We start from the raw sequence: 227761 nt of genomic DNA, 5'->3' as shown, positions 1-227761 counted from the left end.
TCCTTGTTGATCGCCATGTTGACCGCCTGCCGTACCTTCACATTGTCGAAGGGCGCCATGGTGGTATTCATGGTGATATAGCCGGTGTGCAACTGGCCGCCCTCGACGACACGGGCCTTCTGCTCGGGATCGGCCATCACCTCCTGGAATTTCGCCGGGGGAATGCCGTCGCCGGGAACGTCGATCTCGCCTTTCTGCAGCCGCAGCAGCGCCACGATCGGCTCCTGGCCGATCTCAAAGGTGATCTTGTCGAGATGCGGCAGACCTTTGTGCCAGTAATCCGGGTTGCGCTCGAAGACCACGCGCTGGCCGAGCGTCCATTCGGCGAGCTTGAAAGCGCCGGTTCCGACCGGATGCTTGCCGAAATCCGCGCCGTATTTTTCGACCTCTTCCTTCGGCACGACGTGCGAGAAGTTGATCGCCATGACATGCAGGAAGGTGGCGTCGGGCCGGGTCAGCTCGAACTTGATCGTGTAGGGATCGACGACGGTTATGCCGGCCAGGCTTTCCGCCTTGCCGGCAGCGACATCGTCATAGCCTTTGATCGAGCCGAAGAAGCCGGCACCCGGGCTCTGTGTTTTTGGATTGGTGACCCGGTCGAGCGAATATTTCACGTCGTCGGCGGTCATCTCGCGGCCGTTGTGGAATTTCACTCCATGGCGCAGCTTGAAGGTGAAGGTCTTGCCATCAGGCGCAATCTCGTAGCTCTCGGCAAGGTCGGGCCGCAGGTTGGTGGTGCCCGGCTCGTAGTCCATCAGCCCGTCGAACAGGCTCTTGATCATCGACCAGTTCTGCCAGTCATAGCCGATGGCCGGATCGAGCGTGGCGACGTCGTCCTTGTAGGTGATGGTGATCGCGCCGCCCTGCTTGGCATTCGGATCGACAATGTCTTCGGCGCGTACGCTCGTCATGCCAAGCACCAGCGCAAGCGCCGATGCTGCCACGGTGGATATCAGATATCTTCTCATGTCATGTTCCCTTTCTCTGGTGTTCTTGGTTTTCATCTGAGCTTGATGCGTGGGTCGATGAACGGTGCGACAGTGTCGGCCAGGAGATTGCCGAGCACGATGGCAAAGGCCGAAACCAAGGTGACCCCCATGATGATCGGAATGTCGATGCGCTGAATGGCCTGCCAGGCTAGCTGGCCGATGCCTGGCCAGCCGAACACGCTTTCGACAGCCACGATGCCGCCCATGAAGATGCCGATGTCGATGCCGATCATGGCGATGACCGGCAGGATGGCGTTGGGCAGCGCGTGCCGGAAGATAATGGCGCTGCGTGCAAGACCCTTGGCACGCGCGGTACGCACGTAATCCTGGCGCAGCACGTCGATCATCGACGAGCGCATCATGCGGGCGTACCAGCCGGCGCCAAGAATTCCCATGGTCAGCGACGGCAGCACCAGATGACGCCAGGTGCCGTAACCGCCGATCGGGAACCAGCCGAGCTGCACCGCGAATACATAAAGCAGCAGCAGGCCGACGACGAACTGCGGTGCCGAGACGCCGACGAAGGAGGCGACCATCAGCGACTGGTCGGTGGCGGTGCCACGCTTGATGGCGGCGATGAGGCCCATCGTCAGCCCGATCATGACTTCGCAAGCAATGGCGCCGACCATCAGCAGCAGGCTTGCCGGCAGCCGCGAGACGATAAGCTCCGTGACCTCCGAACGCTGAATGTAGGAGCGCCCCAGATCACCGCTGAGAAGGCTGGTCAGGTAGTGCCAGTACTGGACGACAAAGGGCTGGTCGAGACCGAGCTGCCGGCGGATGCTCTCGACCGTCTCGGGCGTTGCGCTGCGGCCGGCGATCTGGCGGACAGGATCGGCGGGCAGCAGATAGAGCAGCGCAAAGGTGATCAGGGAGACGCCGAGCAAGATGAGAACCGACTGGACAACGCGGCGGCCGAGATAGGCGATCATGCCCGCCCCCTTTGCGTCGGATCGAGGATGTCGCGCAGCGCGTCGCCGACCAGGTTAAAGGCTAGCGCCAGCGCCAGGATCGCCGCACCCGGAAAGAAAACAAGCCAGGGCGCTGCCTGAAAATAGGTTTGATTTTCGAAGATGATGTTGCCCCAGGAAGCAGTCGGCGGTTGCACGCCGATGCCGAGATAGCTGAGCGTCGCTTCCAGAAGTACCGTCGTCGAGATGCCGAGCGTGCCCCAGACGATGATTGTCGGCAAAAGGTGGGGCAGGATATGGCGAAACAGGATACGTGGAGCGCTTGCGCCGATGGTGCGCTCGGCATCGATGAACTCGCGCTCGGAGAGCGAACTTGTCTCGGTATAGATGACGCGGGCGGTCTGCACCCAGTTCACCAATGCGATCACCATGGCGACGATCCACAGGCTCGGCTGGAGCACCGCCGCCAGGCAGATGGCGAGCAGCAGCGCCGGGAAAGCCATCATCAAATCGGTGAAGCGCATAAGCGCGCTGCCGATCCAGCCGCGGAAATAGCCGGCGGTGATGCCGACCAGCGTGCCGATCAGAAGCGCCACGCCATTGGCGACGATGCCGATGATCAGCGACGTGCGCGCGCCGAATAGGAGACGCGTCAGCAGGTCGCGGCCAAGCAGGTCGGTGCCTAGCCAGAACTGGGCTCCCGGCGGCAGTGGCGCGCCTTCAAGCGTGAGCCCGTCGAACATCTGCTCGTTCGGATCGTAGCCTGTCAGCCACGGTGCAAGAATGGCGCCGGCCAAGACAAGGGCAATAATCCCGAGGCCGAGCAAAGCGAGAGGCCGTTTTAGCAGGCGTCGCCAAACGCCGGCGCGAGGCTTGGCTGGCATACGCCCGGCAGCTGAAAGCTCAGGCGCGATCGGATTGGTCATCGTCGCCTTCTTCTTGTGTCATCGCCACGATCCTGCGCGCGGCTTCCTCGACGCTGATTTGCCAGCTCATCGCCAGCGAGCGGAGCTGCGCATAGGCACGGCCGTCCTCGGCGCCCTTCGACAAGGCCTCCACCGCGCGTACGATGGTCTGGCGCTCCGCGACCCGCTGACGAAGCGAGGCGATCTCGCCGGCCAGAAGCTTGCGCGCCTCGAAACTCTGCCTTGCGATCAAAAGCGCGCTATAGACGCCGGCATTGCCGACCGGTTTCAGCAATTGGGCATCGGCCTTGTGCGACAGTGCCCATTCGACACGCCCCGGCGCCTCGGAGCCGATCAGCGCTATCAGCGGCATCGGGGCCTCGCCCGGCTTCCACGGAAATTGCTCGTCAAAGCCGAGGTCGACGTCGAAGAAGACGAAGTCCGCCGCCAAGGCTTCGGCCGGCAGTTCCGGCCAGAAGCCAATCGCCTCAAGGCCGATGGCCGACAATTGCCTTGTGATCGCCTGCACGGTCGGATGTGGACGATGCAGGACAAAAGCCCTGGCACCTCCAAGGTTCGGGATACGCGCCATCTTGCTCACGACACCACCCGCAGGCGTGGCCGCCCGAACGTCTCCGTCCGGTCATAGCGGGAAAGGTAGGGATCGGGTGCCACGCCCTTCGTCAGCGTGACCGTTTTGAACGATGTTCCATCGATACGTCCGATCTGCACCGGCAACGTAGCATGCTGGGTTTGCGGGTCGATGGCGATGTCGCCCAGCGGCGTTCGAAATGATGTTCCGGCAAAGACCTTGGGAAGGTCCATCCATTGTGCACCGGGGTTGCGGGTGAGTATCTCTGCGAGCGTACGCACCGAGGCATAAGCCGCCGCCTCGAAGGATGAGGCAGGCATAACGGAAGACACTGAAGCCGCTCCGCGATCCGCGCCTGAGATGTCGTGAAAATAGGGCCCAACCGAAAGATGGCCATCGCCTGCCCCGTTGAGCGCCGGCAATTCGCATTCCGTGAGATTGCAGGACAGGATCGGGCAACGCTCCGGCCTGAAATGCGGGTCGCGCCGGCCAAGCTCGGCATAGGCGGCGATAAAGGCATAGGACGAAGGGCCGATGAGATTGTTCAGAATGAAATCAGGTCTCGTCGCCTGTACCTCCGCGATCAGCCGCGCAACGTCGACCTCGCCGAGTGGCAGATAGCGTTCGCCCAGCACCTTGCCGCCGGCGTCCGCAATCAGGTCGCGCGCCACACGGTTGGTCTCCCAACCCCAGATGTAGTTGGAACCGAGCAGGAAGCCGTCGGCGCCGAAACGAGGCACGACATAGGCAAGCAGCGGTACGAGATGCTGATTGGGGCAGGCGTGCGTATAGACGACGTGCTCGTTGGCTTCGAAGCCTTCGTACGGGCAGGCGTACCACAGCGTGCCGCCTGCCCTTTCCAGGATTGGAATGACCTCCTTGCGGCTCCACGAGGTGACGCAGCCAATGATGTGACGCGCGCCACTGTTGGCGAGAATGTCCGCGCAGCCGCTTGCATACCGATCGATGTTGCCCTGCGGGTCGCGCTCAACCGGGACGAATTCGAAGGGGACAGCGGGATCGGCATTGACGTCCGCGATGGCGTTCACCGCGCCCGCGCGGCAGGAGTCGGACACCAGCCGGTAGTTGCCGGACCGCGAATAGAGAATGCCGATCTCGATATGCCGTTTCAAGCAAAGCCTCAAAATGACAATGCCCCGCAGCCACCGCCGCAAGGCGAGGCATACGAGGCATTCTTGCCGCCCGGCGGCCAGAGCCGGTATTTGTCCTCACCGTATTCCGCCCGCGCTCCCAGTCAAGAGCCGCCGCACGAAACTTTGGCTAGCCGCAACGGTTCGACGTGGAGCACGCAACTCACGCCGGTCGTATGGAGTCCGCCAGGAACCAAAATTGCTGATGCCCAGGTATGAGCCCGGACAACCAGGTTCGCTACCATTCAAAGCAACGACTTTAATATCGGTTTACCTGAATCTGCTAGCAGCAATGACGCCGGTTTTTCGTCGGTCAAGCAAAGGGTTCACCTTGCCGCAGCAATTCAGCATTCCGTTCGGTCACCCGGGCGATCGCAACTGGCCGAGGTTCCACGGCTTCATGGGCGCCGAATTGGAACGCGCGCCCGATGTTCTCGTGCCTCGTGTCGCCTTGGCCCGGAAGCTCGGTGGGTGGAACTTTGGTGGCGGGAGCCGGGCTTGAGCGTCATTCGCGCCTTGCAAGGCGCCGATCTCCCAGCAGTCGCGAACATGTTTCAACGCGTGCTGCTGAAGGAAAGGACCGAAGCGCCGGCCTCTCTCGTGGAATACATGAAACGGTTTTATCTGGATGCGCCCGGTTGCGGAGATAGCCTCCGGTCGCTTGTCCACGTCAACGACGCCGGTCGTGTCTCCGGGTTTGTCGGTGTTCATGTGTTGCCGATGACGTTCAACGGCCGTCAAGTACGCGCCGCCATCTGTAGCTCGCTCATGGTCGAGGACCATGAGCACGACCCGCTGGCCGGCGCCCGCTTGCTGAAAGCTTACCTGGATGGTCCGCAGGACATCTCCTTCAGCGAGACGGCCAACGATATCTCGGTGAAATTGTGGACCCGGCTGCGCGGCGTGGTCCTGCCGCAATACAGCCTCGACTGGGTGCGTGTGATGCGGCCAGCGACCTTCATGCTCAGCCTTTCCGCCAATCGCATGGAGCTTGCCCGAGTGCTCAATCCGTTGGCGCGTGCCGTCGACCGATTCTATTGCAGGAGGATGACGTCCAGCGAACGACGCTGGTCGGGTGTGGCGGCGGACGGGGCAGGTCACGGGGGATTTCGCATGTCCGAAATCGACAGCCACACATTTGCCAAGCTAATCGAGCCGTTTATCGCGCGTTTCGCGCTACGCCCGGAATGGACGGAAGACCAACTCAACCACATCCTGACCGATGCCGCACAAAAGCCGGATCTGGGCGAGCTTGTCTACGTTTGCGTGACGTCGCCAGTCGGCACCAATGTCGGCGCTTTCGCCTATTACGCACGGAAGTATGAAATTGGCCGCGTGCTGCAGATCCTCGCCCTGCCCGGCCAGGCGGGCTCCGTGATAGACTGCCTGATCGATCATGCCGCCGCGCGCGGCGTCAGCGGCCTGCGCGGACGTGTTCAACCTGCACTTCTAGAGGCGATGCTTGGACGACGGATCGCTTTCCTGACCGTTGCTTCAACGGTGGTGCATTCACGTGATCCAGAGCTGTTGGACGCCATGAAGAACTCGCAAGTTTTCCTGAACGGGCTTGCGGGCGAGCAATGGAGCCGGCTGATCGGCACCCGTTTCAGCTAGAGCGGGATGCATGCAAATCGAACCGTGCACACCGCTCTACCTGTTTGTCAGGTGCCGATTTCCTCGACGACATCAACGAGTTGCGGACGCTGGTGCAGATAACGCGTCGCCCTGCGTTTGGCGATGATATCGGCCCAGACGCTTTCCACTTGTGTGGCGGCCAACCCCGCCGCCTGCCCCACTACCTCAGCCGCCACGCCGTTGTTGAGACCGTAAAGGCACAGATCCATGCGGTCATAAGGAAGCGAGAAGTAAAACTCCTCCTGGGTCTGCGCCAGCGAGTAGGTATCGGTGGTCGGAGGCCGGTTAAGGATTTCCTCCGGAACACCGAGATGGGCCGCAAGCGCATAGACCTGCGTTTTATAGAGATGGGCGATCGGCTTGACGTCCGCGGCGCCGTCACCGTTCTTCACGAAGAAACCCTGATCGTATTCCAGCCGGTTCGGTGTTCCAAGAACGGCGAAATTCAGGCGGTCGGCGTGATAGTATTCAATCTGCTTGCGGGTGCGTTGTTTCATATTGGTAGCGGCGACGACGCCGAGATAGACAGGCAGCGGCATTCTCAGTTTCGTCTGCTTGCCGTCCGGATCCTGCACCACCAGGGATGAGATGTTGTAACCCCCGCCCTCGAGCGCGTTCGCGATGACGATCTTCGAGGCCCAGCCTTCGCCGTATTCCGGGACCACTTCGCGGATGAAGGCGTCGCGACGCTTGTAGCAGCCCATTGCGCGCAGGATCGGCCCTATATCCTCCGTCACAGCCTCGACACCGAAAGTTTCGGCGACGAGGCGGCCGAGCCGCAGGCTTTCAGGATCGGAATCGCTTTCCGGCATGAACAGGCAAAGCACATTCTTGGGCCCGACGGCTCGTGCCGCCAACGCGACCGACACGCTCGAATCGATCCCGCCCGAAAGACCGAGCACAAGGCCCCGCTTGCGAAGCCCGCGCAACTGCTGGCGCAAGGCCGTTACGATACGGTCCGTTTCGGTGATCAGGTCGATTGCCAGAGCCTGCGTCAGAAAGGTCCGCGCATCCTCGGTCGGGCGAACATTCATTGCGCGGCCTCCATGGTTTCTGCCGCAAGCCGACGGCTGACCTTGCCGGTATCAGTCTTCGGCAGTTCCCGGCGGAACTCGATGACCTTGGGGACCATGAAGTCCTCAAGGTGGCGTGCACAGTGACGGATGATATCCTTTTCGCTAAGCGCCGGGTCGGACCGTACGATAACTGCGCCGATCGAATGCCCGAGCACGGGATCCGGCACACCGACAACCACCGCTTCCGCGATGCCCGGATGAGCGTGAAGCACGGCTTCCACTTCCTTGGGCGCCACCTTCTCCCCCCGCGACTTTATGATGTCGTCCTTGCGGCCGACGAAATAAAGGAAGCCCTCCTCATCGGCCCTGAACAGATCGCCGGTGTAGAGAACCTTCTCCCAAGGGTTCGGACCCGGGCGCAGGGCTCGTGCTGTCGCAGCTTCGTTTCGCCAATAACCCTGCATGACGTGCGGCCCGCGAATGATCAGCTCGCCTGCTACGCCCGGCGGCACCCGTTGCCCGTGGTCGTCGACGACAAAGGCTTCGGTGTTCGGAATGGCTATTCCGACCGAGCCCGGCCGGCGGTCGAGCTCCTCGGGCGGCAGATAGGTGCAGCGCTTGCATTCCGTCAGGCCATACATCGAATAGAGCCTGACACCGGGGAAAAGGAACCGAAGGCGTTCTATGTGAGAGGGCGGCAAGGCAGCCGCCGTGTTGGAAATATAGCGAAGGCTGGGCAGGAAGCCCGGCGCCAGATCACGCATCTGCAGGATCATCGCTGCCATCGTGGGCACGAGCGGAAGCCCGGCGACTCGTTCCTGGCGGATGCGTTCAAAGACCGCCTGGGGAAAAGCGAAGGACTTCTCGAGCACGAGCGTGGCGCCGAGCCTGACGGCCATCAGCAACTGATAGAGGCCGTAGTCGAAGGCGAGCGGCAGAACATTCAAGATGATGTCGTCGGGCGAGTTGCGCAGATAAGTGGTGATGGAGTCGGCCGCCGCGTCGCAATTGCGGTGCGTCATCATCACACCCTTGGGCCGGCCGGTCGAGCCCGAGGTGTAGATCAACATCGCAAGATCGACGTCAATGCCGCGATGGTCAATCTCCCCGGCTTGAAACGTCAAGCAATCCGCCAGGGATGTGGCTCCTGCCGGGCATTGGTTATCGGCAGCAACGGTGGAAGCCACGAAGATACCGGTCTTGCCGGAGTATCTTGACGCCTCCGCGACCACGGGCATCAGTTTTGCTTGAGTGAGAATCGCGGCCGCATCGCAATCGGTGATAATGTAGGCCAGCTTTTCGGCCTTAGTGGATGCGTTGATCGGACTGAAAGTCGCGCCTGCTTTAAGAACCGCGAAAATCGAAACCGCAGCCTCCCAGCAATTGTCCATGAAGATCAGGACCCGGTCGTCGCGCCTGACGCCATTCATGAAAAGGGCGGCGGCCAGGCGGCTCGAGAGATCGTCCAGCTCTTCGTAGCACAGCCTTTTGTGCTCGGTGATCAATGCCGTTTTGGCTGGATCGGCAGCGGCTTTCGCCGTCAGAAAATGTTCGATTCGCACGGACGCTCCTCGCCGATGGCGCCTACGCTGCCAGCGCTTCTGCTTTTGCCTTGATGAAGGCTGAGATGCGGTCAATCGAATCCAGATTGGCCGGTACGATGTCGGCATCGACCATCGCTATGCCGAAATCATCCTCTATAAATGCCACGAGCTCCAACACGGCCGTCGAATCGATGATGCCGTTTTCGATCAGTGACGCGGAGTCCGCAAGCTCGTAGGACGTGTCGCCGAACAAGAAGTTGTCGACGATAAAGGTTTTGACCTTGTCCTTGATTGCTACCATGATTTTTCATTCCCTCGATTTCTCAGGCCGCTCGTGCTGCACCGACCTTTTCGCCGGTGAAAATCTTCTGCCACAGCTGCGTCGACAAAATGCCGACGAAAGCCGCATTGTCGCGGAATCCGGACGCGGGCTGCAAGCGGCATTTCTCGTGCAGGTTCGCCACCGCCTTGGCGTTGAATAGTCCTCCGGCGGCGATGCTTGCCTCGCTCAACGAGTCGCGTATGTAGTCCAGTTCTCCGGGTCCAACGAAGGAGCGGGCTTCCGGCGCCCGGTAAGGCTGTTTGGTGCGCTCGCTGATGGCCGTCGGAAGCAGGTGCTTGGCAACTTTGCGCAGTATGTGTTTTTCCACCAGTCCCTTGAGCTTCATCTCCGGCGGAAGTCTTGCCGCAAACTCCACCAAGCGATGGTCAAGGAAGGGGAAACGCCCTTCGATACCATGCGCCATGGCCATGCGATCGCCCTGGCTGGAGAGGATGTAGCCCGGCAGGAGAAAGCGGGTTTCGAGATATTGCGCTTGATGCAGCGGATGCCACCGGGAAAACGCCTCAGGCAACCGGCCGGCCAGTTCCTCGGCTGCGTCGTAGCCCTTCAATGTCGCACGCAGGTCACCGGAGAAAAACATCTTGGCCGCTGATGTGGTCTTGAAACGCGGCCGATGCGAGAACAGCGGATCGTCCAGGGCTGCGCTGCCGGTGCCGAAGAACGCGGCCAGGTACTCTACGGACTGCTGCTGCAGACCTGGCAGATAGGGATAAAGCTTCCGGAACAGCTGTGGTCTTATGCGCGATGCCGGCTGTCGTCCGCAGAAACGGCGAACCCGCGCTTCCTTGAAGACATCATAGCCGGCAAAGACTTCGTCGGCGCCTTCGCCTGTCAGCACCACTTTCAAACCGGCCTGGCGAACGAGGCCGGACAGTTGATAGAGGGGGGCCGGGGCGGTGCGGATGATCGGCCGCTCGGTAAAGCGGATGACTTCGGGAAACACGCCGGCGATATCACCGGCACGACAGGCTATGGTTCGATGGCGCGTGCCAAGTGCTGACGCCATTTCGGTCTGGAAGGCGCTTTCGTCATGCTCGCCGCTGTCGAACGTTACGGAAAATGTCTGCAGCTTAAGAGGAGTCATGCCGGCCGCGAGTGCCGAAACGAGGGATGAATCGAGCCCGCCCGAAAGGTAAGAACCGACCGGCACGTCGGCGCGCATGCGAAGCCTCACCGCGTCGGTCAACAAGGTCCGCAGTTCCTCGGCCGCGTCGTCCTCATTGGTGATCTTCGATGGCGCATCTCGATGAGGATAGTCCAGATGCCAGTATGGTTTGACCGTCACTTGCCCCTCGGTCGCGATCATTACGCTTGCCGGCTCCAGCTCGTGGATATCCCGGAAAGCCGTGCGTGGCGCGATCGGCGCCCAAAGCGTAAAGATCTGGTCGAGTGCAATCGGATCGATTTCGGCAGAGATGCCGGGTACCTTCAGCAGGGCTTTTATCTCGGACGCAAAGTAGACCACCCCGTCCTTGCTGGTGTAGAACAGCGGCCTAACACCCATGCGGTCTCTTGCAAGCACCATCCGCCGCCGCCGGCTATCCCAAATCGCGAAGGCGAAATCACCGTTCAGGAGCGGGAGGCAGTCTTCGCCCATTTCCTCATACAGCTGCAGGAGAACCTCGGTGTCGCTCGACGTGCGGAAGCGTCGGCCTTTGGCCAGCAGCCCTTCGCGCAATTCCACGTAATTGAAAATCTCGCCGTTGAACGCAATCGTCAAATTGCCGGTTTCGTCGGACATCGGCTGCTGGCCATCACCAATTCCGATCACCGACAGCCGCGCATGCCCGAGTCCAGCCTCGGGCGCTACGAATTTGCCTTGTTCATCCGGTCCGCGATGGGCGATCGCGGACGTCATGCGCGCAAGCAAAGCTTCCGCATCCCGGACTGAACCGAAATAGCCCCCGAATCCGCACATCCACACAGCTCATATTGAACAGCAAGCCACGAAACATAGCCGTCATAAGCGCCTCAAAGGTTAATCGGATACCTTTCAGCGAGCATGTGGTTAACAGGATGTTAGGACAAAACGATGCTTTTGCGGACCGGCTTGTGCCCACTCCAGGTGTCCCGCTTGAAGGCGTCACGGCGAGTGGTGCAAATCACTGCTTCGAGTATGGCCGGTACCAGTCGACAAACTTCTTCAGCCCGTCCTCTATCGAAACGCTAGGCCTGAAGCCGAAATCCCGCTCCAGCGCGCTCATGTCGGCGTAAGTCTTCTCGACGTCGCTCGCCTGCATCGGCTCGTTGTGGCGGATTGCCTTGACCTTGAGCAGCCTTTCCAGAATGTCGATGAAGTCGCCCAGACGCACCGGCCGGTTGTTGCCGACATTGTAGAGCCTGTTCGGCGGAACGTCGGCTGCCGGCGGCTTGTCGAGCACGGCGACGACCGCCTTAACCACATCGTCTATGTAGGTGAAATCGCGCCACATTTCGCCATTGTTGAAAACCCGGATCGGCTTGCCCTCGAGCATCGCCCGGGTGAACATCCAATAGGCCATGTCGGGGCGGCCCCAAGGACCATAGACCGTGAAAAACCGCAGGCCGGTCTGCGGTATGCCGAACAGATGGGCGTAGGTGTGGCTCATCAACTCATCGGTTTTCTTGGTGGCGGCGTAGAGCGAAACGGGCTTGTCGACCTGATCGGCTTCGCTGAACGGCACGCTGCGGTTGCCGCCATACACCGAGCTCGACGAGGCATAGACCAGATGCTCGAATGCCGGCTCGGCGCGACAGAATTCGAGCACTTCGAGGTGGCCCATGACATTGGAGCGGACATAGAGCCGCGGATTGTCGAGTGAGTGACGCACACCGGCCTGCGCGGCGAGATGCACGATCCTGACGATGCCTTGCCCGGCCAGAGCAGCCGCAAGCGCGCCCTGTTCGGCAATATCGAGCTGGTGGAACGAAAAATCCTTGCGGGGCAGAAGGCGGGCAAGCCGCCCCTTTTTGAGCGCCAGGTCGTAATAGTCGTTCATGTTGTCGACGCCGACGACCGCTTGTCCCCGGTCGAGCAGATAGTGGCAAACGTGACTGCCAATGAACCCCGCGGCACCGGTGACAAGTATAGGCAACAAGCTTCTCCACGCGCATAGCCGGGCCGGTATCTGGAGCGGCAGATCCGGCCCATTTCGTCGTGCTATAGTCGAAAGCCGAGGTGGAGACCACCATTAAGCTGATGCGTCAGCTTGCCTCGCGCATGGCTTCGGCCGCCTGCAGGTCAACCGACACCAGTTGGCTGACGCCTTGCTCGGCCATGGTTACCCCGAACAGCCGGTCCATGCGCGCCATGGTGATCGGGTTGTGTGTGATGATGACGAAGCGCGTTTCGGTGGTTGCGGCCATTTCGTCCATCAGATTGCAGAAGCGTTCGACATTGTGGTCGTCGAGCGGCGCGTCGACTTCGTCGAGCACGCAGATCGGCGCCGGATTGGTCAGGAACACGGCGAAGATCAGCGACATCGCCGTCAACGCCTGCTCGCCGCCCGACAGCAGCGTCATCGTCTGCGGCTTCTTGCCGGGCGGTCGCGCCAGGATCTCGAGCCCGGCTTCGAGCGGATCGTCGGACTCGATCAGTTGCAGCTCGGCGGTGCCGCCGCCGAACAGATGCGAAAACAGCCGTTGAAAATGGCCGTTGACCACCTCGAAGGCAGCGAGCAGCCGCTCGCGGCCTTCACGGTTCAGGCTGTGGATCGCCTGCCGCAGCTTACGGATCGCCTCGATGATGTCGTCGCGCTCGGAAACGATGGTCTCCAGCCGGTCCGACAGTTCCTTCTGCTCTTCTTCGGCGCGCAAATTGACGGCGCCCAACCGTTCGCGCTCGACCTTCAGCCGGTCGAGCTGACGCTCGATCTCGGCCATTTCGGGCATCGGGCTGTCGGGTTCGAGGCCGGTGTGGCGGATCACCAGATGCGGCGGCGTGTTCAGCGTTTCCTGGATGCGCGCTTCGACTTCCAGCCGACGCTCGTCGGCGGCGGTCAGCCGCTCTTCGGCGCGAACACGCGTTTCGCGCGCTTCGGCGAGCGATTGGATGGCAGCGGTCGCAGCCTTGTCCAGCTCGGACTGCCGGTTCTCCGCTTCCTGCAAGCGGTCGCCGGCAGCCTTGCGCAGGCTTTCGGCCTCGGCGAGCTGCGACAGCAAGGCGCGCCGCTTGGCGTCGATCTCGTCGGGTGCGTCGGCCAGCCGCTCGCGCTCGGCCTCGGCCTCGGCCTTGCGTTCGCCGAGCGCTGCGATCTGCGTCGACGCGTTTTCGGCGCGCTCCACCCAGTTGCGCCGTTCCGCGCCGATGGCGTCGAGCCGGCGCGCACGTGCCTCGGCTTCCCGCTTCAGGCCCTCGTGAACGGCGCGCGCATCGGCAAGGGCGGCGCGGTCGCGGGCGACGTTGGCGGCCGACTGGTCGAGTTGCGACTGCAGATCGCCGAGATCGGGCGCGTCCTGCAGCAGCATTTCCGCCTCGACGAATGCTGTCGCCGTTTCCTCATGGCTGTCGACAATGCGGGCGCGCGCCTCGTCAAGTGCTGCACGCCGGCTCGACAGTTCGCCGCCGGCCTTTTCGGCCTCGGCCAGCGCATTGCGAGCGGCGTCCAGCCCGTGCTGGGCGTCGCGCCCGGCCTGTCGAGCGGAGCGTTCGGCTTCGCTCGCCTGGGCAAGCACCTGTTCGGCCCGGGCAAGAGCCTGTTCGGCGTCGCGCAGGATGCGGGTGGCATGGACGGCTTCGGCGTCGAGTTCGGCCAGCCGGTTTTTCTGCGCCAGCCGCTGCGCGGCAGCGGTCGGCGCATCGGCGCTGGCGGTAAAGCCGTCCCAGCGCCACAGCGCGCCTTCGCGGCTGACCAATCGCTGCCCGGGAGCAAGCAGCGTCTGCAGCCTTCTTCCGTCGGCGGCTTCGACAATGCCGATCTGGGCCAGCCGGCGGGCCAGCTGCGCCGGCGCGCGCACCACGCTGGCGAGGCTCTTTATGCCTTCGGGCAACGCGGCGTCGCCGGGCTGGATTTCGCTCTGGCCCCAATGCACCGGCGCGCTGCGGTCGAGCGGCACGTCGAGATCTTCGCCAAGTGCGGCACCCAGCGCCGTCTCGTAGCCGCGCTCGACGCTGATCTGCTCCAGTACCGAGGGAAACAAGTCGCCGCTCGCAGCATTGAGGATCTTGGCAAGCGTGCGGGCCTCGGTTTCGATCCGCGCCAGCTCGGCTTTTGCGTCCTGAACTGGTGGGCGGGCAGCACCTTCGCCCGCACGCGCCTCGGCGACCGCCCGTTCGGCTGCAATCGCTGCTGCCTCGGCCCCTTCGAGCAGTGCCAGCGCCTGTTCGACCAGCAGCCGCTTCTCGGCGGGATCGGGCAGGCCGGCGACCCTGGAGACAATCTCCGACAATTCGCGGTCCACATCGGCGAGCTGGCGGGCAAAGCGGTCGCGGCGCTCAGCGGCGTCGCGCAGCGTCCGTTCGATCTGGTTGCGCGAGGCGGCGGCCTCGGCCCGTTCGTCGGTCAGCGCGGCGAGCTTGGCCTCGCTCGAGGCAAGCGTCGATGCCGCCTGCTCGACAGCCGCGCGGGTGCTGGCCTCGCGCTCGGCGGCGCCGGCGTTTTCGACGTTGAGCACGGCTTCTTCGGCGGCGAGACGTTCGAGGATATCGGCATTGTCGCGGACCATGCGCTCCTCGCGGGCAAGGTCGCCATCAAGCTGTTGCAGTCGGCGGTCGAGCTCTGCCTGGCGGGCGCGGATGCGGCCTGCCTCTTCCTCGATCTGCGCCTTGGCGATCGACAGACGCTGGAAGGCTGCGGCGGCAGCGGCTTCGGCATCGCGCAGGTCCGGCAGCCGGTGGGCGTTGATGCCTTGTTCCCTGGCGGCAGCCATCTGGGCGGCGGCACGGTCGCCGACCAGCGCGGTGGCAATCGCCAGCGCCGAACGCGCTTCGCCTTCCTGCGTCTTGGCCAGCGTCCAGCGAAGATGCAGCAGCGTCGCTTCGGCCTTGCGGATGTCGGCCGACAGGTTCTTGAAGCGCGAGGCTTGGCGGGCCTGGCGTTTCAGGCTTTCGATCTGGCTTTCCAGCTCGCCGACGACGTCGTCCAGCCTTTCGAGGTTCTGTTCCGCCGCCTTCAGCCGCAGCTCGGCTTCGTGGCGCCGTGTGTGCAGGCCGGAAATTCCGGCTGCCTCTTCCAGCAGCGCGCGGCGCGCCTGCGGCTTTGCCTGGATCAGCTCGCCGATGCGGCCCTGCCCGACCATCGATGGCGAACGCGCGCCGGTCGACTGGTCGGCGAACAGCAGCTGCACATCCTTGGCGCGGGCTTCCTTGCCGTTGATGCGGTAGAGCGAACCCGCCTCGCGTTCGATGCGGCGCGAAACCTGCAACTCGTCTGCATCATTGAAGGCCGAGGGCGCGCTACGGTCGCTGTTGTCGAGAAAAAGCGTGACTTCAGCGGTGTTGCGGGCCGGTCGTGTTCCGGAACCGGAAAAGATGACGTCGTCCATGCCGGACGCACGCATGTTCTTGTAGGAGCTTTCGCCCATAACCCAGCGCAGCGCCTCGACCAGGTTCGACTTGCCGCAGCCATTCGGCCCGACGATGCCGGTCAGGCCGCGTTCGATGACGAACTCGCCGGGTTCTACGAAGGATTTGAAGCCGAGCAGGCGAAGGCGCGAGAACTTCATTCGCGCCGGCCCATAGCCAAGTTTCGCAACACTGTTCCGGGGTTTTGCAAGAAGAACCCGCGGCAAAACAAAGAAGTGCGCACGCCGAAGCGACGCCGCTTCGGCGCTGCCGAAACGTCAGAGCAGAGGGTCGATGATGGCCGACATTTCCGCAATCGACATCGCCCCTTTGTAGGTCTTTCCGTTGATGAAAAAGGTCGGTGTGGAATCGACCTTGAATTCGTCGGCGCCGCGCTTCTGGACGGATCTCACATCGTCCAGAAGTTTCTGGTCCGTCAAGCAGGCCTCGAAGGACTCCTGTGTAAAACCGGCAAGCTTGGCGATTTGCAGCAGTGCGTCCTTGGTATTGTTCACACCGACCCAGTTGGCCTGCTGCCTGAACAGAACGTCGACCATCGGGAAATAGTTGTCCTTGGAGCAGCGCGCCAGCATGAAACCGGCCTCGGCGCTGGGATCGAACGGAAACTCGCGCAGGATGTAACGGGCTTTGCCGGTGTCGATATATTTCGTCTTCAGCTCCGGAAAAGTGGTCTCGGCGAAATGCGCGCAATGCGGGCAGGTCATCGATGCATATTCGACGATAGTGACCTTTGCATCATCCTTGCCGAGCTGCATGTCGGGCAGCGCGCCGGGCTTCAACAAGGCTGCCATATCCACCGTGCCCTGAGCTTCAGGCGCTTTGGCGGCGGCCGGAGCGGCCGGCTTCGCAGGTTCCGCCGGAGCCGCAGGTTTCACATCCTGCGCCTCGGCTTTCTCGCCCGAGTTGCTGCAGGCGGCAAGCAGGGCCGCCGCTGGTATTGCGGCCAGCGAAGTCAAAAGGTGTCTGCGGGACAAGGAACGAAGCATACGAATCACCTGGCAATAGTTGGATTTTGCAATGCAAAGGCTACAAAAAGCGAGAGTTGGCGCGAATTAAGGCATTACCGGCCCTATTCCAATCGCCAAATCCGGGCATACCATCACGATAGCGCGAGATCACGGCTTCTTTTGACCAAGAATGGTGGCGCCAAGGCGCTCCAACGAGGCGCGCAGCCCGTCGTCCTCGATCAAACCGACAGTGCCCGACAGCTTCGCCTTCTCCGCCACGGTCAGCGGCCGCAAACTGGGTTTCGGCTTTTCCTTGCCCGCCATTACCGGCTTCTGCACGATCCTGATCCGGCCGATCGCATTGAAACCGAGAAACGCATTGACCCGGTTGATGATCTCGCCGGTCTCGTGCTGCAGATGCAGTGCCGCCACACCCTCGCAGGCAATTACCAGCACGGCCGGCTCGAACGGATCGTCCTCGTGCATGCGGCGCGGCCACTGGATCTTTTCCGGGCGCGAGCGGCCGGCAAGCCGCGGCCCGGCAATCTCTTCCCACGACTGGACCAGCCCGATCGACATGCCGGCCCGCTTGCGCAGCACCGGGTCGAGGATCTCGGTTGCGAGATCGCTCACCGGAACGGGATTGCCGAAGGGCCTTTTCCCTGCCATGTGCGTTCTCCAGCTTCAGCATCAGTGGACTAAGGCCGACCCTCGATCAATGGCACTGCACGACCAGACCCGCAAGGCCGTATCCGGAGACAATGGCGAGATCGCGTTCCGGCTGCTTGGCTGGTACGACGCGCATCACCGCGAGCTGCCGTGGCGCGTTCCGCCGCGTGCGCTGGCAGGCGGCGCCCAGCCCGATCCCTATCTCGTCTGGCTTTCCGAGGTGATGCTGCAGCAAACCACGGTCGAGGCGGTAAAATCCTATTTCCGGGCTTTCGTGCAGAAATGGCCAACTGTCGAGGCACTGGCGGCGGCACCGACCGAAGACGTCATGAAGGCCTGGGCCGGGCTCGGCTATTATTCCCGCGCCCGTAACCTCAAAGCCTGCGCCGATCTCGTCGCGCGGCAAGGCGGCCGCTTTCCGGACAGCGAGTCCGGCTTGAGGGAACTGCCCGGCATCGGCGCCTACACGGCGGCGGCGATCGCGGCGATCGCCTTCGACCGACCAGCCGCGGTCGTCGACGGCAATGTCGAACGGGTCGTCTCACGGCTGTATTCGATCGCCACGCCGCTGGGCGACGCCAAGGGCGAGATACGCGGCCAGGTCGAACGCATGGTTCCCCCGACAAGGCCCGGCGACTTCGCGCAGGCGATGATGGACCTGGGCGCGACGATCTGCACGCCGCGCCGGCCCCGCTGCATGCTCTGCCCCGTCAGGCAGGACTGCAGCGCCACAATCTCGGGCGATCCCGAGCGCTTTCCGGTCCGCCTGCCCAAGGCCGAGAAACCCTTGCGCCGCGGCGCCGCCTTCGTCGCAGTCAGGGGCGACGGCGCCATCCTTTTGCGAAAGCGCGCGGATAAAGGCCTGCTGGGCGGCATGACCGAAGTGCCGACGACCGGCTGGACCGCGCGGATCGATGGCGCCACCACGGCGGCGGCAGCCCCGTTCCCCGGCGACTGGCGGCAGGCCGGACGCATCGGCCATATCTTTACCCATTTTGCGCTTGAACTCGACGTGTTCAAGGCGGAGACCGACAGTGCCGCCTCGGCCGGGCATTTCTGGTCGCTGGCCCATGAAATTTCCGGGGAGGCGCTGCCGAGCGTCATGAAAAAGGTAATCGAAGCGGCGATACCGGGCGCGACGAAGAAGCAGCGGCCGCATTGAAAGAGAGAAGAATGTCCGAAATCCGCCACATCGTTTTCGACATCGGCAAAGTGCTGATCCACTATGATCCGAACCTGCCGTTCAGCCGCTTGATCCCCGATCCCGACGAACGGAAATGGTTCTTCGACAATGTCTGCACGCATGACTGGAACATCGAGCAGGACCGCGGCCGCAGCTGGGAAGAGGCCGAAGCGCTGGCAATCGCTCAGTATCCCGACCATGCCGAAAACATCCGCAATTTCCGCCGGCACTGGCACGAGATGGTGCCTCATGCCTATGAGGACAGCGTCGCCATCATGATCGGGCTGATCGAGAGCGGCCACGACGTGACGATGCTTACCAATTTCGCGGCCGATACGCTTGCCGAGGCCCGTGAGCGGTTCGATTTCCTCAATAGGCCGCGCGGCGTGACCGTGTCGGGCGACATCCGCCAGATCAAGCCGGATCGCGCCATCTACGATCACCACGTCGCCGCGTTCGGCCTCGATCCGGCAGCCACGCTGTTCATCGACGACAGCCAGAAGAATGTCGACGGCGCCAAGGCGGCCGGTTGGCAGGCTGTGCTGTTCACCGATGCAAAGACGCTCAGGGCGGACCTTGAGCGCCTTGGGATCAAAGTGTGATTTGAATCGCTTCCAGAGGTTGGGTGGGCCTTGGCATAACCGATCTGTCGCAGCTTGGAGCCTCAGGCCCCTGCCCGCTCCATGCCCAGGCGGGCAATGCGGCGAAGCTCGTCGATTGGGGTCAGGCCGCCGCTGCGCTCATAATGCCAGAAGGTCCATCCGTTGCAGGCGTCCAGCCCCTGCACGTGTGCGCCGATCTTGTGGATCGACCCGGCACTGTCGCCGATCGCCAGCGTGCCATCGGCACGCACTTTTGCCGCCCAGCGCTTCTTGGCGTCGTAGAGCGTGGCGCCGGGCGCCACCAAGCCATTGTCGAGAAGCGTGACGAATGCGACGCGCGGCTCAGCCCGCTTGCCGGTCAGCACCGTCAAATTGGCGCCTTCCAGCGGCCGGACCGCATCGATACGTTCCATGGCGGCATCGATATAGGCCTGCTCACGCTCGATGCCGACGAAGTGGCGGCCAAGCCGCTTGGCCACAGCCCCGGTGGTACCTGAACCGAAGAAGGGGTCGAGCACGATGTCGCCTGGCCTGGTCGATGCCGTCATGACGCGGGCAAGCAACGCTTCCGGCTTCTGCGTCGGATGTAATTTGTCACCATTGTCGTTCTTCAGGCGCTCGCCGCCGGTGCAGATCGGAAATAGCCAGTCGGAACGCATCTGAATGTCGTCATTCGACGCCTTCAGCGCCTCGTAGTTGAATGTGTAACCCTTGCCCTTTTGGTCGCGCGATGCCCAGATCATCGTCTCATGCGCGTTCTGGAAACGGCGGCCACGGAAATTGGGCATTGGATTGGTCTTGCGCCAGACGACGTCGTTGAGGATCCAGAAGCCCAGGTCCTGCATCTTGGCGCCGACCCTGAAAATATTGTGGTAGGAGCCGATGACCCAGATCGTGCCGTTGGGCTTCAACACGCGGCGCGCCGCCAGCAGCCAGGCGCGAGTGAAGGCGTCGTAGGCCTCAAAACTGTCGAACTGGTCCCAATGGTCGTCGACGGCATCGACCTTGGATTGGTCGGGCCGGTGCAGATCGCCATCGAGCTGCAGATTGTAAGGCGGATCGGCAAAGATCACGTCGATCGACTTTTCCGGCAGCCGTTCGAGCGCGGCGACGCAGTCGCCCTTCAGGATCGTATCCAGCCACTCGGATTGCTGGGGAGCATCGGAAAGGTCGTCGAGAAGACGCACGGCAGACATTGTGACACCCAAGGCACGCGTTACTGTTTACTGTCCGTTATGGTTACCGATCAGCGTAAATATTCAGTGAAGCAGCACGCCGAATTTGCGAAGCCCGGCCTGTTGGTGTATGCCGCGCCGCCTGAGCCGTTTTGACCAAAGGCCCTCTCGGCATTCCCCTCATCCCGCTTCCCGGATCACCATGCCCCAGCCAGATCTTGTCATCTTCGATTGCGACGGCGTGCTCGTCGATTCCGAAATCATCGCCGCGCGTATCGATGCGGAGCTTTTGACCTCGGCCGGCTACGAGATATCGGCCGAGGAGATTTCCGAGGTCTATGCCGGGCTGATTTTCAAGGACATCATGATGCGGGTCGAGGAAAAGTCCCGGATCCCGTTCCAGGCCTCCTTGATCGACAAGGAGGAACAGCTTGTCGATCGCAGGCTGCGCAGCGACGTGCGTGCCATCGACGGAGCGCACGAAGCTGTCGCCGCGGTAGCAGTGCCGCGCTGCGTCTGTTCGAATTCGCGTTCTGAGCGGATCGAATTCATGCTGGAGAAGGTGCAGCTTTTGCCGTTCTTTGCCGGCCGGATCTTTTCCTCGCTGGAAACCCCGACCGGGAAAACCAAGCCGGCGCCGGACGTGTTTCGGTTCGCCGCGGAAAAGCTCAAGGCCGATCCGGCGAACACCTTTGTCATCGAGGATTCGGTGCATGGCGTCACCGGCGCCAAGACGGCGGGAATGCGCGTCATCGGCTTTACCGGCGCGGCGCACAGCTATCCCGGCCACGCCGATGCGCTGACCGAGGCCGGCGCGGAAACGGTCATCCGCCGCTGGGCGGAACTGAAAAGCGTGATCGCCGCGCTGTCGGAATGGTCGGCGGACGCGTGAGAGGCCGCCTCAGCCGCCGCGGCGCGAATGCAGCGGCTTAGTTGGTCGCGGCGGCTTTCTTCTTCCTCGGCTTGTCTGTCGCTACTTTCGGAGCGCCCTCGTCATACCCGGCATATGCCTGGTAGTCCTTCGCCGTCGGCTCCGGAACGACGACGTTGGAATCGGTGAAGACGAACTGCGTGGCACTCGAAGGATCGGTAACCTGGACCTGATAGGAGTGAAGCTGCGAATAGAGAACTTCGGTGCCGTGCATCACCGCGATGCGGATCGGCATGGTGATGGTCCCGGGGGTGAACATCGGGCCAGGCACGACCTTGCCGGCGACGGCTATCTTCATCGACAAGGAGCCGTTGGCGCGGCTGCAGTCGCGGGTCACATCGGTGATCGAAGCCTGATAGATGATCTTGGCGGAATCGTCCGGCTGATCGACGCCAGCCGCGTCCGTTGCCGGCTGCGCGGCTTCCTCGGCGGCAACATCGGTTTTTTTCTTCGGCTTCGGACCGCTCTTGGCGTAGGTATTGAAGAAAGCGGTGCCGTCACGCAACGTCACTTTCGGGCAATAGGCCTGCAGCTGGCTGGAAAGCACCTTGGGATCGGGTGGCGGTGGCGGCGTCGTGTCCTTCTTGCCGAAGCCGAGAATACCATTGTCGCTCGATTGGCAGCCTGCGGCGGCAAGCATAAAGCCGGCGAGCCCCAGACCCGCGACAAAACGACCGTTGAATGAATGAAACGCCATGAACTGCACTTCCCTCTCGCAAAGCCGGTGACGTATATCAACCGCGCGGCAAAAATGCGACTGAGCCCGCGCAGAAATCCACCACCTCGCGGCGGGCCGAAATTCCCGGCAGCAATGGAAACGTAACGATGCAATATGTGAGTACCCGCGGGGAAGCGCCCGCGCTTGGATTTTCCGACGCCGTGCTGGCCGGACTGGCGCGCGACGGAGGGCTCTACCTGCCGAGCGCCTGGCCGCATTTTTCCGCAGCCGAGATCCGCGCCATGCGCGGCCTTGCCTATCCCGATCTTGCCATCCGGGTGCTGTCGCCGTTCCTCGGCGGCGAGATCGCGGCGCCGGTGTTCGAACGGCTGGTGCGCGAAGCCTATGCGACCTTCCGCCATGAGGCCGTCTGCCCGCTGGTGCAGACCGGGCCGAACAGCTTCGTGCTCGAGCTCTTCCACGGCCCGACGCTCGCGTTCAAGGACGTGGCGATGCAGCTTCTTGCACGGCTGATGGACTATGTGCTGGCCGAGCGCGACCAGCGCGCCACCATTGTCGGCGCCACCTCCGGCGACACCGGAGGGGCCGCCATCGATGCCTTTGCCGGGCGCAACCGCACCGACATCTTCGTGCTTTTCCCGCATGGCCGCGTCTCGCCGGTACAGCAGCGGCAGATGACGACCTCGACCGCCGCAAACGTCCATGCGTTGGCGATCGAAGGTAATTTCGATGACTGCCAGGGCCTGGTGAAGGACATGTTCAACGACCATGGTTTTCGCGACCGGGTATCGCTGTCGGGCGTCAATTCGATCAACTGGGCCCGCATCATGGCCCAGATCGTCTATTATTTCTCCTCCGCGCTGTCGCTCGGCGCGCCCGACAGACCGGTTTCCTTCACCGTGCCGACCGGCAATTTCGGCGACATCTTTGCCGGCTATGCCGCCAAGAAGATGGGGCTGCCGATCGAACGGCTGATCATCGCCACCAACGACAACGATATTCTGGCGCGCACGCTGGCGACCGGCGAATACCGCATGAAGGGGGTTTTTTCGACCACGTCGCCCTCGATGGACATCCAGGTGTCTTCGAACTTCGAACGCTTGCTGTTCGAAGCGTCCGGCCGCGATGCCTCGACCGTGCGGCGCTACATGAACGGGCTCAAGCAGTCCGGCGCCTTCACCATCGAGGCTGGCGAAATCGCCAAGATCCGCTCCGAATTCGACGCCGGCCGCGCCACCATGGACGAGGTCGCCGCCAGTATCCGCACCACACTAGCGGCGAGCGGCTATCTGCTCGACCCGCATACGGCCGCGGCCGTGCATGTGGCCGCCGGCAAGGCTGCGGGTGAGGTGCCGATGGTGGTGCTGGGCACTGCGCACCCGGCAAAGTTTCCCGCCGCCGTCGAAGCCGCCAGCGGCGTGTCGCCTGCCCTGCCTGCATGGCTAGGCGGGTTGATGAGCGCCGAGGAAAAATACACGGTACTTCCATCCGACCTGAAAATGGTGGAAGATTATCTCGGCCGCCACACGCGGGCGGCGCGTTAGGGAGTAATTGCCATATGGGTGTTGAGGTAAGCCGTCTGTCGAACGGCCTGACAGTCGCCACCGAAACCCTTCGAAGCCTCGAATCTGTTGCCCTTGGCGCCTGGGTCAAGTCGGGCGCACGCAACGAGCGTGACGAAGAGCACGGAATGGCGCACTTGCTCGAGCACATGGCTTTCAAGGGCACCAGGCGGCGAAGCGCCTTCGAGATTGCCTCGGAGATCGAGGACGTCGGCGGTGAGATCAATGCCGCCACCAGCGTCGAGACGACCTCCTATTATGCAAGGGTTCTTAGCGACGACGTGCCGCTGGCGGTCGATATTCTTTCCGACATCCTGCAGGACTCCGAATTCGATCCGCAGGAGTTGGAACGAGAGCAGCATGTGATTTTGCAGGAGATCGGCGCCGCGCACGATACGCCCGACGACGTCGTTTTCGATCACTTTACCGAGACCGCCTTTCGCCACCAGACTATCGGCCGCTCGATTCTCGGCACGCCGGAAACCGTCAAATCCTTCACTTCGAAGCAGTTGCACGACTTCATCGAGCGACAGTACGGTGCCGAGAACATGGTGATGGTGGCGGCCGGCGATATCAAGCACGACGATTTCGTGCGGGAGGTCGAAAAGCGGCTCGGCAGCTTCCGCGGCAAGGCCGACGGCACCATCCCGCAATATGCGCAGTATGTCGGCGGCGATTTTCGCGAGGACCGCGACCTGATGGACGCCCAGATCGTGCTGGGTTTCGAGGGCCGCGCCTATCACGTCCGCGATTTCTATGCCTCCCAGGTCCTGTCGATGATCCTGGGCGGCGGCATGTCGTCGCGACTTTTCCAGGAAGTCCGCGAAAAACGCGGCCTGTGCTATTCGGTCTATGCCTTCCATTGGGGTTTTTCCGACACCGGCGTCTTCGGGGTCCATGCCGCGACCGGACAAAGCGATATTGCCGAGCTGGTGCCTGTGATCATCGACGAGCTGCAAAAGGCCGGCGAAAACATCCTGCAGGAGGAGCTTGACCGGGCGCGTGCCCAGTACCGCGCCGGGCTGATCATGTCGGCCGAGAGCCCGGCCAGCCGCGCCTCGCAGATCGCCAGGCAGTTGCTTCTGTTCGGCAGGCCGATCGCCAAGGAAGAGCTGATGGAGCGCCTGTCGGCGTTGACTGTCGAGCGGCTGACGGATCTGTCGTCCCGGCTTTTTTCGACCAAGCCGACGCTTACAGCTGTCGGGCCGGTGGGTACGCTCGCGCCCTATGAGGCGATCCTCGATTCGCTTTCGGGCACGCAGACCACTGCCCGTAAGCTTGCCGTCTAAGCCCATTCGAGCATCGTGTTCGCGCTCCCTTTCTTTCGCCGCGACCTGCCGGCACTGAAGGGCGAGCTGGTCACGCTGCGCGTGCCGCTGACCAACGACTATCGCGAGTGGTCGGTGCTGCGCAGTGAAAGCCGCGCCTTCCTCGAGCCGTGGGAGCCGCGATGGACGCCTGACGAGCTCGACCGCACGGCGTGGCGGCACCGTATCGGCCGCTACCGCGAGGACTACGCGCAGGGGACGGCGATCGCCTTCTTCATCTTCGAGAAAAGCAGCGGCAAGCTGGCCGGCGGTATCACCCTCGGCAATATCCGCCACGGGGTCGCCCAAAGCGGCCATATCGGCTACTGGATCGGCGAGCGCTTCAGCGGACGCGGCCTGATGACCGATGCCGTCAAGGTGGTGACGCGTTTCGCCTTCGAAACGCTGCGGTTGCACCGGATCGAAGCTGCCTGTATCCCCGATAATGCCCGGTCGATCCGCGTGCTTGAAAAAGCCGGATTCCGGCGCGAAGGACTGCTACGATCCTATCTCAGGATCAACGGTATCTGGCAGGACCATTACCTATACGCCCGAATCGCGGACGATCCGCCGGGCGTTGGAACAAAGGACTGATTTTTGACGAATTTTCTGCGCAACGGGTCGCTGCTTGCCTTTATGCTGGCTGCAATCGTCACGCTCTGCGCGGCATCGTCGGCGTTTGCGGTCGAACCGATCAAGATCGCCCGCGACGACGTGGCGCTCGACCTTTCGGGCGCCGTCGCAATCTACCGCAACCAAGGCGAGAATTTCCAGGTCTCGACGGCACCCGGCCCGGACGGCATCGTACGGCGCATCGAGGTCGAGGCCAATGACGCGCGCTCGACCGGCGACTGGGCGGTGTTCGCGCTCGCTAACACCACCGACCAGCAGCTCGACAGGCTGATTGTAGCACCGCATTTCCGGCTGGTGAATTCCGGCCTGTTTTGGCCGGATCTCGGCTCGACCCGTATCGCTGCGATCACGCCCAGCGAAGGCTTTGCGCTCGACCGCCAGACCAGCCCCGACGCCGACGTGTTCCGGGTGACGTTGAACCCCGGAACGGTGATCACCTTCATCGCCGAGCTCGCCTCGCCCAAGCTGCCGCAGGTCTATCTGTGGGATCCTGAATCCTACAAGGACTCGGTCAATTCCTACACGCTGTTTCGTGGCATCGTCATCGGCATCGCCGGCCTGCTGGCGCTGTTCCTGACCATTCTTTTCGTCGTCAAGGGGACCTCGATGTTTCCGGCGACGGCGGCCCTTGCCTGGGCGGTGCTTGCGTATATCTGCGTCGATTTCGGCTTTCTTAACAAGATCATAGAAATATCCCCGGGCAACGAGCAGATGTGGCGCGCCGGAACGGAGGTGGCGCTTGCGGCGACCTTCGTGGTGTTCCTGTTTGCCTATCTCAACCTCAACCGGTGGCACGGCCATTTCAGCTACGGCGCGCTGGTCTGGATTCTCGGGCTGGTGCTGATCGCCGGCGTCGCCATCATCGATCCGGCGGTTGCCGCCGGCATTGCCAGGCTGTCCTTCGCCGCCACCGCACTGACCGGGCTCGGCCTGATCATCTTCCTCGGTATCCGCGGTTACGACCGCGCCATCATGCTCGTGCCCAGTTGGGTGATGGTTCTGCTGTGGCTATGCGGATCGTGGATGGCGATCACCGGCATGCTGGACAACGATATCGCCCAGCCGGCGCTGGGCGGCGGGCTGATCCTCATCATCCTGCTGATCGGCTTCACGGTGATGCAGCACGCTTTTGCTGGCGGCGCCCTGCATCAGGGCCTGTTCTCCGATCTCGAGCGGCAGGCGCTGGCGGTTGCCGGATCGGGCGATACTGTGTGGGACTGGGACGTGCTGCGCGACCGGGTCGTCACTCGTCCCGACGTCAGCATTCAGCTCGGCCTTGCTCCCAACAGTCTCGGCGGTCCCGCCCGCAACTGGCTGCCGGTGCTGCATGCCGACGACCGCGACACGTTTCGCACGACGCTCGACGTGGTGCTCGAGCACCGGCGTGGCCGGGTGTCGCAAAACTTCCGCCTGCGCGGCGCCGATGGGCACTATCACTGGTTTGCGCTGCGCGCCCGGCCGGTGATCGGCTCGGACGGCGAGGTCATCCGCTGCGTCGGCACCATGGTCGATGTGACGGAGCAGAAGAAGTCCGAGGAACGGCTGCTGCACGACGCCGTGCACGACAATCTGACCGGCTTGCCCAACCGCGAGCTGTTCATGAACCGGCTGGAGGCGATCATTTCGATCGCCCGCACCGAAGAGAAGGTGCGCCCGACCGTCTTCGTCATCGACATCGATCGCTTCAAGCAGGTCAATGACGGGCTCGGCATCTCGGCCGGCGATACCATCCTTTTGACCATAGCGCGGCGGCTGCACCGGCTGCTCAAGCCGAAGGATTCGCTGTCGCGCTTTGCCGGCGACCAGTTCGCGCTGATGCTTTTGTCGGAGCAGGATCCGGCTCGCATCGCGGCCATCGCCGATGCCATCAAGCACGCCATCAACAACCCGATCACCTTCGCCAAGCGCGAGATCGTGCTGACCGCCTCGATCGGGCTGATCACCTGGACGTCCACGCAGACCTCGGCCGAGGACATGGTCAAGGATGCCGAGCTTGCCATGCATCAGGCCAAGCGCTTCGGCGGCGACAGGATCGAGCCGTTCCGGCCCGCCTTCCGCACGGTCGGCACCGACCGGCTGCAGTTCGAGTCCGACCTGCGCCGCGCCATCGAGCGACGTGAATTCACGCTTGCCTATCAGCCGATCGTGCGGCTCGAGGACGGCAGCGTTGCCGGCTTCGAAGCGTTGCTGCGCTGGGACCATCCGCGGCGCGGCATGATCCCGCCCGCGGATTTCATTCCGGTTGCCGAAAACTGCGGCCTGATCGTGCAGCTTGGGCTGTTCGCCATGCAGCAGGCTGCCGAAGACCTGGCCGGATGGCAAAAGCAGATCGGCGATGCGCCGCTGTCGGTCTCGGTCAATCTGTCCAGCCGTCAGCTCATCCGCCGCGACCTGGTCAGCGACGTCCGCTCGGTGATCGCGCGAGCCAACCTGAAACCGCGCTGCTTCCGGCTCGAACTCACCGAATCGCTGGTGATGGACAATCCCGAGCAGACCGCCCATGTGCTGACCAAGCTGAAGCAGCTTGGCATCGGCCTGTCGTTGGACGATTTCGGCACCGGCTATTCATCGCTGGCCTATCTGACGCGCTTTCCTTTCGACACCATCAAGATCGACAAGAGCTTCGTCGACGACGCGACGCCGAAACGCGCGGTGCTGCTCAAATCGATGGTCAACATGGCGCATGAGCTCGGCCTGTCGGTCGTTGCCGAAGGGATTTCGGACGAAAGCGATGCGCTGGAGCTACGGCAGATGGGCTGCGAATACGTGCAGAGCTTCATGTTCGGAGCACCGATGCCCGGCGACCAGGTGCTGAAGACGCTGAAGGAACAGTATCCGCTCACTCAAGCGTGACAAGTTTCTGGGACGTGATGAGGGCTCAGGCGTGACCGGCAGCCAGGCTGAGATGCGCGAGATCGATGCCGATCGAGGCAAGGATCCGGTCGTATTTGCGGTCGATGTCGGCGTCGAACAGAAGCTCGGCACTTGCCGGGCAAGTCAGCCATCCATTCTCGGCGATCTCGTTTTCAAGCTGGCCCGCACCCCAGCCGGCATAGCCGAGAGCCATCAGCGCCCGCCGGGGTCCGCGGCCGGAGGAGATGGCGCGCAAAATGTCGACGGTCGCGGTCAGGCAGACGTCGTCGGACACGGCGAGCGAGGATTCCACCCGGTAGTCGCCCGAATGCAGGACGAAGCCGCGGCTGCGATCCACCGGTCCGCCATTGCGCACGACAAAGTCGCGCGCCGGCGCCGGCAGACGGATCGCCTCCATCTCATTCATGATGCCAAGTTGCACGAGCAGGTCCGGAAACAGCATCTGCTGCGTCTGGTTGATGATCAGCCCCATCGCACCTTCGTCGCTGTGCGCGCAAATGTAGATGACAGAGCGCGTGAAGCGGTCGTCCTTCATGCCGGGCATGGCGATCAGGAACTGGTCGTCGAGAAAGCCGGGGCCTGTGGCCGTCCTTTTATGGCGCAACAAATCCATGGCCACAGCGTAACGCGTTTCCGAAGCCTCGAAAAGATGGGCGGCGCTCGATTTGATCAGGCTCGTAAATCGAAGGTCACGCAAATATGATGCCGGCCGCGTCATGAAATCATTGTGCGGCCATCAACGGACGATCAAATCACCGTCATGCAAAGCTTGAAAATCCTGCTGCTTGGTGTGGCCATTGGATCGGCGACCGGCCTCCCAGCCTCAGCCTCCTCGTCGGCCTGGTACAACAGCGAAGGCGGCAGGGTGAGGCTGGTGACGAGCGGCAAAGCCGACGAGGCCGGACGTCTCCAGGGCGTCCTCGACATTGCGCTGAAGCCCGGCTGGAAAACCTATTGGCGCGATCCGGGCGATGCGGGCGTGCCGCCACAGATCGACGTCTCGGCCAGCACCAACATTGCCGACGCGACGCTTTTGTTTCCGCCGCCGCAGCGCCATGACGACGGCTATGGCAAATGGGCCGGCTACGACCACCCGGTTTCGTTGCCGGTGACGTTCACGCTTGCCACGCCCGGCCAGCCGGCCGTCATCGATGCGGACATTTTCCTCGGCATCTGCGAAACCATCTGCATCCCGGTGCAAACAAGGCTGACCGTCGATCCCGGCGCCGATCCGGACAACGCCGAGGATGCGGCACTGGTCAAGGCAGGCCTTGCCACCCTGCCCGCCACGGCAACGCCCGATTTCGGCATAAACGTACTGCCGGGCGACCACGAAACGCTGATTGTCGAAGCGAGCTTTCCGGGCAGCCCCGAGGGCGCCGACTTCTTCGTTGCCGGCGAACGCGACTACATGTTCGGTGCCCCGGCACGCAGCGAAAAGGATGGCAAGCTGATCTTTACTGTGCCGATCCTCGACAGGCCGTCGACAACGCCAACCGATGGCGGCCTGCACTACACACTGACAAGTGCCGCAGGCGCGGTCGAAGGCCTGTTGCCATTCCCGTGATGCCAACGTCTGGACTGTTGCCGGGCGCGCCTTAATTCGCTATCGCAAGGACACTCCCTTCCATTCCAAACGAGGACCATCATGACGATCTCCGTTGGCGACAAACTGCCCGATGCGACCTTCAAGACAATGACCGCCGACGGTGCAAAGCCGATCACGACGGGCGAGATATTCTCAGGAAAGACGGTCGTGCTGTTTGGCGTTCCAGGCGCTTTCACGCCGACCTGCAGCAACAATCATCTGCCCGGCTACCTGGACAATTACGACGCCATCCTGGCGCGCGGCGTCGACACTATCGCCGTTGTCTCGGTCAACGATGTTCACGTCATGGGGGCTTGGGCCCGCTTCAGCGGCGGTGAAGGCAAAATCCTTTATCTTGCCGACGGCAATGGCGATTTCGCCAAATCGGTCGGCCTCGACGCCGACCTCTCCAGCGGCGGTATGGGGCTGCGCTCGAAGCGTTTTTCGATGATCGTCGATGACGGCAAGGTCACCGCACTCAATGTCGAGACAAAGCCCGGCGTCGACGAGTCCGGTGCGGCTCACATTCTCGGACAGCTTTCCGTCCTGGCGACAGCCTAGGCCAGGCACGGCAAAGGGCGCCTTCTAGCGCTCAACGTCCAAAGGACGCTGACTTTTGCATCGGCGCATGATCCTTCCGAAAGCCGACCCGGTTTCGGGGCCATGTGTCGGCCTTTCGGGACTGGTTGCTTTTGGGGATCTCGATTATGTCTGACATCTTGTGGCGCAGCGTCGCGATCGGCATCGGCGCAACCGCGCTTATGGATTTCTGGGCGATTTTCCTGAACAAGGCCTTTGCCCAACCGCGCCCGAACTGGGGGCTGGTCGGCCGCTGGGTCTGGCATCTCAGGGAAGGCAAGGTCTTCCATGATGACATTGGCGAGGCCTCGCCCTACCCACATGAATCAGTACTTGGCTGGGCCTTTCATTATGCTGTCGGTATCGTCTACGGCATCATACTGGTCGTGCTGGCCGGGACGGCCTGGCTCACCGCGCCGACCTTCCTGCCGGCCTTTATCCTCGGCATCGTCACCGTCGGCGCCGGGTGGTTTCTGCTGGCGCCCGGCATGGGTGCTGGCTGGGCCGCTTCGAAGCGGCCCAATCCGATGCAGGTCCGCGCCCTCAATCTTGTGTCGCATACGGTGTTTGCCATCGGACTGTTCGGCACCGCCCTCCTGATCCGCTGACACGCCAGTTCAACCGGATCAATAACTCTGGGTCGAGCGCCGAACCTTCTTGGCCGCCGATTGCCTGGACCGGGTGCCTTCCTTCGGCGGCACGGACGCGAGCACGGGTTTCGCCGACTTCGTCTTGAATGGCGCCATGCCGAGCCGCGCCAATTCGTCGGCGCGCTCGTTCTCAGGATGGCCGGCATGGCCCTTGACCCAATGCCAGGTGACCTGATGGCGGTTGCGCGCCGCGTCGAGCTGCTGCCACAGCTCGGCATTCTTCACCGGCTGCCGGGCGGCGGTCTTCCAGCCGTTGCGCTTCCAGCCATCGATCCAACCGAAAATGCCGTCCTTGACGTAGTTGCTGTCGGTATAAAGGTCGACGACGCAAGGCTCCTTGAGCGCGTTGAGCGCCGAGATCGCCGCCAACAACTCCATGCGGTTGTTGGTGGTCAGAGCCTCGCCACCATGGAGCTCCTTGATGGCGCGGTTGAAGCGCAGGATTGCGCCCCAGCCGCCAGGCCCGGGATTGCCCGAACAGGCACCATCGGTGAAGATTTCAACGCGCTTGGTCATGTCAGTCCATATTCGGAAGGAGAGTGGATCGCCCGGTGGAAGCGCATCCGGCGGATATACTCGGTCGGGTCGCGTTTCATTACCATGCCGCCATCCGGAACCGTCAGCCAGTCGTAGAGCCGGGTCAGCATGAAGCGCAGCGCCGAGCCGCGCGCCAGCATCGGCAGCGCAGCTTTCTCGTCACTGCTCAACGGCCGCACGCTTTGGTAGCCGGCAAGCAGCGCCGTGCCCTTGGTCAGATTGAAGGAAAAATCCTTCTCGAAGCACCAGGCGTTCAGGCACGTGGCAACGTCATAGGCGTAGAGGTCGTTGCAAGCGAAATAGAAGTCGATCAGCCCGGACAGTTTCTCGCCGAGGAAGAACACATTGTCCGGGAAAAGATCGGCATGGATGATGCCTTGCGGCAGACCGCTCGGCCAGTTCCGCTCGAAATCGGCGAAATCGGCATCGACCTCGGCCGCCAGTCCCGGCTCGACCTCGTCGGCGCGGGCGCGGGCGGCATTCCACAGCTTGCGCCAGCCATCGATGGCAAGGGCGTTGAGGCGGGTCATCGGAAAATCCGCGCCGGCCAGATGCAGTGCCGCCAGTGCCTTGCCGACCTCGCCGCAATGCGCAGCCGTCGGCCGCCGCAGCGACAGGCCTTCGAGAAAGGTGATGATGACCGCCGGCCGACCAGCAAGTGTTCCGATCACACTGCCATCATGTGCGGTGACCGGGAGCGGACAAGAAATGCCCTTTCTGGCGAGATGGGCCATGAGGCCGAGAAAGAACGGCAGGTCAGCCTTGTCGACGCGCTTCTCGTAAAGCGTCAGGATGTAGGAGCCGCTGCTGGTGTGCAGCAGAAAATTCGAGTTTTCGGTGCCTTCGGCGATGCCCTTGTAGGACAGGAGGTCGCCGACCGGATAGTTCCTGAGGAATGCGCCGAGCTCGCCCTCGTTGACGTCGGTGTAGACCGCCATCGTTGTTACGCGGCCCCGTTGACGAAGGCCATGTCGGCGGCCGTCAGTTCGACATCGCGCAACACCCGCATCACCGGAAAGTCCTCCGTCTCCGTCGCCGTTACGGCCAGCTCGATGGTCACGTCGAAGCGCTGCCTGAACGCATCGACGATCTCGTCGACGATGATCTCCGGCGCCGAGGCGCCCGCCGACAGGCCGAGCGTCGAAATGCCGGCAATCTCATTCCACGGAATTTCGGAGGCGCGCTGCACGAGAAGCGACATCGAGGCGCCGGCGCGCTCGGCCACTTCGACCAGGCGCCGCGAGTTGGAGGAGTTAGGTGCGCCGACAACGAGGAAGAGATCGGCGCCGGCCGCTGTTTCCTTGACCGCTTCCTGGCGATTGGTGGTGGCATAACAGATCGATTCCGCCGCCGGCGCGTGCAGCTCGGGAAAACGCTGCTGCAGGGCGCGAATGATACCGGCGGTGTCCTCGACCGACAGCGTCGTCTGGGTCACGAAGCCGAGCGCCTGCGGGTCTGCAGGCACGAAGCTTGCGGCGTCGGCTTCGGTCTCGATCAGAGTGACCGCGCCATCCGGCAACTGGCCCATTGTGCCGATCACCTCGGGATGCCCGGCATGGCCGATCAAAAGCACGTGGCGGCCAAGCCGCTGATGGCGCATTGCCTGCTTGTGGACTTTCGAAACCAGCGGGCAAGTCGCGTCGAGATAGAAGAGGTTGCGCGACTGGGCGTCGGCCGGCACCGATTTCGGCACGCCATGCGCCGAAAAGACGACCGGGCTCTGGCGATGCTCGGGCGGGATTTCGGAGAGCTCCTCGATGAACACCGCGCCGAGGCTTTGCAGCCCTTCGACGACGTAGCGGTTGTGCACGATCTCGTGGCGGACATAGACCGGCGCGCCGTATTTCTTCAGCGCCAGCACGACGATCTGGATGGCACGGTCGACGCCGGCACAGAAACCGCGCGGCTGGCAAAGCCGGATGGTCAGCGGTGGCTTTGTGTGAAGCATGATTGCATCTTACGCTGATTGTAGGCCGGTTGATCGGACTGTGACTTCTGAGCTCTAGGCGCGAAATGAGGTGCGCGGCCCTGCCCTGTCAAGGGTAGTGGCGGCGATCATTGGTCTTTCGCCGGGCGGCGGAGCCAGGAGATAAGGACACCGGCAAGGGCGGCGGCAAGGCCGTACCAGGTTATCGCATATTGCAGATGGCTGTTCGGCAGGTCGATGACGGTGACGCCGCCGACCGGCAGCCCGCCGGGGTTGGGCGTGGCGTTCGCATCGATGAAGATCGGCACCAGCGCCGCACCTGCCGGCAGGCCGGCGCTCGAGGCCATCGCATCACGATCCTTCCAGTAGAAGATGTTCTTCTGCGGATCATTGTCGGGAAGCATCATCGAGGGCCTGGCCGGCAGCGGGTTCCGGGCGAGCCCCGTCACCGTCACTTCGCCCGTTACCTGCCCCTGCGGCCGCTTGGCTGGGTCCTTGAAATCGTAAGGCACGAAGCCGCGGTTGATCAGTACGAAACGGCCATCGTCGAGTTGCAGCGGCGTGAAGACATCGAAACCGGACTGGCCTTCCCAGGTGGCGAGGAAATGCCGCTCGCCTTGATGCAGGAAAGTGCCGGTCACCGTTACCGGCGTGTAGTCCACGTCGCGGGTGGCAGCAAACCGCTTTTCGACCTCGGCCAATGGCACAGGCGCCGAATGCGTGCGCTGGTCTATCGTCTGGAGAAGGCCCTCTTTCCAGTGCAGGCGCTGAACCTGCCAGGTGCCGAGCGCCAGCAGGATCAAAAACACGATGATACCCAGGCCGAGTGCCAATGCGCGCTTGGGCCGCGACCGGCCGGCCACCAAACCTGATGCCTCGCTCATTCGCCGCGGTCCAGCCGGCCCTCGGCCGCCTTGTTGCGGTATTGCAGCGTCAGCAGCACGCCCTTGATCAGCCGGAGCGCCGCCAGGCAAAGCACCAGCGTCAGCGGAATCCACAGCAGCAGATGCAGCCAGAGCGGCGGATTGAGCGTCACCTCCGTCCACAACGCCAGGCCGACGACGATGAAGCCGATGATCAGGATAACGAACACCGCCGGCCCGTCGCCGGCATCGGCGAAGGAATAATCGAGGCCGCAATTGGTGCAGCGATTGCCGACCGTGAGGAATCCAGAAAACAGCTTGCCCTCGCCGCAGCGCGGGCAGCGGCCATGCAGGCCGGCCGGGATCGGATCGATTGGTGGCCAGATCGCCTTGTCGTCGCTCATCGGATCATCCTAGGAGCATTTGCCGCAAAAGATAAGGCGGCCACGTCGCCGCAGCCGCCTTGTCGATTTCCTCAGGTCGATCTCAATGCGGTTCGATCATCGCGCCGTTCGATGCCCAGACGTAGATCGAGGCAAACAGGAACAGCCACACCACGTCGACGAAGTGCCAGTACCAGGCGGCGGCCTCGAAGCCGAAATGCTGCTTGGGCGTGAAGTCGCCCTTCATGGCGCGGATCAGGCAGACCAACAGGAAGATCGTGCCGATGATGACGTGGAAGCCGTGGAAGCCGGTCGCCATGAAGAAGGTGGCGCCGTAGATCGAATCCCTGAAGCCGAACGGCGCGTGCATGTACTCGTAGGCCTGCACCATGGTGAACAGCATGCCGAGGCCGACGGTCAGCACCAAGCCATTGATCAGGCCTTTGCGGTCGCCGTGGATGAGCGAGTGATGCGCCCATGTCACCGTGGTGCCCGACAGAAGCAGGATGACGGTGTTGTAGAGCGGCAGGTGGAAGGGGTCGAGAACTTCGATGCCCTTGGGCGGCCAGACGCCGCCGGTGAAGGCGGTGCGGGCGTATTGATGGACCTCGCCCGGAAACAGGCTGGCGTCGAAGAAGGCCCAAAACCAGGCGACGAAGAACATCACCTCGGAGGCAATGAACATGATCATGCCGTAGCGCAGATGCAGCGACACGACGCGGGTGTGGCGACCCTCATGCGCCTCCTTGATAGTGTCAGACCACCAAGCGAACATCGTGTAGATGACGATCAAAAGGCCAATGAAGAACAGCCACGGATTGGCAATGTTGAAACCGAAGATCGGGAAATCGCCGCCCTTGAGATACTGCATGTAACAGACGCCGCCGATCGCGGTCACCAGTGCCCCGACGGAGCCCAGGAAAGGCCACGGGCTCGGGTCGACGAGATGATAGTCATGCTGTGGTTTTGCGTGTGCGTCTGCCATATCAACCCCCGAGGCTTGCTTCGGTATCTGAAATCTTGTTGCGGCGGCCGTCGGCCGGCACCGATGATGCGACCGGCTTGGTCTTGTCGACCGGGAACATCGTGTAGGACAGGGTAATCGTCCTCAAATCCTTCAATTCCGGCGCGTTGACGATGTCGGGATCGACATAGAACACGACCGGCATGTCCAGCGTCTCGCCCGGCTTCAGCGTCGTGTCGGTGAAGCAGAAACACTCGACCTTGTTGAAGTAAGGCCCAGCCAGTTCCGGCTGCACGTTGAAGGTGGCGCGTCCGGTGATGGGCCGGCTGAATTTGTTCGTCGCGCTGAAATGCGCCTCGGCGGTCTCGCCGATCTTGATGATGATCGAGCGGTCGACCGGCTGGAATTGCCAGGGAACGCCGGCGGTGTTGGCATCGAAGCGGATGGTGATGTCGCGGTCGAGCACCCTATCGGCATATTGCTGGGTCGCCCGTTTGACGGTGCCGCCGTAGCCTGTCGCCTGGCAGAACATCGCATAGAGCGGCACTGCGGCGTAAGCCATGCCGATCATGCCGCCGAAGAACGCGATGCAGACGGCAGCGACGACGCGGTTCGTATTCTTCTTCGTAGGATCGGTGACTGTTTGCCTGGTCATCGTCAGCTCACATCGAGCCAGGGAAACTGTGGCCAAATTTCACGATGGTCGCGACGTAGAATATGACGACCAGCGCCGCCAGCGCGAAACCGATTGCGGCCGAGCGATTGCGGCGCGCCTTCTGCTGACGTTCGGTCAGCGTGACCAGTTCAAGCTTCTTTTCGGCCATGCTCATGCTCCGCCGACGGTCAGCGCGCGCGCGACGACGCAATCGCCAAGGTAGGTGGCGAAGATGGCGAAGAGATAAAGCAGCGAATAGCCGAACAAGGCCTTGGCCGGCTTCATCGCCCTGTCGTCATCGGCCATTTGCAGCACCTTCCACGCATACCATAGGAAGCCGACGCCGAGCAGCAACGCAACGATGCCATAGGCCGGCGTAGTGAAGCCAAGAACCCATGGCAGCACGCCAACCGGCGCGAGGACCAGCGCATAGGCAAAGATCTGGCGCCTGGTCGCGGGATGGCCGGCGACATTCGGCATCATCGGAATGCCTGCCTTGGCGTAGTCCTCCGACTTGAACAGCGCGAGCGCCCAGAAATGCGGCGGCGTCCACAGGAAGATGATCAGGAACAGCACCAAGCTTTCGAGGCTGACCGATCCGGTTACCGCCGCCCAGCCGATGACCGGCGGAATGGCGCCGGCAGCACCGCCGATGACGATGTTCTGCGGCGTCCAGCGCTTCAGCCACATCGTATAGATGACGGCATAGAAAAAGATGGTGAAGGCCAGAAGCGATGCGGCCAACCAGTTGACCAGCACGCCGAGGGTCATCACCGACAGAACCGACAGCACCAGCCCGAAACTCAATGCCTCGCCTGGCCGGATGCGGCCGGCCGGCACGGGACGGCCGGCGGTGCGCGTCATCACCGCATCGATGTCTGCGTCGTACCACATGTTGAGCGCACCGGACGCGCCAGCTCCAATGGCAATAGCCAGGATCGCGATCACCGCCAGCAGCGGATTGATGGTTACCGGGGCGGCGACCATGCCGACAAACGCGGTGAACACCACCAGCGACATGACGCGCGGCTTCAGCAGGGCGAAAAAATCGCCCGCCGTCGCTTCCGACATGCGGAAGCCTGGCTCGTCAATCAGTCTGTCTTCGGCAAGGGCCATGCGTACTTAAAGTCCATCATTCCGTTGGCCAAAACCGCCGGTCGGCCGGCGGTTCCGTATTAAAGGAGGCAACCGCCTACTTGATCTTCGGCAACTGTTCCCACTGGTGGAACGGCGGCGGCGAAGGCAGTTGCCATTCCAGCGTGGTCGCACCCTCGCCCCAAGGATTGGCGCCGGCGACACGCTTCTTCTGGAACGCCTCGAAGACGCCGAACAGGAAGATGACGACGCCGACAGCCGAGATGTACGAGCCGTAGGACGACACCATATTCCAGCCGGCGAAGGCATCCGGATAGTCGATATAGCGACGCGGCATACCGGAAAGACCGAGGAAGTGCTGCGGGAAAAAGACCAGGTTGACGCCGACGAAAGTGACCCAGAAGTGGGTGTTGGCGATCACCGGCGAATACATGTAGCCGGTCATTTTCGGGAACCAGTAGTACCAGCCGGCGAAGATGGCGAAGACCGCGCCCAGCGACAACACGTAGTGGAAGTGCGCGACCACGAAATAGGTGTCGTGCAGCGGGCGGTCGAGGCCGGCATTGGCCAGCTGCACGCCGGTGACGCCGCCAACAGTGAACAGGAAGATGAAGCCGATCGCCCACAGCATCGGCGTCTTGAGCGAAATCGACCCGCCCCACATGGTGGCGATCCACGAGAAGATCTTCACACCCGTCGGCACCGCGATGACCATGGTGGCAAAGACGAAATAGCGCTGGGTGTCGAGCGACAGGCCCGTCGTGTACATGTGGTGGGCCCAGACGATGAAGCCCACCGCGCCGATGGCAACCATCGCATAGGCCATGCCTAGATAGCCGAACACCGGCTTCCTCGAAAAGGTCGAGATGATGTGGCTGATGATGCCGAAACCCGGGAGGATCAGAATGTAGACCTCCGGATGGCCGAAGAACCAGAACAGGTGCTGGAACAGGATCGGATCGCCGCCGCCGTCCGGGGCGAAGAAGGTGGTGCCGAAATTACGGTCGGTCAACAGCATGGTGATGCCGCCAGCCAACACTGGAAGCGACAGAAGCAGCAGGAAGGCGGTGATCAACACCGACCAGGCGAACAGCGGCATCTTGTGCATGGTCATGCCGGGCGCGCGCATGTTGAAGATGGTGGTGATGAAGTTGATGGCGCCAAGAATCGAGGAGGCGCCGGCGATGTGGATTGAAAGGATCGCCAGGTCCATGGCCGGTCCGGGCTGGCCCGATGTCGATAGCGGCGGATAAAGCGTCCAGCCGCCGCCGACGCCGTAGGCGCCGGGCGCACTCGGGACGAAGGCCGAGATAATCAGCAGGATGAAAGCCGGCGGCAGCAGCCAGAACGAGACGTTGTTCATGCGCGGGAAGGCCATGTCCGGCGCGCCGATCATGATCGGCACCATCCAGTTGGCAAAACCGCCTATCAGCGCCGGCATCACCATGAAGAAGATCATGATCAGCGCATGCGCGGTGGTGAAAGCATTGTACATGCTCTTGCCGCCGTCGATGGCGGCGTCACCATTCATGCCGTAGACCATCTGCGCCAGGCCAGTGAATATCTGGATGCCCGGCTCCTGCAATTCCATGCGCATGACGACCGACAAGGCGCCACCGATGCAGCCCGCCATGATCGCGAAGATCAGATAAAGAGTGCCAATGTCCTTGTGGTTGGTCGAATACACCCACCGGACCCAGCCATGATACGGCTTGTGGTCGTGGTCGTCGTGAACTGCAGCGTCTGCCATGATCGGCTCCGTTCCCTGAATCTTTTCTGGTCGCGGCATCAGTTGCCGGCGGCCGCTACCTTGTTCGTGCCATCGACCTCGGCCATCAGCGCCTTGTTGGCGCCGGGAAGGTCGGTCTTGGCTGCCGCCAGCCAGGTCTTGTATTGCGCATCGGAGACGACGCGAATAGCGATCGGCATGAAGGCGTGGTCCTTGCCGCAGAGTTCGGAACACTGGCCATAATAGAGGCCTTCCTTGTCGGCCTTGAACCACACCTCGTTGATGCGGCCCGGCACCGCATCGGTCTTGATGCCGAAGGACGGCATGGCAAAGGCGTGAATGACGTCGGTCGCCGTCACCAGCACCCGGGTCATGGTGTTGACCGGCACCACCATCTCATTGTCGACGGCGAGCAGGCGCGGATACTCGGCGCGATCTTCCTTGCCGGCAGCAGCCCTGTCGGCATCCTGAAGGATCGCGGAATTGAAGGAAAGCGTATTGTCGACCTGGTATTCGTAGTCCCAGTTCCACTGATTGCCGGTCGCCTTGACGGTCAGCTTGGCTTCTTCCGGCGGCGTGTACTGCGCGGTCAGCAGCTGGAACGAGGGAATGGCGAGACAGAGCAGGATGACGACGGGACCGACAGTCCAGATGACCTCGATCAGCGTGTTGTGGCTGGTGCGCGACGGGGTCGGGTTAACGCTCGCCCGGAACCGCAAAATGCAGTAGGCGATCAGGAAAAGCACCAAGGCGGTGATCACAATGATGAACGCGAACGAGTAGTTCCCGAACCACTCGATCTGCCTCATAATGTCGGTCGCCGCAGGCTGAAAACTGGTTTCCCAAGGTTGGGGCTGGGCTGCACGAGCCGATGCAGCGGCAAACAACGTGGCGGCGGCACTAGCTACGATTTTGGCGGTTGCCAGGAATTTTCTCATCGCCCTCGTCATCTCCCAGTTCCTCGCGATCGGACCGCAAGAATGTCGAACAATGCCGGGACGGGAATCCCGGACAATTCAAGGCTGGTTCAAACCATACTCTATTTGCCTCCGCAAGAAAGGAGCGCCGGAACCCGTGCGGCATTTTTGCGCGCAAGCGCGGCGCTGGCTTCGTGCGGTGACGGCTCGCCGCGAATCACCAGAGCGGCATCCGAGTAGAATGAGCCGCGCGGCGCGCGGAACCGTCGCAATTAGGGCGAAATTGGCACGGAAAAGCGCATTGTCGCCTGTGTCGGGGCAGATCGCCGGGGTCTCGTCCTTTACTTGGGTTTAGTGCGGCTTAAAGTGCCGTGATTCGCAATGGAGCCGTCATGAACCCTTGGCTTTCGAGAACCTTGGCGAAGGTCATCCTTGTTGCCGCCGCAATAGCCTTGCCCGGCGCCGGCCTGGCCAATGCCGCGCAGCCAAGCGGCACCGTGAAGTCGACGCATGGGGCGTGGTCGATCATCTGCGATACGCCGGCCGGTGCTACGTCCGAACAATGCGTGATGATGCAGAACGTTGTCGCCGAGGATCGCCCGGAAATGGGTCTTTCCGTCGTCGTGCTGCGTACAGCCGACAATAAGGCCGAAATCCTTCGCGTGCTGGCGCCGCTCGGCGTGCTGTTGCCCAACGGGCTCGGCCTCAATGTCGACGGCAAGGATATCGGCCGCGCCTATTTCGTGCGCTGTTTCCAGGACGGCTGCTACGCCGAGGTCATCCTGGAAAAGCCGCTGCTCGACACGCTGAAGACCGGTACGTCCGCCACCTTCATCGTCTTCCAGACGCCGGAGGAGGGCATCGGCATTCCCGTCGACCTCAAGGGTTTCGCCGACGGCTTTGCCGCCCTGCCTTGAGGCTGCACGTTGACGCTGAAACTGCTCGATGCGGACGACTTCGAGATATTCAAGCGAATTCGCCTGGAGGCTTTGCGCGCTGAGCCCGAAGCCTTCGCCAGCAGCGCAGCGGAATGGGAGCAACTTGCCGACGAGGAATGGCGGCGGCGCCTGACGAACAACCTGGTTGTCGTCAGCTTTCGGAGCGGGGAACCTGTCAGCATAATGGGCCTGATGCGCCAGCCGGCCAGCAAGATGGCGCACCGCGCGACGATCGTCATGGTCTATTTGCGCGGCAGTGAGCGTGGCGGCGGATACGCCGTCAAGATGCTCAATCTGCTGCTCGATCACGCCCGAGCATTGGGCATAAGGCAGATCGAGCTGGCTGTAAGTGCTGGCCGGCTTTCTTCATGAAGGCAGGGAGATCGACGAAATCATGATGGCACGCCGCTTGACTTAGGTCGTGGTGTTCCACCGTGAAGTTGCCGAACGGCGCCCAGGCGCCTACATGCCGTAAAATCACTTCTCAAGAGGCCAGCGCCATGAACAGCCTGATCGGCCAATTCGACATTTCCGACGATCGCATCAAGCAGATCGTCGCCGAGACTATAAACGGCGCCGACGACGGTGAACTGTTTCTCGAATACAGCGAAAGCGAAGCGCTGATGTTCGACAATGGCAAGCTGAAGACCGCCAATTTCAACACCGACCAGGGTTTCGGCCTGCGCGCAGTCGCCGGCGAGGCCAGCGGCTACGCCCATTCCAGTGATCTCTCCGAAGCCTCGCTGCTGCGCGCCGCCGATGCGGTTTCGACGGTGAAGAGCGGCTATTCCGGCACGCTTGCTGCGGCTCCCGCCCGCACCAACCGCCATCTCTACGGCGACGGAAACCCTATCCCCTCACCTTCCTTCGAGACCAAGGCCAAGCTGCTCCAGGAAATCGATGCCTGGCTAAGGGCCGAGGATTCGCGCGTCCGACAGGTGACGGCGTCGCTCGCCGCCTCCTGGCAGCATGTCGAGATCGTGCGCGCTGATGGCCAGATGGTCCGCGACATCCGCCCGCTGGTCAGGATCAACGTGTCGGTGGTGGTCGGCGACGGTGACCGCCAGGAGAGCGGCTCCTACGGCATGGGCGGGCGCAAGGATTTTGGCGAGTTCCTGATCGAGGACAGCTGGAAGCATGCGGCCAAGGAGGCGCTGCGGCAAGCACTGGTCAATCTCGAAGCGGTTCCCGCGCCTGCCGGCACTTTCGACATCGTGCTGTCGAGCGGCTGGCCGGGCGTCATGCTGCACGAGGCCGTCGGCCACGGGCTGGAAGGCGATTTCAACCGCAAGAAGACATCTGCCTTCGCCGGCCTGCTTGGCCAGCAGGTGGCGGCGAAAGGCGTCACCGTCGTCGACGACGGCACCATTCCCGAACGGCGTGGTTCGCTGACCGTCGACGATGAAGGCACGCCTTCTGCCCACAACGTGTTGATCGATGATGGCAAGCTGGTCGGTTACATGCAGGACCGCCAGAACGCGCGTCTGATGGGCATGAAAGCCACCGGCAACGGGCGGCGCCAAGGTTACGCACACGAGCCGATGCCGCGCATGACCAATACCTACATGACCGCAGGCGACATGGAGCCGGAGGAAATCATTGCCTCGGTCAAGAACGGCATCTATGCCGTGTCGTTCGGCGGCGGCCAGGTCGACATCACTTCGGGCAAGTTCGTGTTCGGCTGCACCGAGGCCTACATGATCGAGAACGGCAAGGTAACGCAGCCGATCAAGGGCGCCATGCTGATCGGCAACGGGCCGGATGCCATGCATCGTGTGGCGATGATCGGTAACGACATGAAGCTCGACACCGGCATCGGCATGTGCGGCAAGGCCGGACAGGGCGTGCCGGTCGGCGTCGGCCAGCCGCATCTCAGGATGAACCAGATGACGGTCGGCGGCACCAGGGTTTGATGCGGCCGGCTTCGAACACCCTGTCCGTCCTGTCGTCCCATTGAGCTATTCGAGCCTTGAACTGGGCGCGATCTTCACTTATCTTACGTTCGTCTTACATCCAGAGGAGCGCCATCATGGCTGCCGCGGAAAAGCTCGTGACCACCGTCTCGACCAAGGGACAGGTCATCCTGCCCAGTTCGATCCGGAAACGGAGAGAATGGGACGCCGGCACACGCCTTCTGGTCGAAGATACCCCAGAGGGAGTGCTACTGAAGCCTGCGCCAGTCTTCGCCGAGACGCGGCCAGAGGACGTGTTTGGATCGCTGCGCTATAGCGGCAGGCCGAAGACGTTGGAAGAAATGGACGCGGGCGTGCTCGCCGAAGCGCGGCGGCGCCATGCTCGCGATTGATACCAACCTGATCGTCCGCTACCTGACGGACGATCACCCGACTCAGTCTTCCCGCGCCCGCGCGTTGATCGATAGCCAGCCAGTCTTTGTCGCCGTCACGGTAATCCTGGAGGTCGAGTGGGTGTTGCGCAGCGCCTACGGTTTGGCACCGCTCGAAATCGCCCGCACGCTACGGGCGTTTAGCGGGCTCCCTACGGTAGAGGTGGAAGACGGGACGGTCGTGTCGTCCGCGCTCGACCTCTCGGAAAGGGGATTGGATTTCGCTGATGCGCTGCATCTGGGCAAATCTGCTCACTGCGTTGGCTTCGCGACTTTTGATCGTAAGTTCGTCACGGCAGCGCGGGCGGCTGGATATGACGGCGTGCAAGAAGCATAGCAGTTTATGGCTACCCAGCATGGCATGAAGGCGCGCCGTTCAGGCATAGATACCGGAACGAGCGGCCTTCAGGTAAGCGAGAACCTTATCCGTCTTGCCTTCGCGAACCAGATCATAGGCGGTCTTTCCCACCCAGCCGGGATCGGCTGATGTTTGAACCAGATTGCTGCACGCACTTGATCGCCGGTCATCTCGCCGGCCGTCGCAGAATACGAATGATGGGGCTCAATGCGGCGTCGACCTTGCGCGCTCCGGTCTTAGCGGCAACGTGTTGCGGGCGATGCCGCTCAGGCCCGCCAGTTCGGTCATAGTGACCCCGAGCAGTTCAGCCACCCGCTTCGACGAGAGAAACGGCGTCCGCTCCTCGCCGCAGCGGGATGCCGAAATGCCAAAGGCTTGGGCCACTATAAATTTCCTAAAATATTTGACCGGCGTACGCTCAAATGCGCTTCTTTAGTGCGCATTTCACGCCCGATAAATGCAGCTAGACTAGCGCCTTCTCTTGGGCTTCTCCAGCAATGCCACTGCCTCGACATGTGGCGACCACAGGAACTGGTCGATCGGGGTTACGCTCTTCAAGGCGTAACCGCCATCGAGGAGGATGCGAAGATCCCGCGCCAGCGTTGCCGGATTGCAGGACACCGCGGCGACGAGCGGCACGTCGGAGCGCGCGATCTGCTTCGACTGATCCTCGGCGCCGGCGCGGGGCGGGTCGAAGACTACGCCGTCAAAGGCATTCAACTCCTTGAATGTGAGCGGCCTCCGGAACAGGTCGCGACGTTCGCCGGTCACCCGCTTCAGGCCGCTGGCGAAACGGAATGCCCGGTCGAGCGCCGCGAGTGCTGCCGCATCGCCTTCCACCGCGTGAACCTCAGATCTTGCGGCCAGGCGCAGCGCGAAGCTGCCGCAGCCGGCGAAGAGATCGGCGACCTTTTTGGCGCGCGCGAAATGCTGGCCGACAATGTTGGCCATCGCCTGTTCGGCAGCCTCGGTCGCCTGCAGGAAAGCGCCCGGAGGCAGTGCGACGGTGACGCCATCAAACAGGACGACCGGTTTCTTTGGTTCGATAATGATCTCGCCGTCGACCGACAGCCTGGCTAGCCCCTCGGCGATGACGAAGTTGGACGCGACGCGGCGCTGGTTCTCGCCGAGCTTGCCGGAATCGTGAACCGCGACATCAAGGCCGGAACCGGTCACCGTTACCGCCATGTGGAACGATTTGGTCGTGGTGCAGATCAGCCCGGCAAGCATCCTCAAACGGTCGAGCGCAGCGACGATCTGCGGCAGCGAGATCGGGCATTCCTCGATCGAGATGATCTCGGATGACAGCGCGCGAACAAAGCCGAACTGCATTCCCGCCTCGCTCCGCCGGGCGGTGAAGACGACGCGGCGGCGCGTGTGCGGCGAGCACGGCACCAGCGCGCCGACATCGCAAGCGATGCCCTTGCTCTTCAGCGCATGCACGACCTTTTCGCGCTTCCACCGGTGATAGGCTTCTGTCTCGAGATGCTGAACGGCGCAGCCGCCGCACGCGCCGAAATGCCGGCACGGCGGATCGACCCGCAACGGCGAAGCCTCAAGGACCGACATCAAGGTGGCGCGATCTTTCTCCCGCGCGGCGGTGACGATCTCTTCCGGCAGCGCGAACGGAATGAAAACCTCGCCGGTTTCCGTCTCGGCGATGCCGTCGCCCTGCGAGCCCAACCTTGCGATCGTGAAACGGGTGCTCATCGCTTCTGGGTCTCGACGTCCTTGATGCCGCCGAGCAGGAACTCGCGGTTGCCGTCACCGCCCTCTATCGGCGACAGGTGCAGCCCTAGCGAGCGCCAGCCGGGAATGGCATCGAGCCAGTCCTGCATCAGGCCGGCAATACGCGCCGCATCATAGGGGTCCTTCAGCAGCCCGCCCTTGCCGATCGCCTCGCGGCCGGCCTCGAACTGCGGCTTGACCAGAAACACAGCCTTTGCGCCGTTCCCGGCCAAGGCAAGCGCCGGCGGCAGCGCCAGTTTCAGCGAGATGAAGCTGACGTCCGAGACGACGAAATCCGGCACACGGCCGCCGAGATCGGCTGCCGACAGTTCGCGCGCATTCAGGCCCTCAATTACCGTCACGCGCGGATCGCCGGCAATGTCGGAGTGCATCTGGCCGTGCCCGACATCGATCGCCGTGACATGCGCCGCGCCGCGTTCGAGCAGCACCTGCGTGAAGCCGCCGGTCGAGGCGCCGACATCGAGGGCTTCGCTGCCGGTGGGGTCGAGGCCGAAATGGTCGAGACCAGCCTTCAGCTTCAGTGCGGCGCGCGACACGTAACCTTGCGCCGGATCATCAACGACGATGTTGCACTCAGGCAGAACGGCCTGGCTTGGCTTGCGGGCGACGATGCCATCGACCGTCACGGTGCCGCGCCCCACGGCATCGCGGGCACGCGAGCGGCTGGCAAACAGGCCGCGCTGGACGAGCAATTCGTCGAGCCTCTGGCGTATGCTGGCTGGCGGAAGGGAAGTCATCGGCCTTCATGGCGAATGCCAACGATGATGGCAAGGATATTGGCGATGAGACAAGGCATGGCTGGAAAAGCGGTGAACGCATCAAGCCGCTCCGCTACCAGTCGAACCTCGCGCCAGGCGCGACGCAATGCTAAGAACGAGATGCCGTTTTGCGGTCGAAACGCGGAGGAGGAAATGCTGACGGGAACCTGCCACTGCGGTGCCGCCCGCTGGACCCTGGAGGGCGATCCCGGTTCGGTCACTGCCTGCAACTGCACACTTTGCCGTCGCTACGGCACGCTCTGGGCGTACGATTTTGTCGACGAACGCATCCGCCTTGCCGGGCCCGTAAGCGCCTATAGTCGCGTCGGAAAGGCTCATCCTTCACTTGAGATTCTCTTCTGTCCAACGTGCGCTTGCGTCCTGGCCTGGCGCGGTTTGCATCCCGATGCGGCTGGGCGCTACCGCATCGCCGTCAATGTGAGGCTTGCGCCGCCCGAGGCCGTCGCCGATCTCCCGATCGACCATTTCGATGGTCTCGATACATTCGAGGATTTGCCGAGAGATGGTCGCTGCGTGCGGGATATGTGGTTCTAGTTTCTAGAGTCTCTTCGGGATCATGCTTTAGAATATCTTCCGCGAAACCCGCCGTTCGACGGCCGGCGTCAGACCGTCGCTGCTGTCGCCGGACACCTGCGTGCGCGGCCGGAAACAGCAGCGTAAACAGCATGTTACGACTGTTCGCCGGCAATTTGATTCGAGCAGTTGAGATTTTGATTCAGACCGGCATCTTGCAGCCAAGTTGAATCGCTTCGGCGTCGCGGGAAATGCGTCTAAAAACTAGGCGCGCTGGGCCTGCGCGGTATGCCCCAACGCCACGAACACTGTGCGCACGATGCCGGCGCTGTCCAGCCCGGCATCGGCATACATCTTTTCCGGCTTGGCATGGTCGACGAAGGCGTCGGGCAGCACGAGCGGGCGCACCTTCAAGCCGCTCTCCAGCAGCCCTTCATGGGCCAGGAACTGCAGCACATGGCTGGCGAAGCCGCCGACCGCGCCCTCTTCCACCGTCACCAGGATCTCGTGCGAACGGGCCAGCCGCCGGATCAGGTCCTCGTCGAGCGGCTTGGCAAAACGGGCATCGGCGACCGTGGTCGAAAGCCCGGCCGCGCCAAGCTCCTCGGCCGCGGCAAGGCAATCCTGCAGCCTGGTGCCGAAGGAAAGCAGCGCAACCTTGGTGCCTTCCCTGACGATCCGGCCCTTGCCGATCTCCAATACCGAGCCTCGTTGCGGCATCTCGACGCCAACGCCGTTGCCGCGCGGGTAGCGGAAGGCGATCGGGCCGTCATCGAAGCTTGCAGCGGTGCGTACCATGTGGCGCAGCTCGGCCTCATCGGCCGCGGCCATGACGACGAAACCGGGCAGCGTCGCCAGGAAGGTCGTGTCGAAGGCGCCGCAATGGGTGGCACCATCGGCGCCGACGAAGCCGGCGCGGTCGATCGGAAAGCGCACCGGCAATTTCTGGATCGCCACGTCGTGGACGACCTGGTCGTAGGCGCGCTGGAGAAAGGTCGAGTAGATCGCGGCGAAAGGCTTGAAGCCTTCCGTGGCAAGGCCGGCGGCGAAGGTAACCGCATGCTGCTCGGCGATGCCGACATCGAAGGTCCTCGCCGGAAACGCTTCGCCGAACAGGTCAAGCCCGGTGCCGTTCGGCATGGCGGCGGTGATGGCGACGATGCGGTCGTCCTCTCGGGCCTCCTGGATCAGACTTTCGGCAAACACCTTCGTATAGCTCGGCGCATTGGCGGGCGCCTTGGCCTGGGCGCCGGTGATGACGTCGAATTTGTTGACGCCATGATATTTGTCGGCCGCGGCCTCGGCCGGGGCGTAGCCCTTGCCCTTCTGGGTCACGACATGGATCAGCACCGGGCCGTCGGCATTGTCGCGGACGTTCTTCAGCACCGGGATCAGGTGCTCGAGGTTGTGACCGTCGATCGGACCGATGTGGTAGAAACCCATCTCCTCGAACAGCGTGCCGCCGGTGACGTAACCGCGCGCGTGCTCGACCGCGCGCTTGATGGCGCGATCGGCGCGCTCGCCAAGATAGGACGTCAGCTTCTTGCCGAAATCGCGCAACCCAAGATAGGTCTTGCCTGAGGCGAGCCGCGCCAGATAGGCGCTCATCGCACCGGTCGGCGGGGCGATCGACATGTCGTTGTCGTTCAAGATGACGATCAGCCGGGCATCGAGTGCGCCGGCATTGTTCATCGCCTCGTAGGCCATGCCGGCCGACATGGCGCCGTCGCCGATGACGGCAATGACATTGTTGCGGCCATCGGACAGATCGCGCGCCATCGCCATGCCGAGGCCGGCTGAAATCGAGGTTGAGGAGTGGGCTGCGCCAAACGGATCGTATTCGCTCTCGACGCGACGCGTGAAGCCGGACAGGCCGCCCTCCTGCCGCAGCGTGCGGATGCGGTCGCGGCGGCCGGTCAGGATCTTGTGCGGATAGGCCTGGTGGCCGACGTCCCAGATCAGCCGGTCGTCCGGCGTGTTGAAGACGTAGTGCAGCGCGACAGTCAGTTCGACCACGCCGAGGCCGGCGCCGAGATGGCCGCCGGTGTGGGAAACGACATCGATCAGTTCGGCGCGAAGCTCTGACGCCAGCTGCGGCAGGTCGGCTTCGGCAAGCGTGCGCAAATCGGCTGGGACGCGGACCTTGTCGAGAAGCGGCGTATCGGGCTTTGCGTTCACTGTTTGCGAGCCTGGTCAGATTTTCTGTTCATCGTGAAATATGCCGCTGGCCGGCGAATGTAAATGTGGCGGTAACGCGCATCAGCTTTCGGGCAGCGGGATGAACTCTTGCTCGTCTCCAGGAACGATATCGAAGCGGCCCGTCTTCCATTCTTCTTTCGCCTGCTCGATGCGTTCCTTTGAGGACGATACGAAATTCCACCAGATATAACGTTTCGAACCGAGCGAAGCGCCGCCAAACAGCATGAAATGGGCGCCGCCCTCCGATGAAACAACGATCTCATCGCCGGGCCGGAAAACCAGCAGCCGCTCGGCCGGGAAGCGGTCACCGGATATCGAAACCTCGCCTGCCAGCGTATAGATGGCGCGCTCCTCGGCGTCGGCCGGGATCTTCACGCTGGCACCCGGCGCCAACCTGAGATCGGCATAGAGCGTGTCCGAAGCGGTGGCGACCGGGGAGCGCAGCCCGGACAATGCACCGATGACGATACGGCCGCTGACACCCTCTGCATCGATTTCGGGCAGGCGCAGGGCCGCGGTGTTTTCGAAGACCGGCGCGACCTCTTCCTTGCCGTCCGGCAGCGCCAGCCATGTCTGCAGGCCGGAAACCGACATCGGCAAGCCGCGCAGTTCTTCCGGCGTGCGCTCCGAATGGACGATGCCGCGGCCGGCGGTCATCAAATTCACGTCGCCGGGCTGGATCACCATCTCGGTGCCGAGCGAATCGCGGTGCCTGATCTTGCCGTCGAACAGGTAAGTCACCGTCGACAGGCCGATATGCGGATGCGGGCGCACGTCGAGCGCCTGGCCGGCCCGCAGAACGGCTGGACCCATGCGGTCGAAGAAGATGAAGGGTCCGACCAGCCGGCGCCTGGCCGTCGGCAAGGCGCGGCGAACCTGAAATCCGCCGATGTCCTTGGCATTCGGAATGACCATCAGTTCGATCTGATCGCTGGCGAAGGCATCGCCCATCTGCGGATCGTTTCCGGGAAAGAAGCTCACGCGGTCCCCTCAGGCGAAGCGAAGTGCAGATTTGGCCTTCGCCTTGGCCGCCACCTCTTCGCGATTGCGCGGATGCTGCGTCGTCTCGAGGCTGTCGAGCAATTCACGCGCCGAGGCGGCAATGGCCTCGACGGCATGGTCGAACGCATGCTGGTTCTGTTTCGACGGCCGTGTCGTTCCGCTCAGCTTGCGGACAAACTGAAGTGCGGCATCGCGGACCTCGTCATTGGTTGCCGGCGGATCGAAATTGAACAGGGTTTTGATGTTTCTGCACATCGTTCGCAATCTCCTCTCGTCATGGAGCCGTTTCAAACGGGATGAGTTTTACCCTCAATCGTGATGATGTCCAAAGCCGGTAAGCACAATCGTCGTTCGAGGCCGCGCCTCAGTCCGCATCCAGCGGCTCTGTCCCCACCGGCTTGCCGTCACGCGACAGCCTGATTTTCTCGACCTTGTCCTCGGCCCCTTTCAGCAGCCGGTCGCAATGCGCCTTCAGCGCCTCGCCGCGCTCATAAATGCGGATCGACTGGTCGAGCGGCACGTCGCCGCGCTCCAGATCGTCGACGATCCGTTCCAGCGCCTCGAGCGCCTGCTCGAAGCTCATCGCCTTGACGTCCTCGTTGGTCTCACCAGCCATCATCTATCCCTTCATCAGCCGCCCCACATGGGCGGCGACCGAAAATGCCAATCCCTGCAGATCGTAGCCGCCCTCGAGCACGCTGACGAGCCGGTTGCGGCTATGGCGCCCGGCTCGTTCGAGCAACTGGCCGGTCGCCCAGTCGAAATCATCCTCGGTCAGGTTGATCTCGGCCAGAGGATCGCGGTGGTGGGCGTCGAAACCGGCGGAGATGATGATCAGATCGGGCGCAAAATTGTCGAGCGCCGGCAGGATGCGTGACAGAAAGGCGTCACGGAAAACATCGCTACCGCTCTGCGGCGCCAGCGGCGCGTTGACGATGTTGCCGGCGCCGGTTTCGCTGACGGCCCCGGTTCCCGGGTAAAGCGGCATCTGGTGTGTCGAGCAATAGAGCACCGACGGATCGTCCCAGAAGATGTCCTGCGTGCCGTTGCCGTGATGCACATCCCAGTCGACGACGGCGACGCGGCCGGCGCCATGGTTCTTCTGCGCGTAGCGTGCCGCGATCGCCGCGGTGTTGAACAGGCAAAAACCCATGGAGGTGGTCTTTTCGGCATGATGGCCGGGCGGCCGTGCGGCGACGAAGACATGCTCGGCACGGCCGGTGAAGACGTCGTCGACCGCGGCGTTGGCAGCGCCGATCGCGGTCACGGCCGCCTGCCAGCTCTTCGGGCTGGCGGTGGTATCGGCGTCGATACGGGCGATGCCGGTGTCCGGTATCGCTGCGCGGACACGTTCGACGAATTCGGGCGGATGCGCGTAGAGGATGGTTGCCTCGTCGCCTTCAGGCGCCTGGACGCGATCGAGCGCCGCGAAGGCCTCGTCGTCAAGCACACGCTCTATGGCGCGCAGACGGTCCGGCCGCTCCGGATGACCGGGCGGTGTTATGTGCTCGAGGAAAATCGGATGGGTGTAAAGTCTCGTGACCATGCCCCGATATAGGCGCGCCTTACCGCTTTGGCCATGTTTTCGCGCGCTGGTGACGCGATGTTCAACAGGGTTTAGGCAACCGGCGTCGGCTGAGCCCACCGCGAGCCGCCTGGGATTGGCGAAAAGATGATCTCAGGCCGGTGATCGGTCAACCTCGGGCTGCATCGCTGACGGTCGATCAGGTTGATGCAGCTTGCCGGTGCGATTGAGCAGCCCTTCCAGAAGAACCTTGAACGCCTTCACTGCCTTCTTCGACGTCGCTTCGGGATCGTTCGAATTTGCGATCCACTGCGCCGCATGCAGCGAGGCGCCGCTGACCAGCCTTGCCGCGGCTTCGGGATCGACGGCGAGAATTGTCCCCTCGTCGCTCAGTCTTTGCAGGCTCTCTGTCATCGAGCGGATGCATGTGCTCTGGCTTGGCCATTGCGATGGATCGCCGAGCACCGCCGGCCCGTCGCGAAGCACGATACGCTGGATCTCCGGCTCCAGCGCCATCTCGATATAGGCGGTGCATTCGTCGACAAAGCCCTGCCAGAGATTGTCCGGCTTGGCCGAAACGACCTTCAGCCGGGCTGCCATTTCGGCGTCGATCTCGGCGATAACCGCCTGGAGCAGGCCCTTCTTGTCGCCGAAGTGATGATAGAGCGCACCGCGCGTCAGCCCGGCCGATGCCGTGAAGTTATCCATCGAGGCTTCGGCATAGCCGAGCGTGCCGAAGGCCTGGCGCGCCGCGGCAATCAGTTTGGCGCGGGTCTCGGCAATCATCTCCTTGCGTGGTTTGTGCATGCACTGGCCCTATTAACATACGCTTCGCATGCCAATTGACATACGCCACGTATGATCTATTTAAACTCATACGCTACGTATGTAATCGCCGAACCGGCCGTTGTCGAGGAGCCAGACCATGCAAAATCCCTATTCCCAGATCTTTCGCGCGCCGGGCGCCAAGGGCTTTGCTGCCGCCGGGTTCGTTGCCCGGCTGCCGATGGCCATGGCTCCGATCGGGATCGTCGCAATGCTGTCGCAGACCGATGGCCAATACTGGCTGGCCGGTGCCGTTTCCGCGACATATGCGCTGGCCAACGCTTTCGTCGCCCCGCAGGTATCGCGACTGGTGGACCGCCTCGGCCAGACGCGGATTGTGGTGCCGACCACCATGATTTCCGCGCTCGCCTTCGCGATCCTGATTGCAGCGACCAATCAGCATTGGCCGATATGGACGCTATTCGTCTCGGCGCTGCTCGCCGCCGTCATGCCCAGCATCCCGGCAATGGTGCGCGCACGCTGGACCGAAATCTTCCGCAACCGCCCCGAGTTGAACACGGCGTTCGCCTTCGAGTCGGCGGCGGACGAACTGGTCTACATCGCCGGCGCATCGCTGTCGGTCGGACTGAGTGTCGCGCTTTTCCCGGAAGCGGGAGTGCTCGCGAGCACATTGTTCCTGGCCTTCGGTTCGACGGCCTTCATCCTGCAGCGCTCGACCGAACCGCGAGCGCGACCGGTGGAACACGGTTCGGGCGGCTCGGCAATCCGCCTGCGGCCGGTCCAGATCATCACCTTGGCCCTGATCTTCATCGGCGCGACCTTCGCCACCACGGAGGTGAGCACCGTGGCGATCACCAAGGAGCTTGGCCAGCCGGGCGCCGCCAGCTTCGTCATCGGCGTCTACGCGCTCGGATCGTTCGTCGTCGGCATCGTCATCGGCGCCCTGAACCTGAAAGTGCCGCTGCAGATTCAGCTTGCCATCGCAATCGCCATCATTGCGCTCACCACGCTGCCGCTGCTCGTCGCCGACACCGTGCCGCTGCTGGCACTGGCCGTCTTCGTCAGCGGCGTGGCAATCTCGCCGACCTTCATCACGGCATTCGGCCTGATCGAGCGGCGCGTGCCGGAGGCGGTGCTGACCGAGGGCGTGACCTGGGTGATGACCGGCATCGGCATCGGCATGGCGCTCGGCTCCTTCGCCGCCGGCTGGGTGGTGGACGCTTTCGGCGCGCAGAACGGGTTCTGGGTATCGGTGGCATCGGGCACAATCGCTTTGGCCATCGTGCTCGCCGGCCAGCGCAGCCTTGCCGCGCCGAACTGCGACATGGCGGCATGCGACGCAGCCGCGGTCGCTGCGGAATAGTTTCCGGTGCGTCCGGCCCCGAGCCGGGGCCGGACGCATACCAGCACCGTGAGAATGGCCTAAAGAATCTCGGTCTTGGCGATGTGGATGCCAAAACCTTCGAGGCCGACATAATGGCGCTCGCGCGAGGCGATCAGATTTATCGAGGAAATTCCGAGATCCTTGAGGATTTGCGCGCCGAGGCCGATCTCGCGCCATTCGTTTTCGCGGCGGCGAGCCTCTTCGTGATCCTCGCGGTCGCCGGCAGCCGGGCGCTTGCGCTCCTGATGGGCGACGCCGACTGAGCCTTCGCGCAGATAGACGATGACGCCGCGCTTACGCTCGCCCATCGTCTTCATGATGGCGTCCAGTCTGTGGCTGGTGCCGAACACGTCGCTGACCACGTCCTCGGAATGAAGGCGCACCGGCACCTCCTCGCCGTCGCGGATGTCGCCGAAGACGATCGCTACATGATGCATCGAATCCCAGGGCAGCGTGTAGGTGAAGACCTGTGCCTTGCCGCCTGCCGTCTCAATGTCGGAACAGGCGACACGCTCGACCAGCGTTTCCTTGCGCTGCCGGTAGGCGATGAGGTCGGCAACCGAGATCTGCTTCAACCCGTGCTTTTCGGCGAAGGCCTGCACCTGCGGGCCACGCATGACGGTGCCGTCATCGTTGACCAGCTCGGAAATCACGCCGACCGGCGGCAGGCCGGCGAGCTTGCAGAGGTCGACAGCGGCCTCGGTATGGCCCGAACGCATCAGCACGCCGCCTTCGCGTGCGATCAGCGGAAAGATGTGACCGGGCCGGACGAAATCGGAGGCGCCGACATTGCCGTTGGCGAGGTTGCGGACAGTCAGAGTACGGTCGTCCGCCGAAATGCCGGTCGTGGTGCCGTGCTTGAAATCGACGCTGACGGTGAAGGCGGTGGTGTGGGCCGAATCATTGTCGGCGACCATCGGCGACAGGTTGAGCCGCTTGGCTTCCTCGCGCGGCATCGGCGTGCAGACGATGCCCGACGTGTTGCGAACGATGAACGCCATCTTTTCCGGCGTGCAATGGACGGCGGCTACGATCAGGTCGCCCTCGTTCTCGCGGCCGTCATCGTCCATAACGACGACGATCTCGCCGCGCTCGAAGGCGCGCAGGGCTTCGACGATCTTCTTCTGGTCGTAAGGCATAAGTGCTCGCTTCGCTCGCAGGGAATAGGGGAGTAGGGCAGTACGGGAGTAGAGAAAAGGAAAAAATGCTGTCGTGGGAGCTGCGTAACCTACTCCCCTACTCTACTCCCTACTGCCTTCCCGTTTGTCCCCGATGACGCAGATAATGATCGGCAATGGCGCAGGCAACCATCGCCTCGCCGATCGGTACAGCGCGGATGCCGACGCACGGATCGTGCCGGCCCTTGGTCATGATCTCGACGTCGTTACCGTCCTTGTCGATCGACTTTCGCGGCGTCAGGATCGACGAGGTCGGCTTGACGGCGAAACGCGCGACGATCGCCTGGCCGGTCGAGATGCCGCCGAGAATGCCGCCGGCATTGTTGGACAGGAAGACCGGCTTGCCGTCATTGCCCATGCGCATCTCATCGGCATTCTCCTCGCCGGTGATGCGGGCGGCCTCGAAACCGTTGCCGATCTCGACACCCTTGACGGCGTTGATCGACATCAGGCCGGCGGCGATGTCCTGGTCGAGCTTGGCATAGATCGGCGCGCCAAGCCCGGCCGGAACGCCGTCGGCGACGATCTCGATGACCGCACCGACCGAGGAGCCCGCCTTGCGGATGCCGTCCAGATATTTGGTGAAGACGGCGACGGACGCCGGATCAGGTGTGAAGAACGGGTTTTCGGCGTCGCCGACGAAATTCCAGTTCCAATTGGCGCGATCGATCGATTTATCGCCCATGGACACCAGCGCGCCGCGCACCACCATGCCGGGCACGACCTTCCGGGCAAGCGCTCCGGCCGCCACCCGCGCCGCCGTCTCACGCGCCGAGGAGCGGCCGCCGCCGCGGTAGTCGCGCAGACCGTATTTGACCTCGTACGTGTAATCGGCATGGCCCGGCCGGAACTGGCGGGCGATGTCGCCATAATCCTTCGAGCGCTGGTCGACATTCTCGATCAGCATCGACACCGGCGTGCCGGTCGTGATCATCGTCTCGCCGTCCTCATCGAGGACGAAGCCGGACAGGACCTTCACCTCATCCGGTTCGCGACGTTGCGTCACAAAACGTGACTGGCCGGGGCGGCGCTTGTCGAGTTCGGCCTGGATCTCGTCGCGAGTGAAGCGGATGCCTGGCGGACAGCCGTCGACGACGCAGCCCAACGCCGGCCCGTGGCTTTCGCCCCAGGTGGTGACGCGGAAAAGATGGCCGAACGTGTTGTGCGACATGGAACCAGCCCTGCCGGCGTCGGAGCCGGCCTAGCGCATAACCCCGAAAATCGGAGCGATTTTCGGAAAGGATCATGCACAAAATCAAAAGTGCTACAGCGTCCTTTGCGCGTCCAGGAGGACGCGCGGCGCTGTCGCCTGCCTTCTATTGGCGTTTTCCACAGTGGTCAAACTGTGATCCGGCGGATTTAGTTTTGACACATTCGATTGGTTTCTGCTCAGTTCCGTTCCGTTGGACCGAGCCGCTGTACCGGCAATGATTAAAGAGGACGATGATGCGTATCCTGATTGGCGCTGTTGCCGCCACGCTGTTGATTTCCACCGCCGCCTTCGCCGGCCAGACCGAAGGCCTGATCAAGAAGGTCGACAAGGATGCGCTGACGCTGACGCTGGACGACGGCAAGTCCTACAAGCTGAACGCCGAAACCGACCTCGATGCGCTGAAGCCAGGCATGGACATCGTCCTCGCCTATGACGTGACGAATGGCGAGAATGTCGTCACCGATATGGAACTGCCGGACACCGGATCGACCGAGTAGGACGCGTCGACATTCAGCTGATGCCGGCCCGACCTGATCTCAACATACGCTGCGTCATCGGTCTCAAAGCCACTCCAGGCGCCGGCCGTCCAGTCTGAGCACGCGGTCCTGCGGCACGTCCATGCTGACCGCATCTTGTTCGGACATCCCCAGTACCAAGCGGAACATTACGCGCATGACGCCACCATGGGTCACGCAGACCGTCTGGCGATCGAGCGCGTCGAACCACGGCTTCACCCGTTCGAGCAGCATCTGATAGCTTTCGGCGCCTTCGCCGGGCGGCTGGAAATTCCATTTATCGAGCCGGCGGCGCCTGGTCGAACCAGGATTGTTCGCCTCGAGTTCGGCAAAGGTGAAACCCTGCCAGTCGCCAAAGCTCAATTCCACGAGCAGCGGCTCGGTACGATAGGCGTGCGGATCGAGCTTCATCGCCGCGCGCAGGCGCTCCATCGTCTCGCGCGTGCGCCGCATCGGGCTGGCGACAAAGTCGAAATCTTCGGGCTTGTCGATGAGTTCGGCCAGCCTGCGCCCGTTGCGGCTAGCCTGCTCGCGGCCAAGCTCGTCGAGGTCGGTATCGGCCTGCCCCTGCAGCCGGGCCTCGGCGTTCCACGCCGTCTGGCCGTGGCGCACGATATAGACGAGCGGGTACATCAGGTCTTCCGGAGGAGGTCAGGCGGTGGCGTCAGTCCTTGACCGTCGAAATATCCGGCGCGTCGACCGCCTTCATGCCGACAACATGATAGCCGGAATCGACATGATGGATCTCGCCGGTGACGCCACGCGAAAGGTCGGACAGGAAATAGACGCCGGAATCGCCAACCTCCTCCTGCGTGACCGTCTGCTTCAACGGCGAATTGTATTCGTTCCATTTCAGGATATAGCGGAAATCGCCGATGCCGGATGCGGCAAGCGTCTTGATCGGGCCGGCGGAGATCGCGTTGACACGGATCTTCTTGGCGCCGAGATCGACGGCCAGATAGCGCACGCTGGCTTCGAGTGCCGCCTTGGCGACACCCATGACGTTGTAGTGCGGCATCACCTTTTCCGCGCCGTAATAGGTCAGCGTCAGCAGCGAGCCGCCGTCGGTCATCAGCGCCTCGGCACGTTTGGCAATGGTCGTGAAGGAATAGACCGAAATATCCATGGTGCGCAGGAAATTATCGCGCGTCGTCTCGACATAGCGGCCGGTCAGCTCGTCCTTGTCGGAAAAGGCGATAGCGTGGACGAGGAAATCGAGCTTGCCCCAATGGCTGGCGATATCGGCGAACACCGCATCGAGGCTGGCCGGGTCGGTCACATCGCAGTGGCCGGCGACATGCGCGCCCAGTTCCGCCGCGAGCGGCTCGACACGTTTCTTGAACGCCTCGCCCTGATAAGTCAGCGCGATCTCGGCGCCGTGATCGACACAGGCCCTGGCGATGCCGTAAGCGATCGAGCGATTGTTGGCGATGCCAAGGATAAGGCCGCGCTTGCCGGCCATAAGGCCCCGTTCACCCGCCATGTCAGCGCTCTCCGCAAGGTTCTCTGCTTTGTGGAGTGCCTATCGCACAGCCACAGTGCCCCTTCAAGCGTTCAAAGCGGACAGTTCGGGGGACAAAGCCGCTGGTCTACAGAGCCGCGAGTCCTTTTGGGCGCGCAAAGGACGCTGTAGCGCTTTGACCTTGGAGTGGCGGGCCAGTGGAAAAATCCGACGCCAGTATCGGTGTCACGGCGGAAGATGACCCTTTGGCAGAAGTTTCGTTGGCCAGCGGCCGAAGCCACGGTCATGACCCCGAGCCGACTTCCATACTTTGGGCCGTGGACGACCGCTTTGCGGTGCGCCGGGAGCGGACGTCTGGGCTTAGGCCGTCGAATGTCTGCCTTTGGACAAAAAATTTGACGTTGAGTCCGCCAACCCACAGGCGAGAGGTCCTGAGCAGCCGTCGCACCTTCCGGCGATCGCCGCTCAGTAATTTGTGCTCTGTCATACTTTTGATAGTATGCCCTGTCAGCGAGGGTGACATGTCGCATAAGAGCCGAGTTGATGTTCCGAAGGCGGGGACTGGCTCGCGCCTTCCGATCGGCAAAGGGTTGATGGATGACGGTGTCGAGACCCGTCACGAACGGCGCATACTAACCGCTCTTTGCTACGATCTCGTAGGCTCCACCGAGCTGCTGGGCCTGCTCGGCATCGAAGATTTTGAGGAACTTATCTTGGCGTTTCAAATGGCCGCCAAGGAAGCGATTGTATCGTGCTCCGGAACCGTGACGGTCGAGGTCGGCGACGGCGGCGTCGCTGTGTTCCCAGTCGATCTGGGTGCGAAGGATGCGGCGTCGCTGACGATCAGCGCCGGGCTTGGGATCGTCAGGGCGTGCAAGCTCCTTGCCGCGGAGAAAGGGAGGAGCGACCTGCATGTAAGGGTAGGCGTGGCGACCTCGATGACGCTAATCCTGAAGGGCGACACCGCTGTAGCGCAGGACACGGTAACCGGCCCTGCATTTGCGCTGGCAACCAGGCTGCAGGCAATTGCCCGGCCGGATACCGTCGTCGTGTGCAACGAGACGCGTAATCTGGCACGGCGCTCACACGTATTTAGCTTCTACGGTTCTCACGTCATCAAAGGCTTCGCGCAACCCGAGCAGGTCTGGCAGGCGCTGAGTCACAAGCGGGGGGTAGACCGTTTCTCCGCGTTCGGACGCCTCACCAGCCCCTTGGTCGACCGTACGGATGAGGCCGAGCTGATCCACGAATGTTGGAATGAGGCCGTTTCGGGACGTGGCCAAGTCGTAGTGATCGAGGGCGAGGCCGGCATTGGCAAGTCGCGCATCCTACACGAGGTGCGCCGGCGAACGCGCTTCCAACGCAACAGGTTGCTCCTCTTCCAATGTATGCCAGGCGACTCGCGTTCGACGCTGTATCCACTGCGGCAGGCGATGCTGGGCAATTTCGACGACGGCGAGCGTGCACTCACCCCTGCGCTTGTAGCAGAGGTGTTCGCAGCACATGACATTCACGACGCCGAAGTCGTCGACATCTTTTCTTTTCTGCTCGGCGTGGAAGGCGCGAGGTCCGGTTTCCATGAGATGGATCCGGAAGTGATCCGAGAGAAAGCCGGTTGGGCTGCGCGCCATGCGTTACAAGCAACGTGCGCCAGTGGCCCAGTGATCTTGATCGCTGAGGATATTCACTGGATCGACCTTACGTCGAAGCAACTGCTGGGTGAACTTGCAAAACTGGTTCCTAGTTGCCCCGTGCTCTTGATCGCAACGACGAGGCCGGGATCTGGCGACTGGCTGGATGAAAAAAGCAAGCATGTCCTGCTCGCTCCCCTTGAGCATGCCGACACCTTGCGGGCAATCGCGACGATGTGGCCTCAGGGCAAGCGAGCGCCCGCGCCTGAGCTGATAGAGTTGGTCGAGCGCGTCACCGGCGGTGTACCCCTGTTCATCGAGGAGGTTTGCCAATGGATGGCGGAGAATGCCGCTAGCGGTACTGAGCACCTGCCACAGGGTGTTTCGCTCGGCCGCGCGGCGGTGTTGGAAACAGTGTTGGACGCCCGGCTCGAGCCTCTCGGCCGCGCCCGCGAGGTGGCGCGCGCGGCCGCCGTCGCCGGCAACAGATTCAGCCTGGACTTGCTGTCGGCGCTCTTGCCGGAATTTGACCCGGGCACAATCTCTGCGGCGCTCAATGCCCTGGCCGAGGCTGGCTTCGTACGCGCCAGGCATGCAGCAGCAACAGTGTACGCGTTTCGGCATGCGCTTATCCAAGAAACGATCTATAGTGGAACACTACGGAAACGGCGCCGGACCCTGCATCAGCGTCTTTATGCGGTGGCTAGTGGCAACCGCAGCCTCGTTGGCTGGCTAACAACGGCAGCTCTTGCCGATCATGCTGAGCGAGGTGGCCTGCTTGACGAAGCGATCGGCGAGTTCGTCAATGCCGGCATGGAAAGCTCGTCCCGCTCGGCTATGGCTGAGGCAAGGCAGCTGCTCGAGCATGCCATTGCGCTTTGCGGGCAGGTTTCTGATCATGACAAACGGGATGCGCTGCGGCTCTCGGCGATGGTGGCGCTCGGGCCGATATTGACCGCTGTCGAAGGGCCAAATTCCGAGCACGCCCGCAGGCTCTACGACGAAGGCGTAAATATCGCACGGCGTCGGCCGATAGCGGAGCGCGCCAAGTGGTTCCCGATCTATTGGGGTTGGTGGTTCACGGGTTCGGTCGTTGATGGCGAGCGGGCGCAGGCCGTCGTCAGTGATCTAAAGGAGGTTAACGACCCCGAGATTCAGCTTCAGGCTAGGCACTGCTTGTGGGCAGTCGATTTCAATCGCGGAGACCATGGTGGATGCATAGCCGCGGTTGATGCTGGATTGCCGCACTATGACGTGGGCCAGGGGCACGCGAATGCCACGCGTTTTGGGGGGCACGACGCGCGCGTGTGCGGCTTGGCGCATCGTGCACTGTCGCTGTGGTTCTCGGGACGTGCAACGAGCGCTCTCCGCTCCATGTCGGAGGCCCGCCGCTGGGCTCAGCAGACTGGCCATGTCAGCAGCATCGCGCATGCCTGTATCAACGGCGCGATGCTGAGTTGCTATCGCCGCGACTTCGCTTCGTTGCGTGACGTGATTGAGGATCTGCGGCAGCTGACCGCGCTTCATCACCTGCCTTCGCTAGTCGTCTCGGCACAAATCTTCGAGGGCTGGTGCGATGGCAACGCTGGCCACCTCGAGCGGGGCAAGGACAAGATGCGTGAGGCCCTCGGCCTGCATGGACAAGTGCAGACACCTGAGGACGAGGCCGTCTATTGCGGCATGCTGGCGGAACTTCTCGCGCGCTCGGGTGAGATCAGTGGCGCGCTTGCCCTGCTTCATTCGGCGGTGGCGCAGGCCGAGGCGGGTGGCAGTCGATATTGGCTGGCGGAACTACATCGGCGAATTGCACAACTTCTCGTCCTTGACGGCGCGGCAGCTGGCCAGGTGGCAGCTGCCCTTGAGAAGAGCCTCAATACTGCAGCCGAGCAAAATGCCGTGCCCATCCTCATCGCGGCCTACGAGACGCTCAGCGTGTCAAATCTCTCGCCCGTCCTGCTTCGGAGCTACAACGACCGTATCGAAGCGGCAAGGAAGTCGGTTGAGCCCGGCGAACCGCTGATCGTCAACCCTGAGCCGGAACTGCGGGCCAGCCGATAGTGGAACAATATGAGCGCCTTGGTCCTCCGGCAGACGAAGCGCTGACGTATCTCATGTCGATGCGACAAGCGTTGGGCATCACCCGTATTGCGGACATTACCGGCCTGGACCGTGTCGGCATCCCGGTCGTGCAGGCAACGAGGCCGTTCTCGTTTTCAAACGCGGTCGCGCAGGGAAAGGGTGCCAGCCTGGCTCGCGCTGCCATATCGGCCATTTTGGAATCCGCTGAGAGCTTTTTCGCCGAGCGCATCGAATATCTTGATGCAGCTTACGCTTCGGCCACTTTACTCGGCATACCCTACGGGCGATTTGAGACGTGGCTGCGAGAGCCCGCCCCTGCTGATTGGCGCGGCCGAAAAATCGCTTGGATGGAGGCGGAGAACCTGCTGGGCGGCGGCCGCGACTTCGTTCCGCTGGAATTGGTGCACACGGCCTATCTCGTACCGCCCAGCCCCTGTGACGGAATTTTCACGCCAACCACAACCGGACTGGCGGCCGCGCTTGATGAAGCAGACGCCATCACACACGGCATATTGGAATGCGTCGAACGCGATGCGATCGCCCGCGCTCTCAAGACGCATGGTTTTCTGCAACACCAGCGAATCGATCCAGCGACCATCGATGACGCAAGGGTCTTGGCTTTATTGGATGAACTCGCACGAAAAGACATGATCGTCGGCCTTTGGCTCGCGCCGTCGCCTGTTGGCCTGCCTGTGATTTGGTGCCATCTGATTGAGAGCAATCCTCGAGAGACGGCATTGCTCCATCTGCCGGCCGACGGCTCGGCCGCTGCATTCGATCCGGCGGCAGCTGCCGTCCAAGCGATCCATGAGGCGGCGCAGGCGCGGCTTGCGGCGATCTCGGGTGCGCGCGACGACATGACCCGGGCGTCTTATCCGAAATATCCCGACTGGCAGCTTATCGAGGCGCACCGCCAGCTGATCACCGGCGGCCGCAAGGACGTGAGTTTCGCCCGCCAGCCTGCCGATCGAGCGGCGAGCGGGCAGACCTTGCGTGGCAGCCTTCTCGCACGACTGGAGGAAAGCGGAATCAGCGCGGTGTATCTGATCCGCCTCAACACCAGCCCTTGGAACCGACTGTCGGCCGTCAGGATAGTTATCCCGCAATTGTACCCTTTAGTGGAGTGACCGGATGCGACCTCGGCTCGTTTTCACCGGCCCCACGCTATCGCATCCAGAGGCACAGCAGGTGGCCGACGTGATCTGCCTGGCGCCCGCGGTACAAGGCTCGATCATAGCCGCGGTGCAGCGTTATGACCCGGCTGCAATTGTCATCATAGACGGCGCTTTCCAGGCTGAGCCGGCAGTGAGGCACAAGGAGATACTGTGGGCGATCAGCCAGGCCATCCCGGTAATTGGTGCGGGAAGCATGGGAGCCTTGCGAGCCGCCGAGCTTTACCCGTACATGCACGGCGTTGGCCTTATCTATCGATGGTATCGCCGCTTCGCTTTCCTGCCTGATGACGCAGTGGCAGTGCTGTACGGTCCGAAGGCGGTGAATTTTTCGCCACTAACGCACGCTTTGGTTGATTTGCGAATAACCGTCCGCGCCGCTTGGAGGCGGAACCTGATCTCCACCGATTTGTCAGGAAAGCTTGGGAATACGGCCCGGAACCTCAATTTTAGGGAACGTACGCTGTCGCGAATGGTCCGCGAGACATTACCGGAAGCCGGTGACCATGATATCGAAGCCTGCCGGCAAATTCTCGCAGGAGCTTTCGTTCAGCAAAAGAAACGCGACGCACTGTCGGCTCTGCAACTTATGAGAGAAAAGGCATTGGTGCCGGCGGAATTGAAGAATTTCAGAATGACGGTCGCGTTTGTCCAGGATTTGGAGGACGCCGGCTTAGCAATCTGACGACAGAGTTGCCGGTGATACCTGGTGCAATTTACGAAGTGCAGGCTTCGTGCTAGTGTTGCCGACTATGAGAGGGGCCGCGCAGTTGAACGCGCTCGATGTCGCCGGTCGGGCGGGGATGTCGGCTGGAACGCGCTTCCTGCTATACCCACAAGCGCCTCACGTTTCTGGGTACGAGAAACCCGAGGCGGTCTGGATTTCAACATCGCCTGGTTTGATCCATCCGGGCCCGGAGGATCATCGCATATATGTGCGTGATCCCGTGCTGGACAAGCAGCCGTACGAGTATCCTTACCTGCCGCCCTTTGTTGGCGCGTATTTCCCACCAGCCGGACCCGGCCTTGATGGTCATTTCGACCACCTCTCTCTTCAGTCGCGCCAGTTCCTGGCAGCGCATGCGTTCGCGGCCGCGAGCCGGGTGCTGGACATCTGGGAAAGCTATCTGGGCAAGCCGATTGTCTGGTACTTCGCCGAAACATACGAGCGGCTTGAGATCATTCCCTGGCTTGACTGGGAGAATGCGCAATCGGGGTTTGGATATCTGGAGCTTGGCCGCGAGCGTGGAGCCGACGGGCGCGGCCATCCGTACGCCCTCAACTTCGACGTGATCGCGCACGAAATGGGTCACGCCAGACTCTTTTCTCTCTTCGGAGTGCCCACGCAAGGCCTGCAGGACGGCGACTTCGGGCCGTTCCACGAAGCCAACGCCGATCTTATTTCGCTGCTTTCGTTCCTGCATTTCGACAGCGGGATGGATCGATTGTTACGGCACAGCCAGGCAAACCTGCTTGTCCTCAACGAGCTCAACCGCATCGCCGAACTGACGGGCGACCGCCAGATCCGCCTTGCCAGTAACTCGCGCAAGATGACGGAAGTGACCGAAGAGATTCATGACCGGTCTCGCCCATTCACGGGAGCGGTGTTCGATACTCTGGTCGATCTCTACCATGCCGGCCTGGTGCGGCAGGGCTTGGCCGACGAGCGCCTGCTTGGCTTCGACATCAGGCAGGTTGGCGAAGCCGACATGCGGCACATCTCCGACTTCACGGGCGATGCATTCCGGGCCCGTCCGTTCCTTTTTAAGACCGAGCTAATCAAGGCGCGCGACGATGTCGCGCTTGGGCTTGCGCGCGCGTGGACACGCCTCGATGCCGATCATCTCACATTCGCAGTCGCAGCCTCCACCATCATCGAAGTGTCCGACCGCATCCGCCCGGCCATAGCGGCAAGCTTCGAAGAGAATTTCAGGTGGCGGGAAATTTTATGAATTGGTGATTGCAACGGAGGGTAACAACATGAGCGACGATTTTCATCGACCGACTTACACCACGAAAGATCCCCATGGAGCATTTAACGCCACACAAGTGCGCCTCTATGGAATACCTGGTCTTGGTCTTCCTATATCAAGCAAAAAGAAAAAGACACTGGAGCCAATAACAGGAAAATACAAGAATCATTCTATAATAATAGCAAAGATACTTGATGACGGCGATCCTGATGACAAAAGAATTTTACGGTTTAAGAAATATCTTAGTAAAACCCCACCTAACAATAGCAGTTATGTGTTTGTTAATTCGATCGTAAATAGGTTTATGCTTATGCTTGGGGCGATTGATATAAACCCAGCAAATGGTGATAAAGAAATACTTAGTTGCGGTATAATATTTGGATATGCCTACGAGGGTCATACTTATGATCTCCCGAAGCCCAAGGTAATGTTAATTCCAGCAAATCCGGAGGCAGATATTCCTGAAGACGACTCCAACTATAAATCCAAGGAGAGTGAAGGATACGCCGTCTGGATCGTTGATAAGCTCGACAAATGCGTGGAGATTGAAGTGAATCAGGGTTTCGTCGAGCAGATTGTTCTTGACGCGAATCTACCGGGCAAAAGCTCGCCCACAATGTACGCGTCCCGAATGATGATGGGGCACCGCGGGGGAAGACTTGGCGACTGATAGACGCTAGTCTAGTGCGCGCATGGCCGATCGCGAGTTGTGGTCGGCCGCTGGTTGCTCGTTTCATGTCGATAACCGACGGCATGAAACCACTCATGCCCGCTTTTCACACATGGTATCAAGCGCCGGCCTTTTCGACCGTCAGCTCTTTCGCCGGCGCATCAGCGCCTCTAGCTCGGCGTCGCCGCCTTCCGGCAGCATCAGCCGCACATGCGCGTAGAGATCGCCGTGACCGCCGGCCTTTTCCGGCAGGCCCCTGCCCTTCAGCCGCAGAACCTTGTCCGAGCTCGACCAAGGGGGGACGTTGACCGCAATCCTGCCGGTCGGGGTTTCGACCGCCACCTTGGCGCCATGCACCGCATCGGCCAGTTCCACCGGCAGGTCGACATGCAGGTCGCGGCCCTCGACGCGGTAGCGCGGATGCCGGCGGAAACGGATCTTGACCAGTGCATCGCCCGGCTGCCCCGGTCCTTGCTCACCCTGGCCTTTCAACCGGATGGTCTGACCGTCCTCGACATAGGCCGGCAACTTGACCGCCATCTTGCGGCCGTCGGGGAACATCGCCGTCACTTTCTCGGCGGTTGCGGCCTCCTCGATGGTCACGTCCAGCGTGACGTTGAGGTCGGCTGCGGTCGGCATCCGGCGGCCGGCGCCCATGCCGGCTCCGCGCTGCTGGCTGAAAGCATCGCCGAAGATCTGGCTGAAGATGTCGCTGTTGCCGTCGAACGGATCACCGCCGGGACGGCCGGTGCGGAATTCGAAATGCGCGCCGCCCGGCCCTTGCTGCCGGCGGAAACCGGCGAAAGGATCGGCGCCGCCGGCCGCACTCTCGAAACCCTGGAACCGCGGTTTGCCTTCGGCGTCGATCTCACCGCGATCGAAAGCCGCCCGGTTCTTCTCGTCGCCGACGATCTCGTAAGCCTGGTTGGCGGCGGCAAAACGCTCCTTTGCCTTGGGATCCGGATTCTGGTCCGGATGATACTTCTTGGCGAGCTTTCGGTACGCCGATTTTATGTCCTTGGCCGATGCGTTCTTGGCAACGCCCAGCACCTCATAGGGGTCGCGCATGCTTACTGCCCTGGAGAAGGAGTGGTTCCATGATCGCCTCCTATATGCGCTTGCATAGGAAGAAATTCCAGTGGCTTACCACTATGTCTCCGGCGGAAAATCAGAGCGCCTTGAAATCCTGCATTCGCCAGGCGCTGCCGCCGGCCAGGCATACTTCGCCTTTGAACAGCGCGACGCCGTCGAAGCTCTCGCGTGAAGCGGTGAAGCGACGGCATGTCTCGCCGTTAGCCCTGAATTCCGCGAGCTCGGTGATGGAGCCGCGCGAGCCGGTATCGGCATTTGCCCACGGAACGGCCTGCCCGGCCAGTTGCTCAACGTCGGCGGAGGACACGGCGTTGCGGATCGTGGCCTGGTCGGAGGCGCGGTCCTGATCGAGCGGCGTGACCGAGACCGGCGTGCTCGAGGTCAGTATCGAGCGGTCGACCTCCGTCTGCTCCAGGCTGAAGCCGCCCCCGCCACAGGCGGCAAGCGGCAGGATGATTGTCACGATCATGGCTTTGGCACTGGCCGAAGCGATAACGCTCCATTGCCCACTGTCAAAAGCTTGCGCGATACGCGACAATCGGCAATCTCCCCAGCCGGCGACAAATTTGGGAAAACTATGAGCGAAACCGGGTTAACAAGCGGTGACTTTACCGAGGCAGCGGAGCCGTTCCGGCTTTTTGCGGCGTGGCTCGACGACGCGACGAAGAGCGAGATCAACGACCCCAACAGCGTGGCGCTGGCGACGGTCGACGCCGAGGGTATGCCGAATGTGCGCATGGTGCTGCTCAAGGGCTTCGATGAGGGCGGCTTTGTCTTCTACACGAATTTCGAGAGCGCCAAGGGCCGCGAGATCCTGGGCAGCATGAAAGCGGCGATGTGCTTCCACTGGAAATCGCTGCGCCGGCAGGTGCGGGCGCGCGGCCCGGTGGAGATCGTCACCGACGCCGAAGCCGATGCCTATTACGCGACGCGCCCGCGCGGCAGCCGCATCGGCGCGTGGGCGTCCAAGCAGTCGCGGCCGCTGGAAAGCCGCTTCGCGCTGGAAAAGGCGGTCGCCGAATACACGGCGCGCCACGCGATCGGCGACATCCCGCGGCCAAAACACTGGTCGGGCTTCCGCATCGTGCCGCAGACCATCGAGTTCTGGCACGACCGTCCGTTCCGGCTGCACGACCGTGTCGTCTTTTCGCGCAACGCCGAGGGCGGCTGGGACAAGGTGAGGCTTTATCCGTAGAGGACGATGCGGCAATCCTTGACGAACCACTTTGGTTCACTAATAATCATAGTGAACCAGAGGAATGTGGCCATGACGGCTTTTACCGTGCGCGTTCGTGACGAAACTGCAGACCGGCTAGACCGGCTTGCCGAGAAGCTCGACCGCTCGCGCTCCTACGTGGCTGCGAAGGCCATTGAGGATTTTGTAGCCCGTGAGGAATGGCAACTCGCCGAGATAGAGGCAGGATTGGCTGAAGCCTCGCAAGGCGATTTTGCGGGTGCCAGCGACGTAGAGGCTGTCGTTAGAAAATACGTTAAATCCACCCGCCAGGCATGAGCCATAAGCGAATCCGCTGGACCAAGCGGGCGTTGCGGCGGCTTGATGAAATCGGCACGCATGTTGAGAAAGACAATCCCGAGGCGGCCGCGAGGATCATTGCGCGCATCGTAACGGCGGCGGAACATCTCACCGAACAGCCGGCGATGGGGCGCATCGGGCGCATCAAGGGGACACGCGAACTCGTCTTGGTCGATGTGCCGTATATCGTCCCTTGTCCCATCGACGGCGAAACTGTCGAAATCCTCACCGTCATGCACGCCGCGCAGCGCTAGCCGCAGGCCATGTAAGTCGCATCGAGACACAGGAGATCAGGCTCCTGCGCGACCCATGCCGGGCTATAGAGACCTGGCGTTTCCAATCCCACGATCACGATCTCGTGTGCGTGAAACGTTCCAGCTTGCCGCAACGAACCAGGAAAGGGCTCAACGCGCCGCTGGCGCAAATTCAGGAGGACGCAATGCATTCACTCAGGTTGGTCACGATGGCCGGTCTCGTCGGCCTTTTCGCTTCGCAGGCCTTTGCGGAAGACACGATGGGGACAATGACGATGATGAAGGGTGGGGAGGTCATGGCGATCATGCCCGATGGGCATATGGGCACCATGATGCCCGACGCGAAGATGAGCGCCGAAATGATGAAAATGGCGAAACCGATCAAGCATTGCATGATGTTGATGACCGACGCCAAAGGCAAGACATTCATGATCGACACGTCTTCGGCAAAGGCTCAGGCCGAATGTAAGAAAATGGCGATGTGACAAAGAGAGCGTGGCGAAACCGCCCGCCGGTCGCTGCCGGCGGGTCCACGATGCGAGACAAGGCCAGGGTCTAGGCCTTTTTCCTGGCCATGAAGGCCGTCAAGGCTGCGCGGGCCTCCTCGGATTTGAGCCGCTCGCGGAAATGCTGGCTTTCCTTGCCGATGCGCTCGACAAGGTCGTCGCGCGAGCCGCGCATCAGGTCGCGCGCGATCCTTAGCGCTTGCGGCGGTTTGGCCGAGATCTGGCCCGCCGCCGCCAATACCGATGCTTCGAGTGCCTCTTCCTCGACCACCTCGTAGATCAGCCCGGCGGCCTTGGCGCGCTCGGCCGAAAAGCCCTCGCCGAGGCCAAGCAGCGCGAAGGCGCCTTGCCGGCCAAGGATCTGCGGTGCGAGCAGGCTCGATCCTGCCTCCGGCACAAGGCCGAGATCGACGAAGGGCGTCCGGAACATTGTGCGCGGCGTGGCGAAGGTCAGGTCGCAATGCAGGTTGAGCGTGGTGCCGATACCGACCGCAATGCCGTCGACGCCGGAAACCATCGGCTTCTCCGCTTTGGCCAGCGCCATCAGGAAATCCCAGACTTCGGTACCGCCTTCGCCGCCCGAGGCGACGACCATGAAATCGGCAAGATCGTTACCGGACGAGAAGGCACCGGGCACGCCGAGAAAGACATGGACGCGGATTGCCGGATCGGCGTCGCCGCCGGCAAGAGCCGCCGACATCGTCGCGTACATGGCGCGGGTCAGGGCGTTCTTCTTGTCCGGACGGTTCATGCGGATGATCTGGATGGCACCCTGGCGTTCGACGAGGATGTGGTCTGTCACGGATTGGTCCTTTGTGAATTTCGGGCCTTTGTGAATTTCGGCGCGTGCGAACGTCAGGCTGAAATCAGCGCTTTGCCGGCAACGGCAAGGCTGTCGGCGCCGCCGATGACGCGCTCCTTGAGCGCGCCCGCTTCGCCAAGCAGGTTCTCGGCGAAGAACCGACACAGCGCGATGCGGCTTTGGTCGGCAAGCGCGCCGCGCGCCAGATAGGCGCCGCCGGCGGCAAGCGAGATCAGCCTGAGATAAGGTGTGGCGCCGGCCAACGCCTGGTCCGGACGGCCTTCGGCCTGCAGGTCTTGCAGGGAACGGCTCGCCTGTGACAGGTCATCAAGCGCCTGGTCGAGGCGATCGGCGGTGCGGCCAAAGCCCTCAAGGTTCGACGCTCGCACCGCATCGGCGACGGCCTTGAGCTCGGCGATGTAGCCATGCACATGCTGACCGCCGCCGAGCGGCAGCTTGCGCGTCACCAGATCGATCGCCTGGATGCCATTGGTGCCTTCGTAAATGGGTGCAATGCGCGCGTCGCGATAAAGCGCCGCTGCCCCTGTCTCCTCGATGAATCCCATGCCGCCATGCACCTGCAGCCCAAGCGAGGCGACCTCGACGCCAACATCGGTGGAAAACGCCTTGGCCAGCGGCGTCAAGAGATTGGCGCGCTCCTGCCAGTGCTTTGCATCCTCGCTCCGCGACGCGAGATCGATGGCGTGGGCGCAGGAATAGCAGATGGCGCGGGCAATCTGGGTCAGCGCCTTCATGGTCAGAAGACTGCGCTGGATGTCGGGGTGATGCACGATCGGCGCCATGCCGGCACCGCGATAGCTCGCCGCCTTGCCTTGCCGGCGGTCGTTTGCATAGGCGAGCGCCTTTTGCATCGCCGCCTCGGCGACCGCCACGCCCTGCATGCCGACGGCAAGGCGCGCGTTGTTCATCATGGTGAACATGCAGGCGAGGCCCTTGTTCTCCTCGCCGACCAGCCAACCGATCGCGCCGGGCGCAGCGCCTTCGAAGCCATCGCCATAGATCATCGTGCAGGTCGGCGAAGCGTGGATGCCCAGTTTGTGCTCCAGCCCGGAGCAGAAGACGTCGTTTCGTGCGCCCAGCGCGCCATCGTCGCCGACGAGGAATTTCGGTACCAGGAACAAAGACAGGCCGCGCGTACCGGGCGGTGCGTCCGGCAGCCGCGCCAGCACCAGATGGATGATGTTGTCGGTGAAATCGTGCTCGCCATAGGTGATGAATATCTTTTGCCCGAAGATGCGGTAGCTGCCGTCGCCGACCGGTTCGGCGCGGGTTCGCAAGGCATTCAGGTCCGAGCCTGCCTGTGGCTCGGTCAGGTTCATGGTGCCCATCCATTCGCCGGAGACCAGTTTTTCCAGATATTTGGCCTTGAGCGCCTGCGAGCCATGCTTGTCGAGTGCTTCGACCGCGCCCATGGTCAGCGTCGGGGCGATGCCGAACGCCATCGAGGCGGAGTTCCACATTTCAAGCGCGGCGACGCCGAGCATGGCCGGCAGCGCCTGGCCGCCATACGCTTCCGGCGCCGACAGCGCATTCCAGCCACCGCCGATCCAGCGGCGATAAAGTTCTTTCCAGCCCGGCGGGGTAGTGACGGCAGCGCCGTTGAGCACCGCGCCGTGCTGGTCGCCGATCGTGTAGAGCGGCGCCACCTCCTCGCTGGCGAAGCGGCCGGCCTCGGCCAGAATGGCGTCAACGAGGTCCTCACCGAGTTCGCCAAAGGTGCCGGCATCGAGCGCCGGCTTCAAGCCGGCGACATGCTTCAGGGTGAAGGCGATTTCCTCGACCGGTGCCCGATACATGGCGCTCGCTCCTCCTCCGTCCGGCCGCCCTCAGTCCGGAAGGTCTACTTAAGACCCGTGCCGAGGCAAAATCATCTGCTTTCGGCTTCCCTGGCGATCTTCTTTTTACGTAAACGTCAAACTTTGTCACGCGGATTTTGCCAATTGCTGCGACGCAGGCTAAATTCGCCAAAAGCCGGGATAAGTTCGACCGGCGGAATCAGGAATACCGGATCGGACCGCCCGTGCTCGCCAGACCTGACGCCTATCGCTGCATCGAATGCGGCCTGCCCTACCGGGCGACCGGTTTTTGCTATCACGAAGGTAAGATGGAGAACGGAGCAGGCTATTGGTCTGATCGCGGCATATTGTGCTCGCCGCAATGCTCGCTCGCCCGTCACCGTAAGCGCGAGACGGCGGGAACGCTGTCGCAAGTGCCGGCGCCCGACCCGTTTCAAACCCGCTCTCGACATTGACGACCATCAAAACCATCGACGGAGAAGCTGTCCGAGCCGTGGCGTCCCCGGGCCGCGATCGAGAGCATTTCCTTAACCATGGCCGTTCAGGATATGGCTTTGGCCAGCAAGGATCTGCTGTTTGAAGACGCCGGCGCGCCCCCTTGTCCGCTCAGCGCTTCTCCTTGTCGCGGCCGCGATGACCCTGGCGCTGAAGCCGGCAAAGGCCTCGGATTTCTCCGAACCGTGGAAGGATGCGGACCGGGCACTGGTCGTCGACGCCTACGAATACAATTCCATCGACTGGACCCGGCTAGCCGACGACAAGCGTCTTGTCGGCTTCATCAACAAGGCATCGGACGGAATGCCGCCACCCTATTTCTGTTTCGGCGACGAGACCGAGCTGCGGCTGTGCAAGACGCTCTGGAAACGCCATGCGATGGCACAGGAACTGTTCCAGACGCGCAAGGTGGTGGCCAAGGCACTGGGCCTGAAATGGGGTGCCTATCATCTCGCCCGCCCCGGCAACCCCGTGGGACAGGCCAATAATTTCATCAATTTCGTGAAACCCGGGCCGGATGACCTGCTTGCCCTCGATATCGAGGACGATGATCCCACCCAATGGATGTCGCTCGAGGATGCCGAGGAATTCGTGCGCCATGTGCATCGTCGGGTTGGCCGCTTTCCGGTGCTCTACACCAACGGCACGACAGCCCGGCATATCGCCGACAACAAGTATAAATACCCGCTCCTGTCCCGGCTGCCGCTGTGGTATGCGCGCTACAAGCCAGACATCGGCCTGCATTTTCCGATGGGCAACTGGCAGGGGTATGCGCTCTGGCAGTTTTCGGCGCGAGCAAATTGCGGCCGGTTCCGCTGTCCCTACCGGGTCGCGGGCACACCTAACGATATCGACGTCAGCGTCGCGCCGATGAACGCGACGGAATTGCGCGCGCAGTGGCCGTTCGGCGGCCTGATCGACGTGCAGCCGGATTATCTCGCCTTGATACCGGTGCCGCTCTCACGCGAGGCGGGGCTCGCCGGCACTGCCATGACCTACGCCACCGTGGCAGCACCCCCGAGCCTCGAGCAACTGGTCGCGGTACTCAGGGCGCGCTTGGCCAGCTTCAGCAGCGGCTTTCAAATGCCGGCTGCGAAGACGACGCCGAGCCTTCCCCGCGGGATTGCCGAATATGTCGCCTGGATGCGAAACGAAAAGCGTGCGGCCTCGGTGTCCGCAATTGCCCCCACCGCCGGTGCGGTCAGCACCGTCTCGACCGAATTTGACCGCGGCCTGCACTGAAGCCGGAGGCCGCCTGAAGCGTCAGTTCGACTGCTCGCGCGCCAGTGCCAGCCAGCCAATGTCACGGCGGCAAAAGCCTTGCGGCCAGTCGATCCTGTCGAGCGCGGCGTAAGCCCTCTTCTGCGCCTCGCCGACGGTGCGGCCGGTCGCCGTGATGTTGAGCACGCGACCGCCATTGGCGACGAGTGCACCGCCGTTTATGGCGGTGCCGGCATGAAATATCTCGACGCCCTCGCCCGCCGCCGCCTCGACGCCGCGGATGACCGAGCCCTTTTCCGGCGCTCCGGGATAACCCCTGGCCGCCATCACCACGGTGAGCGCCGCGTCGTCGCGCCAGCGCACCGAGGTGTGCGCCAGTTGGCCGTCAGCGGCGGCGTTGAGCAGGACGAGCAGATCGTCCTTCAGCCGCATCATCAGCACCTGGCATTCCGGGTCGCCGAAGCGGGTGTTGTATTCGATCAGCTTCGGCCCCTTGTCAGTAATCATCAGCCCGGCGAACAGCACGCCGGAAAACGGAGCGCCTGTTTCAGCCATGCCGCGCATGGTCGGCTCGACGATCTCGCGCATGGTTCGGTCGATCATCTCCGGCGTCATCACCGGCGCCGGCGAATAGGCGCCCATGCCGCCGGTGTTCGGGCCGGTGTCGCCGTCACTGAGGCGCTTATGGTCCTGCGCCGTGCCAAAGGGCAGCGCGGTGGTGCCGTCGCACAGGCAGAAGAAACTTGCTTCTTCGCCGACGAGAAACTCCTCGACCACCACTTCCGCGCCGGCCTGGCCGAAGGAGCCGTCAAAACAGGCGTCGAGCGCGGCCAGCGCCTCGTCAAGCGTCATGGCGACGGTGACGCCCTTGCCGGCAGCGAGGCCGTCGGCCTTGATGACGATCGGCGCACCCGTCTTCTCGACATAGGTCCTGGCCGAAGCCAGATCGTCGAAGCGGCCATAGGCGGCGGTCGGGATGCCGTATTTGGCGCAGAGGTCTTTGGTGAAACCTTTCGAGCCTTCCAGCCGTGCCGCTGCCTTTGACGGTCCGAAGACGCGGATGCCCTCGGCGCGCAGGTCGTCGGCAATGCCGGCGACCAGCGGCCCTTCCGGCCCGACCACGACGAGGCCTATTTCATTCTCGCGGCAAAACCGGACCACCGCTGCGTGATCGGCAGTATCGAGCCTCACCAGTTCGGCTTCGTGGCCGATCCCCGGATTGCCGGGCGCCGCGTAGAGTTTGGTCAGCAGCGGCGACGCCGCGATCTTCCAGGCAAGCGCATGCTCTCGTCCGCCGGAGCCGATCAGCAAAACACGCATGCCCAGATTCCTTGCCATTTCACGACCAGGACTGCGCTATTGCGCCGCGCGCGACGGGTCAAGACATTTGGCTGCCGAAGCGCCGATTGCGCGTGGCGAGCGTGCGGGGGCTGCTTGACGCTTGACGGCATTCGCCTCTGCTGCCACTCCAGCAAAATGGAAACCGTCCAGTCGAAAGCGGCCCAGGGCCGCGTCGCCGATGCGCCGAGCGGCCACTGGGTCTATCGCGTGCTGCCGCGGCGGTTGTGGCCCTATGCGCAGCTTGCCCGGTGGGACCGGCCGATCGGCTGGCAATTGCTGCTGTGGCCATGCTGGTGGTCGGCTGCGCTTGCCGCGAGCGCCTATCCGCGTCCGACGGACCCGCTTCTCTCTCTGCTGCCGTCGCCGTGGTATCTGCTGCTGTTTTTTCTTGGCGCGTTCGCCATGCGCGGCGCCGGCTGCACCTACAATGATTTGGTCGACGAGGACATCGACAACCAGGTGGAACGCACGCGCTCGCGGCCGTTGCCGGCCGGCAAGGTCACGCGCCGGCAGGCCTGGATGTTTGTTGTCGTGCAGGCACTGGTCGGCCTTGCCGTGCTTTTGCAGTTCAACAGCTTCGCCATCTTGCTCGGCATCGGCTCGCTGGTCATCGTCGCCGTCTACCCGTTCATGAAGCGGTACACCAATTGGCCGCAACTCGTTCTCGGCCTTGCCTTTTCCTGGGGAGCGCTGATGGGATGGGCGGTCGAGTTCGGCGATCTCGATGGGCCAGCAATCATGCTCTATATCGGCTCGATCCTGTGGGTGATCGGCTATGACACGATCTATGCGCATCAGGACAAGGAAGACGACGCCATCGTCGGCGTGCGCTCGACGGCGCGCCTGTTCGGCGACAATACCAAGGTCTGGCTGGCCGGGCTTTATGGCGGAGCGCTGGTCTGCTTCGCCATCGCCTTTGCCTCGGCACAGGCACCGGTGCCTGCACTTGCCGGGCTGATCGCCGCCGGCGCGAATCTGGCGCGGCAGATCGGCGTGCTCGACATCGACGATCCGGACCAGTGCCTGAGGCTGTTCAGATCGAACAACCAGGTCGGCTGGCTGATCTTCCTCGGCCTGATCGGCGGCGCGGTCTGGGTGGCGCTGAAGCCGCTGGTTTAGCTATTCCCGCGAAATAAGCTCTTCGCCGCCGATGACCAGCCTGAGGCCGAGGTCGCCGGCGCGGCGGCGGGCGAGGAAGCGCGGGCGGCGCATGGTCGAGACGCGACCCTTGCGGCGGTCCTGCGCCGGCAGCGCCTTGATGGCGGCGCCGAGCGATTCTTCCAGCGTGCGGGCGATGCCGTCGGCCTCGATCAGCAGCATCGGCAGGCGGTAGGCGTCGGCCCAGGCGCGCCAGTCGGCGGCGACGTCGTCGAGATCGTCGGCGACCAGCAGCGGCACCGACAGCATCGGATCATTGTGCAGAAGCTCAAGCGTCACTGTGACATTGCCATCCGGATCCTCCATCGCGCGGGCGGCGACGCCGCGAAACGCGTTGGCGGGCAGAGCGATGATCGCCGGCACGCCGCTCATCTCCAGCGTGCGGCGGATAACCGCGCCGCGCTGGTCGATGGTGAAGGTAACGTCGCCATAGTCGTCGCGGGTGGCGTAGCTCACCACCTGCGGCAGGCGGAATGGGTCGAGACGCATATTGCGCCCGGCCCAGACTGGCTTCAGTCCAGTGTTCATATCGTGCCTTTCCTGTTTCTCCTGAGAGCCGGTGTTTCCGGTTCTCCGGGCCGGTTTTCCCAGCCTCGTTTGTGGAGAAACATTAGCGCGGGCTTCTTATCCTCGCGCTTAAGAAAGTCGGTTAAATTTTGCTGATCCGGGGCGGATGGTTATCGGAATGCCAACCGGCGCAGGCCGGCGAAAGGATCAGATAACCTTACCCGGATTCATGATGCCGGCCGGATCGAAGGCGGCCTTCACCCTGCGCATCAGCTCGATCGCCATCGGCGGCGCCGTCGCGATCAATTCGTCCCGCTTCAACTGGCCGATGCCGTGCTCGGCCGAGATCGAGCCATGAAACGCGCGCACAACGTCGTGCACGGCCTTGTTCATGACGTGGTAAAGGCCGAGAAACGCCTCGTCATCGCCGTCGGCCGGCCGGGAGATGTTATAGTGCAGGTTGCCGTCGCCCATGTGGCCGAAGCAGACGACGCGCGCGCCGGGACTGACCGATTGCACGGCGCCGGCGGCCTTTTCAATGAAGGGCGGGATTGACGCCACCGGCACCGAGATGTCGTGCTTGATCGAGGCACCTTCCGGTTTCTGCGCCTCGGGCAGCACCTCCCGGAAATTCCAGAACGCATCGCCCTGGGCCATGCTTGCCGCGATCACCGCATCGCCGACGATCGCTTGCTCGAGGCCTGCCTCCAGCACCTCCTCGATCAGCGCCCTTGCATCGTCGGCCGAACGGCCCGACGAGATCTGCATCAGCACATACCACGGCCAATCGCCGGCAAGCGGCCGCACCACGCCTTGTGCGTGGGCAAGCGTGAAGTCGTAGGGCCTCTGGCCGATCAGCTCGAAGGCGGTGAGCGCTGCCCCTGCACGGTCCATCGCCAGGCTGAACAGCGACAATGCCGCCTCCGGCGATGACAGGCCGGCAAACGCCACCTCGCGCCCCTTGGGCTTGGGGAACAGCTTGAGCACGGCGGCGGTAATGATGCCGAGCGTACCCTCGGCGCCGACGAACAGGTTCTTCAGATCGTAGCCGGTATTGTCTTTTTTCAGCTTGCGCAGATCGTCGAACACTTCACCGGTCGGCAGCACCACTTCGACGCCGAGGCACAGCTCGCGCGCATTGCCGTAGGCAAGCACGCCGGTGCCGCCGGCGTTGGAGGAGAGATTGCCGCCGATCTGGCAGGAGCCTTGCGCGGCAAGCGACAGCGGAAACAGCCGGTCGGCGGCATCGGCCGCTTCCTGCAGCGTCTGCAGGATGACGCCGGTTTCGACCGTCACCGTGTTGGACAGCGTATCGATCTCGCGGATGCGGTTCAGCCGCGACAGCGACAGCACGATCTCGCGGCCGGATGCGTCCGGCACCTGGGCGCCGACCAGCCCGGTGTTGCCGCTTTGCGGCACGATGGGCGTGCCGGTTTCGGTTGCCAGCCGCATGATGCGGCTGACCTCCTCGACGCTCCCCGGCCTCAGCACCAGCGCCGTCCTGCCGTGCCAAAGTCCGCGCCGCTCGGTGAGGTAAGGTGCGATGTCCTGCTGATCGCGCAGCGCATATTTATCGCCGACGATTGCCGCAAAGCGCGCGATGACGGCGGGGTCGAGATCGGGGGAAATGTCGTTCATGGGTGGAAACTATGGTGCTCAATCCATCTTGTCACGCGGGGCGATCTTGTCACGCGGGGCGGCGGCGCGCGAAAGCCGGTCATTGATCGCCTCGCCCAGCCCGTCGAACGGGATCGGCTCGACGGCGATGGTTTTGGCGCCGCTGCCATCGAGATCCTGCAGATGGGCGAAGAGATTGCTTGCCGCCTCGCGCAGGTCGCCGGTCTCCGACAAATTGCGCAGTGCGGCTGCATCGCGCCAGCCTTCGGCACGGCGGCGGCCGAAGGCCAGCAAGGCTTCGCCCGGCGCGACCTTCGCAGCATTGAGCCGCACTGCCGCACCTGGCGCATAGTGCGAGGCGAGCATGCCGGGCGCCTCGATGCCCGAAGCGCCGCGCAGCAACTTTGTCCCGGCCACTGCTTCGATCTCTTCGGCGGCAATGCCGCCCGGCCGCAGCAGCCGCAGCTTTCCAGCTTCGACCTTGACAATGGTCGATTCCAGCCCGACCGGCGTCGCGCCGCCGTCGACCACAAGCTTGATCCGGGGACCGAGATCGGCGGCCACGGCCTCGGCCGTCGTGGCGCTGATCCTGCCCGAGGAATTGGCGCTTGGCGCCGCCAGCGCGCGGCCGAACCTGGCGATCAGCTCGCCGCCAAAGCCTTTCGGCATGCGCAGCGCGATCGTTTCCAGACCGGCGGTGACCAGCGGATGAATGCCGTTGCCGGGCCGTTGCGGCAGCACCAGGGTCAGCGGCCCCGGCCAGAATGCGTGCGCCAATCTTTCCGACAGCGGATCGAACAGCGCGATGCGCTCGGCCATCGCCGGGTCGGCTATATGGGCGATCAGCGGGTTGAAGCGAGGGCGGCCCTTGGCTTCGAAGATGCGGGCCACGGCAACGCCGTTGGTCGCGTCGCCGGCCAGCCCATAGACGGTCTCGGTCGGGATGGCGACGACATCGCCGCTCTCGAGCAGCGCCAACGCCCTTTCCATCGCCTCGCCGACGGCACGAATTTCAGCCACTGTCGTCACCTCACGGATGCGGGTGCCTAATACGCTGACGCCGACGGAGCAAGTCCGGGCGTAGGCGAATCGCAAATCGCTAAAATGCTATGTTTCCCCGCAAGCCGGCATCAACTGCCCTCGGCTAGGGTGCCGCCTTGTTGGGCAAGGGGAATTATCATGCTTTCGATGCGTATCCTTGGAGCGCTTGGTCTGGCGTTTATGGCCGGCACGGCACAGGCCTCGTCGCTCGTTTTTCTCGGGCAAACGACGGCGACGCCTTCGGTTGTAAATGCCGGCGCGCTCGAACGGGCGAAAACACCGTCGATCGTCGCGCTCGGCGAGAAGTTGCCTGACGTCAATGAAAACGTCGCCGATGAAAAGGTCGCGGCAATCCCGAGCCAGCCGAGTCATGGCTTCGACGGAAGTCCGATGATCATTCGCGGCGGTATCGTCGGCGATGCCTTTGCAACGCCCGCGCCCAAAGCCGCGCCGGCCACCGCTGCCGCGCCCGCCGCGGACAGCAAGGCCGACCCAAAGGTCGCCAGCAAAACCCCTGAACCAGCTGCGCAGCAGCCTGCGCCGCTAGCAGCTCCCGACCAGCCGAAATAGCGCCACAAGCGATGATTTTTCCCGGACGTCAGCCGGCTATCTTGGAGAAATCCGCGACCCGGTCGGTCGCCGCGCGGATGCGGGCGAGCAATGCCAGGCGATTGGCACGCACGGCCTGGTCCTCATCGTTTACCAGGACTTTCTCAAAGAATGAATCAACCGGCTCGCGCAACACGCTAAGCGCCAGCATGGCGGCGGAAAAGTCTTCGTTTTGAATTGCTTCGCCGGCTTGCTTCTCGGCCTGATTGACCGCGGCGTACAAGGTTTTTTCGGCGCCCTCCCGGAACAGCGCCGGCTCAACACGGTCGGCGATCGTCGTGTTCTTCTTCTCCTCGGCAGCCACGATGTTGGCAGCGCGCTTGGTGCCGGCAAGCAGGTTCCTGCCGTCCTCGCTGTCGAGGAAGGAGCCAAGCGCTTCGACGCGGCGGACGATTTGCAGGAGGTCGTCGTTGGACGATTGGCCGATCTCCCCCCTAGAGGGGGAGATGCCCGGCAGGGCAGAGGGGGGCGCGACAGAATGAGAGGCTGGCGGGACAGCGCCCCCCTCTGTCGGCTGCGCCGACATCTCCCCCTCTAGGGGGGAGATCGGGCGCGAACCTGCCGCGAGTACGGCGTCGATCAGGTCGTGCCGGGCGCCCTGGTCGCGCAGATAGACCTTTAGGCGGTCATGGAAGAAGGCGAGGACATCTAACACAATTGTGTCCTCGATCCGCCGTGACTCGCTGGCAAGATCGCGGGTCTCCTCATCATTTTTTTCACCTAGTATCCAAGCAACCACCAGTGGGCGGCGCTGGAAGAATATTTCATTGTATCGACGGTGTTGATTGGCAAATTCGAGCTCGTTTTCGAACTGGTCGGCAACAACAATTGCCTTATACAATCCGCCCCAATCCGTGATGCGATTGACTAGGGGCACAATTTCAAACGCGCTGCTAAACGCTCTCAAGTTTCGCGCTTCCCGGAGGAGCAACTGCCAATAGACCCGTTTTGACATTTGCAGAATGCTGAGCGAAAGCCTGTTCTCAATCACGATCCGCACCACCCCCAACGCTGCCCGTCTCAACGCATAAGGGTCCTTCGATCCCGTCGGCTTTTCATCAATCGCCCAGAATCCAACCAGCGTATCCAGCTTGTCGGCAAGCGCTACTGCGATCGAAACCGGATCGGTCGGCACGTTATCGGACGGGCCTTGCGGCTTATAATGCTCCTCGATCGCCGCGGCGACCGACGGATGCTCGCCCTGCAGCAGCGCGTATTTGCGGCCCATGGCGCCTTGCAGTTCCGGGAATTCGCCGACGACTTCGGTGGTGAGATCGGCCTTGGCCAGAACGGCGGCGCGACGCGCCAGCGCGGTAATCTCCCCCCTTGAGGGGGAGATGTCGCCGAAGGCGACAGAGGGGGTCGGCTCGCGTGGAGCGCCGACTTCCTCTTTCTTCGAAAGGCCAGATCGCGTCGCGCCAGCCGAAGCGACCCCCTCTGGCCTGCCGGCCATCTCCCCCTCAAGGGGGGAGATTGAACTCGCCACGACCGGCGCCTGTTCTTCCGCCAGCCGCTTGATGCGCTCCACCCGCTCGCCCTGCGTGCCGAGCTTGGCGTGGAAGGTGACGCAGAGATGGTCGAGGCGGGCCATGCGCTGGTCAAGCGGTTTGTTCAGATCGAGCCCGAACTTTTCCGCCGATGCCTGCAGCTGGTCGAGATCCGGCAGGTCGCCCTGGTCGGTCTTCCAGAAATAGAGCGCGTCGGACAGGCGCGCGCGCACCACCTTGCCATTGCCATGGGCGATCTCCTTGCCGCCATCCTTGGCCTCGATATTGGCGGTCAGGATAAAGCGGTTGGAAAGCTCTTCGCCCGCGCCATGTGGCCGCGTCACGAAGCACTTCTGGTTGGCGCGGATGGTGAGCCGGATTACCTCGGCCGGAATGGCGAGGAAATCCTGCTCGAATTCGCCCATCAGCACGACAGGCCATTCGACCAGGCCCGACACTTCCTCCAGCAGCCCCTCGTCCTCGACGAGGTCGAGCCCGCTGGCGAAGGCGAGGTTCCTGGCATCGGCAAGGATGATCTCTTTGCGCCTGTCGGCATCGAGCACGACCTTGGCCGCCTCAAGCCTGGCGACATAATCGTCGAAGCGGCGCACCGTGATGGCGCCAGGCGCATGGAAACGGTGGCCGTAAGTGATATTGCCTGAGCGGATGCCGTCGATCTCGAAATCGACGACCACCGGCTCCTCGGTTTCGGGGCCGAAGGTGCACAGGATCGATTGCAGCGGCCGCACCCAGCGCAGCGAGCCGGGCTTGGCCGAAGCCGGCCCCCAGCGCATCGATTTCGGCCAGGGGAAGTTGCGGATGATGCCCGGCACCAGCTCGGCGATGATCTGCTCCGCCGGCCTGCCCGGCCTGGAAATATGGGCGACGTAGAAGTCGCCCTTCTTCGGATCGGAATGAACATGCGCCTCGGCAATCGAGGCAAGGCCGGCCTTGCGCAGAAAACCCTGCACCGCCGGCTCGGGCGCCTTGGTCGAGGGCCCTTTGATCTCCTCGCTGATGTCCTTCGAGCGGGCGGTGAGGCCGCGGATGTCGAGCGTCAACCGGCGCGGCGTCCAATATTCGCGCGCCGCCTCATAGGTCAGCCCGGCGTCGACCAGCCCGTCGGTCAAAAGCTTTCTGAGATCGCCGGCAGCCTTGCGCTGCATGCGGGCGGGAATCTCTTCCGAACGGAGTTCTAAAAGCAGGTCGGGCATCGAAGGAACTCATGGACAAAAATAGCCGCCGCTTCGCGGCGACCTCCCCCGTCGAGGGGGAGGTAAGCGGGGGCATAGCAACTCGGCTGGCCGCTGTCACCCTTCCCCGCTCGATCGGGACATCTAACGGCGATTTCCGAAAAAATTCAGCCGCCTGTCGGACACGCGCCGGCCCGCCCGTCCTTGGATCAAAGATTTCCCTGAACCGAACGCAGCGCTGAAGCGACCAACGCTCAGGCAGAGAGCTATTGGCTGACCGACCATGAGAACGGCATCGACATTCCTGCAGATCCTCGCGCTCAGCGCCTGTTTTACAGCGCAGGTGCACGGCACGTTCTCGATGCCCGGCGTCAGGCAAGCGCTGCGGACAATAGCCGGCGCGGCCAAGGTACGTTGCCAATCAGCGCTCCTGTCGAAATCGCCTGGAGCTAATGTGCATGTCGCGCAAAAGTGTGCAGCGGTTTTGCGATAACGACATGCATCAAAACAAGAACTTAAAGCGCGTCGCATGAGGCCGGTCGAACGCGACGCGCTTTAAGCCGCCAGCCCGCCCGCCTGCGTCAGCAGAAACGCCTCGCCGCAGGCTTTGGCCAGATTGCGCACCCGCAAAATATAACTCTGGCGCTCGGTGACCGAAATCACGCCGCGTGCGTCGAGCAGATTGAAGACGTGGCTGGCCTTGATGCACTGGTCGTAGGCGGGGAATACAAGGCGGTGGTATCCCTCCCCCTTGAGCGGAAGGTGGCCAGACAAGGTCTGGCCGGGAGGGGTCGCCCGTGCAGTGCTCGACGTTTTACTTGTGGTGCCTTCTAAGGTGACCCCCTCTGCCCGCTTCGCGGGCATCTCCCCCTCAAAGGGGGAGACAGGCGCGCCGGCTTCGAGCAGCGCCTTGCACTCGGCTTCGGCGTCCTGGAAATGCCTGAGCAGCATTGCGGTGTTGGCAAATTCGAAATTATGGCGCGAATATTCCTGCTCGGCCTGCAGGAAGACGTCGCCATAGGTCACCTTGTCGGCGCCTTCGCGGCCGTTGAAGTTGAGGTCGTAGACATTGTCGACGCCCTGCACATACATGGCAAGCCGTTCCAGCCCGTAAGTGAGCTCGCCCGCCACCGGGGCGCATTCGATGCCGCAGACCTGCTGGAAATAGGTGAACTGCGACACCTCCATGCCGTCGCACCAGCACTCCCAGCCCAGCCCCCAGGCGCCCAGCGTCGGGCTTTCCCAGTCGTCCTCGACGAAGCGGATGTCATGCAGCAGCGGATCGATGCCGATCGCGGCCAGCGAGCCGAGGTAAAGCTCCTGCAGATTGGGCGGATTGGGCTTCAGGATCACCTGGTATTGGTAATAGTGCTGCAGCCGGTTCGGGTTCTCGCCATAGCGGCCGTCCTTGGGGCGGCGCGAGGGCTGGACATAGGCCGCGTTCCAGCGTTTTGGGCCGAGCGCGCGCAATGTCGTGGCCGGATGGAATGTGCCGGCGCCGACTTCCATGTCGTAAGGCTGGAGGACGACGCAGCCATAGTCCGCCCAGTAATTATGCAAAGTCAGGATCAGCCCCTGGAACGAGCGGCTGGGATGCATGTGGGCAGGGATATCAACGGTCACGGCGGCCTCCGGCTGGATGCGGCACCTCGTAGAGTGCCGCTCCGCGACCGTCAAGGCGATGGGGTCACCCCTTCGGGGCGGGCGCCGGCTCGGCCTTCACCTTGGGGGTTTCCTGCGCCGTGTTGGATTCGATCGGCGGCAGGCCCTTCATCAGCTTTTGCTGCAAGGCGGCAAGCACATCCGGGTCCGGCTTCAGGTCGCGGGCCTGGTTCCACTGGAAGGTGGCTTCCAGTTTGCGGCCGACGCGCCAGTAGGCGTCGCCGAGGTGATCGTTGAGCACCGGATCCTCCGGCTTCAACGAAACGGCGCGTTCCATTTCGCGCACCGCGTCGTCGAACTGGCCAAGGCGGTAATAGGCCCAGCCCAGCGAGTCGACGATGTAGCCGTCGCTCGGCCTCAGGTCGACGGCCTTCTGGATCATCGCGAGGCCTTCCTTGAGGTTCATGTTCTTGTCGACCCAGGAATAGCCGAGATAGTTCAGGACCTGCGGCTGGTCGGGGTAGAGCTCCAGCGCCTTGCGGAAATTCGGCTCGGCCTTCGGCCATTCCTTCAGCCGCTCATAGGCGATGCCGCGCTGGTAGAAGATGTTCCAGTTGGCGGCGGTCGGCGTCTTCAGCACCTCGACTGCCTTGTCGTAAAGATTGGCGGCGGAGCGGAAATCCTCCTTCGCGGAATAGACGCCGCCGAGCGCCAGATAGGCGCGCATGTCGTCTGGATGCGCATCGACGATGGCCTTGAGGTGAGCGATCGCCTCGTCATTGCGGTCGAGATCGGCAAGGTTGAGGCCAAGCTGCAGGTCCGAAAGCTCCTTCAGCGGCGAGCCGGCGGGAATGCGGCGATAGAGCGCGATGGCGCCCTCGCCGTCTTTCAACTGCTCGGCGACGGCGGCAAGCTGAACGAGCGCCGCGTCGTTGCCGGGCCGCAGCGCCAGGGCATATCGCAGATAGAGCCGCACGAACGGCTCGCCCCCGCCGCGGTTGAGCGCGGTGGCGAGATCGAGCAGGATCTCCGAGGCGCCGTCCGACGGACCGGCAACGAATGGTTCGATCTTCTCGCCCTTGTTGATCTTGTCGCGAAGCGCTGCAATCTCGACCTTGCCGGGCGCAAACGCCTCGGCCTTGTCGAGCACCGACAGCGCCTTGGCCTTGTCGCCTTTGCGGGCGAGGAAAGAGGCGTAGGCCTGCGCGTTGCGCATCCATGTTTCGGGGGCCGCACCGCCAGCGGCCGTGTCTTGCAGGGTGGCGGTGTAGAGCGCATCCGCCCTGTCGGGCAGGCCCGAGACGTCGGCAATCAAGGCACGGTGGAACGACTTGAATGGGCTAAACCAGTCGGGGCCCTGCAGCTTGTCGATGGAAGCCATGGCCTCGCCGGCGTCACCCGCACCTTGCTTGGCCCAGCCGGTCATGACGCCGGAGATCAGCCGGTCGAGATCGGATTCGAGCGAAAGCTTGAGCCAGTATTCGGCCTTGGAGAAATCCTTCTTGTGGAACGAATCGATGGCCAGCGCCAGGCGCGAGAAGCGCTCGACGTCGGGAACCGCCTTGAGTTTGTCGGCATAGACCAGGGACTCGTCGAAGCGCCCCTGCGCGATCAGCGACAGCATCAGGCTTTGCTGCAGTCCCGTATCGTTCGGATCGAATGCAAGCGCCTGCTTATAATAGGAAATGGCGCTGTCGAGGTCGTTGTCGCCTTCGGCAATCCGCGCCGCGAGATAGGCTCCCGAGAAGGATGTGATCCTGACCGGCTCGGCGGTCTGTCTGGCATGCGCCGGCAAAGCCGAGATCGCCATGCCCGTCGCGATTGCCAGCCCCGTCAGCCAGCGCGCATATCCTTGCCGCATCATATCCCTTTCAGCCAAACGCCATCTCCGCGTCAGCGGGATCGCCGTAGACTCGATCTTTACAGGTAAAGCATGGCCTTTTTGGGGTCACGCTTCAACCCGGCCCGAGTTCACAATCGGGTAAAGCAACTAATAAACCATGCCGAAAGAGGTCGCACGACCGCATTGCGACAATCCGACCATGGGAAACCGGCGTCACGGCCCGGAACTCAGGACGTTTGCGAAAGGCTTGCGTCGAGCGCCTGCATGGCGACGGTGACAAGATCGTGCAGCCGCTTTTTCGGCACGCCGTCGCGTGCCTGCACCGAAAGGCCGTGCATCAGCGTGGCGTAATAATCACCCAACGTCTCGGCGTCGGTACCCGGCTTCAATTCGCCTTCGCGCACCGCTTGCTTCAACCGCTCGACGATCGATGCGGTACGCGCCAGCCGATGCTCCGCCAGCCATTGCTGCACGGCGTCGTTTTCGACGGCGCAATTGGTGGCGGCCGTCACCACCATGCAGCCCTGCGGCTGCCCCGGCCGCGTATAGATTTCGACGGCGTCGCGAAGCATGCGCTCGATGACGCCCCGGACGTTTGGTTCTTCCTGCAGCGCGCGTGTGGCAAAGCCGCCCTCATTGGCCTCGTAAAGTGCCACCGCTTCGCGAAACAGATCCTCCTTCGAGCCGAAGGCGGCATAGATGCGCGCCGATGCGAGGCCAAGCGCCGAAACGAGATCGGCCATCGAGGTGCCCTCGTAGCCACGTCTCCAGAAAGCGTCCCGGGCTTTCTCCAGCGCCTGATCGCGGTCGAACTCCCTTGGCCTTCCCGCCATTGCGACCTCCAATTTTTGTCGATCAACAAATAATACGCTTGACTTCGGATTGCAAATCTCAATTCTTTGTTGATCATTAAATAATTGTCGACAAGGAGACCGACATGAGTTCACTGGATCAGGGTGCGCCGCTCGGGGCAATCGCAACGCAAGAGACGACCGGTGTGAAGCGCGGCGCAACGCTGGCGCTGCTCGCCTTCGCGCAGCTCATCATCTCGCTCGACCTCAACATCGTCTTCGTGGCGCTGCCGGAGATCGGCGCCGGCCTCGGATTTTCCGGTCAGACCCTGCAATGGGTGGTGAGCGCCTACACGGTCTTTACCGGCGGCTTCCTGCTGTTCGGCGGCCGGGCCGCCGACCTGATCGGCCAGCGCCGCGTCTTCATCTTCGCACTCTGGCTCTACGCGCTTTCTTCGCTTGTCGGCGGCCTGGCATGGTCACCGGAAATCATCATTGCGGCACGCGCGGTCCAAGGCATCGGCGCCGCATTCCTGTTTCCGGCGACGCTGTCGCTGATCAACCGTCTGTTCGCCGAAGGACCGGAACGCAACCGGGCGCTCGCCGTCTGGGGCGGCGCAGGCGCCAGCGGCCTGACGTTCGGTTCGCTTGCCGGCGGGTTTCTGACCAGCGCCTTTGGCTGGCCGTCGGTCTTCTACGTCAACGTGCTGCTGGCCGGGATCGCCATCATCGCGGCTTTCGCCATCATCCCGCGCGATCGCAAGCGGCACGAGCACCGTAGCTTCGATCTGCCGGGCGCATTGACCGTCACCGCCGGGGCGACGCTGCTTGTCTTCACCCTGGTTCAGGGGCCTGAGTATGGCTGGGGATCGACCGCAATTATCGTCAGCGCAGCACTGGCGGCATTCTTCCTGATCGCCTTCACGATGATCGAGGCGAAGAGCGCCGATCCGCTGATGCCGCTGCGCCTGTTTTACAACCGCAGCCTCGTCGCCGGCATGTCGATAACCTTCCTCTACATGGCGACTTTCGGAGCGCTGCCCTACTTCCTCACCGTGCTGCTGCAGAACGTGCACGGTTTCACTGCCTTGCAGACGGGCCTCGCCTTTCTCGTGCCGTCGGTCGCCATCGCCGCCGGCACGCAAGCCGGCGAGCGTCTGGCGACGCGCTTTTCCACGCGCAGCACGCTGGTCGGCGGCATGATCGTCGGCGCGGTCGGCACTGCATTGATGGTATCAGGCGCAACCGCGGAGAGCAGCTATCTGTCCCTCGTACCCGGCCTGATCGTCTCCGGCGTCGGACAAGGCATCGTCTGGACCGCAATGTGGATTGCCGCCGCTTCCGGCGTTGCCCATGATCAGCAAGGCGTCGCCTCGGGCATGGCTTCGACGACACTCAATGTCGGCAACGCCATCGGCATGGCCGTGCTGATCGCGATTGCGAACAGCCAAATCGGCGAATTGTCCGGCGATGCGTTGAAAATTGCCGTCGCCGACGGCATCCAGGTCGCCTTCTGGTTCGCGGCGGCGGGCATCGTCGTCAGCCTGCTCGCAGCAATGGTTCTTCCGGCAAAGGCGCGATGAGAACGGCGCGGGCGCCGATGGCTGTCAATTCACCCGGCTGATGCAGAAATCGATGACGTCGATCAGTGCAGACTTCTGCGGCGTCGCTTCGAGCGGCGCCAGGGCGTCGCGGGCGATCTCGCCGAAATGGCGGGCGCGCCCGATGGTGTCGGCAATCGCCCCGTGGCGGAGCATCAGGCCGATTGCCTTTTCCAGCCCGGCATCGTCGGCGGCATTGTCCTCGATGGCGCGTTTCCAGAAGCTGCGCTCGGCCTTGGTGCCGCGCCGATAGGCGAGGATCACCGGCAGCGTTACCTTGCCCTCGCGGAAATCGTCGCCGACATTCTTGCCGAGATCCTTGCTGGTGCCGCCATAATCCAGCGCGTCGTCGATCAGCTGGAAAGCAAGGCCGAGATTCATGCCGTAGGAGCGGAGTGCTGCGCGATCGTTGCGCGTCGCCTGGGCGATGACCGGGCCGACCTCGGCGGCAGCTGAGAACAGCGCCGCGGTCTTGGCCTTGATCACGGCGAAATGCTCGTCCTCGGTGGTTTCGAGGTTCTTGGCGGCGGCAAGCTGCATCACCTCGCCTTCGGCGATCACCGAGGCCGCACTCGACAGGATGTCGAGCGCTTCCAGCGAGGCGACATCGACCATCATGCGAAAGGCCTGGCCGAGCAGGAAATCGCCGACCAGAACACTGGCCTGGTTGCCCCAGATCATGCGCGCCGTTTTCTTGCCGCGCCGCATGCCGCTTTCGTCGACAACGTCGTCGTGGAGAAGTGTCGCGGTGTGCATGAATTCGACCGATGTGGCGAGCTTGACATGGCCGTCGCCGGAATAGCCGAACATCTGGGCGGCGGCGAGCGTCAGCATCGGCCGCAGCCGTTTGCCGCCGGACGAGATCAGATGGTTGGCGATCTCCGGGATCATCTCGACATCGGAGCCGGCCTTCGACAGGATCAATTTGTTGACGCGCCCCATGTCGGCCGCGGTCAGGTCGATGAGGTCCTTTATCGAGGCGGCTTCGCGCTTCCCGTTTTCAATGTTGAGAACGACACCCACGGCAAAACTCCCAACCTCGATATGCACGACGGCAACATGGTCCCTGGACAGACTCTAGGGTGTCACCCACCGGTGCGGCAAGAGGCGAATTGGCGCGCCGGCTCTGGTACATGATCACGCCTACGTTTACATCAACGCCGCAAACTGCGAGTTTCATCCGATGATAGAGCTCATCCGCACCAACGACGCTGTCATCATTTCGTTTGTCGAATCGCTGATGCGCGATGCCGGTATCGGCTGTTTCGTCGCCGACCAGAACATGAGCGTGCTCGACGGCTCGATCGGCATCCTGCCCCGCCGTGTCATGGTGGACGCCGACAAGGCCGATGCGGCACGGCGCATCCTGACGGATGCCGGCATCGCCAACGAGATCCGCCAAAAATAATGTCCGCGTCGCCCGCTGCCCTTGTCCCGGACATGCCGACTCACACGGTCGATGCCTTCCATCGTGGTCGCTTCTGGCTGGTGCAGCCGAGAAAGGCCGGCCACCGCGCCGGCATGGATGCGATGATGCTGGCGGCTGCCGTGCCGTCCTCCTTCGCCGGGCGGCTGGCCGACTTTGGCGCGGGTGCCGGTGCCGCGGGCCTGGCGGTGCTGTCGCGCTGCCCCGCTGCCGCGGCCGTGCTTGTCGAGCGTTCCCCGGAAATGGCGGCCTTCGCCACCACCACGCTTGCCCATCCCGGCAATGCGCATCTCAGCGACCGCGCCTCGGTGCTCGTCGCCGATGTCGCGCTGTCGGGCCGGGCGCGAACGGCCGCCGGCCTCGAGGACAACAGCTTCGATTTCGTCATCATGAACCCGCCGTTCAATGCCGCCGAGGATCGCGCGACGCCCGATCCGCTGAGAAAGGCCGCGCATGTCTCGGAGGATGGATTGTTCGACAGCTGGATCCGCAGCGCGGCCGCGGTGGTGAGGCCGGGCGGCGGGCTGGCCGTCATCGCCCGGCCGGAACAGCTCGGCGCCATCCTCGATGCCGTTGCCGGCCGCTTCGGCGACGCCGAGATGCTGGCCGTCCATCCTCGCCCCGAGGCGGCAGCGATCCGCATCGTCGTCCGGGCAGCACTCGGCGCACGCGGCAAGCTGTCGATCCAGCCACCGCTGATGCTGCATGCCTACTCAGGCAATGGCCCTTCGGAGCGGGCAGAGCTGATCAATAACGGGCTGGCGTCGCTGTTCGGAGACTGATCCATTCTGATTGCCGGGGTGACGGCATTGCCGTTGGCCGGCGAATTCCTACATGCCTCAAGCAAATCGACCGGAGACCGCCCCCTCGTGAAACGCCTTTTCAACCGCCTGCTGCCGAAATCCTGGCGCTCCACCGTCGTCACCATTCCGGTCATCCGGCTGCACGGCACGATCATGCCCGGCGGCGGCCAGTTCCGGCCGAGCCTGTCGCTCGCTTCCACCGCCGGTCTTCTCGAAAAGCTGTTTTCCTTCGATGCGCCGGCGGTCGCCATCTCGATCAATTCGCCAGGGGGCTCGCCGGTGCAGTCGCGGCTGATCTTCAGGCGCATCCGCGACCTGGCGAGCGAGAAGAACAAGAAAGTCCTGGTTTTCGTCGAGGACGTGGCGGCATCGGGCGGCTACATGATTGCGGTCGCGGGCGACGAGATCTTTGCCGACCCGTCCTCCATCGTCGGCTCGATCGGTGTGGTGTCGGCCTCGTTCGGCTTTCCGGAGCTGTTGAAGAAGATCGGCGTCGAGCGCCGCGTCCACACCGCCGGCCAGAACAAGGCGGTGCTCGACCCGTTCAAACCGGAAAAGAAGGAGGACGTCGAGCGCCTGAAGGCGCTGCAACTGGAGGTCCACGAGACCTTCATCGACCTCGTCAAGGACAGGCGCGGCAGCAAGCTCAAGGACGATCCCGACCTGTTCACAGGCCTGTTCTGGACGGCCAAGAAGGGGCTTGAACTCGGGCTGGTCGATGCGCTCGGCGACATGCGCAGCGTGCTGAAGAGCCGTTTCGGGCCGAAAACCCAGCTCAAGCTGATCACCGCGCCGCGCGGCCTGTTCGGCCGCTTCGGCCTGTTCGGCTCGAGCTTGTCGGCGCCCGACATCGCTGCCGCCGCGGCAAGCGGCGTCATCGATGCGGCGGAAGAGCGCGCGCTGTGGGCGCGCTTCGGGCTTTGAAAAGCCGGTGAAAGCGTCTAGCATAAATCATCAACCGACCCGACCGGCGGCCTTGCCGGCCTTGCGAGGGAGGAGTTTGACATGCCGCAGATCATTTTCTTCGCCGTCGTCGGCATTGCCGCCTATTTCGGCTACCGCTCCTTCGTCAGGGAAGCCGAGCGGGTGACCGCCAAGGTACGTCGGGCCGAAAAGCAGACGGCCAACGGGACGATGGGAACACTGGTCAAGGATCCGAAGACCGGCGAATACCGTCTGGCCAAGGATTGACCGTCGTCCCCCTCGCGGCCGAGCCAATCAACGCCGAGGCCAGCCTCCGGGCATTGCATGCGCACGCCAAGATAAATCTCGCGCTGCACGTCACCGGCCGGCGCGCCGACGGTTATCACATGATCGAAAGCCTGGCTGTGTTCACGCGCTTCGGCGACCGCATCGAGACAGAACTTGCCGACAGCGATGGGTTTTCCGTGTCCGGCAAATACGCCTCCGCGGTGCCGGTCGACGACAATAATCTGGTGGTGAGAGCGCGCGACGCACTGCGTCGCGAGGCCGGTTCCCAACACGCGCCGGCTGTCGCCATCCGGCTCGAAAAGAACCTGCCGGTCGCGTCCGGTGTCGGAGGCGGATCGAGCGACGCGGCGGCTGTGCTGCGCGCCCTGATCCAGACCTGGGGACTTGATGTTGACGATGCCGAACTGGCGCGGATCGGCCTGTCGCTCGGCGCCGACGTGCCGATGTGCCTCGCTGCTAAGCCACTGATAGCCCGCGGCGTCGGCGACGAGCTGACACTCGTGCCGGATTTCCCGGCGCTGGGTCTGGTGCTCGTCAATCCCGGCACTGCCGTCTCGACGGCCGACGTGTTCGAGGCGCTTGGCCGCCGCGACAATGCGGCGCTGCCGCCGCTGCCGCACAGCCTCGACTTCCACAGCATCCGCAACTGGCTGGAGATCACCCGCAACGATCTCGAACCTGCGGCGCGTGCAATCCAGCCCGCCATCGGCAAGGCGCTTTCCGTGCTTAACAAGGCCGGAGCCGGTTTTGCCAGGATGTCGGGTTCCGGCGCCACCTGCTTCGGGCTGTTCGAGACCGGCAACGTGGCCAAGCGCGCGGCCGTCGATATCCGCGGCCGCCATCCCGACTGGTTTGTCGCGGCGACGCGAAGCGTGAGATCGGAGGCTGATGCCCATGGCCAGGATTGACGTGAGCCGCCCCTTTGTTCCCGTGCGCATCGCGGTACTGACCGTTTCCGATACGCGCAGCCTCGTCGACGACAAATCCGGGCAGACGCTGGCCGACCGTATTGCCGAGGCCGGCCACATCCTCGCCGCCCGCGACATCGTCACCGACGACCGCGACAAGATCCGCGACACGGTCCTAGGTTGGTCAAGGGACGAAGCGATCGATGTCGTCATCACCACCGGCGGCACCGGCTTCACCGGCCGCGACGTGACGCCGGAAGCGCTGGAGCCGATCTTCGAAAAGCGCATGGACGGCTTTTCCGAAGTGTTCCACCGCATATCCTACGACAAGATCGGCACCTCGACGATCCAGAGCCGGGCAACCGGCGGCGTCGTCAACGCCACCTTCGTCTTCGTGCTGCCGGGCTCGCCCGGCGCCTGCAAGGACGCCTGGGACGGCATCTTGAAGCCGCAGCTCGACTACCGGCACATGCCCTGCAACTTCGTCGAGATCATGCCGCGGCTGGACGAGCATTTGCGGCGCGGCTGAGGCGAGCCAAGGTATCAGCCAAGCGACCTCGGTTTAGCGAATGACCGGCTCGCCGTGAAAACGGCGGCGCGAGGGCGGCGACACGCCGAAGCCGACCTCCATCATCAGCCGCGGCGTGCGCGTCGGCACGGTGCCCATATGGAAGCCGAACGGGTCCTCGACAAAGCCGAGGCCGGCCGGCCCGGTCAGCGTGACCGGGCTCTGCTCGCCATAGACGCCCAGCACCTCCTCCGCCGAATGGCCGACAAGCAGCGTCAGCTGATGCTTCAGGATGCGGCGGTTGTGGGAGCCGCGGACATAGACATGCGGCCCGGTGTCGTTGTCGACCGGCACCAGGTAGAAAAAGAACTTCAGCATCCGCCAGTCATCGAGGTCGAAATGGTATTTGCCGAGCGAGGCCATGTTCTTGTCGGCGTCCGAGACGCCACCGGTCGGAAAGCTCCACCAGACGCGGGTGGTGATCAGCTTGGCCTGGCTGCCGAGATAGTGCGCTGCGATATCGAGAAGCAGCGGATCGCGCTGCACGGCGACCGCAGCGTTGCAGTCGAGGACCCGTTCGAAATAGTGACCGCTGAGCAGCGGGCGGCCGAAATGCTTTTCGGCATCGGCGTGTTTTTCGGGCAGGAATTCCAGCCGGCGGTCGAAATTGCCGAAGCATGGCGTGCGCTCGGCGAAGCGGGCAATCTCCTCATGGATGGCGGCCGGCAGCATCAGGCCCGAATAGAGCCCCTCCGTCCGCAGCGCGCCGACGACGGCATCGCGATCGACGCCGGCGAACATCGTTTCACCGACATTGCGCGCCGGCGGAACGGGCTTTGCACCGCGCCAGTGCAGGCGCCGCGCCGGCATGGTGCGGGCCAGCATGAACATCGGCAGCCATGCCGGATTCTCGCGAAGGTCGGAAAGATAGGTCGGGATGCGGGCGGCGATGCGGCGCAGCGTACCGCCGTTGCGTGCGATCGCCTCGAGGCTTGCAGCGCCGGACTTGTCGGGGCTTGAAAGGGTCATCGGGGTCCTCAAATGTCGATGGAACAGCATCGACGATAGTCGTCGCCGCCGCTCCGGCACACCCCAAACCCATTCGCCCGTTTCGCAGGGAATGGTAACCCCCGGCCAGATTTTGTGCAATGCACAATAAGCGACGACCCGCCAGAAAATTTGCTTGGGCGGCATTCCCTAGGCCGGGATGGTAAGCCGTCACTTCCGCGGCGCCACCCAGATCTCGGCGTGGAGCCTCCTGGTCGCCAGGCCGCGGGCGATCGCTTCGGCGCTGCGGGCGCTCTTTGATAGCGCGGCGGCCTGACGCTTGCTGATCACCAAGCCTTCGGCGAGAGCGCGATTTCCGGCAAAGACGCGTGACAGGAAGGGCGCGCGGCTGCCGCGTGCCCGCGAAAATCGCGCCGCCATGGTTTGCCTGGCGGTATGGGCGACGACCTCGTCGATCCAGCCCTCCCCCAGCCGCGCGCCCGGTTCCAGCAAGAGCAGCCAGTCGCCCTTGGCCTGCCTGATGCCCGCAGCGATGCCGCCGCTGACATAGTGGCAGCCGGCATGTTCGGCGACGCGGTGCGTCTGATCGGTCGAGCCGGTGTCGCAGACGAGAACGTCGCGCACCACGCCCTCGACCGCGCCGCCGATCAGCGAGGCGAGCGTGCGGGCAAGGCCCTCCTCGTCATTCAGGGTTTCGATCAGGACGCTGAGCATGTTTAGCCGAATAGCGGAAAGCGGTGGGCAGCGCCAGTTTTTGCGGCGCGCCGCGAGAAAGTTCTTGCTTTGTTCTCATCGATGCGATAGGAATACATTCATGAGCAGAGCGATTCGACAGCGGGCGGATAGTCCCTGGGAAAGGGCCAAAATGGAACAGATCGTGCGTGCCGACATTGCCGCCTTCGGCGCTGGCAGGGCCGAGATGGCGAATGCGATGATCGAGCAGAGCGGCATGCGCGTCCGTCCGGACCGCAATCGCGGCAGGTCGGCGGGCATCAATCCGTCCGGCCGTTTCGAGCCGGTCAGCCGGCATGTGTTCGATGACGGCTGGAATTCGCTGGAGGAGCTGCCGCCCTTCAGGACCGAGGTACAGGTCGAGAAGCCGCGCACCATCATCACCCGCAACGAATCGCCCGATATCTCCTTCGACCGCTCGATCAATCCCTATCGCGGCTGCGAACATGGCTGCGTCTATTGTTTCGCGCGGCCGACGCACAGCTTCATGGGCTTGTCGCCGGGGCTGGATTTCGAATCGAAGCTGTTTGCCAAGCCGGATGCGGCGCGGTTGCTCGACAAGGAATTGTCCAGGGACAATTACCAGCCGCGCACCATCGCCATAGGCACCAACACCGATCCCTATCAGCCGATAGAGAAGCAATACCGGATCATGCGCGAGATCCTCGAAGTTCTGGAGGCGCGCGGCCATCCGGTCGGCATCGTCACCAAATCGGCACTGGTGATCCGCGATATCGACATTCTGTCGCGCATGGCCGAGCGAGGGTTGGCCAAGGTGGCGCTGTCGGTGACGACATTGGACAGGATGCTGGCCAGAACGATGGAGCCGCGCGCGTCGACGCCGACCAAGCGGCTGGAGGCGGTCAGACAGCTTTCGGACGCCGGCATTCCGGCCTCGGTGATGGTCGCGCCGATCATCCCCGGACTGACCGACCCGGAAATGGAGCGCATCCTCGATTCGGCGCAGGCAGCGGGCGCGCGTGAAGCCGGCTATGTGCTGCTGCGCCTGCCGCTGGAGGTCGCGCCGATCTTCAAGGACTGGCTGCTGCGCCACTATCCCGACCGCTATCGCCACGTCATGTCGCTGATCCGTTCGATGCGCGACGGCAAGGACTACGATTCGGAATGGGGCAAGCGCATGAAAGGCTCCGGCCCCTATGCCTGGCAGATCGGCCGGCGTTTCGAGATCGCCGCCAAACGGCTCGGCCTCAATGCCGAACGGCGCTCGCTCAGGACCGACCAGTTCGTCCCCGCTGCCAAGGCAACCGAGCAGCTGATGCTGCTGTGACAAAGCGTCTCGCGCCAGCCGCTTTGAAGCGGCCGCAGAAGGCGAAAAATCCCGTCCGGCCTGTCCTGTCCCCGGGCTTGCAGACGGTAGCCCCCTCCTGGTCCGGTGCCCCGCCCGACCCGGAGGGGACTTGCGGAGAATCGGAGCCGATGCGAACCTCGCCGCACCATGGCTCGCCCGCGTTCCGATTCTCCGCTTCTCTTCGAAATCGTCGAGAAACCCGACTTCTCGTTCGAAACGAGAGCGATGGCCGAAGGCCTTTGGCCGGTGGCAGGGATGGACGAGGCCGGCCGCGGCCCACTCGCCGGGCCGGTGGTGGCGGCAGCGGTGGTGCTCGATCCCGCCAACATCCCCGACGGCCTCGATGATTCCAAGCGGCTGACGCATTTGCAGCGTGAGGCGCTGTTCATGAAAATCCTCGGCTCCTCACTCGCCGTGTCGATGGCCTCGGTCAGCGCCGAAGGCATCGATGCCTCCAACATTCTCAGGGCCAGCCTGGAGGCGATGCGCCGTGCAGTGGCCGGCCTGTCAATCCGGCCGAAGCTGGCACTGGCCGACGGCCGCGACGTGCCGCCCGGCCTGCCCTGCGAGGGCAAAGCGCTGATCAAGGGCGACCAGCGCTCGCAGTCGATCGCCGCAGCCTCGATCGTCGCCAAGGTGTTGCGCGACCGAATGATGTGCGGCTGCGGCAGCCATCATGCGCGTTACGGCTTCGAACTGCATATGGGCTACGCCACTGTGCGCCATCGCACGGCAATCGATCTGCACGGGCCGGTGGCGCGGCTGCACCGCGCCTCCTTCGCGCCGTTCCGGTTCGGCGGCACCGAGGTGCTGGAGGAAGAGGGTTTTTCGGGTTTGGATTGAGATTGGCGAAAGCGGCTGAGCGCGCAATCTCCCCCCTTGAGGGGGAGATGGCCGGCAGGCCAGAGGGGGTCGCCTTCGTGTGAAGCGTCAACGTTCTCTTTCGTCCCAGTGGCGTCGCGCCAGGACGTACCGCCCCCCTCTGTCGCCTTTGGCGACATCTCCCCCCTCAAGGGGGGAGATTATGCGCTCTGCCGCTTTCGCCAACAAAAAAGCCGCCAGGTTTCCCCGGCGGCTTCCGATGAATTTCTCGACGAAGTCGCTTAATTCAGTTTCGACTTCAAATCCTGCAGGGAGGCGTTGAACAGGTCGGCGCCGGCCTTGGCGTCGATCTTGCCGGCCAGCAGCGCGCGCGCGGCTTCGACCGCAATGTCGACAGCGCTGGCACGCACTTCGCCGATCGCTTCGCGCTCGGCCTGGCCGATCTTCTGCTCGGCCAAGGCGGTGCGCCGGGCGACATAGTCCTCGGTCTTCTGGTGCGCCTCGGCGGCAAGCATGTCGGCTTCACGCTTGGCGGCGGCAACGATGGCCGCCGCCTCCTGCTCGGCTTCCTTGCGCTTGCGCTGGTATTGGCCAAGCAGTTGCTGTGCCTCTTCGCGCAACCGGCGCGCCTCCTCGAGCTCGGAGCTGATCTTGTCGGCCCGCGCATCGAGCGCCTTGGCGATCATGCCCGGCACCTTGATGTAGATGGCGATGCCGAGGAAGATTACGAGGGCAACCGTTGCCCAAAGCGTCGCGAGAGATGTGGCGTCCATGATGCGCTCCTCACCCGGCCACGGATTTGACCGCGGCCGCGATTTCGGCCTTGCTGGCCTTGCCGCCGACAAGCGCCTCGACGATGGCCGAAGCGGTGTCCTCGGCGATCGTGCCGACTTCCTTCATGGCATTGGCCTTGATGGAAGAAATACGCGCCTCGGCCTCGCCAAGCTTCTGGTCAAGCGCTGCCTCGATCGTCTTGCGGGCAGCTTCGGCTTCCGCCTTGGCCGCATCGTTGGCCTGCTGACCGATCGCATTGGCCTTGCCCTTGGCTTCCGCCAATTCCTGCTCATAGGCGGCAACGGCGGCATCGGCCTCGCTTTTCAACCGGGCAGCATGATCGAGATCCTGCGTGATGCGGTCGTTGCGAACGTCGATGATGCCGCCGACGCGCGGCATCACTACCCGTTTCAAGAAGAGGTAGAACAGCCCGAAAGTGATTGCCAGCCACACCAGCTGTGACGGGTACGTTGCCGGATTGAATGGCGGGAACGTGCCGTGCGCCTCGGCAGGCACGCCGGTGGCGGCGTGCGCGTCGGCTTCCGTTGCGGCGGGCGCGGACTCTTGCGCAAAGGCAGATGTCACGAACATGGACTATCCCCGAAATTCAGTCCCGCCGCAGGATCGCGGCCGGCCTGTTCAATTCTTCCCAATGTTCAGCCGAACAAATATTCAGCCGAACAGGGCGAGAAGCGCGATGAGAAGCGAGAAAATACCCAGCGCTTCGGTCACGGCGAAGCCGAAAATCAGACGGCCGAACTGGCCGTCGGCGGCCGACGGGTTGCGCAGCGCGCCCGCCAGATAGCTGCCGAAGATGTTGCCGAGGCCAACGCCCGCGCCGCCCATGCCGAGGCATGCGATGCCGGCGCCGATGTACTTTGCTGCTTCTGCGTCCATTTGTTCAACTCCTTTGGATCTAAAATTCCGTTGCAAATTCGATCCGGCGGCAATGCCGGAACCTAGTTAGTGCCCGGGATGCAGGGCGTCGTTGAGATACATGCAGGTCAGCACGGCAAAGACGTAGGCCTGCAGGAACGCGACCAGCAACTCAAGCGCCGTCAGCGCCACGGCCATCGCCAGCGGCAGAACCGAACCCGCCACGCCGACCGCGCCGAGCGCGCTCAGGCTGACGACAAAGCCCGAGAACACTTTCAGCGTAATGTGACCGGCGAGCATGTTGGCGAACAGACGAACCGACAGGCTGACCGGACGTGAGACGAAGGAAATCACCTCGATAAGCACCACCAGCGGCAGCAGGTAGACCGGCACGCCATGCGGGACGAACAGCTTCAGGAAGCCAACGCCGTGCTTGGTGAAGCCGTAGACGACAACCGTTCCGATCACCAGCGCGGCGAGGCCGAAAGTGACGATGATGTGGCTGGTGACGGTGAAGAAATACGGGAACAGGCCAAGCAGGTTGGCGACAAGCACGAACATGAACAGCGAGAACACGAAGGGGAAGAACTTCATGCCCTGCGTGCCCGCGGCGTCCCTCAGCATATTGCCGACAAATTCATAGGCCATTTCCGAGACCGACTGAAGGCGGCCCGGAACCAGGCTGCGGCTCGATGTGCTGAGATAGAGAAACGCCGCCGCGACGGCAACCGTCGCAAGCATGAACAGAGCCGAATTGGTGAAAGACAGGTCATAGCCGCCGATGTGAATCGGAATGATCGGATGGATCTGGAACTGGTGGATCGGATCGACCTTGTCAGCAGCCACTTTAAATCCCCATCAAAGCCGCAGACGGCTTCAGCATTCTGTTCAATGCGCCGGCATGCGGCGCCTCAATTCATTCTTTCGGATCGCGCGGTTTGTCGCCCGTTCCGAATTCCGACACAAGCCCGGCTGAACGCAGGACATTGAGCACGCCGGCGCCAAAACCCAGCAGCAGCCCGACTATCAGACCCCATGGCGATATCCCCGCCACGCGATCGATAAACCAGCCGAGAGCCGCACCGACCACTATCCCGGCGATGAACTCGCTGGACAGCTTGAGCGCCTGGCCGTACCCGGCCACACTGCCCGTTTTCGCGTCGTCTTTCCCCTCGAGCCGATCCGGCCGCCTTGTCGCAAGCGATGCTTCAAGGTCGCGCCGGCGGCGCTCAAGATCGTCGTCGCGGATGTCGGCTTCATGCTGCTTGCCGCGGCCGGTTTTGCCGGTTCCGTCTGGCCCATTCTTGTCGGCCACGCAACCCCCCTGCCCGGTCAGACCGTTACCGTCCGTCCGCTTCTTAAAGTCGCCGGCAACATAGTTAGAGGGTCCGCGCCCGTCAAGCCACGGGCGGACCTTCGAGCTCAAGTATTTTTTCGTTATGAATCAGCTACTTGCCTGGGTGCGACATCGTGCCCGACGCGGTCTCCGGCGGGCTGCGGCCGAATCCCCACGGCGATGCGTCTTCCATCGGCCGCTCTCGCGGGAAAGATGCAAGGGCCGCCAGAGCGCTTAGCTCCAGCCGCCGCCATAGGTGCGGTAGAAGATGTGCAGGCCGATCCTGGTCATTTTCTGCATCGTCCGCGCCCAGCCCGGATGGACGTAGTTGGCGTAATAATGGGTCGACGAGCCGACTTCCGGAATGAAGATCTTGCCGGCTGTGACGGCCATGGCGACATCCTGAGCGGTCTTGTAGGCAGCGGGGTTGTCGATCCGCTTCTTCCTGCCGTCGCAGGCGAAGGAAAACTGACAGCGGTTGAACCAGTTGTCGTTCTGGTAGACAACGCCGCAGATCGAGTTCGGATAGGCCGGGTTTCGGACACGGTTGAGGATGACCTGGGCGACGGCGGCCTGGCCGCGCACGGACTCGCCGCGCGCCTCGAAATAGATGCCGTTGGCGAGACAGGCCTGCTCCGGTTTGGAAAAGACGCTCGCCGGCAGCGGCGTCTGCATCCAAGAATGATCGCCCTTGCTCAGGGGCGGAATGAAGCGGCCATCGTTCGGGTCCTCGTCCTGCAGCAAGGCCTCGAAAGGCGACGCCTTGGCGTAATCGGGGGCAGACGAGGCATAGGCGGTCGCCAGCACGTCGGGATGATCGTTGTTGACCAGCGCGGCAAGCATCGCCGGCACGCCGGAATCCGGCTTCTTGTCGACGCGCGTGTGGAAGGAGGCCGCGATCTGAATTTCCTTGCCTTTGATCTCGGGCTTGGCGAAGGCCATCCTCAGGCCGCTGTCCATGCTTGGGCGCAGCAGCGAGGAGGTTCGCTCGAAGATCGAGCCGGCGTTGAAGTTCTTCGGCGGCGAGACGGGCGAGACCTCGATGATGCGGCCCTTCTTGTCGGCACGCGTGATACGGTTCTCGTCCGGCGTCGTGCCGGCGATGCCGCCCTTGCCGCGAAACGAGACGGCGCCGATGCCGGGCAGTTGGACGCCGGAGCCGGAGAGCGAGCCGGTGCTGCTGGAATCGAGGAAGGGCATTTCGGCGGCGTGAACGGAGCCGGCGACGGATTTCTCGACATAGGCGTTCCAGCGGACGCTCGGCGCCTCAAGACCGGAGACCAGGCTTGTCATGTCCTGATAGGCAACGACACTCGGAAAGCCGATCCAGATGCCAAGGCCAATAATAAACGGAGACAGGAAGGAACGCTTTTTCTCACCGGCGGCGGCGACAAGCCGCGTCAAAACACGTCGATGCACGGAACTCTCCAGAAACGCAACGGACCCCACTGGAGAGCTACAATGATGCATTAACCTTGATGGGGCGTTAACAGCTTAGAACCTTGTTTTCCCATCTCGTGTCGAAGTCAGGCGCTTTTGCGGCTGTCCGTTGGCGGAAGAAAGATCGGCCAGGCGATCAGCGCGCAAATAGCCGCACCCAGCCAGACGCCTGGCCACGAGCAGAGCACGAGAAGCCCCGGAATGGCGATCGGCACCAGGAAAAAGGCAATGAAGACCAGACTGTTGGCAAGGCCGAGCGCCGTTCCGGCCTGGCTGGCGCCGGCCAGCGTCGCAAGCTCGGTGTAGGCGACGCCGTGCCAGGAGGAGACGCAGATGCCGGCCACGACGAGCATCGCAACGATCGCCGGCGACAGCATCGGCGCTTGGCCTGACAAGAATTGGGCCGAAAACAAGACGAGCGCCGCAAGCACGGCGAAGGCGGCCACGCTCAGCATGCTGCACAGACGCAGGAACGACCGGCGGTTGCCGTGACGGTCGGTATAGCGGCCGCTCCAGACGCGCATGACCATGGCGCCGACCTGCACGGCACCCAGGCTGGCGCTGATCACGACTGTTCCCATGCCGGCAAAATCATGCAGGAAGACGGAAGCAAAGGTGAGCACGGCCACCTGTGGGAAGCACAGCAGGCCGATGGCTGTCGCGATGCGCCAGACGGCCGGGTTGCGCAGCGGCGCGGGGCCGGCCGGCTTTGCCGCGCTGCTCGAATGGGCATGGTCGTGCGCCGGCGGCTGATGCAGCCAGCGCCAGGCGAGTGAGGTCGAGACGGCGGATGCAGCCGCCAGAAGTCCGAAGACCGCCGTGAAGCCATGGGCCGAAGCGAGCGACGGCAGCACCAGCGCGCCAAGCCCGCCGCCAAGCGGCACCGCCGTCTGCCTGATGCTCATGGCAAAGCCACGCTCGCCTTCGCCGAACCAGGCCATGATGGCGCGGCCGCTGGAGCCGTTGACGCTGCCGCCGAGCAATCCGGTGACCAGCAGGGCAGCGGCGAGAAGCGCGACGCCGGGAATTTGGGCTGGTGACGGCACGACCAGCGCGGCCATGACGAGCAGCCACAACGCGGTTGCGCCGAGCCCGGTCAGCAGCACGCGGCGGTCGCCCCAGCGATCGGTCAGCAGCCCCCACGGCAATTCGCTCAGCGCCACGCCCAAGCCGAGAAGGCCAAGCGCCAGACCGAGCTCGCCATTGGAGAGATGATAGCCCGAGCGTAGGAACACCGCCGTGGCCGGAATGCCGGAGAATGTCGCGGAGAAGCAGGCGTTGGCGGCGACGCCGATACCCAGCACCTTCCAGCGATGATTGGGTCGAAGCACCGCCGCCTCTGACAGGGTGGTAACGGCGGCCGGGCGAAGCGGTTTGCAATCTGCTCGTGTGTCGACAGCGGACATGGTTCAGCTCCTGCATGCGCTGGTTGCGTTCGGGTCTTGACGCGCTCTCTCTACCGCCATAACTTCGTACTGAATATCAGGAAGTTTTTCACATAATGTCCTAAATATCAGGATTATCGCTATGCGACGCGTGACATTCGATCTCGAAGTTCTGCGCAGCTTCATTACCGGCATGGAGCTGGGCAGCTTCGCCAAGGCCGCCGACCGGCTCGGCCGCTCGACGTCGGCAATCAGTGCGCAATTGAAGAAGCTGGAGGAGCAGGCGGCGACGCCGATCTTCCGCAAATCTGGGCGTGGCCTGGCGCTGACGGACGCGGGCGAGACCATGCTCGGCTACGCGCGCCGGCTGATCGAGCTCAATGACGAGGCCGCCTCCGCCATCCACGATGTCGAGCTGGAGGGTTGGGTACGGCTTGGGCTACAGGAGGATTTCGGCGAGGCGGTGCTGCCGGATGTGCTCGGGCGCTTCGCCCGCGCCCATCCCAAGGTCAAGATCGAGGCCAGGATCGCGCGCAGCCATGAGCTTGCCGAAAGGATCATTTCGGGCAGCGTCGATATCGCGCTTGCCTGGCACAATGGCGCGACGCTGCCCTACAGCCGGAATCTCGCCGACGTCCAGATGCGCTGGATCGGCCCGGCAAAACAGATCGAGACCTGCCTGCGCGATGGCGAGCCGTTGCCGCTGGTGGCGCTCGAAGCGCCGTGCCTGCTGCGCAGCGTGGCGACCGAAACGCTGGACCGCGCCGGCCTGGCATGGCGGATGGCCTTCTCCAGCCCCAGCCTTGGCGGCATCTGGGCAGCCGTCGCCGCCGGGCTCGGACTGACGATCCGCACCGATATCGGCCTGCCGGCCAGCGTCAGGGCGATGACGCCGGAGATCGCCGGGCTGCCCGCCTTGCCCAAGATGGCGCTGTTCCTGCACCGCAAGGAGGCCGAGCCCGATCCGATAGCGGCGCGGCTTGGCGACATCCTGCTGCAGGCGGCGCTGGAAGCGTTGCCGGGAAGTGGCGACGCGGATGGTCTGAGGAAAGCGGCTTAGCGCAGACGAGCCGAAAGGGGCGCAGGGCGCTCCATAACTTAGTCGGTCGAAGAAGCAGTAATGCTGGCGATCCCTCGCGCGCCCCTCTGTCCTGCCGGATATCTCCCCCTCGAGGGCCGCTCGAGGGGGAGATTAGCAGCTTCGCCGTCCCACCCGTCTTTCGGCGTCGGAGATTGGCTAAAAGCGGAGGGAACGGCCAATCTCTCCCGGCCGGCGAACAGGTGTCCGAGGTGCGCAAGCGATGCGGATCGGCGCGCCGGGCATATCGAAAGCCTCGCCTCTATGCTACCAACATGCTTACTTTACGCCCGTCATCGGCGAGCGGTCTCTTGTTTCAATGAGGTTTTTCGGTGACGTGCTGGTCCGGTCAGGGGATAATTCCCCGAGGGCCCCGGCGTAGCTGAATCTGGCGGGTACCGCAGCATTTCTTGAACTTCATACCTGAACCGCAAGGACATTGATCATTGCCGCCGCGTTGCAGCCGGCCGACCAGGGGCAGCAGCGCCGCGGAAGGCAGGAGCGCTGCCACAAGGGCAGCCAACTTACCCGAGATTCCCGGTACGACGAGGCGACGACCGGATTTGAACGCTCGCCACGCCTGTTCGGCCACATACTTCGGATCCACCTTGGGCAAGATGTTGAAGAGCACCGTCTGATTGGCGCCTGATCTTGCGAGAAACTCCGTGGACACCGGGCCTGGTGCAACGCATGTGACCGTCACACCGGTTCGGCGCAATTCCTGGTGAAGCGCCTCTGAGAAGAAGCGCACGAAAGCTTTGCTAGCGAAGTACAGAGCCATATAAGGCCCGGGAACGAACCCGGCCACGGAACTGAGATTGAGCACCCCGCCCCGTCGGCGTGCCACCATTCCCGGCAGAAAATGAAGGGTCAGTTCTGTGAGGGAATGTATATTGAGATCGATGATGCCGAGTTGACCATCAATAGGCAGCGCCGTCGTCGCGCCCCGCAGGCCGTACCCGGCGCTGTTGACCAGGACATCACAGACCAGGCCGTGTGCGGACAGAAAGCCCTCCAGGCGCGTTGGCGCATCGCCTGCCACGAGATCCAACTCGAGCGTGAATGCCTCGCCGCCCGCCTCCCTAACCTCAGACGCCGCGGCGGCCAAACCCTCAGGTGAGCGGGCAACCAGCACAACCGCACCGCGCTCCCTTGCAGCGACGCTCGCAATCGCCCGGCCAATTCCACCCGAGCCGCCAATCACGACGATAGCTGGCCGGAATTCACAGTGCGAAATCACTTCGCATTCCTCTGTCTTGCAGGAGCGGAAACACCTTGACCGAGCAGCACCACTTCATTGGCGACAGTGCCGTTCAGAATCTTTTCGAATCTCTCCAGTGCTCGTGCGACGTTCGCTCCATCCATGACCCGGTGATCGTAGTGGATGCGGACATTCACCGATCCGTCTTTGCCGATCGGACCGTAGTTTAGAAGGGTGGTCAGTGGTGTCAGCGGGTTGAGTGATTCCGCACCGAGACCAGAATAGACGGACAGTTGGAAGGTACCGAAGTAATTTGCCCTTTGCCGGGCGATGTTCAACCCTAGCCACATAAGCAGCCACCTGACTGGCGCGGGCGCACCTGCCATCCGCAAGGCACGCCGAAACTCCGGGACCTCCTGGATCGGCCGTGATCGAGCCGCGTGGATGGATCGCTCAAGTTCCGTGATGGAGTAGCGCTCCGGGCATTTGATGCAGCTCAGCAGAACGGCCGGCTCGCCATCATATTCGCGCTCGTGGGCAATCGAGGCTACGCTTGCCGGATACTCGTAAAGCTGCGGCCAGGGCAACTTGACATAGGCGCGCCGCAACTCCGGGGTCTCTAGGGCAAGAAGCGCATACCCTTTCAGGAAGATCGCGGTCCACGAGGGCCTGGTCTGCTGCGCCATTCTAGCCCTTACGAGTGGGCCGAGATTCATCTGACGCTGCACCGCGACCCGTGGCACGCCGATCGAAAACCTCATCAGGTCGCCAACAAGGCGCCGGGGCGCGGAAAGCTTGAGGGCTCGGCCTCGCATAAAACGACCTCTAATAAAGATAAGGGAATATTCGCTTGGTCCTTTCCATATAGACACGGTATTGCGAGCCTAAATTCTCCAGCATCATACGCTCTTCCTTATCCACTCTCAGCAGGAAAAGGACTGCGAAACCAACCAAACCCGATATGCCCGCAACCCAGTTCGGCAGCAGAAAGAGCTGGCCGAGCCCCATAAGCAGGAAAGAGGTGTACATAGGGTGACGGACCAAGGCGTATGGCCCGGCGCTGACCAGTTCATGCCGTTCGCGAATCTCGAGCGTAATCGACCAGTTACGGCCAAGTTCCTTGTGGGATAAGCGAAAAATCCACAGCGCTGAGCAGAAGATGATGGTTCCGAGCGCCACCGACCACACGCTGGCCGGATGATCAGCCGCTGCGGGGATGCCGGTGGCGACATAGAAGCCAGGCAGGATCGCCAGGCCAAGGAGAGCCGATGCAAGCCCGACGGTGTCGGAACTTGAGCGGCCGCCAGCTACTATTCGCACGCGCCTTGCCCGGCGCTCGAAGGGATACCGGATCACGTACCAAGCGACGATGCCGATCACCCATATGATCTCGCCAAGTGAGGCTAAAGCAATGGTCACTTCAGGTCACCAGCGCCCTTTCTGCGATCGCGACTGTAGCAGCTGCCCCTGAGTATGGCCACTTCACCCATCGCCTCGATTTCGTCACCGGCCTACCTTCAGGCGCAGCGATCCTCTCCGAGTTAGTCCGCACACGCGAAAGCCGGAGGGGCAGTACCGATCGCATTCGGTCCCATTCATCCCTCGAATCTTGGTTATGTATTCATCTCCCGAAGCTCGGTTATGAATTGTTGCGGCCGGAGCTGAATGGCGGGAGTCTTATATCCCATGGAATGAGCGATGTCCGCCACGAAGCCGTTGCAGTTCAAGACCGTCGCCTGCCAGACATGCGAGCTCGCCTGCAGCTTGCGGATGTAGGCAACGACTTTGTCGTATTCGGCCCGGGTCAATATGATTCGCCAGCTTGCGGATCTGTATGGTTCTTCCAGATCACCGTCGCTCCACCCGGTTTCGGCTGGCACCGGCACGATATGGCCCAGAACATAGGGAACCGCACTGTTCGAAGCCGGGTGAAGGCCCGCGACTTGGGGATCGATCATTCTCCCGGCCCGGTCCAGGCGCCCAAAAACTGCGTAGGTGTGGCCGTAGCTTAGGGCGTAGCGGGAGCGGAACTCGATGAAGTACCGCTCGTCGTTTTTTTTAGGCGCAGCTCCGCCATCGGCATAAGATACGAAATTCGGCTGGGGCGGCAGGTCTTTCGTCTGACATGCCGCTGCCGGGAGGGCCACCAATGCCACAAGCAAGAGACGGCTACTTACAAGCGTCATCGCCGCGTCCATTCCCGAACTTCACAATGCACAGACCTAATAACGGCCTATGCCCGCCAACCGCGCCGGACGCTATGAAGCCGGCCAAAGCCCCGGCTGCGTATGCATGGGGAAGGGCTTGGCACCCCTTCCCCATACAAGCCGGTCCTTACTTAATCACTGGTTCCTCTACCGGAGCGGGTGCCGGAGCCTTACCCTTTCCTTTGCCGATCCAGTCGTTCGCGCAGCCGCTCAGGCTGGCAACGGCGAGCACAGCAACCATTGCAACCAATATCCTGTTCATCAAGCAATCCTTTCCCCGGGGGCGGAATAGCCTATAGAATCGCCACAACTAAAACGATATGCAGCCCCACCAAGTTAGCTGCGATCTACACCAACGCCTAGTGCAGAAATGACACAGTTGGCATCCAGTTGCCGGCGGCACCTTTGCGGTGACGTGCTGGCAGGGTTCACCATGCAACGGAGATCAGGCCTGCCCACCATCAAACAACCACCACCGTCGTGCCCAAAGGAGTACGGTCGTAGAGGTCAATGACGTCGTCATTTATCATACGGATGCACCCGTTCGATACCGCTGTGCCTATCGTCCATGGCTCGTTTGTACCATGTATCCGGAAGTGGGTGTCGCGCCCGTCTTGATAGAGATAAAGGGCACGCGCACCAAGCGGGTTGTTTGGTCCGCCAGGGACCCCCCCTGCATACTTCACCAGGCGCGGCTTGCGCTGCATCATGCTGGCGGTGGGTGTCCACGACGGCCAGTCCGCCTTGCGGCCGACGGTCGCTGTACCCTTGAACGAAAGTCCCTGCTCGCCGACGCCAACGCCGTAGCGCGTCGCCCACCCGTCCGTCTCGACGGCATAGAGAAAGCGTTGCGAAGTATCGACGACGATCGTTCCGGCCGGCTCGTTTCCGTCGTACCGCACGTGCTGTCGTCGGTAACGAGGATTCAGGCCACGCCTTGGTCCGAACGCGGATGAAATCGACGTACATCCGGAGACCATCAGAGCCAGACTACCCAGCACGAGCCCCCGGCGCGCAATGTGGTGTTCTTCCATTTGTACCTGCTAGGAAACTGGTCATCTACCGCCGCCCTCGTCTCTACCATTCCAAGGCCTGCGCGCCAAGTCTCGCTGTGTGGTGGCAAAATGAATTCACAGGATTGACAAGCGAATTGGAGCGAAACTTCTTGCGATAACCGTCTGCCTCTGTTCGGTTATGTCAAAATTGGCATAGGACAGAGACGATGAAGCCTGACTTCCATGGTAAAGTCGCGATTGTGACCGGCGCAGGCTCCGGAATAGGGGCGGCTGTTTCACGGCAACTCGCGCAAGAAGGAGCCGAGATTGTTGTCGCCGACCTTGATGCCGAGGCCGCGCACTGCAGAGCCGCCGAAATAAGCTCGCAAGGCGGCAGGGCCTACGACTTTGCGGTAGATGTCACGGATGCGGCAGCCGTGGAAAAGCTGATCGAGTTCACTGTCCAGAAATGCGGCGGACTGGATATGGCGGTAAACAATGCAGGTATCGACGGCATTCGAAAAGCCACGGCAGACTATCCGCTCGACAACTGGCACAAGCTGATAAACGTCAATCTAAATGGCGTTTTCTACAGCATGAAGTACGAAATCGCCGCGATGCTGGATCGAGGCGGAGGCGCCATCGTGAACATGTCCTCCGTCCTCGGTTCCGTCGGCTTGCCAACTGCGTCCGCTTACACGGCAGCGAAACACGGGGTCGTTGGACTAACCAAAGTTGCGGCGATCGAATATGCCAGGATGGGCATCCGGATCAATGTAGTCGGCCCCGGCTGGATCGAAACGCCGCTTTTATCGGAGCAAATGGAGGCATTAGCCAGCCGGCGCATGGCAGGTCTTCAGCCGATGGGCAGGCGCGGGAAACCGGAAGAGGTAGCGGCTCTTGTATGCTTCCTCTTGTCCGACCAGGCCAGCTTTATCACTGGGAGCTACCATCTGGTGGACGGAGCCTACACTGCCCATTAGGTGCAGAGGCTGCCCCCACTCGCGCCGGCCACCCTCTGGGCGATGACGCGCCGGAGATCGCCGGGCTGCCCGCCTTGCCCAAGATGGCGCTGTTCCTGCATCGCAAGGAGGCCGAGCCCGACCCGGTAGCGGCGCGGCTTGCCAACATCCTGCTGCAGGTGTCGGTGGAATCGCCTCCCCGAAAATGTGCAGGCGCTGCCCGCGAGCGGCCTGCGGAGCGTAGCCTGATGCTGGCGCCCAGAGGACCCGCAGCTCAGCGGCGCTTCTTTGCCCTGCTGGCGAACGGGTTGTCCGAGGTGCGCAAGGCGATGCGGATCGGCACGCCGGGCATGTCGAAAGCCTCGCGCAGGCTGTTCGAGAGATAGCGGACATAGGATTGCGGCATCGCATCGGGGCGTGAGCAGGAGACGACGAAGCCGGGCGGCCGCGTCTTGGCCTGGGTGACATATTTGATCTTCAGCCGGCGTCCGGCAACCGCGGGTGGCGGATGATGCGCCAGAATGCCCTCCAGCCAGCGGTTGAGCTTGCCGGTTGAGACGCGGCTGTTCCAAACTCGATGCGTCCTGATGACAGCATCCATCAGCTTGTCGAGCCCGCGCCCGGTCTCGGCTGACACCGGCACCGCCTGCATGCCGCGCGCCTGCGGCAACAGCCGCTCGGTTTTTTCGCGTAGCTCGGCCAGCAGCTCCTGGGGATGATCGACAAGGTCCCATTTGTTGAAGGCGATCACCGGGGCACGGCCCTCGCGGATGATCAGGTCGGCGATCTGCAGATCCTGCTTCTCGAAGGGAATAGTCGCGTCGAGCACGATGATGACGATCTCGGCAAAGCGGATGGCGCGCAAGCCGTCCTGCACCGACATCACCTCGAGCTTTTCGTGGATCCTGGCCTTGCGGCGCATACCGGCGGTATCGAACAGTTTTAGCCGGCGGCCATGCCAGTCCCAGTCGACCGAGATGGAATCGCGAGTGATGCCGGCCTCAGGGCCGGTCAGCAGCCGCTCCTCGCCGATCAGCGCGTTGATCAGCGTCGACTTGCCGGCGTTGGGACGGCCGACGACGGCGATGCGCATCGGCTTGGTATCGTCATAGCTCGGCTCGGCGTCCGGGTCGGTGATGTCTTCGCCGATCAGCACCTCGCTGGCGGCGATCTCCTCCTCGCTGGCCTCTTCGTCCTCGCCGAAGGCGCGCGCCTCGCCCAGTGCGGCGATCACCGCATCGCGCAAATCGGGCAGGCCCTGGCCATGTTCGGCCGAGACCGGGATCGGCTCGCCAAGGCCGAGTTCCCATGCCTCCAGCATGCCGCCTTGGGCGCCGCGCGCCTCGGCCTTGTTGGCCACGACGACAACCGGCTTGCCGGACTTGCGCACGATCTCGGCGAAAGTCTTGTCGTCGGGCATCAGCCCGGACTTGGCGTCGATCGTGAAAAAGATCAGGTCGGCCTCGCGGATGGCGATCTCGGTCTGGGCGCGCATGCGGCCGGGCAGCGTCGAGGCGGCCGCATCCTCGAAACCGGCAGTGTCGACGACGTCGAAATGCAGATCGTAGAGCTTTGCGGCATGGACGCGTCGATCGCGGGTGACGCCGGGCGTGTCGTCGACAAGCGCCAGCTTCCTTCCCACCAGCCGATTGAAAAGGGTCGATTTGCCGACGTTAGGTCGGCCGATGATGGCGACTTTGAAGGTCATCCGTTGTTACGATACACCGCCCGAGCCGCGGATCAGCTCGGACATCAACGTCGCCCGCTCGCGCGTGTTGCGCGGGGCGCCGTCGTCCGCGGCGATCTGGTCGAACAGCTTCAAAGCATCCGCCGCCTTGCCTTCCTTCCAGGCGGCAAGGCCAAGCGCCTCGCGCGCCGTATGGCGCAGCGTATTGGTGTCGGCGGTGAGCGCCTCGACGCGGCTGGAGACATCGGCGAAAGAGCCGTGGTCGACCAGCAGCAGCGCAGCCCTGAGCCGCGCCATGTCGCGAATGCCGGAAGGGATCTTGGTGTCGGCGGCGACCTCGTCGAAGTCCTTGACGGCAGCATCGACGTCGCCCTTGTCTGCCTTGACGGTTGCCGCGCGCATACGGGCGAGCAGCGGGTAGGCGCCGTAGCCGTCCTTTTCCAGCGCCTCCAGAGCGGCAAGCGCCTCGTCGTTCTTGCCCTCATTGGCGAGCTTGAGCGCTTGCGAAAAAGCATCGCCCGAGCGGTTGGCGCGGGTCTCGTCCCAATAGCGGTAGCCGACGACGGCAGCGGTGCCCAACACCACCAGTACAGCCAGCACGAGCAAGGCGGGACCGAAACGGTCCCACAGCGCATGCGCCTGGTCGCGACGAATCTCTTCGTTGACTTCGCGGATAAAACTGTCGTCCGACATGGATCAAAACCATTCATGCCCCCGGCCGGGGCGGTTGATGAGCCCGCGTTTTAGCGAAATTTTGCCGGCATGGAAGGGGTTCCGCAGGAAAATCGCCTATTCACGAGGCAGTCGCCGCCACCGGCGGCCGCGCAGGTCGATCGTATCCGTGCCATATTTCGCCGGTAGGCGGTGCTTCTACATTCCTTGATCCGGTCAGATGCCTTTGCCCCGTTTGTCCCGCGTTGTTGCGTTTTCGATTGCCGCGCTTGCTACCGGCGCGGCTTTTGCCGACCCGCCGGCGGCGCTGGCAAAACCGAAGCAGACGGTCATCATTTCGTTCGACAGCGCCCGCGATATTTCGCAGTGGCAGCGCAGCCGGGCGCTGGCCGCGCGCACCGGTGCGCATTTCACGTATTTTGTCTCCTGCGTGTTCCTGCTGTCACCCGAGACGCGCAAGGAATACACCGCGCCAGGCAAAACGGCCGGCAAATCGAATATCGGCTTTGCCGCCTCCAAACAGGAAATTGCCGAGCGGCTCGAGCAGATCAACCTCGCCGCCAGGGAAGGCCACGACATCGGCAGCCATGGCTGCGGTCATTTCGATGGCAAGGACTGGAGCAAGGCAGACTGGCTGAGCGAGTTCGGCTCGTTCAAGCATATTCTCCAAAACGCCTATTCGATCAACGGCATTGCACCCGAACCAAAGGGTTGGCGCGATTTCGCAGGCAGGGCAGTGGTCGGGTTTCGCGCGCCCTACCTGTCGGCAAACAGGGCGCTTTACGAGGCGCTGCCCGCGGCCGGCTTCCTGCTTGACGCAAGCGGCGTTTCGCGTGGGCCGGTCGAGCCGCCGACCGTCAACGGCATCACGCGCTTTTCGCTGCCGCAGATCCCGGAAGGGCCGAGCTCAAGGCGGGTGATCGCCATGGATTACAATCTCTATGTCAGGCATTCCGGCGGCTTCGAGCGGCCGAGCATGGCGGAAGCGTTCGCCGACCGGACCTACCACGCCTTTCGCGCCGCCTTCGATGCGCAATACGAGGGCAAGCGCATTCCGCTGGAGCTCGGCTTTCACTTCACGTTGATGAATGACGGCGCCTACTGGAACGCGCTGGAACGCTTTGCCGGCGAGGTCTGCGTCAAGGCCGACGTCGAGTGCATCAGCTTTCGCGACTATGTTTCGCGGCGAGGCGAAAGGCAGGCGGCGGTGGGCGGCTGAGCCCAAGTGGATCGCCGCCCGCTACCCTTTAGCTCACCGGCTGATCTTCAGGGCGCAAGCCGGCTTGCTCACGCTCCAGATAGCGCTGGTCGATTTCGGGCAGTGGCTCGCCCTCGAGCGTCGCCTCGAAGGCGCGCAGGCGCTTATGTACTGACTGCAGCTCGACGATGGTCGACCATGAGGTGAGCAGAAACTGCAGCGATCCGGTCACTCGGCCGAACGCGTTGGAAATCTGGCTAAACGCCCCGAAACTTATCTTATGAGCCACAAAGGACGGCCCCAGGATCAACATTGAGAAGATACCGTCGGCTTGCAGATAGGTATAACGGACCACATTGAAATAGATATAGTGAAAATACAGTCTGAAGTAGTTGTGACGAACGTTGGCGAACAACTCCGAAGTGGTTGCCGGTTGGGCCCTGTCCGCATGATCCTCGCCGTAGACGAGTTCCTTGCGATAGGCAGCCTCGACACGTTGGTTGCGAAACTGCAACCCAGGTAACTTCAGACCTGCAACCATAACCGAAATCGTTCCGAACAGGCACCAGGCAAGCGCGGCAAAGACTAATGGCTGGGGGATGGCACCGACGACCGGCAATTCGCTAATGTGGCTCTGCAGTTGAATCATCACCGGCAGAAATGCAATCAAGGTCATGATCGACTGAACAAAGCTCGAGCCCAGATCCTCCATGATCTGCGAGAACCGCATCGTATCTTCCTGGATACGCTGAGAGGCGCCTTCGATGTGGCGAAGCCTGCTCCAGTTCTCGATGAAGTAATTGTTCATCGCCGTTCGCCAGCGGAAAATCCAGTGACTGACAATGAAGGCGTTGATCACCTGCACGTTCATCCCGACCAGCGCAAGCCAAGCGAAGCTGCCTAGTCCGGCATAAAACTCTCCTGCGGTCGACTTGATAGTCCCCGACATAAGTCCCTGGATATAGTCATAAAAAGGGCCGTACCAAGCGTTGACCGCTACACTGACCTGCACATTGAAGTAGATGAGGAACAGGATGACTGCGCTGATCAATATCGACCAGTTTTGCCACGGATGCGGTGCATACCAGCTCCAGAATGCATAGAAGACGGCAACGCAAAAAGCGAAATAGAGATAGAACCACAGAAACGGGTTCGACCAGAGTACGGTGATGCCGATAATGGGCGGTGCATCAGCCGCGGCCGGCGGCAAGCCGAACACAGCGCCCAGCTGTTCGCCACCGAAAAACCAGAACAGGATAGCGGCAAGGCTCCAGACGGCCAGCGAACTGAAGAACAGCTTCGGCTGCGGGAAGAAGGATACAAACACTGTGGGGAAATCCTCGGTCGATGCGCAAATCAGCGGGTTCAGCGGGCATAAAGTCACACATTAGTGGGAAAGAAAATGCCGTGCCCGGTTCCCGGCGCCGAGCAAGACCACAATCATGGCGATTTTGGCGCAGCCGACCAGGCGATCGCACCGGAGGCGAGCAGGACGGCGGCGGCCACGATCGAGGCAAGGAAAAAGTCGCCTGAGGCCTGCGCAAGCAGCCCGGCGACGATCGGGCCGATGATCTGGCCGAGGCCGAAGGCGGCCGTCATCACCGCCAGCATCCGGCGTGGTGCTTGCGGGGCAAGCTGCCGTCCGGCCTGCAGGCCAAGCGCGGTGATGGCGATGAAGGTGCCGCCGACAAGAAGGCCGCCGAGCAGCGGCCCGGTGCGTCCGTCCATGACGACACTGGCGCTGACCCCAACCACCTCGACCAGGCACCCAAGGGCATAGGTGGCGTAAAGCCCGATCCTGGCCGTAAGCTTCTGCCACAGCCAGACCGAGGGGAACCCGGCAAGGCCGGTGACCATCCAAACCACGGCCTCGAAGACCCGGCCACCGCCGCCCTGGCGGACGATCGCGACCAGGAACGTCGCCGTGACGATGTAGCCGAAGCCGAACAGGCCGTAGGCGACAATGACCTTCACCAGTGAAGGGTTTTTTGGCAACGCCGGCTCCGGCCCGGCAACGCTGTTCGCAGCCGAGGTGCCGCCGGCGAGCAAGGCGACGGCGGCAAAGCCGCAGGCCGAAATCGCCGCGGACCACAGCCAGCCCGCCGCCCAGCCGGCGTGTTCGGTGACAAGGAGCGCCAACAGCCCCGAGGATGCCGCGATGCCGAGACCGACACCGCCGAAATACAGCGCCTGCAGGTCGTTTCGCCCGGCCGCGGCGAGATGACGGAAAACGATGCTGGTCATGAAGACCAGCACGAAGGCACTGGCGAGGCCGGCAAGAAAGCGGATGAGGAGGAAGGCGGCCATGGTACCGGTCAGGCCCATCAGCCCGACGAGGATCGCAGTGGCGGCAAGGCCGGCCAGCATCAGCTGGCGCTCGCGGCCTTGCGCCCAGCCGCCGGTGGCGGCAAGCGCGCCGACGAGGTAGCCGAGATAGTTGGCCGATGCGATCCAGCCGGCATCAGCCGGCGACAGGCCGAGCTCGTCCATCATGCCAGGCAGGATCGGCGTATAAACGAAGCGGCCGATGCCCATGGCGACGGCCAGGGCGATCATGCCGGCGATTGCCAAGCGCAAGGGCGAAGCGATGTTCATCGCGGTGCACAATAAGTGCGCCTGCCGCCGAGACAATCCGCCTTTTGTTGGGCCAGAAGGGGTTGCGCAGCCCCGTCGGCGGCTGGCTCGCCTGAGGTGCTTCGTTCAGGAGACTCTGCCGCAGCAGGTCCTCGTCAAGGCCGTCTCGTAGCGGCTACGACGCGCGGTCAGCCTGAATGGCATGTCGGCGAGTTCGCGCTCCGACATGGTGTCGAGCAGCGGATGCGACAGCGGATCGGTCACCCAGCTGGTGGCCTCGCTGTCATGCCGGTGCGGCTGCGTTCCGATCGGGGAAAAGGCTCCGAGCCATGACAAAATCTTCATCAGATTGCCTCGTCACTCTGCGTGACCCACTTAGAATCCGGCATCCTGCAGTGTCTGGCAATTGAGATTTCAGCCGTTCGAGTTTAGAAAAACTGTATGGCTACTCTGAACCGCGTCCATCTCAACGGCTTGCGCGCCGTGGAAACCGTTGCCCGCCTGGGCTCGCTCGCGGCGGCGGCCGGCGAGCTCAACGTTTAGGTCAGCGCCGTCAGCCAGCAGATCAACCGGACAGAAAAGCAGCTCGGCCGGGCGCTGTTCGACCGGACGCCAGCTGGCCTGGTGGCGACCGAATTCGGTGTCGTCTTTACGGCGCGGCTCAGCGCCGGGTTTCGCGAACTCGCACAGGCGGTGGCGCTTGCCGATGAAAGCTCGGAGTGCACGCTGGTGGTTTCGGTGGCGCCGGCGTTCGCCTCGAAATGGCTGCTGCCGCGGCTGTCGCGGCATTTTGCCCGACATCCGAACGTGCTCCTGCGCATCGATGCCTCGGTGCGGCTTGCCGATCTCGATCGTTCGGACATCGACGTCGCCATCCGGCTCGGCGACGGCAAATGGCCGGGCGGGCGGGCCGAATTGCTGCTGGCGCAAGAGGTGTTTCCGGTCTGTGCACCGATGATCGCCAGCAAGCTGAAAACGATCGAGGACCTTGCTTTGACCTGTGCGATCACCGACGAAAGGTCGATGATCAGCTGGGAGAGCTGGTTCGAAGCGGCCGGGGTGGAGCCGGTCACCTTCATGAAGGGCGCGCGCTTCACAGATCCGATGCTGTGCCTGGAATCGGCGATTGCCGGTCACGGCGTCATGCTCGGCTGGCAATTGCTGGCCGCCGACGCGCTGGTCGACGGCCGTCTCGTTGCGCCGTTCGGCATACGCGCCCAGAGCGGGCTCGGCTATTGGCTGGTGACTTCGGCCAGCAAGGGCGAAAGCCGCAAGGTCAGGGATTTCAAGATCTGGGTGCGCGAAGAGATCGAGGCGACGATGGCGCAGTTCAGGTCGCTCGAGAGCGTCAGCTAGACCTGCCGGCGTCATCAGAGTGGAAAGGTCGGTAACGCCGGTCTATGTAAGACGCAGTCCCCAATCACGGCAGGCAGGATCATGACCACACATTCGCGCGGCGTTTCCGCAACCATCGACCCGGTGAAGCTCGACAGGCTGGCGGAGGTCGCCGTCAAGGTCGGGCTGCAATTGCAGCCGGGTCAGGATCTGGTGCTGACCTCGTCTATCGCCGCGCTGCCTCTGACGCGGCGGATCGTCGAGCACGCCTACAAGGCAGGTGCCGGCCTGGTGACGCCGATCTTCAACGACGACGAGATCACTCTCGCGCGCTTCCGCTACGGCGCCGACGCCGGTTTTGACCGCGCCGCCGGCTGGCTCTATGAAGGCATGGCAAAAGCCTTCGCCAACAATGCGGCGAGGCTTGCCGTGCGCGGCGAGGATCCCTCGCTGCTTTCGTCTCAGGACCCGGCAAAGGTGGCGCGTGCCAACAAGGCAAATTCGATGGCCTATCAGCCGGCGCTTGAGAAGATCACCGGCTTCGACATCAACTGGAACATCGTGGCCTATCCCGATCAGGCGTGGGCCAAGCAGGTTTTCGCGGACGATGCCGAGGACGTCGCCGTGGCCAAGCTCGCCGATGCCATCTTTGCCGCCTCGCGGGTGGACGTCGAAGACCCGATCGGCAACTGGACGGCGCACAATGCGGCGTTGAAGAGCCGCACCGAATGGCTGAACGGCCACAATTTCCACGCACTGCATTTCACCGGCCCCGGCACCGACCTGACCGTCGGGCTGGCCGACGGCCACGAGTGGATGGGCGGCGCCTCGACCGCCAAGAACGGCATCACCTGCAACCCGAACATCCCGACCGAAGAGGTTTTCACCACGCCGCATGCAAGGCGCGTCGAAGGCCACGTCACGAGCACCAAGCCTCTGTCCTACCAGGGCACGCTGATCGACGGCATTGCGGTGCGTTTCGAGGCGGGCCGCATCGTCGAGGCCAAGGCCTCGAAAGGTGAGGATGTGCTGCAGAAGGTGCTCGATACCGACGAAGGCTCGCGCCGTCTCGGCGAGGTGGCGCTGGTGCCGCATTCCTCGCCGATCGCCAAGAGCGGGCTGCTGTTTTTCAACACGCTGTTCGACGAGAACGCCGCCTGCCACATCGCGCTTGGCCAGTGCTACTCGAAGTGCTTTGTCGACGGCGCCTCGCTCAGCCAGGACGAGATCGCGGCGCGCGGCGGCAACAAGAGTTTCATCCACATCGACTGGATGATTGGCTCGGACAAGATCGATATAGACGGCGTCCACAAGGACAGCAGCCGCGTGCCGGTGATGCGCAAGGGCGAGTGGGTTTAAGAGCACCAGCACGCAGCCGCGCCGGTGACGCATGCGGGGTTGGCAATGGAACTCGCGGTCAAGCGCATCTATGAGCCGCCGTCGCCCGATGACGGGCAGCGGGTGCTGGTGGACCGCATATGGCCGCGCGGCATCGCCAAGCAGGACGCGGCGCTGACGCTATGGCTGAAGGACATCGCGCCAAGCAACGCGTTGCGCAAATGGTTCGGCCATGAGCCGGCGCGCTGGGCGGAGTTCCAGCGGCGATACAGCGATGAGCTCGACCGGCACGGCGAGGCGGTAGCGGAACTGCGCGCCTTGCTGCGTGAGGGCAAGGTGACGCTGCTCTACGGCGCGCACGACGAGGCCCATAATAATGCGGTCGCGCTGGCGAGCTATTTGCGTGGGAAAACCACAAGCGTCTGATACGATCAATATGCATGCCGGGCAGGACAGAGGGGGCGCGACGGATCGCGGTCGGTCGGTTCTACTTCCCGCCAACCGCCTGCTGATAAACATCGGGCTTGAACCCGACGAGAATCCTATCGCCAAGTTCCAGCACCGGACGCTTGATCATCGTCGGCTTTGCCAGCATCAGCGCCTTGGCCTTCCTTTCATCCAGGCCCATCCTGTCCTCCTCCGACAGTTCGCGAAACGTCGTGCTCGCCTTGTTGAGCAGAATTTCCCAACCGACTTTGCCTGACCAGCCGTTCAGCCGATCCGCATCCAGCCCCTCGACCCTGTAGTCATGAAAGCGATAGGCAACATCATGGCTCGCCAGCCAGGAACGGGCCTTCTTGATCGTGTCGCAATTGGTGATGCCATACATGGTGATCGTCAAAAACGAATCCTCGGGCCGGTCGAATCTGACGGCATCCTAAAACCGCACCTCTCAGTTTTCCAGCGGCTTGCCGGCCATCCATGATTTTCGCCCTTGCCAATAGTAAGGAATTTCCCTAAGTGTTTCTAAGCCAACTCTGGTCACGCGGAATGGCCGAGGCAAGGAAACGACTATGACGAGCCTGCAGACCGAAAGCCCCCCGCCCGTCGACGGCATTTTCCGGGCGCTCGCCGATCCGACCCGGCGACGCGTGGTCGAGCGACTGAACCGAAGCCCCGCCTCGGTCAGCGAGCTTGCCCAGCCGTTCGAGATGGCCCTGCCATCCTTCATCGAGCATCTCAGGGTTTTGGAAGGCTGCGGGCTGGTGCATTCGGAGAAGGCAGGCCGCGTCAGGACCTACCGGCTCGCGCCGGAGCCGCTGAAGCTCGCGGAAAACTGGCTGGCCGAGCAGCGGGCGCTGTGGGAGCGCCGTCTCGACCAGTTCGACGACTACGTGCTGAAACTCAAGGAGAAAGACAGATGAACATGGCTCCGTTGTTCCAACCCGATCCGAAGCTCGACCTCGTGCTCGAACGGTCGATCGAGGCGCCGCGCGAACTGCTGTGGATGGCCTTGACGAAGCCCGAGCATGTCCGCCAATGGTTCACGCCGAAGCCGTGGATCATCACCGATTGCGAGATCGACCTGCGGCCCGGCGGCCTGTTCCGCACCCGCATGCAGTCGCCCGACGGCAGGCAAGTCAACGACAGGCGTTGCTGCTACCTCGAGATCGTCCAGGATGAGCGGCTGGTGTGGACCGATGCGCTGCTGCCAGGCTACCGGCCGTCAGGCGACCCATTCATTACAGCCGTCATATCGCTGCAATCGCGGGGCGAGGCGACGCGCTACACCGCGACCGCCATCCACCGCGACGAAGCCACGCGCAACAGCCACGAGGAGATGGGCTTCTACGACGGCTGGGGCACGGTGGCGGATCAGTTGGCGGGCTACGTCAAAACGATCTGAGGCGACCCTGCTTCGCACTTACATTGCGGCCACGCAATCGTTGTGGCCGTTCAACCGAACGCCGCTGCCGAAGGCACCAACGCTCGCAACAAACTTGACGGTTGGCGTAATGCCAATGTCGAAGGCTCAGGCGCCGTAGCCGATGATGCCCTTGATCTCGAGGAAATCGTGGATGGCCCAGTCGGCGTATTCGCGGCCGTTGCCGGACTGCTTGTAGCCGCCGAAGGGCGCGAACGTGTCCCATTCCGGATAATTGATCGACACCTGCCCGGCACGCAGCCGGCTGGCAATCTTGCGGGCGTGTTCGATATCCCGGGACTGCACATAGGCGGCCAGCCCATAGACGGTGTCGTTGGCGATCTTCACCGCATCATCATCGTCCTCGTAGGAGATGACCGACAGAACCGGCCCGAAGATCTCCTCCTTCTCGATGGTCATGCCGGGTCTGACGTGGCCGAAAACGGTCGGCCGCACATAATAGCCGCGGTTGAGGTGCTCCGGCCGGCCGGGGCCGCCGGTGACCAACGTCGCGCCCTCGGCGATGCCGGCCTCGATCAGCCGCTGGATCTTGTCGAACTGGATGTTGTTGACCACCGGCCCGAGCTTGGTCTCCTCGGAGCGCGGGTCACCGACCTTGTGCCGTTCGGCGGCCTTCCTAGCGATCGTCAGCGCCTCGTCGTGGCGGGCGGCTGGTACCAGCATGCGCGACGGCGCGTCGCAAGACTGGCCGCTATTGCCGAAGCAGGCGTTGACACCCTTGCGCACCGCCGTCTCGAAGTCGGCATCGGGCAGCACGATGTTGGCCGATTTGCCGCCCAGCTCCTGCGCGACGCGCTTGACGGTCTCGGCCGCCGTCTTGGCGACGATGATGCCGGCCCGGGTCGACCCGGTGAACGAGACCATGTCTACGTCGGGATGGCCGGCCATGACCTGGCCCACATCCGGACCGGTGCCATTCACCATATTGTAGACGCCCTTCGGCGTACCGGCGGCGTCCATCACCTCGGAAAAGATGATGCCGCTGATCGGCGCGATCTCGGAAGGCTTCAGCACGACCGTGCAGCCGGCGGCGATCGCCGGCGCCACCTTGCAGACGATCTGGTTGAGCGGCCAGTTCCACGGCGTAATCAGCGCGCAGACGCCGATCGGTTCTTTGACCACCATGGTGGTGCCGCGCTTCTCGCTGAATTCGTAATCCTCAAGCGCCTTGATGGTGGCTTCCATATGCGCCCTGCCCGCCCAGGCCTGCGCCTCGCGCGCCCACCTGATCGGCGCGCCCATTTCCTGGCTGACCGCCTGGGCGATGTCCTCGTAGCGCTCATTGTAGACTTCGAGGATACGCTTCAGCAGCTTCAGGCGCTCGGCCTTGCTGGTTTGCGAGAAGGCCGGGAATGCCGCCTTGGCTGCCGCCACGGCCTTGTCGACATCGGCTTTCGAGCCGACCGAGATTTTGGTGTAGGCCTCTTCGGTGGACGGATCGATCACATCCAGCGTTGCCGCAACCACGGGGCCGACCCATTTGCCGCCGATGAAAAAATTGAGATGATTGCTCATGGGCCGTGCTCCGGTTTTCCAAAAATGAGTGAGACTAGCTGGGCAGCATAGGGCAGTTGGCGCCGCGGCGCAGGCTGATATGCGCCACATCGCCGACGCTGAATTGAAAACCCTCTGTCGGGCGTGGCGCGTCGATCACCACCTGTGTCCCCTGCCCCAGCTCTGCATGAAGGCGCAAGGTGCGGCCGTGGAAGACGATGCTGTTCACCCGCACCGGTACAGTGCCGGCCGTGGCCTCGGTCGTCGCCAAAAGATCCTCCGGACGCACGCCGATGGTGCGCACCGTGCCCTCGCCAGGCAATTCGCCCGTCTCCGAAACCGCTTCCAGCGGCAGGGCGCCGGCGGCGAACCGCAAGCGCTCGCCGTCGCGGCCGACAAAGCGCGACTGCAGAAGGTTCATCGTGCCGATGAAGCTGGCGACGAATTTGGTGGCGGGCCGGTCGTAGAGGGTCGCCGGCGGCGCGATCTGCTCGATGCGGCCTTTGTTCATGACGACGATGCGGTCAGAGATCGACAGCGCCTCGGTCTGGTCATGCGTGACCATGACGAAAGTGGTGCCGAGGCGCGACTGCAGGCGCTTCAATTCGACCTGCATCTGTTCGCGCAGATGCGCATCGAGCGCCGACAGCGGCTCGTCGAGCAGCAGCACGCGCGGTTCGCAGACTATGGCGCGGGCAAGCGCGACGCGCTGGCGCTGGCCACCCGACAATTCGGACACGCGGGCGCCGAGCTTGTCGGCAAGGCCGACCATGTCGAGCGCCGCGCCGACGCGCTTTGCCTGTTCGGCACCCGCGAGCTTGCGCAGCGACAAGCCGAAGCCGACATTTTCGGCGACGTTCATGTGCGGAAACAGCGCGTAGTCCTGGAATACGGTGTTGAGCGGGCGGTCGAAGGGCCTGAGCCCCGTGATGTCGCGCCCTTCGAGCAGGACCCTGCCGCTCGACGGGCCTTCGAAACCAGCGATGACCCGCAGGCTGGTGGTCTTGCCGCAGCCGGACGGTCCGAGCAGGGTCAGGAACTCGCCGCGCGAAATATTGAGATCGACAGTGTCGAGCCCGACGATGCCGCCGGGGAAAATCTTGGAGACCTTGTCCAGCCGGACGAGCGGATCAGGCGCCATCGCGAACCTCGGACGGCTTGGTGGTGTTGACCCACAGGATCTGGCAGCGCTCGCTGCCGGGATTGCGGAAGGCATGCAGCAAGGTGCTCTTGAAGGCGAAGCTGTCACCGGCCTTCAGCCCGTATCTGGTCGAATCGACCACCAGTTCGACCTCACCCGACAGGACGAAGCCGAATTCGTGGCCGGCATGGGCGTAGGCTTCGGCGGTGCCGCCGCCGGCCTCCACCGTCACCAGCATGCCGGTCAGCGTGGCGGCCGGCGGCGACAGCAGCGCCTTGGCGATGCCTTCCGACTTGACCGGGATCTGACGCCGGCTGTTGGCGCGCACGCAATAAAGATCGTTGCCGGCATCGTTGCCGTCAACAATCAGCGCCGACGGCTCGATGTCGAGGGCGGCGGCAAGCGGCCAGATCACTCGCACCCGCAATGATGACATGCCGCGCTCGATCTGGCTCAGCGCACCGATCGAGACGCCGGCTTTAGCGGCGAGTTCGGCCAGCGAGAGATTGCGCTCCAGCCTGAGCGCCCGCACGCGCCGGCCGACCCTGACGTCGGCGTCGTCCTTCGGCTTCTCAGCCGCTTCGTCCAGCATGTCCATTCGTTCGTCCTTGTTTGGTAAGGTTTTCCCTCCCCTTGTGGGAGAAGGTGGATCGACGCGAAGTGCCGAGACGGATGAGGGGTGTTGGCCGGAGTGCCGTCTGTGCCATCTGGAACACCCTCATCCGTCGCCTTCGGCGACACTTCTCCCGCAAGGGGAGAAGGAAGTGCGAACTCAGCCGCCTGCCTTGACCTTCTCGAACATCTTGGCGAGTTCGTCATTCTGTTTCATCGGCCCGGTAAAAATCGTGGTCTTCAGCATCACCTCGGGATCGGAAGGTAGCTGCAATTTCTCCAACTCCTCCTTCGGCACGGCGGCGAAAGCCGAGCTGATCGAGCTGCCATAGCCGTAGGCCTGGATCAGATACTTTCCGGAATCCGTCTCCAGCCGGCTGTTGATGAAGTCATAGGCTAGGTCGACGTTCTTGGCGTCCTTGAGCATGACGAAGCCGCAAGCCCAGGTCAGCATGCCTTCTTTCGGCTTCATGAACTCGACGGGCACGCCCTGCTTCTTCAGCGAGGTGGCCGAGGCGTTCCAGGTCATGGCCGCGACCAGCTGGCCGCTGGCCAATGCCTGTTCGACCGAGGTCATGTCGGTGGTGTAGTTCGAGAGCAGCGGGCGCTGCTCGCGAAGTTTTTCTGCCACCTTGTCCATCTGTTCCGGTGTCATGTCGAATGGATTGACGCCGGCGAGAAGGGCCGCCACCACCGGTGTGTCGTGGACGGCATCGATGGTCGCCATACGCCCGGCATATTGCTTATCCCAAAGCAGGTTCCAGCTGGCTTCCGGGTTCTTCACCAGATCGGTGCGGTAGAGGATCGAGGTGTTGCCCCAGTCCCACGGCACCATCCAGACCTTGCCGTCGCCGGCCTGCAGGTCGGGCAGGTTCTTGAAGACCGGGAAGATCGAATCCCAGTTCTTGATGCGCTTGGTGTCGATCGGCTGCAGCAGACCTTCCTTGTTCCAGCGCGCCACTTTGTCATAGCATGGGTGAGCGACATCGGGGCGGAAGCCGGCCTTGACCTTGGTGAAAGCGTCATCGTCGTCGCCAAACATCGAAGCTTCGAGACCATCGGGGTGCGCGGCGAGGAAGCTCTTGTTGAAGTCGGGCAGTTCATAGCCCGACCACGTGAAATATTGCAGCTTGTCGCCGGCAAAAGCGACAGTCGACGCAAGCGCCAGCGCGAGCGCAGCCAGTCCGGTTTTCGCTGTCTTTGCCGTTATCGATTTCAGGTCGAATGCCATTGCAGTTCTCTCCTTCGGGTTTTTCTGGTTTTGACAGGTTGGCGAGCGCTGACCGCCGGGTGGCAGCAAGCCCGCGATGGCGAAGCATTTCGGCGAGTGCGGCGATGAGGAACGACACGGCCAGGATCGAAGTGCCGAGCGCCATGACGGTCGGCAGCGATTTCGGGAAGCGCAGCTGGCTCCAGATATAAAGCGGCAGCGTCGGCTCGGTGCCGGCAAGGAAGAAGGCGACGATGAACTCGTCGAAGGAGGTCAGGAAGGCCAGCATGAACGCCGAAATAATGGCCGGCAGGCTGAGCGGCAGCATCACCCGTCTGAAGGTCGTCCAGTCGGAAGCGCCGAGGTCGAGCGCTGCCTCGCGGATGGTCTTCGGGATGGCGGCGAAGCGGCTGCGCATGACCACCACCGTCGTCGGCAGCGCCACCAATACATGCCCGAGCACAATGGCAATGCGCGACGGCCCAAAGCCGGCGAGGTTGACCAGGATGAGCAGCGATATGCCGACGATGACGCCTGGGATGAGGATCGGCAGCCGCGCTATAGCACTGATCGCGGCGGCCAGCGGCGAGCGGCCGTAGAGGTCCATATAGGACACGGTCACGCCGCAGAGTGTTGCGCCAGTGGCAGCAATTGCGCCGATGACGAGGCTGGTGGCAAGCGCGCTGGACAGCGCCGAATTGCCGTAAAGCGTGCCGTACCACTCAAGCGTGAAGCCTTGCAGCGGAAACGCCGCCTGGATCGAATCGTTGAAGGAAAACAGCGGGATCAGCAATATCGGCAGATACAGGAACACCAGATAGGCAAGGACGTAGGCTCCCAGCCAGCCGCCGCCCTGCCTTGCATCGATACGCGCCGTGTTCATGTGCGGCTGCCGTATCGGCGGTCGGCGAAGCGCACCACCAGCACCACGGCGAGAATGACCAGCATGACGGCGACGGCGAGTGCGGCGCCGAACGGCCAGTCATTTGCCTTGCCGAACTCGGCCTGGATCAGCGTACCGATCATGGTGCTGGCCGGGCCGCCGACCAACGCCGGGGTGACATAGTCGCCGACGGTCGGCACGAAGACGACGAGGGCCGCCGCCAGCACGCCCGGCATCGAATTGGGCAGCACGATGCGGCGGAAGCTGGTGAACGGTTTTGCGCCGAGATCGGAAGCGGCTTCGAGCAGCGATTTCGGGATCGTGTCCAGCGCCACATAGATGGGCAGGATGGCGAACGGGGCATAAGCGTGGGCAAGCGTGACGACGACCGCTGCCGGTGTGTTGAGAAAGGCCAATGTCGGCTCCGACCAGATGCCGCTTTCGATCAGCGCCGAGTTGAGCACGCCATTATAGGCAAGCACGATCTTCCAAGCGAAGACGCGCAGCAGATAGCTGGTCCAAAACGGCAGGGTCAGCAGGAACAGCAGCAGCCCGCGTCGCCGCCCGGCATGAAAGGCCAGATAGTAGGCGACAGGATACGCCGTGACGACCGTTGCCAGCGTCACCACGCCGGCGATACCCAGCGAGCGCAGCGTCACCGTCCAGTACAGCGGATCGGTTGCCACGGTGACGAAATTAGCAAGGGTGAAACCAGCCCCCAGCAGCGAGCCGTCATTGCCGCGGAAGGCGAGGAAGAACACAAGGCCAAGGGCGAAAAGGATCAGCACAAAGGTGACGAGCCCGCCCGGCAGCAGCATGGCGAAACGGAAACCCGGCGAAGACCGGGTTTCCGGCAGCGGCTGGGTTGCGGCGATGGTCGACATCGACTGCCTATGGTATTTGAAATCGACTAAGCTTTTTTCATATTCGTGAAGCTGTCAAGCTGTTTCACGTTCGGGAATGAACGTCAGCGTTCGAAGGCGTCCAGCATTCGGTACCAGGCGATGGTCGCGGCAACGCCGACCTGCCGAAAGGCGTGAAACGGAATCGGCCGGATCGGCGAGATCGGGAACGGCAATTGCCTGGTGTCGCCGCTCGACAGGTAGGAGGCGATGCGCTCGCCAAGGGCGGTCATCAGGCCGATGCCGCGGCCCTGGCAGCCAACCACCGCCAGCAGACCCTTCTCTGGCTCGTGGATATGCGGGAGATGGTCCGGCGTCATTGCAACCCGGCCGAACCAGCGCTTTTCAATGGCCACGTCGGACAGCGCCGGGTAGAGTCGCAGCAGCGCGCGTTCCAGATGCGCCCAGTCGGCCGGGCCGTTCGGCAAGGCCATGCGGCCGCGTCCGCCAAGCACCAGCCGACCATCGGCACTCTTGCGGTAATAGACGAGGATGCGGCGCGAATCCGAAACCGCCTGCCCCTCCGGCAGGATCGCCGCCGCGAGATTGGACGATAGCGGCGCTGTCGCGATCTGAAAGGAATGCAGCGGGACGATCGTCTCGGCGAGGCCGGGAAGCAGGCCGCCAGTATAGGCGTTGGTCGCCAGGACGACCGCCCTGGCCTTGAGTTCGGCGCCGCTTTCCGTGGCAACGTGCCAAATACCAGCATCCTTGCTGATCTGCATCACGTTCTGGCGCTCGGCGATCTTTACGCTTGCCGCTGCAGCGACGCGCGCCAGTTCCGACGTGTAGGCGAGCGGATCGATGACGCCGGCACGGCGATCGAGCCAGCCGCCGAGATAGCCTTGCGCGCCGGTCATCGTCGCGATCTCCGTCCCGCTCAGCAACCGGACATCGGCGCCCCGCGCCCGCCACTGCCGATCCCGATTCGCCGCCGCTATCAGCGCGGTCTCGGTGTGCGCGGCCTGAATCCAGCCATTGCGAACGAACGGCACCGCCAGTTTTTCGTCGCGGATCAATTCGAAGACGGCGTCCGCCGTCGAGGCGGCAAAGTTGACGAGCGCCTCACCGCGTTCGAGAGCAAAATGCTCCAGCAGCCAGTCCGGATCGTATTTCAGGCCAGGAATAACCTGACCGCCGTTCAGACCGGACGCGCCATTGCCAATTTCGCCGGCCTCCAGCACCTGGACCGCAAGGCCGAGCCGGGCAGCGTGCAAGGCCGTTGACAGCCCCATGATGCCGCCGCCGACGATGACGACATCGACGCATTGGCCGGCTGGAAAAAGCGACTGGAACGCGGTGGCTGTCCGCGGCTTCTGCCAGATTGGGTCGGAAAACCGTAAGAGCAAGCGTCACCTGGAGACTTCAGTAGGTGAAAAACCCTAGCGACGGTTTCATTATTTTGAAAGAGCGTTTTCCGTCGCCGTTGGCGCACGTCAGGCTCGATCAAGGTCCAGCGATGCGAAGACCCAAAGAATTGACAAAGCTCGCCCTGCAAGCGGGATAGACCTTTGGCGGGAATTTGTTGAAAGTGCCGCGGCCGAAGGACAAGACAACAGGAAATACAAGCCATGACGAACGCCACACATTTGCCCGCCGAAGGCCTCTTCGTGGGCCGCGCCCGGGCGAGCGATGCTTCCCATCCGCTGGTGGTCACGGTGCGTGACGGCACGGTCTTCGACATCATGTCAAATGTGGCACCGACCGTACGCGACGTTTGCGAATTGCCGGATCCGGCAGCGCACGTCCGCTCGGCAAAGGGGCGGCCGATCGGCCCGCTCGATGCCATTGCGGCCAACAGTTTCGAGACAGCGCGCGATCCGGGGAAACCGTACCTGCTGTCCCCCGTCGACCTGCAGGCGATCAAGGCGTCTGGCGTCACCTTTGTCGTCAGCCTGCTCGAACGGGTGATCGAGGAGCAGGCGCGCGGTTCGGCGGAAAAGGCCGACGCCATTCGCGCCGACATCGCCGGGCTGATCGGCCACGACCTGTCGAAGCTCAAGCCCGGCTCGCCGGAAGCGATGGAGATCAAGGCCAAGCTGATTGCGCGCGGCGCCTGGTCGCAATATCTGGAAGTCGGCATAGGCCCCGATGCCGAGATCTTCACCAAATGCCAGCCGATGGCCTCGGTCGGCTTCGGCGCCGATGTCGGCCTGCATCCGGTTTCGACATGGAACAATCCGGAGCCGGAGATCGCCATGATTGCTGCGAGCAGCGGCAGGATCGTCGGGGCGACGATCGGCAACGACGTCAACCTGCGCGACGTCGAGGGGCGCTCGGCGCTGCTGCTCGGCAAAGCCAAGGACAACAACGCTTCGGCAGCACTTGGCCCCTTTATCCGGCTGTTCGATGAGACATTTTCCATCGGCGACGTGAAGCAGGCGATCGTACGGTTGAAAGTCGAAGGCGAGGATGGGTTCTCGCTGGAGGGCGCCAGTTCGATGGCCGAGATCAGCCGCTCGCCAGAAGAGTTGGTCGCCGCCGCCATGGGGCCACATCATCAATACCCGGACGGGCTGGCACTCTATCTCGGCACGATGTTCGTGCCGTCGAAGGATCGCGGCGAAACAGGCAAAGGCTTTACCCACAAGGTCGGCGACATCGTCACCATATCGTCGGAGAAGTTCGGTGCCTTGGTCAACCGCGTGCGGCTGTCACCCGACTGCCCACACTGGACCTACGGCGCCAGCCATCTGATGCGTGACCTCGCAAGGGCCGACCTCATCTAGTCCCCCAGCCTCACATCCGATAGATCTAGAATTCTCTGATTGGAAATTACCTGCTCGTCGGCATTCGGGAGAGTCCATTGATCGTCGCTCTTGAGGGCAAGACCCTTGTCGTTACCGGCGGGACGCAAGGGCTTGGCGAGACCATCGCCCGGCTGGCCTCAGCCGGCGGCGGCGAAGGGATCGCCATTGTCGGCCGCAATGCCGAGCGTGGCGCACGCATCGCCGAAGAGCTTTCACGACCAAGCCGGCCCGTCGTCTTCATCCAGGCCGAGCTTGGAGATCCGGCCGCGCCTGCAGCTGTCATGGCGGAAGCGATCAAAAGACTCGGCCGCATCGATTGTCTGGTGAACGCTGCGGCCCTCACCGACCGGGCCTCGCTGGAAACTGGCACAATCGACGACTGGGACAGGTTGTTTTCCGTCAATGCGCGCGCGCCGTTCTTCCTCATGCAAGCGGCCGTAGCCGACATGAAGACACGGCAGGCGGCGGGCGCCATCGTCAACATACTGTCGGTGAATGCGCATTGCGGTGCGCCGGACCTTGCCATCTATTCCGCCACCAAGGGCGCGCTTTCGACGCTGACCAGAAACATTGCCAACGCGCATCTTTCCGATCGCATCCGCGTCAACGGCATCAACATGGGCTGGGTAGCGACGCCGGCCGAACAAGAGATGCAGGCGCGCACGCTGGGCAAGGGCGAAAACTGGGCAAAGATCGCCGCCGCCGGCCTGCCGCTTGGTCGATTGCTGACCATGGACGAAGTCGCCCAGCTAACGCTGTTCCTGCTCAGCGACGCCTCCGGGCTGATGACCGGGACGCTTATCGACCTAGAGCAATCCGTGCTCGGCGCGCCGCCGCGCGGCATTGCGTGACGGTCGCAGGGCCGATCGTCGGCCGCCTGGAAAATATCAGCCAAACTGATGCAATCTGATGGGATTGCTGATGGCGTCGTGCATTGCGCCAACGTCCATTGGCGGATGGAGGCTTGCCATCGATCGAAAAAGGGAATGCTCTAATGCGCCCAGGTCGACGCTGGCAAAATGCGCACCACCGTTTTGGCCGCGCACGGCCTTTCGCGGTGATCGTCGTCGGAGGAGGAGTTCGGTTCAAATGGGAGGAAATCACATGCTGACGAGGCTAAGACTGCTTGTACTTGGCTTGGTAGTGGCGCTGGCCATTCCGGCCGCGGCACAGGCCAAGACGTTCTACTGGATTTCGCATGGCGGCCCGGCCGATCCGGTCTGGACCTACTTCCTTGCCGGGGCCAAGCAATGGGCGGCGGACACCGGCAACACTGTCAACACATCGTTCCACAATGGCGACGTGGCGTCGCAGCAGGAGGCTATTCGCGCCGCGATTTCCGCCAAGGCCGACGGCATCACCACGACCAGCCCTGATCCGGGCAGCCTTGTCGAGATCGTCAAGGAAGCGCGGGCGGCGAACATCCCGATCATCAACTTCAACACGCCCGACCCGAAGGCGGACTTCAACGCCTATGTCGGCGGCGACAACGTCACCTTCGGCAAGCACTGGGCGCAGTATCTGGTCGACAAGGGCCTGGTGAAGAAGGGCGACTTCGTCTGGATGCCGGTCGAGATTCCCGGCGCCACCTATGGCGTCCAGGAAGAGGAAGGCATCAAGAGCGTGTTCGAGCCGCTCGGCATCACCTACGAAATCACCGAAGCGACGCTCGACCAGGCCGAAGTGATCAACCGCATGGTCGATTACCTCACCGCCAACAGGGCCAAGGTCAAGGCGGTTATCGGCCTCGGCGACCTGGTCACCGGTTCGATCAAGCGAGTGTTCGACCAGGTCGGCGTCAAGCCGGGCGAAATCCCGGTCGTCGGCTGGGGCAACTCGCTCGACACCACTCAGGAAGTGCTGAACGGCTACGTCAATGCCGCGCAGTGGCAGGATCCGCAGGCGACCAGCTACGTCGCGCTCTCGCTCGCCAACATGGCGGCAAGCGGTATCCCGCCAGGCTTCGACGTGATCACCGGCGCGCTCTACGAGAAGGACACCGCCGCGGTATACGACAAGATCCTGTCCGGCAAATAGGTCCGCGATCGAGTTGGTCACGGCCGCTTCGGCGGCCGTGACCGTCTCATCATTCCGCCGAACCGCTTGCGGTCTCGGCCAAATCCAATCCTATCGCGGGTCCAAGGTGGAAAATCGTTCTCTTATCCAACGCTCGATCGCGCGGCCTGAGTTCGGGCCGTTCGTGCTGCTCGTCATCGAGATCGCCGTGTTCTGGGGCATCAACCACGACTTCCTGTCGCCGCAAAACATCTCGAACACGCTGGCCTTCACGGTCGAACTCGGGCTGATCGCGCTGGCGATGACGCTGTTGATGACATCAGGCGAATTCGACCTCTCGGTCGGCTCGGTGTTCGGCTTCTCGCCGGTCCTGATGTGGACCTTGTTCAACAGCGGCGTCGCCTCGCTCGAAGCCGCCTTCGTCGTTGCGCTGGTGGTCGCTGCCTTCATCGGACTGGTCAATGGCTGGTTCGTGACGCAGCTCAAGATCCCGTCCTTCCTGGTGACGCTTGGCATGCTGCTGGTGGTGCGCGGCACCGCTTTGTTCGTCACCAGCGGGTTTCCGCAGCGGACCTGGAGCGCCGAGGGCAGCTGGCTGGCGGAAGCCCTGGTCGGCGATTTCTTCATCGGGCCGTTCCGTATCTATATGTCGCTGTTCTGGTTCATCGCCGCCGCAATCGCGCTCGGCTACGTGCTGACGCAGAGCCGGACCGGCAACTGGATCCAGGCGGCCGGCGGCAACCCGAGTGCCGCAAGGGCGCGCGGCGTCAATGTCAGCGGCGTCAAGATCGGCCTGTTCATCCTGTCGTCGATCCTGGCCTCGCTCGCCGGCGTCATCTCCTCGCTGCGTACCTCGGCGGCCAACCCCAACAGCGGCACCGGCTACGAGCTCGAAGTCATCGCCATGGTAGTGATCGGCGGCACGGCGCTGACCGGCGGGCGCGGCACAATCATCGGCACGGTGCTCGGTATCCTGATCCTGCGCGTGATGCGCAACGGCATCGTGCTGATCGGTGTGCCGGGCCTTGCGTACAACATCTTCATCGGCGCCATCATCCTCGGCATGATGGCGCTCCACTCATGGCTGGAACGCCGGCATCAGGCAGGGACTTGAACCATGGCCGAACCGCTTGTCCGCATGGAAAATATCCGCAAGTCCTATGGGCGCGTGCAGGCGCTGGTTGATGCCAATTTCCATGTCAACGAAAGAGAGATCGTCGGACTGCTCGGCGACAACGGCGCCGGCAAGTCGACGCTGATCAAAGTGCTGTCGGGCGCGGTCCCGCTGACCAGCGGCGACATCTTTATCGGCGGCAAGAAGGTGAATTTGCGCAGTACCAGCGACGCCATCGCCCATGGCATCGAGACGATCTACCAGGATTCCGCGTTGGTGACGCAGCTGTCGATCGCCCGTAACCTGTTCCTCGGACGCGAGCCGATCAAGCCGCCGCGTTTCCTCAACCGCATGGACCAGGAGGCGATGAACGTGGTTGCCCGTGACCTGCTCAAGCAGGTCGGCATCTCGAAGAACATCCCGCCGACGACGCCGATCGGCTCACTCTCCGGCGGCGAGCGGCAGGCGGTGGCGATTGCGCGCGCCATGCATTTCGACAGCGACCTTATCATCCTAGACGAGCCGACCAACAATCTCGGCGTCGCCGAAACGCAAGGGGTGCTGAGCTTCGTGCGCAGTGCCCGCGATTCCGGCCATTCCTGCATCTTCATCGCCCACAACATCCATCATGTCTTCCAGGTGGTCGACCGCATCGTCGTCATGCGCCGCGGCAAGGTGGTCGCCGACGATATCGACCCGAAGAAGACCAGCGTCGCCGAAGTCGAGCGCGTCATCACCGGCATGTCGGACAAGGAGATCCGTGACGCGCTGGCCGAGGGCACGCAACGGCCCGGGTGAGCAGCCGGGCCGGGCTTATCGTCGAGGCACTGGATCGCATCGCCACATGGTTGCGACATGAAAGCCACCGTTTCGGATATTGCCAGGAGCTGCGGCCTGTCGACCGCGACGGTCGACCGTGTGCTCAACAACCGGCCGGGGGCGAGTGCCGCCAACCGGCAGCGCGTGATGGAGGCGGCCAAGCAGCTCGGCTATCTGCCGGTCGTCGACCAGGTCGCGTTGCCCTCGCGGCCGGCACATCTCGAATTCTTCCTGCCGATGGGCAGCAATGCCTTCATGGCCGATCTGGCCAGGCACATCGAGGATTATGCGGCGCGCCTGCCGCTGGTCGCCTCCTGCCGCATCCACAAGCTCGCCGGCATCTCGCCGAGTGCCTTGCAGACGGCCGTCGAAAACCTCTCTCTCAAGGCGAACGGTGTCGGCGTCATCGCCATCGACCATCCGAGAACGCGCAACATCTTGCGCGAGATCGTCGAGGCCGGCATCCGCCTGGTCACGCTGGTGTCCGACGTTCCCGGCGCGCCGCGCTCAGCTTATGTGGGCATCGACAACAGAGTGGCCGGCCGCACCGCGGCGCTGCTGATGGGACGGTTCCTCGGCGGCCGCCAGGGCCATCTGGCGATGGTGGTCGGCTCACGTTCCTATCGCGGCCACGAGGAACGCGAAATGGGCTTTCGCTCAGTGCTCGGCGAGGAGTTCCCCAATCTGACCGTCACCAGCGCCGTCGAGATCAACGACGAGCCGGAGGTCAGTTATACCGCGACCATGAAGGCGCTGCACAACGAGCCGGAGCTGCTCGGCATCTACTGTATCGGCGCCGGGCGCTCGGGCGTGGCAAAAGCATTGCTCGAAGCCAGGCCGCGGACGAAGCCGGTGTTCATCTGCCATGACCTGACGCGCGAGACGCGCGGCTATCTGGTCGACGATCTGCTCGACGTCGTCATCGACCAGAATGCGCGGCTGATCGCCGAACAGTCGGTCATTCGCCTGCTCGGCTCGATCGCCTCGTCGGCGCCCTATCTGACGCGGAAATTCATCGAGCCGCGCCTGATCTTCAAGGAAAATGTCCCGGTGCAGTGATGTCGTGCGGGGGCGATGGTCGCTCGGGCCTCGATCGTTAAGATTCGGTTGATACCGCAAATCTGCACATCACCTATGCAACTTTTTTGGTTGCCGAATCATTGGGCAATTGATAGTTTCGCAGGTGTCGGCCATCTACTCCTCCCAGATGCGATGCCGACGCTGAGTGCGGTACACCTCCTCCCGTGCCGTATTCGAAATCGAGCCCGCTGCCACCTCCTCCCGGCAGCGGGCTTTTTTTGTTCCGGCGCCGGGATAGCGGGCGATGCTGGGATCGTGACTGGCACCGCACACGATTGCTGATCCGCGGATCGATGAGCTTCGCTGCGACTGCCGCGGCTTATCGGGGCGGAATCCTGTCACACTTGTCACTCTCACCGGTTCGCCAGCGGCCCTATCCTGCCTCGCGACCAGCAAACAACGCCGCGCCAGCAATGCTGCTGCGGAGGATCGGCAAGGGAGACGCGAGATGGCACATCGCGATGGGACGAGACATCACGCGGCGGCACGGCGCGCAATCGAAACGCCGCGGATCGTTTCGCCGCTTGCGAGATTATCTGGCCCTGAAAGAAGTGATCAGGCCTTCCGCCATGCGGACGAACTGCGCGCTCGGGCCCTCGGCGCCGACGCTTTGCAGGCTGACGCGGGCGCCCTCGAGCAGAAGCGACAGCGTATCGGCGAGAAGCTCGGCCTGTCCGATACCCGCATCGCGACACAGCGAGACCAGACGCTCGCGCTGCGCTTCCTTGAGTTCCTTGATCACTTGCCTTGCCGGATGATCGGCCTCGCTCAGCTCGATGGCGGCGTTGGCCATGTCGCAACCGCGGCGATCCGACATCAGGCAATCGGCCGCCATCCGGACCCAGGCGTGCAGCTGCGCCAGCTTGTCGCCCGGATTCTCCGCCTCGAACTTCTCCCACATCGCGTTGGCGCTGCAGGCGGTCGCCCGCAGACATTCGATGATCAGGTCGTCCTTGGACTCGAAATGCCGGTAGAGCGTCATCTTGTTGGTGCCGGCGGCCTCGGTGATGGCGTCGATGCCGACGCCGCGAATGCCATGCTTGTGAAACATGTCCCGTGCCGTCTCCAGGATCCTGTCCCGGGGGCGAACACGCTCCACAACACCGTCTGTCATCAAAACCTCCGTGATTGCGTTTCCGAAATTCCCTCGGTGCACCTCTTGACTAGGGTGTTACCGGTCTGTAACGTTAGAGATGTTACTTACCTGTAACACCCGCATTGCATTATGTCAAATTCGCAAGTGCCGGTCATCAGCCCCGCCCCGATCGGCAAGGGGACGAACCGCACCTCACGGCCTCGGCCGGCGAGCAAGAGAACACCAGATCCGCGGCTTGCCGCGGATCGTCAAAACCAGGAGCCGCTTCGATGTCGCAGCGCAATGATCTGACGATCGATGAAGTCGTGAGGGATCCGATGATCCGCATGCTGATGAAAGCCGACCGCGTCGACCCGCGGTCTTTCGAGGCGATGCTGCGTGCGCTGGCGGACGAGCAGGCCGAGCGCCGCAATGCGCCGCGTCGTCCCCTGCAAGATTTCGGCTTTCTCGAAGATTCCGGCTCAACGCGCAGCCGGCGGCTGTCCAGGGTGGCCAAGGCCTTCGGCCGGGCCAGAGCATCGGGCGAGGCATGCATCTCATGGTAAACTTCTTCATCCATCGTCCGATCTTTGCGTCGGCGATCGCCATCATCATGGTGCTCGCCGGGGGAATCTCTTATTTTCTTCTGCCGGTCTCGCAATTTCCCGACATCACGCCGCCCCAGGTCGTGGTCAGCGCTCACTACCCGGGCGCCAGCGCGCAGGTCGTCGCCGACACGGTGACGACACCGCTCGAACAGCAGATCAACGGCGTCCAAGGCATGATCTATATGTCGTCGTCGAGCTCCAATGACGGCTCGTCGACGATCACCATCACCTTCGACGTCGGCTACGATCTGAGCACGGCGGCCGTCGACGTCCAGAACCGCGTTTCGCAGGCGGCTTCCTCGTTGCCGGCCATCGTCAATCAGGGCGGCGTGACGATCAAGAAGCAGAACCCGAACTTCGTCCTGATCGTCGACCTCACCTCGCCGGACGGTTCCGTCAATCCGGTCGCGCTGAGCAATCTCGCCTATCTGCAGGTGGTCGATCCGCTGAAGCGCCTGCCCGGCGTCGGCGACGTGCAGATCTTCGGCGAGCGGCGCTATTCGATGCGCATTTGGCTCGACCCCGACAAGCTCGCCAATCTCGGCATTACTGCCGTCGACGTGCAGAACGCCGTCGCCGAGCAGAACGTCCAGGTGGCGGCCGGCAAGATCGGGCAATCACCGGCTCCGGCCGGCACTGCCTTCGAGATGCAGGTCAACGCCGTCGGCAGGCTGAGCGATCCCAAGGAGTTCGGCGACATCGTCGTACGGGCCAATACCGCCAACGGCTCGCTGGTCAGGCTGCGCGACGTTGCCCGCATCGAACTCGGTGCGCTGCAATATTCGTCGTCGGCCTTCTTCGGCAAGGACCCGACGGTGGTGCTCGCGGTCTACCAGATGCCGGGCTCCAACGCGCTCGATCTGCAGCAGCGCGTCAAGGACAAGATGCAGGAGCTGTCGGCCCGTTTCCCGAAGGGCGTCAGCTACGCCATGCATTACGATACGACACGTTTCGTTTCGGCCTCAATGCACGACGTGCTGATCACGCTCGGCGAAGCGCTGGTCCTGGTCGTCGCCGTGGTGTTCATCTTCCTGCAAAGCTGGCGCACCACGATCATCCCGACGATCGCAATTCCGGTGTCGCTGGTAACGACGCTGGCCGTCATGCATATGCTTGGCTTCTCGCTGAACATGCTCAGCCTGCTCGGCATGGTGCTGGCGATCGGCCTCGTCGTCGACGACGCCATCGTCGTCGTCGAGAATGTCGAACGCCAACTTGAGGCCGGCCTCAAACCTCTGGCTGCCACGCGCACGGCGATGGCCGAGGTCACGGGCCCGATCATCGCCACGACCGCCGTGCTGATGGCCGTGTTCGTGCCGGTCGCCTTCATTCCCGGCGTGTCCGGCCGACTCTACAACCAGTTCGCCCTGACCGTCGCGATCTCCTTCGGCATCTCGGCCTTCGTCTCGCTGACGCTTACCCCGTCGCTCAGCGCCGCCTTCCTGCGCCACCGGCCGGAAACCCAGTTCGTGCTGTTCCGCTGGTTCAACACAGGCTTCGAACGGCTGGCGCATGCCTATGCGAATGGCGTACGCATTCTCATCCGCCTGCGCTGGATCATGCTCGGCGTGTTCGCGGCCGGACTTGTCGCGACCTATTTCGTCTGGCAGCGCCTGCCGTCGACCTTCCTTCCGGTCGAGGACCAGGGCTATTTCTTCGTCGTCATCCAGCTCCCCGACGGGGCCTCGCTGGAACGCACCGATGCAGTGGCGAAAAAGGCGCGCGACATCCTGCAAAACACGCCCGGCGTCGACATCGTCGGCTCGATCAGCGGCTTGAATTTCCTGACCAGTGCCGCGCAGTCGAATTCGGCGGTCGAATTCGCGATCCTGAAGCCATGGGACGAACGCGGCCCCGACCAGAGCGCCTCGAAGCTCGTCGCCGAGGTGCGCAACAAGCTGCTGCAAATTCCGGAGGCTTTTGCGCTGAGCTTCGACCCGCCGTCGATCCCGGGCATCGGCACCACTGGTGGCTTCGAGTTCCAGGTCGAGGACCTGACCGGCCGCGGCAGCGTGGCGCTCAACGATGCGACGCAAGCCGTGATTGCCGAGGCGCGCAAGCAGCCGGAGCTCAACCCGCAGCAATTGTTCTCGTCGTTCTCGACCTCGACGCCACAGTTCAACTACGATCTCGATCGCGCCAAGGCGAAGCTGCTCGGGCTCAACCTGCCGGACGTCTTCAACACGCTGCAGATCTATCTCGGCTCGCTCTATGTGAACGATTTCAACCTGTTCGGCCGCACCTTCCGGGTGACGATCCAGGCCGACAAGGACTCTCGCGCCGGTCCGGCCGACATATCGCGGCTCTATGTCCGCAATGCGTCGGGTGGCATGGTGCCGTTGAGCACGTTGGGCAAGCTTGTGCCGATCGTCGGCCCCGAGACCGTGCCGCATTACAACAACAATGCGTCGGCGCTGATCAATGGCGGCGCCGCCCCCGGCTTTTCGTCCGGCCAGGCGGTGGCGGCAATGGAGCGTGCCGCTGCCACGGCATTGCCGAGAGATTTCGGCTACGAATGGACCGGCATCACCTATCAGGAGCTCAAGGCAGGATCGATCGCATCCGTCGTCTTCGGCCTTGCAATCGTCTTTGTCTTCCTGATCCTCGCCGCGCAGTATGAGAGCTGGGCGATGCCGTTCATGGTGCTGCTGGCGGTGCCGCTCGCATTGTTCGGTGCGTTCGTCGTGCTGTGGCTGCGCGGCATGCAGATCGACGTCTATTCGCAGATCGGCTTCGTCATGCTGATCGGACTGGCGGCCAAGAACGCGATTCTGATCGTGGAGTTTGCCCGGCGCCGGCGCGAAGAAGGCCTCAGCATCGTCGACGCCGCAATGGAAGCGGCGCGGCTTCGGCTGCGACCGATCCTGATGACCGCCTTCGCCTTCATCCTCGGCGTGCTGCCGCTGATGTTCGCCACAGGTGCGGGTGCCGCAAGCCGGCAGTCGATCGGCACCACCGTCTTTGGCGGCATGGTCGCGGCGACGATCCTGTCGCTGGTGTTCGTGCCGGTCTTCTATGCGGTGATCGAGCAGCTGCGCGAGCGCCGCAGCGAGAGCGAACCGGTTTCCGAAGCGACCGAACAACCAACTGCCGAACCCGCCTTCGAGCCCCTGGCCGAAGCGGCTGAATAGGACTGGAGAATTGATCATGCGTAAATGGAAAATCGCGCTGGGAACGGCCGTCGCCCTTGGGGCGATTTCGGTGGCGAGCGTTCACCTGCTCGACATGGGCAGCCTCAGCCTCAACGCCGGCACAGCCGGGGCGGCAACACCCAAGCCGGAAGCCTTCGTCATGCCGGTGCCGGTGGTGAGCGTCGTCAAGAAGACGATCCCGATCTATCTCGACTACGCCGCCCGGGTGGAGCCGATCCGCAGCATCACGCTGCAGGCGCGCGTGCCGGGCTACCTGCAGGAGCAGGTCGCCATCGACGGCAGTGACGTTGCGAAGGGCGACCTTCTCTACAAGATCGCCCCTGAGGATTTCCAGGCTGCCCTTGAGCAGGCGAAGGCGCTTATCCAACGCGACACGGCAACACTCGACTATGCGCGCTCCAATCTCGGGCGCGGCAGCGAGCTCGCCAAAAGCGGCTATCTCGCCAAGGACGTGTTCGACCAGCGCACCAGCACCTTGCGTGAGGCTCAGGCCTCGCTCGCCGTGAACCAGGCCGCCTTGCGGACCGCCGAGCTCAATTTGAGCTATACCGAAATCCGCGCCCCGTTCGCGGGACGCATCGGACGCAGCCAAGCATCCGTTGGAACGCTGGTCAGCGTTGCCGGCACGGTGCTCAATTCGCTGGTGCAGCTCGATCCGATCTACGTCACCTTCAATCCGAGCGAAACGGACCTGACACAGATCGAGGAAGCCCGGGCCGCAGGACCGATCAGCGTCGACGTCCTGCTTCCCGGTGAAACGGAACCGCGCCAGAAGGGCGATCTTACCTTCGTAGACAACACGATCGATCGCTCGACCGGCACGATCACGGCACGTGCGACGATCGGCAACGCCAAGTTCACGCTGCTCCCCGGCCAATATGTTCGCGTCCGGCTGCACGTCAAAGAGCAGCCCGATGCGCTGATGGTACCGCAGACGGCGCTCGGCTCAGGCCAGCTCGGCAAATACCTCTATGTCGTCGGCAAGGACAACACGGTCGACCAGCGTATCGTTTCGCTCGGACCGACCAATGGCGATCAGGTCGCCATCTTGAGCGGTGTGGCCGAAGGCGACCGGGTCATTACCGGCAATCTGCAGAAGATCGGCCCGGGAATGCCGGTCTCGCCGCTGCCCGAGAAACCGGCCACCTGATAACCCCCATCAGGTCCGGTCCCGCGGCGCCCTCGGCTCCCACGCCAAGGGCGCCGTTTTGCTATGTTTCGTTTTACGCAATTCCTTGGGGAAAGCGCTACATACGCCGGCTTTGAGAAGCCGGCGTGATGTTCAGCGGGGTCGGTTTTTGCGGCCGTGCGGCCTGACGGCCTTGCCTGCGCCGCAAGCCGCCGGCCAAGCGGAAGTCAAGAAATCCACGACCCGCCTCTTGTAAGATTGTCGACAATCTGTTTTTCCTTTCGGTTTGCTGGAGCAGCCGGAATGGCAACGCTGGATTTCAGTCCGATCGCCGACACCACAAGACGCGCCGAGATCGTGGCGCTGCTCCGGCGGGCGATCCTGACCGGCCAGTTGGAACCGGGGCAGAAACTCAACGAACTCAGGATTTCCGAGCAGATGCGGGTGAGCCGCGCGCCGCTGCGCGAGGCGATGCGCGAATTGGTGCAGGAAGGCATCCTGACCAGCATCCCCTACGCCGGAACCTTCGTCATCGACGTTACCGCGAAGGATATCGACGATGTCTATTCGCTCAACAAGGTGCTCGACGAATTCGCCATCGCGCGGACCTGGCCGCTTCGCGACCAGCGCTTCTTCGACGAGCTGGACCGGCGCCATGCGGCGGTGAAGCAGGCGACGCGCGAACTGGACACGACGCGGCAGATCGAAACGGCGCTGCAACTGCATGGCCTGATCCATGAATGGGCCGATAATTCGGTGCTCCTGGAAACCTGGCAGCGGCTGACCAGCCGGCTGCAGATGTATTTCGCGCTGCACCAGCGGGCGCGCAACGAGCCGGTGCCTGCCGAAGATGCTCACGAGACCTATGTGCGGCTGCTCAAGGGCAGCGACATGCGCGCTGCCCAGCGCCACGCCAAGGAGCACATCGATTTCGATTTCGAGGCATTGCTCGCCTATGCGCGCGGGCTGGAACAACGGGGCTCAAAGGGCGCCGACGCCAATCGTACCGGCCGCCTAAAGGCCGTTGAGCCAGACAATTCTGGTGGTCATCCCGGAAAATAGGCAACGGACAGAAAACGTGCAGATCAAAACCATCAAGGCCTACCATGTCGTCCAGCCCTTCGTTGACGGGCCTTACCGCATGTCCAAGGGGCGCGTCGCCGATGCGTTCGACGCGGTGATCGTCGCCGTCACCACCGATAGCGGGCTCACCGGCTGGGGCGAGATGGCGCCGCTCGGCAACTTCTATTCGCCTGCCTTCGCCGCCGGCACGCGCGCCGGCGTCGTCGAGATCGCGCCGCATCTCATCGGCCATGACCCACGCGGGCTTGCCAGTATCAACAGGCTGATGGATACGGTGTTCAAGGGCCATCCCTACATCAAGTCGGCGCTCGACATGGCATGCTCGGATCTCGCGGCGCGCGCCGCCGACGTGCCGCTGGTCACGCTGCTTGGCGGACGCGAGAGCGAGACGGCCGAACTCTACAGGGTCGTCACCCACGGCACCGTCGACGCGATGGCCGCACTCGCCAAGCGCATCGTCAACGACGGTTTTCATCGGCTGCAAGTCAAGGTCGGCGGCAACGTCCATGACGACATCGAACGCGTCACAGCCGTCGCCGCCGCCGTGCCGAAGGGCACCGTCATCTTCTGCGACGCCAATGCCGGCTGGACGCCTTACCAGGCGCGCCAGTTCGCCGATGCGACGCGCAACATCGACTACACGTTCGAGCAGCCCTGCACGACGATCGACGAATGCCTGTCGGTGCGCCGCTCGCTCGACAAGCCGATGGTGCTCGATGAATCCGTCGCCTCGCTGGACGATATGCTCGACATCCATCGCAAGGGGGCCGCCGACGGGCTGACGCTGAAGATCTCACGCCTTGGCGGCGTCACCAAAACGCGCCAGATCCGCGACCTTGCCGTCGACCTCGGCTTCATGATCACGGTCGAGGACACTGGCGGCGCCGAGATCGACACATCGGCCATGGCGCATCTGTCGCTGTCGACGCCGGAGGAGCGCCGGCTGCACGCCATCGCCTTTCACGAATGGGTGACGGTGCGCACCGCATCCAACATGCCGCCGGTTTCGGGAAGCCGTATGGGCATTCCGGATGGGCCGGGCCTCGGCATCGATGTCGTTCCCGGCCTGCTCGGTGCGCCCTTCTTCGAAATCGGCAGCTGAACTGCAATAAGGCTGCACCGAATCAACCTGAATATGCCGCGTCCTTCTGACTGCGGAGGCACGGCCGTGTGGATTGACCGCTCATCCAATCGTCTTCGACCGATTGCAGAGCGGCAATGCCCAATTGCCGGTTGAAATATTTTTCATTTGCAAATAGAAATGTTCAAAACGTTGATTTGGACGCTGCGGCGCGTCAGGAACTGGAGGAAGCGACATGTCCCATCCGCAATTTGCAGCGGAACTTCTGCAGCGCGCTGAACAGCAGGGGCCGATCACCATCGGGCTTGCCGGCGCCGGGCAGATGGGCACCGACATCGTCGTCCAGGTCGCGCTGATGCCGGGCATGCGGATCGGCGCCATTTCTGAAGTCAGGCCGCAGGCAGCGATCGACGCGGCGCTGCTCGCTGGCCATGACCATTCCGACATCGTTCAGGCCGGCAATGCCGCGGCGATCGACCGCGCCATCGAGGCGGGCAAGATCGCGGTGACCGAAGATTTGCATGCGCTGGCGGCGGCCGGCCGGATCGACGTCATCATCGACGCAACGGGCAATCCCAATATCGGCACGCTGTTTGCGCTCGAAGTAATGAAGAACGGCAAGCATATCGTAATGCTCAATGTCGAGGCCGACATCACCATCGGCCGCTTCCTGAAGGAGGAGGCACGCAAGGCCGGCGTCGTCTATACCGGTGCCGCCGGCGACGAGCCCGCCTGCACGCTGGAGATCATCGGCTTTGCTAAAAGCCTCGGCTTCAACATCATCGCCGCCGGCAAGGGCAAGAACAATCCGCTGAAGATCGACGCCATGCCGGCCGACTACGAGAAGGAGGCGGCCGAGCGCAACATGAATGCGCGCATGCTGGTCGAATTCGTCGACGGCTCGAAGACGGCGATCGAAATGGTGGCAATCGCCAATGCGACCGGCCTGGTGCCCGATGTGCCGGGCATGCACGGCCCGACCGCGACGCTGGAGGAGCTGGCAAGCGTGCTTTGCCCGCGCGAGGATGGCGGCGTGCTGCACCGCAAGGGCGTTGTCGATTACTCGATCGGCAAGGGTGTGGCGCCCGGCGTGTTCTGCATCATCGAGACCCGGCATCCGCGTGTGCTGGAGCGCATGATCGACCTCAAGGTCGGCCAAGGCCCCTATTTCACGATCTTCCGGCCCTATCATCTGACCAGCCTGGAAGTGCCGCTGTCGGCGGCGCGCGCGGTCGTCTACAAGCGTGCCGACATGGAGCCGCTCGACCATCCGGTCGCCGAGGCGGTGGCGGTTGCCAAGAGCGATCTCGGCGTTGGCCAATCTCTCGGCATGATCGGCGAGAACGACTATCGTGGCTTCGCCATGACCTGGGAGGATGCGCGCGCCCGCGGCGCCCTGCCGCTCGGCCTTGCTGAACGCGCCAAGGTGGTCAAGCCGCTCAAGACCGGCGACTTCCTGACCTATGAAAATTGTGTACCCGACGATTCGATGGTGATAACCCAGATCCGCCGCCGTCTCGACCAGTCAGACGGACGGTTCGCCACCAACGCGGCCTGACCCCGCCGGATCTCCGCCTGATGGAAGATGTCGTAATCGGGATCGACGCCTCGACCACGGCCGTGAAGGCAATTGCCTTCTCGCGCGACGGCGAGGAGCTGTTCCAGGCGCGCGAGCCGTACCCGCTTTCAAATCCGAAGCCCGGCCATTTCGAGCAGGACGCCGAACATTGGTGGACGGCGCTGCTTGGCGCATTGAAGCAGGTCACCGAGGCGGTCGGCGCTGCGCGGGTGGCGGCGATCTGCATCGCTCATCAGCGCGAGACCTTCACGCTGGTGGACAGCGCCGGCAAAGCACTCATCCCGGCGATCCTGTGGCTGGACGAACGCGCCCGTCCGCAGGTTATCAGGCTTTCGGCCGAACTCGGCCGCGAGGCGATCCGCGACTGGAGCGGCAAGCCGCCGGACCCGACGCCGGCACTCTACGCCGTCGCCTGGCTTACCGAGCACCAGCCTCAAGTGCTTCGCCAAGCAGCGGCGCTGGTCGACGTGCATGGATTCTTCGTCCAGCGGCTGACCGGGCGATTGGTCACCAGCACCGCAAGTGCGGATCCGCTCGGGCTGCTCGACGTCGAGAAGGGCACTTGGCGTCCAGAGCTCGTTGCGGCGGCGGGGCTGCAACTGGAGCAATTGCCCGAGCTGGTCGCGCCGGGCGTGGTCTGCGGCAATCTTTCCGCAAGCATAGCGCAGCTGACCGGCCTGAAGGCCGGCACGCCGGTTGTTGCCGGCGCCGGTGACGGCCAAGCTATGGGCCTTGGCATGGGCGTCTACGGCGAGGGCAAGAGCTATCTCTCGCTCGGCTCCGGCGTGGTCAGCGGCTGCTATTCCGGCAAGGTGAAAACCTCGGACGCTTTTCGAACGCTGGTCTCGCCGACCGGCTCCGGTTTCATGCTCGAGACCGTGCTGCGCTCGGGCATGCAGCTGGTCGACTGGATCGTTCGCACGACCGGTTCGCCGTCGGTGGCAGCGCTGGAGAAGGCTGCGCTGGATGTTGCCGCGGGCAGCGAGGGCCTGCTCATCATGCCCTATTGGGCCGGCGTCATGAGCCCCTATTGGGACGGTGCGGCGCGCGGCGCCATTGTCGGCCTGTCGCTCGACCACCGGCCGGAGCATCTCTTCCGCGCTGTCCTGGAAGGCATCGCGTTCGAGCAGGCCGTCGCCACCGAGGCCATGGAAGCCCGGGCGGGCGGACCGGCGGCGATGATTGCCGCGGGCGGCGGCACCAATTGCGCGCTGCTCATGCAGATCATGGCAAGCGTGCTCGAGCGGCCGCTCTCGGTCTCGCCGGTCAACGAAGCCGCCGCGCTCGGCGCTGCCATGCTGGCGGCAGCGGCTGTCGGCTGGTTTGCCTCGCCGGAAGCCGCCGCGCAGGCAATGGCTGCCGCTCCCGCCAGGCATGTCGATCCTGTCGACGGGCTTGTCGCCGCCTATCGCGACCGCAACGCAATCTACCGCGACCTTTACCAGGCGACGCGCGATATCCACGCCCGCCTCGGCGCTCTCCGCGAAATCTAGCGGTTGAGCAGCCCCTTTGCCGCGTCTTCGTCGGTAATCAGAACCGATACCTTGGTGTTGGCGAGCGCAGCCCGCATCACCGCAACCTTCTCGCTGCCTCCCGACACCAGGATGATGCTCGGGATATCCGACAGATCCTGCAGCGGATAGGCGCAGACGCGGCGGTTGACCTCGTGGTCGACCGGGCGGCCCTTGGCGTCGATGAAATGACACAGAATATCGCCGACGGCACCGGCCGCCTGCAATTCCTCCAGTTCGCTTGGCTTGATGAAGCCATAATTGGCGATCGGGCTGTCGTTGGAAAACGAGCCGACGCTGAGCACGGCGATGTTTGCCCGGCGTGCGCGGAAGACGACGTCCTGAACGCTGCGCTGGCTCATGAAGGCGTCGCGCTGCTCCGGCCTGTCGGCATAGACCGGCACCGGCAGCAGGAAGCATTCCGCACCGATCTTTTCGGCGAAATCCCAGGCGCTTTCTGTCGGGTTGAGCGGCTGGGCATGGGTGAGGCCGCCAAGCATCGAAACCACCGTCGTCCTGGCGATGGGCCGCCGTGGCAATTCATTGATGGCGAATTTCAGTGTCCGCCCCCAGCCCAGCGCGATGACATCGCCGGCATTCACATGGTCGGCCAGGTAGGCGGCAGCGGCGTGGCCGATCATCAGCGGCGCATTGCTTCGGTCGGCTGCCGACGGCACGACCACGGCCTGGCTGAGCCCGAACCGCTGCTTCAGGCTTTCCTCCAAAATCACGCATTCGACGACGCTGTCACGGATGCGAAACTGGACGACCCCCTCTTCGCGGGCGGCGGAGAGAATGCGATGCACCTTGATGCGGCCGACGCCGAGAATTTCGGAAATCCGTTCCTGTGTAAGACCCTCGACGTAATAGTGCCAAGCGGCGCGGGCCTTGAGTTCGGCGTCGGGGAAGCGCGAGGCTCTTTCGTTCTCTACGATCGTCATCTGTTTGCCTTGCCGCAGCCGCCGGCTCTGCTCATGAAATTCCAATGCGGCGACTTCGAAATGCCCAAGATTTCGGAGACCTTGCGTAAGCCAAACCGGCGGACAGCGCAAACCCGTCCTCGAATGAAGCGGCAGGCCTTGACAATTTTCCCACGAACAGTTTAGCTGAACAAAATTGCATGTTAAAGATAAATTGTTCACAGGGAGGAGCCTGGTGAGCAAAGTGGCGCGGTGATGCAGCGCCGGATTGCTGTGGAGGAGACAAAGTGGCTGTGAGCAACGACACAAGCAATTTGAAGGCAGGCGAGTTGAAGGCAGGCTCTGGCGCGCAGGCTACGGCGGGCGCAAGGTTTTCAGCTGTCTTTGCCGGAACCATGGGTCCGCTGATCGGGCTGGTTCTGCTGTGCCTGGCGCTCTCGCTGACTACCGACACGTTCCTGACCATCCGCAACATCCTCAACGTGCTCGACCAGGTCACCGTGCTCGGCATCATGGCGATCGGCATGACGCTGGTCATTCTGATCGGCGGCATCGACCTGTCCGTCGGCTCGGTGCTGGCACTGGCTTCCATGGTGATGGGCTTCGTCGCCCATCCGGACTATCTCAATCTCGGCCTGCCCGCCGGCATCGCCGCGGCCCTCGTCGTCGCCGGTCTTTGCGGCCTGGTTTCGGGCCTGCTGGTCACGATCACCAAGCTGCCACCCTTCATCGCCACGTTGGCGATGATGTCGGTGGCGCGCGGTCTCGCCAACATGATCACCGACGGCTCGCAGATCGTCGGCTTTCCCGACTGGTTCACCAGCCTGTCGATCATCCGCCATTTTGGCTTCCTCTCGATCACCGTCGGGCTGATGATCGTGCTTGCCGTCATTTTCGCAATCTTCCTGAACTACCGCGCCACCGGCCGTAGCCTGTACGCAATCGGCGGCAGTGCCGAAGTCGCCCGGCTGTCCGGCATACCGGTCAAGTCGCTGACGAACTGGGTCTATGCGATCTGCGCCGTGCTGGCCGGCCTCGCCGGCATCGTGCTTGCCGCGCGGCTCGATTCCGTCCAGCCGAGCTCCGGCCTCGGCTACGAACTCGACACCATCGCGGCGGTAGTGATCGGCGGCGCCAGCCTGTCGGGCGGCGTCGGCTCGATCGGCGGCACCGCCATCGGCGTCCTCATCATCGGCGTGCTGCGCAACGGGCTGAACCTGCTCGGTGTCTCGCCCTTCATCCAGCAAGTGGTTATCGGCGTGGTGATCGCGCTGGCGGTGGCCACCGACACCTGGCGGCGCCGAGCACAATGAAGAATGGGCACAATGAAGAATGGGCACAATGAAGAATTGGGCTCAATGAGATTCGCCCTGATATTCGGGCGAAAACGGATCGGTGATCCGAAACTGGGAGTTGTTCGGCCAAGGGGCGCCGCGATGCGCGGGCAGGACAGATTGAACATCAACGGAGGAATAAACATGCTGACCAAACGTTCATTGCTGCTTGCCGCCGCGGCCGTCATCCCGCTGCTTGGCCTGTCCGATATGGCCTCGGCCAAGGAGGCCAAGAAGCTCGGCCTCGCCGTCGCCAATCTGCAGGCCGACTTCTTCAACCAGATCAAGCAGTCCGTCGAAGCCTACGGCAAGGAAAAGGGCATAGAGGTCGTTACCGTCGATGCCAAGGGCGATTCGGCGACCCAGGTCAGCCAAGTGCAGGACCTGATCACGCAAAACATCGACGCGCTGATCTACATTCCGGCCGGCGCCACCGCCGCCACCGTGCCGACCAAGACGGCCAAGGCGGCCGGCATCCCAGTGATCAATGTCGATCGCAACGCCGACGGCGCACCCGGCGACACATTCATCGCCACCAACAGCGTGGCATCGGCCAAGGCGGTTTGCGACTACATCGCCAAGCAGGCCGGCGGCAAGGGCGAGTTGATCATCATCCACGGCCAGAAGGGTACGACGCCCGAGGTCGATCGCTCGAAGGGCTGCGGCGAAGCGTTGAAGGGCTATCCCGACATCAAGGTGGTCGGCGAATTGTGGAGCGAAGGCTGGCACCAGGACGAAGGCTTCAAGCTGACGCAGGATCTGTTGCAGTCGCATCCGGATGTGTCGATCGTCATCGGCCAGGCCGACGCGCTGGCGCTCGGTGCGGCGCAGGCGGTAAAGGTCGCCAATCCTGGCCACAAGGTCTGGGTTGCCGGCTTCGACGGCGACGTGGCGGCGCTCAAGGCACTGAAGGACGGCGTCTTCGACGTGACGGCAACGCAGCAGACGCAAGGCATGGGCCGGCTTGCCGTCGACGCGGCAATCAAGCTGGTGGCCGGCGAGACCATTCCCGCCGAACAGCTGCAGGATGCGACTTTGACCACCAAGGACAATGTCGAGCAGTTCATCGCCAAGCATCCCTGATTGAGACCAGTCCGGCAGTCAACGAGCGCAACGATGTCCACCGATCCTCGCCATACGCACAGCCCCCATAACGGGCTCGTCGTCAGCGGCCTCTGCAAGAGCTACGGGCCGGTGCAGGTCCTGGCCGATGCGAGCTTCGAGGTGCGGCCGGGCGAGGTCGTGGCGCTGCTTGGCGAAAACGGCGCCGGCAAGTCGACCGTCTCGAACATCATCGCCGGGTCGACGAAACCCGATGCCGGCACCATCACCTGGCGGGGGAACCCTTATTCCCCCGCCAATCCTGCCGCGGCGATCGACGCCGGCATCGGCATGATCCACCAGGAGCTGAAGCTCTTGCCCGATCTGTCGGTCGCCGAAAACGTCTATGTGGGGCGCCTGCCGATGCGCGGCGGCCGCATCGACCGCGCGGCAATGAATGCACGGGCATCGGCCCAGTTGAAGCGCCTCGGCCTCGATGTCCCGCCCGAGCGCAAAGTGCGCACGCTGCGTATCGCCGCCCAGCAGCAGGTCGAAATCGCCAAGGCGCTGACGCTCAATGCCGAGCTGCTGATCTTCGACGAACCGACGGCCGCCCTTGGCGGCGACGAAACGGAGCTCCTGTTCCAGCAAATCCGCAAGCTCAAGGCGGAAGGCATGTCCTTCATCTATATTAGCCACCGGCTGGACGAGATCGCCCAAATCGCCGACCGCGTGGTGGTGATGCGCGACGGGCGCATCGTCGCCCGGCACGAGCGCGCCGACATTCCGGTGCGCACCGTGGTCGAGCAGATGGTCGGCCGCAGCGTCGAGCGGATGTTCCCTACGGTATCGGCGCCGGGCAACGACACGCTGCTCGAAGTCGAGAACCTGTCCTCGCCGGAACGCAGCTTTCAAAATGTCAGCTTTTCAGTGCGGGCCGGCGAAATCCTCGGCATTGCCGGGCTGATCGGCGCCGGACGCACGGAGCTGGTGCGGGCGATCGCCGGTGCCGATCCGATCTCATCGGGTTCGGTGCGCGTCGCCGGCAAGCCGGTGCACCTCAATGGCCCGGCGGCGGGGATCAAGGCCGGCGTCGTTCTCGTACCGGAAGACCGCAAGGCGCAAGGCGTGGTGCTCGATCAGACGATCGGCGAGAACCTGGCGATCGGCAATTTCGACCATGTCGCGCCGAATGGCTGGGTGTTCCCGAAGGCGGTGCAGAAATTCGCCGAGGCCGGCATTCGCCGGCTCGGCGTCAAGGGCCGGCCGAACCAGGCGGTCAGCAAGCTCTCCGGCGGCAACCAGCAGAAGGTGATCATCGCCAAATGGGTGTCGCGCCCGCCCAAGGTGTTCATCCTGGACGAGCCGACGCGCGGCATAGACGTCGGTGCACGCGCCGCGATCTATGATGTCATCGCCGACCTTGCCCGTTCCGGCATGGCGGTGGTGGTGGTGAGTTCCGATCTCGAGGAAGTGCTCGGCCTGTCGCATCGCGTGCTGGTGCTGAGCCGCGGCCGGCAACGCGGCATTCTCGACCGCAGCGAAGCGAGCAATGTCGCCGTGATGGAACTCGCCACGAGCTAGGACGGCCCATCGAAACAAAGCGCAGCAGGTGGTATCCTCCCGGGCACCAGACCGCGCGGGGCGCCAGCAACAGAGTTGGCGCCCCTTTATTTCCGGAGGACGGCGGTTGGAACAGAGGGACCGACGATGAAACTATTCGAACTTCATGGTGACGTGGCACTTGTTACGGGCGCCGGCAGCGGCATCGGCCAAGCAATCGCCATCGGCTTGGCCGGGGCCGGCGCCGACATAGCCTGCTTCGGCCACGCCTCCAAAGGCGGGCTGGAGGAGACCGCGCACCGGATCACGGCACTTGGCCGCAAGGCGCTGGTGCTGAACGGCACGGTGACTTCAGAGGCCGATCTTGCGGCCGCGATCGAGCGTACGGAGAAGGAACTCGGCGCGCTGACGGTCGCCGTCAACAATGCCGGCGTCGCCGGAGCTGAGCCGGCCGAGACGCTGTCGCTGGAGAAATGGCAGAAGCTCTACGACGTCAATGTCAGCGGCGTGTTCCTGTCCTGCCAGGCCGAGGCCCGCGCCATGCTGACGCGGCGCAAAGGCTCGATCATCAACATCGCCTCGATGTCGGGCTCGATCGTCAATCGCGGCCTGACCCAGGCGCATTACAATTCGTCGAAGGCCGCGGTGATCCACATGTCGAAGAGCCTCGCCATGGAATGGGCCGATCGCGGCCTGCGCGTCAATGTCGTCAGCCCCGGCTACACGCTGACGCCGATGAACAAGCGGCCGGAGGTCGCCGACCAGGTCAGGATCTTTGAGCGCGACACGCCGATGGGCCGCATGGCGGCGCCGGAAGAGATGGTCGGCCCGACCGTGTTCCTGGCCAGCCGCGCCTCGAGTTTCGTCACCGGCATCGACCTGATCGTCGATGGCGGCTTCGTCTGCTGGTAGGAGAAAAGATGCAGAAGCGATTCCAGGGAAAAACGGCGGTCATCACCGGCGCCAGCGGCGGCATCGGCGCGGCAATGGCCAGGCGCTTCGCGGCGGAAGGTGCCGCGGTCGTCGTCAGCGCCATCGACGCGCGCGTCGAAGAGGTCGCCGCCGATCTCAAGGCTACGGGCGCCAAGGTCGCATCGCTGCGCATGGACGTGACCAAAAAGGACGAGGTCGTCGCCCTCTATGACCTGGCCGAGCAACAGTTCGGCCGCGTCGACATCTCCGTACAGAATGCCGGTGTCATCACAATCGCCAGGATAGAGGCGATGACCGAGGCCGAATGGGACAAGGTGATGGCGGTCAACACCAAGGGCGTGTTCCTGTGCTGCCAGGAGGCGATCGCGCGCATCCGCAAGCATGGCGATGGCGGCCGGCTGATCAACACCGCATCCGGCCAGGCGCGGCAGGGCTTTATCTACACGCCGCATTATGCGGCCTCGAAATTCGGCGTCGTCGGCGTCACCCAGAGCCTGGCCAAGGAAGTGGCCAAGGAGAAGATCACCGTCAACGCGATCTGCCCCGGCATCATCGACACCGATATGTGGGCCTATAACGACGCCGCATGGGGCAAGTTGATGGGCGACTACAAGCCCGGCGAGCTGATGGCCGAATGGGTGAGGAACATCCCGATGGGCCGCGCCGGCAGCGGCGAGGATGTCTCCGGCCTGGTCAGCTTTCTAGCCAGCGACGATGCGGCCTACATCACCGGGCAGACCATCAATGTCGATGGCGGCCTGATCATGTCGTGAGGATACTCGGGCGGCAGTGCCCTGTCCGAATTGCATGACCGTGACGGCATTACGCGTTGCGAGACATGAATGTTGGTATATATAATTTCATCCCATGAAACGGCTCTGGCGAGATGGGTTCGCCAGGCCGACAGCTGAGATCATGGGACCTTGATGGCTCGCACCTTTCATAGCGCCGCCAGACCGGCGATCGATCCGCGGACTGCCTTGGCGGCAATCCATCGGCAGCCATGACACGGTCCCCTCCGGCACATTTTCACAAAATTGGGCACCATCCGCTCTGCGCCGCTTCAGCGCCGGCAGCAATCTGGCGCCAACGCCCTTGCGCAACGACCAGCTTTTCCAACACAATCAAAAAAAGACGCAAGAAGGGAACGAACGATAACTTCACCAGAGCTTGACAGGAGAACAAGCATGTCACTTCGGAACATGATTTCGAGTTTCTCAATGGGAGCCTTAACACTTGCCGCAGCCGCACTGACATCTTCGGCCTATGCGGCAGCGCCGGAATCCAACGACCCGATCAAGATCGCGCTGTTCGACTGGACCAGCGTCAATCTGAACGCCAAGATCCTCGGCGGCATCCTCGAAAAGCTCGGCTACACCGTCGAGTACCCGACCGCCGACTATCTCTCCAGCCTGACCACCGGCCTGACCAATGGCGACATCGATGTCGGCCTGGAATTCTGGGACACGACGGCCGGCGAGGCGATGAAGGCCTCGGACGCGACGGGCCAGACCGAACGCCTCGGCAAGCTCGGACCCAAGGCCAAGGAAGAATGGTGGTTTCCCGAGTATATGAAAGAGAAATGCCCCGGCCTGCCTAACTGGGAGGCGCTGAAAGACCCGAAATGCGCCGAAGCGTTCTCGACCGCCGAAACCGCGCCGAAGGGGCGTTATCTCGGCGGACCCGTGACATGGGAAGGTTTTGACGACGAACGCGTCGAGGCGCTGAAACTGCCCTTCACCGTCATCCATGCCGGCACCGATGCGGCGATGTTCGCCGAACTGGACTCGGCCTATCAGCGCAAGGCGCCGATCATGCTGTGGATCTATTCGCCGCATTGGGCGCCGGCCAAATACAAGGGCGAATGGGTCGAATTCCCCGACTATACGCCGGAATGCTACAACGACCCGAAATGGGGCGTGAACCCAGATGCCAAATATGACTGCGGCAAGCCGCATGGCGAGATCTGGAAATATTCCTGGGCCGGCATGAAGGACAAATGGCCGGTCGCCTACAAGGTCGCGAAAAACTACACGGTCGATACCGACGAGCTCAACAAGATGAGCGGCGAGATCGATCTCGAAGGCAAGACGCCGGAAGATGTCGCCGCCGCCTGGATCGCCGCCCACGAAGCCGACTGGAAAGCCTGGGCCGAGTGACCGTCTGACTGGAAACGCGACGACCCGGCCATTCAGGGCCGGGTCTCGATCCCCTATTCCAGAAGGACGGTTGAATGAGCGATACGATTGAACAGGCGGCGAAAGCCGGCAACGATGCACGCCCGATAAAGCTTGCCTGCCGCAATGTCTGGAAGCTGTTTGGGGCGGACGCGGCCAATTTCATCCGCCGGCGCTACGGCAAGGCCAGCCTGGCGGACATCGCCGCGGCCGGACTGGTCGGCGCGGTGCGCGCCGTCGATCTCGAAATCCGACAGGGCGAGATCTTCATCATCATGGGACTTTCGGGGTCAGGCAAGTCGACGCTGGTGCGCTGCATGTCGCGGCTGATCGAGCCGACCCACGGCAAGGTCGAATTCGAGGGGAAGGACCTGCTCAAGATTTCCGATGCCGCGCTGATCGAGCTGCGACGCCATCGCATGGGTATGGTGTTCCAGAATTTTGCCTTGCTGCCGCATCTCAACGTACTGGAGAACATCGCCTTTCCCTTGGGCATCCAGGGGCAGGACCGGCCGACGCGCGAGAAGCGAGCCCGTGAAGTCATCGAGCTGGTTGGCTTGCGCGGCCGCGAGCATTTCTATCCGCGCGAGCTTTCCGGCGGACAGCAGCAGCGTGTCGGCATCGCCCGCAGCCTCGCCACGAAGCCGGAAATCTGGTTCCTCGACGAGCCGTTCTCGGCCCTCGACCCGCTGATCCGCCGTGAGATGCAGGACGAGCTGATGCGGCTGCAGACCATGCTGCACAAGACCATCGTCTTCATCACCCATGATTTCGACGAGGCCATCCGGCTAGCCGATCGTATCGCCATCATGAAGGACGGCGAGGTCATCCAGATCGGCACGCCGGAAGAGTTGGTGGTCAACCCGGCGACCGACTATGTCGCCGAATTCACCCGCGACGTCGACCGCGCCAAGGTGATCTCGGCGCGCAGCCTGATGCGCGCCTGCGATGGCGCCGAGTACGGCGGCACGGTCGCGCCGGATGCCAAGATATCAAGTTTTTCGGCTGATATCGTCTCTGCCGGCAAGCCCTTCGCGGTGGTCAACGGCGCCGGAAAGCCGATCGGCGAGGTCACGCCGCAGGCGGTGATCGATCTTCTCGCCGGCATAGAACGTCGTGGGGTCGGCGCATGACGGTCACGGCAAGCGCCAGCGCAGCGAGGCCCCGGCCGATTCAAACCTGGCTGGCGATCTGGGCCTGCGCGCTCGCCGCCGTGCTTATCGTCTTCCTGCTGCAGGAAAGCCTGCCCTGGGCGGTCAATTACCCGGCCGGCGCGATCGTTCCTGTCGCAGACTGGGTCGGTGCGCTGATGAACTGGGTGAAGTCGAATTTCTCCTGGCTGACCCGTTCGATCACCGCGGTGCTCGGCGTGCCGCTCGATTTCGCGCTCGCTCTTCTGGCCAAAAATTTCAAGATCGGCCATGGCGCCGATATGGTCGTGTTGCCGCGCCTGTCCTGGGTCGGCGTCTGCGCTGCCGCCTACCTTGCCGGACGCGCGGCCGGCGGCTGGAAGCTGGGTGCGCTGGCCGGCGGCTGTTTTCTCTACATCGCGCTGTTCGGGCAGTGGACCAGCGCCATGCTGACGCTGGGCTTAATCTCGATCGCCGTGCCGTTTTGCATTGTCACCGGGCTGTTCGCCGGCATCTGGGCATGGCGCAAGCCTTGGGTGGAGAGGCTGTTGATCTCCCCTGCCCTCGATCTGATGCAGACGATCCCGACCTTCGCCTATCTCATCCCGATGCTGCTTCTTTTCGGCAACAGCCCGGTCTCGGCAATGATCGCGACGGCAATTTTCGCGACGCCGCCAATGGTGCGGGCGACGATGCTCGGCCTGTCGCGGGTGCCGTCGGAGATCGACGATTTCAGCGAGATGGCCGGCTGCACGGCACGGCAGAAGCTGTGGCGAGTGCTGTTGCCGTCGGCGCGGCCGACATTGATGGTCGGCGTCAACCAGGTCATCATGCTGGCACTCAATATGGTGATCATCGCCTCGATGATCGGCGCCGGTGGGCTCGGCTATGACGTGCTTTTGGCGCTGCGCGCGCTCAAGGTCGGCGAGGCGATGGAGGCTGGCCTCGCCATTGTCGCACTGGCAATTGCACTCGACCGGCTGAGCCAGGCGATCGCCCACAATCACGACAAGGGCAATGTCCGCCATCAGGCCGGCACCAGCTTCTGGCGGCGTTATCCCAACCTGACGCTGGCCGTCGCCATTCTCGCCGTCACCACGCTGCTCGGCCTGTTCGTGCCGGCCTTCGCCGCGGTGCCGAAGGCGATCACCTTCACCACCGCGCCTTTGTGGAAGGCGGCGGTGAACTGGATCACCATCAACTTCTTCGACACGATCGAAGCGTTCCGCGTGGCGCTTATCCTCAACGTGCTGAACCCGGTGCGCGCCTTCTGCGAGGGCTTTCCGTGGCTGGGCGCGGTTTGTCTCCTCGGCCTTGCCGGATACCAGCTCGGCGGCTTCCGCCTCGCCGCCCTGGTCGCGGCATTGACAGCGTTCTGCGCCGTCACCGGCCTTTGGGAAAAGACCATGGCGACGGTCTATTTGTGCGGCATCTCGGCCTTTATCGCTTGCCTCATCGGCATCCCGATCGGGCTGATGGCATCGCGCAGCGACCGCTTCGAAAAGACCGTCACGCCGGTCATCGACACACTGCAGGTGCTGCCGTCGTTCTGCTTCATCATTCCGGTGGTGATGCTGTTCAGGGTCGGCGACGTCACCGCGATGATCGCCACCGTTGCCTTCGCCGTGGTGCCAGCGATCCGCTACACCAATCACGGCATTCGACAGGTGCCGCCGGCGCTGATCGAGGCGGCGAAGGTTTCGGGCTGCACCAGGCGCCAGACCTTCTTTTGCGTGCAGCTGCCGCTGGCGCTTCCAGAGATCATGCTTGGCGTCAACCAGACAATCCTGATGGCACTGGCGATGATCATCATCTGCGCCATGGTCGGCACGCGCGATCTCGGCCAGGAGGTGTTCATCGCCCTGTCCAAGGCCGATTCCGGCCGCGGGATCGTCGCCGGCCTGGCCATTGCCTTCATCGGCATCGTCGCCGACCGGCTGTTCAACGCCTGGACGGCGAAGGCTCGCGCAAGGCTGGGATAGTCCGGAATAGGACGGCGTCAGGAAGCTGCCGCCAAGCGCGCCGTTAACGAGGCACCGATCCCTACGCCTAAAGATATAGCCATTCGGGATGATTGCTCGCTGTTACCTCAAATCGTACGGCTGTCATCGGACGGGCAGGCTCAACAGGAGAGCGAACAATGGCTATACGCGTTCCCTTTACTCCCGGTGATCTAGTAGATCGTCAACGGGGCACCGATGACGTCCTCGCAGGCGATCTAAATACAAACATCTTAATCGGCGATGCTGGCGGCAGCCTGCTCGATTTCTCAAGAGGCGGCAACGACACCTTCACGGGGCCGCCATCCTCCACCACCACTGCGTACGGAGATGCCGGCGAGGATGGCTCGGACCACAGCAAGGGCGGCAACGACAGTTTCACAGGCGCCTCGCTAGGCACGTACATCTTCTACGGTGACGTCGGCGGCAACATGTTCGTCCATGCTCAGGGCGGCGACGACAGTTTTACCGCCGAGGGCGACTCCTCCAACACTTTTTACGGCGATGCCGGCGGCGATATGTCGGACCACAGCAAGGGCGGCAACGATACGTTGAGCAGTGAAGTGGGTAGACGGGTAGACAACACATTCTACGGCGACGCCGGCGGCAACATGTTCGGCTTTGCTCAAGGCGGCGACGACATTTTCGTGACCAGCACTCGACAAGGAGCCGATCACATCTTTTACGGTGACGCGGGCGGCGAGATGTCCGATCATGGCAAGGGCGGCAACGACACCTTCCAGGGCTCGATAGAAGCCAATAACATTTTCTACGGTGACGCGGGCAGCAACATGTCCGGCAATGCGCAAGGCGGCGACGACAATTTCACGAGCAGGACCGACTCCTTCAACACTTTCTACGGCGATGCCGGCGGCGATATGTCGGCCTACAGCAAGGGTGGCAACGATACCTTCACGGGTAGCTTCTTTTCCACCAACACCTTCTTCGGTGACGCCGGCGGCAACATGTCTGACCATGCTCAGGGCGGCGACGACCACTATACGGACCTGGGTGGGGAGATCGGGAGCAAAACTCTTTATGGCGATGCGGGCGGTGATCTTTCCGGTTTCGCCGCGGGCGGCAACGACACTTTCACGAGCGCGGGTGGCTCGGAGATAACGTTCTACGGGGACGCGGGCGGCAGTATGTTCGATCACGCGCTTGGGGGCGACGACGTGGCCGTGCTGCAAGGCACTCATAATTTGGGGTATGGCGATGCGGTCACGATGCTCGGCAGCGCTGTGGGCGGCAATGATACCCTGACTGGCGGGGACAAAAGCGCCTTTCCTGATGTTCTAAACGAGTTATACGGCGACGCGCGCTCTATGTCCGGTTCCGCCCAGGGCGGCAACGACATTCTTACTGGGGGCCAGAACAGCGAAAGCGGCCAGGTCCGTAACTTCCTGTGCGGCGACGCTCTGCAAATGTCCGGTTCGGCCAAGGGCGGAAACGATACCCTGTACGCCGGGAGCGCGGCACCCGGCTGCACGGTCATCAATGACATGTGGGGCGACGGGCAACTGAGCGAGTTGGCTCAGGGCGGCAGAGACCAATTCATATTCAAGGACGATGGTTCCATGACGGTCGGAACCCAAAACACCATCTACGATTTCAGCCAGACCCAAGGCGACACTATCGTGTTTAGCGGCGTGGAGCGCGTGCAATCGTTCGATGATCTCACTATTGCGCAAACTGGAACCGACACCATCATTACCGCGGGAGTCGATCAAGTTACTCTCGCAAACTTTACGAACACGCTGACGACGAGCGACTTTTTGTTCGTCTGAGAGCGAAACTCTTATCCTATTCGAAGAGGCGGAATGCGGTGAGAGTTCGTTGATAGTCGCGCGGCCGGTCGCCCCAATTCTGCTCGACCGGCCGATCGACAATCCAAGCCGCAGATGTGAATCAAATGGCCAGGAATCTCTCGGTCAGTCGAGCCCAGAGCGCTGCGCCGACGGTCAGATTGCCGTCGTTGAAATCGTATTTCGGGCTGTGCAGGATGGCTGAATCCTCGCCGTTTCCGAGGCGCAGGAAGCAACCGGGTTTGTGTTCGAGGAAATAAGAAAAGTCTTCGCTGCCGGGGATCAACGGGCAGACGGACACCTTGTCCTGACCGACGAGTTCGACAACGATGTCTGTCGCAAAGGACGTCTCGCGCTCGGAATTGACCACCACCGGGTAGCCGCGCTCGTAATCGATCTCGACCGTTGCGCCATGCGCCTGCGCCACAAGTGCTGCGATATTGCGAATACGCTGCTCGAGCGTGTCGCGGATCTCGGCCGAGAAAGAGCGGACGCTCAGCGCGATCTCGGCGTGTTCCGGGATGACGTTGGAGGCCGTGCCGCCGTGAATGGTGCCGACGGTAACGACAGCCGTCTCGATGGGGTTGACGTTGCGCGACACCACCGTCTGCAGGGTCATGACGATGTTGGCGGCAGCGACGATCGGGTCGACCGTCAGGTGCGGACGCGAGGCGTGGCCGCCACGCCCGGTTATCTTGATCGTGACGGTATCGCTCGCCGCCATCAGCGGCCCGGCGCGCATCAGGAACGAACCCGTCGGCGCGCCCGGATGGTTATGCAGCCCGAATATCGCATCGCAGGGAAAGCGCTCGAACAGGCCGTCGGCGATCATCGCCTGCGCCCCGCTTCCCTTGCCGGCTTCCTCGGCCGGCTGGAAGATGAGGTTCACCGTGCCGTTAAAATGCCGCGTGCGCGCCAGGTATTCGGCGGCGCCGAGCAGCATCGTGGTGTGGCCGTCATGGCCGCAGGCGTGCATCTTGCCGCTGGCCTGGCTGGCATAAGGGAGATTGGTCGCTTCGGTAATCGGTAAGGCGTCCATGTCGGCGCGGATGGCGATGCTGCGGCCGCTGCCCTGGCGCAAGCGGCCGACGACGCCGAGCCCGCCGACATTGCGCGTCACCTCATAGCCCCAGCTTTCGAGCCGTTCGGCAACGTATGCAGCCGTTTCGTGCTCCTGGAATGAAAGCTCGGGATGCGCGTGCAGGTGCTGGCGGGCCGCTGCAAGCTCGGCGGCCTTGTCGGCGAAGTCGGAAATATCGGCGAACTGGTTGGAGGTCTTTGGCATGGGAGGTCCTTTGCCGGCCGAATAGGTAAATCGCGCCGGCTTTGCTGTTAGATGAAACGGCTTAAGAAAGCCCGCGTGCGCGGGTGCCTGGGTTTAGCGAGAACCTCGTCCGGAGGCCCGGCCTCGATCACATTTCCGTCGTCCATGAACACCACCCGATCCGCCGCTTCGCGGGCGAAGCCGATCTCATGCGTGACCACGATCATGGTCAAGCCCTGCCTGGCGAGATCGCGCATGGTGGCGAGCACCTCGCCGACCAGCTCCGGATCGAGCGCCGAGGTCGGCTCGTCGAAGAGCATCAATTTCGGGCGAATGGCGAGCGCACGGGCGATGGCGACGCGCTGCTGCTGGCCGCCTGAAAGCTGGCGCGGATAGGCGTCGATCTTGTCGGCGAGTCCGACGCGGGTCAGCAGTTCGCGGGCGTAGCCGATCGCCTCCTTGCGGTTCTCCCGGTGAACGCCGACCGGAGCCTCGATGACGTTCTGCAGGGTCGTCATGTGCGGATAGAGATTGAACTGCTGGAACACCATGCCGATCTTGCGCCGCTGCGCGGCGATCGCGCGGTCGGAAAGCTTGTCGAGGCGGCCGTCGTGCAACCGGTAACCGATCTGCTCGCCGTCCACCTCGATCGACCCCTGGTCGATCGCCTCGAGATGATTGATGCATCGCAGGAAGGTCGACTTTCCGGAGCCGGACGGTCCGAGAATGACCACCACCTCGCCAGGCGCGACGTCCAGATCAATGCCCTTCAGCACCTCGAGCGGGCCGAAGGCCTTGTGAACGTTGCGCGCCCGGACCAGGGGCGTGTCATGCGCGCTCATTGGCGGCCTCCAGGGTGGCGGTCGCCGTCTTCTCGCGCGCGCCGCGGTCGCCGCGGCTGTAGTGGCGTTCGATCGCGCCTTGCGCGACATTGAGGACCGAGGTGATCAGCAGGTACCACAGCACTGCAACCATCAGCAGCGGAATGATTTCGAAGGTGCGGTTGTAGATCGACTGCACCGAGTAGAGCAGGTCGGCCATGGCGATGACGCTGACAAGCGACGTCGCCTTGATCATGCTGATCAGCTGATTGCCGGTCGGCGGCACGATCGACCGCATCGCCTGCGGGATGATGATGCGCCGTAAGGACCGCGCGCGGGTCATGCCGAAGGCTTCAGCCGTTTCGGCCTGTCCCTTGTCCACCGACAGCAGCCCGCCACGGATGATCTCGGCCATGTAGGCGGCCTCGTTCAGCGCCAGACCAAGAACGGCGGCCGTCAAAGGCGTGATCAGGTCGTTGGTGTTCCAACTGGCGAAGCCAATGGAAATGCGCGGAAACAGCGTCGAAAGGTTGTACCACAGGATCAATTGCACCAGCAGCGGCGTTCCCCGGAAGAACCAGATGAACAGGCCGGAGAGAAGGGATGCCAGCCTATCGTTCGACATGCGCGCGATGGCGAGCAGCAGGCCGAGCACGATACCCAGGATCATCGCCACGACCGTCAGGCCGAGCGTTACGGAAAGCCCCTGCATGACCGTCGGATCGAAGAAATACTGGGCGACGACCGGCCAGCCGAAATTCGGGTTGACTGCAACGATATAGGCGAAGCCGGCTGCCACGGCGACGGTGAACGCCCAGAGCGCCAGCCGGACGAGCGGAAACGGCCGGTGGGCTCGTTTGACGTCGCGCAGCGCGTCGTCGGGACGCCGCGGCAGCCCGGCCGCGTAGGCAGCGGTCGCGTCGGTCATGGCAGCCTCTACTGGCCCTGGTTGATGCCGGGCGCGTCGATCATGTTCTTCTCGAGGCCCCACTTCTTCATTACCGCGGCGTAGGTGCCGTTCTTCATCAGGATCTTGAAGGCATCGAGCAGCACGCCGCCCAGCGGCGAACCCTTCTTGACGACGGCGCCTTGGTAGATGTCCTTGAAGCCGTTGGCCTGGCCGACCCCGGCGAGTTCCAGCTGGCCCTTCGCCTGCTCGACGAAATAGGTCAGCGGCGCCTGCGAGGAGAAGAATGCATCGGACCGCTTTGACCGGACGGCCAGTATCGAGCTTGGCTGGTCGGTGAAGGATTGCACCTCGACGGCCGGCTTGCCGCCCTCGGTGCATTTCTGCGCCTGCTGCTTGATGACCTTTTCGGCCGAGCCACCCGACATCACGGCAATGCGCTTGCCGCACGCGGTGTCGAGCGAGGTGATGCCTTGCGGGTTGCCCTTCTCGACGGCGAAGACGACGTATTCGCGCACCCAATCGATGAAGTCGTTGGATTTCTGGCGGTCGGGATAGTCGCCGACAGGCCCCATCGCGAACTGATAACGGCCGGCATTGATGCCGCTCAGCAAAGCCGGCAGGCCGGCGACCGAGGCATGATCGACCTCGACGCCGAGCAACTGGCCGATGGCGTCCGAAATGTCTTTGGTCGCCCCGGACAGTTCCGTGCCGGTGACGATCTCATAGGGCGGGAACGAGCCGTTGTTGACAGCCGTGATCTTTCCCGCCGTGCGGATCTCTTCCGGCAGCCGGGCGCGCAAGTCTTCGTTCACCGATTGCTTTTGGACGTCCTGGGCAAAGCTGGCCTGCGCCAGCATGGTGACGAGCGAGGCGAATATGAAGCTGATTGTCCTCATGGCATTCTCCTTCGTGTTCTTCGTTGCGTTGTCAGGCTGCGGTGGCCCGCGACCTGGCCTCGAAAGGAAACAAGGCTTCGGCGGAAATCGGTTCCGCCAGAATGCCCTGGGCATGGAGCTCGGTGACGAAATCCTCGATCATGCGCCGGTTGGCCGGCAGGCCGCTGGCGTTCCAGGAGGCAGGCAGGTCGCGCCCCGCATGAAGCAGCTCCTCGAGGATCCAGGGCGAGGTGTCGGCATATTTTCGGCGCTTTGCCGTCCAGACGCGCTGGCTTTCGTCGATCAGCCTGGCGAGTTCCTGCGGCAGCCAGGGATGTTCCCTGGCCATTGCAGCCTTGACGGCGACCAGATGCATGCCCGGCACATAACCGACGTCGGCGAAATAGGCGCGTTCGGCCGCGCGAAAATCGCGCAGCACTTGCCGGAAGCCGGAAGCCCGGCCGAAAAAGCCGTCCGGCATGAAGGGCGTGAAAACGGCGTCGAGCTCGCCTTGCGCCAGCAGCTCCATCATCGGGCGTTCGCCCGGTGCTGCTTCGATGCGCCCCGGCCTGCCGAATCCGTCGAGGCGGTCGGCGATCGGGTGCTCGGATGTCAACCGGCCGGCAAACCAATACGCATCCTCGATGCCGACGCCCTCCCGGCGAAGCGCCCCGCGCGTCCACATGTTGCCGGAATCGCGCCAGCCGGTGACGCCGATACGTTTGCCGGCAAGGTCGGAAAGCTGCTCCAGCGGACTGTCCTCGACCGTGATGATACAGCGATGGCGAAAGCCGCGCATAATGAAACACGGTAGTCCAACCACCGTATCGACGCCCGACGCCATGGCCGACACATAACGGCTGAACGAGACCTCCGCCGCATCGTAGTTCGGATCGGTGCCGAGATCCGCGATCAGCGTGGCGACGCGGTCAACCTTCACCGACAGGCGGCTGGAGGCGACGTCACCCAGGACCAAGGGGGTGAGATAGTCCCAATCGCGGGTAGCTATAGTGATGGAAACGGCCATCGGCATGAACTTCAAAGCTATGTTTGACCGGCGATTGGTAAATGTTTATTTTCTGCCGATCAAATGTTATTATGTTATTGAACATTAGCTTTAAACGGTCGCCGATGCCGATGGATTTCGATGCAGGATGGTTCGCTGAACGCCTCGGCGACCGCACGATGCGCGGCATCGCGCGCGAGACCAGTGCGCTGATCAGAAGCGGCGCGCTGCCCGTCGGCGCAAAGCTTCCGCCGGTGCGCGATCTGGCCTATGTGCTCGGCGTCAGCCCGGCGACGGTCTCGCAGGCGTGGAGCGAGTTGCGGCGCTACAAGATCATCGGCGGCCGCGGACGCAACGGCACCTGGATCATGGGCAACCGCTTTGCCGCGCGGCCCGAGCGCCACATGAGCGGCGGCAATTACGGACAGGATGTTCTGAACCTGGCGATCGCGGAGCCCGATGTGAGGCTCTTGCCGCCGCTCGACATCGCGCTGGCGCATGGTGCGCGCGCCGAAAAGCTCAACAGTTACGAGCGGGTGCGTATCCTGCCCGAGCTGGAGGCCGCAGTGCGCCCGTCATGGCCGTACGATCCCGGTGCGTTCCTGGCCACCAATGGCGGTTACAACGCCATCTACACCTTGCTGCATGCGCTGGTCCCGCCGGGAGCGCCGGTGGCCATCGAGAACCCGACGGCGCTTCGCCTGCTCGACATCCTCGAAGATCTCGACGTACCGATCATTCCGGTAGATTGCGACGGTGAGGGCCCCCTGCCGGACGCGCTCGCCAGCGCACTGCGGCAGCGACCGGTGGCGTTCCTGTTCCAGCCGCGCGTCCATTCGGTGACCGGCGCCTGCATGTCGCCGGCGCGGCTGGAAGTCATCGGCGACCTGCTCGCCGGTACCGACGTGCTGATTGTCGAAGATGACGGCGTTGGCGATATTGCCTCGGCGCCGCGCATTTCGCTGGGTCGGCGTTTTCCCGATCGCGTCGTCCATATCCTGTCCTATTCCAAGACCCACGGCCCGGACCTGCGGCTCGCCGTCCTGTCCGGATCGGCGACGATCGTCGAGCAGATCCAGTCCTACCGCAGCTTCAGCTCGGGATGGACCAGCCGCATCCTGCAGGCGGCCACCGCCTGGCTGCTGCAAGACCCGGCCACGGCCGCCCTGGTGGAGCGGGCGAAGCAGGTCTACCGCCGCCGCCGCGAACGGCTCGCCTGCGAACTGGCCAAACGCAATGTCGATATCGACGCCGGGCACGGTCTCAGCGTCCTCATTCCGGTTGCTTCGGAACCTTACGCGATGGTCACGCTGGCCGCCCACGGCATCGCGGTCCATGCCGGAGCGAAGTTTTCGACGGGAAAAACGAACGCTGTCCGCGTCGCGACCAGCATTCTGGACGAGGAGCACCTCGAGCACGTCGCAAATTCCCTGGCGCTGGCAGCCGACCCGGCGCGGGAAGTTGTCTGAGGCAAGGCAATCACTGCTACTCCGCCGCCACGCCCTTCACCTCGAGATAGCTCTCCATCGAATCGTCCATCGCCTGCAGCCACGGCGTATGGTGCAGCGGCGCCATCGTGCCGGTCATCAGCGAGCGGTAGGCATGGTCGCGGAAGCCCATGATGTCTTCCGCCTTGTGGTGCTCCCACTCCATGAAGGTCCGATTGACGGCCTCGACGTCGAAGCCCGGATAGTCGGTCTGCTCCATCAGCTCTCGGGTGTAGTCGCCCTGGAACCAGATCATCTGCTCGGCGTCTTCCAGCGTCTCCTCGCGTGCCCGCCATTTCCGGCCGTGCTCCGCCATCGCTTCGGCCGACGGCAGCTTGATGCGGCCCATGATGACGTCGCGGGCGAACCAGGCCTGCGCGTCGAACATGTTGAAGGTGTAGAACTGGTCCTGCATGCCGATATAGAAAAGCTTCGGGTTCTTCTCCCAGACGACGCCCTCGTAGAGCCCGTCCGGCCACATGCGGTTGGCGGTCTTCAGCTTCAAATCCTCGGTGAGGAACGGGAAGGAATGGAGATAGCCGGTGCACAGGATGATGGCGTCGACGTCTTTGGTGCTGCCATCCTTGAAATGCGCGGTCTTGCCGACGACCTTCTGCAGCAGCGGCACTTCCTTCCAGTTCTCCGGCCATTTGAAGCCCATCGGCTTCGAGCGGTAGCTCGAGGTTATCGATTTGGCGCCGTATTTGTAGCATTGCGAGCCGATGTCCTCGGCCGAATAGGAGCGGCCGATGATCAAGATATCCTTGCCCTTGAATTCCATCGCGTCGCGGAAATCGTGGCTGTGCAGAATACGGCCGTTGAAGGTCGAGAAGCCCTCGAAATAGGGCACATTGGGCACCGAAAAATGCCCCGAGGCGACGACGACATTGTCGAACTCTTCCGAATAGGTGACGTCGTTGGTGCGGTCATGCGCGGTGACGGTGAATTTTTTCGTCGTGTCGGAGAAGGTGACCATGCGCACCGGGCTGTTGAAGCGCACCCATTGACGCACACCGGATTTTTCGACGCGGCCCTTGATGTAGTCCCACAGCACGGCACGCGGCGGGTAGGAGCCGATCGGCCGGCCGAAATGCTCCTCGAACGTGTAGTCGGCGAATTCGAGGCATTCCTTCGGGCCGTTCGACCAGAGGTAACGGTACATCGAGCCATGCACCGGGTCGCCGTGCTCGTCGAGGCCGGTGCGCCAGGTGTAATTCCACAGGCCGCCCCAGTCGGACTGCTTTTCGAAGCAGACGATCTCGGGAATATCGGCGCCCTTGTCGGCGGCCGACTTGAAGGCCCGGAGCTGGGCCAGGCCGGACGGCCCGGCTCCGATGACGGCAACACGATGTTTCATGCGGGCCTCCAGATCTCATTTCTCTAACGAAACAAATTTCACTGACAGGACAGTAATTGCCCCTTCGATGCTGTCAACAGGGCTTGTCGCGAAACCGCGCTTCGCCGAGCTGGATTTCTAAACGACGTGGATGCTCGGGCGAAATCCGGTCATTGCGCAATTCGGCTTGCCGTGAGAGTTGCGCTTCTGTATCGGCACCGAATATGTTCACCGTGAGTGAAATGAATCGGCAAGGTCCGGGGTGGCGAAATGGCGAAAAGAGCGTCCAATCTGAAGCAAGATGCCGGCGCCGCGGCGGGCAAAGCCAAACCCGCCGTGATCGAGCCGCGCAAGATACGCGTGCCGCTCACCCAGAATCCGCACGCCATTCGCGACACCCGCGAAAAAGTGCTTGAGGTCGCGATCGGCCGCGAGGTGCGGGCATTCCGCAAAAAGCTCGGCATCACCGTCGCCGATCTGGCTGCCGCCACCGACATTTCGCTCGGCATGTTGTCGAAGATCGAGAACGGCATCACCTCGCCATCGCTGACCACGTTGCAGGCGCTGTCGCGGGCGCTCGGCGTTCCCGTCACCGCCTTCTTCCGCCGTTTCGAGGAGGAGCGCAGTGCCGTCTTCGTCAAGGCCGGCGAAGGCCTCGACGTCGAACGCCGCGGCACGCGCGCCGGCCACCAGTACAATTTGCTCGGCCATATCGGCTCCAACACCAGCGGCGTCGTCGTCGAACCCTATCTGATCACGCTGACCGAGGATTCCGACGTGTTCCCGACCTTCCAGCATGAAGGCATGGAATTCCTCTATATGCTCGAAGGCGAAGTGGTTTACCGGCACGGCAGCAATCTCTACCCGATGAAGCCCGGCGACAGCCTGTTCTTCGACGCCGACGCGCCGCACGGACCGGAAGTGCTGAGCGTTCTGCCGATGCGCTATCTGTCGATCATCTGCTACCCGCAGAGCGCGGGGTGAGTTGGCCAATCTCCCCCCTCGTGGGGGAGATTAGCAGCTTCGCAGGCAGCTTTAATCCGGCCCAAAGCCTGGGCTTGTCGAGCTGCCATCATCCAATTTCGACAGCCATTCGACCAGCGTCGGCCGATAGCGCGTCAGGCCCTTGTAATTGGCGAGTTCGTCTGGCAGGTCGCGGATGACGCGGTGCAGGCGGCGTGCCCATTTCGGCTGCGTCACCAGTTCGTCCATCTTGATGAGGTAACAGCGGATCGGGAAGACGATCGCATTCGAGCGCGGCAGCCGCCAGAAACTCTGCAGTTCGACGCGCAGATGCACTTTTTCGCCAACGTTTTCCGGCGTCACCGTGGCGCGGTCCGGACCCCATTTGTGGTAATTTTCCGGGCTGGTGTCGAGGCGCGGATTGATGGTCATCGTCCAGTTCAGCCGGCGCGCCGGCTTACCCTGCTGTATGTTGGTGAGGAATTTCAGCGCCCGGACGAAGATCCCCTTCTCATGCGCCAGCGGCACCGGCGCGTGCCATTCGAAGAAGTTCATGCCGATGTCGAAATCGAGCGACCAGTCGGCCTGGGTGGTGACCATGCCGGCATCCATCCACAGATTGCCGTCGCGCTGGTCGAGAATGCAGAAATCGCCCTGGCTCTGGCGGGTGATATATTCCATCGGTCCATAGGGCAGCGTCGAGACGTCGCCGAAGGTGAAGCTGTCGTCGATGCCGAGCGGCCGGTTGATCCAGCGCCAGCGATCGCCGTCGCGGATCAGCGTGAAATGCTCGGGATAGCCCAGCGCCTGCTGCTCCATCAGGAGTTCGAGCAGATCCCAGCCGGCCAGCGTCATGTGCGGCAGCGACTGGCAGCGCAGCGGATCCTCGGCCAGCACCAAAGCGCGGTCCTGCATCTCGGCGACATAGTGCTCGTCGACGTCGATCAAATTCTCCAGCACGCTGCCCCTCGGCCCGACGACATGCGGCTCGATGTTGACCGCATACATGTAGCTGTCTTCATGGAACGGGAACGGGAACCGCCTGATGTGCTCGGGGCTGTTCCTGAAGGTGAAGTCGTCGCGGAACGTTTCCTTGCGAAAGGTGATGCCCAAGCTCGCCTCCTATCTTTCCAGCACCAGCGACCTGCCCTCGAAGCGCGAGACGCAAGGCATGATCTTGCAACCCGAACGGTGGTCTTCCTCGCTCAGCCAGTGGTCGTTGTGGATGAATTTGCCGTCATGCGAAATCACGTTGGTCTCGCATTGGCCGCAGACGCCGCCGCGGCACAGATAGGGCGGATCGACGCCGGCCGCCTCGATCGCCTCGAGCAGGCTCTGCTGCTCGTCGACGCGGATCGTCTTGCCGCTGAGCGCCAGTGTCACGTCGAACGGCGCGCCGGGCTGCGGTGCGGCGAAATGCTCGAAATGCACGGTCTCTGGCGGCCAGCCGAGGGCAGCGGCGCGTTCGCGCACCCAGCCGATCATGCCGGACGGCCCGCAGACATAGAGATGCGTGCCGAGCGGCTGCGACGACAACAGCCGGTCGAGATCGACGCGCTCGTCGCGGTCGTCGTGATAGAGCCTGACCCGGCGATCGTAGCGCTCTCTCAGCAGGTCCGCATAGGTGCCGAGCGAGGCGGTGCGGCAGGTGTAATGCAATTCGAAATTGCCGCCTTGCGCCGCCAGCTGCGCGGTCTGCGCCATAAACGGGGTGATGCCGATGCCACCGGCCAGCATCAGATGCTTCCTGGCCCGAAGATCGAGCGAGAACAGATTGACGGGGTAGCTCACCACCATCTCCGTGCCCGGCCTGACCTGCCTGTGCATGAACAGCGAGCCGCCGCGGCCGGCGTCGTCGCGGCGCACCGAGATGGTGTATTCGCGGGTGTCGAGCGGCGAGCCCATCAGCGAATAGGGATTGAGCCTGGTGCGTTCGCCATCGCGCATCTCGACGACGACATGGGCGCCGCCGGAAAAGGTCGGCAAAAGCTGGCCGTCGCGCCTGCGGAAATGAAAGCGCGTCACCAACTCGTTGACCGGGACGACATCGCTGACGACGACATCGAGTTTGGTGGTGCCGGTGCTCATCGAAAGACCTCCTCCATCGGAGGAATTTCGCTGCGGTCCTCGGCGTTGATGCAGACGCCCTGGAAGGCGGCGAGGCGCCGCGAATAGTGGTCGCGCACCAGAAGCAGCAGGCCGCAATGCGAACAGGTTGCCGGCTGCGTCGTGACGTTCTCGGTGATGCCCTTGCAATGGACGCACTGCACGCGGCGCGCCAGCGAGCCCCGATGCTCGGTCTGGATCGAGGTGTGGTCGATGCCGGCTTCGAGCGCCGCCTGCATGGCCTGGCCGATCAGCCCTTCGGTGCCGGCAAGGTAGAGCCTGAGGCCCATATGGGCGTTGGCCAGCGTCTGCTTCAGCCGCGGCAGGGCACTGGCGAAGGAATGGCCGAGGTAGAGCTGCGCCGGCTTCAGTGCTTCGAGCGCCTCGGCATATTTACCGTCGCGGCCGGGAATGAAGATGATGTGGGCGCCGCCGAAGAAATCCGTCGGTGCCTTGGCGGCCAGATCGGCAATCGCCAGCGCTCCCTCTGCGTCCGCTACGAAAAGATGGTGCTTGCCGGGCTGTGGAGACAGGGTCCCATAGACCGGGCGGCTGATGATGCTTTTCGCTGCCATACCCGCAGTATGCCTCAGCCTTTCGCCGTGCGCTTGGTCTTCTTCGGATCGTCGAACGGAAGCGGCTCGGCGGTTGCGCTGATGGCGCCGCTCTTGTTGCGGATCTCGAGCCTGGTGCCCTGGACCGCGCAGTCGACGTCGAGCCGGGCGATGCCCATCGATTTCCTGACCAGCGGCGAATACATGGCGCAGGTCACCACGCCGACCTTCTTGCCGTCGCGATAGACCGGTGCGCCCTCGTCGGCCGGCTCCCTGCCTTCGAGCAGCACGCCGAATATCTTGAAGCGCTCCTTGCCCTTTAGGCGGTAGTGCTCCTCGGCACCGCGAAAGCCCGTCTTGCCCGGGCTGACGGTGAAGTCGAGACCAAGCTCCCACAGCGTGTCGCCGGGCCCCTCATTCTCGAACGGATATTTCTGCGAATTGTCGTAAGGGTAAAACAGCAGGTAGCTCTCGACGCGCAGCATGTCGAGCGTGGTGAAGCGGCACGGGATGATGCCGGCGCTCTTGCCCTCGTCGAGGATCCTGTCCCAGATCGTGCCGGCGTCCTGGCCACGGCAGAAGATCTCGTAGCCGCGCTCGCCGGTGTAGCCGGTGCGCGAGATCATCACCGGAAAGCCGAACAACTGCGTCTGCACGTGGTGGAAATAGTTGAGGTCGCGAATGCCGGGCACATGCTTTGCCAGATAATCCACGGCTAGCGGCCCCTGCAGCGAAAGGTCGTGCAGATTGTCGTCGAAGCGCAGCGACACGTCGCGACCGACGGAAGCGCGCTGCAGCTCTTCATGGCCGGTGCCCGAGCCATGCACGACCATCCAGGAATTCGGGCCGGTGCGGTAGAGGATGCAGTCGTCGGTGAACTTGCCGGCCTCGTTGAGCATGCAGGCATAGGCCGACTTGCCGGGATAGATCTTTTCGACGTCGCGCGTCGTCGCCAGGTCGATCAGGTGCGAGGCGTGCGGCCCGGTGATGTGGATCTTCTTTAGGCCCGACACATCCATCAGGCCGGCCTTGGTGCGGATGGCGATATACTCTTCGTCGGCGTCCTTGTCGTAGGTCCAGGCGGTGCCCATGCCGCTCCAGTCCTCGAGCTTCGAGCCGAGCGCGCGATGGCGGTCCGCAAGCGCCGAAAATCTCCAGGATGCCGTCATCCGCTTGTCCTCCGTTTCGAAAAACGTTTGCTTTCCCCTGCTCCCTGCACAGCGGCGGGAGCGTTGCCCGAATATTGATCGCAAACGCCGGGAGCCTGCAATACCCGCAAGCAAATAATTTCATTGTCAGGCAAAATTCGGCGGATCAAACAAACGGTTAACGTTGCGTAAAATCGTCTTGACAATTGCGGGATTCGGCTTGAATTTATGAAAAAAATTTCACTCTCTTGAAAGAGAGCGATGGAGGGGAACCGATGTCCGACATGCAGCAGCGCATTGAAGCCCTGTACCGTTCCGACCTTCGTGGATCGGTGCTCCTGATCGTCTGCCTATGGGCGACGATCCTTTTCGTCCTGTTCATGACATGGCCATACATCCCCGATGCCGGCATCAAGCTCGTCGTCGCGGTCGCCGCGGCCGCCGTGCTGATCTTCAACACGGCCGCCATCCTGGCGATGGTCAATCACTACAAGGAAGACAAGGACTTCATCTACGGCCTCGACATCAAGAATGCCGACGCCTACCGCAACCGCAAGTCCTGAGGGGGAGACGCATGGCCCGCTATACACCGCCCGAACAGAGCAAGGCCGGACAGGTTTTCGATATCGCCGTCGTCGTGGTCGCGATTTTCGTCGCGCTGTGGCTGCCGCTGAAACTAGGCCTGGCAGGGGCGGCAAAATCCATCGACGCGCTCGACGCCAAGACATGGGAAGCGCTTGGCCAGAACCCGACCATGGCCTCGATCTGGGAAAAGCTCGGCTACACGCCGGAAACCGCGCACGACATCATTCAGAACCGGTTCCACTACATCATCGACTGGCCGACGCTTATCATCATGGCCGCGGTGCTGATCGGCTATTTCATCTTTCTGTTCCGCGCATCGGACCGCGAATACCGCGACGTCATCGACGAAAAATTCGGCGACAAATAGATAGGGAAGCATCGTCATGTGGGTGGCACTCTCTTACGCATGCTGGGGCATCTCGATCGTGCTCGCGCTGTGGATGCTCTACGACTGGTTCAAGATCGACACGACCTATTCCGAAGAGATGCTGACCTCGTCCAGGGAAGGCGAGCTTGAAGCCGTGTCCGAAAAACACCGGATCTGAGTGGGGGATTGAACGATGACGATCACGGCTGAACCAGCGGTGCAAGTGCAAGGCGACAGGGTTTCACTGCTCAGGGTGCTCGGCCCCGCCCATGTCTGGGCGCTCGGTGTCGGCATCGTTCTGGTCGGCGAATTCACCGGCTGGAATTTCGCGGCGGACAAGGGCGGCGCGCTGGCGGCGCTGATCGTCTGCTGGATCGTCGGACTGCTCTACACATCGGTCGCGATGATCGATTCCGAAGTCACCTCGACGGTTGCCGCCGCCGGCGGCCAATATGCGCAGGCCAAGCACATTGTCGGGCCGCTGATGGCCTTCAACGTCGCGCTTTTCCTGGTCTTTGCCTATACCATGCTCGAAGTGTCGGACGCGATCCTGCTCGGCGACACCATTGTCGCCAAGGCCGGCGTCGAGGGACTCAACCACAATTCCTTCATCGCCGCGACCATCGTGGTGCTGGCATGGCTGAACTATCGCGGCGTGCTGATGACGCTCAACGTCAATTTCGTCATCACCGCGATAGCCTATGTCTCGATCGTCATCCTGTTCTTCTCGGTCAGTCCGTGGACGCAAGGCGCCGTGCTGAAGCTAAACGAGTTGGTCACCCCCGGCAACGCCCTGCCCTATGGCTGGATCGGCGTCATCGCCGCGTTCCAGTTCGGCATCTGGTACTATCTCGGCATCGAGGGCACCACGCAGGCCGCCGAGGAAGTACGCTCGCCGGCGCGCTCGCTGCCTTACGGCACGATGGCCGGCATGATCACGCTTCTGATCGCGGCCGCGATGACCTGGTATGTCTGCGCCTCGCTGATGCCCTGGGAATATCTCGGCATCACCTATTATCCGCTGTGGGACGCAGGCAAACTGACCGGCAGTGCGCTGCTGGAGAACCTGTTGTTCATCGCGACGCTGCTTGCGGCACTTGCTTCCGCCAATGGCTGCATCAACGACGCCGCGCGCGCCTGGTTTTCGCTTGGCCGCGACCGCTATCTGCCGACGTGGTTCTCGGCGGTGCATCCGAAATACCGCACGCCCTATCGCTCGATCCTGTTCCTGCTGCCGATCGCGCTCGCCTTTGCCTTCATCGCCGACCTCAACCAGGCGATCACCTTCTCGATCCTGTCGGGCGTGCTGCAGTACACCTTCATGAGCATCAACATCATCATGTTCAGGAAGAAGTGGCCGCTCGGCTCGATCCGCCGCGGCTACACCCATCCCTTCCATCCGCTGCCGGCGATCGTATTGTTCTGCCTTTGCGTGGTGACCTTCTTTGCGATCTTCCTCGGCTTTGGCTCGCAGCTGATCGCCATGGTCGCCTTCTACTTCCTGATTTCGCTGTGGTTCCACTTCTACCGCTACAAATTCGTGCGCCGCGGTGCCCAGTTCACCATGCCGTGGCCGAAACCACAGGGGTACTGACGGCGCGCCCGGTCTGGGCAGGCATTTGCGTGACGAGGTGCGTTAGGTGATCTCAGCATTGCTCGCCGGGGCGGTTGCCCTGGCTCTCGTCCTCCACATAGCCTGGCTTGCGCGCGCCAGCCGCGCCAAGGCTTCGACTGCGCTTGCCGCCGACGAAGCCGACGTCCGCGCCGTCATCCCCGACGCGGCCAACGTCTCGGACGGCACCACCGGCGTCGTCACCTTCGCCGGCTCGTGGAACGGCCGGCGGGTGCAGGTGCGGACCATCGTCGACACGCTGGCGATAAGGAAGCTGCCGGCGCGCTGGCTGAGCGTTTCGATCACCGAAAAGGTCGTGATACCAGGCACTTTCGACATGATGATGCGGCCGGGATCGCCGACGACTTTTTCCAATTTCGATCATCTCGTCCATACACTGCCGAAGGCCGCCGGATTTCCAGCCGAGGCGGTGCTGCGGAGCGACCGCAAGGGCGTGCGCTTCCCCGAAGCCGTCATAGCCGATCACCTCGATATCTTTGTCGAGGAGCGCGCCAAGGAACTGCTGATCACACCGAACGGCGTGCGCATCGTCTGGCTGCTGGCCGAGGCCGAGCGGGCGCGCTACGGCGTATTCCGGCAAGCCGAATTCGGCACGGTCAGGCTCGATCCGGGGCTGATCGAGAGGCTGCTGTCGTCGGCTTCGGCGCTGCGCGATGCCATCAATCAAAGCGAACGGCAGGCGGCATGACCAGCCAGATCACCACCTCCCCCGCACCACCGAGCCCCTATCTGGTTCTGGGCGCTGCGATCGTCTTGCCGGCGAGCGGGCATGTCGTGCTCGGCGTGCCGGTGCGCGGCCTGCAATTCCTGTTCTTCATTGTGGTCCTGGCCTGGGTCACCGCCAAGATCGCGCCGCCCGATGCCAGCTTCATCGGCCGCCATGCCGGCGGCGTCCTGATCTATGCCCTGTCGATCCTGGATGCCTACAAGATCGCCCGCATCCGCTATGCCAAATGGGTTCACAATGGCGGCCAGCGCAGCGATAGTGCGGCCGACGGTGCCTCAGCCGACATATAACGACAGGAAAATTTTTTTCATACCAATTGAATTCCCGGGACTCATTCGATACATCTCGGAGGAACAAACTCGCGGAGCCTGACATGTGCGGAATCGTCGGACTGTTTCTGAAGGACAAGTCGCTCGAGCCCCAGCTTGGCGCGATGCTGTCGGAGATGCTGATCTCGCTCAGCGATCGCGGTCCCGACAGCGCCGGCATCGCCATCTATGGCGCGCCCTCCAGTGAAGCCAAGATCACCATCCAGTCGGCCAAGCCGGAGCGCGATTTCCGCGGCCTCGACGCCGAACTCGCCAAGGCAATCGGCGCGCCGGTGAGCATTGCTGCGAAGTCGACGCATGCCGTGGTCCGGACGATGCCTGCCAAGATCGACGGAGCCCGCGAGGCGATCCAGACGCTGCGCCCCGACATCCGCATCATGGGCGCCGGCGACGTCGTCGAGATCTACAAGGAAGTCGGCTTGCCGGAAGCGGTCGTCGACCGTTTCGGCGTCCGCGAGATGACCGGCACACACGGCATCGGCCATACCCGCATGGCGACCGAATCGGCGGTGACGACGATGGGCGCGCATCCGTTCTCGACCGGCGCCGACCAGTGCCTGGTGCATAATGGCTCGCTGTCCAACCACAACAATGTCCGCCGCGAGCTGATCCGTGAAGGCATGACATTCGAGACCGAGAACGACACCGAGGTCGCCGCCGCCTATCTCTCCTCGCAGATGGCGCATGGCAAGAATCTGGGCGAGGCGCTGGAAGGCACGCTGAGCGATCTCGACGGCTTTTTCACCTTCGTCGTCGGCACCAAGAACGGCTTCGGCGTGGTGCGCGATCCGATCGCCTGCAAGCCCGCCGTAATGGCCGAAACCGACCAGTATGTCGCCTTCGGCTCGGAATATCGTGCGCTCACCAAACTGCCCGGCATAGACAATGCGAAAGTCTGGGAACCCGAGCCCGCAACTGTCTATTTCTGGGAGCATTGAGCTGATGCCGGCAATCAACCTCTCCAAGGCGGCACGTGAGCCGGGCCAGGCATCGCGGGTCTTCGACCTGGCCGAAATGTCGCTGCGCGAGCTCAACCAGGCGCTGCACGATCTGGCGCCCGGTTCGAACGAGACCGCCTGGGAGGTGCTCCACCCGCGAGGCAGCCATTCGGTCGCCGTCGGCGTCGACCAGCCGGTCGCCATCGATGTGCGCGGCAGCGTCGGCTATTATTGCGGCGGCATGAACGACGGCGGCACCATCACCGTGCATGGCTCGGCCGGGCCCGGCGTCGGCGAGAACATGATGTCCGGCCAGATCGTCGTCAAAGGCGATGCCAGCCAGTATGCCGGCGCCACCGGCCGCGGCGGGCTGCTGGTCATCGAAGGCAACGCGTCATCGCGCTGCGGCATTTCGATGAAAGGCATCGACATCGTCGTCCATGGCAATATCGGCCACATGTCGGCCTTCATGGCGCAGTCCGGCAATCTGGTGGTGCTGGGCGATGCCGGCGATGCGCTCGGCGATTCCATCTACGAGGCGCGGCTTTTCGTGCGCGGCAAGGTCGAAAGCCTCGGCGCCGACTGCATCGCCAAGGAGATGCGGCCCGAGCATCTCGAATTGCTGCAAGGCTTGCTCGACCGCGCCGGCGTGACCGGCGTCAAGGCGGCGGAGTTCAAGCGTTATGGCTCGGCTCGTACCCTCTACAATTTCAATATCGACAACGCCGACGCGTATTGAGGCTCAATGACCTATCGCAATCCGCCGACGACACCGCGCAAATCCGCGACCTTCGACGACTACACGCTTTCCGAGATCCGTCGCGCCGCGGCGACCGGCATCTACGATATCCGCGGCGCCGGCGCCAAGCGCAAGCTGCCGCATTTCGATGACCTTCTGTTCCTCGGTGCTTCGATCTCGCGCTATCCGCTCGAAGGCTATCGCGAGCGCTGCGACACCAGCGTCGTGCTCGGCTCGCGCTATGCAAAAAAACCGATCGAATTGAAAATCCCGATCACCATTGCCGGCATGAGCTTTGGCTCGCTGTCCGGGCCGGCGAAGGAAGCGCTCGGCCGCGGCGCGACGCTGTCCGGCACCTCGACGACGACCGGCGATGGCGGCATGACCGAGGAAGAGCGCGGCCATTCGAAGACACTGGTCTACCAGTATCTGCCGTCGCGCTATGGCATGAACCCGCGCGATCTGCGCCGTGCCGACGCGATCGAGGTTGTCGTCGGCCAGGGCGCCAAGCCAGGCGGCGGCGGCATGCTGCTCGGCCAGAAGATCTCCGACCGCGTCGCCGAAATGCGCACGCTGCCGAAAGGCATCGACCAGCGCTCGGCCTCGCGCCACCCCGACTGGACCGGGCCGGACGATCTCGAGATCAAGATCCTGGAACTGCGCGAAATCACCGACTGGGAAAAGCCGATCTACGTCAAGGTCGGCGGCGCCCGGCCCTATTACGACACCGCGCTTGCGGTGAAGGCAGGCGCCGACGTCGTCGTCGTCGACGGCATGCAGGGCGGCACCGCGGCAACCCAGGAAGTGTTCATCGAGAACGTCGGCCAGCCGACGCTTGCCTGCATCAGGCCGGCGGTGCAGGCGCTGCAGGACCTCGGCATGCACCGCAAGGTGCAGCTGATCGTCTCGGGCGGCATACGCAACGGCGCCGACGTCGCCAAGGCGCTGGCGCTCGGCGTCGACGCGGTGTCGATCGGCACGGCAGCGCTTGTCGCGCTCGGTGACAATGATCCGCGCTGGGAGGCGGAATACAACGAGCTCGGCACCACCGCCGGTGCCTATGACGACTGGCATGAGGGACGCGACCCGGCCGGCATCACCACGCAGGATCCCGAGCTAATGAAACGGGTCGATCCGATTGCGGCCGGACGACGGCTGGCGAATTATCTTAAGGTTATGACACTTGAGGCTCAGACAATCGCCCGCGCCTGCGGCAAGAACAGCCTGCACAATCTCGAGCCCGAGGATCTTGTGGCCTTGACGATCGAAGCCGCAGCCATGGCCGGCGTGCCGCTGGCCGGCACCAATTGGATACCGGGCAAGAACGGCTTCTAAAACAAACTAAATGCCAGTAAGCGGGGAACTATAATGGGGAACGATCTCGCCGCCTTCGCCAAGGAGAAGGGCGTCAAATATTTCATGATATCCTACACCGACCTGTTCGGTGGGCAACGCGCCAAGCTGGTGCCGGCGCAGGCGATCGCCGACATGCAGCGGGACGGTGCCGGCTTTGCCGGCTTTGCCACCTGGCTCGACCTGACGCCGGCGCATCCCGACATGCTGGCGGTGCCGGATCCGGCCTCGGTGATCCAGTTGCCTTGGAAGCCGGAGGTCGCCTGGGTCGCCGCCAACTGCATCATGGACGACAAATCGGTCGAGCAGGCGCCGCGCAACACGCTGAAGCGGTTGATCGCTGAGGCCGCTGGCGACGGCATGCACATCAAGACCGGCGTCGAGGCCGAATTCTTCCTGATCTCGCCGGATGGCAAGACGATTTCCGACGAATATGATACGGCGTCGAAGCCCTGCTACGACCAGCAGGCGGTGATGCGCCGCTACGATGTGATCGCCGAGATCTGCGACCACATGCTGGCGCTCGGCTGGGGCGCCTACCAGAACGACCACGAGGACGCCAACGGCCAGTTCGAGATGAACTGGGCCTTCGACGATGCGCTGGCGACCGCCGACAAACATTCCTTCTTCAAATTCATGGTGAAATCGGTCGCCGAAAAGCACGGCCTGCGCGCAACCTTCATGCCGAAGCCCTTCCAGGGCCTGACCGGCAATGGCTGCCATGCGCATATCTCGGTGTGGGACAAAGACGGCAAGACCAATGTCTTTGCCGACAATGCGATGGAGCTCGGCCTGTCGGCAAGGGGCCGGAATTTCCTCGGCGGCATCATGAAACATGCTTCCGCCCTTGCCGCGATCACCAACCCGACGGTCAATTCCTACAAGCGCATCAACGCACCGCGCACCATCTCCGGCGCTACCTGGGCGCCGAACACGGTGACCTGGACCGGCAACAACCGCACCCACATGGTGCGCGTGCCTGGTCCCGGCCGGTTCGAGCTGCGCCTGCCCGACGGCGCGGCAAACCCCTATCTGCTGCAGGCCGTCATCATCGCCGCCGGCCTTGACGGTGTCCGCTCGAAGGCCGATCCCGGCCGGCGCTACGACATCGACATGTACCAGTTCGGCCATACGGTGGAGGGCGCGCCGAAGCTGCCGCTCAACCTGCTCGACGCGTTGCGCGAGTTCGACAACGACAAATCGCTCAAGGCGGCGCTGGGTGAGGAATTCTCGTCGGCCTATCTAAAGCTCAAGCAGCAGGAATGGAATTCCTATGCTTCCCACTTCACCCAGTGGGAGCGCGACCACACGCTCGACATCTGATCCGGAATTGTTGCACGCCCGGCGCGAAACAGGTTCATGAAATACTCGATCTTCTCCCTCGCCCGGGCGGCATTTTCCGGCCATAAGAACTGGCAGCGCACCTGGCGCGACGCCACCCCGAAGAGCCACTACGACGTGGTGATCATCGGCGGCGGCGGCCATGGCCTGGCGACGGCATGGTTCCTCGCCAGCGAATACGGCATCAGAAATGTCGCCGTGCTGGAAAAAGGCTGGATCGGCTCCGGCAATGCCGGCCGCAACACCACCATCATCCGTTCCAATTACGGGCTGCCCGGCAATACAGGGTTCTACGAGCTTTCGATGAAGCTTTGGGAGCGCATGGAGCAGGACCTCAACTACAACACCATGGTCAGCCAGCGCGGCGTCATCAACCTCTACCATTCCGACGCGCAGCGCGACGCCTATGCGCGGCGCGGCAACACAATGCGCATCAACGGCATCGATGCCGAACTGCTCGACCTCGCCGCAGTCAGGAAGATGATGCCGTTCCTGAACTTCGACAACGCACGTTTCCCGGTGCAGGGCGGCCTCTTGCAGCGACGCGGCGGCACGGCAAGGCACGACGCCGTGGTCTGGGGCTATGCGCATGCGGCGAGCGCGCTCGGCGTCGACATCATCCAGAATTGCGAGGTGACCGGCTTTGTTCGCGACGGCAGCGGCAAGGTGACCGGCGTCGAGACATCGCGCGGCAGGATCGGTGCCGCCAAGGTCGGCATGGCGGTCGCCGGCTCCTCGTCGCGCGTCGCGGCGATGGCCGGCATGCGGCTGCCGATCGAAAGTCATGTGCTGCAGGCCTTCGTCTCCGAGGCGATCAAGCCGCTGATCCCCAATGTCATGACCTTCGGCGCCGGCCATTTCTACGTCAGCCAGTCCGACAAGGGCGGGCTGGTCTTCGGCGGCGATATAGACGGCTACAATTCCTACGCCCAGCGCGGAAATCTGCCTGTCATGGAAGACGTCTGCGAAGGCGGCATGGCGCTGATGCCGATGATCGGCCGGATACGGCTTCTGCGTCAGTGGGGCGGCATCATGGACATGTCGATGGACGGCTCGCCGATCATCGACAAGACACCGGTCGACGGGCTCTATCTCAACGCCGGCTGGTGCTATGGCGGCTTCAAGGCGACGCCCGGCTCCGGCCTGGTCTTTGCCCATCTGCTGGCGCGCGACGAGCCGCACAAGGAGGCTACCCGCTTCCGCCTCGACCGCTTCCGGCGAGGTGCCATGATCGACGAAAAGGGCCAGGGCGCCCAACCGAACCTGCATTGAAGGCTGGCTGAAGAAGCATGCGCATTGTCTGTCCCTTCTGCGGCGAACGCGAACTCGGCGAGTTCACCTATCTGGGCGACGCCAAGCCGGCGCGTCCGGCGGCCGGCGCCACCGAAGACGAGGTCTTCGACTATGTCTACCTGCGTGACAACATCGCCGGGCCGATGAGCGAATACTGGTACCATGGCGGCGGCTGCCGGGCCTGGCTGAAGGTCGCCCGCAATACGCTTACGCATGAGATTTCCTCCGTCGAGCCGGCGGCCGGCGTTGGTGCGAAGCAGGCTGCAAGATGAATTCTGTCCAGGTCAGCGCTCATCAGGCCACAGCGACGGAAGGCGGGCGATCGTGACCTCCAGCCAGCCCTATCGTCTCGTATCAGGCGGTCTCATCGATCGCGCCGCGCCACTGGGCTTCCGCTTCGACGGCAAGAGCTTTGCCGGCTTCCAAGGCGACACGCTGGCCTCGGCGCTGATCGCCAATGGCGTCAAGCTGGTCGGCCGCTCGTTCAAATACCATCGCCCACGCGGCATCCTGACCGCTGGTTCGGAGGAGCCCAACGCGCTGGTCGAACTGCGCAGCGGAGCGCGACGCGAGCCCAACACCAAGGCGACCACGGCCGAGCTTTATGACGGTCTGGAAGCGGCCAGCCAGAACCGCTGGCCGTCGCTGCGCCATGATCTGATGGCGGTCAACCAGCTGTTTGCGCCGATCTTCGTCGCCGGCTTTTACTACAAGACCTTCATGTGGCCGGCGAAATTCTGGGAAGCGGTCTACGAGCCGGCGATCCGCCGCGCCGCCGGCCTCGGTCGCGCTGCAGGCGTCGCCGATCCCGACCATTACGACAAGGCGTGGGCGCATTGCGACGTGCTGATTGCCGGGTCCGGCCCGGCCGGGCTGGCTGCGGCACTGGCGGCCGGGCGCGGCGGCGCCCGCGTCATCCTGTGCGAGGAAGATTTCGCGCTTGGCGGCCGCCTGCTCGCCGACGGCGGCATGGTCGACGGCGAGCCGGCAGCCGAATGGATTTCACGCACGCTGGCCGAACTCGCCGCACTGCCCGATGTCCGCATCATGAACCGCACGACGCTGTTCGGCGTCTATGATGGCGGCACCTATGTCGCGATCGAGCGGGTCAACGACCACCTGCCCTCGCCGCCCGAGCACCAGGTGCGCCAGCGGCTGTGGCGGATCGTAGCCAAGCGCTGCGTCGTTGCCGCCGGCGCCATCGAGCGGCCGATCGTCTTTGCCGGCAACGACACGCCCGGCGTGATGGTGGCTTCGGCAATGCGGACCTATGTCGCGCGCTACGCAGTTACCCCTGCAAAGAGGATCGCGCTGTTCACCAATAATGAGGATGGCTGGCGCACGGTCGAGACCGCGCTTGCCGCCGGGTTGCAGGTCGCGGCGGTCATCGATGCGCGCCCGGATGTCTCCGCCGCGCATCGCGCGCTTGCCGCAAAGACCGGCTTTGCCGTGCTCAACGGCTCGGTCAGCGGGGTCGAAGGCGGCAAGGACGGTGTCCGGACGATCGCGGTATCGCTCACCGGCGGCGCGCGCGCCGAGGTCGAGGCCGATGGGCTTGCCGTGTCCGGCGGCTGGAATCCGGCGGTCGGGCTGACTTCCTATCATCGCGGCCGGCCGAAATGGCAGGACGATATCGCAGCCTTCGTGCCGGATGGTGCGCCGCCCGGCATGGTGGCCGCCGGCGCCGCCAACGGCGCCTTCGGCCTAGGCGACTGCCTGCGCCAGGGCTTTGCCGCCGGATCCGCAGCAGCACAAAGCGCCGGCCGCGGCGGCAATGCCGGCACGCCGCCGGTCGGCGACGAAGAAGCCTTTTCACTGACCCCGCTCTGGCACGTCGCCGGCAAGGGCAAGGCCTTTGTCGACTACCAGCACGATGTCACCGCGTCCGACATCGAACTGGCGCAGCGCGAAGGTTTTGAATCGGTCGAGCATCTCAAGCGCTACACGACGCTCGGCATGGCCACCGACCAGGGCAAGACCTCGAATGTCGCCGGCCTCGCCATCATGGCTGCGTTGTCAGGCAAGTCCATTCCCGAAACCGGCACGACGATCTACCGCCCGCCCTATGTGCCGGTCGCCATCGGCGCCTTCGCCGGCCATCATCGCGACGAAAACTTCCACGCGACACGACTGACGCCGTCGCATCACTGGGCAGCCGAACAGGGCGCGGTGTTCGTCGACACCGGCCTGTGGAAGCGGGCGCAATGGTATCCGCGCGCCGGCGAAAAGGACTGGCTGGAATCGGTGACGCGCGAGGTCAAGGCGGTGCGCTCAGGCGTCGGCTTCTGCGACGTCTCGACGCTCGGCAAGATCGACGTGCACGGCCCGGATGCCGGCGCTTTCCTCGACCGCGTCTACATCAACACTTTCTCCAATCTTGCCGTCGGAAAAGCCCGCTACGGGCTGATGCTGCGCGAGGACGGCATCGTCTATGACGACGGCACGACGTCGCGGCTCGCCGAGGACCATTATTTCCTGACCACCACCACCGCCAAGGCCGGGCTGGTGATGCAGCATCTCGAATTCTGCCGGCAGGTGCTGTTCCCGGAATTCGACGTGCAGTTGACCTCGGTTTCCGACCAGTGGGCGCAATTCTCGATCGCCGGGCCGAGCGCGCGGGAGTTGCTGAAACAGGTCCTTGATGAATCCGAGGATTTGTCGAACGAAGGTTTCCCGTTCATGGGGGCGCGGGAAGTTGCGTTGCACGGTGGCATCAGAGCGCGGCTGTTCCGCATCTCCTTCTCCGGCGAAATGGCGTTCGAGATTTCGGTTCCCGCGCGCTATGGCGACGCGCTGGTGCGCAATTTGATGCTGGCCGGCAAGCCATTCGGGGTTACGCCCTACGGCACCGAGGCGCTCGGCGTCATGCGCATCGAAAAGGGCCATGTCGCCGGACCGGAGTTGAACGGCACGACGACCGCCGCCGACCTCGGCCTCGGCAAGATGATGTCGACCAAGAAAGACTTCATCGGCCGCGTCATGGCCGGGCGCGAGGCGCTGGTCGCGCCGAACCGCCAGGTCGTCGTCGGCATAAAGCCGGTCGACAAGACGCGCCGCCTGCGTTCCGGCGCGCATATTATCCCGAAGGGCGAGACGCCCGGTCCCGACAATGACCAGGGCTATGTCACCTCGGTCTGCTTTTCGCCGATGCTCGACCAGTGGATCGGGCTTGGGCTGGTCGAGCGCGGCCGCGAGCGCATCGGCGAGATCGTCCATGCGCACGATCCGCTGCGCGGCAAAGATTACGATGTCGAGCTCTGCAGTCCTGTCTTCTACGATCCGGATGGAGGGCGCCAGCGTGGCTGAGTTTTCCTGGATTGCCCGCAGTCCGCTGGAGAAAGCGCTTGTTGTCGGCGGCTACGGCGCGCGCGGCACGGCGGCCGGCGTATCGCTCACGGAGATCCGCAATTTCGACCTGATCCAGGTGATGGCGCGGCGCGGCAAAGCGGCAGAACTGGCGAAGGCTGCCGAAACCCGCTTCGGCGTTGCCGCTCCGAATGCGCCCAAAGCGGTCCGAGTTCCCGACGCCACGCTGATCTGGTCGGGACCGGATCAGTTCCTCGTCTTGTCGAAGGGCGGCATTCACGCGATGGAGAAGCTGAGCCAGGCGTTCTCGCAGTCCGCCTCGCTTTCCGATCAGTCGCATGCGCGCGCCTTGATCAGCGTCTCGGGAGCCAAGGCGCGCTCGATGTTGGCGAAATTGTTGTCGCTAGACCTGCACCCGGCGGCGTTCCCGGCCGGCACCGCGGCGGCGACCGCGGTCGATCACACCAGCATCAATCTCTGGCGTGGCAATGACCGGCCGGATGGGCAGGCGGTGTTCAATCTTCTGGTATTTGCGACGTTTGCCGAAAGCCTGTGGCATACGATGCTCGATGCGGCCGCGGAGTATGGCGTCGATATCGGGCATTCCGAGGAATTGGCATAGCCTTGGCGCGTCTTCCCTTCTCCCCTTGTTGTGGGAGAAGGTGGATCGGCGCGCAGCGCCGAGACGGATGAGGGGTGTTCCAGCGGAGTGAGAGGCTGGCGTTCCCTGGAACACCCCTCATCCGTCGCCTTCGGCGACGCCTTCTCTTCCACAAGGGGAGAAGGGGAGCTTGTGCCACCTCCACCTTGCCAAACCCGATCCCCCTGCTATTCTTCCCGCTAAAATAATTTCACGCACAGGCAAACTTGTTTCTCGAAACTAGGGTTGAGATGAGCCAGTCGCCCTACCCCGCCGTCGTCGCCGGACCGCCGCGGCCGAGCCTGATCCTGCGGCCAGGCCAGATCGCGCTGCCGGCCGGGATGGAGCGCTACACCGTCCACGGCAACGGCGCGGTGCTGATCGAGGTCGAGGCCGGCGATACGATCAGCGTGCGCAATGTCGAGGGCGGGCAGGCTTGCGAGCTGCTGGCATGGGACAGCAGCGGCGCGACCGATCCCGGCATTCTCGGAGAGCAATCGAACAGCAATGCCGCCGGCATCAAGGCGATGCTGGCCGAGGGCGACGATAGCCTCGCTTCCTTCCGCCGAGGCCTCGAGCGCCGCGAGGTGCAGCTCGATCAGGCAAAGGCGGTTCGCGTTTTCGGCGGCGCCACCCCTGCCGGTACCGAACAGGCTTTTGCCGTCGCCCGCGACGGTTCAATGCTGATTGCCGCGCCCGGCGGGCCGATGCTGGTCGACGGCCACGATACCGCGACGCCGCTTAGCATCGTCGTCCGGCGCGCCACCATCCGCCCGGCGGCGAAATCCAGGCTCGCCGACCCGCTGGCCGATCCCGTGCTCGATCTGCGCGTCCATTCGGCGACGGCGGAGGCCTACTTCGTCAAGGCGGGCGACTATCTGCAGATCATTGATGTCGACGGGCGCCAATGCACGGATTTCCAGTGCTTTTCGGCGCGCAAGCTGGACAAGGGCCGGGATCATCCGCTCGACGTGACGACGACGCGCACGCTGATGGGCTCGAGCTATCCGATGCCCGGCCTGCATTCGAAATACTACGACCAGGACATGGAGCCGCTGGTCGAGGTGGTGCAGGACACTTGCGACCGGCACGACGCGTTCGCGCTCGCCTGCGCTGCCAAATATTACGACGACATCGGCTATCCCGGCCATCCCAACTGCTCGGAGAATTTCAACCGCGCGCTGGCCGACAAGGGCGTCACGCCCCGCGCCGGCTGGATGGCGATCAACTTCTTCTTCAACACGGCGATCGACGCGCATGGCGTCGTGGTTTCGGACGAGCCGTGGTCGCGACCGGGCGACTATGTGCTGCTGCGCGCCTTGACCGACATCGTCTGCGTCTCGTCCGCCTGCCCCGACGACACCACGCCGGCCAATGGCTGGGACCTGACCGACATCCATGTGCGAACCTATTCCGGCCAGCACAAATTCTCGCGAGCGATCGCCAGACGCATGACGCCCGATTCGGAACCGAAAATGACCCGCGAGACCGCCTTTCATTCGAGCTTTGCCAAGCACACCCGCAACTTCGTCGAGTACAAGGGTTATTGGCTGGCCAATTCCTTTGCCAGGCAAGGCCCGATCGACGAATACTGGGCCTGCCGGCAGGACGCCGTGATCATGGACCTGTCGCCGCTGCGCAAGTTCGAGGTCACCGGCCCGGATTCGGAAGCGCTGCTGCAATACACGCTGACCCGCGACATCAAGAAGCTCGGCGTCGGTCAGGTGGTCTACTCCGCCATGTGCTACGAGCACGGCGGCATGATCGACGACGGCACGCTGCTTCGGCTCGGCAAGGATAATTTCCGCTGGGTTGGCGGCGACGATCTATCCGGCGAATGGCTGCGGGAAACGGCGCAAAAACTCGGCCTCAGCGTGCTGGTGCGCTCGTCGACCGACCAGATGCACAATGTCGCCGTGCAGGGACCGAAAAGCCGCGACATCCTGCGGCAGATCGTCTGGACCTCGCCGCTGCAGCCGTCGATCGACGAGCTTGAATGGTTCCGTTTCGCGGTCGCCCGCATCGGCGGCGGCAATGGCATTCCCGTCATTGTCTCGCGCACCGGCTACACCGGCGAGCTCGGCTACGAGATCTGGTGCCACCCGCGCGACGCCGACAAGGTCTTCGACGCGATCTGGCAGGCCGGCCAGCCGCACGGCCTGAAGCCGATGGGGCTGCAGGCGCTCGATATGGTGCGCATCGAGGCCGGGCTGATCTTTGCCGGTTACGAATTTTCCGACCAAACAGATCCGTTCGAGGCCGGCATCGGCTTCACCGTACCGCTGAAGACCAAGAGCGACGATTTCATCGGCCGCGAGGCGCTGATCCGGCGCAAGGAAAATCCGCAGAGGAAGCTGGTCGGCCTCGACATCGACGCCAATGTCGCCGTCGGCCACGGCGATTGCGTACATGTCGGCCGCGCCCAGATCGGCGTGGTCACCTCCGGCATGCGCTCGCCGCTGCTAAACAAGACCATCGCGCTGGCCAGGCTCGACGTCGCGCATTCGGCGGTCGGCACCGAGGTCGAGATCGGCAAGCTCGACGGCCACAGCAAGCGGCTGCCGGCGCGCGTTGTCGCCTTTGCCCATTACGACCCGCAAAAGACCAGGCCGCGCTCCTGATCGACGCTGCCCTGGTTCTTCCCTTCTCCGTTGCTGTCGTGGGAGAAGGGAGACCGCACCTGTTGGCAGCGCCAACGAAGCTCGACTGTTTCACAAACGCAATGTGCACAGCGTCACAAAGCGCTTGACGTGAAAGCGCGTTGGGTCAATCTTCACTGCTAAGAAAAAAATACTACTGAGCGGAAAACGCTTGGGGCCGTTCAACGTGAGCGTCGATGACGCCTCGCGAGATTGCGGCTGTTGCCGATGGGAACATCAAAAATGGGGAATCCACGTAAATGAGCACGATAGTCACCACCTTGGTGCCGCCTGCCGAAGGGCAGCTGCACCGGAACATCGATTGGCGCGGCGCCTTCTGGGTCGCAAGCGGCGTTCCGGCCCTTGTCCTGTTTTCGATCGGCGGCATCGCCGGCACTACCGGAACGCTGGCCTTCCTGATCTGGACCGTATCCATGGTCATGGGCTTCCTGCAGTCCTTCACCTATGCGGAAATCGCCGGGCTGTTCCCGAATAAATCCGGCGGCGCCTCGATCTATGGCGCCACCGCATGGCTGCGCTATTCGAAATTCATCGCGCCGCTTTCGGTGTGGTGCAACTGGTTCGCCTGGTCGCCGGTGCTGTCGCTCGGCTGCTCGATCGCCGCCGCCTACATCCTCAACGCACTGGCGCCGGTGCCGCTGTTCACCGACACTTCGCCGGAAGTCGCCGCCTATATCGCGGCCCATGCCGGAACCAGCGCCGCCGACGCCATCACCGCGGTCACCGCGGCGGCGACGCCGGCGATCCGTAACTGGACGCTCTACGGTCACACGCTTGGCCCGGTTTCCTTTACCTTCAACGCCACCTTTTTCCTCGGCGCGGTGCTGATGCTGATCATCTTCTCGATCCAGCACCGCGGCATCCTGGGCACGGCCAACGTGCAGAAATATATCGGCCTGCTGGTCATCATCCCGATGCTGATCGTCGGCGTGGTGCCAATCGTCACCGGCCAGATCGATTGGGCAAATTTCTCGCCGCTGGTGCCGCTCGCGGCAGCCTATGCGCCGGAGCCCGGCGCATGGAATATCGCCGGCTGGACGCTGGTGCTCGGCGGCATGTTCATCGCGGCATGGTCGACCTACGGTTTCGAGACCGCCGTCTGCTACACCTCCGAATTCAAGAACCCCGGCACCGATACCTTCAAGGCGATCTTCTACTCCGGCCTGTTGTGCATGCTGCTGTTCATCCTGGTGCCATTCACCTTTCAGGGCGTGCTCGGCTTGAACGGCATGCTGGCGACGCCGATCGTCGACGGCTCCGGCGTTGCCGATGCGCTGGCCGGCATGGTCGGCGGCGGACAGCTGATCCACAGCCTGCTGGTCATGCTGATGATCCTGGCGCTGGTGCTCTGCATCATGACGGCGATGGCCGGCTCTTCGCGCACGCTCTACCAAGGTTCGGTCGACGGCTGGCTGCCGCGCTACCTCAGCCATGTCAACGAGCATGGCGCACCGACGCGGGCGATGTGGACCGACCTGGTCTTCAACCTGATCGTGCTGGCCATCGCCTCGGCCGACGCGACAAGCTTCTTCTTCATCCTCGCGGTGTCGAATTGCGGCTATATCATCTTCAACTTCCTCAATCTCAATGCCGGCTGGATCCACCGCATCGACAATGGCCACATCGCGCGGCCCTGGAAGGCCCCGAGCTGGCTGCTCGGCCTCGGCGCGATCTTTGCCTACGTCAACGCTGTCTTCATGGGCGCCGGAGCCAAGGTCTGGAACCCGATGGCATTGTGGGCCGGGCTGATCACGGCAGCCTTGATCATCCCGGTGTTCTGTTTCCGGCATTACATCCAGGACAAGGGCAAATTCCCCGACCACATGCTGGCCGATCTCGGCATGAGCTCGTCCGACCTTACAGTGCGAAAGGCGGGGTTGCTGCCCTATCTGACGCTGGTCGCCGGCGTCGCGGTGATGCTGCTCGCCAACTGGCTGTTCGTCATCTGAGGCTTGCCTTGAGGGATCGGGTGCGCGATGCGCCCGATCCCCTGCCGGAACATCGAGACGCCCGGCACGTCGATTATTTGAGGCATAGCCCTATTTTGTTCTTGCTTTGTGCCCGCAGCTATGCTACTAAATTGAGTATGGTGCCAATTGGCTCCAAAGACCCGCCTCCCGAGGCGGGTTTTTCGTTTCTGACCCTGTTGGCGCCAGGCTCAATCGATCTTGATGAACACGCCCTTGGTGTTGAGATATTCGTCGAGGTGTTCGGCGCCACCCTCGCGGCCGTAGCCGCTCATCTTGTAGCCGCCGAAGGGCACGGCCGGATCGATGGCGTGATAGGTGTTGACCCAGACCGAGCCGGCGCGGATCTTGCGCGACAGCTGGTGGGCGGTAGCGAGATTTTGGGTGAAGACCCCTGCAGCCAGGCCGTAAGGCGTGTTGTTGGCCCGCTCGACCGCCTCGTCCAGAGCATCGAACGGCAAGGCTGAAATCACCGGCCCGAAGATCTCCTCACGGGCGATCTTCATGTCGTCCGAGACGCCGGCAAAGACGGTCGGCGCGACGAAATTGCCGGTGGCAAGCGCGCCTTCCACAAGCCGGGTGCCTCCGGTGACGAGTTTCGCCCCTTCCGCAGTGCCGGCCTCAAGGTAACCGGTGACCCGTTGCAACTGCTTTTCGGAGACGAGCGGGCCGATCTCGGTCGCCGGGTCGATGCCGTCGCCGACCCTGAGACCCTTGGCATATGCCGCCAGCCGCTCGACGAACTCGTCATGGACGGCGCGTTCGACAAACAGGCGCGAGCCGGCAATGCAGATCTGGCCGGAATTGGCGAACACCGACATCGCCGCCACCGGTACCGCCTTGTCGAGATCGGCATCGGTGCAGACGATGACCGGCGACTTGCCGCCGAGTTCCAGCGAGACGCGCTTGAGGTTGCCAGCCGAGGCCCGCACGATCGACTGGCCGGTTGCCGTCGAGCCGGTGAAGACGATCTTGTCGACGCCGGTGTGCTCGGCGAGTGCCGCGCCTGCCTCGGCGCCGGTGCCGGTGACGATGTTGACGACGCCTTCCGGGACGCCGGCTTCGTTCATGATGTCGGCGATCAAAAGCGGCGTCAGAGGCGCCTCTTCCGATGGTTTCAGCACGATGGTGCAGCCGGTCGCCAGCGCCGGGCCGATCTTCCAGATCGACGCCGCCGTTGGCGCGTTCCAGGGAATGATGGCGCCGACGACGCCGACCGGCTCCTTGCGGGTGAAAGAGACGATTTCGCCGGGCAGCGAGTTGTCGATGGTCTCGCCGTGCAGCGCCGTCGCCATGCCGGCATAGTAGCGCAGCATGCCGATGACGCGGTTGCGGTTGGCGCGGGTGCGTATGATCGGCATGCCCATGTCGGTGGTGTCGGAGCGGCTGATCTCTTCCCAGTGCTTTTCGAAGAGGTCGGCGATCCTCAGCAGCAGCACCTGCCGCTCATAAGGCTTGAACCGGCTCCATGGCCCCTCGAACGCCTTGCGGGCGGCAGTCACCGCGACGTCGATGTCCTGGCGGTCGGCGCGCGGCACTGTGGCGATGACCGCGCCGGTGGCGGGGTTGCGGCTCTCCATGGTCCGACCGGAGCGGGCATCAACCCAGCCACCGCCGATGAACATCCGGCGATGGCGCCCGTCGATCGGCAGCCGCAGCGCCGCCGCTGTCTGAGGCATGGTCATAACGTCCTCCTCCGGCGCCTACGCCTGGTGGGCGGATTAAACCGCCGGAGGTCACATTTGCCAACAGCGCTATTCGGCCGCCAGGGCCAGTTGCGGCCTTTCGTTCTTTTCTTCCGTCTCGGCCGGCTGCTCCACCACCTTCTTGGGCTCCCTGCCGAAGAACAGCGCATAGGCTGCCGGCAGGACAAGGATGGTCAGCACCGTGGCGACGAGAATGCCGCCCATCATGGCGTAGGCGAGCGGCCCCCAGAAGACGCCGCGCGAGATCGGGATCAGCGCCAGCACCGCCGTCAGCGCCGTCAGCACGATCGGCCGGAACCGGCGCACCGCCGAGCCGATGATGGCCTCGGAACGCTCCACGCCGGCGGCGATGTCCTGGTCGATCTGATCGACCAGGATGATCGAGTTGCGCATGATGATGCCGAGCAGGGCGATGACACCGAGGATGGCGACGAAGCCGAACGGCGCGCCGCTGATCAAAAGTGCCGCGGCCGCGCCGATAATGCCGAGCGGACCGGTCGCCAGCACCAGCATCGCCTTGCCGAAATGCTGCAGCTGGATCATCAGCAGCACGACGATGACGGCCAGCATGATCGGCGCTTTCGCCGCAATCGAGGCCTGGCTTTCGGCCGCATCCTCGGCGCCGCCCTGGATCTCGATCTTGTAGCCGGGGGCGAGGCTGGCGCGCAGGCCCTGCATCTCGCTGTACATTTTCATGGCGACATCGTTCGGCTGCACGCCATCCGGAAGCGTGGCGCGTACACTGATGGTCGGCAAGCGGTCGCGCCGCCATTCGACGCCTTGCTCCAGCACCGGGACGATCTTGGCGACCTGCGACAGCGGCACGGAGCCACCGAAATCGGTCGGTATATAGACGGAGTCGACCGCCGACAGCAGGTGACGGCTTGCCTCCGGCTCACGGGCGACGATCGAAACCGTCTCCTCGCCGTCGCGGAAGTCATCGAGCGGCGCTCCCGACATGGTCGCCTGCAGCATCTGGCGGATGCGCTGCGAGGTGACGCCGAGCGCACGGGCACGATCCTGGTCGATCACCAGCTTCATCGCCGGCACCGGCTCCAGCCAGTCGTCGTGGATGGCGCCGAGCAGCGGATTTGCCTGGAACTTCGCCTTTACCTCGTCGGCAATGCGTCGCACCTCCTGGCGATCGGGACCCATGACGCGCATCTGCACCGGCCAGCCGGTCGGCGGACCGAGGAACAGGCGATCAACCTTGGCGCGGATCGATGGGAAATCCTCAGCCAGGATGGTGCGCAGCTTGACGATCAGCCGCTCGCGGGCCGGTTCGTCATTGGCCATCACCAGAAGCTGGGCGAAGTTCGGGTTGCGAAGCTGCTGGTCGAGCGGCAGGAAGAAGCGCGGCGCGCCTTCGCCGATATAGGTGGCTATGAAGCGCTTGTCCTTGTCGTCCATCATCCTGGCTTCGAGCGCCTTGGCCTGGGTCTCGACTTCCTTGATGCTGGTGCCTTCCGGCAGCCAGAGATCGACGAGGATTTCCGGACGCGACGATTGCGGGAAGAAATTCTGCGGAATGAACTGGAACGCCCACAGGCTGGTGGCAAACGTCATCAGCGTCATCACCAGGACGATGATGCGATGGCGCACCGCCCATGCCACGGTCGAGCGAAGACGGCGGTAGAAGCGCGTGTCGAAGACATCGTGATGGTTGCCGGCGTGCTTGCGCTGCTTCAGGATCATGTGGCCGAGCCACGGCGTGAAATAGACCGCCGCAAACCAGGACACGACCAGCGCGATGCCGACGACGTAAAACAGGGTGCGCACATATTCGCCGGCGGTCGAGGCAGCGAACCCGACGGGAATGAAGCCGGCCGTGGTGATCAGCGTGCCGGTCAGCATCGGGAAAGCGGTCGAGGAGTAGGCGAAGCTCGCCGCCTCGACCTTGACCAAGCCTTCCTCGAGCTTTCGCTCCATCATTTCGACGACGATCATCGCGTCGTCGACCAAGAGGCCAAGGGCGATGATCAGCGCACCGAGCGAAATGCGCTGCAGGTCGATGCCGAGCTCGTACATAATGGCAAACGTAGCCGCCAGGACCAGCGGAATGACGATCGCGATTACCAGGCCCGAACGCCAGCCGATCGACAGGAACGAAACGAAAAGCACGATCAGGAGCGCTTCGCCGAGCGCTTCCATGAATTCGCTCACCGCCTCTTTCACCACGTGCGGCTGGTCGGAAATCTGATCGACCGCAACGCCATAGGGCAGCGCCTCTTCGAAGCGCTTGTAGGTTGCTTCGACGTCCTTGCCGACGTCGGTGACGTTGAAGCCCTTGGCCATGACGACGCCGAGCTGGACGCTGTCGTGACCGTTGAAACGGTATTTGCGCTGGTACGGATCCTCGAGGCCCGAGGTCACGGTGGCGATGTCGCCAAGGCGCGTCACCTGGTTGCCGGCGCGCAGGCGAAGCTCGCGGATGTCGGCCGCCCTGGTGACATCGCCCTCGACCGAAATGCGCACCGAACGCTGGCCGGTGTCGACCGAACCTGCCGGGTCGACATTGTTCTGGCCTCGGATCGCATTCTGCAGGTCGGTCAGCGTCAGGCCGCGTTCGGCAAGCGCCTTGGACGAAACGTCGATGTAGAGTTTTTCCGGCTGGTCGCCGATGATCACGGCCTTCTCGACACCGGGCGTCGTCAGCAACATGTCACGCGCCTGGATGGCGAATTTCTTCAGCTCGGGATAGCTGTAGCCGTCGCCGCTGATCGAATGCAGGGTGATGAAAGTATCGCCGAATTCGTCATTGAAGTAGGGCCCGAGCAGCCCCTGCGGCAGCTCATTGGCGATATCGCCGACCTTCTTGCGCACCTGATAGAAAGCATCGGCGACCTGCGCCGGATTGGTGTCGCCCTTAACCTGCAAGGTGATGATGGCGCTGCCGGCGCGGGTGTAGGAGCGGACAAAATCGAGGTGTGGGGTTTCCTGCAGCTTGCGCTCGATCTTGTTGACGACCTGGTCCTCCATCTCCTTGATCGAGGAGCCTGGCCAGATCGCCTGGACGACCATGACGCGGAAGGTGAAATCGGGGTCTTCCTTCTGGCCCATGCGCATCAGGCCGAGCGCACCGGCGACGATGATCAGCCCGAACAGGAAGCGGGCAATGCTCGGATGGCCGATTGCCCAGCGCGAAAGATTGAAAGACCGCTTTTCATTGGTGTCGATGGTCATCGGCGTCAGTCCGTTTCAATTTGATCAACAGAGCACGCGCTTTCGCATGCCCAAGGAACTTCCGATGTGGGCTTCCGGGCGGCGTGGCTTTCCGAGTTGAGAGATCTACATCGCGGTGGGACGCGAGGATCGACGTGGGGGTTACATCGACCTGAGATCTCGAAAATCGGGGGAGGCCTGCCGCCCGGAAACCGTGAATTGCCTGGCCGTCAGCGCAAGCGCCTTGCAGCGTCATCGGCAGACGCCGACTGTTGCGCTGCATCACCGGTCAGCTTGACTTTCAGATTCTCGGTCATGAACTGCGTGCCGGCGGCGACGACCACGTCACCCGGCTTCAGCCCATCGGCGACACTGACGCCGTCGGGGGTGAAGGCGGCGACCTTGACCGGATGCGCGTGGACGGTCCCGCCATTGCGGTCGACGGTCCAGACGATCGATTGGCTGTCCTTTTGCGCCAACGCGGCTAGCGGGATCGACACCAGCTGCTGCCGGTTGTCCGCCGCGGCTTCGATGGAGGCGGTCATGCCTAGCAGCACGCGAGGATCGTTGGGCAGGCTGACGCGAACGGCAAAGGTGCGCGACTGCGGATCGGCGCTGCCGGCGACTTCGCGGACCTTGCCGTCGAGCGTCAGCGCCTCGTCGGACCAGAAGCCAGCCTTGACGGTCTTGCCCGGCTTGAATTCGGCGATATCGGTTTCCGGAACAGCGATCAGAACTTCCTTCTCGCCGTCGATGGCAACGGTCACCACCGGCGTGCCGGAGCCGACCACCTGGCCGACATCGGCGGCAACGGCGGTGACGATGCCGTTCTTGTCCGCCTTGAGATCGGTATAGCGGACCTGGTTCTGCGCCTGGGCAAGCTGCGAGCGGGCGGAGTCTCGCGTGGCGACCGCCTGATTATAGGTGAGCGTCGCCTGCTCGAGCTGCGACTTCGGCGCGAAATTCTTGGCGTAGAGCTGTTCGGCGCGCTTGCGCGTAAGCTCGACTGTCTCGACCTGACGGTCGGCGGCATCGAGGCTGGCCTGAGCGCTTCTCACCGAAAGCTCGTAGTCGGTGGGATCGATGCGGGCGAGAACGTCGCCCGGCTTGACGCGGTCACCGATGTCGACAAGGCGCTCGGTGATCTTGCCGTTGATGCGAAAACCGAGACTCATCTCGGTGCGGGCACGCACCGATCCGGAATAGGAAAGCTGACGGGTATCACTCGCCTTGGCGATCTCGACCACCTTGACCGGGCGGATGATCTCGGTGACCTCGGCTTTCTCCTGCGAGCAGCCAGCGAGGCCGAGGGTGGCAACGACAAGCAATGCCAGGCCTGCGGCCGGTCGCCCGTTGGTGATGGACTTGGACAAAGACACTTTTCGTACTCCCGAACTGTGGAGATGAATTCTCGGCATCGCCGCCCGACGGGCGGCAACGGTCATTTCTTCAAGGCTCTGATGGCAAAGTCGGCAAGCTCGTCCGGCGTTGCCCGGTTCTTCTTGGCGAGGCACTGGGCCACCATCTGCGGATGACAGAGGCTGATAATGGCAGCGCCGAAACACCGGGAAGCGATCACCGGATCCTGATCGACGAACTCGCCGGTAGCGATGCCCTCGCGGATCACTTCCGCGACCAGTTCATGGATGCTGTCGATGTGCTTTTCGATGACGTGCCAGTCGCGCTCGATGGCGACGATGACCATCTCGTGGACCTTCTCCTGGTCGATCATGGTCTCGAGCGTCCACTGATAGTGCGTACACACGTAGCGGCGGAGCTTTTCGCTGGCGGTGCCGGGGCTATGGCAGGCTTCGTAGGTCAACCGGTAGCAGGTCTCGAGCATACGGCCGCAAACCGCCTGGTGGATTTCCACCTTGGAGGCGAAGAAGCGATAGATGTTGGCGGTCGACATGCCGAGTTCGCGCGCTATGTCGGCGACGTTGGTCTTGCCGTAGCCGTAGTGGCGGAACAATCGCTCCGCGCAATCCAGGATGCGCGTGACATTTTCCTGGCGGGCGGAATCGGCGGTGGCGTCTAGGGTTTCAAGCATCTCGTTGGCCAAAATTTACGACTGACGAATTTAGAATTTCGTCACTCGTAAATTGAAAACCGTCACCTGTCAAGGCACGATTTTGGGCGCTGACGACAGAGGGTGACATCTCTGGACGGAGTTGGCCCATGAAGCGCATGTGGTTCACGCCGGGTGCGCCTGCAACGCCGCCCCGTGTTTTTTGACGCAAAGGAATTTGAAATGATGCTTTCCGAAAAACGGTTCCGTTTCGGATCGGGCGTTAAGGCTGCTTTGTCATCTCCCGCAGCCGGAACTTCTGGATCTTGCCTGTCGAAGTCTTCGGGATCTCCGCGAAGATCACCGCTTTCGGCACTTTGAAGCGGGCGAGCAGCGCGCGGCAGTGCTCGATGATTTCGGCCTCAGTCGCCGCCTTGCCCGGCTTCAGCTCGACATAGGCGACGGGCACCTCGCCCCATTTGTCGTCGGATCGGGCGACAACGCCGCAGGAGGCAACGGCGGGATGCTTGTAGAGTGCCTCCTCGACCTCGATCGAGGAGATGTTCTCGCCGCCGGAGATGATGATGTCCTTGGAACGGTCCTTGAGCTGGATGTAGCCGTCCGGATGCATGACGCCGAGGTCGCCCGAATGGAACCAGCCGCCTGCGAAGGCCTCGTCGCTCGCCTTGCGGTTCTTGAGATAGCCTTTCATGACGATGTTGCCGCGGAACATCACCTCGCCGATGGTCTCGCCGTCGGCCGGCGTCTCTTGCATCGTCTGCGGGTCCATCACCGTCAGGCCTTCGAGCGCGGCGTAGCGCACGCCCTGCCTCGCCTTCTTCGCCGCCCTCGCCCCCTTCTCCAGCCGATCCCACTCGCCATGCCATTCGTTGACGACGGCCGGGCCGTAGGTCTCGGTCAGGCCGTAGAGATGGGTGACGGCAAAGCCCGCATCGGCCATGCCCGACAGCACCGCCTCAGGCGGCGGCGCCGCGGCGGTGTTGAAGGTGACGGTCTGCGGAAACTGCCGCTTGTCCTCGTCCCTGGCGTTGATCAGCACCGACATCACCACCGGCGCGCCACACAGATGGGTGACGCCGTGATCGGCGATGGCGTCGTAGATCGGCTTCGCCCGCACCCAGCGCAGGCAGACATGGGTGCCAGCCTGCACGGCAAGCGTCCAGGGAAAGCACCAGCCGTTGCAATGGAACATCGGCAGCGTCCACAGATAGACCGGGTGCTTGCCCATGCCGGCATGGATGGTGTTGGCATAGGCCATCAGTGCCGCGCCGCGATGGTGACAGACGACGCCCTTCGGATTGCCTGTCGTGCCGGAGGTGTAGTTGAGCGAGATGGCATCCCATTCGTCGTCCGGCATCGACCAGGCGAAATCCTCGTCGCCGTCGGCGACAAACGCCTCATAGTCCAGCGTGCCGATCCGTTCCCCCTTGGGATAGGGCGCATCGGCGGCATAGTCGGGATCGTCGTAATCGATCAGCAACGGCCTGACCTTGGCCAGCGTCAGCGCTTGCCGGACCACGCCGGCGAATTCGCGGTCGACGATCAGCACCTTGCTTTCGGCGTGATCGAGCTGGAAGGCAATGACGGCGGCATCGAGGCGGGTGTTGAGCGAGTGCAGCACCGCCTTGGTCATCGGCACGCCGAAATGCGCTTCCAGCATCGGCGGTGTGTTGGACAGCATGACGGTGACGGTGTCGCCCTTGCCGATGCCGCGCTTAGAAAGGGCCGAGGCAAGCCTCAGCGAGCGTTTCCAGAAATCGCGATAAGTCGAGCGCCGGCGGCCATGAATGATGGCGACCTGGTCGGGAAAGGTTTTTGCCGCCCGCTCGAAATAGGTGAGCGGCGTCAGCGGCTGATGGTTGGCCGGGTTCCTGTCGAGATCCTGTTCGTAGGGATTGCCCATCCCGTCCTCCCCGATGTTCGTCCAGAACTTTAGCTACAGGTTTGCGGTCCGTCACCACCAACGATGCCGCGACAGACCGCATTTGGCACAATGACGGTCTAGATTCGACCGGCGCGAGAGCATTACCTGCCCGCGCGTAGTTTGACTTTTGTCGAGAGCCGTGAATAATGTCAGCGAGGAGATGGCATGGCGATCCGACCGGCAGAACAGCTTATCCACAAGGCCGCGTGGCTTTACTACGCACACGGCTTGCGCCAGGATCAGGTGGCCAGCCAGCTCAAGATTTCGCGTGCCTCGGTGGCGATGTATCTGCGCAAGGCGCGCGAGACCGGCATCGTCAACATCTCGACCTCGACCCAGCTTTTCACCGACGACGTCCTGGCGCGCGAGCTGGAAGACGCGCTGAAGCTCGACGCCGTCTGGATCGCGCCGGAAAACGGCTATGTCGCCGACCCGTCCACCGACATCGCGGTACTTGCGGCAAGCGTCTTTCTCGAGCTGGTCAGGAAGGGCGACCGCATCGGCGTCGCTTGGGGGCGGACCATCTACACCATCGCCGATATCATGTCCTATGCCGATCTGCAGGACGTCACCGTGGTGCAGCTCTGCGGCAATCTGGGCGCCCCCTATTCGTACCGGCCGGACCAATGCACCATGGAAATCGCGCGCCGGCTCAACGCCAAGGGACTGAATTTTTACGCGCCGCTGGTGCTGACGACGGAAGAACTGGCACGCGGCCTGCGCGCCGAGCCGGTGATCCGCGAGCAATTGTCGGGCATCGGTGACTGCAACCTGGCGCTATACTCGGTCGGCTCGGTGGACACCGACAGCCATCTGGTCAAATGCGGCGCGCTGACGCCAAGCGAAATGGCTACATTGCGCAAGGCGGGTGCGGCCGGCGTCATTGCCGGGCAAATCATCGACGCCCAGGGCCAGGCGCTCGACTGCAGCTACAACCGCCGGCTGATTTCGGCGGAGCTGTCATCGCTGCGCCAGATCGAAAAGCGCCTTGTGGTGGTGCAGGAGGAGAGCAAGTTCGAACCGCTCGTCGCGGCGATCGCCGGCGGGCTCTGCACCCATCTCGTCGTCGGCGCGCGCATGGCACGACGGCTGCTCGACCATGCCGGAGCGGCAGCAGAAAAGGTAGCCTGATAGCCGCCGGTGCGTTGTCATCAAGGCGTCGCGGCATTCCTGTTCACAACAAAGAGAAATCGGACGAAGCTGACATGAAGAACCTATGGAATGACGGCGAGGCGGAGAAGCTGGTCGCCGACTATGCAAAGAAGGGTGTGGCCCGCGACCTGGCGTTGCGCGTCTACACGACCAGGCTGCTGGGCGGCGAGCCGCGGCTCGTCCTACATGGCGGCGGCAACACCTCGTGCAAGACCAAGGCCACCGATCTTGTCGGTGACGAGTGGGACGTGCTCTGCGTCAAGGGCAGCGGCTGGGACATGGGCGTCATCGAGCCGCAGGGGCTGCCGGCGGTCAAGCTCGGCGCGCTGTTGAAGGCGCGGTCGCTGAAGAAGCTCTCCGACGAGGACATGGTCGCGCTGCAGCGGGCGAACCTCATCGATCCGTCCTCGCCAAATCCATCGGTCGAGACGCTGCTGCACGCCTTTCTGCCGCACAAATTCGTCGACCACACGCATTCGACCGCAATCCTCGCCATCGTCGACCAGGAGGACAGCGAGGCGCTGAGCCGCAAGGTGTTCGGCGAAAAGATGGGCTTTGTGCCTTACATCATGCCGGGCTTCGATTTGGCGAAGGCGGCCGCCGATGTTTTCGACGCCGATCCGATGGTCGAAGGCCTGATCCTCGACAAGCATGGGATTTTCACCTTCGGCGACGATGCCAAACAGGCCTATGACCGGATGATCCATTACGTGAACGTCGCCGAGGATTTCATCGCCAGCCACGGCAAGCCGCGCACCGAAAAGCTGGCACTGCCAGCCGGGCTGGCCAAGCCCGCGGAGATTGCTCCGATGCTGCGCGGCGCGGTGGCGGTGGCGCGCGGTGAAGGCCGCTTCGACCGCATGATCAGCGATTTCCGCACCTCGGATGCGATCGTGGATTTCATCAATTCGGCAAAAATTGCCGACTATGCCGGGCGCGGCGTGTCGACACCCGACCTGTCGATCCGCATCAAGACCGGACCGATGGCACTGCCGGCGCCCGACGCTGACAAGGTAGGCGACTACAAATCCGTCATCCGCCAGCATGTCGAGAAATTCGCCAAGGACTATCGCGCCTATTTCGAAACCAATGATGCGCTCGACGACGTGAAGCGCACCATGCTCGATCCGATGCCGCGGCTGACGCTGGTGCCCGGCCTCGGCATGTTCGGCCACGGCCGCACGCTCAAGGACGCGAAGATCGCCTCCGACGTCGGCGAAATGTGGATCGAGGCGGTGCGCGGCGCCGAAGCCGTCGGTGACTTCCGCCCGCTCTCTAAAGCCGACCTGTTCCCGCTCGAATACTGGTCGCTGGAACAGGCCAAACTCGCCTCCAACAAGCCGAAGCCGCTGACCGGCCAGGTGATGCTGGTCACTGGCGGCGCCGGCGCGATCGGTGCTGCCACGGCAAAGCTGTTCGCCGACAACGGTGCCCATGTCGTCGTCGTCGATCTCGATGCGTCAAGGGCTGCCGAGGCGGCAAAAAAAGCCGGCAACAATTCGATCGGCATTGGCGCCGACATCACCGATCCGGCGCAGATGCGCGCTGCGTTCGACAAGGCGGTCGACGTCTACGGCGGCCTCGACATTCTCGTCTCGAATGCCGGTGCCGCCTGGGAGGGCCGGATCGGCGAGCTCGACGACGCCACCTTGCGCAGGAGTTTCGAACTCAATTTCTTCGCCCACCAGTCGGCGGCGCAGAATGCCGTGCGCATCATGCTCGAACAGGGCACCGGCGGCGTGCTGTTGTTCAATACCTCCAAGCAGGCGGTCAATCCGGGGCCGAAGTTCGGCGCTTACGGCATTCCCAAGGCGGCAACGCTGTTTTTGTCCAGGCAATATGCCCTCGACTACGGCGCGCATGGCATCCGCTCCAATGCCGTCAACGCCGACCGCATCCGTTCGGGGCTGTTGACCGATGCCATGATCGCCAGCCGCTCGGGCGCACGCGGCGTGTCGGAGAAGGAGTACATGTCCGGCAACCTGCTCGGGCAGGAAGTGACGGCCGAAGACGTCGCCCAGGCCTTTCTGCATCAAGCGCTGGCCGAGCGGACAACCGCCGATGTGACGACGGTCGATGGCGGCAACATCGCGGCGGCATTGAGGTAGGCGGAACCGGCCGAGACAGGCACGCAACTCGGAATTTTGCGACACGGCCATGGAAGACATTCTCGAACGGCTGCTACAGCAGGCCTCGGATGTCTTCCCAAGCCTTGCTGCCCAGCTTTCGATCGGTCTCGTCATTGCCTCCGTGTGCGTGCAATGCGGAGCGTGGTGTGTTCTCGCCTGGCAAGAGAATGCGGTGTCCCGCGTCCGGCGACGAAATGAGATGAATGACCTTACCTGCTTCGCCGCACCGCCTAACAATATCTCGGGCGAACGATAGGGAAGGCCACAGCGCATCGTCGCCGCCGGCGACGAGCAGAATCTCGGCCGATGCGGTCTCAACAGGGATGGTCGCCGCATTCGCTTCCCGCTTGAGCGTTTTCAAACAACTTTCGAAAAGCCCCCTGTAGGACACCTGGCCATCGACGTACTCTGGTGTCCAATCTGGATCTGTCGGCACAAACGGCAGCGCGATGCCGTCGAGCGACCATGAGGATCGTTCAGGCCAGCTGACACCATCGCGGCCCGCACCGATATTTCCCCAAACTACGGATGACGGGCTAATCGCGACCACCGCATCAATTCGCTGGTCATGGACCGCGGCAAGCAATGACGCCTCGGCACCCTTAGACGTGTCCACATAGACGATACGACGGCATCCTGTTTCAATGAGATAATCGGTTGCCGCAAAGACATATTCCGGGAACCTGGCCTTCACCGCCAAACCACTGCAGCGCCAAGGCCGACGTACCCGCATTTGCAAAGAGCCGCGCGCGCCCAACATCAACACGGCCACTCGATCCACCCAACACCACAACGCCCGTGGTGGCCGTCAAGCATCGAAAACATGTTCCGGCGACAGCGCCGGTAAGACTTTCCTCTACCGCCCGCACCTCCATGTACCCGTCAATCCTGGATTTCGGTTGTCCAATCGGCCCGCAAAGCCGGTGGCTGCGACAATTGAATTCGGTGGTCCGGCACGCCAGACATCTTCGACAAAAAGGCCGCCTGCAACAAGCTGCGGCAGACGGCTATTGTTTTGCTCGTGCCGAAAGTCACTTCGCGTTCGGGTTCGGCATCCAGGCCGGCATCGCGACATCGGCATGGGCGAATTGCGGCAGCTTGGCCGAGAGGTCCTCCATGTTCTTGATGTCCTTGTCGATCAGATCCTTCTGGGTGATCAGCGTCGGCGGCACGATGACGTTGTGGCCCGGGTCTTCGCCGGCCAAGAGTTGCGCCAGCGCACGCACCGAGACCTGGCCGACGACGGCCGGGTTGGTGGCGGCGGTTGCCGCCCAGGCGCTGTCCGGCTCGCGCATCGCGGCGATGTCCGAGGTAGAGATGTCGGCCGAATAGATCTTGATGTCCTTGTTCAACCCGGCCTCGTCGACGGCGATCTTCACGCCTTTGGCGAATTCGTCATAGGGCGCGAACATCACCTTGATGTCGGGATGAGCCGACAACACCGAGCGAGCCTGGTTGGCGACCGAATTGGCGATCGGATTGTCGAGCGTGCCGAACATGGCGACTTCGTTGATGCCCGAATATTTCTTCTTGAATTCGACCCAGGTCTCGTTGCGGCGGTCGAGCGGCGCGATGCCGGCGACATAGACATAGCCGGCCTTCCAGCTCTCGCCATTGTCTTTGACCGCCTGTTCGAGTGCGAGGCGCGCGAGGTCGCGGTCGGATTGCTCGATCTGCGGGATCTTGGGGTTTTCGACATTGACGTCGAAGGCGACGACCTTGATGCCGGCATCGACCGCGCGCTGGGCGGCGTCCTTCATCGATTCCGTCAGTCCGTGCTGGATGATGATGCCCTGGACGCCGAGCGCGATGGCCTGGTCGACCATGTCGGCCTGAAGCGCTGCGTCCTGGCGACTGTCGAGCACGCGCAGGTCGACGCCGAGCGCCTTGGCCTGCGCCTCGACGCCGGACAAATACGCCTGGAAGAAGTCGCCGGTCGAGAGATAGCGGACCAGCGCTATCTTGACGGCGCCCGGTTTGTCGAACGGCGCTGGCCGATCCTGCGCCATCGCTGGCAACTGCATCAGCAATGTTGCGCCGGCAAGCCCGAGCGCTGCCTTCCCCAAAAGTCTTCTTGTGATGTTCACGTCGCTTCCTCCACTTGTTGAACCCAAAATGTAACCGGTCGAAACCTATCTCCTGCCCCTGCCGGACAGGGCGAAGGTGAAGACAAGGGCGACCACGAGAACCACGCCCTTGACGAAATCCTGCGTGTAGTAAGGCGCGTTCATCATCGTCAGGCCCTGCAGCAGCACGCCGACAAACACCGCGCCGACAGCCGTGCCGAAGGCGTTCGGCTTGGCGGCGCCGAGAACCGCGTAACCGATGAGTGCCGCAGCCACCGCGTCGAGCAACAGATTATTACCCGAGGCGATGTCGCCACGTCCAAGCCGGGCGGCGAGCAAAATGCCGCCGATCGAGGCAAAAACCCCAGAAATAACGTAGGCCCAGATTTTGTATGCCTTGACAGGCGCGCCGGCGAGTTCGGCAGCGCGTTCGTTGCTGCCGACCGCATACATCATGCGCCCGAAACGCGTGTATTCTAGAAAGAACCAGATCAGTACGGCCAGCACGAGCAGGACGACGACCGACACCGGGATGAGGTTCGGGATGAAGAAGTCGAAGCGATGGCGGCCAAGCGCCAGGAACGCGGCGCCGAAGCTGCCGTTGGCGACCGAGCCGTCGGGCATGGTCATGCCGGTGGCGATCGAACGGCCCTCGGTAGGTATGCGCTGCAGGCCGATAAGCAGGAACATCATGCCGAGCGTCGCCAAAAGGTCCGGCACCCGCATATAGACGATCAGCCAGCCATTGATGAGGCCGACGACGGCGCCGATCACAAGACAGACGACGACCGCCACGACGGCGTTCTGTTCCAGCACCACCATGACATAGGCAGCCGCCATCATGGCGCTGGTGGCGACCGAGCCGATCGACAGGTCGAAGCCGCCGACGACCAGCGTGGCGGTGACGCCGAGCGCCAGAACGCCGGTGATGGCGACCGACTGGAAGATGAAGACGGCGCTTTGCGGCGAGACGAAACCATCGGCGGCGACGGCGAAATAGGCGATCAGCCCGAACAACAGAACGATGAAGCCGTAGCGAATAGCATGGTCGCGCAGGATCATTCAGCGCTCCCGCACGCTGGCACCGTCTTTATCCGACCCGAATTCATGCCCTCTCCATTCCAATTCTCATCGTCTTCCCGCTGTCAGGCTGCACTGTGCAACGGCCCGCCCGCCACTTCGGCCAGCAGACGCTCGAGATCGACATCGGTATTGCGGTGCTCGCCGACGATCGTCTGCTCCGACATCACCAGGATGCGATCGGCTGTCTCCAGGGCTTCGTCGAGTTCGGTGACGAACAGCAGCGTCGCGCGGCCGTGGGCGCTCGCCCGCAGCTTTGCGGCGATATCGCGTCTGGCCGAGATGTCCACACCTTGAAACGGCTCGTCGAGGATGAAAAGCCTTGCCGCCTGCGACATCCAGCGGGCGACCATCACCTTCTGCTGATTGCCACCGGAAAGCGACGCCATCTCGTCCCTCTCGGAGCGGCAGACGATGCCCAACTCCTGGATCTGCTGGCGGGCAACAGCGCGTTCGATACCGCGTTTGAGAACACCGAGACGCGACATGCGACTGTGGAACGGCAGGCTGATGTTTTCCTGGATGTTGAAGTCGCCGACGATGCCGTTTTCGCCCCGGTCCTTGGCGACGAGAAACACGCCGGCGGCAATCGCTTCGCCGGTCGACGCCGGCGCATAGGGTTTCCCGTTCAGCACCATGGTCCCGGACAGCGGCTTGCGCAAACCGAACAGCGTCTCGGCGAGTGCGGTCTTGCCGACGCCGACGAGGCCGGTGATGGCGACGACCTCGCCGTCGCCGAGGGTCAGCCAAATCGGCCTGGCGCCTTCAGCAATCCGCAACGCATCGGCAGTGAAAATTGCTTTGGCCGAATTCCTGGCGACGATCCGCTCGAGCTGGATCTTACGGCCGAGCATGGCGTTGACCGCACCTTCGTAATCCAGCGGCTTCTTGTCGAAGATACCTGAGATAACCCCATCGCGCATTGAAATGATGCGATCGGCAAGCCGTCTGATATCCGACATACGGTGCGAGATGTAGAGGATCGCCACGCCTTGCCGGCGGAGCCGGTCGAGCAATGCGAACAGCCGGTCGGCTTCGGCGCTGGACAGCGAGGAGGTCGGCTCGTCGAGGATCAGCACTTTCGGCCGGTGCGCCATGGCGCGGGCGATCGCCACCATCTGGCGATCGGCCAGAGAGAGATCGCTGATCCGGGCCTTGAGGTCGATGGCCAGTCCCATACGGTCGGCCACCGCCTTTGCCTCGCGACGCACTCGGCCCGGATTGAACAGCGTCGGCACGCCGCTGCCGCTCAGCCTGTCGAGGGTAAGGTTGGTTGCGACGTCGAGGTCGGCGACGACGCCGTCATTGATGTTCTGGTGGACAGTAACGACGCCGGCGCGGATCGCCTCCGCCGGCGTTTTCGGGTCGAACTCATGCCCGGCAAGCGACATCGAGCCGCCGCCATGGTCGTAAACGCCGCTGATGATCTTGACGAGGGTGGATTTGCCGGCGCCGTTGGCGCCCATCAGCACGGTCACTTCGCCGGCATGCAATTCGAGCGAGACGCCGCCAAGCACCTCGATATGGCCAAAGGATTTCCTCAGGCCGTCGACGCGGAACACGGCATCATTGCCCATTCGTTCCTCCCTGACCGTGACGCTATGGGCTATATCGGCAATTGTCAACACGATTGACAATTGCCAGAAGGCTTCCTAGCTTGGCCCGGCCGCCATGGCTCCGCTATCATCGGAGCACATAAGCGGGAGGTGAGGATGACTGGGAAATCGCCGTTCGAAGCACTGTCGGTCGAGACACTGGCGGGCCGTCTCGGTGCCAACGAGGCCCTGTGTTCGCAGATCGGCAAGGATACGAGCCAGTGGAAGGTTCGTGAAGTCGGCGACGGCAATCTGAACCTTGTGTTCATCGTCGAAGGTGCTGAGGGTGCGGCCGTCGTCAAGCAGGCCCTGCCCTACGTCCGGCTGGTCGGCGACAGCTGGCCGCTGCCGTTAAAACGCTCCTTTTTCGAATACCATGCGCTGACGCGGCAACAGGCACGGGCGCCGGGTTCGGTGCCTGAGATCTACCACTTCGATGAAGGCCAGGCGCTGATCATCATGGAGTACCTGTCGCCGCACATCATCCTGCGGCGGGCACTGATCGAAGGCCGGCAATTGCCGAACATCGCGAAAGACATCGGCTTGTTCATGGCCCGCACGTTGTTTCGCGGCTCCGACCTGCATATGGCGACCAAGGATCGCAAGGCCGATCTGGCGCTGTTCGCCGACAATGTCGAACTCTGCGACATCACCGAGAACCTGGTTTTCTCGGATCCGTATTTCGATGCCAAGATGAACCGGCACACCAGCCCGCAGCTCGACGGCATTGTCGCCGAGCTGCGCGCCGACCGCGACCTCAAGGTCGAGGCGCAGCACATGAAGCACATCTTCGCTGCCAATGCCGAGACGCTGCTGCATGGCGACCTGCATTCCGGCTCGATCATGGTCACCGACACCGAAACGCGGATGATCGATCCCGAATTCGCCTTCTACGGCCCGATCGCCTTCGACGTCGGCATGCTGCTCGCCAATTTCTGGATGGCGTTCTTCTCGCAGCGCGGCCATGAACAGGGCGGAAGCCGCGATGCCATGCGCGACTATCTGCTCGGCGTTACGGTCGAGACATGGTCGGTATTCCGCGTCGAGTTCTCGCATCTGTGGCGAACCGAGCGTACCGGCATGCTCTACCACAAGAGTCTGTTCGAGGATCAGGGCGACAGGCTTGGCGCCGAGCAGGCGCTAGACCACATGCTGCAGTCGATCTGGACCGATCTGCTCGGCTTTGCCGGCGTCGAGGTTCACCGGCGCATTCTCGGCCTTGCCCATAATGCCGATTTCGAGACCATTGCCGATCCTGATCTGCGCGCCAGATGTGAGGCAAAGGCGCTGAAATTCGGCCGTCACCTCGCCGTCAACCGGCGCCAGATCCACAGCATCGACGAGGTCAACCGGTTGGCCGCGCTGATCGAACGGGAGAGCAGGATTTGAACGTCGGCGACCGCCACTACCGCACCATCTGGCCGAGTGACGACGGGCGTTCGGTGGAGATCATCGACCAGCGCTGGCTGCCGCATGAGTTCCGCATCGAAAAGATCGATACCGTCGCCGGCATCGCCACGGCAATCCGCGACATGTGGGTGCGCGGGGCGCCGCTGATCGGCGTCACCGCGGCCTATGGCGTCGCCATGCAGATGGCCGACGACCCGTCGGATGCAGCACTCGACGCCGTCTGGGCAACCTTGCACGAAACGCGCCCGACGGCGATCAATTTGCGCTGGGCGCTGAACGAAATGCAGCGCTTCCTGCTGACGCTTCCCCTGGCAGAACGTGCCGCGGCTGCGTATCGGCGTGCCGGCGAGATCGCCGACGAGGATGTCGGCCTCAACCGCGCCATCGGCGCCCATGGGCTCGAAATCATCAAGGCGATCGCGGCGCGCAAGCAGCCGGGCGAACCAGTCAACATCCTAACCCACTGCAATGCCGGCTGGCTGGCCACCGTCGACTACGGCACCGCCACCGCGCCGATCTATCTGGCGACGGAAGCCGGCATTCCAGTCCATGTCTATGTCGATGAAACGCGACCCCGCAACCAGGGTGCCCAATTGACCGCCTGGGAGATGGCCGGCCACGGCGTGCCGCATACGCTCATTGTCGACAACGCCGGCGGCCATCTGATGCAGCGTGGCCAGATCGACATGGTCGTCGTCGGCACCGACAGGACCACCGCCGACGGCGATGTGTGCAACAAGATCGGTACCTATCTCAAGGCACTGGCCGCCGCCGACAACGACGTGCCGTTCTATGTCGCGCTGCCGTCGCCGACGATCGACTGGACCGTGGGCGACGGGCTGGCCGAAATCCCGATCGAACAGCGCTCGCCCGACGAGGTCTCGCTGGTCTGGGGCAAGACCGCTTCCGGCGAGATCGCCCAGGTCCGCGTGTCGCCGGAAGCCACGCCGGCGGCCAATCCGGCCTTCGACGTGACGCCGGCGCGGCTGGTCACCGGTTTGATCACCGAACGCGGTGTCGCTACGGCCTCGCGCGAAGGCCTGAAGACGATGTTTCCCGAGCGCGGATGATCCGCCGTCGGCGCCGCGATTGACAGCGTCATCCTGCCCTCCCATACATCTGCCGTCAATGTTCTCAGGGCGGGGTGAAAGTTCCCACCGGCGGTGAAGGGTTTCGGCCCAAGCCCGCGAGCGCCTTCCAGATGATCGGAAGGGTCAGCAGATCCGGTGTGATTCCGGAGCCGACGGTCAAAGTCCGGATGGAAGAGAACGAATGGAAGACGGTCCGCTTTCGCGGTTCGGATTCCGTATCGTGCGTCCTGATTCTGGTTCGAAACGGAAGGATGGACCCATGAATCAGCATTCCCGGAAAAACTATGAAACGATCCGCGTTGCCGTCATTCGGGCGCGCTGGCACGCCGACATCGTCGACCAATGCGTTGAAGCGTTCGAGGCGGAACTGGCGGTTCTCGGGGAGAAACGCTTTGCCGTCGATGTCTTCGACGTGCCGGGTGCCTATGAGATTCCCCTGCATGCAAAGACCTTGGCCCAGACCGGTCGCTATGCGGCGATCCTCGGCGCGGCGTTTGTCATCAATGGCGGCATCTACCGCCATGAATTCGTGGCGGGCGCTGTCATCGACGGCATGATGAACGTGCAATTGTCGACTGGCGTGCCCGTGCTTTCGGCGGTGCTGACGCCGCACAACTACCATGACAGCGCGGACCATCACCGCTTCTTCTTCGAGCATTTCAAGGTCAAGGGCAAAGAGGCGGCCAGTGCCTGCGTGCAACTGCTGGCGGCACGCGAACGCATCGCGGCATGAAATCTCCGTCGCGGGTGGAAATCCCGGTAAGGCGCTGTAGTATCTCACGAAAACCAGGGAGGATGCTGGTGCAGACCAAGAAGATCATCAATGACGGTAACCGCTCCGTCGACGAGATGCTGGAGGGCATCCTGGCTGCGCATCCGCGCCATCTCAGAAGTGCGGAGGGAAGTCCGCGCTCCATCATCGCCCGCGACGGCCCACGCCCCGACAAGGTCGGTCTCGTCATCGGTGGCGGCTCGGGCCACGAGCCGACCTTCCTCGGCTTCGTCGGCAAGGGGCTGGCCGACGCCGCCGCAATCGGCAATGTCTTCGCCTCGCCGCCGCCGGACCCGATCCTCGAATGCGCCAAGGCGGCCAGCGGCGGCGCCGGCGTGCTGTTCATGTACGGCAACTATGCTGGCGACGTGATGAACTTCGACATGGCCGCAGAGATGGCGGCGATGGACGACATCGAAGTGCGCACCGTGCTGACCACCGACGACGTCGCCTCGGCGCCACGCGACCAGAGGCAGAAGCGGCGCGGCGTCGCCGGCAATTTCTTCATTTTCAAGGCCGCCGGTGCCGCATGCGACCAGATGCTGTCATTCGATGAATGCGAGCGTATCGCCAGGAAGGCCAACGATCACACCTTCACCATGGGCGTGGCGCTGTCGCCCTGCTCGCTGCCGCAGACCCGCCGGCCCAATTTCGAGATCGGCCCGGACGAGATGGAGATCGGCATGGGCATTCATGGCGAACCAGGCATCGCGCGTGGAAAGTTGAAAACCGCCGACGAGATCACCGACGAGATGCTGGACAAGATGCTCGACGAGATGGCACCGGCGCGCGGCGATAAGGTCGCCGTGCTCGTCAATTCACTCGGCTCAACGCCGTTGATGGAGCTTTACATCATGAATCGGCGCGTCAAGCAGAGGCTCGACGACATCGGCGTTTCCGTCCACGCGACCTGGGTCGGCAATTATTGCACGTCGCTCGAAATGGCCGGCGCCTCGGTGACGCTGATGCATCTCGATGGCGAATTGCAGGAGATGCTCGACCATCCCTGCGACTGCGCCATGTTCCGCGCCGGCTGAGAGAGCATCATGACATCCACCGATACGGCCAAATTGAAAAAAATGTTCGATGCGATCGCCGCAGCGATCGACGCCGACAAGGACAGGCTCTGCCGGCTCGACGGCGTCATAGGCGACGCCGACCATGGCATCGCCATGGCACTAGGCTTCGGCGCTGTGCGCGACGCGCTGGACCAGATCGATGCGTCGACCGAGCCGACGGCATTGCTCAACACCGCGGCAAAGTCGTTTCTCAACGCAGTCGGCGCCTCGTCGGGCCCGCTCTATGCGACCGCCTTCATGCGCGGTGCCGCCGCCGTCAAAGGCAAGGCAATTCTGGAGGACGCTGACGTCATCGCCATGTTCCGGGCGATGGCACAAGGCATCCAGGATCGCGGCAAGGCCGAGCTCGGCGAAAAGACCATGGTCGACGCATGGCTGCCGGCAGCGCGGGCAGCGGGTGTCGCACAGGAAGCCGGCAAGAGCCTGTCCGAGAGCCTGGATGCGGCACTTGCCGCGGCCGAAAGCGGCGCCGAGGCGACCAAGGACATGATCGCCACCAAGGGCCGCTCTTCGCGTCTCGGCGAGCGCTCGCTCGGCCACGTCGATCCTGGCGCCGCGTCGGCCGTGACGATCGTCAGGGCGATGCGGAACAGTCTGGCTTAGCCCCGCTTCGCCGCGTCGAGCCTGTCGATGGCCTGGACATTGCCGGCCGATGGTCCCTTCTCATCGAATTCCGATGCGAGCCAGGCGTCGACGATCGACTTGGCCAGTTCCGGGCCGATGACGCGCGCGCCCATGGTGATGATCTGGGCGTTGTTGGATTTCGCCGCGCGCTCGGCCGAATAGGTGTCGTGGGTGAGTGCGGCGCGAATGCCGGGGACCTTGTTGGCGGAAATGGATACGCCGATGCCGGTGCCGCAAAACAGGATGCCGCGATCGTTCTCGCCGTCCAGGATGGTCTGGGCGAGCTTCTGCGACAGGTCGGCATAGTAGCCCGCCTGGCTGAGATCGTTGACCGTGAGGCCGGGCTTGGTGGCAAGGTGAGCGGCAATGACGTCGAGCAGCGGCTTGCCGGCGCTGTCGGCTCCAATGGCTATTTTCATGTTCGGTTTCCTTCCTGGTCGATGCTTCAGATCGCCGCCGAGGCGCGTTTGAGGATGTCGATATAGCCTTCCGCCTGCCAGGCGGAACGGCCGATGAACAAGCCGTCTATATTGGGCTGGCCGACCAATTCGGCGGCATTTTGCGGATTGACGCTGCCGCCATAAAGCACCGGCGGCACCACGGGCAGCAGGTCGCGGGCGATTTTCTTGATCAGCGCCTGCTGCTTGTCGGCATAAGCAGAACTTGCCGGCACGCCCTTGTCGCCGATCGCCCAGACCGGCTCATAGGCGAACAGGATCGTCGCCGCCTTCGCCGCCCCTTCGAGAAACTGCAGTGCGCCGTGCACCTGCAGGGCCAGTACCGCAGCGGCCTGCCCGCTGTTGCGTTGAGCCAAGGTCTCGCCGACGCAGATGAGTGGCACGAGACCGTGCTTCACCGCCGCTGCAGTCTTCAGCCCGACAGCCTTGTCGGTCTCGCCGAAATGCTCGCGCCGTTCGCTGTGGCCCAACTCTACCATATCAAGTTCGCAGTCTTTCAGCATTACCGGCGAGATCTCGCCGGTCCAGGCACCGGCGTCGGCCCAATGCATGTTCTGCGCGCCAACCTTGATGCGTGTCGGCGACAGCGCTTTCTTGACCTCGCGGACCGCCGTGAAGGGCGGGATGACGAAAGGCTGAATGCGCTCGTCGAAACCGGGGACGAACTTCGCCAGCGCCTCGGCGAAGGCCATCGCCTCGGCGAGCGTCTTGTTCATTTTCCAGCTGGTGCCAACCCAATAAACCATACGCGCCCTCCTACTCTGCGATCACGGTCAGCGAAACGCCAGCGCCATCCAGCGCGGCGCGCATCTGCGGCTGCGGCTCGCGGCCGGTGAAGACCATGTCGAAGGCCTTAAGATCGGTCAGGAAGTGCAAGGCGGTGCGGCCAAACTTGCCGTGATCGGCCAGCAGATATTTGCGCGCTGCTGCAGCCATCATCAGCCGTTTGGTCTGGACCACTTCCTGATCTTGGTGAAAGGCTGAGGCACCATGGATGGCCGATGAAGACAGGAAGGCGACATCTGCGCGCAAAGATTTCAGCGTGTCTTCGGCGAGCAGGCCGAAGAAGCCGTGGAACTTCTTGCTGTATTGGCCGCCAAGCGCAATCAGGTTGATGCCGGCAACGCCCGCCAAATCCTGGATGACAGCCAGGTTGTTCGAGATCACCGTCAGCGGACGCAGATCGGCAAGGTGCCGAGCAACGCCGCCCGCAGTCGAGCCGTCGTCGATAATCACCGTCTGGCCCGGCTCGATCATCCTCACGGCGGCGACGGCGATGCGCTTTTTCTCGTCGCCAGCCAATCTCTGGCGGTAACGGAAATCGCTCTCGAAAAGGCTGCTCGGCTGGATCGAGGCGCCGCCGCGCACCTTGCGCAGAAAACCGCTTTCCTCGAGCTCGTCGAGGTCGCGGTGGACGGTCATCTTCGACACGCCGAAACGTGAGGCAAGATCGTCGACACTGGCGGTGCCGATGTCCATCAGAAAATCCATGATGCCTTGCCGACGGCCGTCGCTCTTCATTTCCGCGGTTTCCTCGTACACCCCGCGTCCGAGATATAACAGCAAACGTCGCACAAGCCACCAAATTTTTTGTGATAATGTTATATCTCTATGGGATATCATGACGCTTCTGGTCGCGTGCTGTAACAAGAATTGCTGCCGGCCGAGCGCCCAGCGGTTGCGGTGCCGCGGAAATCCGGCCAGAAGCATCAGGGGCTCGACGACAACCGAACAGCCCGCAAACACTGGCCCGAAACCGGATACGGGAGACTACTGAGTGGCTCGCATCACACTGAGACAATTGCTCGACCATGCCGCCGAATACGGCTATGGCGTGCCTGCCTTCAACATGAACAATATGGAACAGGGTCTCGCCATCATGGAGGCAGCCGAGGAGACCAAATCGCCGGTTATCCTGCAGGCGAGCCGCGGCGCGCGAGCCTACGCCAACGATGTGGTGTTGGCCAAGCTGATCGACGCGCTGGTCGAAATCCATCCCGATATCCCGGTCTGCATGCATCTCGACCATGGCAACAACGAAGCCACTTGCGTCACTGCGATCCAGCACGGCTTCACTTCGGTGATGATGGACGGATCGCTGAAGGAAGACGGCAAGACGCCGGCCGACTACGCCTATAATTCCGGCATCACCCGCCGCGTCGTCGACATGGCGCATTGGGGCGGCGTCTCGGTGGAAGGCGAGATCGGCGTTCTCGGATCGCTGGAGATGGGTGGCGGCGAGCAGGAGGACGGCCATGGCGTCGAGGGCGTCATCAGCCACGACCAACTGCTGACCGATCCCGTGCAGGCCGAACAATTCGTGCGCGACACCCGTGTCGATGCGCTGGCCGTCGCCATGGGCACCAGCCACGGCGCCTACAAGTTCAGCCGCAAGCCGGACGGCGCTGTGCTCGCCATGAACGTCATCGAGGAAATTCACCGCCGCCTGCCGAACATGCATCTCGTCATGCACGGCTCGTCCTCGGTGCCGGAAGAGCTGCAGGAGATCATCAACAAATATGGCGGCCAGATGAAGCCGACATGGGGGGTGCCGGTCGAGGAGATCCAGCGCGGCATCAAGCACGGCGTGCGCAAGATCAACATCGATACCGACAACCGCATGGCGCTGACCGGCGCCATTCGCAAGGTGCTGACCGAGAACCCGAGCGAATTCGACCCGCGCAAATATCTGACGCCGGCGATGGCCGCCATGCGAAAGCTCTGCAAGGAGCGTTTCGAGCAATTCGGCACCGCCGGCAACGCACCGAAGATCAAGCCGCTGCCGCTATCGGAAATGGCCAGGCGCTATAAATCCGGCAGCCTCGACCCTAAATTCGGCTGATGTGTTCTGGATGAGCAGGGGCCGCATCGGCTCCTGCTCATCCATCATGCTCGCGGCAAAAGATCGGCCCTGCCGGCCTCGATGAAGGGCGCCCAATAGCCGACCGACTCGCGGATCATGGCGATGACCTGGTGGTCGACGGGCTCGCGCTCGCGGAACGACAATTCGAGGCAGATCTCGTTGTCGACGCCGCCGCCACGGCGAATCGTCTCCAGCAGCTTTTCCGGTGTGATGCGGCCGTCCTTGTTGTGGGCGGCAATGAACGGCCAATGGCCACCCTTGTTCATCGACGACTGCTTGACGTGGATGATCGGCGATTGCTTTGGAAAGGCTTCGGCCCAGGCATAAGGGTCGATGTCGTCCGGATTGCTCGACGTCACGTCGCCATGGTCGATGTCGACCATCATCTTGAGCGGGATCGCCATGCCGGCGGCATCGATCTCGCGCTGCAGCGTCCGGCAGCTCTCGATCGTATGGCCGAACTCGCGGCCGACCGACATCGGCTCCCAGAACAGGTAGATCAAGCCGGCGGCCTGGGCATGCTCGGCAACCTCACGCCAGCACGCCAGCGCGATGTCGAAAAGCCGCGCGCGACGTTCAGGATCGTCGTAATCCCGATGGGTGAAGATCGCGAACTGCGTACCCATGCCGCCGGCGCCGAGCTCGGCCGAAATTTCGGCAAAGGTCTTGAACCAGTCGACGTAGTAGCGTCGCACGTCGGCATCGGGATGGCCGAAATGATTGAGCCGGCCGTAAGGGCCGGTCATCGCCGAGGTCACGCGCACCCCGGTGCGGTTGAGAGCGGAGCGGAACAGGCGGGTGAATTTAGCGATCGTTGCCGCCGGCCAGCCGGGATTGATGAACTCATGCGTGAGCTGCACGTCGCGGATGCCGATGTCGTAGGCGATCGTATCGATCAGGTCGTCCGGTTCGGCAAAACGGTTGACCAGCGGATTGGTGTTGAGGGACAGCGTAAAGGCCATCAGCCGGCCTTCGCCAGCCGATTCGAACACCAGTCCTCGAACGCTTCTCTTTCCGCGCTGGACAGATGCAGGCCGTGCTTGGTGCGTCGTTCGAGAATATCGGCCGCGGTCTCGGCCCATTCGTGCTCGAGCAGGTAGTTAGCTTCGCGCTCGAAAAAATCCTTGCCGAAGCGCCGGCCCAGTTCGGCGAGCGAACCGGCCGCGCCGACCAGATCACGCGTCCTTGTGCCATAGAGCCGGCCATAATGCTTGACCAGGGAGGCGGGCATCCAAGGATATTCGTGGCCGAGGTCACCGAGGAACTGCTCGAAATCGGCATTGGCGATATCGCCGCCCGGCAGATGCCCTTTCGAGGTCCACGGCTTGCCCATCTTCGGAAAGAACGGGGCGATGCGGTCCAGCGCGTGCTCGGCCAATTTGCGGAAGGTGGTGATCTTGCCGCCGAAGACGGAAAGCAGCGGCGCCTGCCCTGCCGAAGCGTCGAGTTCGAAAATATAATCGCGGGTCACCGCACTCGGATTGTCGGCATTGTCGTCATAGAGCGGCCTGACGCCGGAAAACGAATGAACGACGTCGCCGCGCGCAAGCTGGCGCTTGAAGTAGCGGTTGACCACCTTGATCAGATAATCGATCTCGCCGGCATCCGCGGTCACGTCTTCCGGCCGCCCGTCATAGGGGATGTCGGTGGTGCCGATCAGCGCCAGATCGTTCTGGTAGGGATTGATGAAGATCACGCGCTTGTCGCTGTTTTGGACGAGATAGGCCTGTCGCCCTTCCCAGAATTTTGGCACGACAATGTGGCTGCCCTTGACCAGGCGCACGTTCCGCTTGGAGTTCTGGCCGGCCACGCGGTTGACGATGTCGTTGACCCAGGGACCGCCGGCGTTGATCAGCGCCCGTGCCCGGACTGTGGTCCTGACGCCGGTTCGACCGTCGCGCATCTCCACCGACCACAGGCCGCTTTCGCGACGGGCGGCAATGCAGGCGGTTCGGGTGAATATCCTGGCCCCACGCTCCGCGGCGTCGAGCGCGTTGATGACGACCAGGCGGGCGTCGTCGACCCAGCAGTCGGAATATTCGAAGCCGCGCTTGAAGGCGTCCTTGATCGGCGCGCCTTCGGGTGCGGTGCGCAGGTCGAGCGTGCGGGTGGCCGGCAGCCGCTTGCGGCCGCCAAGATGATCGTAGAGGAACAGGCCGAGCCGGACCAGCCAAGCCGGCCTGTCATCGGGGCTGTGCGGCAGCACGAAGCGCATAGGCCAGATGATGTGCGGCGCGGATTCGAGCAGCACCTCGCGCTCGATCAGCGCCTCCCGCACCAGGCGGAACTCGTAATATTCGAGATAGCGCAAACCGCCATGAACGAGCTTTCCCGATCGCGAACTGGTGCCCTCGGCGAGATCGTCTTTTTCGCAAAGAATGACCGACAGGCCCCGGCCCGCCGCATCGCGCGCGATTCCGGCGCCATTGACGCCACCGCCGATGACGAAGAGGTCGACGATTTCGGTTTCACCGTTCATCTCGCTCTATGCCCTGTCGTCAGCATGGATTGACCGGAGGCAGACCGGCGATGAAGCGGCGCACTTCCTCGGCCGCCTGCTCGGCCGCATAAGTCACCGTGCGCACCGACGCGCCGGCGATATGCGGCGTCAGTGTCACGTTCGGCAGCTGCAGCAAGGGCCAGTCGGCAGGCACCGGCTCGACGGCGAACGTCTCCAACATGGCACTGCCGATCTGTCCCGAGACGAGCGCCTCGTAGAGTGCATCGTAGTCGACCAGCGGTCCCCGCGCTGTATTGACGAAGATTACGCCTGGCTTCATCCGGGCAATGGCGTCCTTGCCGATGAGACCGCGCGTCTCTTCGGTGACCCGGGAATGCAGCGTGACCACATCGGAGCGCGACAGCAGATCGTCCAGCGCTACCAGCTCGACGCCGGCATTGCGGTCCTCGACGCTCAACTGCACATAGGGATCGCAGACCAGGATGCGACAGCCGAAAGCACGCAGCAGCCGAACCAGCCTGGTGCCGATATTGCCATAGCCGATGACGCCCACGGTCATTTCGTTGAGCTCGCGGCCGGTGCGGTCGGCGCGGTAGAGATCGCCGCGCCACTCGGCCTTGCGCAAGGCTTCGTGGCCGACGCGGATCAGCCGCGTTTCAGCGAGAATGGCGCCGATGGTGAACTCGGCCACGGCGCTGGCGTTGCGGCCGGGCACATTGACAACGGTAATGCCATGGGCCTTGGCGGCCGCCATGTCGATGTTGATCGGCCCGCCGCGCGATACCGCAACCAGCTCGAGCGTGGGCAGGCGCTGCATCATGCTTTCAGAGAGCGGCGCAAGCTGGGTGACGAAGATTTCGGCGTCGCCGATGAAGTCCACCACCTCGTCGGGATCGCCGAAATACTCCTTGACCTTGCCCAGACCAAGCGCGGCATTGCCGAATTGCATCGGCTCGTCGGGCCAAGCGGTCTCAATGCTGCGGATGTCGAGGTTGTCGCCGCAGGCCGCCTCGATTTTCTCGCGAAACACTTCCGGAAGCATGAAGCGGTCGCCGATGATCGCAATTTTCTTGGGCATGCTCTTCTCAATTCAAGTCGGTTTGCCTGGACGCGGCCATCGAACGCCAGACCGGCCGCAGCGCCTCATGCGCCAATGTGTAGGACGGAGCCATCGCCTCATAGGCACCGGCAAGTTTCCGGTCGCTGGGCTCGGCCGCACGGAGCAAAGGAGTGACCCATTCACTGACGCAATCGTCCATCGATGCGTACTGGCCGACGCAGACCGCAGCAATCATTGCGGCGCCCGCAGCACCGGCCTCCTCGCGCTCGCTGGTGCGAATGTCGGCGCCGACCGCAGCACCCAGGATCTTGCGCAGAGCCGGGCTCCTGGCCGCTCCGCCGGTCAGGCGGATTTCCTTGGGCAGTGGCCCCATGGCGGCGTAGCAATCGCGTGCCGCGAAAGCCAGCCCCTCGAACACCGCGCGGACCATGTCGGCATAGCCGTGCCTGGACGAAATGCCGATGAAGCCGGCCCTGGCATTGGCATCGACGAACGGGCCGCGCTCGCCGGCCTCCGAGACATAGGGCTGGTAGAGCAGCGAGCCTGGCTCGGACGACGATATCCACTGGTCGACCAGCGCGATCATCTCGCCATTGGTCCGCGTAATACCTTGCGAGGCGAGAATGCCGGAGGCGAGGCCAAGGACCCAGTCGATATTGAGCGTTGCCGCCATGTTCGACTGCATCTGCGCAAAGACGCCGGGTGCCGGCATCGTCATCGTGTAGCCGGTTGCAGCCTCGTTGAGCAGAACCTCGTCCGGCGTTTCGGCAAGCCGCATATGCATTCCGGTGGAGCCGATGATCGAGCATCCCGGCTTGCGTTCGCGATCGAACAGGCCGGCGCCGAGCGCCGTGCAGGCGACATCGACATAGGCCAGAACGACCGGTGTGCCGGCGAGCAGGCCAGTCGCATCGGCTGCTGCCACCGACAGCGAGGTGCTTTGCCTGGTGCCATCGACGATGGGCGGCAACAGATGCCGGAGATCGGTGACGCCGAGTACCTCGAGCACATCATCGCAATAGCCGCGCGTGCGGAAGTCGCCGAAGGTGAAGGTGCCCTCGGACGGGTCGGTGGCGCGATGGCCGGTCAACTTGAAATAGAGCCAGTCCTTGCAGTGGAACGCCGTCGCTGCATTGGCAAGCATCGCGGGCATGTGGCGCTTCATGAACACGAACTGCGATCCCTGCTGGCAGGCAGCGAGTCCGCTGCCGGTCTTTTCGAAGCGCAGCCGGTCCTCCGGCCGCGCGCGGATCTCCTCGACGACCGCGGCAGCGCGCGCGTCGAGCCACAGCCAGCCCTTGGCAACCGGCTCGCCATCCTTGTCGATCAGCCAGGTACCGTCGCCCTGCCCGGTCACGGCGATGGCAATGGTCCGGCTGGCGAGATCCGGCACCTTGTCGGCAAGCTCGCGCAAGGTCGTCGCGGTATCGGCCCAGGTGCGTGTCAGGTCCTGCTCGGCGCCGCCGCCCGGCAGTGTCTCGTATTTATTGGGCAGCGCGGCGGACGCGATCTGCCTGCCCGCCGTGTCAAAGGCGACGGATTTTATGACAGACGTGCCGGCGTCGATGCCGATCAGCACATCCTGCATCAAGCAAGCTCCGTGCCGTGCGAAATGGCATTGCCGCTCGCCTGATCGAAGACGTGAAGGTTTTTCGGATCGATGCTGATCTTGATCGGCGCGCCAAGCTCCAAGCGGGTTCGGTCATGTTCGACCAGGACCAGCGAACCGCCGGCGAAATCGGCGGCGATATGGGTCTGGTCGCCGAGCCATTGATTGGCCGAAACCGTCGCCGGCACACCATCCTTCGAGCGGCGGACCGCATAGGGCCTGACGCCGATAACGACGCGCTGCCGGTTGAGCAATTCGTCGCGAACCGGGCCGCTGAACGCATCCTTGTCGTAGTCGAGCGAAAGCCCGTCGGGCAGCTTGAGACTGATCTTGCCGGCAGCCGTGCCGACATAGGCCTCGAAGACATTCATCGGCGGCTCGCCAACGAAGGTGCCGGTGAACAGGTTTGCCGGCCGCTCCTTGAGCCTGTCAGGCGTATCGAACTGCTGCAGCACGCCGCCCTCCATGACAGCGATGCGATCGGCCAGCGCATTGGCCTCGGTCTGGTCGTGGGTGACCAGAATCGCGGTCAGGCCACGCTCCTTGATGAAATGCTTGATGCGGCCGCGCAGCACGGCGCGAAGCTGCGGCTCGAGCTGGCCCATCGGCTCGTCCAGCAGATGCAGGTCGGCCTCGCGGATCAGCGCCCGGCCGAGGCTGGCGCGCTGCTGCTGGCCGCCGGAGATCGAGCTCGGATAGCGCTCGAGAATGTCCTCGATCTCGAGCAGCTTGGCGATGTTGGCAACCTTTGCATCGACCGCACTCTTCGCCAGCCTGGCGGCCTTGAGGGCGAAGGCCATGTTCTCGCGCACGGTCAGCGGCGGGTAGAGCGAATAGCCCTCGAAGGCCATTGCGACGTTGCGCCTGACCGGCGGCAACGTGTGCACCTTGCGGCCGGCAACCGAGATTGTGCCGCGCGAGACCTCTTCGAAGCCTGCGATCATGCGCAATGTCGAGGTCTTGCCGCAGCCGGATGAGCCGAGCAGTGCCACGATCTCGCCCTTGGCGATTTCCATCGTCAGGTTCTTGACGGCGTGCACGCCGCGGTCGATCGGACCGTAGAACTTGTCGACGCCCGAAATGGTGATTGCGCTCGGGCTCATGCCGCTTCTCCACTGCGCAAATTGACGACATTTTTCGAGCCGATGCGCTCGCCGCTTGCACGATCGAACAGCAGGGCGCTTTTGCTGTCGACAGCGATATGCGCCCTACCCTCGGATTGACCCGGTATCCCGGACGGACGCGAAACCAGGATTTCACGGCCGCGCACGGTGCGCACCAGGGTGACGATCTTCTCGTTGAGCGGCGTCTCGGCCTCGACCGTCACCGGGATGGCGCCGGACGTGCCTTCGTCAACAAAGGCCAGCGCCTCCGGCCGCAAGCCTATCACGCAGTCACGGCCGACCGCCGCCTCATGCGCGCCGGCCAGATGGACCTGGACATTGGACAGGCCGACATAGACGCCCTTGGCATCCCGGGACGGCTTGACGTCGAGCAGGTTGATGGTCGGGTCGCCGAACAGTCGGGCGATCTCGACGTTGGCCGGCTCGCGATAGATCTGTTCGGGCGTGCCGAGCTGTTTCACGACGCCTTGCGACATCACTGCGATGCGATCGCCAAGCGCCATCGCTTCCTTGTAGTCCTGGGTGACGTAGACAACGGTTGCGCCACGATCGGCGAGCAGCCTTGGCAGTTCGAGCCGCATTTCGAAGCGCAATTTGGCATCGACGTTGCGCAAGGGATCGTCGAGCAGCAGAAGCGGCGGCGAGCCGACCAGGGCGCGGGCAAGCGCGGTGCGCTGCTTCTGGCCGTTGGACAGCGCCCGCGGCTTGTGGCTGAGCACATGGCCGATCTTCAACAGCTTGCCGACGCTCTCGACGCCGGCCTTGATCGCGCCCTGCGACGAATGCTTCGCCTGCAGCGGCGTGGCGATGTTGTCGAACGCCGTCATATGCGGGAACAGCGCGAAGTTCTGGAACGCCATGCCGACGCCGCGGAACTCGGCGTCGACGTCGGTCATGTCCTCGCCGCCGATGAGGATCTTTCCCTCGTCGGGGTCGATGACGCCGGCGACCAGCCGCAATAGCACCGTCTTGCCGGCGCCGGACGGCCCGAACAGGACCAGCGTTTCGCCGTCGGCGACGGTCAGCGACAGATTGTCGAGAACGGTCTGGCTTTTGTAGCGCTTGACGATGTTTCGCAGTTCGAGGCTTGCCATCGGACTATCCTTTCACCGCGCCAAGCGACAGGCCTTCGACGAGATAGCGCTGCGCATAAAGCGCGAGCGCCAGCGTCGGCGTGATCGACAGCACGATCGCGGCTGAGATCTGGCCGTACTGGATGCCGGAGGAGGTGATGAACGCCAGCGCGCCGACCGTCACCGGCTGCTTGTCGGCCGAAGCGAGCACCAGCGCAAAGACGAAATTGTTCCAGGCGAAGATGAAGGCGAGCAGGCCGGCAGCGGCAATGCCCGGCCCGGCGAGCGGCAGCGCGATCTTGCGGAAGGTGGCAAACCAGGAATGGCCGGCGATGCGGTAGGCGTATTCGATGTCGGCCGGAATATCCTCGAAATAGCCGCGCACGATCCACAGGATCAGCGGCAGGCAGATCAGCTGGTAGACCCAGATCAGCCCGATATAGGTGTTGGCCAGCCCGAGCTTCTGGAAATAAAGGGTGAGCGGCAAAAGCACCAGCAGCGCCGGCGCGAACCGGAACGACAGCAGCGTGAAGGCGATGTCCTCCGAGCCGCGGAATTTGTGCCGGGCAAAGGCATAGGCTGCGGGAACGCCGAGCAGCAGCGCGACGGCAACCGAGGTGACCGACAGGAAGACGGAATTCCAGAGATTGCGCATGAAGGCGATGTCGAGCGTGCCGGCTGCCGTCATCAGCTTGCCTGTGATCAAGGCGGTGTAGTTGGCGAGCGTCGGCTCGAAGACAAGCTGCGGCGGGATCCGCAGGATTGTCTCGTTGGTCTGGAACGACATCATCAGGATCCAGACGATCGGGAACATGAAGAAGATCACGACCAGTGCCAGGGCTATGCCACGCAGGATGCGTTCGAGAAGGGAGGTGTGTTCCATGCCAGCCTCCTATGCATGGCCGCGGGCGCGTTCGCGCAGCCGCAGCCAGTTCTTGATGAAAATGTTCGAGAGGAAATAGGTAATCGCCCACAGGATGATCATCAGTGCTGCCGAGCGGCCGACATTGGTCGACTGGAAGAAGTTGAGATAGGCCTCCACCTGGAAGACGGTCAGCGTATCGCCCGGCCCGCCTTGGGTCATGGCGTAGATGATGTCGAACTGCTGGATTGAATCGAGCAGGCGGAACAGCGTCGCTGTCAGGATGTAGGGGGTCAGCATCGGCAGGGTGATGCGGAAGAAGACGAAGCTGCGCGGCACGCCGTCGAGTGCTGCCGCCTCGAAGGGCTGCGTCGGCAGGCTGCGCAGTCCGGCAAGCAGCAGGATCATGATGAAAGGCGTGTAGACCCAGATGTCGACAAGGACGACGGTGAGCAATGCCGTCGACGGAGACGAGGCCCAGCGGAAATCCTGCAGCCCGATCAGGCTAGCGAGATAGCTGAGCACACCGAAGCCGGGATTGGTCATCAGCTTCCACATCAGCGCCGCGAGCGCCGGCGCCGTCATCAGCGGCATCAACAGCATTATCGAGATGAAGTTGTTTAGCGTCGAGCGCTTCTGCAGCAGCATGGCGATGCCGAGACCGAGAAGCAGCTCGAGCACGACGGTGATGCCGGCGTAGAGCAGCGAAATCTCCAGCGTGTTCCAGAACTTCGGGTCGGTGAAGAAGGAGATATAGTTGTCGCCCCAGTTGAACTGCCGCGCCCAGGGTTGGCTCAACCGGTAGCGCTGGAACGAATAGACCACCGAGGTCAGGAACGGGATCAGGATTCCGATGCAGACCAGCAGGGCCGGCAGGCTGAGGAGGTAAGGCAGCACACGCTTGCTGATCCTGAAGCCCGACGGCGTGTTTCTTTGTATTGTCGCCGCAGTCATCTGCTGCTCCGTCATCCTGTTGCTTCGCCGTCCCGGCCGCCCAAGGGAGCAAGGCGGCCGGGCGGGCGAGCAGGCGGCACCTTTCGGGACCGCGTCGCAAACGTATCACATCTCAAAGGCTGGCCCGCGACGGGCCAGCCTTTGCCGCCCCTTAGCCGAGCCCGGCTTCCTTGAGCTGGCCGTTGATGCTCTCGGCCAGCTTGTCGAGGCCCTCGTCGACCGGCACTTCCTTGGCCACCATCTTCTGCAGCGTCGCCGCCCATTCGGTGGTGAGATCGAAGAACAGCGGCTGCGGAGTGAACTTGATGCTGGCGCCCGGCGCCGAGACGTCGAACATCTCGACATAACCGGGATAGCTCTTGTTCAACTTGTCCCGGAACATCTGGTCGTTCCAGACCGACTGGCGGACCGGATTGACGAAGTCCATCTTGGTCGCACCGAACAGTGCATGCTCGGGTCCGGATGCCCATTGCATGAAGTACCAGGTGGCGTCCTTGTCTTTGGAGAAGTTGGACATCGACAGCGACCAGATCCAGATATTGGGCGTCGGTGCCTTGGCGGCGGGATTGGCCTTGAACGCCGCGAAGGCGAGCTTGCCGGCCATCTTGTTATCGCCGCCATTCATGAAGTAGCCGAGAATGTCGGCATCGTAGATCATCGCCGAGGCGCCTGCACCGAGATCGGTGCCGACCTGGTACCAGGTGTAGGTCGACCAGTCCTTCGGGCCGCTCTCCTGAATCATCTGGACCCACTGTTTGTGGAAAGCCTTGGATTCGGCGGTGCTCATCGCGGCCGACAGCTTGCCGTCAGCCGAGACGTTCAGGTCCTTCTGGTCGAAATTGGCGTAGGCCGACAGGAAGCCCGGGTGGATCGTCGCCCAGGAGCGCGAGCCGCGCACGCCGATGCCGTAGACGCCACCGCCGACGTCCTTGGTGAGCTTCGCCGCCGTAGCGACCATCTCATCCATATTGCCGGGAACGCTGACGCCGACCTTGTCGAACATGCCCTTGTTGTAGGTGATGTTGTTCTGTTCGAAACCCCACGGAATGCACCACTGCTTGGCGTCGTCGGAACCGAGCACTCCGCCAGGCTGGCCGTTCCAGGCGCAGGACTTCCTGACGCCGGGCAGGAAGTCGTCCCAGGCATATTTCGGGTTGGTCTTGGCCGGATCCTTGATCCATTCGTTGAGGTCGGTGATCCAGCCGGCCGGGCCGTAGGTCCAGGTCATGTAGGCGCCCGTCATGAAAGCATCGTATTCGGGCGAGCTGGCCGACAGCGCGGCGGTAACCTTGTCGAAATAGACGTCTTCGGGGAACACGTCATAGACGACATTCATGCCGGTCAACTGCTTGAAATTGTCGAGGTTGGCGATCATCGCATCGGCGTAAGGATGCTTGTTGAGCAACAGCTTGATGGTCTTGCCCTTATGCGCCTGCCAGTCGAAATCAGCCGCCAGGGCGCGGGTCTGCCCGAAATTGAGCAGTGTGCCGGCGGTGCTGGCGGCAAGGCCCATTGTACCGAGGCCCTTGATCAGCCCACGGCGGTCGACTTGTCCACGCAGGAACGCGTCGATGAGGTCTTTCTCTTTCTCACGCATTTCTCTTCTCCTCCACAGGGTAGTTTCAACGAAATGGTTGCCGGCTACCCGACCGGCGTCTGTTCCACGAGCGATCGCGCCGTCCGCTCGTCGGTTATCAAGCCTTTGAGATAGCGGCCCTCCAGCACTGACTTGATGGCGCGAACCTTCACCTTGCCGCCGGCAACGGCGACAATCCTGCGGTTGCTGATGTCTTCGCGCGCCAGCGCCAGCGCCCGGTCGGAAAGCGTCGTCGCAACGGCCTTTCCGGCGTTGTCGAAGAAATGCCCGAGCAGTTCGCCGACGCCGCCATTGCGGCGGATCTCCTCCATCTCGCCCTTCTCGATCATACCGGTGGCGACAAGCGAGGCCTCACGTTCGGCGGTGCCGATGCCGGCGATAAGCAAGTCGGCGGACTTGGCGAGGTCGAAGACATCGCTGACGCCCTTCTGCCCGAGCAACACGGTTCGATCCTCGACCGTGTTGGCGAACATCGGTACGGGCATCACATAGGCCTCCGCACCGGTCCGTTCCGCGACGCGGTGGATGACGTCATGCGGATTGGCCGAGAACTTGCGCGTCAGGCCGCCAAGCAGCGAGACGAAACGGATCCGGCCGGCCGATATGCGCGGCAGATACTCCACGCAGGCGGCAAGCGTGCGGCCGTGGCCGACGCCGATCAGCGCCTCTTCGCCGCGTTCGATCTCGCGCTTGAGAAACTGCGCGCCTGCGATGCCGAGCGCCTTGAGCGGCAGGTCTTCGGCATCGAAGTCCGGAACTACCTCGCAATAGTCGAGGCCGTAGCAGCCGGACAACTCGTCCTCAAGCTCCACGCATTCGGAGACTTCGCCGTCGATATAGACTTTCACCAGGCCTTCCTGATTGGCCTTGGTGATCAGGCGATGCGCCTTGAGGCTGGTCAGGCCGAGCCGCTTGGCGACCTCCGACTGGGTCAGGCCGCCGGCATAGTGAAGCCAGGCGGCACGGGCTGCCATACCTGTCTCATCGTCGCGCAGCAGGCCGTTGCCAAAACCAACCATTTCCGCCCTTTGATATTTTTATCAGTTGCTGCAAAATTTTTCACAAGGCGTCGCCCGAGTCAAGCAACCGCTGCGTTTAAATCGCCGACTAGGAGCTTGCGGGCCGGGGTCGATAGGGCCGCGCTACCCAACGGGCAAGAAATCACATCGACCGCGCACCATTTAAAACGTTTGCAATTTCGCTTGAAGTGATTACAAACGTTTCAAACTTCGTTCGGGAGGAACGATGCCGGCCCGCGTTACGACCCTCAAGGAACTTGCTGCGCAGCTCGGCCTGTCAATCACCACCGTTTCGCGGGCCCTTGCCGGCCACGAGCAGATCGCCTTGAAAACGCGCCAACGTGTCACCGAGGCCGCGCGCCTGGCCGGCTATGTGCCGAATACCGCAGCCCGCACGCTGGTCTCCGGCCGCAGCGGCTTTGTCGGCATGGTGCTGCCGATCCGCGGCCCCAATCTGGTCGATTCCTTCCTCGGCGAATTCGTCACAGGGCTCGGCGAAGGGCTGGTTTCGCACGGCTCCGACCTGATCCTGGCCGCAGCGGCGCAGGGCCAGTCGGAACTTTCCGTGCTTCGCCATGTCGTCGAATCGGGCCGCGCCGACGGGGTCATCGTCACCCGTATCGCCGAGGTCGACGAGCGGCTTGCCTATTTGCGCCAACGCAATTTCCCGTTCGTCGCGCATGGCAGGCTGCTCGACGGCGACTTTGCCTACCATTGGCTCGATACCGATGGCGCGCATGCTTTCGGCGAAGCCTTCGACATGCTCTACAACCTCGGACACCGGCATTTCGGCCTGGTGACGATTTCCGAGCCGATGACGTTTCGCCATCTTAGGCAGGATGGGCTCGCCGCCGCGATCGCCCGCCGGGGCGATCCGTCGGTCAGGCTCGATGTGGCGACGGCGCCGCGTTTCGATCGCGGTGCCCGCATCCAGGCGATCAACCGGCTGCTGCACGCTGCCGAGCGGCCGACGGCCATTGTCGCGCTGTTCGACGAGCTGGCGCTGACGGTCATGGAAGAGGCAGGGCGCGCCGGACTTGCCATTCCTCACGACCTGTCGGTGATCGGCTTCGACAACATAGCCGCCTCCGCCTATGCGCCGCCGGGGCTGACCACTTTCGACGCCTCGATCCGCCAGTGCGCGCGCGAGATCGGCGAGATGCTGCTGACCGTCATCGGCGACAGGCCGACCAAGCCGCTGACGCGGCTGGTGCGGCCGATACTTGTCTCGCGGGCAAGCCATGGCCCGACACCTACAGGACGGAACTGACGCCTTAGCGGCGCACAACCAGGGAGGAAGATGACGATGAATGCGTTGAGGACATTGGCAGGTGCGGTGCTGGCGTTGTCGCTTGCTGCTGGCGCAGCACAAGCCCAGCAAGTGTTGTTCTGGTCGACACAGGCGCGACCAGTGGAAGAGACACAGAAGATGCGCAGCGAAGTGCTGAAGGGGTTTGACGGCCAGGTCGACTATCAGGTCGCCGAGGACGGGCCCTGGCTCACCCGCCTTCAGGCCGAACTGCAGGCCGGCTCCGGCACCATAGGCGTGCTCGGCGGCCTGCACGGAGACTTCTCCACCGTCGGCGCGAACCTTGTCGATCTGTCCGGCGTCGATCTCGGTGGCGTCAAGGTCAACGAGACCTACAAGAAGCTCGGCATGCTCGGCACCGGCGAGCAGAAGTACCTGCCATGGATGCAGGCCACCTTTCTGATGGCGGCCAACAAACAGGCGCTGCAATATCTGCCGGCCGGCACCGATCTCAACACCATCACTTATGACCAACTGATCGAGTGGGCGAAAAACATCGCGGAAAAGACTGGTTCACCCAAGTTCGGTTTTCCGGCCGGCCCGAAAGGGCTGAAGCATCGTTTCTTCGAGGGTTTTCTCCTTCCGTCTTATACCGGTTCGATGGTGACCAAGTTCCGCTCGGCGGAGGCCGAGACGGCGTGGAACAAATTCAAGGAGTTGTGGCAGTACACCAACCCGAATTCGACCAACTATGCCTTCATGCAGGAGCCGCTGCTGACCGGCGAAGTCTGGGTGGCATTCGACCACGTGGCGCGGCTTGCCGACGCCTTTAACCAGAAACCCAATGACTTCGTCGCCTTTCCGGCGCCGGCTGGCCCGGCAGGCCGCGGCTACATGCCGGTGGTGGCCGGTGTCGCTATCCCGAAGACCTCGCCTGACATGGACAAGGCCAAGGCGCTGGTCGCCTATATGCTGAAACCGGAAACCCAGATCGCGACGCTGAAGGCGACAAACTTCTTCCCCATCGTCAACGTCAAGCTGCCCGACGACATGCCGGCCTCGGTGAAGGCTTTCAGCCCAGTGATCGCCACCATGACAGCAGCTCCCGATGCGTTGCCGGCGCTGCTGCCGATGGGACTTGGCGGCCTCAGCGGCAAGTTCAATCAGATCTACACCGACAGCTTCGAGCGCATCGTGCTCGGCGGCGAGGATGTGCACGGCGTGCTCGACGAACAGGCGACGGCGCTGAAAGCGATCATCGAACAGGCGAAGGCGCCGTGCTGGGCGCCCGACAAACCATCGCAAGGCGCCTGCCCGGTCGATTAGGAATCCTCCCTGGGCGTCCGGATTTCCAGCGCGCCGGGCGCCCACCCGTTTACAAGCGTCGAATAGAGAGCGCTCCATGCACGGCAAGGCCCTTCCCTATCTCCTGCT

General features: G+C 63.1%; 211 protein-coding genes, 4 pseudogenes and 1 riboswitch (2 of these 216 cut by a window edge). Of the genes and pseudogenes, 100 read left to right on the top strand and 115 right to left on the bottom strand.

Features of this window, described 5'->3' with window-relative positions:
• The 5 genes in view from NKH42_RS05620 to NKH42_RS05600 are tightly spaced (at most 32 nt apart) and all read right to left on the bottom strand, a layout consistent with a single transcriptional unit that may run on beyond the window.
• Positions 1-968, bottom strand: the 5' portion of a protein-coding gene (locus tag NKH42_RS05620) for an ABC transporter substrate-binding protein (RefSeq protein WP_352737044.1). Its footprint begins 676 nt before the window's first position; the window shows 968 of its 1644 coding nt (coding positions 1-968); the start codon lies at positions 966-968; its stop codon lies beyond the left edge, outside the window.
• Positions 969-1000: 32 nt separating this feature from the next.
• Complete coding sequence (locus tag NKH42_RS05615; RefSeq protein WP_352505195.1) at positions 1001-1921, bottom strand: ABC transporter permease; 921 nt, start codon at positions 1919-1921, stop codon at positions 1001-1003.
• Positions 1918-2784, bottom strand: coding sequence for an ABC transporter permease (locus tag NKH42_RS05610; protein ID WP_254818659.1), 867 nt, complete (start codon positions 2782-2784; stop codon positions 1918-1920). The genes NKH42_RS05615 and NKH42_RS05610 overlap by 4 nt, the downstream gene beginning before the upstream one ends.
• A 19-nt stretch (positions 2785-2803) precedes the next feature.
• A complete protein-coding gene (locus NKH42_RS05605) occupies positions 2804-3406 on the bottom strand; it encodes an ANTAR domain-containing response regulator (RefSeq protein ID WP_352476692.1) in 603 nt (200 codons plus the stop codon).
• Positions 3403-4530, bottom strand: coding sequence for a transporter substrate-binding protein (locus NKH42_RS05600; RefSeq protein WP_352505196.1), 1128 nt, complete (start codon positions 4528-4530; stop codon positions 3403-3405). Before NKH42_RS05600 ends, NKH42_RS05605 begins: the two co-directional genes overlap by 4 nt.
• Before the next feature lie 516 nt (positions 4531-5046).
• On the opposite strand from NKH42_RS05600, the gene NKH42_RS05595 reads away from it, so the two are divergent.
• A complete protein-coding gene (locus NKH42_RS05595) occupies positions 5047-6162 on the top strand; it encodes a hypothetical protein (protein ID WP_352505197.1) in 1116 nt (371 codons plus the stop codon).
• Between the two features lie 47 nt (positions 6163-6209).
• Here the strand turns inward: NKH42_RS05595 and nadE are convergent, their stop codons facing one another.
• The 8 genes from nadE to NKH42_RS05555 form a co-directional block, all read right to left on the bottom strand.
• Positions 6210-7217 carry an NAD(+) synthase gene (gene nadE / locus NKH42_RS05590; RefSeq protein WP_352701589.1) on the bottom strand — a complete coding sequence of 336 codons (1008 nt, stop codon included), beginning with the start codon at positions 7215-7217 and terminating at the stop codon, positions 6210-6212.
• On the bottom strand, positions 7214-8761 hold the full coding sequence (locus NKH42_RS05585; protein WP_352973976.1) for a class I adenylate-forming enzyme family protein: 1548 nt from the start codon (positions 8759-8761) through the stop codon (positions 7214-7216). Before NKH42_RS05585 ends, nadE begins: the two co-directional genes overlap by 4 nt.
• A gap of 22 nt (positions 8762-8783) precedes the next feature.
• Positions 8784-9047 (bottom strand): acyl carrier protein, encoded by a 264-nt coding sequence (locus NKH42_RS05580; RefSeq protein WP_254818658.1) that lies wholly within the window; start codon positions 9045-9047, stop codon positions 8784-8786.
• Positions 9048-9066: 19 nt separating this feature from the next.
• Positions 9067-11004, bottom strand: a complete 1938-nt coding sequence (gene asnB, locus NKH42_RS05575) for an asparagine synthase (glutamine-hydrolyzing) (protein WP_352737046.1) — start codon at positions 11002-11004, stop codon at positions 9067-9069.
• A 184-nt stretch (positions 11005-11188) separates the two neighbouring features.
• Positions 11189-12160, bottom strand: coding sequence for an NAD-dependent epimerase/dehydratase family protein (locus tag NKH42_RS05570; RefSeq protein ID WP_352737047.1), 972 nt, complete (start codon positions 12158-12160; stop codon positions 11189-11191).
• A 109-nt stretch (positions 12161-12269) separates the two neighbouring features.
• The gene (smc, locus tag NKH42_RS05565; protein ID WP_352751046.1) at positions 12270-15728 is read right to left on the bottom strand and encodes a chromosome segregation protein SMC; all 3459 of its coding nucleotides are present in this window, start codon (positions 15726-15728) and stop codon (positions 12270-12272) included.
• A gap of 117 nt (positions 15729-15845) precedes the next feature.
• A complete protein-coding gene (locus tag NKH42_RS05560) occupies positions 15846-16574 on the bottom strand; it encodes a DsbA family protein (protein WP_352751048.1) in 729 nt (242 codons plus the stop codon).
• A gap of 129 nt (positions 16575-16703) precedes the next feature.
• Positions 16704-17204, bottom strand: coding sequence for a DUF721 domain-containing protein (locus NKH42_RS05555; RefSeq protein WP_254818472.1), 501 nt, complete (start codon positions 17202-17204; stop codon positions 16704-16706).
• A 49-nt stretch (positions 17205-17253) separates the two neighbouring features.
• Between NKH42_RS05555 and mutY the strand changes: the two genes are divergently transcribed.
• Both mutY and NKH42_RS05545 read left to right on the top strand, forming a co-directional pair.
• The gene (gene mutY, locus NKH42_RS05550; RefSeq protein ID WP_352737049.1) at positions 17254-18366 is read left to right on the top strand and encodes an A/G-specific adenine glycosylase; all 1113 of its coding nucleotides are present in this window, start codon (positions 17254-17256) and stop codon (positions 18364-18366) included.
• An 11-nt stretch (positions 18367-18377) separates the two neighbouring features.
• Positions 18378-18989 carry an HAD family hydrolase gene (locus NKH42_RS05545; RefSeq protein WP_352645940.1) on the top strand — a complete coding sequence of 204 codons (612 nt, stop codon included), beginning with the start codon at positions 18378-18380 and terminating at the stop codon, positions 18987-18989.
• Between the two features lie 62 nt (positions 18990-19051).
• Here the strand turns inward: NKH42_RS05545 and NKH42_RS05540 are convergent, their stop codons facing one another.
• Positions 19052-20185, bottom strand: coding sequence for a site-specific DNA-methyltransferase (locus tag NKH42_RS05540; protein ID WP_352476683.1), 1134 nt, complete (start codon positions 20183-20185; stop codon positions 19052-19054).
• A gap of 181 nt (positions 20186-20366) precedes the next feature.
• On the opposite strand from NKH42_RS05540, the gene NKH42_RS05535 reads away from it, so the two are divergent.
• Positions 20367-21056: an HAD family hydrolase gene (locus NKH42_RS05535; protein WP_352737050.1), complete on the top strand. Its 690-nt coding sequence runs from the start codon at positions 20367-20369 to the stop codon at positions 21054-21056.
• A 37-nt stretch (positions 21057-21093) separates the two neighbouring features.
• On the opposite strand, the gene NKH42_RS05530 is transcribed toward NKH42_RS05535, so the two are convergent.
• Positions 21094-21792, bottom strand: coding sequence for a hypothetical protein (locus tag NKH42_RS05530; RefSeq protein ID WP_352701597.1), 699 nt, complete (start codon positions 21790-21792; stop codon positions 21094-21096).
• A gap of 128 nt (positions 21793-21920) precedes the next feature.
• Between NKH42_RS05530 and thrC the strand changes: the two genes are divergently transcribed.
• From thrC to NKH42_RS05510, 4 genes are read left to right on the top strand one after another with little or no spacing between them, the layout of a single operon-like run.
• Positions 21921-23318, top strand: a complete 1398-nt coding sequence (gene thrC, locus NKH42_RS05525; RefSeq protein WP_352751050.1) for a threonine synthase — start codon at positions 21921-21923, stop codon at positions 23316-23318.
• Between the two features lie 14 nt (positions 23319-23332).
• Positions 23333-24625 carry a M16 family metallopeptidase gene (locus NKH42_RS05520; RefSeq protein ID WP_352973974.1) on the top strand — a complete coding sequence of 431 codons (1293 nt, stop codon included), beginning with the start codon at positions 23333-23335 and terminating at the stop codon, positions 24623-24625.
• A 15-nt stretch (positions 24626-24640) separates the two neighbouring features.
• Entirely contained in the window at positions 24641-25237 is a 597-nt protein-coding gene (locus NKH42_RS05515) for a GNAT family N-acetyltransferase (protein ID WP_254818464.1), read from the top strand.
• Between the two features lie 3 nt (positions 25238-25240).
• Positions 25241-28129: an EAL domain-containing protein gene (locus NKH42_RS05510; protein WP_302895658.1), complete on the top strand. Its 2889-nt coding sequence runs from the start codon at positions 25241-25243 to the stop codon at positions 28127-28129.
• A gap of 25 nt (positions 28130-28154) precedes the next feature.
• Here NKH42_RS05510 and NKH42_RS05505 read toward each other — a convergent pair whose 3' ends face one another.
• Positions 28155-28763 carry a YqgE/AlgH family protein gene (locus tag NKH42_RS05505; RefSeq protein WP_254818656.1) on the bottom strand — a complete coding sequence of 203 codons (609 nt, stop codon included), beginning with the start codon at positions 28761-28763 and terminating at the stop codon, positions 28155-28157.
• 147 nt (positions 28764-28910) lie between these two features.
• Here NKH42_RS05505 and NKH42_RS05500 point away from each other — a divergent pair, with 147 nt between their 5' ends.
• The 3 genes from NKH42_RS05500 (at position 28911) to NKH42_RS05490 (ending at position 30925) form a co-directional block, all read left to right on the top strand.
• Positions 28911-29717, top strand: coding sequence for a protein-disulfide reductase DsbD domain-containing protein (locus NKH42_RS05500; RefSeq protein WP_352505208.1), 807 nt, complete (start codon positions 28911-28913; stop codon positions 29715-29717).
• A gap of 81 nt (positions 29718-29798) precedes the next feature.
• Positions 29799-30299: a peroxiredoxin gene (locus tag NKH42_RS05495; protein WP_292657494.1), complete on the top strand. Its 501-nt coding sequence runs from the start codon at positions 29799-29801 to the stop codon at positions 30297-30299.
• Between the two features lie 146 nt (positions 30300-30445).
• A complete protein-coding gene (locus tag NKH42_RS05490) occupies positions 30446-30925 on the top strand; it encodes a DUF2938 domain-containing protein (RefSeq protein WP_352505209.1) in 480 nt (159 codons plus the stop codon).
• 18 nt (positions 30926-30943) lie between these two features.
• Here NKH42_RS05490 and rnhA read toward each other — a convergent pair whose 3' ends face one another.
• The 11 genes from rnhA to coxB form a co-directional block, all read right to left on the bottom strand.
• Entirely contained in the window at positions 30944-31483 is a 540-nt protein-coding gene (gene rnhA, locus NKH42_RS05485) for a ribonuclease HI (protein WP_352505210.1), read from the bottom strand.
• Entirely contained in the window at positions 31480-32442 is a 963-nt protein-coding gene (locus NKH42_RS05480) for a homoserine kinase (protein ID WP_352505211.1), read from the bottom strand. Before NKH42_RS05480 ends, rnhA begins: the two co-directional genes overlap by 4 nt.
• A gap of 5 nt (positions 32443-32447) precedes the next feature.
• Positions 32448-33452 carry a 4-hydroxy-3-methylbut-2-enyl diphosphate reductase gene (ispH, locus tag NKH42_RS05475; protein WP_254818458.1) on the bottom strand — a complete coding sequence of 335 codons (1005 nt, stop codon included), beginning with the start codon at positions 33450-33452 and terminating at the stop codon, positions 32448-32450.
• 107 nt (positions 33453-33559) lie between these two features.
• A complete protein-coding gene (locus tag NKH42_RS05470) occupies positions 33560-34315 on the bottom strand; it encodes an SURF1 family protein (protein ID WP_352505212.1) in 756 nt (251 codons plus the stop codon).
• On the bottom strand, positions 34312-34698 hold the full coding sequence (locus tag NKH42_RS05465; protein WP_352505213.1) for a DUF983 domain-containing protein: 387 nt from the start codon (positions 34696-34698) through the stop codon (positions 34312-34314). Before NKH42_RS05465 ends, NKH42_RS05470 begins: the two co-directional genes overlap by 4 nt.
• A gap of 82 nt (positions 34699-34780) precedes the next feature.
• Positions 34781-35662 (bottom strand): cytochrome c oxidase subunit 3, encoded by an 882-nt coding sequence (locus NKH42_RS05460; RefSeq protein ID WP_254818455.1) that lies wholly within the window; start codon positions 35660-35662, stop codon positions 34781-34783.
• 1 nt (position 35663) lies between these two features.
• Positions 35664-36296 carry a cytochrome c oxidase assembly protein gene (locus tag NKH42_RS05455; RefSeq protein ID WP_352751053.1) on the bottom strand — a complete coding sequence of 211 codons (633 nt, stop codon included), beginning with the start codon at positions 36294-36296 and terminating at the stop codon, positions 35664-35666.
• Between the two features lie 7 nt (positions 36297-36303).
• Complete coding sequence (locus NKH42_RS05450) at positions 36304-36471, bottom strand: cytochrome c oxidase system small membrane protein (RefSeq protein ID WP_023674135.1); 168 nt, start codon at positions 36469-36471, stop codon at positions 36304-36306.
• A complete protein-coding gene (locus tag NKH42_RS05445) occupies positions 36468-37412 on the bottom strand; it encodes a heme o synthase (RefSeq protein WP_352645918.1) in 945 nt (314 codons plus the stop codon). The genes NKH42_RS05450 and NKH42_RS05445 overlap by 4 nt, the downstream gene beginning before the upstream one ends.
• A 76-nt stretch (positions 37413-37488) precedes the next feature.
• Positions 37489-39141: a cytochrome c oxidase subunit I gene (gene ctaD, locus NKH42_RS05440; protein ID WP_352476671.1), complete on the bottom strand. Its 1653-nt coding sequence runs from the start codon at positions 39139-39141 to the stop codon at positions 37489-37491.
• 38 nt (positions 39142-39179) lie between these two features.
• Positions 39180-40058: a cytochrome c oxidase subunit II gene (coxB, locus tag NKH42_RS05435; protein WP_352646297.1), complete on the bottom strand. Its 879-nt coding sequence runs from the start codon at positions 40056-40058 to the stop codon at positions 39180-39182.
• 371 nt (positions 40059-40429) lie between these two features.
• On the opposite strand from coxB, the gene NKH42_RS05430 reads away from it, so the two are divergent.
• From NKH42_RS05430 to NKH42_RS05410, 5 genes and pseudogenes are all read left to right on the top strand, one after another.
• Positions 40430-40954 (top strand): invasion associated locus B family protein, encoded by a 525-nt coding sequence (locus NKH42_RS05430; RefSeq protein ID WP_254818452.1) that lies wholly within the window; start codon positions 40430-40432, stop codon positions 40952-40954.
• Between the two features lie 9 nt (positions 40955-40963).
• A pseudogene (locus NKH42_RS05425) lies at positions 40964-41393 on the top strand (GNAT family N-acetyltransferase).
• A gap of 82 nt (positions 41394-41475) precedes the next feature.
• The gene (gene tldD / locus NKH42_RS05420) at positions 41476-42888 is read left to right on the top strand and encodes a metalloprotease TldD (RefSeq protein WP_352737062.1); all 1413 of its coding nucleotides are present in this window, start codon (positions 41476-41478) and stop codon (positions 42886-42888) included.
• 116 nt (positions 42889-43004) lie between these two features.
• The gene (locus NKH42_RS05415) at positions 43005-43280 is read left to right on the top strand and encodes an AbrB/MazE/SpoVT family DNA-binding domain-containing protein (protein WP_254818449.1); all 276 of its coding nucleotides are present in this window, start codon (positions 43005-43007) and stop codon (positions 43278-43280) included.
• The gene (locus tag NKH42_RS05410) at positions 43267-43656 is read left to right on the top strand and encodes a type II toxin-antitoxin system VapC family toxin (protein WP_352737063.1); all 390 of its coding nucleotides are present in this window, start codon (positions 43267-43269) and stop codon (positions 43654-43656) included. The genes NKH42_RS05415 and NKH42_RS05410 overlap by 14 nt, the downstream gene beginning before the upstream one ends.
• Positions 43657-43695: 39 nt before the next feature.
• On the opposite strand, the pseudogene NKH42_RS05405 reads toward NKH42_RS05410, so the two are convergent.
• The 3 genes and pseudogenes from NKH42_RS05405 to NKH42_RS05395 form a co-directional block, all read right to left on the bottom strand.
• Positions 43696-44064: pseudogene (locus NKH42_RS05405) on the bottom strand (antitoxin Xre/MbcA/ParS toxin-binding domain-containing protein).
• 81 nt (positions 44065-44145) lie between these two features.
• The gene (locus NKH42_RS05400) at positions 44146-45387 is read right to left on the bottom strand and encodes a class I SAM-dependent RNA methyltransferase (RefSeq protein ID WP_352737064.1); all 1242 of its coding nucleotides are present in this window, start codon (positions 45385-45387) and stop codon (positions 44146-44148) included.
• Positions 45384-46163, bottom strand: a complete 780-nt coding sequence (locus tag NKH42_RS05395; protein ID WP_352737065.1) for a TlyA family RNA methyltransferase — start codon at positions 46161-46163, stop codon at positions 45384-45386. Before NKH42_RS05395 ends, NKH42_RS05400 begins: the two co-directional genes overlap by 4 nt.
• A gap of 174 nt (positions 46164-46337) precedes the next feature.
• On the opposite strand from NKH42_RS05395, the gene NKH42_RS05390 reads away from it, so the two are divergent.
• Complete coding sequence (locus tag NKH42_RS05390; RefSeq protein ID WP_352737108.1) at positions 46338-46739, top strand: GFA family protein; 402 nt, start codon at positions 46338-46340, stop codon at positions 46737-46739.
• 243 nt (positions 46740-46982) lie between these two features.
• Here the strand turns inward: NKH42_RS05390 and dxs are convergent, their stop codons facing one another.
• From dxs to NKH42_RS05360, 6 genes are all read right to left on the bottom strand, one after another.
• A complete protein-coding gene (gene dxs, locus NKH42_RS05385; RefSeq protein ID WP_352476664.1) occupies positions 46983-48896 on the bottom strand; it encodes a 1-deoxy-D-xylulose-5-phosphate synthase in 1914 nt (637 codons plus the stop codon).
• 81 nt (positions 48897-48977) lie between these two features.
• Positions 48978-49898 carry a pirin family protein gene (locus NKH42_RS05380; RefSeq protein WP_352505222.1) on the bottom strand — a complete coding sequence of 307 codons (921 nt, stop codon included), beginning with the start codon at positions 49896-49898 and terminating at the stop codon, positions 48978-48980.
• 9 nt (positions 49899-49907) lie between these two features.
• On the bottom strand, positions 49908-50174 hold the full coding sequence (locus tag NKH42_RS05375; protein ID WP_023716908.1) for a DUF2277 domain-containing protein: 267 nt from the start codon (positions 50172-50174) through the stop codon (positions 49908-49910).
• A 109-nt stretch (positions 50175-50283) separates the two neighbouring features.
• Complete coding sequence (locus tag NKH42_RS05370; RefSeq protein WP_352737109.1) at positions 50284-50535, bottom strand: exodeoxyribonuclease VII small subunit; 252 nt, start codon at positions 50533-50535, stop codon at positions 50284-50286.
• Between the two features lie 3 nt (positions 50536-50538).
• A complete protein-coding gene (locus tag NKH42_RS05365; protein ID WP_352737066.1) occupies positions 50539-51465 on the bottom strand; it encodes a histone deacetylase family protein in 927 nt (308 codons plus the stop codon).
• A gap of 132 nt (positions 51466-51597) precedes the next feature.
• Entirely contained in the window at positions 51598-52251 is a 654-nt protein-coding gene (locus NKH42_RS05360) for a TetR/AcrR family transcriptional regulator (protein WP_352751057.1), read from the bottom strand.
• Positions 52252-52369: 118 nt separating this feature from the next.
• On the opposite strand from NKH42_RS05360, the gene NKH42_RS05355 reads away from it, so the two are divergent.
• Entirely contained in the window at positions 52370-53593 is a 1224-nt protein-coding gene (locus NKH42_RS05355) for an MFS transporter (protein WP_352505224.1), read from the top strand.
• 59 nt (positions 53594-53652) lie between these two features.
• Here the strand turns inward: NKH42_RS05355 and ribB are convergent, their stop codons facing one another.
• On the bottom strand, positions 53653-54753 hold the full coding sequence (ribB, locus tag NKH42_RS05350) for a 3,4-dihydroxy-2-butanone-4-phosphate synthase (RefSeq protein WP_254818438.1): 1101 nt from the start codon (positions 54751-54753) through the stop codon (positions 53653-53655).
• A 109-nt stretch (positions 54754-54862) separates the two neighbouring features.
• Positions 54863-55963: a chorismate synthase gene (gene aroC, locus NKH42_RS05345; protein ID WP_352505225.1), complete on the bottom strand. Its 1101-nt coding sequence runs from the start codon at positions 55961-55963 to the stop codon at positions 54863-54865.
• 275 nt (positions 55964-56238) lie between these two features.
• On the opposite strand from aroC, the gene NKH42_RS05340 reads away from it, so the two are divergent.
• Positions 56239-56502, top strand: a complete 264-nt coding sequence (locus NKH42_RS05340) for a DUF1344 domain-containing protein (RefSeq protein WP_023716902.1) — start codon at positions 56239-56241, stop codon at positions 56500-56502.
• 63 nt (positions 56503-56565) lie between these two features.
• On the opposite strand, the gene NKH42_RS05335 is transcribed toward NKH42_RS05340, so the two are convergent.
• Entirely contained in the window at positions 56566-57153 is a 588-nt protein-coding gene (locus NKH42_RS05335; protein WP_352476657.1) for a histidine phosphatase family protein, read from the bottom strand.
• Between the two features lie 31 nt (positions 57154-57184).
• Positions 57185-58003, bottom strand: coding sequence for an enoyl-ACP reductase FabI (gene fabI / locus NKH42_RS05330; RefSeq protein WP_352476656.1), 819 nt, complete (start codon positions 58001-58003; stop codon positions 57185-57187).
• Positions 58004-58503: 500 nt separating this feature from the next.
• Between fabI and NKH42_RS05325 the strand changes: the two genes are divergently transcribed.
• The 5 genes from NKH42_RS05325 (at position 58504) to NKH42_RS05305 (ending at position 65507) form a co-directional block, all read left to right on the top strand.
• Positions 58504-61671: an ATP-binding protein gene (locus tag NKH42_RS05325; protein ID WP_352689738.1), complete on the top strand. Its 3168-nt coding sequence runs from the start codon at positions 58504-58506 to the stop codon at positions 61669-61671.
• Positions 61671-62819, top strand: a complete 1149-nt coding sequence (locus NKH42_RS05320; RefSeq protein ID WP_352689739.1) for a YcaO-like family protein — start codon at positions 61671-61673, stop codon at positions 62817-62819. Before NKH42_RS05325 ends, NKH42_RS05320 begins: the two co-directional genes overlap by 1 nt.
• Positions 62820-62880: 61 nt before the next feature.
• A complete protein-coding gene (locus tag NKH42_RS05315; protein WP_352505228.1) occupies positions 62881-63549 on the top strand; it encodes a TfuA-like protein in 669 nt (222 codons plus the stop codon).
• An 85-nt stretch (positions 63550-63634) separates the two neighbouring features.
• Positions 63635-64816 carry a gluzincin family metallopeptidase gene (locus NKH42_RS05310; RefSeq protein WP_352973972.1) on the top strand — a complete coding sequence of 394 codons (1182 nt, stop codon included), beginning with the start codon at positions 63635-63637 and terminating at the stop codon, positions 64814-64816.
• Positions 64817-64844: 28 nt separating this feature from the next.
• On the top strand, positions 64845-65507 hold the full coding sequence (locus tag NKH42_RS05305; RefSeq protein WP_352689741.1) for a hypothetical protein: 663 nt from the start codon (positions 64845-64847) through the stop codon (positions 65505-65507).
• 141 nt (positions 65508-65648) lie between these two features.
• Here NKH42_RS05305 and NKH42_RS05300 read toward each other — a convergent pair whose 3' ends face one another.
• Positions 65649-66575, bottom strand: coding sequence for a DnaJ C-terminal domain-containing protein (locus tag NKH42_RS05300; RefSeq protein WP_352689742.1), 927 nt, complete (start codon positions 66573-66575; stop codon positions 65649-65651).
• Between the two features lie 100 nt (positions 66576-66675).
• Positions 66676-67137 carry an RT0821/Lpp0805 family surface protein gene (locus tag NKH42_RS05295; protein ID WP_352689743.1) on the bottom strand — a complete coding sequence of 154 codons (462 nt, stop codon included), beginning with the start codon at positions 67135-67137 and terminating at the stop codon, positions 66676-66678.
• A gap of 39 nt (positions 67138-67176) precedes the next feature.
• Between NKH42_RS05295 and pdxH the strand changes: the two genes are divergently transcribed.
• The 4 genes from pdxH to NKH42_RS05275 all read left to right on the top strand — a co-directional run bounded on the left by pdxH (position 67177) and on the right by NKH42_RS05275 (position 68872).
• Positions 67177-67794: a pyridoxamine 5'-phosphate oxidase gene (pdxH, locus tag NKH42_RS05290; protein WP_292663882.1), complete on the top strand. Its 618-nt coding sequence runs from the start codon at positions 67177-67179 to the stop codon at positions 67792-67794.
• Positions 67795-67866: 72 nt separating this feature from the next.
• The gene (locus NKH42_RS05285; protein ID WP_352645874.1) at positions 67867-68112 is read left to right on the top strand and encodes a CopG family ribbon-helix-helix protein; all 246 of its coding nucleotides are present in this window, start codon (positions 67867-67869) and stop codon (positions 68110-68112) included.
• Positions 68109-68387, top strand: a complete 279-nt coding sequence (locus tag NKH42_RS05280; RefSeq protein WP_352689744.1) for a type II toxin-antitoxin system RelE/ParE family toxin — start codon at positions 68109-68111, stop codon at positions 68385-68387. Before NKH42_RS05285 ends, NKH42_RS05280 begins: the two co-directional genes overlap by 4 nt.
• Positions 68388-68572: 185 nt before the next feature.
• On the top strand, positions 68573-68872 hold the full coding sequence (locus NKH42_RS05275) for a hypothetical protein (RefSeq protein ID WP_352689745.1): 300 nt from the start codon (positions 68573-68575) through the stop codon (positions 68870-68872).
• A gap of 70 nt (positions 68873-68942) precedes the next feature.
• Here NKH42_RS05275 and NKH42_RS05270 read toward each other — a convergent pair whose 3' ends face one another.
• Positions 68943-69695 (bottom strand): crotonase/enoyl-CoA hydratase family protein, encoded by a 753-nt coding sequence (locus NKH42_RS05270; protein ID WP_352689746.1) that lies wholly within the window; start codon positions 69693-69695, stop codon positions 68943-68945.
• A 53-nt stretch (positions 69696-69748) separates the two neighbouring features.
• On the bottom strand, positions 69749-71512 hold the full coding sequence (locus NKH42_RS05265; protein WP_352689747.1) for an acyl-CoA dehydrogenase family protein: 1764 nt from the start codon (positions 71510-71512) through the stop codon (positions 69749-69751).
• Positions 71513-71736: 224 nt separating this feature from the next.
• On the opposite strand from NKH42_RS05265, the gene NKH42_RS05260 reads away from it, so the two are divergent.
• Both NKH42_RS05260 and NKH42_RS05255 read left to right on the top strand, forming a co-directional pair.
• Positions 71737-71967 (top strand): hypothetical protein, encoded by a 231-nt coding sequence (locus tag NKH42_RS05260; protein ID WP_352689748.1) that lies wholly within the window; start codon positions 71737-71739, stop codon positions 71965-71967.
• A 121-nt stretch (positions 71968-72088) separates the two neighbouring features.
• Positions 72089-73249: a glycoside hydrolase family 25 protein gene (locus NKH42_RS05255; protein WP_352689749.1), complete on the top strand. Its 1161-nt coding sequence runs from the start codon at positions 72089-72091 to the stop codon at positions 73247-73249.
• A gap of 21 nt (positions 73250-73270) precedes the next feature.
• Here the strand turns inward: NKH42_RS05255 and purD are convergent, their stop codons facing one another.
• Positions 73271-74548: a phosphoribosylamine--glycine ligase gene (purD, locus tag NKH42_RS05250; protein WP_352751059.1), complete on the bottom strand. Its 1278-nt coding sequence runs from the start codon at positions 74546-74548 to the stop codon at positions 73271-73273.
• A gap of 156 nt (positions 74549-74704) precedes the next feature.
• Between purD and ubiA the strand changes: the two genes are divergently transcribed.
• Entirely contained in the window at positions 74705-75688 is a 984-nt protein-coding gene (gene ubiA / locus NKH42_RS05245; RefSeq protein WP_352470707.1) for a 4-hydroxybenzoate octaprenyltransferase, read from the top strand.
• Here the strand turns inward: ubiA and NKH42_RS05240 are convergent, their stop codons facing one another.
• From NKH42_RS05240 to NKH42_RS05230, 3 genes are all read right to left on the bottom strand, one after another.
• Positions 75689-76255: a DUF6101 family protein gene (locus NKH42_RS05240; RefSeq protein ID WP_023674094.1), complete on the bottom strand. Its 567-nt coding sequence runs from the start codon at positions 76253-76255 to the stop codon at positions 75689-75691.
• A 186-nt stretch (positions 76256-76441) separates the two neighbouring features.
• Positions 76442-77872 carry an FAD-binding oxidoreductase gene (locus tag NKH42_RS05235; protein ID WP_352737075.1) on the bottom strand — a complete coding sequence of 477 codons (1431 nt, stop codon included), beginning with the start codon at positions 77870-77872 and terminating at the stop codon, positions 76442-76444.
• A gap of 18 nt (positions 77873-77890) precedes the next feature.
• Positions 77891-78871 carry an L-threonylcarbamoyladenylate synthase gene (locus tag NKH42_RS05230; protein WP_352737076.1) on the bottom strand — a complete coding sequence of 327 codons (981 nt, stop codon included), beginning with the start codon at positions 78869-78871 and terminating at the stop codon, positions 77891-77893.
• A gap of 201 nt (positions 78872-79072) precedes the next feature.
• Here NKH42_RS05230 and NKH42_RS05225 point away from each other — a divergent pair, with 201 nt between their 5' ends.
• Positions 79073-79462 (top strand): hypothetical protein, encoded by a 390-nt coding sequence (locus NKH42_RS05225; protein WP_352737077.1) that lies wholly within the window; start codon positions 79073-79075, stop codon positions 79460-79462.
• 28 nt (positions 79463-79490) lie between these two features.
• Here NKH42_RS05225 and glyS read toward each other — a convergent pair whose 3' ends face one another.
• From glyS to NKH42_RS05205, 4 genes are all read right to left on the bottom strand, one after another.
• The gene (gene glyS, locus NKH42_RS05220) at positions 79491-82202 is read right to left on the bottom strand and encodes a glycine--tRNA ligase subunit beta (protein ID WP_352751061.1); all 2712 of its coding nucleotides are present in this window, start codon (positions 82200-82202) and stop codon (positions 79491-79493) included.
• 534 nt (positions 82203-82736) lie between these two features.
• Positions 82737-83804, bottom strand: coding sequence for a glycine--tRNA ligase subunit alpha (locus NKH42_RS05215; RefSeq protein ID WP_352737079.1), 1068 nt, complete (start codon positions 83802-83804; stop codon positions 82737-82739).
• 64 nt (positions 83805-83868) lie between these two features.
• Positions 83869-85662: a tetratricopeptide repeat protein gene (locus tag NKH42_RS05210; protein WP_502906406.1), complete on the bottom strand. Its 1794-nt coding sequence runs from the start codon at positions 85660-85662 to the stop codon at positions 83869-83871.
• A 191-nt stretch (positions 85663-85853) separates the two neighbouring features.
• Positions 85854-86459 (bottom strand): TetR/AcrR family transcriptional regulator, encoded by a 606-nt coding sequence (locus NKH42_RS05205; RefSeq protein WP_352737080.1) that lies wholly within the window; start codon positions 86457-86459, stop codon positions 85854-85856.
• 104 nt (positions 86460-86563) lie between these two features.
• Here NKH42_RS05205 and NKH42_RS05200 point away from each other — a divergent pair, with 104 nt between their 5' ends.
• Positions 86564-88000, top strand: a complete 1437-nt coding sequence (locus NKH42_RS05200) for an MFS transporter (protein ID WP_352751063.1) — start codon at positions 86564-86566, stop codon at positions 87998-88000.
• A 24-nt stretch (positions 88001-88024) separates the two neighbouring features.
• Here the strand turns inward: NKH42_RS05200 and NKH42_RS05195 are convergent, their stop codons facing one another.
• Entirely contained in the window at positions 88025-89041 is a 1017-nt protein-coding gene (locus tag NKH42_RS05195; protein ID WP_254818409.1) for a polyprenyl synthetase family protein, read from the bottom strand.
• A gap of 160 nt (positions 89042-89201) precedes the next feature.
• On the opposite strand from NKH42_RS05195, the gene NKH42_RS05190 reads away from it, so the two are divergent.
• From NKH42_RS05190 to moaB, 6 genes are all read left to right on the top strand, one after another.
• Positions 89202-89426, top strand: a complete 225-nt coding sequence (locus tag NKH42_RS05190) for a putative signal transducing protein (protein WP_023674082.1) — start codon at positions 89202-89204, stop codon at positions 89424-89426.
• A complete protein-coding gene (locus NKH42_RS05185) occupies positions 89426-90226 on the top strand; it encodes a tRNA1(Val) (adenine(37)-N6)-methyltransferase (RefSeq protein WP_352505243.1) in 801 nt (266 codons plus the stop codon). Before NKH42_RS05190 ends, NKH42_RS05185 begins: the two co-directional genes overlap by 1 nt.
• An 87-nt stretch (positions 90227-90313) precedes the next feature.
• Positions 90314-91171, top strand: coding sequence for a S49 family peptidase (locus NKH42_RS05180; RefSeq protein WP_352505244.1), 858 nt, complete (start codon positions 90314-90316; stop codon positions 91169-91171).
• Between the two features lie 81 nt (positions 91172-91252).
• Complete coding sequence (locus NKH42_RS05175) at positions 91253-91438, top strand: hypothetical protein (RefSeq protein WP_292665400.1); 186 nt, start codon at positions 91253-91255, stop codon at positions 91436-91438.
• A 26-nt stretch (positions 91439-91464) separates the two neighbouring features.
• Entirely contained in the window at positions 91465-92367 is a 903-nt protein-coding gene (locus NKH42_RS05170) for a 4-(cytidine 5'-diphospho)-2-C-methyl-D-erythritol kinase (protein WP_352505454.1), read from the top strand.
• Complete coding sequence (moaB, locus tag NKH42_RS05165; RefSeq protein WP_352505245.1) at positions 92354-92896, top strand: molybdenum cofactor biosynthesis protein B; 543 nt, start codon at positions 92354-92356, stop codon at positions 92894-92896. The genes NKH42_RS05170 and moaB overlap by 14 nt, the downstream gene beginning before the upstream one ends.
• A 33-nt stretch (positions 92897-92929) precedes the next feature.
• Here moaB and NKH42_RS05160 read toward each other — a convergent pair whose 3' ends face one another.
• Both NKH42_RS05160 and NKH42_RS05155 read right to left on the bottom strand, forming a co-directional pair.
• On the bottom strand, positions 92930-93904 hold the full coding sequence (locus NKH42_RS05160; protein WP_352701642.1) for a phytanoyl-CoA dioxygenase family protein: 975 nt from the start codon (positions 93902-93904) through the stop codon (positions 92930-92932).
• A gap of 189 nt (positions 93905-94093) precedes the next feature.
• Complete coding sequence (locus NKH42_RS05155) at positions 94094-94597, bottom strand: glycosyltransferase (RefSeq protein WP_023716858.1); 504 nt, start codon at positions 94595-94597, stop codon at positions 94094-94096.
• 151 nt (positions 94598-94748) lie between these two features.
• Between NKH42_RS05155 and NKH42_RS05150 the strand changes: the two genes are divergently transcribed.
• Both NKH42_RS05150 and rnhB read left to right on the top strand, forming a co-directional pair.
• Positions 94749-95903: a PA0069 family radical SAM protein gene (locus NKH42_RS05150; protein WP_352505247.1), complete on the top strand. Its 1155-nt coding sequence runs from the start codon at positions 94749-94751 to the stop codon at positions 95901-95903.
• A 168-nt stretch (positions 95904-96071) separates the two neighbouring features.
• A complete protein-coding gene (gene rnhB, locus NKH42_RS05145) occupies positions 96072-96767 on the top strand; it encodes a ribonuclease HII (protein ID WP_352505248.1) in 696 nt (231 codons plus the stop codon).
• 260 nt (positions 96768-97027) lie between these two features.
• Here the strand turns inward: rnhB and NKH42_RS05140 are convergent, their stop codons facing one another.
• The 7 genes from NKH42_RS05140 to NKH42_RS05110 all read right to left on the bottom strand — a co-directional run bounded on the left by NKH42_RS05140 (position 97028) and on the right by NKH42_RS05110 (position 102578).
• Positions 97028-97519 (bottom strand): F0F1 ATP synthase subunit B, encoded by a 492-nt coding sequence (locus NKH42_RS05140; protein ID WP_352505249.1) that lies wholly within the window; start codon positions 97517-97519, stop codon positions 97028-97030.
• A gap of 10 nt (positions 97520-97529) precedes the next feature.
• Entirely contained in the window at positions 97530-98111 is a 582-nt protein-coding gene (locus NKH42_RS05135) for a F0F1 ATP synthase subunit B (RefSeq protein ID WP_352505250.1), read from the bottom strand.
• Between the two features lie 81 nt (positions 98112-98192).
• Positions 98193-98417 carry a F0F1 ATP synthase subunit C gene (locus NKH42_RS05130; protein WP_254820421.1) on the bottom strand — a complete coding sequence of 75 codons (225 nt, stop codon included), beginning with the start codon at positions 98415-98417 and terminating at the stop codon, positions 98193-98195.
• 66 nt (positions 98418-98483) lie between these two features.
• On the bottom strand, positions 98484-99242 hold the full coding sequence (locus tag NKH42_RS05125; RefSeq protein ID WP_352505251.1) for a F0F1 ATP synthase subunit A: 759 nt from the start codon (positions 99240-99242) through the stop codon (positions 98484-98486).
• Between the two features lie 70 nt (positions 99243-99312).
• Entirely contained in the window at positions 99313-99711 is a 399-nt protein-coding gene (locus NKH42_RS05120) for an AtpZ/AtpI family protein (protein ID WP_352505252.1), read from the bottom strand.
• A gap of 255 nt (positions 99712-99966) precedes the next feature.
• Positions 99967-101151: a cell wall hydrolase gene (locus NKH42_RS05115; RefSeq protein WP_352505253.1), complete on the bottom strand. Its 1185-nt coding sequence runs from the start codon at positions 101149-101151 to the stop codon at positions 99967-99969.
• Positions 101152-101258: 107 nt separating this feature from the next.
• Complete coding sequence (locus tag NKH42_RS05110) at positions 101259-102578, bottom strand: MFS transporter (protein ID WP_352973970.1); 1320 nt, start codon at positions 102576-102578, stop codon at positions 101259-101261.
• Positions 102579-102699: 121 nt separating this feature from the next.
• Between NKH42_RS05110 and NKH42_RS05105 the strand changes: the two genes are divergently transcribed.
• Complete coding sequence (locus NKH42_RS05105; RefSeq protein WP_352505255.1) at positions 102700-103617, top strand: LysR substrate-binding domain-containing protein; 918 nt, start codon at positions 102700-102702, stop codon at positions 103615-103617.
• Positions 103618-103984: 367 nt separating this feature from the next.
• Here the strand turns inward: NKH42_RS05105 and NKH42_RS05100 are convergent, their stop codons facing one another.
• From NKH42_RS05100 to NKH42_RS05075, 6 genes are all read right to left on the bottom strand, one after another.
• Entirely contained in the window at positions 103985-104875 is an 891-nt protein-coding gene (locus tag NKH42_RS05100; RefSeq protein ID WP_352505256.1) for an SDR family NAD(P)-dependent oxidoreductase, read from the bottom strand.
• The gene (locus tag NKH42_RS05095) at positions 104872-105651 is read right to left on the bottom strand and encodes a hypothetical protein (protein WP_352689759.1); all 780 of its coding nucleotides are present in this window, start codon (positions 105649-105651) and stop codon (positions 104872-104874) included. The genes NKH42_RS05100 and NKH42_RS05095 overlap by 4 nt, the downstream gene beginning before the upstream one ends.
• Positions 105652-105661: 10 nt before the next feature.
• Positions 105662-106249, bottom strand: a complete 588-nt coding sequence (locus tag NKH42_RS05090) for a protein-S-isoprenylcysteine O-methyltransferase (protein ID WP_254820426.1) — start codon at positions 106247-106249, stop codon at positions 105662-105664.
• 200 nt (positions 106250-106449) lie between these two features.
• The gene (locus NKH42_RS05085) at positions 106450-107022 is read right to left on the bottom strand and encodes a hypothetical protein (protein WP_254820425.1); all 573 of its coding nucleotides are present in this window, start codon (positions 107020-107022) and stop codon (positions 106450-106452) included.
• Positions 107023-107170: 148 nt separating this feature from the next.
• Positions 107171-107305, bottom strand: a complete 135-nt coding sequence (locus tag NKH42_RS05080) for an ABC transporter (protein ID WP_254820414.1) — start codon at positions 107303-107305, stop codon at positions 107171-107173.
• A gap of 199 nt (positions 107306-107504) precedes the next feature.
• Positions 107505-108077: a L,D-transpeptidase gene (locus NKH42_RS05075; RefSeq protein ID WP_352505257.1), complete on the bottom strand. Its 573-nt coding sequence runs from the start codon at positions 108075-108077 to the stop codon at positions 107505-107507.
• A gap of 188 nt (positions 108078-108265) precedes the next feature.
• Between NKH42_RS05075 and NKH42_RS05070 the strand changes: the two genes are divergently transcribed.
• A complete protein-coding gene (locus tag NKH42_RS05070) occupies positions 108266-109021 on the top strand; it encodes an SDR family NAD(P)-dependent oxidoreductase (protein WP_352476622.1) in 756 nt (251 codons plus the stop codon).
• A gap of 253 nt (positions 109022-109274) precedes the next feature.
• Here the strand turns inward: NKH42_RS05070 and der are convergent, their stop codons facing one another.
• Both der and NKH42_RS05055 read right to left on the bottom strand, forming a co-directional pair.
• Entirely contained in the window at positions 109275-110708 is a 1434-nt protein-coding gene (gene der, locus NKH42_RS05060; RefSeq protein ID WP_352751066.1) for a ribosome biogenesis GTPase Der, read from the bottom strand.
• Between the two features lie 6 nt (positions 110709-110714).
• Positions 110715-111380: a tetratricopeptide repeat protein gene (locus tag NKH42_RS05055; protein WP_352476620.1), complete on the bottom strand. Its 666-nt coding sequence runs from the start codon at positions 111378-111380 to the stop codon at positions 110715-110717.
• Between the two features lie 205 nt (positions 111381-111585).
• Between NKH42_RS05055 and NKH42_RS05050 the strand changes: the two genes are divergently transcribed.
• The gene (locus tag NKH42_RS05050; RefSeq protein ID WP_352751148.1) at positions 111586-112578 is read left to right on the top strand and encodes a polysaccharide deacetylase family protein; all 993 of its coding nucleotides are present in this window, start codon (positions 111586-111588) and stop codon (positions 112576-112578) included.
• 28 nt (positions 112579-112606) lie between these two features.
• Here NKH42_RS05050 and sbmA read toward each other — a convergent pair whose 3' ends face one another.
• The 3 genes from sbmA to NKH42_RS05035 all read right to left on the bottom strand — a co-directional run bounded on the left by sbmA (position 112607) and on the right by NKH42_RS05035 (position 115476).
• Positions 112607-113884: a peptide antibiotic transporter SbmA gene (gene sbmA / locus NKH42_RS05045; protein WP_352751067.1), complete on the bottom strand. Its 1278-nt coding sequence runs from the start codon at positions 113882-113884 to the stop codon at positions 112607-112609.
• A gap of 113 nt (positions 113885-113997) precedes the next feature.
• Entirely contained in the window at positions 113998-115152 is a 1155-nt protein-coding gene (locus NKH42_RS05040) for a YbfB/YjiJ family MFS transporter (protein WP_352751069.1), read from the bottom strand.
• 105 nt (positions 115153-115257) lie between these two features.
• A complete protein-coding gene (locus NKH42_RS05035) occupies positions 115258-115476 on the bottom strand; it encodes a hypothetical protein (protein WP_352751071.1) in 219 nt (72 codons plus the stop codon).
• A 96-nt stretch (positions 115477-115572) separates the two neighbouring features.
• Between NKH42_RS05035 and NKH42_RS05030 the strand changes: the two are divergent.
• The 3 genes and pseudogenes from NKH42_RS05030 (at position 115573) to NKH42_RS05020 (ending at position 118230) form a co-directional block, all read left to right on the top strand.
• Positions 115573-116487: pseudogene (locus NKH42_RS05030) on the top strand (LysR substrate-binding domain-containing protein).
• A gap of 81 nt (positions 116488-116568) precedes the next feature.
• Entirely contained in the window at positions 116569-117825 is a 1257-nt protein-coding gene (locus tag NKH42_RS05025; RefSeq protein WP_352751073.1) for an aminopeptidase, read from the top strand.
• Between the two features lie 39 nt (positions 117826-117864).
• Complete coding sequence (locus NKH42_RS05020) at positions 117865-118230, top strand: DUF488 domain-containing protein (RefSeq protein ID WP_352751074.1); 366 nt, start codon at positions 117865-117867, stop codon at positions 118228-118230.
• A 61-nt stretch (positions 118231-118291) separates the two neighbouring features.
• On the opposite strand, the gene NKH42_RS05015 is transcribed toward NKH42_RS05020, so the two are convergent.
• On the bottom strand, positions 118292-118645 hold the full coding sequence (locus NKH42_RS05015) for an ArsC family reductase (RefSeq protein WP_352751075.1): 354 nt from the start codon (positions 118643-118645) through the stop codon (positions 118292-118294).
• Between the two features lie 172 nt (positions 118646-118817).
• Between NKH42_RS05015 and NKH42_RS05010 the strand changes: the two genes are divergently transcribed.
• Positions 118818-119168, top strand: a complete 351-nt coding sequence (locus NKH42_RS05010; protein ID WP_254820403.1) for an ArsR/SmtB family transcription factor — start codon at positions 118818-118820, stop codon at positions 119166-119168.
• A 2-nt stretch (positions 119169-119170) separates the two neighbouring features.
• Complete coding sequence (locus NKH42_RS05005) at positions 119171-119650, top strand: SRPBCC family protein (RefSeq protein WP_352702081.1); 480 nt, start codon at positions 119171-119173, stop codon at positions 119648-119650.
• 126 nt (positions 119651-119776) lie between these two features.
• Here the strand turns inward: NKH42_RS05005 and NKH42_RS05000 are convergent, their stop codons facing one another.
• The 7 genes from NKH42_RS05000 to NKH42_RS04970 all read right to left on the bottom strand — a co-directional run bounded on the left by NKH42_RS05000 (position 119777) and on the right by NKH42_RS04970 (position 127280).
• Positions 119777-121204, bottom strand: a complete 1428-nt coding sequence (locus NKH42_RS05000; protein ID WP_352701666.1) for an aldehyde dehydrogenase family protein — start codon at positions 121202-121204, stop codon at positions 119777-119779.
• 34 nt (positions 121205-121238) lie between these two features.
• Positions 121239-122324 (bottom strand): ABC transporter ATP-binding protein, encoded by a 1086-nt coding sequence (locus NKH42_RS04995; protein WP_352751077.1) that lies wholly within the window; start codon positions 122322-122324, stop codon positions 121239-121241.
• On the bottom strand, positions 122314-122922 hold the full coding sequence (locus NKH42_RS04990) for a cupin domain-containing protein (RefSeq protein ID WP_254820400.1): 609 nt from the start codon (positions 122920-122922) through the stop codon (positions 122314-122316). The genes NKH42_RS04995 and NKH42_RS04990 overlap by 11 nt, the downstream gene beginning before the upstream one ends.
• A 174-nt stretch (positions 122923-123096) precedes the next feature.
• Positions 123097-124104, bottom strand: a complete 1008-nt coding sequence (locus tag NKH42_RS04985) for an ABC transporter substrate-binding protein (protein ID WP_352973998.1) — start codon at positions 124102-124104, stop codon at positions 123097-123099.
• On the bottom strand, positions 124037-125029 hold the full coding sequence (locus NKH42_RS04980) for an ABC transporter permease (RefSeq protein ID WP_352973968.1): 993 nt from the start codon (positions 125027-125029) through the stop codon (positions 124037-124039). Before NKH42_RS04980 ends, NKH42_RS04985 begins: the two co-directional genes overlap by 68 nt.
• The gene (locus tag NKH42_RS04975; protein WP_352505271.1) at positions 125026-125913 is read right to left on the bottom strand and encodes an ABC transporter permease; all 888 of its coding nucleotides are present in this window, start codon (positions 125911-125913) and stop codon (positions 125026-125028) included. Before NKH42_RS04975 ends, NKH42_RS04980 begins: the two co-directional genes overlap by 4 nt.
• A gap of 83 nt (positions 125914-125996) precedes the next feature.
• On the bottom strand, positions 125997-127280 hold the full coding sequence (locus tag NKH42_RS04970; RefSeq protein WP_352505272.1) for an NAD(P)/FAD-dependent oxidoreductase: 1284 nt from the start codon (positions 127278-127280) through the stop codon (positions 125997-125999).
• A gap of 222 nt (positions 127281-127502) precedes the next feature.
• Between NKH42_RS04970 and NKH42_RS04965 the strand changes: the two genes are divergently transcribed.
• The 6 genes from NKH42_RS04965 to NKH42_RS04940 all read left to right on the top strand — a co-directional run bounded on the left by NKH42_RS04965 (position 127503) and on the right by NKH42_RS04940 (position 133689).
• A complete protein-coding gene (locus tag NKH42_RS04965) occupies positions 127503-128660 on the top strand; it encodes a fumarylacetoacetate hydrolase family protein (protein ID WP_352505273.1) in 1158 nt (385 codons plus the stop codon).
• A gap of 77 nt (positions 128661-128737) precedes the next feature.
• Entirely contained in the window at positions 128738-129532 is a 795-nt protein-coding gene (locus NKH42_RS04960) for an SDR family oxidoreductase (protein WP_254820394.1), read from the top strand.
• Between the two features lie 253 nt (positions 129533-129785).
• Entirely contained in the window at positions 129786-130718 is a 933-nt protein-coding gene (locus NKH42_RS04955) for a sugar ABC transporter substrate-binding protein (RefSeq protein WP_352505274.1), read from the top strand.
• Positions 130719-130824: 106 nt separating this feature from the next.
• The gene (locus NKH42_RS04950) at positions 130825-131811 is read left to right on the top strand and encodes an ABC transporter permease (RefSeq protein WP_254820392.1); all 987 of its coding nucleotides are present in this window, start codon (positions 130825-130827) and stop codon (positions 131809-131811) included.
• A gap of 3 nt (positions 131812-131814) precedes the next feature.
• Positions 131815-132609, top strand: coding sequence for an ATP-binding cassette domain-containing protein (locus NKH42_RS04945; protein ID WP_352505275.1), 795 nt, complete (start codon positions 131815-131817; stop codon positions 132607-132609).
• 57 nt (positions 132610-132666) lie between these two features.
• Positions 132667-133689 (top strand): LacI family DNA-binding transcriptional regulator, encoded by a 1023-nt coding sequence (locus tag NKH42_RS04940; protein WP_352505276.1) that lies wholly within the window; start codon positions 132667-132669, stop codon positions 133687-133689.
• Between the two features lie 553 nt (positions 133690-134242).
• Here the strand turns inward: NKH42_RS04940 and NKH42_RS04935 are convergent.
• Positions 134243-134824 carry a TetR/AcrR family transcriptional regulator gene (locus NKH42_RS04935; RefSeq protein WP_031211029.1) on the bottom strand — a complete coding sequence of 194 codons (582 nt, stop codon included), beginning with the start codon at positions 134822-134824 and terminating at the stop codon, positions 134243-134245.
• Positions 134825-135075: 251 nt separating this feature from the next.
• On the opposite strand from NKH42_RS04935, the gene NKH42_RS04930 reads away from it, so the two are divergent.
• The 7 genes from NKH42_RS04930 (at position 135076) to NKH42_RS04900 (ending at position 144910) form a co-directional block, all read left to right on the top strand.
• Positions 135076-135351, top strand: a complete 276-nt coding sequence (locus NKH42_RS04930; protein ID WP_352476600.1) for a hypothetical protein — start codon at positions 135076-135078, stop codon at positions 135349-135351.
• The gene (locus NKH42_RS04925) at positions 135345-138524 is read left to right on the top strand and encodes an efflux RND transporter permease subunit (protein ID WP_352505458.1); all 3180 of its coding nucleotides are present in this window, start codon (positions 135345-135347) and stop codon (positions 138522-138524) included. The genes NKH42_RS04930 and NKH42_RS04925 overlap by 7 nt, the downstream gene beginning before the upstream one ends.
• A gap of 16 nt (positions 138525-138540) precedes the next feature.
• Positions 138541-139695 carry an efflux RND transporter periplasmic adaptor subunit gene (locus NKH42_RS04920; protein ID WP_352505277.1) on the top strand — a complete coding sequence of 385 codons (1155 nt, stop codon included), beginning with the start codon at positions 138541-138543 and terminating at the stop codon, positions 139693-139695.
• A gap of 282 nt (positions 139696-139977) precedes the next feature.
• Positions 139978-140736: a GntR family transcriptional regulator gene (locus NKH42_RS04915; protein ID WP_352505278.1), complete on the top strand. Its 759-nt coding sequence runs from the start codon at positions 139978-139980 to the stop codon at positions 140734-140736.
• Positions 140737-140752: 16 nt separating this feature from the next.
• Complete coding sequence (locus tag NKH42_RS04910; RefSeq protein WP_352505279.1) at positions 140753-141859, top strand: mandelate racemase/muconate lactonizing enzyme family protein; 1107 nt, start codon at positions 140753-140755, stop codon at positions 141857-141859.
• A 214-nt stretch (positions 141860-142073) separates the two neighbouring features.
• Positions 142074-143396 (top strand): NAD(P)H-dependent oxidoreductase, encoded by a 1323-nt coding sequence (locus tag NKH42_RS04905; RefSeq protein WP_254820384.1) that lies wholly within the window; start codon positions 142074-142076, stop codon positions 143394-143396.
• A 20-nt stretch (positions 143397-143416) separates the two neighbouring features.
• Positions 143417-144910, top strand: coding sequence for a xylulokinase (locus NKH42_RS04900; RefSeq protein ID WP_352751083.1), 1494 nt, complete (start codon positions 143417-143419; stop codon positions 144908-144910).
• Here the strand turns inward: NKH42_RS04900 and NKH42_RS04895 are convergent.
• Positions 144907-145869 carry a sugar-binding transcriptional regulator gene (locus tag NKH42_RS04895; protein ID WP_352505281.1) on the bottom strand — a complete coding sequence of 321 codons (963 nt, stop codon included), beginning with the start codon at positions 145867-145869 and terminating at the stop codon, positions 144907-144909. The two genes, NKH42_RS04900 and NKH42_RS04895, sit on opposite strands and share 4 nt — an antisense overlap.
• Positions 145870-146177: 308 nt before the next feature.
• Here NKH42_RS04895 and NKH42_RS04890 point away from each other — a divergent pair, with 308 nt between their 5' ends.
• The 9 genes from NKH42_RS04890 to NKH42_RS04850 all read left to right on the top strand — a co-directional run bounded on the left by NKH42_RS04890 (position 146178) and on the right by NKH42_RS04850 (position 157813).
• On the top strand, positions 146178-147161 hold the full coding sequence (locus tag NKH42_RS04890; RefSeq protein ID WP_502896032.1) for an ABC transporter permease: 984 nt from the start codon (positions 146178-146180) through the stop codon (positions 147159-147161).
• A 165-nt stretch (positions 147162-147326) separates the two neighbouring features.
• Positions 147327-148265: a sugar ABC transporter substrate-binding protein gene (locus NKH42_RS04885; protein ID WP_254820381.1), complete on the top strand. Its 939-nt coding sequence runs from the start codon at positions 147327-147329 to the stop codon at positions 148263-148265.
• Between the two features lie 33 nt (positions 148266-148298).
• On the top strand, positions 148299-149807 hold the full coding sequence (locus NKH42_RS04880) for a sugar ABC transporter ATP-binding protein (protein WP_352505283.1): 1509 nt from the start codon (positions 148299-148301) through the stop codon (positions 149805-149807).
• 126 nt (positions 149808-149933) lie between these two features.
• Positions 149934-150698 carry an SDR family oxidoreductase gene (locus tag NKH42_RS04875; protein WP_352751087.1) on the top strand — a complete coding sequence of 255 codons (765 nt, stop codon included), beginning with the start codon at positions 149934-149936 and terminating at the stop codon, positions 150696-150698.
• Between the two features lie 8 nt (positions 150699-150706).
• Positions 150707-151492 carry an SDR family oxidoreductase gene (locus NKH42_RS04870; RefSeq protein ID WP_352738583.1) on the top strand — a complete coding sequence of 262 codons (786 nt, stop codon included), beginning with the start codon at positions 150707-150709 and terminating at the stop codon, positions 151490-151492.
• Between the two features lie 414 nt (positions 151493-151906).
• Entirely contained in the window at positions 151907-152878 is a 972-nt protein-coding gene (locus tag NKH42_RS04865) for an ABC transporter substrate-binding protein (protein WP_352645412.1), read from the top strand.
• A gap of 74 nt (positions 152879-152952) precedes the next feature.
• A complete protein-coding gene (locus tag NKH42_RS04860) occupies positions 152953-154029 on the top strand; it encodes a quaternary amine ABC transporter ATP-binding protein (RefSeq protein WP_352973964.1) in 1077 nt (358 codons plus the stop codon).
• Entirely contained in the window at positions 154026-156008 is a 1983-nt protein-coding gene (locus NKH42_RS04855) for an ABC transporter permease (RefSeq protein ID WP_352738580.1), read from the top strand. The genes NKH42_RS04860 and NKH42_RS04855 overlap by 4 nt, the downstream gene beginning before the upstream one ends.
• Positions 156009-156166: 158 nt before the next feature.
• Positions 156167-157813 (top strand): calcium-binding protein, encoded by a 1647-nt coding sequence (locus NKH42_RS04850; protein ID WP_352751090.1) that lies wholly within the window; start codon positions 156167-156169, stop codon positions 157811-157813.
• A gap of 121 nt (positions 157814-157934) precedes the next feature.
• Here the strand turns inward: NKH42_RS04850 and NKH42_RS04845 are convergent, their stop codons facing one another.
• The 5 genes from NKH42_RS04845 to NKH42_RS04825 all read right to left on the bottom strand — a co-directional run bounded on the left by NKH42_RS04845 (position 157935) and on the right by NKH42_RS04825 (position 162728).
• Entirely contained in the window at positions 157935-159116 is a 1182-nt protein-coding gene (locus NKH42_RS04845; RefSeq protein ID WP_352751092.1) for a M20 aminoacylase family protein, read from the bottom strand.
• A 47-nt stretch (positions 159117-159163) separates the two neighbouring features.
• Positions 159164-159937 carry an amino acid ABC transporter ATP-binding protein gene (locus NKH42_RS04840; RefSeq protein ID WP_023674014.1) on the bottom strand — a complete coding sequence of 258 codons (774 nt, stop codon included), beginning with the start codon at positions 159935-159937 and terminating at the stop codon, positions 159164-159166.
• Entirely contained in the window at positions 159924-160844 is a 921-nt protein-coding gene (locus NKH42_RS04835; RefSeq protein ID WP_023674013.1) for an amino acid ABC transporter permease, read from the bottom strand. The genes NKH42_RS04840 and NKH42_RS04835 overlap by 14 nt, the downstream gene beginning before the upstream one ends.
• Positions 160845-160852: 8 nt before the next feature.
• Positions 160853-161683 (bottom strand): ABC transporter substrate-binding protein, encoded by an 831-nt coding sequence (locus tag NKH42_RS04830; protein WP_502895567.1) that lies wholly within the window; start codon positions 161681-161683, stop codon positions 160853-160855.
• A 70-nt stretch (positions 161684-161753) separates the two neighbouring features.
• Positions 161754-162728: a substrate-binding domain-containing protein gene (locus tag NKH42_RS04825; protein ID WP_352751094.1), complete on the bottom strand. Its 975-nt coding sequence runs from the start codon at positions 162726-162728 to the stop codon at positions 161754-161756.
• A 104-nt stretch (positions 162729-162832) separates the two neighbouring features.
• Between NKH42_RS04825 and NKH42_RS04820 the strand changes: the two genes are divergently transcribed.
• Complete coding sequence (locus tag NKH42_RS04820; RefSeq protein ID WP_352751096.1) at positions 162833-164176, top strand: aminotransferase-like domain-containing protein; 1344 nt, start codon at positions 162833-162835, stop codon at positions 164174-164176.
• A 16-nt stretch (positions 164177-164192) separates the two neighbouring features.
• Here the strand turns inward: NKH42_RS04820 and NKH42_RS04815 are convergent, their stop codons facing one another.
• Entirely contained in the window at positions 164193-165551 is a 1359-nt protein-coding gene (locus NKH42_RS04815; protein ID WP_352751098.1) for a trimethylamine monooxygenase, read from the bottom strand.
• A gap of 249 nt (positions 165552-165800) precedes the next feature.
• Here NKH42_RS04815 and NKH42_RS04810 point away from each other — a divergent pair, with 249 nt between their 5' ends.
• Entirely contained in the window at positions 165801-166514 is a 714-nt protein-coding gene (locus NKH42_RS04810; protein WP_352689778.1) for a helix-turn-helix domain-containing protein, read from the top strand.
• A gap of 51 nt (positions 166515-166565) precedes the next feature.
• Here the strand turns inward: NKH42_RS04810 and NKH42_RS04805 are convergent, their stop codons facing one another.
• The 4 genes from NKH42_RS04805 to NKH42_RS04790 are packed head-to-tail and all read right to left on the bottom strand — an operon-like array spanning position 166566 to position 170322.
• Entirely contained in the window at positions 166566-167606 is a 1041-nt protein-coding gene (locus NKH42_RS04805; RefSeq protein WP_352751099.1) for a heme-dependent oxidative N-demethylase family protein, read from the bottom strand.
• A gap of 9 nt (positions 167607-167615) precedes the next feature.
• A complete protein-coding gene (locus NKH42_RS04800; protein WP_352505299.1) occupies positions 167616-168581 on the bottom strand; it encodes a PDR/VanB family oxidoreductase in 966 nt (321 codons plus the stop codon).
• Positions 168578-169174 carry a dimethylamine monooxygenase subunit DmmA family protein gene (locus tag NKH42_RS04795; RefSeq protein ID WP_352751101.1) on the bottom strand — a complete coding sequence of 199 codons (597 nt, stop codon included), beginning with the start codon at positions 169172-169174 and terminating at the stop codon, positions 168578-168580. Before NKH42_RS04795 ends, NKH42_RS04800 begins: the two co-directional genes overlap by 4 nt.
• Positions 169175-169188: 14 nt before the next feature.
• Entirely contained in the window at positions 169189-170322 is a 1134-nt protein-coding gene (locus tag NKH42_RS04790) for an aminomethyl transferase family protein (RefSeq protein WP_352751103.1), read from the bottom strand.
• A 254-nt stretch (positions 170323-170576) separates the two neighbouring features.
• Here NKH42_RS04790 and NKH42_RS04785 point away from each other — a divergent pair, with 254 nt between their 5' ends.
• The 16 genes from NKH42_RS04785 to NKH42_RS04710 all read left to right on the top strand — a co-directional run bounded on the left by NKH42_RS04785 (position 170577) and on the right by NKH42_RS04710 (position 188161).
• Positions 170577-170864, top strand: coding sequence for a hypothetical protein (locus NKH42_RS04785; RefSeq protein ID WP_023716771.1), 288 nt, complete (start codon positions 170577-170579; stop codon positions 170862-170864).
• Between the two features lie 11 nt (positions 170865-170875).
• The gene (locus tag NKH42_RS04780) at positions 170876-171253 is read left to right on the top strand and encodes a hypothetical protein (protein WP_023673992.1); all 378 of its coding nucleotides are present in this window, start codon (positions 170876-170878) and stop codon (positions 171251-171253) included.
• Positions 171254-171269: 16 nt separating this feature from the next.
• On the top strand, positions 171270-171431 hold the full coding sequence (locus tag NKH42_RS04775; protein ID WP_023673991.1) for a hypothetical protein: 162 nt from the start codon (positions 171270-171272) through the stop codon (positions 171429-171431).
• 15 nt (positions 171432-171446) lie between these two features.
• Positions 171447-172847: an APC family permease gene (locus NKH42_RS04770; protein WP_292653875.1), complete on the top strand. Its 1401-nt coding sequence runs from the start codon at positions 171447-171449 to the stop codon at positions 172845-172847.
• A 46-nt stretch (positions 172848-172893) separates the two neighbouring features.
• Complete coding sequence (locus NKH42_RS04765; protein WP_352751105.1) at positions 172894-173574, top strand: hypothetical protein; 681 nt, start codon at positions 172894-172896, stop codon at positions 173572-173574.
• The gene (locus NKH42_RS04760) at positions 173571-173903 is read left to right on the top strand and encodes a hypothetical protein (RefSeq protein ID WP_352751107.1); all 333 of its coding nucleotides are present in this window, start codon (positions 173571-173573) and stop codon (positions 173901-173903) included. Before NKH42_RS04765 ends, NKH42_RS04760 begins: the two co-directional genes overlap by 4 nt.
• An 83-nt stretch (positions 173904-173986) precedes the next feature.
• Entirely contained in the window at positions 173987-174880 is an 894-nt protein-coding gene (locus NKH42_RS04755; protein ID WP_352751108.1) for a class II glutamine amidotransferase, read from the top strand.
• Positions 174881-174884: 4 nt separating this feature from the next.
• Positions 174885-175619 carry a GltB/FmdC/FwdC-like GXGXG domain-containing protein gene (locus NKH42_RS04750; RefSeq protein ID WP_352751110.1) on the top strand — a complete coding sequence of 245 codons (735 nt, stop codon included), beginning with the start codon at positions 174885-174887 and terminating at the stop codon, positions 175617-175619.
• 6 nt (positions 175620-175625) lie between these two features.
• Positions 175626-176954 carry an FMN-binding glutamate synthase family protein gene (locus tag NKH42_RS04745; RefSeq protein WP_254818691.1) on the top strand — a complete coding sequence of 443 codons (1329 nt, stop codon included), beginning with the start codon at positions 175626-175628 and terminating at the stop codon, positions 176952-176954.
• A 33-nt stretch (positions 176955-176987) separates the two neighbouring features.
• Positions 176988-178295: a type III glutamate--ammonia ligase gene (glnT, locus tag NKH42_RS04740; RefSeq protein ID WP_352688712.1), complete on the top strand. Its 1308-nt coding sequence runs from the start codon at positions 176988-176990 to the stop codon at positions 178293-178295.
• Between the two features lie 36 nt (positions 178296-178331).
• Positions 178332-179585: a sarcosine oxidase subunit beta family protein gene (locus tag NKH42_RS04735; RefSeq protein WP_352688709.1), complete on the top strand. Its 1254-nt coding sequence runs from the start codon at positions 178332-178334 to the stop codon at positions 179583-179585.
• A 17-nt stretch (positions 179586-179602) separates the two neighbouring features.
• A complete protein-coding gene (locus NKH42_RS04730) occupies positions 179603-179878 on the top strand; it encodes a sarcosine oxidase subunit delta (protein ID WP_352688706.1) in 276 nt (91 codons plus the stop codon).
• A 52-nt stretch (positions 179879-179930) separates the two neighbouring features.
• Positions 179931-182912, top strand: coding sequence for a sarcosine oxidase subunit alpha (locus NKH42_RS04725; protein WP_352751111.1), 2982 nt, complete (start codon positions 179931-179933; stop codon positions 182910-182912).
• Entirely contained in the window at positions 182905-183534 is a 630-nt protein-coding gene (locus tag NKH42_RS04720; RefSeq protein WP_352688700.1) for a sarcosine oxidase subunit gamma, read from the top strand. The genes NKH42_RS04725 and NKH42_RS04720 overlap by 8 nt, the downstream gene beginning before the upstream one ends.
• A gap of 269 nt (positions 183535-183803) precedes the next feature.
• Entirely contained in the window at positions 183804-186173 is a 2370-nt protein-coding gene (locus NKH42_RS04715) for a trimethylamine N-oxide demethylase (protein ID WP_352973961.1), read from the top strand.
• A gap of 278 nt (positions 186174-186451) precedes the next feature.
• Positions 186452-188161 carry a trimethylamine N-oxide permease gene (locus tag NKH42_RS04710; protein ID WP_352751113.1) on the top strand — a complete coding sequence of 570 codons (1710 nt, stop codon included), beginning with the start codon at positions 186452-186454 and terminating at the stop codon, positions 188159-188161.
• Positions 188162-188370: 209 nt separating this feature from the next.
• Here the strand turns inward: NKH42_RS04710 and NKH42_RS04705 are convergent, their stop codons facing one another.
• The 5 genes from NKH42_RS04705 to NKH42_RS04685 form a co-directional block, all read right to left on the bottom strand.
• Positions 188371-189864, bottom strand: a complete 1494-nt coding sequence (locus NKH42_RS04705; protein WP_352751115.1) for an aldehyde dehydrogenase family protein — start codon at positions 189862-189864, stop codon at positions 188371-188373.
• Between the two features lie 69 nt (positions 189865-189933).
• Positions 189934-193068 (bottom strand): efflux RND transporter permease subunit, encoded by a 3135-nt coding sequence (locus NKH42_RS04700; protein ID WP_352751117.1) that lies wholly within the window; start codon positions 193066-193068, stop codon positions 189934-189936.
• Between the two features lie 209 nt (positions 193069-193277).
• Positions 193278-194426: an efflux RND transporter periplasmic adaptor subunit gene (locus tag NKH42_RS04695; RefSeq protein ID WP_352688685.1), complete on the bottom strand. Its 1149-nt coding sequence runs from the start codon at positions 194424-194426 to the stop codon at positions 193278-193280.
• Positions 194427-194488: 62 nt separating this feature from the next.
• Positions 194489-195097 (bottom strand): TetR/AcrR family transcriptional regulator, encoded by a 609-nt coding sequence (locus NKH42_RS04690; protein ID WP_352973959.1) that lies wholly within the window; start codon positions 195095-195097, stop codon positions 194489-194491.
• 241 nt (positions 195098-195338) lie between these two features.
• A complete protein-coding gene (locus NKH42_RS04685) occupies positions 195339-196979 on the bottom strand; it encodes an acyl-CoA synthetase (protein WP_352505319.1) in 1641 nt (546 codons plus the stop codon).
• Positions 196980-197165: 186 nt separating this feature from the next.
• Here NKH42_RS04685 and NKH42_RS04680 point away from each other — a divergent pair, with 186 nt between their 5' ends.
• Together NKH42_RS04680 and NKH42_RS04675 are read left to right on the top strand one after the other, a co-directional pair.
• Positions 197166-198131: a sugar-binding transcriptional regulator gene (locus tag NKH42_RS04680; RefSeq protein WP_352751119.1), complete on the top strand. Its 966-nt coding sequence runs from the start codon at positions 197166-197168 to the stop codon at positions 198129-198131.
• 74 nt (positions 198132-198205) lie between these two features.
• Positions 198206-200260 (top strand): bifunctional aldolase/short-chain dehydrogenase, encoded by a 2055-nt coding sequence (locus tag NKH42_RS04675; RefSeq protein ID WP_352505321.1) that lies wholly within the window; start codon positions 198206-198208, stop codon positions 200258-200260.
• A gap of 73 nt (positions 200261-200333) precedes the next feature.
• Here NKH42_RS04675 and NKH42_RS04670 read toward each other — a convergent pair.
• From NKH42_RS04670 to NKH42_RS04655, 4 genes and pseudogenes are all read right to left on the bottom strand, one after another.
• Positions 200334-201156: pseudogene (locus NKH42_RS04670) on the bottom strand (acyl-CoA thioester hydrolase/BAAT C-terminal domain-containing protein).
• Between the two features lie 156 nt (positions 201157-201312).
• A complete protein-coding gene (locus NKH42_RS04665; protein WP_352505322.1) occupies positions 201313-202368 on the bottom strand; it encodes a substrate-binding domain-containing protein in 1056 nt (351 codons plus the stop codon).
• A gap of 45 nt (positions 202369-202413) precedes the next feature.
• Positions 202414-203409: an ABC transporter permease gene (locus tag NKH42_RS04660; protein WP_352505323.1), complete on the bottom strand. Its 996-nt coding sequence runs from the start codon at positions 203407-203409 to the stop codon at positions 202414-202416.
• 83 nt (positions 203410-203492) lie between these two features.
• Positions 203493-205004, bottom strand: coding sequence for a sugar ABC transporter ATP-binding protein (locus NKH42_RS04655; protein ID WP_352505324.1), 1512 nt, complete (start codon positions 205002-205004; stop codon positions 203493-203495).
• A gap of 135 nt (positions 205005-205139) precedes the next feature.
• Here NKH42_RS04655 and mtnK point away from each other — a divergent pair, with 135 nt between their 5' ends.
• The 5 genes from mtnK (at position 205140) to dhaL (ending at position 209977) form a co-directional block, all read left to right on the top strand.
• On the top strand, positions 205140-206411 hold the full coding sequence (gene mtnK, locus NKH42_RS04650) for an S-methyl-5-thioribose kinase (RefSeq protein WP_352505325.1): 1272 nt from the start codon (positions 205140-205142) through the stop codon (positions 206409-206411).
• Positions 206408-207502, top strand: coding sequence for an S-methyl-5-thioribose-1-phosphate isomerase (mtnA, locus tag NKH42_RS04645; protein ID WP_352505326.1), 1095 nt, complete (start codon positions 206408-206410; stop codon positions 207500-207502). Before mtnK ends, mtnA begins: the two co-directional genes overlap by 4 nt.
• 56 nt (positions 207503-207558) lie before the next feature.
• Positions 207559-207706, top strand: a riboswitch (FMN riboswitch).
• 76 nt (positions 207707-207782) lie between these two features.
• Complete coding sequence (locus NKH42_RS04640; protein WP_352505327.1) at positions 207783-208256, top strand: 6,7-dimethyl-8-ribityllumazine synthase; 474 nt, start codon at positions 207783-207785, stop codon at positions 208254-208256.
• Between the two features lie 68 nt (positions 208257-208324).
• Entirely contained in the window at positions 208325-209332 is a 1008-nt protein-coding gene (locus tag NKH42_RS04635) for a dihydroxyacetone kinase subunit DhaK (RefSeq protein ID WP_352505328.1), read from the top strand.
• Between the two features lie 9 nt (positions 209333-209341).
• Entirely contained in the window at positions 209342-209977 is a 636-nt protein-coding gene (gene dhaL, locus NKH42_RS04630) for a dihydroxyacetone kinase subunit DhaL (RefSeq protein ID WP_352505329.1), read from the top strand.
• Here the strand turns inward: dhaL and derI are convergent.
• From derI to NKH42_RS04615, 3 genes are read right to left on the bottom strand one after another with little or no spacing between them, the layout of a single operon-like run.
• A complete protein-coding gene (gene derI, locus NKH42_RS04625) occupies positions 209974-210417 on the bottom strand; it encodes a D-erythrulose-4-phosphate isomerase (protein ID WP_352505330.1) in 444 nt (147 codons plus the stop codon). The two genes, dhaL and derI, sit on opposite strands and share 4 nt — an antisense overlap.
• Before the next feature lie 26 nt (positions 210418-210443).
• The gene (locus NKH42_RS04620) at positions 210444-211202 is read right to left on the bottom strand and encodes a triose-phosphate isomerase (RefSeq protein ID WP_352505331.1); all 759 of its coding nucleotides are present in this window, start codon (positions 211200-211202) and stop codon (positions 210444-210446) included.
• A gap of 10 nt (positions 211203-211212) precedes the next feature.
• The gene (locus tag NKH42_RS04615; protein WP_352505332.1) at positions 211213-211977 is read right to left on the bottom strand and encodes a DeoR/GlpR family DNA-binding transcription regulator; all 765 of its coding nucleotides are present in this window, start codon (positions 211975-211977) and stop codon (positions 211213-211215) included.
• A gap of 256 nt (positions 211978-212233) precedes the next feature.
• On the opposite strand from NKH42_RS04615, the gene fba reads away from it, so the two are divergent.
• Positions 212234-213298, top strand: a complete 1065-nt coding sequence (gene fba, locus NKH42_RS04610) for a class II fructose-bisphosphate aldolase (protein WP_254818718.1) — start codon at positions 212234-212236, stop codon at positions 213296-213298.
• Between the two features lie 44 nt (positions 213299-213342).
• Here fba and NKH42_RS04605 read toward each other — a convergent pair whose 3' ends face one another.
• The 10 genes from NKH42_RS04605 to NKH42_RS04560 form a co-directional block, all read right to left on the bottom strand.
• Positions 213343-214281, bottom strand: a complete 939-nt coding sequence (locus tag NKH42_RS04605) for a sugar phosphate isomerase/epimerase family protein (RefSeq protein ID WP_352505459.1) — start codon at positions 214279-214281, stop codon at positions 213343-213345.
• Positions 214281-215798, bottom strand: coding sequence for a glycerol-3-phosphate dehydrogenase (locus NKH42_RS04600; protein ID WP_352505333.1), 1518 nt, complete (start codon positions 215796-215798; stop codon positions 214281-214283). The genes NKH42_RS04605 and NKH42_RS04600 overlap by 1 nt, the downstream gene beginning before the upstream one ends.
• Before the next feature lie 19 nt (positions 215799-215817).
• Positions 215818-216858 (bottom strand): 2-hydroxyacid dehydrogenase, encoded by a 1041-nt coding sequence (locus NKH42_RS04595; RefSeq protein WP_352505334.1) that lies wholly within the window; start codon positions 216856-216858, stop codon positions 215818-215820.
• A 7-nt stretch (positions 216859-216865) separates the two neighbouring features.
• The gene (locus NKH42_RS04590; RefSeq protein WP_352505335.1) at positions 216866-218428 is read right to left on the bottom strand and encodes an FGGY-family carbohydrate kinase; all 1563 of its coding nucleotides are present in this window, start codon (positions 218426-218428) and stop codon (positions 216866-216868) included.
• The gene (locus NKH42_RS04585) at positions 218428-219552 is read right to left on the bottom strand and encodes an ABC transporter ATP-binding protein (protein ID WP_352505336.1); all 1125 of its coding nucleotides are present in this window, start codon (positions 219550-219552) and stop codon (positions 218428-218430) included. The genes NKH42_RS04590 and NKH42_RS04585 overlap by 1 nt, the downstream gene beginning before the upstream one ends.
• Positions 219549-220667, bottom strand: coding sequence for an ABC transporter ATP-binding protein (locus tag NKH42_RS04580; RefSeq protein ID WP_352476539.1), 1119 nt, complete (start codon positions 220665-220667; stop codon positions 219549-219551). Before NKH42_RS04580 ends, NKH42_RS04585 begins: the two co-directional genes overlap by 4 nt.
• A 4-nt stretch (positions 220668-220671) precedes the next feature.
• Entirely contained in the window at positions 220672-221529 is an 858-nt protein-coding gene (locus tag NKH42_RS04575) for a carbohydrate ABC transporter permease (RefSeq protein ID WP_023676025.1), read from the bottom strand.
• A 9-nt stretch (positions 221530-221538) separates the two neighbouring features.
• Positions 221539-222462, bottom strand: coding sequence for a carbohydrate ABC transporter permease (locus NKH42_RS04570; RefSeq protein WP_352505337.1), 924 nt, complete (start codon positions 222460-222462; stop codon positions 221539-221541).
• Positions 222463-222613: 151 nt separating this feature from the next.
• The gene (locus NKH42_RS04565) at positions 222614-224059 is read right to left on the bottom strand and encodes an ABC transporter substrate-binding protein (RefSeq protein WP_352505338.1); all 1446 of its coding nucleotides are present in this window, start codon (positions 224057-224059) and stop codon (positions 222614-222616) included.
• 44 nt (positions 224060-224103) lie between these two features.
• Positions 224104-225078, bottom strand: coding sequence for a sugar-binding transcriptional regulator (locus NKH42_RS04560; RefSeq protein ID WP_352505339.1), 975 nt, complete (start codon positions 225076-225078; stop codon positions 224104-224106).
• Between the two features lie 226 nt (positions 225079-225304).
• On the opposite strand from NKH42_RS04560, the gene NKH42_RS04555 reads away from it, so the two are divergent.
• The 3 genes from NKH42_RS04555 to NKH42_RS04545 all read left to right on the top strand — a co-directional run.
• A complete protein-coding gene (locus tag NKH42_RS04555; RefSeq protein WP_352505340.1) occupies positions 225305-226348 on the top strand; it encodes a substrate-binding domain-containing protein in 1044 nt (347 codons plus the stop codon).
• Between the two features lie 36 nt (positions 226349-226384).
• Entirely contained in the window at positions 226385-227653 is a 1269-nt protein-coding gene (locus NKH42_RS04550; RefSeq protein ID WP_352701804.1) for an ABC transporter substrate-binding protein, read from the top strand.
• A gap of 76 nt (positions 227654-227729) precedes the next feature.
• A protein-coding gene (locus NKH42_RS04545) for a carbohydrate ABC transporter permease (RefSeq protein ID WP_352505343.1) crosses the window boundary here: on the top strand, positions 227730-227761 show its 5' portion. It continues 814 nt past the right edge of the window; 32 of the gene's 846 nt are visible here — the first part of the coding sequence; its start codon is at positions 227730-227732; the stop codon falls past the right edge of the window.

The organism is Mesorhizobium sp. M1142 (assembly GCF_040318565.1).
Classification (GTDB): domain Bacteria; phylum Pseudomonadota; class Alphaproteobacteria; order Rhizobiales; family Rhizobiaceae; genus Mesorhizobium.
This window is presented reverse-complemented; position numbering and strand designations above follow the sequence as displayed.

What these genes read in the sequence shown, in the direction of transcription:
- aroC (WP_352505225.1), bottom strand. Translation starts at nt 55,963, where the DNA reads ATGTCGCACAACACGTTCGGCCATCTTTTCCGCGTCACCACCTGGGGC.
- NKH42_RS05130 (WP_254820421.1), bottom strand. Translation starts at nt 98,417, where the DNA reads ATGGACGCAGAAGCAGCAAAGTACATCGGCGCCGGCATCGCATGCCTC.
- NKH42_RS05335 (WP_352476657.1), bottom strand. Translation starts at nt 57,153, where the DNA reads ATGTACCCGCTCGTCTATATCGTGCGCCACGGCCAGACGGCGTGGAAC.
- NKH42_RS04755 (WP_352751108.1), top strand. Translation starts at nt 173,987, where the DNA reads ATGTGCGGAATCGTCGGACTGTTTCTGAAGGACAAGTCGCTCGAGCCC.
- NKH42_RS05190 (WP_023674082.1), top strand. Translation starts at nt 89,202, where the DNA reads ATGATAGAGCTCATCCGCACCAACGACGCTGTCATCATTTCGTTTGTC.
- NKH42_RS04660 (WP_352505323.1), bottom strand. Translation starts at nt 203,409, where the DNA reads ATGATCCTGCGCGACCATGCTATTCGCTACGGCTTCATCGTTCTGTTG.
- tldD (WP_352737062.1), top strand. Translation starts at nt 41,476, where the DNA reads ATGAACAGCCTGATCGGCCAATTCGACATTTCCGACGATCGCATCAAG.
- NKH42_RS04565 (WP_352505338.1), bottom strand. Translation starts at nt 224,059, where the DNA reads ATGCGTGAGAAAGAGAAAGACCTCATCGACGCGTTCCTGCGTGGACAA.
- NKH42_RS04780 (WP_023673992.1), top strand. Translation starts at nt 170,876, where the DNA reads ATGGCCCGCTATACACCGCCCGAACAGAGCAAGGCCGGACAGGTTTTC.
- NKH42_RS04830 (WP_502895567.1), bottom strand. Translation starts at nt 161,683, where the DNA reads ATGCTGGCGCAGGCCAGCTTTGCCCAGGACGTCCAAAAGCAATCGGTG.
- purD (WP_352751059.1), bottom strand. Translation starts at nt 74,548, where the DNA reads ATGCGTGTTTTGCTGATCGGCTCCGGCGGACGAGAGCATGCGCTTGCC.
- NKH42_RS05085 (WP_254820425.1), bottom strand. Translation starts at nt 107,022, where the DNA reads ATGACGCTTGTAAGTAGCCGTCTCTTGCTTGTGGCATTGGTGGCCCTC.
- NKH42_RS04995 (WP_352751077.1), bottom strand. Translation starts at nt 122,324, where the DNA reads ATGGCGCCTGATCCGCTCGTCCGGCTGGACAAGGTCTCCAAGATTTTC.
- NKH42_RS04955 (WP_352505274.1), top strand. Translation starts at nt 129,786, where the DNA reads ATGCTGACGAGGCTAAGACTGCTTGTACTTGGCTTGGTAGTGGCGCTG.
- NKH42_RS05080 (WP_254820414.1), bottom strand. Translation starts at nt 107,305, where the DNA reads ATGAACAGGATATTGGTTGCAATGGTTGCTGTGCTCGCCGTTGCCAGC.
- NKH42_RS04915 (WP_352505278.1), top strand. Translation starts at nt 139,978, where the DNA reads ATGGCAACGCTGGATTTCAGTCCGATCGCCGACACCACAAGACGCGCC.
- NKH42_RS05005 (WP_352702081.1), top strand. Translation starts at nt 119,171, where the DNA reads ATGGCTCCGTTGTTCCAACCCGATCCGAAGCTCGACCTCGTGCTCGAA.
- NKH42_RS05175 (WP_292665400.1), top strand. Translation starts at nt 91,253, where the DNA reads ATGCCGCAGATCATTTTCTTCGCCGTCGTCGGCATTGCCGCCTATTTC.
- NKH42_RS05370 (WP_352737109.1), bottom strand. Translation starts at nt 50,535, where the DNA reads ATGGCTGGTGAGACCAACGAGGACGTCAAGGCGATGAGCTTCGAGCAG.
- NKH42_RS05055 (WP_352476620.1), bottom strand. Translation starts at nt 111,380, where the DNA reads ATGTCGGACGACAGTTTTATCCGCGAAGTCAACGAAGAGATTCGTCGC.
- NKH42_RS05610 (WP_254818659.1), bottom strand. Translation starts at nt 2,784, where the DNA reads ATGCCAGCCAAGCCTCGCGCCGGCGTTTGGCGACGCCTGCTAAAACGG.
- glyS (WP_352751061.1), bottom strand. Translation starts at nt 82,202, where the DNA reads ATGCCCGACCTGCTTTTAGAACTCCGTTCGGAAGAGATTCCCGCCCGC.
- fabI (WP_352476656.1), bottom strand. Translation starts at nt 58,003, where the DNA reads ATGGCGGGTGAACGGGGCCTTATGGCCGGCAAGCGCGGCCTTATCCTT.
- NKH42_RS05375 (WP_023716908.1), bottom strand. Translation starts at nt 50,174, where the DNA reads ATGTGCAGAAACATCAAAACCCTGTTCAATTTCGATCCGCCGGCAACC.
- NKH42_RS04770 (WP_292653875.1), top strand. Translation starts at nt 171,447, where the DNA reads ATGACGATCACGGCTGAACCAGCGGTGCAAGTGCAAGGCGACAGGGTT.
- rnhA (WP_352505210.1), bottom strand. Translation starts at nt 31,483, where the DNA reads ATGACCAAGCGCGTTGAAATCTTCACCGATGGTGCCTGTTCGGGCAAT.
- nadE (WP_352701589.1), bottom strand. Translation starts at nt 7,217, where the DNA reads ATGAATGTTCGCCCGACCGAGGATGCGCGGACCTTTCTGACGCAGGCT.
- NKH42_RS05360 (WP_352751057.1), bottom strand. Translation starts at nt 52,251, where the DNA reads ATGCACAAACCACGCAAGGAGATGATTGCCGAGACCCGCGCCAAACTG.
- smc (WP_352751046.1), bottom strand. Translation starts at nt 15,728, where the DNA reads ATGAAGTTCTCGCGCCTTCGCCTGCTCGGCTTCAAATCCTTCGTAGAA.
- NKH42_RS04965 (WP_352505273.1), top strand. Translation starts at nt 127,503, where the DNA reads ATGACGAACGCCACACATTTGCCCGCCGAAGGCCTCTTCGTGGGCCGC.
- mutY (WP_352737049.1), top strand. Translation starts at nt 17,254, where the DNA reads ATGGCACTGCACGACCAGACCCGCAAGGCCGTATCCGGAGACAATGGC.
- ribB (WP_254818438.1), bottom strand. Translation starts at nt 54,753, where the DNA reads ATGCCTTACGACCAGAAGAAGATCGTCGAAGCCCTGCGCGCCTTCGAG.
- NKH42_RS04880 (WP_352505283.1), top strand. Translation starts at nt 148,299, where the DNA reads ATGTCCACCGATCCTCGCCATACGCACAGCCCCCATAACGGGCTCGTC.
- NKH42_RS04935 (WP_031211029.1), bottom strand. Translation starts at nt 134,824, where the DNA reads ATGACAGACGGTGTTGTGGAGCGTGTTCGCCCCCGGGACAGGATCCTG.
- NKH42_RS04810 (WP_352689778.1), top strand. Translation starts at nt 165,801, where the DNA reads ATGGCGAAAAGAGCGTCCAATCTGAAGCAAGATGCCGGCGCCGCGGCG.
- NKH42_RS05225 (WP_352737077.1), top strand. Translation starts at nt 79,073, where the DNA reads ATGGCCGGCACGGCACAGGCCTCGTCGCTCGTTTTTCTCGGGCAAACG.
- NKH42_RS04790 (WP_352751103.1), bottom strand. Translation starts at nt 170,322, where the DNA reads ATGACGGCATCCTGGAGATTTTCGGCGCTTGCGGACCGCCATCGCGCG.
- NKH42_RS05540 (WP_352476683.1), bottom strand. Translation starts at nt 20,185, where the DNA reads ATGTCTGCCGTGCGTCTTCTCGACGACCTTTCCGATGCTCCCCAGCAA.
- NKH42_RS05095 (WP_352689759.1), bottom strand. Translation starts at nt 105,651, where the DNA reads ATGCGAGGCCGAGCCCTCAAGCTTTCCGCGCCCCGGCGCCTTGTTGGC.
- NKH42_RS05110 (WP_352973970.1), bottom strand. Translation starts at nt 102,578, where the DNA reads ATGTCCGCTGTCGACACACGAGCAGATTGCAAACCGCTTCGCCCGGCC.
- NKH42_RS04730 (WP_352688706.1), top strand. Translation starts at nt 179,603, where the DNA reads ATGCGCATTGTCTGTCCCTTCTGCGGCGAACGCGAACTCGGCGAGTTC.
- NKH42_RS04750 (WP_352751110.1), top strand. Translation starts at nt 174,885, where the DNA reads ATGCCGGCAATCAACCTCTCCAAGGCGGCACGTGAGCCGGGCCAGGCA.
- NKH42_RS05450 (WP_023674135.1), bottom strand. Translation starts at nt 36,471, where the DNA reads ATGAGCATGGCCGAAAAGAAGCTTGAACTGGTCACGCTGACCGAACGT.
- NKH42_RS04850 (WP_352751090.1), top strand. Translation starts at nt 156,167, where the DNA reads ATGGCTATACGCGTTCCCTTTACTCCCGGTGATCTAGTAGATCGTCAA.
- NKH42_RS04895 (WP_352505281.1), bottom strand. Translation starts at nt 145,869, where the DNA reads ATGACGATCGTAGAGAACGAAAGAGCCTCGCGCTTCCCCGACGCCGAA.
- NKH42_RS05150 (WP_352505247.1), top strand. Translation starts at nt 94,749, where the DNA reads ATGGAACAGATCGTGCGTGCCGACATTGCCGCCTTCGGCGCTGGCAGG.
- NKH42_RS04560 (WP_352505339.1), bottom strand. Translation starts at nt 225,078, where the DNA reads ATGGTTGGTTTTGGCAACGGCCTGCTGCGCGACGATGAGACAGGTATG.
- thrC (WP_352751050.1), top strand. Translation starts at nt 21,921, where the DNA reads ATGCAATATGTGAGTACCCGCGGGGAAGCGCCCGCGCTTGGATTTTCC.
- NKH42_RS05410 (WP_352737063.1), top strand. Translation starts at nt 43,267, where the DNA reads ATGCTCGCGATTGATACCAACCTGATCGTCCGCTACCTGACGGACGAT.
- NKH42_RS05280 (WP_352689744.1), top strand. Translation starts at nt 68,109, where the DNA reads ATGAGCCATAAGCGAATCCGCTGGACCAAGCGGGCGTTGCGGCGGCTT.
- NKH42_RS05325 (WP_352689738.1), top strand. Translation starts at nt 58,504, where the DNA reads ATGTCGCATAAGAGCCGAGTTGATGTTCCGAAGGCGGGGACTGGCTCG.
- NKH42_RS04860 (WP_352973964.1), top strand. Translation starts at nt 152,953, where the DNA reads ATGAGCGATACGATTGAACAGGCGGCGAAAGCCGGCAACGATGCACGC.
- NKH42_RS04570 (WP_352505337.1), bottom strand. Translation starts at nt 222,462, where the DNA reads ATGACTGCGGCGACAATACAAAGAAACACGCCGTCGGGCTTCAGGATC.
- NKH42_RS04785 (WP_023716771.1), top strand. Translation starts at nt 170,577, where the DNA reads ATGTCCGACATGCAGCAGCGCATTGAAGCCCTGTACCGTTCCGACCTT.
- NKH42_RS04975 (WP_352505271.1), bottom strand. Translation starts at nt 125,913, where the DNA reads ATGTCGACCATCGCCGCAACCCAGCCGCTGCCGGAAACCCGGTCTTCG.
- NKH42_RS05545 (WP_352645940.1), top strand. Translation starts at nt 18,378, where the DNA reads ATGTCCGAAATCCGCCACATCGTTTTCGACATCGGCAAAGTGCTGATC.
- NKH42_RS04760 (WP_352751107.1), top strand. Translation starts at nt 173,571, where the DNA reads ATGACCAGCCAGATCACCACCTCCCCCGCACCACCGAGCCCCTATCTG.
- NKH42_RS05140 (WP_352505249.1), bottom strand. Translation starts at nt 97,519, where the DNA reads ATGGACGCCACATCTCTCGCGACGCTTTGGGCAACGGTTGCCCTCGTA.
- NKH42_RS05530 (WP_352701597.1), bottom strand. Translation starts at nt 21,792, where the DNA reads ATGGCGTTTCATTCATTCAACGGTCGTTTTGTCGCGGGTCTGGGGCTC.
- NKH42_RS04705 (WP_352751115.1), bottom strand. Translation starts at nt 189,864, where the DNA reads ATGACCATGCCTCAGACAGCGGCGGCGCTGCGGCTGCCGATCGACGGG.
- der (WP_352751066.1), bottom strand. Translation starts at nt 110,708, where the DNA reads ATGACCTTCAAAGTCGCCATCATCGGCCGACCTAACGTCGGCAAATCG.
- moaB (WP_352505245.1), top strand. Translation starts at nt 92,354, where the DNA reads ATGGCCAGGATTGACGTGAGCCGCCCCTTTGTTCCCGTGCGCATCGCG.
- NKH42_RS04675 (WP_352505321.1), top strand. Translation starts at nt 198,206, where the DNA reads ATGAAGAACCTATGGAATGACGGCGAGGCGGAGAAGCTGGTCGCCGAC.
- NKH42_RS04875 (WP_352751087.1), top strand. Translation starts at nt 149,934, where the DNA reads ATGAAACTATTCGAACTTCATGGTGACGTGGCACTTGTTACGGGCGCC.
- NKH42_RS04990 (WP_254820400.1), bottom strand. Translation starts at nt 122,922, where the DNA reads ATGGACATGCTGGACGAAGCGGCTGAGAAGCCGAAGGACGACGCCGAC.
- pdxH (WP_292663882.1), top strand. Translation starts at nt 67,177, where the DNA reads ATGAGCGAAACCGGGTTAACAAGCGGTGACTTTACCGAGGCAGCGGAG.
- NKH42_RS04930 (WP_352476600.1), top strand. Translation starts at nt 135,076, where the DNA reads ATGTCGCAGCGCAATGATCTGACGATCGATGAAGTCGTGAGGGATCCG.
- NKH42_RS04555 (WP_352505340.1), top strand. Translation starts at nt 225,305, where the DNA reads ATGCCGGCCCGCGTTACGACCCTCAAGGAACTTGCTGCGCAGCTCGGC.
- NKH42_RS04575 (WP_023676025.1), bottom strand. Translation starts at nt 221,529, where the DNA reads ATGGAACACACCTCCCTTCTCGAACGCATCCTGCGTGGCATAGCCCTG.
- NKH42_RS05495 (WP_292657494.1), top strand. Translation starts at nt 29,799, where the DNA reads ATGACGATCTCCGTTGGCGACAAACTGCCCGATGCGACCTTCAAGACA.
- NKH42_RS04615 (WP_352505332.1), bottom strand. Translation starts at nt 211,977, where the DNA reads ATGAAGAGCGACGGCCGTCGGCAAGGCATCATGGATTTTCTGATGGAC.
- NKH42_RS04835 (WP_023674013.1), bottom strand. Translation starts at nt 160,844, where the DNA reads ATGACCGACGCGACCGCTGCCTACGCGGCCGGGCTGCCGCGGCGTCCC.
- NKH42_RS04825 (WP_352751094.1), bottom strand. Translation starts at nt 162,728, where the DNA reads ATGGCCGTTTCCATCACTATAGCTACCCGCGATTGGGACTATCTCACC.
- NKH42_RS05000 (WP_352701666.1), bottom strand. Translation starts at nt 121,204, where the DNA reads ATGAGCAATCATCTCAATTTTTTCATCGGCGGCAAATGGGTCGGCCCC.
- NKH42_RS05520 (WP_352973974.1), top strand. Translation starts at nt 23,333, where the DNA reads ATGGGTGTTGAGGTAAGCCGTCTGTCGAACGGCCTGACAGTCGCCACC.
- NKH42_RS05535 (WP_352737050.1), top strand. Translation starts at nt 20,367, where the DNA reads ATGCCCCAGCCAGATCTTGTCATCTTCGATTGCGACGGCGTGCTCGTC.
- NKH42_RS04745 (WP_254818691.1), top strand. Translation starts at nt 175,626, where the DNA reads ATGACCTATCGCAATCCGCCGACGACACCGCGCAAATCCGCGACCTTC.
- NKH42_RS05560 (WP_352751048.1), bottom strand. Translation starts at nt 16,574, where the DNA reads ATGCTTCGTTCCTTGTCCCGCAGACACCTTTTGACTTCGCTGGCCGCA.
- NKH42_RS04775 (WP_023673991.1), top strand. Translation starts at nt 171,270, where the DNA reads ATGTGGGTGGCACTCTCTTACGCATGCTGGGGCATCTCGATCGTGCTC.
- NKH42_RS05205 (WP_352737080.1), bottom strand. Translation starts at nt 86,459, where the DNA reads ATGGCGGGAAGGCCAAGGGAGTTCGACCGCGATCAGGCGCTGGAGAAA.
- NKH42_RS05275 (WP_352689745.1), top strand. Translation starts at nt 68,573, where the DNA reads ATGCATTCACTCAGGTTGGTCACGATGGCCGGTCTCGTCGGCCTTTTC.
- NKH42_RS05035 (WP_352751071.1), bottom strand. Translation starts at nt 115,476, where the DNA reads ATGAAGATTTTGTCATGGCTCGGAGCCTTTTCCCCGATCGGAACGCAG.
- dhaL (WP_352505329.1), top strand. Translation starts at nt 209,342, where the DNA reads ATGACATCCACCGATACGGCCAAATTGAAAAAAATGTTCGATGCGATC.
- ubiA (WP_352470707.1), top strand. Translation starts at nt 74,705, where the DNA reads ATGGAAACCGTCCAGTCGAAAGCGGCCCAGGGCCGCGTCGCCGATGCG.
- NKH42_RS04590 (WP_352505335.1), bottom strand. Translation starts at nt 218,428, where the DNA reads ATGCAGGATGTGCTGATCGGCATCGACGCCGGCACGTCTGTCATAAAA.
- NKH42_RS04940 (WP_352505276.1), top strand. Translation starts at nt 132,667, where the DNA reads ATGAAAGCCACCGTTTCGGATATTGCCAGGAGCTGCGGCCTGTCGACC.
- coxB (WP_352646297.1), bottom strand. Translation starts at nt 40,058, where the DNA reads ATGAGAAAATTCCTGGCAACCGCCAAAATCGTAGCTAGTGCCGCCGCC.
- NKH42_RS05365 (WP_352737066.1), bottom strand. Translation starts at nt 51,465, where the DNA reads ATGGTCACGAGACTTTACACCCATCCGATTTTCCTCGAGCACATAACA.
- NKH42_RS04550 (WP_352701804.1), top strand. Translation starts at nt 226,385, where the DNA reads ATGAATGCGTTGAGGACATTGGCAGGTGCGGTGCTGGCGTTGTCGCTT.
- NKH42_RS05490 (WP_352505209.1), top strand. Translation starts at nt 30,446, where the DNA reads ATGTCTGACATCTTGTGGCGCAGCGTCGCGATCGGCATCGGCGCAACC.
- NKH42_RS05395 (WP_352737065.1), bottom strand. Translation starts at nt 46,163, where the DNA reads ATGACTTCCCTTCCGCCAGCCAGCATACGCCAGAGGCTCGACGAATTG.
- NKH42_RS04925 (WP_352505458.1), top strand. Translation starts at nt 135,345, where the DNA reads ATGGTAAACTTCTTCATCCATCGTCCGATCTTTGCGTCGGCGATCGCC.
- NKH42_RS04685 (WP_352505319.1), bottom strand. Translation starts at nt 196,979, where the DNA reads ATGGGCAATCCCTACGAACAGGATCTCGACAGGAACCCGGCCAACCAT.
- NKH42_RS05460 (WP_254818455.1), bottom strand. Translation starts at nt 35,662, where the DNA reads ATGGCAGACGCACACGCAAAACCACAGCATGACTATCATCTCGTCGAC.
- NKH42_RS04795 (WP_352751101.1), bottom strand. Translation starts at nt 169,174, where the DNA reads ATGGCAGCGAAAAGCATCATCAGCCGCCCGGTCTATGGGACCCTGTCT.
- NKH42_RS05135 (WP_352505250.1), bottom strand. Translation starts at nt 98,111, where the DNA reads ATGTTCGTGACATCTGCCTTTGCGCAAGAGTCCGCGCCCGCCGCAACG.
- NKH42_RS05070 (WP_352476622.1), top strand. Translation starts at nt 108,266, where the DNA reads ATGAAGCCTGACTTCCATGGTAAAGTCGCGATTGTGACCGGCGCAGGC.
- NKH42_RS05470 (WP_352505212.1), bottom strand. Translation starts at nt 34,315, where the DNA reads ATGAGCGAGGCATCAGGTTTGGTGGCCGGCCGGTCGCGGCCCAAGCGC.
- NKH42_RS05505 (WP_254818656.1), bottom strand. Translation starts at nt 28,763, where the DNA reads ATGGATTTGTTGCGCCATAAAAGGACGGCCACAGGCCCCGGCTTTCTC.
- NKH42_RS04870 (WP_352738583.1), top strand. Translation starts at nt 150,707, where the DNA reads ATGCAGAAGCGATTCCAGGGAAAAACGGCGGTCATCACCGGCGCCAGC.
- NKH42_RS04865 (WP_352645412.1), top strand. Translation starts at nt 151,907, where the DNA reads ATGTCACTTCGGAACATGATTTCGAGTTTCTCAATGGGAGCCTTAACA.
- NKH42_RS05390 (WP_352737108.1), top strand. Translation starts at nt 46,338, where the DNA reads ATGCTGACGGGAACCTGCCACTGCGGTGCCGCCCGCTGGACCCTGGAG.
- NKH42_RS05265 (WP_352689747.1), bottom strand. Translation starts at nt 71,512, where the DNA reads ATGTATCGGGCACCGGTCGAGGAAATCGCCTTCACCCTGAAGCATGTC.
- NKH42_RS04605 (WP_352505459.1), bottom strand. Translation starts at nt 214,281, where the DNA reads ATGGCCTTTACGCTGTCCCTCAACACCAATCCGCTGGTCAACCGTTTT.
- NKH42_RS05185 (WP_352505243.1), top strand. Translation starts at nt 89,426, where the DNA reads ATGTCCGCGTCGCCCGCTGCCCTTGTCCCGGACATGCCGACTCACACG.
- ispH (WP_254818458.1), bottom strand. Translation starts at nt 33,452, where the DNA reads ATGCTTCACACAAAGCCACCGCTGACCATCCGGCTTTGCCAGCCGCGC.
- NKH42_RS05155 (WP_023716858.1), bottom strand. Translation starts at nt 94,597, where the DNA reads ATGCTCAGCGTCCTGATCGAAACCCTGAATGACGAGGAGGGCCTTGCC.
- NKH42_RS05040 (WP_352751069.1), bottom strand. Translation starts at nt 115,152, where the DNA reads ATGAACATCGCTTCGCCCTTGCGCTTGGCAATCGCCGGCATGATCGCC.
- NKH42_RS05300 (WP_352689742.1), bottom strand. Translation starts at nt 66,575, where the DNA reads ATGCGCGACCCCTATGAGGTGCTGGGCGTTGCCAAGAACGCATCGGCC.
- NKH42_RS04855 (WP_352738580.1), top strand. Translation starts at nt 154,026, where the DNA reads ATGACGGTCACGGCAAGCGCCAGCGCAGCGAGGCCCCGGCCGATTCAA.
- mtnK (WP_352505325.1), top strand. Translation starts at nt 205,140, where the DNA reads ATGACTGGGAAATCGCCGTTCGAAGCACTGTCGGTCGAGACACTGGCG.
- NKH42_RS05445 (WP_352645918.1), bottom strand. Translation starts at nt 37,412, where the DNA reads ATGGCCCTTGCCGAAGACAGACTGATTGACGAGCCAGGCTTCCGCATG.
- NKH42_RS04900 (WP_352751083.1), top strand. Translation starts at nt 143,417, where the DNA reads ATGGAAGATGTCGTAATCGGGATCGACGCCTCGACCACGGCCGTGAAG.
- asnB (WP_352737046.1), bottom strand. Translation starts at nt 11,004, where the DNA reads ATGTGCGGATTCGGGGGCTATTTCGGTTCAGTCCGGGATGCGGAAGCT.
- NKH42_RS05455 (WP_352751053.1), bottom strand. Translation starts at nt 36,296, where the DNA reads ATGACCAGGCAAACAGTCACCGATCCTACGAAGAAGAATACGAACCGC.
- NKH42_RS05025 (WP_352751073.1), top strand. Translation starts at nt 116,569, where the DNA reads ATGACCACACATTCGCGCGGCGTTTCCGCAACCATCGACCCGGTGAAG.
- NKH42_RS04815 (WP_352751098.1), bottom strand. Translation starts at nt 165,551, where the DNA reads ATGAAACATCGTGTTGCCGTCATCGGAGCCGGGCCGTCCGGCCTGGCC.
- NKH42_RS04580 (WP_352476539.1), bottom strand. Translation starts at nt 220,667, where the DNA reads ATGGCAAGCCTCGAACTGCGAAACATCGTCAAGCGCTACAAAAGCCAG.
- NKH42_RS04710 (WP_352751113.1), top strand. Translation starts at nt 186,452, where the DNA reads ATGAGCACGATAGTCACCACCTTGGTGCCGCCTGCCGAAGGGCAGCTG.
- rnhB (WP_352505248.1), top strand. Translation starts at nt 96,072, where the DNA reads ATGGCTCGCCCGCGTTCCGATTCTCCGCTTCTCTTCGAAATCGTCGAG.
- NKH42_RS05305 (WP_352689741.1), top strand. Translation starts at nt 64,845, where the DNA reads ATGAGCGACGATTTTCATCGACCGACTTACACCACGAAAGATCCCCAT.
- NKH42_RS04715 (WP_352973961.1), top strand. Translation starts at nt 183,804, where the DNA reads ATGAGCCAGTCGCCCTACCCCGCCGTCGTCGCCGGACCGCCGCGGCCG.
- NKH42_RS05105 (WP_352505255.1), top strand. Translation starts at nt 102,700, where the DNA reads ATGCGACGCGTGACATTCGATCTCGAAGTTCTGCGCAGCTTCATTACC.
- NKH42_RS05500 (WP_352505208.1), top strand. Translation starts at nt 28,911, where the DNA reads ATGCAAAGCTTGAAAATCCTGCTGCTTGGTGTGGCCATTGGATCGGCG.
- NKH42_RS04735 (WP_352688709.1), top strand. Translation starts at nt 178,332, where the DNA reads ATGAAATACTCGATCTTCTCCCTCGCCCGGGCGGCATTTTCCGGCCAT.
- NKH42_RS04885 (WP_254820381.1), top strand. Translation starts at nt 147,327, where the DNA reads ATGCTGACCAAACGTTCATTGCTGCTTGCCGCCGCGGCCGTCATCCCG.
- NKH42_RS05555 (WP_254818472.1), bottom strand. Translation starts at nt 17,204, where the DNA reads ATGGCAGGGAAAAGGCCCTTCGGCAATCCCGTTCCGGTGAGCGATCTC.
- NKH42_RS05240 (WP_023674094.1), bottom strand. Translation starts at nt 76,255, where the DNA reads ATGAACACTGGACTGAAGCCAGTCTGGGCCGGGCGCAATATGCGTCTC.
- NKH42_RS04945 (WP_352505275.1), top strand. Translation starts at nt 131,815, where the DNA reads ATGGCCGAACCGCTTGTCCGCATGGAAAATATCCGCAAGTCCTATGGG.
- NKH42_RS04820 (WP_352751096.1), top strand. Translation starts at nt 162,833, where the DNA reads ATGCCGATGGATTTCGATGCAGGATGGTTCGCTGAACGCCTCGGCGAC.
- NKH42_RS05615 (WP_352505195.1), bottom strand. Translation starts at nt 1,921, where the DNA reads ATGATCGCCTATCTCGGCCGCCGCGTTGTCCAGTCGGTTCTCATCTTG.
- NKH42_RS05235 (WP_352737075.1), bottom strand. Translation starts at nt 77,872, where the DNA reads ATGAACGACATTTCCCCCGATCTCGACCCCGCCGTCATCGCGCGCTTT.
- NKH42_RS04600 (WP_352505333.1), bottom strand. Translation starts at nt 215,798, where the DNA reads ATGAACGGTGAAACCGAAATCGTCGACCTCTTCGTCATCGGCGGTGGC.
- NKH42_RS04700 (WP_352751117.1), bottom strand. Translation starts at nt 193,068, where the DNA reads ATGACCATCGACACCAATGAAAAGCGGTCTTTCAATCTTTCGCGCTGG.
- NKH42_RS04845 (WP_352751092.1), bottom strand. Translation starts at nt 159,116, where the DNA reads ATGCCAAAGACCTCCAACCAGTTCGCCGATATTTCCGACTTCGCCGAC.
- NKH42_RS04690 (WP_352973959.1), bottom strand. Translation starts at nt 195,097, where the DNA reads ATGCTTGAAACCCTAGACGCCACCGCCGATTCCGCCCGCCAGGAAAAT.
- NKH42_RS05480 (WP_352505211.1), bottom strand. Translation starts at nt 32,442, where the DNA reads ATGGCGGTCTACACCGACGTCAACGAGGGCGAGCTCGGCGCATTCCTC.
- NKH42_RS04920 (WP_352505277.1), top strand. Translation starts at nt 138,541, where the DNA reads ATGCGTAAATGGAAAATCGCGCTGGGAACGGCCGTCGCCCTTGGGGCG.
- NKH42_RS05465 (WP_352505213.1), bottom strand. Translation starts at nt 34,698, where the DNA reads ATGAGCGACGACAAGGCGATCTGGCCACCAATCGATCCGATCCCGGCC.
- NKH42_RS05200 (WP_352751063.1), top strand. Translation starts at nt 86,564, where the DNA reads ATGAGTTCACTGGATCAGGGTGCGCCGCTCGGGGCAATCGCAACGCAA.
- NKH42_RS04585 (WP_352505336.1), bottom strand. Translation starts at nt 219,552, where the DNA reads ATGAGCCCGAGCGCAATCACCATTTCGGGCGTCGACAAGTTCTACGGT.
- NKH42_RS04655 (WP_352505324.1), bottom strand. Translation starts at nt 205,004, where the DNA reads ATGGGCAATGATGCCGTGTTCCGCGTCGACGGCCTGAGGAAATCCTTT.
- NKH42_RS05355 (WP_352505224.1), top strand. Translation starts at nt 52,370, where the DNA reads ATGCAAAATCCCTATTCCCAGATCTTTCGCGCGCCGGGCGCCAAGGGC.
- NKH42_RS04640 (WP_352505327.1), top strand. Translation starts at nt 207,783, where the DNA reads ATGAATCAGCATTCCCGGAAAAACTATGAAACGATCCGCGTTGCCGTC.
- NKH42_RS04840 (WP_023674014.1), bottom strand. Translation starts at nt 159,937, where the DNA reads ATGAGCGCGCATGACACGCCCCTGGTCCGGGCGCGCAACGTTCACAAG.
- NKH42_RS04980 (WP_352973968.1), bottom strand. Translation starts at nt 125,029, where the DNA reads ATGAACACGGCGCGTATCGATGCAAGGCAGGGCGGCGGCTGGCTGGGA.
- NKH42_RS04680 (WP_352751119.1), top strand. Translation starts at nt 197,166, where the DNA reads ATGGCGATCCGACCGGCAGAACAGCTTATCCACAAGGCCGCGTGGCTT.
- NKH42_RS04620 (WP_352505331.1), bottom strand. Translation starts at nt 211,202, where the DNA reads ATGGTTTATTGGGTTGGCACCAGCTGGAAAATGAACAAGACGCTCGCC.
- NKH42_RS05340 (WP_023716902.1), top strand. Translation starts at nt 56,239, where the DNA reads ATGCGTATCCTGATTGGCGCTGTTGCCGCCACGCTGTTGATTTCCACC.
- NKH42_RS04595 (WP_352505334.1), bottom strand. Translation starts at nt 216,858, where the DNA reads ATGCCCAAGAAAATTGCGATCATCGGCGACCGCTTCATGCTTCCGGAA.
- NKH42_RS05400 (WP_352737064.1), bottom strand. Translation starts at nt 45,387, where the DNA reads ATGAGCACCCGTTTCACGATCGCAAGGTTGGGCTCGCAGGGCGACGGC.
- ctaD (WP_352476671.1), bottom strand. Translation starts at nt 39,141, where the DNA reads ATGGCAGACGCTGCAGTTCACGACGACCACGACCACAAGCCGTATCAT.
- NKH42_RS04905 (WP_254820384.1), top strand. Translation starts at nt 142,074, where the DNA reads ATGTCCCATCCGCAATTTGCAGCGGAACTTCTGCAGCGCGCTGAACAG.
- NKH42_RS05160 (WP_352701642.1), bottom strand. Translation starts at nt 93,904, where the DNA reads ATGACCCTTTCAAGCCCCGACAAGTCCGGCGCTGCAAGCCTCGAGGCG.
- NKH42_RS05415 (WP_254818449.1), top strand. Translation starts at nt 43,005, where the DNA reads ATGGCTGCCGCGGAAAAGCTCGTGACCACCGTCTCGACCAAGGGACAG.
- NKH42_RS05010 (WP_254820403.1), top strand. Translation starts at nt 118,818, where the DNA reads ATGACGAGCCTGCAGACCGAAAGCCCCCCGCCCGTCGACGGCATTTTC.
- NKH42_RS05430 (WP_254818452.1), top strand. Translation starts at nt 40,430, where the DNA reads ATGAACCCTTGGCTTTCGAGAACCTTGGCGAAGGTCATCCTTGTTGCC.
- NKH42_RS04800 (WP_352505299.1), bottom strand. Translation starts at nt 168,581, where the DNA reads ATGAGCACCGGCACCACCAAACTCGATGTCGTCGTCAGCGATGTCGTC.
- NKH42_RS05075 (WP_352505257.1), bottom strand. Translation starts at nt 108,077, where the DNA reads ATGGAAGAACACCACATTGCGCGCCGGGGGCTCGTGCTGGGTAGTCTG.
- glnT (WP_352688712.1), top strand. Translation starts at nt 176,988, where the DNA reads ATGGGGAACGATCTCGCCGCCTTCGCCAAGGAGAAGGGCGTCAAATAT.
- NKH42_RS05285 (WP_352645874.1), top strand. Translation starts at nt 67,867, where the DNA reads ATGACGGCTTTTACCGTGCGCGTTCGTGACGAAACTGCAGACCGGCTA.
- derI (WP_352505330.1), bottom strand. Translation starts at nt 210,417, where the DNA reads ATGAAAATAGCCATTGGAGCCGACAGCGCCGGCAAGCCGCTGCTCGAC.